Annotated in this window: 188 protein-coding genes, 5 tRNA genes and 2 riboswitches (2 of these 195 only partly in view); of the genes, 77 read left to right on the forward strand and 116 right to left on the reverse strand. The window is 72.2% G+C overall.

Features of this window, described 5'->3' with window-relative positions:
• Window positions 1-1,411 carry the 5' portion of a 3-isopropylmalate dehydratase large subunit gene (gene leuC / locus LRS74_RS09260; RefSeq protein WP_277740557.1) on the reverse strand. The gene continues 23 nt to the left of window position 1, outside the view, so the window shows 1,411 of its 1,434 coding nt (coding positions 1-1,411); the start codon lies at window positions 1,409-1,411; the stop codon falls past the left edge of the window.
• Between the two features lie 138 nt (window positions 1,412-1,549).
• Here leuC and ndgR point away from each other — a divergent pair, with 138 nt between their 5' ends.
• On the forward strand, window positions 1,550-2,266 hold the full coding sequence (ndgR, locus tag LRS74_RS09265) for an IclR family transcriptional regulator NdgR (protein ID WP_277740558.1): 717 nt from the start codon (window positions 1,550-1,552) through the stop codon (window positions 2,264-2,266).
• Between the two features lie 984 nt (window positions 2,267-3,250).
• Here the strand turns inward: ndgR and LRS74_RS09270 are convergent.
• Window positions 3,251-3,739, reverse strand: coding sequence for a DUF4188 domain-containing protein (locus LRS74_RS09270; protein WP_277740559.1), 489 nt, complete (start codon window positions 3,737-3,739; stop codon window positions 3,251-3,253).
• Between the two features lie 106 nt (window positions 3,740-3,845).
• Here LRS74_RS09270 and LRS74_RS09275 point away from each other — a divergent pair, with 106 nt between their 5' ends.
• Window positions 3,846-4,487, forward strand: a complete 642-nt coding sequence (locus LRS74_RS09275; protein ID WP_277740560.1) for a MerR family transcriptional regulator — start codon at window positions 3,846-3,848, stop codon at window positions 4,485-4,487.
• A gap of 48 nt (window positions 4,488-4,535) precedes the next feature.
• Here the strand turns inward: LRS74_RS09275 and LRS74_RS09280 are convergent.
• The 8 genes from LRS74_RS09280 to LRS74_RS09315 all read right to left on the reverse strand — a co-directional run bounded on the left by LRS74_RS09280 (window position 4,536) and on the right by LRS74_RS09315 (window position 7,674).
• Window positions 4,536-4,608, reverse strand: a tRNA-Glu gene (locus tag LRS74_RS09280).
• Window positions 4,609-4,629: 21 nt separating this feature from the next.
• Window positions 4,630-4,701, reverse strand: a tRNA-Gln gene (locus LRS74_RS09285).
• A gap of 12 nt (window positions 4,702-4,713) precedes the next feature.
• Window positions 4,714-4,786 (reverse strand) — tRNA-Glu (locus LRS74_RS09290).
• A 38-nt stretch (window positions 4,787-4,824) separates the two neighbouring features.
• Window positions 4,825-4,897: transfer RNA gene (locus LRS74_RS09295), tRNA-Glu, on the reverse strand.
• A 41-nt stretch (window positions 4,898-4,938) separates the two neighbouring features.
• Window positions 4,939-5,010: transfer RNA gene (locus tag LRS74_RS09300), tRNA-Gln, on the reverse strand.
• Window positions 5,011-5,132: 122 nt separating this feature from the next.
• On the reverse strand, window positions 5,133-6,647 hold the full coding sequence (gltX, locus tag LRS74_RS09305; RefSeq protein WP_277740561.1) for a glutamate--tRNA ligase: 1,515 nt from the start codon (window positions 6,645-6,647) through the stop codon (window positions 5,133-5,135).
• Window positions 6,640-7,401: a fumarylacetoacetate hydrolase family protein gene (locus tag LRS74_RS09310; protein WP_277740562.1), complete on the reverse strand. Its 762-nt coding sequence runs from the start codon at window positions 7,399-7,401 to the stop codon at window positions 6,640-6,642. The genes gltX and LRS74_RS09310 overlap by 8 nt, the downstream gene beginning before the upstream one ends.
• A 93-nt stretch (window positions 7,402-7,494) precedes the next feature.
• Entirely contained in the window at window positions 7,495-7,674 is a 180-nt protein-coding gene (locus LRS74_RS09315; protein ID WP_277740563.1) for a hypothetical protein, read from the reverse strand.
• Between the two features lie 570 nt (window positions 7,675-8,244).
• Here LRS74_RS09315 and LRS74_RS09320 point away from each other — a divergent pair.
• From LRS74_RS09320 to LRS74_RS09355, 8 genes are all read left to right on the forward strand, one after another.
• Entirely contained in the window at window positions 8,245-12,027 is a 3,783-nt protein-coding gene (locus LRS74_RS09320) for a nitrate- and nitrite sensing domain-containing protein (protein WP_277740564.1), read from the forward strand.
• A gap of 9 nt (window positions 12,028-12,036) precedes the next feature.
• Window positions 12,037-12,450 carry a roadblock/LC7 domain-containing protein gene (locus tag LRS74_RS09325; protein WP_179285426.1) on the forward strand — a complete coding sequence of 138 codons (414 nt, stop codon included), beginning with the start codon at window positions 12,037-12,039 and terminating at the stop codon, window positions 12,448-12,450.
• 64 nt (window positions 12,451-12,514) lie between these two features.
• Window positions 12,515-12,913, forward strand: coding sequence for a DUF742 domain-containing protein (locus tag LRS74_RS09330; RefSeq protein ID WP_144381679.1), 399 nt, complete (start codon window positions 12,515-12,517; stop codon window positions 12,911-12,913).
• The gene (locus tag LRS74_RS09335) at window positions 12,894-13,478 is read left to right on the forward strand and encodes an ATP/GTP-binding protein (RefSeq protein ID WP_277740565.1); all 585 of its coding nucleotides are present in this window, start codon (window positions 12,894-12,896) and stop codon (window positions 13,476-13,478) included. Before LRS74_RS09330 ends, LRS74_RS09335 begins: the two co-directional genes overlap by 20 nt.
• 395 nt (window positions 13,479-13,873) lie before the next feature.
• Window positions 13,874-17,056 (forward strand): nitrate- and nitrite sensing domain-containing protein, encoded by a 3,183-nt coding sequence (locus LRS74_RS09340; RefSeq protein WP_277740566.1) that lies wholly within the window; start codon window positions 13,874-13,876, stop codon window positions 17,054-17,056.
• A 10-nt stretch (window positions 17,057-17,066) separates the two neighbouring features.
• Window positions 17,067-17,480, forward strand: a complete 414-nt coding sequence (locus LRS74_RS09345) for a roadblock/LC7 domain-containing protein (protein ID WP_179285426.1) — start codon at window positions 17,067-17,069, stop codon at window positions 17,478-17,480.
• Between the two features lie 81 nt (window positions 17,481-17,561).
• Window positions 17,562-18,176, forward strand: a complete 615-nt coding sequence (locus LRS74_RS09350) for a DUF742 domain-containing protein (protein ID WP_277740567.1) — start codon at window positions 17,562-17,564, stop codon at window positions 18,174-18,176.
• Complete coding sequence (locus LRS74_RS09355; RefSeq protein ID WP_277740568.1) at window positions 18,157-18,735, forward strand: ATP/GTP-binding protein; 579 nt, start codon at window positions 18,157-18,159, stop codon at window positions 18,733-18,735. Before LRS74_RS09350 ends, LRS74_RS09355 begins: the two co-directional genes overlap by 20 nt.
• A gap of 223 nt (window positions 18,736-18,958) precedes the next feature.
• On the opposite strand, the gene LRS74_RS09360 is transcribed toward LRS74_RS09355, so the two are convergent.
• The 3 genes from LRS74_RS09360 to LRS74_RS09370 all read right to left on the reverse strand — a co-directional run bounded on the left by LRS74_RS09360 (window position 18,959) and on the right by LRS74_RS09370 (window position 23,576).
• Window positions 18,959-19,171 (reverse strand): acyl-CoA carboxylase subunit epsilon, encoded by a 213-nt coding sequence (locus tag LRS74_RS09360; protein ID WP_277744672.1) that lies wholly within the window; start codon window positions 19,169-19,171, stop codon window positions 18,959-18,961.
• 50 nt (window positions 19,172-19,221) lie between these two features.
• Window positions 19,222-20,805: an acyl-CoA carboxylase subunit beta gene (locus tag LRS74_RS09365; RefSeq protein WP_144381674.1), complete on the reverse strand. Its 1,584-nt coding sequence runs from the start codon at window positions 20,803-20,805 to the stop codon at window positions 19,222-19,224.
• 293 nt (window positions 20,806-21,098) lie between these two features.
• A complete protein-coding gene (locus tag LRS74_RS09370) occupies window positions 21,099-23,576 on the reverse strand; it encodes a polysaccharide lyase 8 family protein (protein WP_277740569.1) in 2,478 nt (825 codons plus the stop codon).
• Window positions 23,577-23,812: 236 nt separating this feature from the next.
• Between LRS74_RS09370 and LRS74_RS09375 the strand changes: the two genes are divergently transcribed.
• Entirely contained in the window at window positions 23,813-24,469 is a 657-nt protein-coding gene (locus LRS74_RS09375) for a YceI family protein (RefSeq protein ID WP_277740570.1), read from the forward strand.
• 138 nt (window positions 24,470-24,607) lie between these two features.
• On the opposite strand, the gene cimA is transcribed toward LRS74_RS09375, so the two are convergent.
• The 4 genes from cimA to LRS74_RS09395 all read right to left on the reverse strand — a co-directional run bounded on the left by cimA (window position 24,608) and on the right by LRS74_RS09395 (window position 30,228).
• Window positions 24,608-26,221, reverse strand: coding sequence for a citramalate synthase (gene cimA, locus LRS74_RS09380; protein ID WP_277740571.1), 1,614 nt, complete (start codon window positions 26,219-26,221; stop codon window positions 24,608-24,610).
• Between the two features lie 336 nt (window positions 26,222-26,557).
• Window positions 26,558-27,877: a hypothetical protein gene (locus tag LRS74_RS09385; RefSeq protein WP_277740572.1), complete on the reverse strand. Its 1,320-nt coding sequence runs from the start codon at window positions 27,875-27,877 to the stop codon at window positions 26,558-26,560.
• Window positions 27,878-27,932: 55 nt separating this feature from the next.
• Window positions 27,933-28,253 (reverse strand): hypothetical protein, encoded by a 321-nt coding sequence (locus LRS74_RS09390; RefSeq protein ID WP_277740573.1) that lies wholly within the window; start codon window positions 28,251-28,253, stop codon window positions 27,933-27,935.
• Window positions 28,254-28,740: 487 nt separating this feature from the next.
• Window positions 28,741-30,228, reverse strand: coding sequence for a helix-turn-helix domain-containing protein (locus LRS74_RS09395; RefSeq protein WP_277740574.1), 1,488 nt, complete (start codon window positions 30,226-30,228; stop codon window positions 28,741-28,743).
• A gap of 271 nt (window positions 30,229-30,499) precedes the next feature.
• Here LRS74_RS09395 and LRS74_RS09400 point away from each other — a divergent pair, with 271 nt between their 5' ends.
• Both LRS74_RS09400 and pruA read left to right on the forward strand, forming a co-directional pair.
• Window positions 30,500-31,426, forward strand: coding sequence for a proline dehydrogenase family protein (locus LRS74_RS09400; protein ID WP_277740575.1), 927 nt, complete (start codon window positions 30,500-30,502; stop codon window positions 31,424-31,426).
• A 256-nt stretch (window positions 31,427-31,682) separates the two neighbouring features.
• Window positions 31,683-33,323, forward strand: a complete 1,641-nt coding sequence (pruA, locus tag LRS74_RS09405) for an L-glutamate gamma-semialdehyde dehydrogenase (RefSeq protein ID WP_277740576.1) — start codon at window positions 31,683-31,685, stop codon at window positions 33,321-33,323.
• Window positions 33,324-33,457: 134 nt separating this feature from the next.
• On the opposite strand, the gene LRS74_RS09410 is transcribed toward pruA, so the two are convergent.
• Window positions 33,458-33,955 carry a C40 family peptidase gene (locus LRS74_RS09410; protein ID WP_277740577.1) on the reverse strand — a complete coding sequence of 166 codons (498 nt, stop codon included), beginning with the start codon at window positions 33,953-33,955 and terminating at the stop codon, window positions 33,458-33,460.
• Window positions 33,956-33,958: 3 nt separating this feature from the next.
• A riboswitch (cyclic di-AMP (ydaO/yuaA leader) is annotated at window positions 33,959-34,122 on the reverse strand.
• Between the two features lie 951 nt (window positions 34,123-35,073).
• Here LRS74_RS09410 and LRS74_RS09415 point away from each other — a divergent pair.
• Complete coding sequence (locus LRS74_RS09415; RefSeq protein WP_277740578.1) at window positions 35,074-35,214, forward strand: hypothetical protein; 141 nt, start codon at window positions 35,074-35,076, stop codon at window positions 35,212-35,214.
• Here LRS74_RS09415 and LRS74_RS09420 read toward each other — a convergent pair.
• The gene (locus tag LRS74_RS09420; RefSeq protein WP_277740579.1) at window positions 35,208-36,806 is read right to left on the reverse strand and encodes a metallophosphoesterase family protein; all 1,599 of its coding nucleotides are present in this window, start codon (window positions 36,804-36,806) and stop codon (window positions 35,208-35,210) included. The genes LRS74_RS09415 and LRS74_RS09420 overlap by 7 nt on opposite strands.
• Before the next feature lie 151 nt (window positions 36,807-36,957).
• Here LRS74_RS09420 and LRS74_RS09425 point away from each other — a divergent pair, with 151 nt between their 5' ends.
• Together LRS74_RS09425 and LRS74_RS09430 are read left to right on the forward strand one after the other, a co-directional pair.
• On the forward strand, window positions 36,958-38,001 hold the full coding sequence (locus LRS74_RS09425; protein ID WP_277740580.1) for a 3-isopropylmalate dehydrogenase: 1,044 nt from the start codon (window positions 36,958-36,960) through the stop codon (window positions 37,999-38,001).
• A 145-nt stretch (window positions 38,002-38,146) separates the two neighbouring features.
• Window positions 38,147-39,235 carry a branched-chain amino acid aminotransferase gene (locus LRS74_RS09430; protein ID WP_277740581.1) on the forward strand — a complete coding sequence of 363 codons (1,089 nt, stop codon included), beginning with the start codon at window positions 38,147-38,149 and terminating at the stop codon, window positions 39,233-39,235.
• A gap of 112 nt (window positions 39,236-39,347) precedes the next feature.
• Here the strand turns inward: LRS74_RS09430 and LRS74_RS09435 are convergent, their stop codons facing one another.
• Window positions 39,348-40,322, reverse strand: a complete 975-nt coding sequence (locus tag LRS74_RS09435; protein WP_277740582.1) for an SGNH/GDSL hydrolase family protein — start codon at window positions 40,320-40,322, stop codon at window positions 39,348-39,350.
• 262 nt (window positions 40,323-40,584) lie between these two features.
• Between LRS74_RS09435 and LRS74_RS09440 the strand changes: the two genes are divergently transcribed.
• Window positions 40,585-40,905, forward strand: a complete 321-nt coding sequence (locus LRS74_RS09440; protein ID WP_277740583.1) for a putative quinol monooxygenase — start codon at window positions 40,585-40,587, stop codon at window positions 40,903-40,905.
• Between the two features lie 22 nt (window positions 40,906-40,927).
• Here LRS74_RS09440 and LRS74_RS09445 read toward each other — a convergent pair whose 3' ends face one another.
• Together LRS74_RS09445 and LRS74_RS09450 are read right to left on the reverse strand one after the other, a co-directional pair.
• Complete coding sequence (locus LRS74_RS09445; protein ID WP_277740584.1) at window positions 40,928-41,755, reverse strand: MerR family transcriptional regulator; 828 nt, start codon at window positions 41,753-41,755, stop codon at window positions 40,928-40,930.
• 170 nt (window positions 41,756-41,925) lie between these two features.
• Window positions 41,926-42,501 carry a TetR/AcrR family transcriptional regulator gene (locus LRS74_RS09450; RefSeq protein WP_277740585.1) on the reverse strand — a complete coding sequence of 192 codons (576 nt, stop codon included), beginning with the start codon at window positions 42,499-42,501 and terminating at the stop codon, window positions 41,926-41,928.
• 83 nt (window positions 42,502-42,584) lie between these two features.
• On the opposite strand from LRS74_RS09450, the gene LRS74_RS09455 reads away from it, so the two are divergent.
• Together LRS74_RS09455 and LRS74_RS09460 are read left to right on the forward strand one after the other, a co-directional pair.
• Window positions 42,585-44,216, forward strand: a complete 1,632-nt coding sequence (locus LRS74_RS09455; protein WP_277740586.1) for an MFS transporter — start codon at window positions 42,585-42,587, stop codon at window positions 44,214-44,216.
• Window positions 44,217-44,306: 90 nt separating this feature from the next.
• Window positions 44,307-45,506 (forward strand): serine hydrolase domain-containing protein, encoded by a 1,200-nt coding sequence (locus tag LRS74_RS09460; protein ID WP_277740587.1) that lies wholly within the window; start codon window positions 44,307-44,309, stop codon window positions 45,504-45,506.
• A 214-nt stretch (window positions 45,507-45,720) separates the two neighbouring features.
• On the opposite strand, the gene LRS74_RS09465 is transcribed toward LRS74_RS09460, so the two are convergent.
• The 8 genes from LRS74_RS09465 to LRS74_RS09500 all read right to left on the reverse strand — a co-directional run bounded on the left by LRS74_RS09465 (window position 45,721) and on the right by LRS74_RS09500 (window position 58,458).
• Entirely contained in the window at window positions 45,721-47,223 is a 1,503-nt protein-coding gene (locus LRS74_RS09465) for an MFS transporter (protein WP_277740588.1), read from the reverse strand.
• Between the two features lie 29 nt (window positions 47,224-47,252).
• Complete coding sequence (locus tag LRS74_RS09470; RefSeq protein WP_277740589.1) at window positions 47,253-47,954, reverse strand: TetR/AcrR family transcriptional regulator; 702 nt, start codon at window positions 47,952-47,954, stop codon at window positions 47,253-47,255.
• Window positions 47,955-48,237: 283 nt separating this feature from the next.
• The gene (serA, locus tag LRS74_RS09475; protein ID WP_277740590.1) at window positions 48,238-49,854 is read right to left on the reverse strand and encodes a phosphoglycerate dehydrogenase; all 1,617 of its coding nucleotides are present in this window, start codon (window positions 49,852-49,854) and stop codon (window positions 48,238-48,240) included.
• 402 nt (window positions 49,855-50,256) lie between these two features.
• Window positions 50,257-51,255, reverse strand: coding sequence for a ketol-acid reductoisomerase (gene ilvC / locus LRS74_RS09480; protein ID WP_277740591.1), 999 nt, complete (start codon window positions 51,253-51,255; stop codon window positions 50,257-50,259).
• 94 nt (window positions 51,256-51,349) lie between these two features.
• Window positions 51,350-51,874 carry an acetolactate synthase small subunit gene (ilvN, locus tag LRS74_RS09485; RefSeq protein WP_144381653.1) on the reverse strand — a complete coding sequence of 175 codons (525 nt, stop codon included), beginning with the start codon at window positions 51,872-51,874 and terminating at the stop codon, window positions 51,350-51,352.
• Between the two features lie 36 nt (window positions 51,875-51,910).
• Entirely contained in the window at window positions 51,911-53,800 is a 1,890-nt protein-coding gene (locus LRS74_RS09490; protein ID WP_277740592.1) for an acetolactate synthase large subunit, read from the reverse strand.
• Window positions 53,801-54,060: 260 nt separating this feature from the next.
• Window positions 54,061-57,072 (reverse strand): EAL domain-containing protein, encoded by a 3,012-nt coding sequence (locus tag LRS74_RS09495; protein ID WP_277740593.1) that lies wholly within the window; start codon window positions 57,070-57,072, stop codon window positions 54,061-54,063.
• Between the two features lie 414 nt (window positions 57,073-57,486).
• Window positions 57,487-58,458, reverse strand: coding sequence for a 2-hydroxyacid dehydrogenase (locus LRS74_RS09500; protein WP_277740595.1), 972 nt, complete (start codon window positions 58,456-58,458; stop codon window positions 57,487-57,489).
• 84 nt (window positions 58,459-58,542) lie between these two features.
• Between LRS74_RS09500 and LRS74_RS09505 the strand changes: the two genes are divergently transcribed.
• From LRS74_RS09505 to LRS74_RS09515, 3 genes are all read left to right on the forward strand, one after another.
• On the forward strand, window positions 58,543-59,544 hold the full coding sequence (locus LRS74_RS09505; RefSeq protein ID WP_277740596.1) for an aldo/keto reductase: 1,002 nt from the start codon (window positions 58,543-58,545) through the stop codon (window positions 59,542-59,544).
• A gap of 222 nt (window positions 59,545-59,766) precedes the next feature.
• A complete protein-coding gene (locus LRS74_RS09510; protein ID WP_277740597.1) occupies window positions 59,767-60,939 on the forward strand; it encodes a PQQ-dependent sugar dehydrogenase in 1,173 nt (390 codons plus the stop codon).
• A 74-nt stretch (window positions 60,940-61,013) separates the two neighbouring features.
• Window positions 61,014-61,184 carry a DUF6191 domain-containing protein gene (locus LRS74_RS09515; RefSeq protein ID WP_277740598.1) on the forward strand — a complete coding sequence of 57 codons (171 nt, stop codon included), beginning with the start codon at window positions 61,014-61,016 and terminating at the stop codon, window positions 61,182-61,184.
• A 10-nt stretch (window positions 61,185-61,194) separates the two neighbouring features.
• Here LRS74_RS09515 and LRS74_RS09520 read toward each other — a convergent pair whose 3' ends face one another.
• The 6 genes from LRS74_RS09520 to LRS74_RS09545 all read right to left on the reverse strand — a co-directional run bounded on the left by LRS74_RS09520 (window position 61,195) and on the right by LRS74_RS09545 (window position 70,893).
• Entirely contained in the window at window positions 61,195-64,287 is a 3,093-nt protein-coding gene (locus LRS74_RS09520) for a helix-turn-helix transcriptional regulator (RefSeq protein ID WP_277740599.1), read from the reverse strand.
• Window positions 64,288-64,322: 35 nt separating this feature from the next.
• Entirely contained in the window at window positions 64,323-64,499 is a 177-nt protein-coding gene (locus tag LRS74_RS09525) for a hypothetical protein (RefSeq protein WP_277740600.1), read from the reverse strand.
• A 188-nt stretch (window positions 64,500-64,687) separates the two neighbouring features.
• The gene (locus tag LRS74_RS09530) at window positions 64,688-66,922 is read right to left on the reverse strand and encodes an MMPL family transporter (RefSeq protein WP_277740601.1); all 2,235 of its coding nucleotides are present in this window, start codon (window positions 66,920-66,922) and stop codon (window positions 64,688-64,690) included.
• A gap of 232 nt (window positions 66,923-67,154) precedes the next feature.
• On the reverse strand, window positions 67,155-68,006 hold the full coding sequence (locus LRS74_RS09535) for an ABC transporter permease (RefSeq protein ID WP_277744673.1): 852 nt from the start codon (window positions 68,004-68,006) through the stop codon (window positions 67,155-67,157).
• Window positions 68,007-68,146: 140 nt separating this feature from the next.
• Window positions 68,147-69,097 carry an ABC transporter permease gene (locus LRS74_RS09540; protein WP_277740602.1) on the reverse strand — a complete coding sequence of 317 codons (951 nt, stop codon included), beginning with the start codon at window positions 69,095-69,097 and terminating at the stop codon, window positions 68,147-68,149.
• Window positions 69,094-70,893, reverse strand: a complete 1,800-nt coding sequence (locus LRS74_RS09545) for a peptide ABC transporter substrate-binding protein (protein ID WP_277740603.1) — start codon at window positions 70,891-70,893, stop codon at window positions 69,094-69,096. Before LRS74_RS09545 ends, LRS74_RS09540 begins: the two co-directional genes overlap by 4 nt.
• A gap of 171 nt (window positions 70,894-71,064) precedes the next feature.
• Between LRS74_RS09545 and LRS74_RS09550 the strand changes: the two genes are divergently transcribed.
• Together LRS74_RS09550 and LRS74_RS09555 are read left to right on the forward strand one after the other, a co-directional pair.
• On the forward strand, window positions 71,065-72,255 hold the full coding sequence (locus LRS74_RS09550) for an ROK family transcriptional regulator (RefSeq protein ID WP_277740604.1): 1,191 nt from the start codon (window positions 71,065-71,067) through the stop codon (window positions 72,253-72,255).
• A 156-nt stretch (window positions 72,256-72,411) separates the two neighbouring features.
• Complete coding sequence (locus LRS74_RS09555) at window positions 72,412-73,890, forward strand: M81 family metallopeptidase (protein WP_277744674.1); 1,479 nt, start codon at window positions 72,412-72,414, stop codon at window positions 73,888-73,890.
• 38 nt (window positions 73,891-73,928) lie between these two features.
• On the opposite strand, the gene gatB is transcribed toward LRS74_RS09555, so the two are convergent.
• The 10 genes from gatB to LRS74_RS09605 form a co-directional block, all read right to left on the reverse strand.
• On the reverse strand, window positions 73,929-75,437 hold the full coding sequence (gene gatB / locus LRS74_RS09560) for an Asp-tRNA(Asn)/Glu-tRNA(Gln) amidotransferase subunit GatB (RefSeq protein ID WP_277740605.1): 1,509 nt from the start codon (window positions 75,435-75,437) through the stop codon (window positions 73,929-73,931).
• 23 nt (window positions 75,438-75,460) lie between these two features.
• Window positions 75,461-75,691 carry a hypothetical protein gene (locus tag LRS74_RS09565; protein ID WP_144381920.1) on the reverse strand — a complete coding sequence of 77 codons (231 nt, stop codon included), beginning with the start codon at window positions 75,689-75,691 and terminating at the stop codon, window positions 75,461-75,463.
• A gap of 97 nt (window positions 75,692-75,788) precedes the next feature.
• Complete coding sequence (gene gatA, locus LRS74_RS09570) at window positions 75,789-77,282, reverse strand: Asp-tRNA(Asn)/Glu-tRNA(Gln) amidotransferase subunit GatA (protein ID WP_277740606.1); 1,494 nt, start codon at window positions 77,280-77,282, stop codon at window positions 75,789-75,791.
• Between the two features lie 2 nt (window positions 77,283-77,284).
• Complete coding sequence (gene gatC, locus LRS74_RS09575) at window positions 77,285-77,581, reverse strand: Asp-tRNA(Asn)/Glu-tRNA(Gln) amidotransferase subunit GatC (RefSeq protein ID WP_144381643.1); 297 nt, start codon at window positions 77,579-77,581, stop codon at window positions 77,285-77,287.
• A gap of 357 nt (window positions 77,582-77,938) precedes the next feature.
• The gene (locus LRS74_RS09580; RefSeq protein WP_277740607.1) at window positions 77,939-80,035 is read right to left on the reverse strand and encodes a bifunctional diguanylate cyclase/phosphodiesterase; all 2,097 of its coding nucleotides are present in this window, start codon (window positions 80,033-80,035) and stop codon (window positions 77,939-77,941) included.
• A gap of 856 nt (window positions 80,036-80,891) precedes the next feature.
• A complete protein-coding gene (gene ligA, locus LRS74_RS09585; protein ID WP_277744675.1) occupies window positions 80,892-83,078 on the reverse strand; it encodes an NAD-dependent DNA ligase LigA in 2,187 nt (728 codons plus the stop codon).
• A gap of 34 nt (window positions 83,079-83,112) precedes the next feature.
• Window positions 83,113-84,138 (reverse strand): methionine synthase, encoded by a 1,026-nt coding sequence (locus LRS74_RS09590; RefSeq protein ID WP_277740608.1) that lies wholly within the window; start codon window positions 84,136-84,138, stop codon window positions 83,113-83,115.
• 55 nt (window positions 84,139-84,193) lie between these two features.
• Window positions 84,194-85,627, reverse strand: coding sequence for an MFS transporter (locus LRS74_RS09595; protein WP_277740609.1), 1,434 nt, complete (start codon window positions 85,625-85,627; stop codon window positions 84,194-84,196).
• A 131-nt stretch (window positions 85,628-85,758) separates the two neighbouring features.
• A complete protein-coding gene (locus LRS74_RS09600) occupies window positions 85,759-86,199 on the reverse strand; it encodes a MarR family transcriptional regulator (protein WP_186318861.1) in 441 nt (146 codons plus the stop codon).
• A gap of 34 nt (window positions 86,200-86,233) precedes the next feature.
• Window positions 86,234-86,923, reverse strand: coding sequence for an SDR family oxidoreductase (locus LRS74_RS09605; RefSeq protein WP_277740610.1), 690 nt, complete (start codon window positions 86,921-86,923; stop codon window positions 86,234-86,236).
• A 162-nt stretch (window positions 86,924-87,085) separates the two neighbouring features.
• On the opposite strand from LRS74_RS09605, the gene LRS74_RS09610 reads away from it, so the two are divergent.
• The gene (locus tag LRS74_RS09610) at window positions 87,086-87,646 is read left to right on the forward strand and encodes a Uma2 family endonuclease (protein ID WP_277740611.1); all 561 of its coding nucleotides are present in this window, start codon (window positions 87,086-87,088) and stop codon (window positions 87,644-87,646) included.
• Window positions 87,647-87,663: 17 nt separating this feature from the next.
• On the opposite strand, the gene LRS74_RS09615 is transcribed toward LRS74_RS09610, so the two are convergent.
• From LRS74_RS09615 to LRS74_RS09625, 3 genes are all read right to left on the reverse strand, one after another.
• On the reverse strand, window positions 87,664-88,743 hold the full coding sequence (locus LRS74_RS09615) for a PASTA domain-containing protein (protein WP_277740612.1): 1,080 nt from the start codon (window positions 88,741-88,743) through the stop codon (window positions 87,664-87,666).
• A 157-nt stretch (window positions 88,744-88,900) separates the two neighbouring features.
• Window positions 88,901-90,061 carry a tRNA 2-thiouridine(34) synthase MnmA gene (mnmA, locus tag LRS74_RS09620; protein ID WP_144381636.1) on the reverse strand — a complete coding sequence of 387 codons (1,161 nt, stop codon included), beginning with the start codon at window positions 90,059-90,061 and terminating at the stop codon, window positions 88,901-88,903.
• Between the two features lie 361 nt (window positions 90,062-90,422).
• The gene (locus tag LRS74_RS09625) at window positions 90,423-91,313 is read right to left on the reverse strand and encodes a hypothetical protein (protein ID WP_277745048.1); all 891 of its coding nucleotides are present in this window, start codon (window positions 91,311-91,313) and stop codon (window positions 90,423-90,425) included.
• Window positions 91,314-91,349: 36 nt separating this feature from the next.
• On the opposite strand from LRS74_RS09625, the gene LRS74_RS09630 reads away from it, so the two are divergent.
• Window positions 91,350-92,003 (forward strand): N-acetylmuramoyl-L-alanine amidase, encoded by a 654-nt coding sequence (locus tag LRS74_RS09630; RefSeq protein WP_347178118.1) that lies wholly within the window; start codon window positions 91,350-91,352, stop codon window positions 92,001-92,003.
• Between the two features lie 105 nt (window positions 92,004-92,108).
• Here the strand turns inward: LRS74_RS09630 and LRS74_RS09635 are convergent, their stop codons facing one another.
• The 9 genes from LRS74_RS09635 to LRS74_RS09675 form a co-directional block, all read right to left on the reverse strand.
• Entirely contained in the window at window positions 92,109-93,278 is a 1,170-nt protein-coding gene (locus LRS74_RS09635) for a cysteine desulfurase family protein (RefSeq protein WP_277740613.1), read from the reverse strand.
• A gap of 135 nt (window positions 93,279-93,413) precedes the next feature.
• The gene (locus tag LRS74_RS09640; RefSeq protein WP_277740614.1) at window positions 93,414-94,073 is read right to left on the reverse strand and encodes a trimeric intracellular cation channel family protein; all 660 of its coding nucleotides are present in this window, start codon (window positions 94,071-94,073) and stop codon (window positions 93,414-93,416) included.
• 33 nt (window positions 94,074-94,106) lie between these two features.
• Complete coding sequence (locus LRS74_RS09645) at window positions 94,107-95,189, reverse strand: dipeptide ABC transporter ATP-binding protein (RefSeq protein ID WP_277740615.1); 1,083 nt, start codon at window positions 95,187-95,189, stop codon at window positions 94,107-94,109.
• Between the two features lie 11 nt (window positions 95,190-95,200).
• Entirely contained in the window at window positions 95,201-96,319 is a 1,119-nt protein-coding gene (locus LRS74_RS09650; RefSeq protein WP_277744677.1) for an ABC transporter ATP-binding protein, read from the reverse strand.
• A gap of 38 nt (window positions 96,320-96,357) precedes the next feature.
• Window positions 96,358-97,356: an ABC transporter permease gene (locus tag LRS74_RS09655; protein ID WP_277740616.1), complete on the reverse strand. Its 999-nt coding sequence runs from the start codon at window positions 97,354-97,356 to the stop codon at window positions 96,358-96,360.
• Window positions 97,357-97,497: 141 nt separating this feature from the next.
• Window positions 97,498-99,312, reverse strand: coding sequence for an ABC transporter substrate-binding protein (locus LRS74_RS09660; protein WP_277740617.1), 1,815 nt, complete (start codon window positions 99,310-99,312; stop codon window positions 97,498-97,500).
• A 35-nt stretch (window positions 99,313-99,347) separates the two neighbouring features.
• Window positions 99,348-100,346: an ABC transporter permease gene (locus tag LRS74_RS09665; protein ID WP_144381630.1), complete on the reverse strand. Its 999-nt coding sequence runs from the start codon at window positions 100,344-100,346 to the stop codon at window positions 99,348-99,350.
• A gap of 399 nt (window positions 100,347-100,745) precedes the next feature.
• On the reverse strand, window positions 100,746-101,489 hold the full coding sequence (locus LRS74_RS09670) for an enhanced serine sensitivity protein SseB C-terminal domain-containing protein (RefSeq protein ID WP_277744678.1): 744 nt from the start codon (window positions 101,487-101,489) through the stop codon (window positions 100,746-100,748).
• A 223-nt stretch (window positions 101,490-101,712) separates the two neighbouring features.
• Window positions 101,713-102,492, reverse strand: a complete 780-nt coding sequence (locus LRS74_RS09675; RefSeq protein WP_277740618.1) for an enhanced serine sensitivity protein SseB — start codon at window positions 102,490-102,492, stop codon at window positions 101,713-101,715.
• Between the two features lie 217 nt (window positions 102,493-102,709).
• On the opposite strand from LRS74_RS09675, the gene LRS74_RS09680 reads away from it, so the two are divergent.
• Window positions 102,710-103,489, forward strand: coding sequence for a hypothetical protein (locus LRS74_RS09680; RefSeq protein WP_277740619.1), 780 nt, complete (start codon window positions 102,710-102,712; stop codon window positions 103,487-103,489).
• A 179-nt stretch (window positions 103,490-103,668) separates the two neighbouring features.
• On the opposite strand, the gene LRS74_RS09685 is transcribed toward LRS74_RS09680, so the two are convergent.
• Window positions 103,669-104,367 (reverse strand): ATP-binding protein, encoded by a 699-nt coding sequence (locus LRS74_RS09685; protein ID WP_277744679.1) that lies wholly within the window; start codon window positions 104,365-104,367, stop codon window positions 103,669-103,671.
• Window positions 104,368-104,540: 173 nt separating this feature from the next.
• Window positions 104,541-104,648: riboswitch (glycine riboswitch) on the forward strand.
• A gap of 165 nt (window positions 104,649-104,813) precedes the next feature.
• On the opposite strand from LRS74_RS09685, the gene gcvT reads away from it, so the two are divergent.
• The 4 genes from gcvT to LRS74_RS09705 all read left to right on the forward strand — a co-directional run bounded on the left by gcvT (window position 104,814) and on the right by LRS74_RS09705 (window position 109,247).
• Window positions 104,814-105,929 (forward strand): glycine cleavage system aminomethyltransferase GcvT, encoded by a 1,116-nt coding sequence (gcvT, locus tag LRS74_RS09690; protein ID WP_277740620.1) that lies wholly within the window; start codon window positions 104,814-104,816, stop codon window positions 105,927-105,929.
• 121 nt (window positions 105,930-106,050) lie between these two features.
• Window positions 106,051-106,431: a glycine cleavage system protein GcvH gene (gcvH, locus tag LRS74_RS09695; protein WP_144381626.1), complete on the forward strand. Its 381-nt coding sequence runs from the start codon at window positions 106,051-106,053 to the stop codon at window positions 106,429-106,431.
• A gap of 36 nt (window positions 106,432-106,467) precedes the next feature.
• Window positions 106,468-107,724 carry a serine hydroxymethyltransferase gene (glyA, locus tag LRS74_RS09700; RefSeq protein ID WP_277740621.1) on the forward strand — a complete coding sequence of 419 codons (1,257 nt, stop codon included), beginning with the start codon at window positions 106,468-106,470 and terminating at the stop codon, window positions 107,722-107,724.
• Window positions 107,725-107,864: 140 nt separating this feature from the next.
• Window positions 107,865-109,247: an L-serine ammonia-lyase gene (locus tag LRS74_RS09705; protein WP_277740622.1), complete on the forward strand. Its 1,383-nt coding sequence runs from the start codon at window positions 107,865-107,867 to the stop codon at window positions 109,245-109,247.
• Window positions 109,248-109,330: 83 nt separating this feature from the next.
• Here LRS74_RS09705 and LRS74_RS09710 read toward each other — a convergent pair whose 3' ends face one another.
• Window positions 109,331-110,062 (reverse strand): hypothetical protein, encoded by a 732-nt coding sequence (locus tag LRS74_RS09710; protein WP_277740623.1) that lies wholly within the window; start codon window positions 110,060-110,062, stop codon window positions 109,331-109,333.
• Window positions 110,063-110,476: 414 nt separating this feature from the next.
• On the opposite strand from LRS74_RS09710, the gene LRS74_RS09715 reads away from it, so the two are divergent.
• Both LRS74_RS09715 and LRS74_RS09720 read left to right on the forward strand, forming a co-directional pair.
• Entirely contained in the window at window positions 110,477-111,028 is a 552-nt protein-coding gene (locus LRS74_RS09715; protein WP_277740624.1) for a GH25 family lysozyme, read from the forward strand.
• 78 nt (window positions 111,029-111,106) lie between these two features.
• The gene (locus LRS74_RS09720) at window positions 111,107-111,415 is read left to right on the forward strand and encodes a hypothetical protein (RefSeq protein WP_277740625.1); all 309 of its coding nucleotides are present in this window, start codon (window positions 111,107-111,109) and stop codon (window positions 111,413-111,415) included.
• Window positions 111,416-111,510: 95 nt separating this feature from the next.
• On the opposite strand, the gene LRS74_RS09725 is transcribed toward LRS74_RS09720, so the two are convergent.
• The 7 genes from LRS74_RS09725 to LRS74_RS09755 all read right to left on the reverse strand — a co-directional run bounded on the left by LRS74_RS09725 (window position 111,511) and on the right by LRS74_RS09755 (window position 118,459).
• A complete protein-coding gene (locus LRS74_RS09725; RefSeq protein ID WP_277740626.1) occupies window positions 111,511-111,726 on the reverse strand; it encodes an EF-hand domain-containing protein in 216 nt (71 codons plus the stop codon).
• A gap of 41 nt (window positions 111,727-111,767) precedes the next feature.
• Window positions 111,768-112,418 (reverse strand): N-acetylmuramoyl-L-alanine amidase, encoded by a 651-nt coding sequence (locus LRS74_RS09730; protein ID WP_277740627.1) that lies wholly within the window; start codon window positions 112,416-112,418, stop codon window positions 111,768-111,770.
• A gap of 444 nt (window positions 112,419-112,862) precedes the next feature.
• A complete protein-coding gene (locus LRS74_RS09735) occupies window positions 112,863-114,077 on the reverse strand; it encodes an IS30 family transposase (RefSeq protein ID WP_277740628.1) in 1,215 nt (404 codons plus the stop codon).
• A 138-nt stretch (window positions 114,078-114,215) separates the two neighbouring features.
• On the reverse strand, window positions 114,216-114,722 hold the full coding sequence (locus LRS74_RS09740) for an ATP-binding protein (RefSeq protein ID WP_277740629.1): 507 nt from the start codon (window positions 114,720-114,722) through the stop codon (window positions 114,216-114,218).
• Between the two features lie 309 nt (window positions 114,723-115,031).
• Complete coding sequence (locus LRS74_RS09745; RefSeq protein WP_277740630.1) at window positions 115,032-115,799, reverse strand: enoyl-CoA hydratase-related protein; 768 nt, start codon at window positions 115,797-115,799, stop codon at window positions 115,032-115,034.
• A 119-nt stretch (window positions 115,800-115,918) separates the two neighbouring features.
• Window positions 115,919-117,088, reverse strand: coding sequence for an Ig-like domain-containing protein (locus LRS74_RS09750; protein WP_277740631.1), 1,170 nt, complete (start codon window positions 117,086-117,088; stop codon window positions 115,919-115,921).
• A gap of 225 nt (window positions 117,089-117,313) precedes the next feature.
• On the reverse strand, window positions 117,314-118,459 hold the full coding sequence (locus LRS74_RS09755) for an Ig-like domain-containing protein (protein ID WP_277744680.1): 1,146 nt from the start codon (window positions 118,457-118,459) through the stop codon (window positions 117,314-117,316).
• A gap of 758 nt (window positions 118,460-119,217) precedes the next feature.
• On the opposite strand from LRS74_RS09755, the gene glgX reads away from it, so the two are divergent.
• The 3 genes from glgX to LRS74_RS09770 are packed head-to-tail and all read left to right on the forward strand — an operon-like array spanning window position 119,218 to window position 125,421.
• Window positions 119,218-121,593, forward strand: coding sequence for a glycogen debranching protein GlgX (gene glgX / locus LRS74_RS09760; RefSeq protein WP_277744681.1), 2,376 nt, complete (start codon window positions 119,218-119,220; stop codon window positions 121,591-121,593).
• A gap of 34 nt (window positions 121,594-121,627) precedes the next feature.
• The gene (locus LRS74_RS09765) at window positions 121,628-123,562 is read left to right on the forward strand and encodes an ABC transporter ATP-binding protein (protein WP_277740632.1); all 1,935 of its coding nucleotides are present in this window, start codon (window positions 121,628-121,630) and stop codon (window positions 123,560-123,562) included.
• On the forward strand, window positions 123,559-125,421 hold the full coding sequence (locus LRS74_RS09770) for an ABC transporter ATP-binding protein (RefSeq protein ID WP_277740633.1): 1,863 nt from the start codon (window positions 123,559-123,561) through the stop codon (window positions 125,419-125,421). The genes LRS74_RS09765 and LRS74_RS09770 overlap by 4 nt, the downstream gene beginning before the upstream one ends.
• Before the next feature lie 24 nt (window positions 125,422-125,445).
• Here the strand turns inward: LRS74_RS09770 and LRS74_RS09775 are convergent, their stop codons facing one another.
• Together LRS74_RS09775 and LRS74_RS09780 are read right to left on the reverse strand one after the other, a co-directional pair.
• Window positions 125,446-126,633 carry a hypothetical protein gene (locus tag LRS74_RS09775; RefSeq protein ID WP_277740634.1) on the reverse strand — a complete coding sequence of 396 codons (1,188 nt, stop codon included), beginning with the start codon at window positions 126,631-126,633 and terminating at the stop codon, window positions 125,446-125,448.
• Window positions 126,634-126,705: 72 nt separating this feature from the next.
• Entirely contained in the window at window positions 126,706-127,341 is a 636-nt protein-coding gene (locus LRS74_RS09780) for a TetR family transcriptional regulator (protein WP_277740635.1), read from the reverse strand.
• Between the two features lie 99 nt (window positions 127,342-127,440).
• Between LRS74_RS09780 and LRS74_RS09785 the strand changes: the two genes are divergently transcribed.
• Both LRS74_RS09785 and LRS74_RS09790 read left to right on the forward strand, forming a co-directional pair.
• Complete coding sequence (locus tag LRS74_RS09785) at window positions 127,441-127,614, forward strand: hypothetical protein (protein WP_277740636.1); 174 nt, start codon at window positions 127,441-127,443, stop codon at window positions 127,612-127,614.
• Window positions 127,615-127,754: 140 nt separating this feature from the next.
• Window positions 127,755-128,123, forward strand: a complete 369-nt coding sequence (locus tag LRS74_RS09790) for a VOC family protein (protein ID WP_347178193.1) — start codon at window positions 127,755-127,757, stop codon at window positions 128,121-128,123.
• 342 nt (window positions 128,124-128,465) lie between these two features.
• On the opposite strand, the gene LRS74_RS09795 is transcribed toward LRS74_RS09790, so the two are convergent.
• Window positions 128,466-128,693, reverse strand: a complete 228-nt coding sequence (locus LRS74_RS09795; protein ID WP_277740637.1) for a hypothetical protein — start codon at window positions 128,691-128,693, stop codon at window positions 128,466-128,468.
• 265 nt (window positions 128,694-128,958) lie between these two features.
• On the opposite strand from LRS74_RS09795, the gene LRS74_RS09800 reads away from it, so the two are divergent.
• From LRS74_RS09800 to LRS74_RS09810, 3 genes are all read left to right on the forward strand, one after another.
• Window positions 128,959-131,241: a M4 family metallopeptidase gene (locus LRS74_RS09800; protein ID WP_277740638.1), complete on the forward strand. Its 2,283-nt coding sequence runs from the start codon at window positions 128,959-128,961 to the stop codon at window positions 131,239-131,241.
• A gap of 329 nt (window positions 131,242-131,570) precedes the next feature.
• Window positions 131,571-133,157, forward strand: a complete 1,587-nt coding sequence (locus LRS74_RS09805; RefSeq protein WP_277744683.1) for a M4 family metallopeptidase — start codon at window positions 131,571-131,573, stop codon at window positions 133,155-133,157.
• 260 nt (window positions 133,158-133,417) lie between these two features.
• Entirely contained in the window at window positions 133,418-135,091 is a 1,674-nt protein-coding gene (locus LRS74_RS09810; protein WP_277740639.1) for a M4 family metallopeptidase, read from the forward strand.
• Between the two features lie 157 nt (window positions 135,092-135,248).
• Here LRS74_RS09810 and glgP read toward each other — a convergent pair whose 3' ends face one another.
• The gene (gene glgP, locus LRS74_RS09815) at window positions 135,249-137,927 is read right to left on the reverse strand and encodes an alpha-glucan family phosphorylase (protein WP_277740640.1); all 2,679 of its coding nucleotides are present in this window, start codon (window positions 137,925-137,927) and stop codon (window positions 135,249-135,251) included.
• A 618-nt stretch (window positions 137,928-138,545) separates the two neighbouring features.
• Between glgP and LRS74_RS09820 the strand changes: the two genes are divergently transcribed.
• The 5 genes from LRS74_RS09820 to LRS74_RS09840 all read left to right on the forward strand — a co-directional run bounded on the left by LRS74_RS09820 (window position 138,546) and on the right by LRS74_RS09840 (window position 148,129).
• Window positions 138,546-140,699: an alpha-1,4-glucan--maltose-1-phosphate maltosyltransferase gene (locus LRS74_RS09820; RefSeq protein WP_277740641.1), complete on the forward strand. Its 2,154-nt coding sequence runs from the start codon at window positions 138,546-138,548 to the stop codon at window positions 140,697-140,699.
• A complete protein-coding gene (gene treS, locus LRS74_RS09825) occupies window positions 140,696-142,387 on the forward strand; it encodes a maltose alpha-D-glucosyltransferase (RefSeq protein WP_277740642.1) in 1,692 nt (563 codons plus the stop codon). The genes LRS74_RS09820 and treS overlap by 4 nt, the downstream gene beginning before the upstream one ends.
• 577 nt (window positions 142,388-142,964) lie before the next feature.
• Entirely contained in the window at window positions 142,965-144,536 is a 1,572-nt protein-coding gene (locus tag LRS74_RS09830) for a phosphotransferase (RefSeq protein WP_277740643.1), read from the forward strand.
• Window positions 144,537-144,908: 372 nt separating this feature from the next.
• Entirely contained in the window at window positions 144,909-147,137 is a 2,229-nt protein-coding gene (glgB, locus tag LRS74_RS09835; RefSeq protein WP_277744684.1) for a 1,4-alpha-glucan branching enzyme, read from the forward strand.
• A 215-nt stretch (window positions 147,138-147,352) separates the two neighbouring features.
• Window positions 147,353-148,129 (forward strand): class I SAM-dependent methyltransferase, encoded by a 777-nt coding sequence (locus LRS74_RS09840; protein WP_277740644.1) that lies wholly within the window; start codon window positions 147,353-147,355, stop codon window positions 148,127-148,129.
• 159 nt (window positions 148,130-148,288) lie between these two features.
• Here the strand turns inward: LRS74_RS09840 and LRS74_RS09845 are convergent, their stop codons facing one another.
• A complete protein-coding gene (locus tag LRS74_RS09845) occupies window positions 148,289-149,740 on the reverse strand; it encodes a cation:dicarboxylase symporter family transporter (protein ID WP_277740645.1) in 1,452 nt (483 codons plus the stop codon).
• 169 nt (window positions 149,741-149,909) lie between these two features.
• Between LRS74_RS09845 and LRS74_RS09850 the strand changes: the two genes are divergently transcribed.
• From LRS74_RS09850 to LRS74_RS09865, 4 genes are all read left to right on the forward strand, one after another.
• Window positions 149,910-151,634, forward strand: a complete 1,725-nt coding sequence (locus LRS74_RS09850; protein ID WP_277740646.1) for an ATP-binding protein — start codon at window positions 149,910-149,912, stop codon at window positions 151,632-151,634.
• Window positions 151,635-151,953: 319 nt separating this feature from the next.
• Window positions 151,954-152,655 (forward strand): response regulator, encoded by a 702-nt coding sequence (locus LRS74_RS09855; RefSeq protein ID WP_277740647.1) that lies wholly within the window; start codon window positions 151,954-151,956, stop codon window positions 152,653-152,655.
• A gap of 119 nt (window positions 152,656-152,774) precedes the next feature.
• The gene (locus tag LRS74_RS09860; RefSeq protein ID WP_277740648.1) at window positions 152,775-154,166 is read left to right on the forward strand and encodes an ABC transporter substrate-binding protein; all 1,392 of its coding nucleotides are present in this window, start codon (window positions 152,775-152,777) and stop codon (window positions 154,164-154,166) included.
• Window positions 154,163-155,077, forward strand: coding sequence for a sugar ABC transporter permease (locus tag LRS74_RS09865; RefSeq protein ID WP_277740649.1), 915 nt, complete (start codon window positions 154,163-154,165; stop codon window positions 155,075-155,077). Before LRS74_RS09860 ends, LRS74_RS09865 begins: the two co-directional genes overlap by 4 nt.
• 12 nt (window positions 155,078-155,089) lie before the next feature.
• Here LRS74_RS09865 and LRS74_RS09870 read toward each other — a convergent pair whose 3' ends face one another.
• The 3 genes from LRS74_RS09870 to LRS74_RS09880 form a co-directional block, all read right to left on the reverse strand.
• Window positions 155,090-156,448, reverse strand: a complete 1,359-nt coding sequence (locus LRS74_RS09870) for a glutamine synthetase family protein (RefSeq protein ID WP_277740650.1) — start codon at window positions 156,446-156,448, stop codon at window positions 155,090-155,092.
• Window positions 156,449-157,960 carry an amino acid permease gene (locus tag LRS74_RS09875; protein WP_277740651.1) on the reverse strand — a complete coding sequence of 504 codons (1,512 nt, stop codon included), beginning with the start codon at window positions 157,958-157,960 and terminating at the stop codon, window positions 156,449-156,451.
• Window positions 157,961-158,039: 79 nt separating this feature from the next.
• Window positions 158,040-159,074 (reverse strand): hypothetical protein, encoded by a 1,035-nt coding sequence (locus LRS74_RS09880; protein ID WP_277740652.1) that lies wholly within the window; start codon window positions 159,072-159,074, stop codon window positions 158,040-158,042.
• Window positions 159,075-159,331: 257 nt separating this feature from the next.
• Between LRS74_RS09880 and LRS74_RS09885 the strand changes: the two genes are divergently transcribed.
• On the forward strand, window positions 159,332-160,174 hold the full coding sequence (locus LRS74_RS09885; protein WP_277740653.1) for a carbohydrate ABC transporter permease: 843 nt from the start codon (window positions 159,332-159,334) through the stop codon (window positions 160,172-160,174).
• A 189-nt stretch (window positions 160,175-160,363) separates the two neighbouring features.
• The gene (locus LRS74_RS09890) at window positions 160,364-160,981 is read left to right on the forward strand and encodes a helix-turn-helix transcriptional regulator (RefSeq protein WP_277740654.1); all 618 of its coding nucleotides are present in this window, start codon (window positions 160,364-160,366) and stop codon (window positions 160,979-160,981) included.
• A gap of 51 nt (window positions 160,982-161,032) precedes the next feature.
• Here the strand turns inward: LRS74_RS09890 and LRS74_RS09895 are convergent, their stop codons facing one another.
• On the reverse strand, window positions 161,033-162,058 hold the full coding sequence (locus tag LRS74_RS09895; protein WP_144381596.1) for an ATP-dependent 6-phosphofructokinase: 1,026 nt from the start codon (window positions 162,056-162,058) through the stop codon (window positions 161,033-161,035).
• Window positions 162,059-162,300: 242 nt separating this feature from the next.
• Between LRS74_RS09895 and pta the strand changes: the two genes are divergently transcribed.
• From pta to pyk, 3 genes are all read left to right on the forward strand, one after another.
• Window positions 162,301-164,418: a phosphate acetyltransferase gene (pta, locus tag LRS74_RS09900; RefSeq protein WP_277740655.1), complete on the forward strand. Its 2,118-nt coding sequence runs from the start codon at window positions 162,301-162,303 to the stop codon at window positions 164,416-164,418.
• A complete protein-coding gene (locus tag LRS74_RS09905) occupies window positions 164,415-165,569 on the forward strand; it encodes an acetate kinase (protein ID WP_277740656.1) in 1,155 nt (384 codons plus the stop codon). The genes pta and LRS74_RS09905 overlap by 4 nt, the downstream gene beginning before the upstream one ends.
• 62 nt (window positions 165,570-165,631) lie before the next feature.
• The gene (pyk, locus tag LRS74_RS09910; protein ID WP_277740657.1) at window positions 165,632-167,056 is read left to right on the forward strand and encodes a pyruvate kinase; all 1,425 of its coding nucleotides are present in this window, start codon (window positions 165,632-165,634) and stop codon (window positions 167,054-167,056) included.
• A gap of 94 nt (window positions 167,057-167,150) precedes the next feature.
• On the opposite strand, the gene LRS74_RS09915 is transcribed toward pyk, so the two are convergent.
• From LRS74_RS09915 to LRS74_RS09930, 4 genes are all read right to left on the reverse strand, one after another.
• Complete coding sequence (locus LRS74_RS09915) at window positions 167,151-168,659, reverse strand: hydrogenase expression protein HypF (RefSeq protein ID WP_277740658.1); 1,509 nt, start codon at window positions 168,657-168,659, stop codon at window positions 167,151-167,153.
• The gene (locus LRS74_RS09920) at window positions 168,637-169,266 is read right to left on the reverse strand and encodes a DUF6114 domain-containing protein (RefSeq protein WP_277740659.1); all 630 of its coding nucleotides are present in this window, start codon (window positions 169,264-169,266) and stop codon (window positions 168,637-168,639) included. Before LRS74_RS09920 ends, LRS74_RS09915 begins: the two co-directional genes overlap by 23 nt.
• A 119-nt stretch (window positions 169,267-169,385) precedes the next feature.
• On the reverse strand, window positions 169,386-170,003 hold the full coding sequence (locus LRS74_RS09925; protein WP_277740660.1) for a DUF6230 family protein: 618 nt from the start codon (window positions 170,001-170,003) through the stop codon (window positions 169,386-169,388).
• Window positions 170,004-170,564: 561 nt separating this feature from the next.
• A complete protein-coding gene (locus LRS74_RS09930) occupies window positions 170,565-171,530 on the reverse strand; it encodes a tetratricopeptide repeat protein (protein ID WP_277740661.1) in 966 nt (321 codons plus the stop codon).
• A gap of 282 nt (window positions 171,531-171,812) precedes the next feature.
• Between LRS74_RS09930 and LRS74_RS09935 the strand changes: the two genes are divergently transcribed.
• The gene (locus LRS74_RS09935; RefSeq protein ID WP_277740662.1) at window positions 171,813-172,511 is read left to right on the forward strand and encodes a TetR/AcrR family transcriptional regulator; all 699 of its coding nucleotides are present in this window, start codon (window positions 171,813-171,815) and stop codon (window positions 172,509-172,511) included.
• Window positions 172,512-172,514: 3 nt separating this feature from the next.
• Here the strand turns inward: LRS74_RS09935 and LRS74_RS09940 are convergent, their stop codons facing one another.
• The 6 genes from LRS74_RS09940 to LRS74_RS09965 all read right to left on the reverse strand — a co-directional run bounded on the left by LRS74_RS09940 (window position 172,515) and on the right by LRS74_RS09965 (window position 176,364).
• Complete coding sequence (locus LRS74_RS09940) at window positions 172,515-174,215, reverse strand: methylmalonyl-CoA mutase family protein (RefSeq protein WP_277740663.1); 1,701 nt, start codon at window positions 174,213-174,215, stop codon at window positions 172,515-172,517.
• Window positions 174,216-174,298: 83 nt separating this feature from the next.
• Complete coding sequence (locus tag LRS74_RS09945; RefSeq protein WP_277740664.1) at window positions 174,299-174,625, reverse strand: DUF3817 domain-containing protein; 327 nt, start codon at window positions 174,623-174,625, stop codon at window positions 174,299-174,301.
• Between the two features lie 54 nt (window positions 174,626-174,679).
• Entirely contained in the window at window positions 174,680-175,189 is a 510-nt protein-coding gene (locus LRS74_RS09950) for a MarR family transcriptional regulator (protein ID WP_277740665.1), read from the reverse strand.
• A gap of 123 nt (window positions 175,190-175,312) precedes the next feature.
• The gene (locus LRS74_RS09955) at window positions 175,313-175,615 is read right to left on the reverse strand and encodes a hypothetical protein (protein WP_277740666.1); all 303 of its coding nucleotides are present in this window, start codon (window positions 175,613-175,615) and stop codon (window positions 175,313-175,315) included.
• 114 nt (window positions 175,616-175,729) lie between these two features.
• Complete coding sequence (locus tag LRS74_RS09960; RefSeq protein ID WP_014176340.1) at window positions 175,730-176,023, reverse strand: MTH1187 family thiamine-binding protein; 294 nt, start codon at window positions 176,021-176,023, stop codon at window positions 175,730-175,732.
• Window positions 176,020-176,364, reverse strand: a complete 345-nt coding sequence (locus LRS74_RS09965; protein WP_277740667.1) for a DUF3817 domain-containing protein — start codon at window positions 176,362-176,364, stop codon at window positions 176,020-176,022. Before LRS74_RS09965 ends, LRS74_RS09960 begins: the two co-directional genes overlap by 4 nt.
• A 120-nt stretch (window positions 176,365-176,484) precedes the next feature.
• On the opposite strand from LRS74_RS09965, the gene LRS74_RS09970 reads away from it, so the two are divergent.
• The 4 genes from LRS74_RS09970 to LRS74_RS09985 all read left to right on the forward strand — a co-directional run bounded on the left by LRS74_RS09970 (window position 176,485) and on the right by LRS74_RS09985 (window position 179,027).
• Window positions 176,485-177,123 carry an AIM24 family protein gene (locus tag LRS74_RS09970; RefSeq protein ID WP_277740668.1) on the forward strand — a complete coding sequence of 213 codons (639 nt, stop codon included), beginning with the start codon at window positions 176,485-176,487 and terminating at the stop codon, window positions 177,121-177,123.
• A complete protein-coding gene (locus LRS74_RS09975) occupies window positions 177,123-177,773 on the forward strand; it encodes an AIM24 family protein (RefSeq protein ID WP_277740669.1) in 651 nt (216 codons plus the stop codon). Before LRS74_RS09970 ends, LRS74_RS09975 begins: the two co-directional genes overlap by 1 nt.
• Window positions 177,770-178,465, forward strand: a complete 696-nt coding sequence (locus LRS74_RS09980; protein ID WP_277740670.1) for an AIM24 family protein — start codon at window positions 177,770-177,772, stop codon at window positions 178,463-178,465. Before LRS74_RS09975 ends, LRS74_RS09980 begins: the two co-directional genes overlap by 4 nt.
• Before the next feature lie 94 nt (window positions 178,466-178,559).
• A complete protein-coding gene (locus tag LRS74_RS09985; RefSeq protein ID WP_144381580.1) occupies window positions 178,560-179,027 on the forward strand; it encodes a MarR family transcriptional regulator in 468 nt (155 codons plus the stop codon).
• A 270-nt stretch (window positions 179,028-179,297) separates the two neighbouring features.
• Here the strand turns inward: LRS74_RS09985 and LRS74_RS09990 are convergent, their stop codons facing one another.
• Window positions 179,298-180,776: a HAMP domain-containing sensor histidine kinase gene (locus LRS74_RS09990; RefSeq protein ID WP_277740671.1), complete on the reverse strand. Its 1,479-nt coding sequence runs from the start codon at window positions 180,774-180,776 to the stop codon at window positions 179,298-179,300.
• Window positions 180,769-181,431: a response regulator transcription factor gene (locus LRS74_RS09995; RefSeq protein ID WP_277740672.1), complete on the reverse strand. Its 663-nt coding sequence runs from the start codon at window positions 181,429-181,431 to the stop codon at window positions 180,769-180,771. Before LRS74_RS09995 ends, LRS74_RS09990 begins: the two co-directional genes overlap by 8 nt.
• A 129-nt stretch (window positions 181,432-181,560) precedes the next feature.
• Here LRS74_RS09995 and LRS74_RS10000 point away from each other — a divergent pair, with 129 nt between their 5' ends.
• Window positions 181,561-182,022 (forward strand): PepSY domain-containing protein, encoded by a 462-nt coding sequence (locus LRS74_RS10000; RefSeq protein ID WP_277740673.1) that lies wholly within the window; start codon window positions 181,561-181,563, stop codon window positions 182,020-182,022.
• A 96-nt stretch (window positions 182,023-182,118) separates the two neighbouring features.
• Here the strand turns inward: LRS74_RS10000 and meaB are convergent, their stop codons facing one another.
• Both meaB and LRS74_RS10010 read right to left on the reverse strand, forming a co-directional pair.
• Window positions 182,119-183,075: a methylmalonyl Co-A mutase-associated GTPase MeaB gene (meaB, locus tag LRS74_RS10005; protein ID WP_277740674.1), complete on the reverse strand. Its 957-nt coding sequence runs from the start codon at window positions 183,073-183,075 to the stop codon at window positions 182,119-182,121.
• 212 nt (window positions 183,076-183,287) lie between these two features.
• Complete coding sequence (locus LRS74_RS10010) at window positions 183,288-184,499, reverse strand: acetyl-CoA C-acetyltransferase (protein ID WP_277740675.1); 1,212 nt, start codon at window positions 184,497-184,499, stop codon at window positions 183,288-183,290.
• Window positions 184,500-184,639: 140 nt separating this feature from the next.
• Here LRS74_RS10010 and mce point away from each other — a divergent pair, with 140 nt between their 5' ends.
• The 8 genes from mce (at window position 184,640) to LRS74_RS10050 (ending at window position 196,796) form a co-directional block, all read left to right on the forward strand.
• Window positions 184,640-185,080: a methylmalonyl-CoA epimerase gene (gene mce / locus LRS74_RS10015; protein WP_277740676.1), complete on the forward strand. Its 441-nt coding sequence runs from the start codon at window positions 184,640-184,642 to the stop codon at window positions 185,078-185,080.
• 264 nt (window positions 185,081-185,344) lie between these two features.
• Entirely contained in the window at window positions 185,345-189,628 is a 4,284-nt protein-coding gene (gene scy / locus LRS74_RS10020; RefSeq protein WP_277744685.1) for a polarized growth protein Scy, read from the forward strand.
• Window positions 189,629-190,541: 913 nt separating this feature from the next.
• The gene (locus tag LRS74_RS10025; protein ID WP_144381572.1) at window positions 190,542-191,477 is read left to right on the forward strand and encodes a cellulose-binding protein; all 936 of its coding nucleotides are present in this window, start codon (window positions 190,542-190,544) and stop codon (window positions 191,475-191,477) included.
• Window positions 191,478-191,674: 197 nt separating this feature from the next.
• Complete coding sequence (locus tag LRS74_RS10030; protein ID WP_277740677.1) at window positions 191,675-192,649, forward strand: ATP-binding cassette domain-containing protein; 975 nt, start codon at window positions 191,675-191,677, stop codon at window positions 192,647-192,649.
• A 4-nt stretch (window positions 192,650-192,653) separates the two neighbouring features.
• Window positions 192,654-193,427, forward strand: coding sequence for an ABC transporter permease (locus LRS74_RS10035; protein ID WP_277740678.1), 774 nt, complete (start codon window positions 192,654-192,656; stop codon window positions 193,425-193,427).
• A gap of 20 nt (window positions 193,428-193,447) precedes the next feature.
• The gene (locus LRS74_RS10040) at window positions 193,448-194,380 is read left to right on the forward strand and encodes a hypothetical protein (RefSeq protein ID WP_277740679.1); all 933 of its coding nucleotides are present in this window, start codon (window positions 193,448-193,450) and stop codon (window positions 194,378-194,380) included.
• Window positions 194,381-194,457: 77 nt separating this feature from the next.
• Window positions 194,458-195,726 carry an ABC transporter ATP-binding protein gene (locus LRS74_RS10045; protein WP_277740680.1) on the forward strand — a complete coding sequence of 423 codons (1,269 nt, stop codon included), beginning with the start codon at window positions 194,458-194,460 and terminating at the stop codon, window positions 195,724-195,726.
• A gap of 218 nt (window positions 195,727-195,944) precedes the next feature.
• Window positions 195,945-196,796 carry an ABC transporter permease subunit gene (locus LRS74_RS10050; protein WP_277744686.1) on the forward strand — a complete coding sequence of 284 codons (852 nt, stop codon included), beginning with the start codon at window positions 195,945-195,947 and terminating at the stop codon, window positions 196,794-196,796.
• A gap of 45 nt (window positions 196,797-196,841) precedes the next feature.
• On the opposite strand, the gene LRS74_RS10055 is transcribed toward LRS74_RS10050, so the two are convergent.
• Window positions 196,842-197,174 carry an ATP/GTP-binding protein gene (locus tag LRS74_RS10055; RefSeq protein ID WP_277740681.1) on the reverse strand — a complete coding sequence of 111 codons (333 nt, stop codon included), beginning with the start codon at window positions 197,172-197,174 and terminating at the stop codon, window positions 196,842-196,844.
• Between the two features lie 216 nt (window positions 197,175-197,390).
• Between LRS74_RS10055 and LRS74_RS10060 the strand changes: the two genes are divergently transcribed.
• Window positions 197,391-198,425, forward strand: coding sequence for an LLM class flavin-dependent oxidoreductase (locus tag LRS74_RS10060; protein WP_277740682.1), 1,035 nt, complete (start codon window positions 197,391-197,393; stop codon window positions 198,423-198,425).
• 125 nt (window positions 198,426-198,550) lie between these two features.
• Here LRS74_RS10060 and LRS74_RS10065 read toward each other — a convergent pair whose 3' ends face one another.
• Entirely contained in the window at window positions 198,551-198,943 is a 393-nt protein-coding gene (locus LRS74_RS10065; protein WP_277740683.1) for an SCO5389 family protein, read from the reverse strand.
• 212 nt (window positions 198,944-199,155) lie between these two features.
• Here LRS74_RS10065 and nucS point away from each other — a divergent pair, with 212 nt between their 5' ends.
• Window positions 199,156-199,818 carry an endonuclease NucS gene (nucS, locus tag LRS74_RS10070; RefSeq protein ID WP_277740684.1) on the forward strand — a complete coding sequence of 221 codons (663 nt, stop codon included), beginning with the start codon at window positions 199,156-199,158 and terminating at the stop codon, window positions 199,816-199,818.
• A 571-nt stretch (window positions 199,819-200,389) separates the two neighbouring features.
• Here nucS and LRS74_RS10075 read toward each other — a convergent pair.
• The 4 genes from LRS74_RS10075 to LRS74_RS10090 all read right to left on the reverse strand — a co-directional run bounded on the left by LRS74_RS10075 (window position 200,390) and on the right by LRS74_RS10090 (window position 205,544).
• The gene (locus LRS74_RS10075; protein ID WP_277740685.1) at window positions 200,390-202,996 is read right to left on the reverse strand and encodes an ATP-binding protein; all 2,607 of its coding nucleotides are present in this window, start codon (window positions 202,994-202,996) and stop codon (window positions 200,390-200,392) included.
• Between the two features lie 397 nt (window positions 202,997-203,393).
• Window positions 203,394-203,717, reverse strand: a complete 324-nt coding sequence (locus tag LRS74_RS10080; protein ID WP_277740686.1) for an STAS domain-containing protein — start codon at window positions 203,715-203,717, stop codon at window positions 203,394-203,396.
• Window positions 203,718-203,949: 232 nt separating this feature from the next.
• Window positions 203,950-204,798 (reverse strand): 3-hydroxyacyl-CoA dehydrogenase family protein, encoded by an 849-nt coding sequence (locus LRS74_RS10085; protein ID WP_277740687.1) that lies wholly within the window; start codon window positions 204,796-204,798, stop codon window positions 203,950-203,952.
• 77 nt (window positions 204,799-204,875) lie between these two features.
• Window positions 204,876-205,544: a TetR/AcrR family transcriptional regulator gene (locus LRS74_RS10090; RefSeq protein ID WP_277740688.1), complete on the reverse strand. Its 669-nt coding sequence runs from the start codon at window positions 205,542-205,544 to the stop codon at window positions 204,876-204,878.
• 80 nt (window positions 205,545-205,624) lie between these two features.
• On the opposite strand from LRS74_RS10090, the gene LRS74_RS10095 reads away from it, so the two are divergent.
• From LRS74_RS10095 to LRS74_RS10105, 3 genes are read left to right on the forward strand one after another with little or no spacing between them, the layout of a single operon-like run.
• Window positions 205,625-206,419, forward strand: coding sequence for an ATP-binding cassette domain-containing protein (locus LRS74_RS10095; RefSeq protein ID WP_277740689.1), 795 nt, complete (start codon window positions 205,625-205,627; stop codon window positions 206,417-206,419).
• 30 nt (window positions 206,420-206,449) lie between these two features.
• Window positions 206,450-207,205, forward strand: a complete 756-nt coding sequence (locus LRS74_RS10100; RefSeq protein ID WP_277740690.1) for an ABC transporter permease — start codon at window positions 206,450-206,452, stop codon at window positions 207,203-207,205.
• Between the two features lie 20 nt (window positions 207,206-207,225).
• On the forward strand, window positions 207,226-207,798 hold the full coding sequence (locus LRS74_RS10105; RefSeq protein ID WP_277740691.1) for a cob(I)yrinic acid a,c-diamide adenosyltransferase: 573 nt from the start codon (window positions 207,226-207,228) through the stop codon (window positions 207,796-207,798).
• A gap of 75 nt (window positions 207,799-207,873) precedes the next feature.
• Here the strand turns inward: LRS74_RS10105 and LRS74_RS10110 are convergent, their stop codons facing one another.
• Window positions 207,874-208,458: a hypothetical protein gene (locus tag LRS74_RS10110; RefSeq protein WP_277740692.1), complete on the reverse strand. Its 585-nt coding sequence runs from the start codon at window positions 208,456-208,458 to the stop codon at window positions 207,874-207,876.
• A 175-nt stretch (window positions 208,459-208,633) separates the two neighbouring features.
• Between LRS74_RS10110 and LRS74_RS10115 the strand changes: the two genes are divergently transcribed.
• The 3 genes from LRS74_RS10115 (at window position 208,634) to LRS74_RS10125 (ending at window position 212,635) form a co-directional block, all read left to right on the forward strand.
• Window positions 208,634-209,893: a histidine kinase gene (locus tag LRS74_RS10115; protein ID WP_277740693.1), complete on the forward strand. Its 1,260-nt coding sequence runs from the start codon at window positions 208,634-208,636 to the stop codon at window positions 209,891-209,893.
• Window positions 209,890-210,585 carry a response regulator transcription factor gene (locus LRS74_RS10120; RefSeq protein WP_277740694.1) on the forward strand — a complete coding sequence of 232 codons (696 nt, stop codon included), beginning with the start codon at window positions 209,890-209,892 and terminating at the stop codon, window positions 210,583-210,585. Before LRS74_RS10115 ends, LRS74_RS10120 begins: the two co-directional genes overlap by 4 nt.
• Window positions 210,586-210,763: 178 nt before the next feature.
• A complete protein-coding gene (locus tag LRS74_RS10125; protein WP_277740695.1) occupies window positions 210,764-212,635 on the forward strand; it encodes a glycoside hydrolase family 18 chitinase in 1,872 nt (623 codons plus the stop codon).
• A gap of 112 nt (window positions 212,636-212,747) precedes the next feature.
• Here the strand turns inward: LRS74_RS10125 and LRS74_RS10130 are convergent, their stop codons facing one another.
• From LRS74_RS10130 to rho, 19 genes are all read right to left on the reverse strand, one after another.
• Window positions 212,748-213,197 (reverse strand): DUF2550 domain-containing protein, encoded by a 450-nt coding sequence (locus LRS74_RS10130; RefSeq protein ID WP_277740696.1) that lies wholly within the window; start codon window positions 213,195-213,197, stop codon window positions 212,748-212,750.
• Between the two features lie 120 nt (window positions 213,198-213,317).
• The gene (locus tag LRS74_RS10135; protein ID WP_277740697.1) at window positions 213,318-213,695 is read right to left on the reverse strand and encodes a F0F1 ATP synthase subunit epsilon; all 378 of its coding nucleotides are present in this window, start codon (window positions 213,693-213,695) and stop codon (window positions 213,318-213,320) included.
• 143 nt (window positions 213,696-213,838) lie between these two features.
• Window positions 213,839-215,281: a F0F1 ATP synthase subunit beta gene (gene atpD, locus LRS74_RS10140; RefSeq protein WP_144381551.1), complete on the reverse strand. Its 1,443-nt coding sequence runs from the start codon at window positions 215,279-215,281 to the stop codon at window positions 213,839-213,841.
• 5 nt (window positions 215,282-215,286) lie between these two features.
• The gene (locus LRS74_RS10145; protein ID WP_277740698.1) at window positions 215,287-216,201 is read right to left on the reverse strand and encodes a F0F1 ATP synthase subunit gamma; all 915 of its coding nucleotides are present in this window, start codon (window positions 216,199-216,201) and stop codon (window positions 215,287-215,289) included.
• A gap of 2 nt (window positions 216,202-216,203) precedes the next feature.
• Window positions 216,204-217,775 (reverse strand): F0F1 ATP synthase subunit alpha, encoded by a 1,572-nt coding sequence (gene atpA, locus LRS74_RS10150; protein WP_144381549.1) that lies wholly within the window; start codon window positions 217,773-217,775, stop codon window positions 216,204-216,206.
• Window positions 217,776-217,916: 141 nt separating this feature from the next.
• Window positions 217,917-218,732 carry a F0F1 ATP synthase subunit delta gene (locus LRS74_RS10155; protein ID WP_277740699.1) on the reverse strand — a complete coding sequence of 272 codons (816 nt, stop codon included), beginning with the start codon at window positions 218,730-218,732 and terminating at the stop codon, window positions 217,917-217,919.
• Window positions 218,729-219,289: a F0F1 ATP synthase subunit B gene (locus tag LRS74_RS10160; protein WP_144381547.1), complete on the reverse strand. Its 561-nt coding sequence runs from the start codon at window positions 219,287-219,289 to the stop codon at window positions 218,729-218,731. Before LRS74_RS10160 ends, LRS74_RS10155 begins: the two co-directional genes overlap by 4 nt.
• A 41-nt stretch (window positions 219,290-219,330) precedes the next feature.
• Window positions 219,331-219,576, reverse strand: a complete 246-nt coding sequence (locus tag LRS74_RS10165) for a F0F1 ATP synthase subunit C (protein ID WP_144381546.1) — start codon at window positions 219,574-219,576, stop codon at window positions 219,331-219,333.
• An 81-nt stretch (window positions 219,577-219,657) separates the two neighbouring features.
• Complete coding sequence (gene atpB, locus LRS74_RS10170) at window positions 219,658-220,467, reverse strand: F0F1 ATP synthase subunit A (RefSeq protein WP_186318854.1); 810 nt, start codon at window positions 220,465-220,467, stop codon at window positions 219,658-219,660.
• A 263-nt stretch (window positions 220,468-220,730) separates the two neighbouring features.
• Window positions 220,731-221,186 carry a hypothetical protein gene (locus tag LRS74_RS10175; RefSeq protein ID WP_277740700.1) on the reverse strand — a complete coding sequence of 152 codons (456 nt, stop codon included), beginning with the start codon at window positions 221,184-221,186 and terminating at the stop codon, window positions 220,731-220,733.
• Between the two features lie 313 nt (window positions 221,187-221,499).
• Complete coding sequence (locus tag LRS74_RS10180) at window positions 221,500-222,843, reverse strand: MraY family glycosyltransferase (RefSeq protein WP_277744687.1); 1,344 nt, start codon at window positions 222,841-222,843, stop codon at window positions 221,500-221,502.
• Window positions 222,844-222,942: 99 nt separating this feature from the next.
• Window positions 222,943-224,247, reverse strand: coding sequence for a serine hydroxymethyltransferase (glyA, locus tag LRS74_RS10185; RefSeq protein ID WP_277740701.1), 1,305 nt, complete (start codon window positions 224,245-224,247; stop codon window positions 222,943-222,945).
• 282 nt (window positions 224,248-224,529) lie between these two features.
• Window positions 224,530-225,183, reverse strand: a complete 654-nt coding sequence (locus LRS74_RS10190; protein ID WP_277740702.1) for a protein-tyrosine-phosphatase — start codon at window positions 225,181-225,183, stop codon at window positions 224,530-224,532.
• Window positions 225,180-225,827, reverse strand: coding sequence for an L-threonylcarbamoyladenylate synthase (locus LRS74_RS10195; RefSeq protein ID WP_277740703.1), 648 nt, complete (start codon window positions 225,825-225,827; stop codon window positions 225,180-225,182). The genes LRS74_RS10190 and LRS74_RS10195 overlap by 4 nt, the downstream gene beginning before the upstream one ends.
• A 74-nt stretch (window positions 225,828-225,901) precedes the next feature.
• Entirely contained in the window at window positions 225,902-226,747 is an 846-nt protein-coding gene (gene prmC, locus LRS74_RS10200; protein WP_144381541.1) for a peptide chain release factor N(5)-glutamine methyltransferase, read from the reverse strand.
• A 112-nt stretch (window positions 226,748-226,859) separates the two neighbouring features.
• On the reverse strand, window positions 226,860-227,939 hold the full coding sequence (gene prfA, locus LRS74_RS10205) for a peptide chain release factor 1 (RefSeq protein WP_277740704.1): 1,080 nt from the start codon (window positions 227,937-227,939) through the stop codon (window positions 226,860-226,862).
• Window positions 227,940-228,052: 113 nt separating this feature from the next.
• Window positions 228,053-228,277 carry a 50S ribosomal protein L31 gene (rpmE, locus tag LRS74_RS10210; protein WP_144381539.1) on the reverse strand — a complete coding sequence of 75 codons (225 nt, stop codon included), beginning with the start codon at window positions 228,275-228,277 and terminating at the stop codon, window positions 228,053-228,055.
• Between the two features lie 159 nt (window positions 228,278-228,436).
• The gene (locus LRS74_RS10215; RefSeq protein ID WP_277740705.1) at window positions 228,437-229,561 is read right to left on the reverse strand and encodes an LCP family protein; all 1,125 of its coding nucleotides are present in this window, start codon (window positions 229,559-229,561) and stop codon (window positions 228,437-228,439) included.
• 327 nt (window positions 229,562-229,888) lie between these two features.
• On the reverse strand, window positions 229,889-230,686 hold the 3' portion of the coding sequence (rho, locus tag LRS74_RS10220; RefSeq protein ID WP_277740706.1) for a transcription termination factor Rho. The gene runs 1,320 nt beyond the window's last position; 798 of the gene's 2,118 nt are visible here — the last part of the coding sequence; the start codon falls outside the window, past its right edge — the gene reads right to left on this strand; it ends in the stop codon at window positions 229,889-229,891.

Here is a 230,686-nt window from a genome sequence, read left to right on the forward strand (position 1 = left end):
CGGCGGACGTGTCGTGCAGGTCGGCGGGCGAGGCCAGGTGGCCGAGGACCGCGGTGGCGGCGGCGACCTGCGGGGAGACCAGGTGGGTACGGCCGCCCTTGCCCTGCCTGCCCTCGAAGTTGCGGTTGGAGGTGGACGCCGAACGCTCGCCCGGGGCCAGCTGGTCGGGGTTCATGCCCAGACACATCGAACAGCCCGCGTGCCGCCATTCGGCGCCGGCCGCGGTGAACACCTTGTCCAGGCCCTCCTCGACGGCCTGCAGCGCCACCCGCACCGAGCCCGGCACCACCAGCATCCGCACCCCCTCGGCGACCGAACGACCCTCCAGCACGGCCGCGGCCGAGCGCAGGTCCTCGATCCGGCCGTTGGTGCAGGAGCCCACGAAGACGGTGTCGACGGAGATGTCCCGCAGCGCCTGACCAGCCGTCAGACCCATGTACTCCAGGGCCTTCTCGGCCGCCAGCCGCTCACTGGGGTCGGCGTACGAGGCGGGGTCCGGAACGTTCGCCGACAGCGGCGCGCCCTGGCCCGGGTTGGTGCCCCAGGTGACGAAGGGGGACAGCTCGGCGGCGTCGATGACGACCTCGTGGTCGAAGACCGCGTCGTCGTCGGTGCGCAGCGTGCGCCAGTACTCGACGGCGGCGTCCCAGTCGGCTCCGCGCGGGGCGTGCGGACGGTCCTTGAGGTAGTCGAAGGTGGTCTCGTCGGGGGCGATCATCCCGGCTCGCGCGCCCGCCTCGATGGACATGTTGCACACAGTCATCCGGGCCTCCATCGACAGCTTCTCGATGGCGGAGCCGCGGTATTCGATGACGTAGCCCTGGCCGCCACCGGTGCCGATCCGGGCGATGATCGCCAGGATCAGGTCCTTGGCGGTGACGCCGTCGGGCAGCTCGCCCTCGACCGTGATGGCCATGGTCTTGAAGGGGGCCATCGGCAGCGTCTGGGTGGCCAGCACGTGCTCGACCTGGCTGGTGCCGATGCCGAACGCCAGCGCGCCGAAGGCGCCGTGGGTGGAGGTGTGGCTGTCGCCGCAGACCACGGTGGTGCCCGGCTGGGTCAGACCCAGCTGCGGTCCCACCACGTGGACGACGCCCTGCTCGACGTCGCCCAGCGGGTGCAGCCGTACGCCGAACTCCGCGCAGTTCTTCCGCAGGGTCTCCAACTGGGCGCGGGAGACGGGGTCGGCGATCGGCTTGTCGATGTCGAGGGTGGGGGTGTTGTGGTCCTCGGTCGCGATGGTGAGGTCGGTACGGCGCACCGCGCGACCCGCCTTGCGGAGACCGTCGAACGCCTGCGGGCTGGTCACCTCGTGCAGCAGGTGCAGATCGATGAAAAGCAGGTCGGGCTCGCCCTCGGCGCGCCGGACGACATGGTCGTCCCAGACCTTCTCCGCCAGTGTCCGTCCCATTGCGTTCCCTCCGGCCGGCGGCTTTGCCGGCCCATCTCGAAGCCTGCGTGCCCTGGTCCCCGGGCCGCAATTACAGAGTGACGGGTCTGCTGGGAAATTGAACTTGCGTTTCACAGTGTGAGACGCAAGTATCGTTGCATGGACAACTCTAGCGGCGTCGGCGTTCTCGACAAGGCGGCTCTGGTTCTGAGCGCACTGGAGTCCGGTCCGGCCACCCTCGCCGGGCTGGTCGGCGCCACCGGGCTGGCGCGCCCCACGGCGCATCGGCTCGCGGTGGCGCTGGAACACCACCGGATGGTGGCGCGTGACATGCAGGGCCGGTTCATCCTGGGCCCGCGGCTGGCCGAGCTGGCCGCGGCGGCGGGCGAGGACCGGCTGCTGGCCACGGCCGGTCCGGTGCTCACCCACCTACGGGACGTGACCGGCGAGAGCGCTCAGCTCTATCGCCGCCAGGGCGACATGCGGATCTGCGTGGCCGCGGCCGAGCGGCTGTCCGGACTGCGGGACACCGTGCCGGTGGGCTCCACGCTGCCGATGAAGGCCGGCTCCGCCGCCCAGGTGCTGCTGGCCTGGGAGGAGCCGGAGCGGCTGCACCGCGGGCTCCAGGGCGCCCGCTACACCGCCACGGCCCTGTCGGGCGTGCGGCGCCGGGGCTGGGCCCAGTCCATCGGCGAGCGGGAGCCCGGGGTGGCCTCGGTCTCCGCGCCCGTCCGCGGACCCTCCAACCGCGTCGTCGCCGCCGTGTCCGTCTCGGGCCCCATCGAGCGACTCACCCGTCACCCGGGCCGGATGCACGCCCAGGCCGTCATCGACGCCGCCGCCCGCCTGAGCGACTCCCTCCGCCGCGCGGGCTGACCCCACGCCCGCGTCAGCCCTCTTCGGGCTTCCGCCCTCACCCACCCCTCCCCGGGCTTCCGCCCGCCGGAAACCACACAGGGCCCCTGCGCCCGCCCGCCACGCACGGGCCGGCACAGGGGCCCTGTCGCGCCCCGAGACGCCCGGAAGCCGAAGGTGAGTGGCGATGTGAGGGGTGATGTGAGCGACGTCTCACCGCGGGGCGGCGTTGCGCCCGGCCGACCGCGCCTCTCGTCTCGCGCCTCCGGCGCAAAGAAAGCAGCTACGGGAAGGGAAAGTCGGGGTTTGTCGCCGTCGCCGTCTGACGCTCGGCGGGCGATCTGCACGGCCGACATCGCGCCGTGGGGCGGCATTGCGCCCGGCCGACCGCGCCTCTCGTCTCGCGCCTCCGGCGCAAAGAAAGCAGCTACGGGAAGGGAAAGTCGGGGTTTGTCGCCGTCGCCGTCTGACGCTCGGCGGGCGATGGACATGATCGGTCCCCGACGAGAGCCGGTATGCCCTCGCAGAATCGCTTGATGCGTATCAAGCACCAGATCAAACGACTCTGCGAAGGGTCTCTGGATTCCCCGCGATACGCGCTCCTCGTTCATCGGCTCCGGCCCACCGGCCGGTAGACGGCGACGGCGGCAGGCCCGGCCCCTTCCTCCCCGTAGCCGCCCGCTGTGCGCCGAAGGCGCGAGACGAAAGCCGCAGCCGGCCGAGCCGAATGCCGCCCCACGGCGAGAACCCGCGCCACGACCGAACCCGTTCCGCCATCGACCACGAGAAACGGCCGGCACCGGCGGCCACACCCGCAGCCCGAGAGCCGCACCCTCCACGCCAGCCAACGACCGCAAGACGGCGACGGCGAAGGGCCCGACCGCTTCCTCCCCGCAGCCGCTGCCGTGCGCCGAAGGCGCGAGACGAAAGCCGCAGCCGGCCGAGCCGAATGCCGTCCCACGGTGCGTGCGCGCGGGCGCCCGGTGCGCCGCCCCGGCAGGGGCGTCAGGCGGCCTTGAGGCGGTCGGCGGCGCGCTCGCCGCGGCGGGCGACGGGGACCGGGCCGCCGGTGGCGGCGGCGAGGCCGAAGGGGGGCATGTTGATGTAGACGTTCTCGTACGAGCCGGGGCGAGAGATGAACGTCTCGTGCCAGAAGCCGACCTTGCCCCTGCCCTCGCGGAGCCGGCGGTTGAAGGCGGCCCAGGCGGGACGGTGCTCCTTGCCCTGGTCGGCGGCGTAGGCCAGCAGCTTCTCCGGAGACTCCCAGTACTGGACGACGTACAGCAGTCGGGGCCAGCCCAGCAGCAGCTGATAGCCGAGCATCCCGCTCTCCTTGTCCTGCGACAGCTCCTTGAGCATGCGCGGCATCGCGGTGAACACCGGCCACCAACTGCGCACAGCGCGGAAGTTGTTGAACCGCATCCCGATGTGGAAGACGGTGACGTCGCCCTGGACGTCGGCGGTGTACCGGCCGGGGATCGGCTTGCTGCTCATGATCGCTCTCCTCACGCAGTACTCCGACGACTCCGGTCGCCGGGTTAGATAGCGCCGCTATCCATGTTTAGATAGTGCCACTGTCCAATGGGAGGCGCAAGAGGACATGCGACTGGCGGAGTTGAGTACGCGGAGCGGAGTGCCCACCGCGACGATCAAGTACTACCTACGAGAGGGGCTGCTGCCTCCGGGCGAGCGGATCACCGCCACCCAGGCGGAGTACGGCGAGGAGCACCTGCGCCGACTGCGGCTGGTGCGGGCGCTGATCCAGGTGGGCCGGATGCCCGTGGCCACCGCGCGCGAGGTGCTCGCCGCCACCGAGGACGAGGCGCTGGACATCAGCAGGCGGCTGGGCGCCGCGGTCTGGGCGCTGCCGCACGGTCCTGAGCCCGACCCGGAGGCCCCGGCGACGACCGCGGCGAGCGAGCAGGTGGACGCCCTGCTGGAGCGGATGGGCTGGGAGCACTGCCGCGCGTACGGGAACGCCTCCCCCGCCTATCGGGCCCTGGTGGCGGCCATCGCCACGCTCGCCCGACTGGGCTACCCCCACGAGACGGAGCATCTGCTGCTCCAGGCGCGGGCCGCGGACGAGCTGGCCGTCGCCGACCTGGACCTGGTGGAGACCTATCCGCCCGAGAACCGGATCGAGGCCGCCGTGGCGCTGACCGTGCTCTACGAGCCGGTGCTCCAGTGCCTGCGACGGCTGGCGCAGACCGAGGAGACCCACCGCCGCTACGACGGGGACTGAAACGAAAAAGAGCCCCTCCATCGAAATGGAGGAGCTCTTTTCCTTCTGTACCCCCGACCGGATTCGAACCGGCGCTACCGCCTTGAGAGGGCGGCGTGCTAGGCCGCTACACAACGGGGGCCTGAGTACCTTCGGTACTGCGCTGGGCTACCAGGACTCGAACCTAGACTAAATGAACCAGAATCACTCGTGCTGCCAATTACACCATAGCCCATGGTAAAACCAGTACCCCCGACCGGATTCGAACCGGCGCTACCGCCTTGAGAGGGCGGCGTGCTAGGCCGCTACACAACGGGGGCCCTAGCGATCCCATCGACCCGAAGGTCTTCGAGATCAGTACCCCCGACCGGATTCGAACCGGCGCTACTGCCTTGAGAGGGCAGCGTGCTAGGCCGCTACACAACGGGGGCTTGGTCCTGCTGAGGACAAGAGATCCAATGAGGATCTCTTGCTGGGGTACCAGGACTCGAACCTAGACTAAGTGAACCAGAATCACTCGTGCTGCCAATTACACCATACCCCACCAAAACGCCACCCCCGAGGGGGTTTTGTTTGGCTGCGCTTTCCGGCCCGGCCTCTCGGCCCGTTCCGTCCGGCGCAGGAAGAACATTACCCGATGGTGGACGGGCCACCAAAACGAGTACTTCAGACCGCGCTCAGCTTGGCCAGCGCAGCGTCGACGCGGGCCAGCGTGCGGTCCCTGCCGAGCACCTCCAGGGACTCGAACAGCGGCAGGCCCACGGTGCGGCCGGTGACGGCGACACGGACCGGCGCCTGGGCCTTGCCGAGCTTCAGGCCGTGCTCCTCGCCGGCGGCGACGACGGCCTCCTTGAGGGCGTCGGCGGTCCACTCGGCGTCGGCGAGCTTGGCGCGGGCGGTGCGCAGCAGCGCCTCGGAGCCCTCCTTCATCGCCTTCTGCCAGGACGCCTCGTCCTCGACCGGCTCGTCGAGGAAGAGGAAGTCCACGTTGGCGGTGATGTCGGAGAGGACCGTCAGCCGGGTCTGGGCGTGCGGCGCGATCGCCTCCCAGGCGGCCCGGTCGAAGGACTCCGGCGCCCAGTTGGCGTGCGGGGCCTGGAGCCAGGGGGCACACGCCTCGACGAAGGCCGCCGGGTCGAGCCGCCGAATGTGGTCGGCGTTGATCGACTCGGCCTTCTTCAGGTCGAAGCGGGCCGGGTTGGCGTTGACGGCCGTCACATCGAAGGCCGCGACCATCTCGTCCATGGAGAAGACGTCGCGGTCGGCCGCGAGCGACCAGCCCAGCAGGGACAGGTAGTTGAGCAGCCCCTCGGGGAGGAAGCCGCGCTCGCGGTAGAGGTTCAGCGAGGACTGCGGGTCGCGCTTGGAGAGCTTCTTGTTGCCCTCACCCATGACGTACGGCAGGTGACCGAAGGCGGGGACGCCCTTGGCGACGCCCAGCTCCGTCAGCGCCTGGTAGAGCGCGATCTGCCGCGGAGTGGAGGAGAGCAGGTCCTCGCCGCGCAGCACGTGGGTGATCTCCATCAGCGCGTCGTCGACGGGGTTGACGAGCGTGTAGAGCGGGGCGCCGTTGGCCCGGACGATGCCGAAGTCCGGCACGTTCTCCGGGGTGAAGGTCAGCTCGCCGCGGACCAGGTCGGTGAAGGTGATCGGCTCGTCCGGCATCCGGAACCGCACGATGGAGGGGCGACCCTCGGCCTCGTAGGCGGCGGCCCGCTCCGGGCCCACGGTGCGGCACTGCCCGTCGTAGCCGGAGGCCCGGCCGGCCGCGCGGGCGGCCTCGCGGCGCTCCTCCAGCTCCTCGGCGGTGCAGTAGCAGCGGTAGGCGTACCCGCCGGCCAGCAGCTTGGCTGCCACGTCGGCGTAGATGTCCATGCGCTGCGACTGGCGGTACGGCGCGTGCGGGCCGCCGCCCGCGCCGGAGGCGCTGTCGAACGCAGCCGGGCCCTCGTCCCAGTCCAAGCCCAGCCAGCGCATCGCGTCCAACAGCTGCTCGTAGGACTCCTCGGAGTCACGGGCGGTGTCGGTGTCCTCGATGCGGAAGACCAGGGTGCCGCCGTGGTGGCGGGCGAAGGCCCAGTTGAAGAGGGCGGTGCGGACCAGACCCACATGGGGGTTGCCGGTCGGCGAGGGACAGAAACGGACCCGTACGGGAGAGACGGGAGCTGATGCGCTAGCCACGCTTGATCACCTTGTTGGTGAGAGTGCCGATGCCTTCGATGGTGACGGCGACCTCGTCGCCGACGCTGAGGGGTCCGACGCCCGCCGGGGTGCCGGTGAGGATGACGTCGCCCGGGAGCAGCGTCATCGCCTCGGTGATGTGCACGATCAGGTCCTCGACCGTGCGCACCATCTCGCCCGTGCGGCCGAGCTGGCGCTGCTCACCGTTGACGGTGCACATGACGGCAAGGTCGCGCGGGTCGAGGTCGGTCTCCACCCAGGGGCCCAGCGGGCAGGAGGTGTCGAAGCCCTTGGCGCGGGCCCACTGCGCCTCCCGGCGCTGCACGTCGCGCGCGGTGACGTCGTTGGCGCAGGTGTAGCCGAGGATGACGTCCTTCACCCGCTCGCGAGGGACCTCGCGGCACATCCGTCCGATGACCACGGCCAGCTCGGCCTCGTGGTGCACCTCGGAGGAGAAGGAGGGGTAGACGATGGGGTCGCCGGGGCCGACCACGGCGGTCGACGGCTTGAAGAAGGCGACCGGGACCTCGGGGACCTCGTTGCCCAGCTCGGCGGCGTGCTCGGCGTAGTTGCGGCCGATCGCGACGATCTTGTTGGGCAGGACCGGCGACAGCAGGCGGACCTTGTCCAGCGGGATCTTGGTGCCCGAGCGTTCGAAGTCGCCGTAGGGGATGCCCTTGATGATGTCGAGGGTCTCGCCCTCGACCACACCGTAGGCGACGTTGCCATCGATGGAGAATCTGGCGATGCGCACGGGAAGCTGGCGCCCTTCGAGATAGCTGACGGAGACTGACGCTTCAGGCTATCTCGCGGGGGCGCACGGCCGCCCGGTCGACGAGGCGGCCCGTCAGCCGGTGGGGGCCTCCATCAGCACGGTGCGCCTGGGGTTCGCGGTCTGCGTCGGCAGCTCGACCGGGTGCTCCGGACGGTCGGCGGGGGCGACCAGGAGCTCCTCGGCGTCCGCGAGGTGTGCCAGCGTGGTGCGGCGGGGATTGGCTATGTTGCGGATCATCATCGTCGTCTTCATTCGGGTTCTCCCCCCATTGCCTCTTTGTCGTTTACACGGGTTGTGTAAAGCGCCAGGCTAGACGCGCCCATGCCCACGCATACAAAGAAGAACTCATGTGGAACGTGTGAGTTTCCTCACGACGTCACGGGCAAATGCGACATAAACGGCGGTCAATCCAGCTGCATGAAACGGGACATTGCACGCCTGAACCTGACGTTCCGCTCTTGATCATGACTACCGGGACACCAGGCCATGACGAGCAACTCGCGGGCAAAAGTCCGTTATCGGAGACATGACTTTCTACGTCCGGTAATGACTCCCATACTGAGCGTCACGCCCGTCATGTCCGCACCACTCGCCCTTGTTGATGCATCCGGCCCTGTGCTGGAATTCCCAGCACCGCCGCAAGATTCAGCCGGCGCGCAGGGGGCGCACGAGAATGGCGCCGAGCGGCGGTGGCTCCTCCTCTCGAACGAAAGGTGAGCGCGCCGGTCACTCACGACCGCTACGGGGGGCTGCGGTCCCCATCGACTCGACACCGTTTCGCCGGTCTCCGGTGAAGCGCCTGGTCCAGAGGTTGCGACGCTAGTGCAGGGACGTTTCAAGAGGGAAGGCAGCGCTTCGGCGGATCCGGAGCCGCGCGGTGGGTCCGACCGCGGCTCCTCGCCCCAGCGCGCCCAGTCCACCGGATTGACGCCGGGCGACCACGGCTCCGACGCCGGATCCGGTTCCGGCGCGCTGCCGGGCGCCCCGGCCGGCGGTGGCGGTGGCGGCGGTGGCGAGGCTGCCGACAAGGCCCAGCCGAAGGCGAAGGGACCCACCGGGCCCGGCGCCCGAATAGCCCTGCGCAACTGGCGCATCTCCACCCGACTCGTCTCCCTGCTCGCGCTCCCCGTGGTCGCCGCGACCACCCTGGGAGCCCTGCGTATCGAGACCTCGCTGGAGAACATCCAGCAGCTGGACCACATGAAGCTGCTCACCGAGATGACGCAGCAGGCGACCCAGCTGGCCGACGCCCTCCAGGAGGAGCGCGACAAGTCCGCGGGTCCGCTGGCCGGCGAGGGCAGCCAGAAGGACGACCGCGTCGTCGCCACCCGGGAGAAGACCAGCCGCGCGATCACGGCCTTCCAGGAGGCCACCGCGGACGTCGACCCCAACGACCCGACCATGATCGGCGTGCAGTCGACCCTGGTCGACATCAGCAAGCAGCTCGGCAAGATCCGGTCCATCCGCGACACGGCGTACGACGACAAGACGTACATCGCGCAGACCGTCGAGAGCTACAACGAACTCATCACCTCGCTGCTCTCGCTCTCCCAGGACATGGCGCAGGCGACCAGCAACAGCGAGATGATCAACAGCACTCGCGCGCTGGCCACCTTCTCCGCCGCCAAGGAGTACGCGTCCATCCAGCGCGCGGTCATCAGCGCCGCCCTGGCCAACCCCAAGGGCGCCGCCCTCTCCGCCAACGACCGCCGGTACGGCAAGTCGGCCCTCGACAAGGAGACCGAGGCGCTGCGGCGCTTCGTGCAGATCCGCCGGGACAGCTCCGAGGACCTGCTGGAGCCGCTCAACGGCGGCCGCCCCGACATCACCGCGGCCGACAAGTACGCCCAGCGCGTGCTGCGCGACGCCAACGGCCTCAGCTCCGAGAAGCGGACCTACCCGGACTGGTACGACCAGGACACCATCAAGCTCGACGAGATGTCGAAGATCGAGCAGACGCTGCTCAGCGAGATGGAGGCCAAGGCCCGCGAGCTGCGTTCGGACGCCGAGCGCGACGCCTACCTCAACGGTGTGCTGATCCTGCTGGTCCTCGGCATCTCGCTGGTCGGCGCGTTCGTCGTGGCCCGCTCCATGGTGCGCTCGCTGCGCCGGCTCCAGGAGACCGCCCAGGAAGTCGCCCAGAAGCGCCTTCCCGAGCTGGTCAAGCAGCTCTCCGAGGCCGACCCGCAGGACGTGGACACCTCCGTCGAGTCCGTCGGTGTGCACAGCCGGGACGAGATCGGAAAGGTGGCCGCGGCCTTCGACGACGTGCACCGCGAGGCGGTGCGACTCGCCGCCGAGCAGGCGCTGCTGCGAGGCAACGTCAACGCGATGTTCACCAACCTCTCGCGTCGTAGCCAGGGTCTTATCCAGCGCCAGCTCTCGCTCATCTCCGAGCTGGAGAGCCGCGAGGCCGACCCGGACCAGCTGTCCTCGCTGTTCAAGCTCGACCACCTCGCCACCCGTATGCGCCGTAACGGTGAGAACCTCCTCGTTCTCGCGGGTGAGGAGCCGGGTCGCCGGTGGACCCGCCCGGTGCCGCTGGTCGACGTGCTCCGTGCCGCCGCCTCCGAGGTGGAGCAGTACGAGCGCATCGAACTGAGCGCCGTTCCCGGCACCGAGGTCGCCGGCCGCGTCGTCAACGACCTCGTGCACCTCCTCGCCGAGCTGCTGGAGAACGCCACCTCGTTCTCCTCGCCGCAGACCAAGGTCAAGGTCACCGGTCACGCGCTGCCGGACGGCCGGGTGCTGGTCGAGATCCACGACACCGGCATCGGCCTCTCCCCGGAGGACCTGGCCGCGATCAACGAGCGACTGGCCAGCCCGCCCACCGTGGACGTGTCGGTCTCCCGCCGCATGGGCCTGTTCGTGGTCGGCCGCCTGTCCCTGCGACACGGCATCCGCATCCAGCTGCGTCCCTCCGACTCGGGCGGCACCACCGCCCTGGTCATGCTGCCGGTCGACGTCGCCCAGGGCGGCAAGAAGCCGGGCGCGCCCACGGGCAAGCCCGGTGCGCCCGGCGCCCCGCAGGGTGGCGGCTCCGGCGGCGGTGCCGGCCTCATCGGCTCCGCGCCCTCGCGCCGTCAGGTCCCGCAGTCCGGCTCGCGCCCCGCGCTGCCCGGCAGCGGCCTGGCCGGCCTGCCCACCCGCAAGGCGGGCGCCTCCAGCGGCGGCCCCGCCCCGACGGGCGGCAGCCTGTTCGACGCGGGCCGGCCGCCCGGCGCCGAGCCCCGACGCTCCCCCGGCACGCCTCCCGGCCTTCCCGGCACGCCTCCCGGCCTCCCCGGCGGCCGCGGCGGTCTGCCGGTGCGCGGCGACAACCCCGCGGTGGCCCCGCCGACCGGCGCCCCGAGCCGCGGGGAGGGCCCCGGCCGCCCCGCCCGCCCGGCCGAGTCCGGCGCACGGCCGCAGCTCCCGGCCCGCGAAGCGGCGCCCGAGCTGCCCTCCTCCCAGGCCCCCGGCACCAGCTGGGGCGCGCGTCGCGCGGCCCAGGGTGGGGACGACGACTGGCCGTCGGGCCCGCCCTCGTCGGAGGGCCGCGGCGGGCGTGACCCGCTCGACGCTCCGCGCGGGCACGACGACGTCGACACCGGCTCCCAGACCTCGCAGTTCGCCCGCCCCGACCTCGGTCAGGGCCCGGGCGACACCGGCCAGTTCCCGCAGCCGGACCTCGGTCAGGGACACGGCACCACCGGCCAGTACGCCCGCCCCGACCTCGGTCAGGGCCCGGGCGACACCGGCCAGTTCCCGCAGCCGGACCTCGGTCAGGGACACGGCACCACCGGCCAGTACGCGCGCCCCGACCTCGGCCAGGGCCCCGGCGACACGGGCCAGTTCCCGCAGCCGGACCTCGGCCAGGGCCCGGGCGACACCGGCCAGTACGCCCGCCCCGACCTCGGCCAGGGCCCCGGCGACACCGGACAGTTCCCGCGCCCGGGTGCGGCCTCCGGCGGGTACCTCCCGCAGGGCGGGCCCGGCGTCGGGCTCGGTGGCGACACCGGCGAGTACCCGCGGCCGCAGGCCGACGCGCACGGTTCCGCCAACGGGGTGGCCCACAGCTCCCCGCTGGACGACCCGGCACCGGTGGCACCGGCCGCGTCCGGTGACTTCCGTACGCCGATCTTCGACACCATCGAGTCGAACTGGTTCCGGGGCGTCCCCGGAGCCGCCGAGCAGGACCGCCAGGCCGCGCCGGCACAGCCGTCCCGCGAGGGGCAGCCGGCGCAGGACCAGGGCGGCGAGCAGCGGCAGCCGGCCCGTGCCGCCGACACGGGTGCGTCCGGCGGCTGGAACTCGTCCAACGACGAGCACTGGCGGCGCGCCGAGCAGGTGCGCGAGCCCGCCTCGGGCGGCATCACCTCCTCCGGGCTGCCGCGCCGTGTGCCGCGCGCCAACCTCGTGGAGGGCACCGCGCAGCAGCAGACCCACCAGACCGGTCCGCAGGTCTCCCGCGCGCCCGACGACGTGCGCGGGCGACTGACCAACCTCCGTCGGGGCATCCAGCAGGGCCGTCAGGCCGGCACCGGCCCCGGTCAGGGGTCTGGAACCGCACCCGGTAGCAATCACGATCGCGGCGTTGGCCCGACTTACCAGCAGGAGCGTTAGTTGAGCCCGATGAGCCAGGCGGCGCAGAACCTGAATTGGCTGATCACGAACTTTGTGGACAACACCCCCGGGGTGTCGCACACGGTCGTGGTCTCCGCCGACGGACTCCTCCTCGCGATGTCCGAAGGGTTCCCCCGCGACCGCGCGGACCAGCTGGCGGCGGTCGCCTCCGGTCTGACCTCGCTGACCGCCGGAGCCTCCCGCATCTTCGAAGGCGGTGCGGTCAACCAGACCGTCGTCGAGATGGAGCGCGGCTTCCTCTTCATCATGTCCATCTCGGACGGATCCTCGCTGGCCGTCCTCGCCCACCCCGAGTGCGACATCGGCCTCGTCGGCTACGAGATGGCCCTGCTCGTCGACCGCGCGGGTGGGGTGCTCACTCCCGACCTGCGCGCCGAGCTCCAGGGCAGCCTGCTGAATTGACCGACCGCCCACCGGCACCCGCCGCCGGCACGACCGTCACCTCGCTGTCCCGACCGGAGGATTCATGACCCCGCCCCCTGCCTCGCCGTACGGCGGCCATCATCAGTCGTACGGAGGCGACGACCAGCCGCTGGTGCGTCCGTACGCCATGACCGGAGGCCGGACCCGGCCGCGCTACCAGCTCGCCATCGAGGCGCTGGTCAGCACCACGGCCGACCCGGCCGCGCTGCAGGGTCTGCTCCCCGAGCACCAGCGCATCTGCCACCTGTGCCGCGAGGTCAAGTCGGTCGCCGAGGTCTCGGCGCTGCTGAGCATCCCGCTCGGCGTGGCCCGGATCCTCGTGGCCGACCTCGCCGAGGCGGGGATGGTCACCATTCACCAGCCGGGCGGCAGCTCGGAAGCCGGCGGCACGCCGGATGTGACACTGCTGGAAAGGGTGCTCAGTGGACTTCGGAAGCTCTAGCGGCGGCGTGTCGACCCGCTCCACCACCTCCGCGAAGATCGTGGTGGCGGGCGGATTCGGCGTGGGCAAGACCACGTTCGTCGGCGCGGTCTCGGAGATCAACCCGCTGCGCACCGAAGCCGTGATGACCTCGGCCTCGGCGGGGATCGACGATCTGAGCCACGTTCAGGACAAGACCACCACCACGGTGGCGATGGACTTCGGCCGTATCACGCTGGACGACGATCTGATCCTGTACCTGTTCGGTACGCCGGGCCAGGACCGCTTCTGGTTCATGTGGGACGACCTGGTCCGCGGCGCCATCGGCGCCGTGGTGCTGGTCGACACCCGCCGTCTCGCCGACTGCTTCCCCGCGGTCGACTACTTCGAGAACAGCGGCCTGCCCTTCGTCGTCGCCCTCAACGGCTTCGACGGCCACCAGCCGTACGGCCCCGAAGAGGTCCGCGAGGCGCTCCAGATCGGCCCCGACGCCCCCATCATCACCACCGACGCGCGGCACCGGAACGAGACGAAGAGCACGCTCATCACCCTCGTCGAGCACGCGCTCATGGCCCGGCTGAAGTAACGATCCGCGTGGATCGGACGGCATTGCGGTAACCCGCGCAAGACGATCACGCAAGAATGATCAATTCGGCCGATAATGCCGGAAGTTATGCCCCGCGGCGGGTTGTGTCATACGACACGACCCGCCCGGGGCTTCATAACGTTTCGACAGAGAATTACTCACGTGTGCATACGCAACGCGTACGTGGTGTACCCCTCCGCACACAACCGCCTCGCCTTCTGCCCCGCCTGACGCTTTATGCCCGTTTTATCTATGTGCCGGGGGTGCGTCCTGATGCTTTGCCCACTGTTTGGAACCGGCCCGCGTGACGTGCTGGAATTCCTTGAACTGGGCAGTAAGGGCTCAGCCGAGAACGGCACGGAATCAGGTGCCGGGGCCGAGAGGTTGTTGGTCGAGTGAGGCGAAGCAAACCGAACTCCGCGCAAACGCAGGCGCGCGGGAACTTCACCCCGCCGCAGCGTGCGGCGGCGGCGAGCGAGGACGCGCCCGAGACTTCCGCACCGCCGGCCGGCAAGGGGGGTGGACGGCTGTCGCCGGGCAACTGGCGCGTACCCACCCGACTGAACGCCATCCTGCTCATCCCCGTGCTCGTCGCGCTGGTCTTCGGCGGGTTCCGCGTGGAGTCCTCGCTGGCGACCTGGAGCGAGGCGCAGGACGCCGAGCGGACCGCCCGTGTGGTGCGAGCCGCGGCCGCGTACGGCCAGGCGCTGGTCAACGAGCGCGACGTCACCGTCAAGCCGCTGCTGACCAAGTCCGACACGGATGTGGTCCAGCAGGCGCGGGCGGCGACCGACACGGCGGCGGACGAGTTCGCCAAGCGGGTCAAGGACATGCCGGATTCGGCCAGCCTCAAGCGCCGCCTCAAGGCGTTCGAGGCGGTCGAGCCGCAGCTGGAGACGCTGCGCCGGAACGCCTACACCTCCGAGCTCCCCGGTGCGAAGACCGAGGAGGGCTACGTCGCGGTCCAGCACCCGCTGATGGAGTTCGCCAACGAGCTCGGTCTGGGCACCGGCAACATCACCTCCTACGGCCGCACCGTCTACGCGGTGTCGCTGGCCAAGGCATCCGCGTCGATTCAGCGCTCGCTGGGCACCCATCTGCTGGTCAAGCCGGGCTCCAGCGACCAGCGCAGGCTGATGCTGACCTCGCTGGCCTCGTACGTCTACCTGGAGAAGATCGCCCTCGACGAGTTCAAGTCGGGTGGTCTCCCGGAGGACGTCACCCTCATGGACGACGAGCTGGCCAAGGCGGCCAGCGCCCACGAGGAAGAGATCGCGCAGGACAAGCAGGAGGCCGAGGGCGTCGGCGAGGACTTCACCGCGCCGCCGGCCACGGAGCGGATGCTCGCGGAGATCGCCTCGCCGACCGCCACGAGGGCCAAGCTCCAGTCGCTGGGGATCACGCCGGACAGCTGGTTCGAGGCCACCACGCACAAGTTCGACGCCTACCGCAACGTCGAGTCGCAGCTGGCGGACAAGGCCGTGGAGGAGGCCGCGCAGATCTCCTCCGACGCCAAGACCGACGCGATCGTCAACTCCGCGATCGTGCTGGTCGCGCTGCTCGCCGCGTTCATCGTGGCCGGCATGATGGCCCGCTCCATGAGCCGCTCCATGCGCCGGCTGCGCGCCGCCGCCTTCGAGGTGGCCGAGCAGCGTCTGCCGGCGCTCGTCGACCAGCTCTCGCGCACCGACCCGGGCCGCGTCGACACCCGGGTGGAGCCGATCAAGATCAACACCAAGGACGAGATCGGCGAGGTCGCCCGCGCCTTCGACCAGGTCCACCGCGAGGCCATCCGGCTCGCCGCCGAGCAGGCCCTGCTGCGGGGCAACGTCAACGCGATCTTCACCAACCTCTCCAGCCGTAACCAGGGCCTGATCGAGCGCCAGCTCACCCTGATCACCAGCCTGGAGAACAACGAGGCCGACCCGGACCAGCTGGAGAACCTCTTCAAGCTGGACCACCTGGCCACCCGCATGCGCCGCAACGGCGAGAACCTGCTGATTCTCGCCGGCGAGGAGCCGGGCCGCCGCTGGAACCAGCCGGTTCCGCTGGTCGACGTGTTGCGCGCCTCCGCCTCCGAGGTGGAGAGCTACGAGCGCATCGAGATCGACGGCGTCCCGGAGAGCGAGATCCACGGCCAGGCCGTGACCGACCTCGTGCACCTGCTCTCCGAGCTGCTGGAGAACGCCACCACGTTCTCCTCCCCGCACACCAAGGTCCGGGTCACCGCGACCAGGCTGCCGGACGGCCGCGTCATGATCGAGATTCATGACAAGGGCATCGGTCTGACCGCCGAGGACTTCGCGGACATCAACCACAAGCTTGCCAACCCGCCGACGGTGGACGCCGCGATCTCCCAGCGCATGGGGCTGTTCGTGGTCGGCCGACTGGCGGACCGGCACGACATCCGGGTGCAGCTGCGCCCCTCCGGAGAGCAGGCCGGCACCACCTCGCTGGTCATGCTCCCGGACGCGATCACGCACGGTGGTGGCGGCGAGGAGCTGCCGGACGACTTCACGGTCTCCCGGATCGTTCCCGAGCAGCCGCACGCCACCCAGGAGACCCCGATCCTGCGCTCCGCGGCCGAGCTGGGCTTCGACGACTCGCACTACGGCGAGCGGCAGGCCCAGCGTCCCGCGGCGGGGGAGGGCGGCTTCAACCCGATCGAGCGCTCGCTGCAGCGTGGCGAGCGGCGCGCGGCGATGGGGGCCCATGCCCACCGGCAGCAGCCCACCGATCCGGCGACCGGCTACCCGGCGGCCGAGGCGGGCTACGCCGACCCGGCGGCCGGATTCCAGCAGCCGCCGGCCGGCTATCCGGAGGCGGGCCGGGAGGCCGGCTATGCGGAAGCGGGCTACGGGCACCAGACGGAGCCCCAGCAGCAGCCGTACGCGGACTACAACTCCCCTGTCGACCAGGGCGGGTGGGCCGCACAGGGCTCGTACGATGCCGGGTACGCGCCGGAGCACGGAACGCAAGCGGAATCCACACCCAGCGTTCCCGAAGCTTCCCGTGAACGCGTAGAGTTCAACCATTCGGACTCCTCGGCGCCTTCGGCGGGCGACGGCCACTCCCTGACCGACGCGGGTCTGCCGCGGCGGAACAGGGGATGGCAGCAGCCCGACGGCAGCACCGCGGGTATGGCGGACGCCGCCCCGGAGCAGTCCTCGGAGCAGTCGCTTCCGCGGCGCACCCCGGGGGCCGGACTGTCCCAGCCGGGCCGGTCCGAGAACGCCTCCGGCGAAGGCTCCGGTAACGGCGGCGACGGCTGGCGCTCGGCCAATGACGAGCTCTGGCAGCGGGCCGGTCGGATCCGAGAGCCCAAGGCCGGCGGGGTCACCTCCTCCGGGCTTCCGCGACGGGTGCCCAAGGCCAACCTCGTCGACGGCGCGGCGGCGCAGTCCCCGCAGGGCGGCCCCCAGGTCTCCCGGGCTCCGGAAGCCGTTCGGGGCAGGTTGAGCAACCTGCGCCGGGGCGTCCAGCAGGCCCGCAACGCGGGTTCCGAGAGCAGCACCGAGCAAGACCAGCATGACCAACAGGGCTTCGGCCCCGGCAGCACCTACGATCAGGAGCGTTAGTGTGAGCCCGATGAGCCAGGCGGCGCAGAACCTGAACTGGTTGATCACGAACTTTGTGGACAACACCCCCGGGGTGTCGCACACGGTCGTGGTCTCCGCCGACGGACTCCTCCTCGCGATGTCCGAAGGGTTCCCCCGCGACCGCGCGGACCAGCTGGCGGCGGTCGCCTCCGGTCTGACCTCGCTGACCGCCGGAGCCTCCCGCATCTTCGAAGGCGGTGCGGTCAACCAGACCGTCGTCGAGATGGAGCGCGGCTTCCTCTTCATCATGTCCATCTCGGACGGATCCTCGCTGGCCGTCCTCGCCCACCCCGAGTGCGACATCGGCCTCGTCGGCTACGAGATGGCCCTGCTCGTCGACCGCGCGGGTGGGGTGCTCACCCCCGACCTGCGGGCAGAACTGCAAGGAAGCCTTCTCAACTAGCAAAGAGACAGTGCGCTTCGCGCCACCGCCCCATAGGGTGCGGTGGCGCGACCGGCAAACACGCGAGTTGGAGGAGGAGCCGTGGAAACGCCCCCTAGCGGATACCCGTACGGGTTCGGGCAGCAGCCCGAACCGCAGCAGGATGGCCCGCTGCAGCGCTTCAACTTCCCCTCCACTCCCAGCCACTACCGCCAGCCACAGGGCTACCCGCAGCAGCAGCAGCAACCCCAGCCGCAGCAGCAACAAGGGCCCCCGTCTGGCTACCCGTCGTACGAACCGCAGCGCCCGCCGCGCAACCAGCCGGCCCAGTCGCAGCGGCGACGCACCGCGCCGGAGCCGCCCGTGGGCGGCGCGCACAACCCCCTGGTGCGTCCGTACGCCATGACCGGAGGCCGAACCCGGCCTCGCTACCAGCTCGCCATCGAGGCGCTGGTGCACACCACGGCCGATCCCTCCCGGTTGCAGGGCCAGTTGCCCGAACACCAGCGGATCTGCCAGTTGTGCCGGGAGATCAAGTCGGTCGCAGAGATCTCCGCGCTCCTCACCATCCCCCTCGGCGTCGCCCGAATCCTCGTCGCCGATCTGGCCGAGGCCGGACTCGTCGCCATCCATCAGCCGGGCGGCGACGAGACCGCCGGCGGCCAGCCTGACGTGACACTGCTCGAAAGGGTGCTCAGTGGACTTCGCAAGCTCTAGCGGTGCAGCCCGCTCCACCACCTCCGCGAAGATCGTGGTGGCGGGCGGCTTCGGCGTGGGCAAGACCACGTTCGTCGGCGCGGTCTCGGAGATCAACCCGCTGCGCACCGAAGCCGTGATGACCTCGGCCTCGGCGGGGATCGACGACCTCACGCACGCGCCGGACAAGACCACGACCACTGTGGCCATGGACTTCGGCCGTATCACGCTGGACCAGGACCTGATCCTGTACCTGTTCGGTACGCCGGGTCAGGACCGCTTCTGGTTCATGTGGGACGACCTGGTCCGCGGCGCCATCGGCGCCGTCGTGCTGGTCGACACCCGCCGTCTCGCCGACTGCTTCCCCGCGGTCGACTACTTCGAGAACAGCGGCCTGCCCTTCGTGATCGCCCTCAACGGCTTCGACGGCCACCAGCCGTACGGCCCCGAAGAGGTCCGCGAGGCACTCCAGATCGGCCCCGACGCCCCGATCATCACCACCGACGCGCGAACCCGCAGCGAGGCGAAGAGCACGCTCATCACCCTCGTCGAACACGCCCTCATGGCCCGGCTCCGGTAGTCACCGGCGCCGTCGGCCGTGCAGAAAGGTCCCCGCACCCCCGGAAGGGGGGCGGGGACCTTTCTCGTGCGCCCTGTGATGACCGTGTCGTGGGCCGGGGTGGTGGGCCGGTGTCGTGGGTCCTGCCATGTGCTCCGGGTGTGCCGCTGGACCGCCCGGTCGCGGCAGACGAAACGCCGGGCGGGCTGGAGATCCAGCCCGCCCGGCGTTCGGTGCGAAGAGGTCAGCCCTGCCAGCTGTGCGGGGCGCGGAAACCCGACTGGCGCTCAAGGCGACGCCAGCGGGCGGTGTCCCGGCGCGGCCGGGTCGAGGCGGCGCCGCGGGTGCGGTGCACCGCACCCGCGCGGGCGAGCAGGACCGCGGTGACGGCGGCCAGCTCCTCCGCGTCGGCGTGCCCCTTCTCGACCCGGACGAGCGTGCCGGCGGTGGCGGACATGGCGGTATCGCTGGGAGTACTCACGGTGGACTTCGTCTCCATCAGCCGCGTCACTGCGGCGGGTTGCCGTGCTTACGAGAGGGCAGGTCGGCGTGCTTGGTGCGCAGCATCGCCAGGGAACGGATGAGGATGGCGCGGGTGTCGGCCGGGTCGATGACGTCGTCGACGAGTCCGCGCTCGGCCGCGTAGTACGGGTGCATGAGCTCGGACTTGTACTCCTTGACCATGCGGGAGCGCATCGCCTCGGGGTCGTCCGCCTCCGCGATCTGGCGCCGGAAGATGACGTTGGCGGCGCCCTCGGCGCCCATCACCGCGATCTCGTTGGTCGGCCAGGCGTAGGTGAGGTCGGCGCCGATGGACTGGGAGTCCATCACGATGTACGCGCCGCCGTACGCCTTGCGCAGGATCACCGAGATCCGCGGCACGGTGGCGTTGCAGTACGCGTAGAGCATCTTGGCGCCGTGCCGGATGATGCCGCCGTGCTCCTGGTCGACGCCGGGCAGGAAGCCGGGCACGTCCAGCAGGGTGATCAGCGGGATGTTGAACGCGTCGCACATCTGGATGAAGCGCGCGGACTTCTCCGACGCCTCGATGTCCAGCACGCCGGCCAGCGACTGCGGCTGGTTGGCGATCACGCCGACGACCTGACCGTCGAGCCGGGTCAGGGCGCAGATGATGTTGGTGGCCCAGCGCTCGTGGACCTCCAGGAACTCGCCGTCGTCGACGATCTCCTCGATCACCTTGCGCATGTCGTACGGGCGGTTGCCGTCGGCCGGGACGAGGTCCAGCAGTATGTCGCCGCGCCGGTCCACGGGGTCCTCGGACTCCACGACGGGCGGGTTCTCCCGGTTGTTCTGCGGGAGCATCGACAGCAGGTAGCGCACCTCCTCCAGGCACGACTCCTCGTCGTCGTAGGCGAAGTGGCAGACGCCGGAGGTCTCGGCGTGAACGTCCGCACCGCCGAGGCCGTTCTGGGTCACCTTCTCGCCCGTCACCGCCTGGACCACGTCCGGGCCGGTGATGAACATCTGCGAGGTCTCCCGCACCATGAACACGAAGTCCGTGAGCGCCGGGGAGTAGGCCGCGCCACCGGCGCACGGGCCGAGCATCACGCTGATCTGCGGGATGACGCCGGACGCCTTGGTGTTGCGCTGGAAGATGCCGCCGTAGCCGGCGAGGGCGGAGACGCCCTCCTGAATGCGGGCGCCGGCGCCGTCGTTCAGGGAGACCAGCGGCGCCCCGGCCGCGATCGCCATGTCCATGATCTTGTGGATCTTCGTGGCGTGGGCCTCGCCCAGCGCGCCACCGAAGATCCGGAAGTCGTGTGCGTACACGAACACCGTGCGTCCGTGAACGGTTCCCCACCCCGTGATCACACCATCGGTGTACGGCCGCTTGGCCTCCAGGCCGAAACCGCTGGCCCGGTGCCGGCGCAGCGGCTCCACCTCGTTGAAGGAACCCTCGTCCAGCAGCAGATCGATCCGCTCCCGAGCCGTCAGCTTCCCCTTGGCCTTCTGAGCCTCGGTCGCCCGCTCGCTCGGACCCCGCCGAACCTGCTCGCGGATGGCGTGCAGCTCGGCGACGCGCCCGCGGACGTCACTCGCCACTTCGGGCGCACCTTCGAGATTGGTCATGCATTGAACGGTACGTGCCAGGGGGCCGGGAGACCGATGTCGTTTTCCTACAACGTCGCACCCGTTTTCGTGGGCAGGCAGAACAGAACTGCACAGTGAGTTTGGGCGTCAACGGCTGTACCTAAGGACAACGGCCACTGTTGGCACTCCACAAAGGGAACCCGGGGTATGCGGTAGCTGCGGCGGTCTGACCACGCCGAACGGTCACCCGGTCGGCTGGCGCGGTACGGCCGCGCGGGGTATCCGGACACCGGGTGGGACGGCAGCAGCCTAGCCGCGCCGGACCGCGCTCCCTACCCCTTTCGACCCCACTCGACCCCCCTCCCCGCGCGCCGCCCCCACCCCTGACCCTCCCGGCCGTCCAGCAGCACCTCGCAGCGGTGCCCGGCGCCCGCGGCGCCGGCGCTCACCCGCAGCCGCAGTGTGGCGCCCGCGGACAGGACCCGAACGGACGGGTCCTGGGCGAGCACCCGGCGCACCGGCCGGGCCCAGTCGAGCTCCACCGGCGCGCCCGACCGCGCGGGGTCGGCGATCCACAGCGTCGCGCGCCCCCCGCGACACCGCACCAGCACGCTCGCCGGGCCGTCGGCGGTCAGCTCTCCGACCGTCCCCGCCCGCCAGAAGTTGACGGCGGTCAGCCCCCACGAGGCGACGGCGACCCCCTGCTGCCGCTCACTGTTGGCGAGGAGGCTCAGCCATCCGGAGTCGGCGGCGCGGGCGGCGAGGGTGCGCCGATCGGCCCCGGGCAGCAGCAGGTAGGCGTAGGAGGCGTCCACCGGGTCGGTGCCGTGGTCGTGCCAGAGCGTCAGATAGCGCCGGGTGAACGGGTCGGGCGCGCCGCCCGCGTTGATGTCCCGCCACGCTCCCGTCCGGGCCTCGCGCAGCGCGTTCAGCCGGGCGCCGCCGGGGAACACATAGCCGCCGTGGCCGTGCAGGTGCGCCCAGCGGGCGCGCCGGAAGGTCGCGCTCCAGCCGAGCTCCGCGGGCTGCTCCACCCCGTCCACGGTGAGGGTGTGGGTGCCGTCGGCGCCGAGGTTGCGGTGGTCCACGATCGTCTCCACCGGGGTGCCGTCGGCGGCGGTGACGCCGGCGCCCAGACAGATCACGGCGTCGGCGACGAAGAACCAGGACTTCTTGGCGCGCAGCGTGCTGGAGAGCCCGCGCAGATCCTGGCCGATCGCGGCGAACTCGCCGTCGGTGACCCCGCCCACCCAGCGCGCGGCCGGCTTGGGCTGGCCCCAGCCGCCGCCCTCGTTGTCGGCCAACCGCTTGGTGGAGACGGTGGTGCCGGGCAGCCGGTAGGGGTCGGCGGTCGGCCAGAAGGCGTCCGTGTACTGGGCGAGCGTGCCCTCCCCCGCCCACCAGCTGAGCATCCCGGCTCCGGTGTGCCAGCCGCGCGGGTGCTCGCCGTTGCCGTTCTCGTAGTAGGAGATCCGGTCCGAGGCCATGGCCAGGTTGGCGGTCCAGCCGGGGCGCCGGTGCACCGCCCGGTCCATGGCGGCGAACAGCCGGTGCTCCACCGGCGCGGCGGCCACCGGCCCCGGCCGGTCCGCGATGGCGCGCAGCCGCGCCAGTTCGGCCACGCCGAACTGCGGGTCGGTGAGGACCGGGCTGGCCGTGTCCCGCGCGATCCAGCCCCGGATCATGGCGTGCCACTCCGCCCGCTCGGCCTCCGGGGCACCGTCGCCGAGCAGCGCGACGGCGGCGATCAGTTGGTGGCCGCGCTGGTGGTCGCTCTGCACGACCTGGCGGCTGTCGCCCCGGGTCAGGCCCCGGCTGACGGCCCGTCCGGAGACGCTGTCCATCACCAGCCCGTCGTGGATCAGCGGCGCCCAGGCGCGCGTCACGCTGTCGTGGATGATCCGCAGCCCGGGGTCGACGACCTCCCAGGGGGAGCCGGCCAGCAGCGCGAAGAGCCGGCCGAGGCCGTCGAGGAGCACACAGCCGTAGGTGCCGGAGTAGGCGACCCAGGTGTGCTGGATGAAGGAGCCGTCGGCGTAGAGGCCGTCGCCCCGGGTGACATGGGGGAAGACCGGGGAGAGCGCGTCGCGGGCGAGCTCCAGTTTCCCGGCGGTCCGCCCCAGCACGCCGCGCAGCGCGACCACCCGGCACAGGTCGACCCGGTTGGCCCCGGTGCTGGTGCCGGTGTAGTCGCCGAGCATGCCGTCCGGCACGAAGTGGTCGACGGCGGCCAGGGCGCGGCCGCGCAGCGCCTCGTCGACCCGGTCGTGGGCCATGGCGAGGGTGTCGAGCAGCAGCCGCGGGCTGCCGATCTGCCACTCCCACCAGTTGCCGTAGCGGGTGGTCGCCGGGGAGTAGACCGTTCGGTCGAGGTGGTCCAGGCCGCGTACCAGGTCGGCGGCGAGCCCGGGGTCGCCGGTGAGGCCGGTGCCGGGCTGCGCGTACGCCTGCGCCATGGTGTGCAGCCGGGCGTAGCCGAGGGTGATCCCGGCGGGCGGGTCGTAGGGCGCGTCCGGCCAGAGCGAGGCGGCGGTGGGCGCCATGCTCGCGCGGTACGCGGCGGCCCGTTCGCCGGTGCGGCGCAGCCGGGAGGCGTAGGGCTCGGCCGTGGGGTCGAAGCCGGTGCCCAGGGCCAGCTCCAGCCAGCGGCGGCGCAGCGTGTCGAAGTCGTCGTCGGCCCTCCGGGCGCCGGGGGCGGGGCCCTCCCCCGGTGCGGCGTCGGCGGCCCGGGTCGGGCCCGCGAGGGCCGCGCCGAGGCCGAGCGCTCCGGTGCCGGCCATGAGGGTGCGTCGTCTGACATCCCGTCCCATGCGGGGGCCTCCTGCTCGTGGACCGTGCTGCGGACGCGTCGGTTGAGCCGCGGGTGGCGCCGGCCCGAGCATGCCGGACCGCCCGGCACCTCGCCAGACCGCTGGAGGGACGGTTCCCGGTGGCCCGGGAGCCATTTCATTGAATCTTGAACTAGATGGTTGAAAGTTGAACTGGATGGGGCTACGGTGTCCCTCGTCGGAACCGTTGAATCTTCAACAACACCCCAGGAGCAGTCATGGCCCTCTTCGGTCGCAAGCGCCCCACCGCCACCCCCGCGCCCACCGCCACCGCCGCCCTCGCGCCCACCGGCACCGCCACCGCCGTTCTCGACGTCGACCCCGCGCTCGCCGCGCTGACCGGCGACTACACCATCGACCCCGGCCACAGCAGCATCGGCTTCACGGTGCGGCACGCGATGGTCACCAACGTCCGCGGCGCCTTCTCCGACCACGAGGGCACCCTGCGGCTGGACGGCGCCGACCCCTCGCGCTCCACCGCCGCCATCGACGTCAGGATCGCCAGCGTGGACACCGGCATCGCCGACCGCGACAACCACCTGCGCGGCGACGACTTCTTCGACGCCGAGCGCTTCCCGCTGATGCGCTTCCGCTCCACCGGGATCCGGCCGGTCGGCGGCGACACCTACCGCGTCACCGGCGATCTGACGATCAAGGACGTGACCCGTCCGCTCTCCCTCGACCTGGAGTTCAACGGCTCGGCCACCGACGTCTACGGCAACGAGCGCGTCGGCTTCGAGGGCGGCGCCGAGATCCTGCGCTCGGAGTGGGGCCTGACCTGGAACGCGGCGCTGGAGGCCGGCGGCGTGATGGTCAGCGACAAGGTCAAGCTGGTCTTCGACATCTCCGCCGTCAAGGCCGCTCCGCAGGGCTGACCGGCCGCCCGGCGGAACCGCGCCGCCGCCCCCCAGGGCCGACGATCACGGCCCCGCCATCACCCACCCACGCGACAAGGGCCCCGTCCGAGGACGGGGCCCGCGCCGTGTCCGCGGCCGGTCAGACGGCCGCGCGCCTCACTCCTGCGGCTCGACGCCGAGGCGGCGCAGCCCGTAGGCGTAGGCGTCGTCCAGCGCCTGCCAGGACGCGGCGATCACGTTCTCCGCGACGCCGACCGTGGACCACTCGCCACGCCCGTCGGTGGTCGAGATGAGCACCCGGGTCGTGGACTGGGTGCCGTGCTTGCCCTCCAGGATGCGGACCTTGTAGTCCACCAGCTCCAGCTTGGCCAGCTGCGGGTAGATGCGCTCCAGCCCGACGCGCAGCGCGCGGTCCAGGGCGTGGACCGGACCGTTCCCCTCGGCGGTCGCGACGATCCGCTCGCCCTTGGCCCACACCTTCACCGTGGCCTCGTTGGCGTGGCTGCCGTCCGGGCGGTCCTCGACGATCGCCCGCCAGGACTCGCACCGGTAGTAGCGGCGGGCCCGCCCCTCCACCTCGGCGCGCAGCAGCAGTTCGAAGGAGGCGTCGGCGGCCTCGTAGGTGTAGCCCGCCAGCTCACGCTCCTTGACCCGCTCCACCACCCGGCCCAGCAGCTCGCGGTCGCCGCCCAGGTCGATGCCGAGCTCCTTGCCCTTGAGCTCCACCGAGGCGCGTCCGGCCATGTCGGAGACCAGCATCCGCATGGTGTTGCCGACCCGCTCCGGGTCGATGTGCTGGTACAGGTCGGGGTCGACCTTGATCGCCGAGGCGTGCAGCCCGGCCTTGTGGGCGAAGGCGGAGAGGCCGACGTAGGGCTGGTGGGTGGCGGGGGTGAGGTTGACGACCTCGGCGATGGCGTGCGAGATCCGGGTCATCTCGGCCAACGAGCCCTCGGGCAGCACCCTGCGGCCGTACTTCAGCTCCAGGGCCGCGACGACGGGGAAGAGGTTGGCGTTGCCGACCCGCTCGCCGTAGCCGTTGGCGGTGCACTGCACATGGGTGGCGCCCGCGTCCACGGCGGCGAGGGTGTTGGCGACCGCGCAGCCGGTGTCGTCCTGGGCGTGGATGCCCAGCCGGGCCCCGGTGTCGGCGAGCACGGTGGCCACGACCGCCTGCACCTGGGCCGGCAGCATCCCGCCGTTGGTGTCGCAGAGCACCACCACGTCGGCGCCGGCCTGGTGGGCGGTGGTGACGACCCGCTTCGCGTAGTCCGGGTTGGCGCGGTAGCCGTCGAAGAAGTGCTCGCAGTCGACGAAGACACGGCGGCCCTGCTCCCGCAGGTAGGCCACGGTGTCCGCCACCATCGCCAGGTTCTCCTCCAGCGTGGTGCGCAGCGCCAGCTCCACATGGCGGTCGTGCGACTTGGCCACCAGCGTGATCACCGGGGCGCCGGACTCCAGCAGCGCCGCCACCTGTGGATCGTCCGCCGCCCGCACCCCGGCCCGGCGGGTGGCACCGAACGCGACCAGCCGCGCGTGCCTGAAGTCGATCTCCTGGCGCGCCCGGGCGAAGAACTCGGTGTCGCGAGGGTTGGCGCCCGGCCAGCCGCCCTCGATGAAGCCGACGCCGAAGTCGTCCAGGTGCCGGGCGATGGTCAGCTTGTCCGCGACGGTGAGGTTGATGCCCTCGCGCTGCGCGCCGTCGCGCAGGGTGGTGTCGAAGACGTGGAAGCTGTCGTCGCCCCACGGGGTATTCGCTGCGTCGCTCATGCTGTCTGGACTCCTGAGGTCTCGGTCTACCGGAATAACCGGCTCCGCGCCCTCCTATGATCCCTCGCGCTCCGCGTCCCCGACGGGGTTCGGCCGGGAAACGAAAAAACCCCTCGCGGGTGCGAGAGGTCTGCGCGCGGGTCTGGGGGCACGATGGCCGCGCCGTACCGGAAGGTGGTGGTACGGGGCGGTCACTGCGGACCGGCGCGCCTGCTGCCAATAATCATGGCGAACGAGAGCACGGGGGCAGTCTGGCACAGCACCACCCCCGTGCCGCACGCCGTCTCAGATTCTGGGCGCGCGCGTCGTTCGGGCCCGGTTCGCCTCCGGGCGCCGTCAGCGGCTGACGTAGACGTCCCAGGTGTCGTTGGTGTCGTCGTCCGCGATCGCCGTCGGCGAGGTGAACACCACCGTCGTTCCGCGGTCGGACACCGCCCCCGGGCGCGCCTCGGTGAAGACGTCCCGGCCCACCGGGGTCACCGGCTCGGCGGGGGCGGCGGAGGTCAGGTCGACCAGGAAGCGGGGCAGTTCGGCGCCGTAGCCCGCGTACAGCAGGCGACTGCCGTCGGCGCTGAGCACCGGATCGCGGGTGAAGGCCCCGACCTCGCCGCCGTGCCGGCCCGTGACCCGCCGCACCGCTCCGGTCCGCACCTCGCGGACGAACACGTTCCAGGCCCTGTCGTCGTCGCCCGGCACCATCTTGGTGTCGGCGGACTCGAACGCGACGTACCGGCCGTCGGCGCTGATCGAGGGCGCCGTCGACTCGCGGTCGGCGGGGGTGCCGTCGTACCTCCGGTCCATCTGCGCCGGGCGGCTCGCGGACACCTCGCGCAGATAGACGTCGCAGCAGTCGGCCCGCGGCCCGGTGGTGAAGGTGTACCGGTACGCCAGCCGTTTCCCGTCGTCGCTCATGGTGAGCTCGTCGATCCGGCGCGGCTGCCAGTCCGGCTGGGTGTGCTCCAGGGCCGTCGTCCGGCCGCGGGTGCGGTCCCGTACGTAGATCCAGGCGCCGTCCTCGTCGCCCGGCGGGCGCTCGCCGAGGAAGCCGACGTACCGACCGTCGGCGCTGATCGCCGGGGAGTGCCCGGCGACCTCGTACGGCAGGTCGGGGGTGGTGACGCGCTGGGTGCGGCCGGTGCGCAGGTCGTGCAGGTGGATCTGGCGGCGGCCGGAGACGGTGGCGCCGAACGCCACGTACCGGCCGTCGGCGCTGAGCGCCGGGCTGTCGGCGGCGCCTCCGGAGACGGCGATCCGCCGCACCCCGCCGCCGCGCAGGTCCTTGACGAAGATGTCGGACGCGCCGTTGGTGTCGCCGGCGACGAGGTTGGACGCCTCAGAGCTGAAGACGGCGTGGCGGCCGTCGCGGCTGACCGAGGCGTCGTGGGACGGGCCGTTCGCCTCGGCGCCGTCGGCGGCGACGCTCACCCGCTCCAGGCTCCGGGCCGTCGCGGCCTGCGGGACCGGTCGGGTCGAGGACGTCGAGGACGTCGAGGACGTCGAGGACGTCGAGGACGTCGACGATGTCGATGGCTTGGATGGTGCCGACGGCCGGGACGCCGCGGGCCCGGCCGCCGCCGTGGCCGCGGGCAGCAGGGCCGTCGCGGTCACCGCGGCCGCCGACACCGCGCCGCGGAGGGCGCGCTGGACGATGGACATGGTTCGTCTCCCCCTTGGTGAACGGCCGGCCCCGGTGAGCGGGGCCGGACCTCATTCAGGCGCGGGTCCGGGTCGGGGACCCGCGCCCGGCTCGACGCACGCGGCGCACGAAGGCGTCGTACGCGCCGTGGGTATCGCGGGGCACGAGCCCCGGCGCTTCGGAGCTGAACAGCGCGGTGCGTCCGCGGGCGTCGAGCGCCGGTCCGGTGGCCCGGCCCTCCGCCCGCGCCCCGTCGTCCGCGACGCCGACCCGCCGGGTCCGTCCGGCCCGCGGGTCGCGGACGAACACGTCGAGCCGTCCGTCGGTGTCGTCCGGCACCGGATGCGCGGCACCCGACTCGAAGGCGACCAGGCGGCCGTCGGCGCCGATCGCCACCTGCTGCTCCTGCTCGTCGCCGGGGGTGCCGTCGTCGGCGACGCCGACCTGACGGTGCGCCCGGTCCCGCGGTCGTGCGGGAACGTCTCGGCCCGCGGGTCCTCGTCACCGGGGACCAGGCCGCGCGCGGAGCCGGTGAAGAGGGCGGAGCGCCCGTTCGCGCTGATCGTCCCGCGCGGCGTCGTGTCGTCCGCCGCGACGCCGAGCCGCTCGACGCCGGCGGGTCCGGGGCGGTGCTCCGCCGCCGTCGCGGGCGTGAGCACCGTGGTCGTGAGCGCGCGCACCGGTCCCGCACCCGACACCACCCGTGCGGCGACAGCCATGTCTCCCCCCGGAACATGTCGATCCCCCCGACCCCGCGCCGAGGGTCTGAGCGGCTACCCAAGCGCACCCCCACCCCCGGGTCAATCCGCCCTTATGCGTACAACTCGACCGGGTGATCGTTGGTCCGCACGTGCCTGCCGTGGGCGTCCTCGGCGTGAGGCCCTCAGCGCAGCCGCGCCGCCTTGAGGGCCATGTGGAGCAGCAACCGGTCCTCTCCGTCGTCCAGGTCCAGGCCGGTGAGCTGCTCGACGCGGGAGAGCCGGTAGTAGAGGGTCTGCCGGTGGATGCCAAGGGCCTGGGCGGTACGGCCGGCCTGACCGGCGCAGTCCAGGAACGCCTCGGCGGTGCGGGCCAGTTCGGCGTGGGCGCGCTCCAAGAGCGGGCGTACGGCGGGGTCCGGGGCGGTCGCGGGCAGGTGGGACAGCAGCCGGTACGGGCCGACGTCCGCCCATGAGGCCACCGGGCCCAGCCGTGGTTCGGCCCGCGCGGCGTGCGCGGCGGCCAGCGCCTCCCGCCAGGCGGCGGGGAGCTCGTCCAGCCCGCGGCGCGGATCGCTCACCCCGGCCACGGCCCGCCCCTCCGCCGCGGTGACCTTGGCGCCGCCCGCCGCGGTGACCTTGGCGCCGCCCGCCCCGGTGCCGCGGCCGGTCGCCGCCGCGTCGCCACCGGGGGCGGTTCGGCCGCGGACCGCCGCGACGGAGCCGGCGTTCCCCGAGAAGCCGCGCCCGCGGCCGTCGGCAGGGGCCGGGGACCCCGAGGCCGGGGCTCCGGGGCTCGGGGTGCCGGGGGCGGGGGCGCCCGGGACCCGGGGGTCGGGGGCCGGGCCGCCGCCCGCGGCCCCGTCCGCGCGGGGAGAGCTCAGCAGCCGCTCGGCCGCGGTGCGGGCGGGGTCCACGGCGGTTCCGGTGCGCAGCCGGACCAGCGCGGCCAGGCAGCCGTCGCCGCCCGACGGGCCCCCGGCGCCGGAGGGGCTCGCCACGCCGGACGGGGGAACGGGGGCCACGGCGGCGACGCCGGGGATGTTCGGGGGCGGGGAGGCGTCGCCGTCCTCGCCGGTGGCCCAGGGCAGCACCGCGACCACGGCCAGCGGGCCGTCCGCCGTGGCGCGCAGCGCGCCGCGCAGCCCCGCCCGCGCCATGTCCCGGCCGCTGGGCGGACCGGTCAGCAGCTCCCGGAGCAGCTCGCCGAGCTCCGCGCCGGCCCGCGCCTCGGCGGCCAGCAGCGCCCCGATGCGCGCGGCGGTCTCCATGGCCTGGGCCAGCCGCGGGTCCGGCGGGGTGCCGCGGCCGCCCAGCTCCAGATCGGCCAGATGGCCGTCGTCCAGCAGCCAGACATAGCCGCGCACCACGCCCTGGTGGCGGGCGGGGAGGCAGATGCGGCCCATGAAGACCCCGGCCGCCGGGTCCGGCGGGATCCGCAGCGGCGCCTGGGCCCGGGCGATGCCGAACCCCTCGAACCAGGTCCGCACCGCCGCCGTGGAGCGCCGCTGGAGGATCGAGCGGGTGCGCACCGGGTCCAGCGCCAGCTCCCCGATGTCGCCGCTGTCGTGCGCCCCGAAGGCGATCAGGGCGAAGTCGCGGTCCTCCAGGGTGGCGGGCGCGCCGAGCACGGCCGAGATCTCGTCCACGAGCTGCTGGTAGTCGCCGCGCATAGGCCGTGCCGCTCCCTTCGCTCTCCTCCGGGCTCTCCTCCGGCGCTCCGCGCCCCGACGGCGCCGCCCGGCGGGGGACGCACCCGAGTGAAGCGCCCGGTCACCATTGTCATACATCTGTCTGAGATCTCGGCCACGAATGCCCGACAGCTGTCGATGGTCGTCGTCTGGCGAGATCCTTATGTTTCACGGTGGCTCACCTTGCCGCCGCGACCCACGTGTATGCCGTGGCCGCGGCAACCCCCCGAAGAACCGTCCATGGAGGTGCCCCGTGCTGGGTCCCGTGTTGCTCGCCGCCTCGCGCAGCGACGCCATCCGCCGCATCGTCTCGGCCACGCCGGTCACCCGCCCCGTGGTGGACCGCTTCGTCGCCGGTGAGCGGCTGGACGAGTCCATGAACGCCGTGCGGTCGCTGGCCGACCGCGGCATGGAGGTCACCCTCGACCATCTGGGCGAGGACATCACCGACCCCGCCGAGGCGCTGCGCAACCGCGACGCCTACCTCGCGCTCACCGAGGCCCTCGCCCCGCTGGAGCTGGGCGCCAAGGCCGAGATGTCCGTCAAGCTCTCCGCCTTCGGCCAGGCGCTGCCGGGCGGCCACGAGCTGGCCCTGAAGAACGTGACGCCGGTCGTCGAGGCCGCCGCCGAGATCGGCACCACGGTCACCCTGGACATGGAGGACCACACCACGGTCGACTCCACCCTGGCCATCCTGGCCGAGCTGCGGAAGCGCTTCCCGCAGACCGGCGCCGTCGTGCAGTCCTACCTGTTCCGCACCGAGGAGGACTGCCACGCGCTCGCCGGGGAAGGCTCCCGCGTGCGCCTGGTCAAGGGCGCGTACAAGGAGCCCGCGAGCGTCGCCTTCCAGGACAAGCACGAGGTCGACAAGGCGTACGTCCGCTGCCTGAAGATCCTGATGGCCGGCGACGGCTACCCCATGATCGGCTCGCACGACCCGCGCATGGTCGCCATCGCGCAGGAGCTCGGCAGCCAGTACGGGCGCAAGCTCGACGAGTACGAGTTCCAGATGCTGTACGGCATCCGCGAGGCCGAGCAGCAGCGGCTCGTAGCGGAAGGTCACCGTATGCGGATTTACATCCCGTATGGCACAGACTGGTATGGATACTTCATGCGCCGTCTCGCGGAGCGCCCCGCGAACCTCGTGTTCTTCCTGCGCTCGCTGATCAGCCGCGGCTGACGACGGTGAGCAGCGGGCAGGCCGGCTGGGGGTCCGGGGGTCGTCCCCCGGGAACAGCAGCCTTCCCGCGCTCGCTGGTCAGCCGCCGACGACGACCGTGAGCAGCGGGCAGGCCGGCTGGGGGTCCGGGGGTCGTCCCCCGGGAACAGCAGCCTTCCCGCGCTCGCCGGTCAGCCGCGGCTGACCGCCCTCACTCGCCAGCCGCCGACGACCCGCCCCCTCGCACACCCCTCGATCGAAGGAGACAACGGCCACCATGGACGCTGTGACCCAGGTCCCCGTGCCGGTCAACGAGCCGGTGCACACCTACGCCCCCGGTACCCCGGAGCGCGCCCGTCTGGAAACCAAGCTCAAGGAGCTGAGCCAGAACCCGATCGAGCTGCCGATGACCATCGGCGGCGTGAAGCGGATGGGCGGCGGTGAGCGCTTCGACGTGGTGCAGCCGCACAACCACTCCGCGGTGCTCGGCACCTACGCCAACGCCACCGAGGCCGACGCCCGGGACGCCGTCGACGCCGCCCTGGCCGCCGCCCCGGCCTGGCGCGCGACCTCCTTCGACGACCGCGCGGCGATCATCCTGCGCGCCGCCGAGCTGCTGGCCGGCCCCTGGCGCGAGACGATGGCCGCCTCGACCATGCTGGGCCAGTCCAAGACCGCCCAGCAGGCCGAGATCGACACCCCCTGCGAGCTCGTCGACTTCTGGCGCTTCAACGTCGCGTACGCCCGCCAGATCCTGGCCGAGCAGCCCCCGGCCAACGCGCCGGGCGTGTGGAACCGCATGGACCACCGCCCGCTGGAGGGCTTCGTCTACGCGATCACCCCCTTCAACTTCACCGCGATCGCGGGCAACCTGCCGACCGCCCCGGCCCTGATGGGCAACGTGGTCGTGTGGAAGCCGTCCCCGACGCAGACGCACTCCGCCGTGCTGCTCATGCAGCTCCTGGAGGAGGCCGGCCTGCCGAAGGGCGTCATCAACCTGGTGACGGGCGACGGCCTGGCCGTCTCCGAGGTGGCCCTGAACCACCGCGACCTGGCGGGCATCCACTTCACCGGCTCGACCAAGACCTTCCAGCACCTGTGGAAGACGGTCGGCAACAACATCGAGAAGTACCGCTCCTACCCGCGCATCGTCGGCGAGACGGGCGGCAAGGACTTCGTGGTGGCGCACCCGAGCGCCGACCGCGCCGCGCTGAAGACCGCGCTGACCCGCGGCTCCTTCGAGTTCCAGGGCCAGAAGTGCTCCGCGTCCTCGCGCGCGTACATCCCGGCCTCCATCTGGAACGACGGCTTCAAGGAGGAGTTCGCGGCCGAGGTCGACGGCATCACCATGGGTGACGTCACCGAACTGTCGCACTTCATCGGTGCCGTCATCGACGACCGCGCCTTCGCCAAGAACAAGGCCGCGATCGACCGCGCCGCCGCCGACCCGAGCTGCACGATCATCGCCGGCGGCAGCTACGACGACTCGGTGGGCTACTTCGTGCGCCCGACCGTCATCGAGTGCACGGACCCGGAGAACGAGGTCTTCAAGGCGGAGTACTTCGGCCCGATCCTCGCGGTGTACGTGTACGACGACAGCTCGGACGAGAAGTACGACGAGATGCTGACCCAGATGGAGTCGGTCTCGGACTACGCCCTGACCGGCGCGGTCATCGCCAACGACCGCGCCGCCGCCGCGTACACGATGGAGAAGCTCCGCTTCGCCGCGGGCAACTTCTACATCAACGACAAGTCGACCGGCGCCGTCGTCGGCCAGCAGCCCTTCGGCGGCGGCCGTGCCTCCGGCACCAACGACAAGGCGGGCGCCCCGCAGAACCTGATGCGCTGGACCCTGACCCGCGCCATCAAGGAGACGCTGGTCCCGCCGACGGACTACCGCTACCCGCACATGGGCTGAGCCCTTGACGGCTGACGGCACGTCCGTCCCAAGACACCGCCCCCCTGCCGGTCCTCACGCCGGCAGGGGGGCGGTTTCCATTGCGGCGCCGCCGCACCGCAAGGGAGATGTGCGTCTGGCCTGACCTCCTTGGTCTACCTGACCCGGCCGTACCAGACCTGGCTGGTCCAGATCTTCTCCAGCCGCACCGACTTGCCGGGCTTCGGAGAGTGCCAGATCTTGCCCTTACCGGCGTAGATGCCCACGTGGTAGACGTTCGAGCCGGAGTGGAAGAACACCAGGTCACCCGCCTTGCGGGAGCCCCTGGAGATGTGCCGGGTCTTGTTGTACTGCGAGGCCGCCGTGCGCGGCAGCTTCTTGCCGGCCTTCTTGTACGAGTACTGGGTGAGCCCCGAGCAGTCGAAGGCGTTCGGCCCCGTGGCGCCCCAGCGGTAGGGAGCCCCCTTCTTCGAGGCGGCGACCTTCAACGCCGTCTTGGCCGGTGCCGGCTTGGCCTGGGTGGCCGCCTGGGCCTCGGCCGACATGACGGGCACGAGGGCGGTCGCGGCGACAGCCGCGGTGGTGAGGGCACAGGTCGCCCCGGCCTTGGAGATGAGCGCGGGTATGCGAGTACGCGGAGAACGCGTGGACATGCAAAAGCCCTTCGTCATCCGCCTACGAAAGATGACCTGTCGGGTTCGGGCTGACAAAGTTGCCCGGCCACATGCGTGGCTTCACCCCAAGGGCCACCGGTTTCGTGGCCCGTCGTGCTTGGGTCTCCCGCTCCTGCCGAACTCGTGGTTCCGAGCGTGGATCCGAGCGGTGGCAGGACTCGGCGTCCGCCCGGATCGCCCCGTCGGGATGACGGGGACTGAACAACGGTTATGGATACTGCGTCATGAACGGCCGGAATACCGAGCTGAAACGATCACTTGTGAACTTATTCACGGCTTAGCACGCCGGGCGCGCCACGCCCGTCATGACGGAAGTAGGGGGATTTTTACGGTGACTGAGCGGGCGTCGACGGACCGCCCGTAACCCGCCCGTGACCTGGGAACCGGGCCCGGCGCACAACGGGTCGTCATCGGTCAAGCCGAGATGGCGGTTGGCGGGGCGTCAGCCGCGACGCCCGGCACGCTCGCGCCGGGGATGAAAGGGGCCCGCCAGCACCGAGGCGGTGGCCATCGCGGCGGCGCTCCGACGCGTCCTCGGGCGCTCGTCGGGGGCGCTCGACAGGGGGCGCCCGGCGGCAGCCGGCTGCGTGGCGCACCGCGGGGCCGCCCGGTGGAACCCGCCGGTCGGGCATGGGCGACGACTCCGCGCGCCGCGCCCCGACGCGGAGGCGCGCGGAACCCACGGCAACGACACGCTTCGAGCCGTCCGGCCGCCCGGCGCCCCGGCCACCCGGCCGCGGTGCCACCCGGACAGGCGGGCCACCCGGACAGGCGGGCCACCCGGACAGTCGAGCCGTCCGACAGAGATCAGGCCCCTGGGCGCACCCGCCCCGGTGGGTCGCCGCCCGACCGGGGCACCGCATCCGGCCCCGCCCCCGGCGGAACTCCACGTCTCAGATAGTAGGACGTCCGACTAATTGTGCAGACAGCCCGGCTCCGCTGGCTTACGTTGGTGTCAGCCGAACATGTCGCTCCATCCAGCGACGGCGGATGCGGCCCGGTGCTGGCGCAGGTGACCCCTGCCGCACCCGGCCCCCGCCCCTCACGGCTTCATATCCACCTTCTCGGGGCTCTCAACAGCAAGAGGAGACGTGACCATGGCCGAGACCGCCGTCCGCCGCGCCCGCCACACCGTCCGCCGCAAGACCGACCACCTCGACGCCGACCGGAAGAACGCCGCCGCCGCGCTGCAGCGGGCGCTCGACCGCCGCGACAACGGCGGCGCCACCGGTCACTGAGGTCGGACGCGGCGCGGGCGGGTGATCGTGAAGTGGTCGACCCGCTCGCCCGACTCCGCGAGCGTGGTGACCCTCATCCGCGGGGCGCGCCCGCCCGGATCGACCTCCACCGCGAGGAACGAGAAGCCGGTGTAGCGGACCCGCGACCACTCCACCTGTTCCGGGCTCTTCTGCCGACCCCTGGTCCAGTGGTAGGTGTCCACGTGGTCCAGGTCCTTCTCGTGTCCCTCGTAGCTGTCGGGGACCGGGAAGGAGTACAGCCGGGCGCCGGCGCCGCCCGCGGTGGCGTAGACGATCCCGTCGCGCGTGGGGTCGGTCTCCCCACCGATCGGCACCGGACGGGACTCCCCGCCACGCCGAATGGCGTCGGTCCGCTCGTAGACGTGGTTGTGTCCGTTGACCACCAGGTCCACCCCGTGCTTCTCGAAGAGCGGCACCCAGGCGTCGCGGACGCCGCCGTCCGAGGCGTGCGCGCTGGTGGTGGAGTACGCGCAGTGGTGGAAGAAGACCACGATGAAGTCGACGCCGGGGGTCTTCCGCAGCTCCCCCAGCCGGCGGTCCAGCCAGCGGGTCTGCCTCCCCTCGGTGTACCCCCGGTTGGCGGGGATCTCGTGCGAGACGTCGTTGGCGTCCAGCGCCACCACGGCCACGTTCCCGTAGACGAAGGAGTAGACGCCGGGCGCCGTGCGCGGGTCGGGGCCGTTCTCGGGCAGTGACCAGCGGGCCAGCTGACCGCCGTAGCCGTCCGGGGAGTACCACGCCTCCATGTCGTGGTTGCCGGTCGTGACCATCCACGGGACCCGTGCGGCCACCGACTCGGTCTGTGCCAGGAACTGGTCCCAGAGCCGCGCGTCATAGGTGTCGTCGGTCCCGCCCTGCCCGGAGGAGTCCGCGTAGCAGATGTCGCCGGCGTGCAGATGGAAGGACGGGTTCTGACCCAGGATCAGCTGGTCGTTGGCGAGCGCGTCATAGCTGATGCCCTGGTCGCCGAAGGCGGTGAAAACGAACCTCTCGGCCTGGGCGGGGGCGGTGCGGAAGGTACCGAGGGAGGAGAAGCGGCGCGGGTCGGCCGGGTCGGAGCCGTCGTGGCCGACGCCGTAGTAGTAGGTGACACCCGGGCGCAGCCCGTCCAGCGCGGCGTGCAGGTAGTACTGCTCCACCGCCGGGAGCCGGTCGCTGAGCGGCGGGGTGTGCAGCCGCCGTACCTCCGCCTCGATCCTGCGACTCAGCTCCCAGGGCTTGAGACCGACGCGGACGTACGGCTTCCGCACCGCCAGGGGCACCTGCCAGGAGATCCGCATCTGGGTGCGGGGATCGGCGCCGAACGCCAGGTGGCGCCCGAACGGGGCCACCAGCGAGCCGTCGACCCCGCCCACCGCGACGGAGCGGACCCGTGTCGGCGCGGGGGCCGGCCGCTCCGCGCCGCACGCGGCCCCGCCCAGCGCCACCGCGCCGGCCATGGCCCCCGCTCCGGCCGCACCGGTGCGCAGCACCCGCCGCCGGGAGAACCTGGCGCGCAGGTAGGCGTGCTGCTCGGCCATCGACATACGGTCCGCGAGCTGCCGGGGGATGCCGGTGCGTGGTGTGTCCATGCGTCGAAAGGTCCCAGGGGCCGCCGACCTCCAGCCGTACGGCGGGTGAACGGAGCTCGTACGGGCCGGCATCGGCCTTCCACGCCTCGACCGACTGTCCGAATGGCGGACGATGCGTGTCAATCATTGGGACGCGGAGTAGGGTCCCGGTATGTCTCGCAGCATTCGCCTCGCAGTGATCCCCGGTGACGGTATCGGCCAGGAAGTGGTGGCCCAGGGCCTCAAGGTCCTCACCGCCGTGCTCCCCCAGGACGTGAAGCTGGAGACCCGGGAGTACGACCTCGGGGCCCGGCGCTGGCACGCCACCGGAGAGACCCTGCCGGACGCCGAACTGGACTCCCTCAAGCAGCACGACGCCATCCTGCTGGGCGCCATCGGCGACCCGTCGGTGCCCTCGGGGGTGCTGGAGCGCGGGCTGCTGCTGAAGCTGCGCTTCGCCTTCGACCACTACGTCAACCTGCGGCCGTCCAAGCTCTTCCCCAACACCGCCACCCCGCTCGCCGGCCGCCCCGACATCGACTTCGTCGTGGTCCGCGAGGGCACCGAGGGCCCGTACGTCGGCAACGGCGGCTCGCTGCGCACCGGCACCCCCGCCGAGGTGGCCACCGAGACCAGCCTGAACACCGCCTACGGGGTGGAGCGGGTGGTCCGCGACGCCTACGAGCGGGCGAACGCCCGGCCGCGTAAGAAGCTCACCCTGGTCCACAAGAACAACGTGCTGGTGCACGCCGGCCATCTGTGGAAGCGGATCTTCGACGCGGTGGGGCGGGAGTACCCGGACGTCACCACCGACTATCTGCACGTCGACGCCGCGACGATCTTCTTCGTGACCCAGCCGGAGCGGTTCGACGTGATCGTCACCGACAACCTCTTCGGCGACATCCTCACCGACCTGGCCGCGGCCGTGACCGGTGGCATCGGGCTCGCCGCCTCCGGCAACATCAACCCGACCGGCGCCTTCCCGTCGATGTTCGAGCCGGTGCACGGCTCCGCCCCGGACATCGCGGGCACCGGCAAGGCCGACCCGACCGCGACCGTGCTCTCCGTCGCCCTGCTCCTCCAGCACCTCGGTTACACCGCCGAGGCCGCCCGCATCGAGGAGGCCGTGGCGGCCGACCTCGCGGAGCGGGACGCGGCCGCCCCGCGGACCACCGACCAGATCGGTGACGCGCTGGCGGCCCGGGTATCCGGCTGATCCCGGGGGGATCCCAAGAGCCCCACGGGAGTGATAATCGAAAGTGGGGCCGCTTCGCCGAGGGGATGCTCGGACGTCCTAGCACCGGTGATGCCGCCGGTGCCGGGTGCGGTCCGCCACGACTAAGGTGAAGGACACGGAACCCATGACGACGACCTCGATCGCGCTCAAGCCCTCCCCACAGCCGCTCTCCGACGCGGAGCGGGAGCAGATCCTGGCCAACCCCGGCTTCGGCCGCCACTTCACCGACCACATGGTGACGATCAAGTGGACGGACGGGCTGGGGTGGCACGACGCCCAGCTCGTGCCGTACGCCCCGCTGCCGCTCGACCCCGCCAACATGACGCTGCACTACGCCCAGACCATCTTCGAGGGGCTCAAGGCGTACCGTCAGCCGGACGGCGGGGTGGCCACCTTCCGCCCGGACGCCAACGCCCGTCGCTTCCAGGACTCCGCGCGCCGGCTCGCGATGCCCGAGCTGCCGGTGGAGACCTTCATCGCGGCCTGTGACGCGCTCGTCAACCAGGACAAGGCATGGGTCCCCGGCAACGGTGAGCAGTCCCTCTACCTGCGCCCGTTCATGTTCGCGACCGAGGTGGGGCTGGGCGTGCGTCCCTCGAACGAGTACCTGTTCGTGGTGATCGCCTCCCCGGCCGGCGCCTACTTCCCCGGCGGCGTGAAGCCGGTCTCGGTCTGGCTCTCCGAGGAGTACGTGCGCGCCTGCCCCGGCGGCACCGGCGCGGCGAAGGCGGGCGGCAACTACGCCGCCTCCCTGGTGGCCCAGGCCCAGGCCGCTGACCACGGCTGCGACCAGGTGGTCTGGCTGGACGCGATCGAGCGCCGCTGGATCGAGGAGATGGGCGGCATGAACCTGTACTTCGTGTACGGGAACCGCATCGTGACGCCCGAGCTGACCGGCTCGCTGCTGCCCGGCATCACCCGCGCCTCGCTGCTGGAGATCGCCGCCGACCTCGGCTACGAGGTCTCCGAGGGGCGCCTCTCGGTGGAGGACTGGAAGCGCGGCACCGAGGACGGCTCGCTCACCGAGGTGTTCGCCTGCGGCACCGCCGCGGTCATCACCCCGGTCGGCTCGGTCAAGTCCACCAGCGCGAGCTGGACGGTGGGCGACGGCCGGCCGGGTGAGGTCACCATGCGGCTGCGCAAGGCGCTGCTGGACATCCAGACCGGCGCCGTCGAGGACACCCACGGCTGGATGCACCGTCTGGGCGAGTGACGCCCGAGGCCCCGCGGACGGCCGACGGCCCCCACCGGGCCGTGGACGAGGAAGGCCCGCCCTGGCGCGTTCGAACGCCGGGGCGGGCCTGTGTCGTTCTCCGGGCCGCGGCTCAGAGCTCCCGGTGCATCGCCCGCAGCACGGCGCGGGCGGTGTTCGCCTGCCCGAAGGCGTTGGGCAGCACATGGGCGACGTTGTCCGGGTAGGGGTAGCCGGGCGCGGTGAGCCCCTCCACCCAGCGCCACCGGCCGGCGCACACGTCCGCGCCCCGGCTGGAGCGGTGGGTGTCCACATAGGCGGCGTACCGGTGGTGCCGGGCGGTCTGCCGCTCGATGACGCGGTTGATCGGATCGAGCACCCCGTCCCGCATCCACTCCAGGTCCGCGCGGCTCATGTGGCCGAACTGCGTCTGGTCGCCGACCGTGCAGCGGGAGACGTCCTCCGGGACGATCGAGGGGTAGCCGACGGTGAGGATCTTCGCGTGCGGCGCCTTGCGGTGGATCCGGCGCAGCATGTCGTCGTACTCCCGGACCGCCGAGGCCAGTCGGGCCTCGACCAGCTCCCGCGTGCGCTCCTCGCAGGGGACCGGTGAACCGTCGGCCGCGCGCGGCGGCTCCTGCATCGCACAGGCGTAGACGACCTCGCCGAAGCCGGAGTCCTTGCCGCCCATGCCGACGGTCACCAGGTCGGTGTCCTCGTCGACGGCCGCCAGTTGCGGGGCGACGGCCTTGAAGGTCCTGCCCTCCAGATAGTCCCGCGGCGAGCCGAGCGGCACCTGGCCCTGGTGGGCGATCTCCGCCAGCATGGCGTTGTTGCAGGCCACGTCGGTCAGCCGGACCCGCCCGCCCAACGCCTCGGCGACGAGTCGGGGGTAGGAGCCCTCGGTGCGGGCGCATCCGGTGTGCGCGCCCTCCGGGTCGAGCTCCGCGCCGGTGGGCGGGATCACGCCCGCGGTGTACGAGTCTCCCAACGCGACCCAGCTCAGCGGGGCTTCGGGCGACTCGGCCGCGCCGGCCGGAGGCACGGTGCCCACGGCCAGCGCCGCCAGGGCGACGGTGGTCAGCAGGCGGAGCGACGTGCGCGTCATGCTCTCTCCCTCGTACTCGACGTACTCCTGGTACGGGACGTACTCGCGGTGGAGGAACTCACGATCTTCGGTGGCGCTCGACCAAGGGTAGGGATCTCCTCGATCCGCGCCAGAGGGCCGGGGCGCGGTCGGCCACGCCGCGCGCGCGGGGGGCGACCGGCCGTGCGGCGCCCGACGGCGGTAGGTACGACTTGCGCCGTACCTACCGCCGCCACTACGGTCCTAGGTACGAGATCATTCGTACCTATCTCCGGGAGCCCCCATGTCCCCCACCACCCCGTACACCCTCGTCGGCATCGCCCGCCCCAAGCCGGAGCGCGCGGCCGAACTCAGGGAACTGCTCCTGTCGTTCGTGGAGCCGACCCGGGCGGAGGAGGGCTGTCTGGAGTACCACTTCCACGAGGACCGGGACGAGCCCGGCGTGTTCGTGTTCTACGAGGCGTGGCGCTCCAAGGAGGACCTCGACGCGCACCTGGCCCTCCCGCACCTCCAGGACTTCTGGCAGCGCCGGATGGAGTACCTGGAGCGCGACCTGGAGATCCGCTGGCTCACCATGCACAGCCCGTACGAGCCGCGCCGGTGAGCCGGTGGCGCGACCGCCGGCCTCAGCCGATCGGGTAGGCGATGTCGCACACCTCGTCGGAGGGTCCCGCCGAGGGCCAGTCCGCGAAGTAGACCTCGCGGCAGGGGCCGCCTTCGCTCAACCCCTGGTCGGCGATCCAGCCCTCGACCGCCTCGTAGGCGGAGAGGATCTGCGGATAGACGACCTGGCCCTTGGTCAGCCGGGTGTACGCCACGCGGTGGCCCGGCTCGGTGCGCACCTCGACGGTGCGGTGCGCGGCGGCGTAGGCGCGGGCCGCCTCCGGGTCGGCCACCGGGACACACGCCTCCGCCGGGCCGTCGCTCTCGTCGCTGACGTCCGCGTGGTACACGACGAACGGGTGCCCGGCGACGCCGCCGCACTCCTCCACGGCGGCCTTCTCCAGCAGGTCGAGCGAGGAGCCGATCCAGGCCGGCAGATCGTCGCTCAGCAGGTGCTTGCGCAGTGCGAGGACGGTCTGCTCCGGGACCTCGCGGGTGGTGACGTCGTACATGTCTGGCCTCCTACCTGACAGGCGTGCACGGAGGTGCGCCGCCAGGGCGCGCCGGCCGACCATGTGCTCCTCGATCTCGGCCCAGAAGGCCGCCACCTCGTCCGCGGCCCGCGGCCCGGGGAGCTCCAGCACGGTCGCGATCCGCGCGAGCGGCATGTCCAGCCGGCGCAGCAGCGCCACCAGCCGGGCCCGACCGACCTGTTCGGCGCGGTACCAGCGGTAGCCGGTGGCCGCGTCGACGTGGTCGGGCACCAGCAGGCCCAGCCGGTCGTACAGGCGCAGCGCCTTCGGTGAAAGCCGTGACTCGCGCGCGAACGCGCCGATGCTCAGATACTCCACGGGTAGCTCTCCTCCGTCCCGGGCACCTCGCCCGGTGCACCGCACGATGGGGGTTGCCCCCGGGGCAGGGTCAAACCCCCGGCACACCCGAGCCTGCGGCGCCCGTCGCGGTGCCGGCCGCTCCGGCGGCACGCGTGCTGTCGACGGCCGGCCCCCGTCCCGTCGCGGGGTCACTCCCCCGTCACCAGGCGGCGCATCGCCTCGGCCAACTGCTCCCCGCCGGGCGTGAGCTCGTCGTCCAACGCCATCTGCACGACCATCCCGCTCACCAGCGTCATATAGAACGAGCCGAGGATCTTCGCGGAGTCCGAGTCGACCTCGCTGTCGTCGATGCCGTGGAACAGCGCCACCAGCCCCTCGCGCCCCTCCGGTTGGGCGCGGCCGAACGCCGCCCGCAGCTCCGGGTCCCGTTCCGCCTGGAGGATGGCCTCCAACTGGGCCATCCACAGCCCCCGATGCCGGTCGAAGAGCGCGCGCACCCGCGTCCAGCTCGACGCGAAGCGCTCCAACGACGTCGCGTCCCCGGGGACTTCGTCCTTCAACATCGCGGCCAGCTCGTCACCCCAGTCGCCCATGGCGGAGAAGAGCGCCTCCCGCATCAGCGCGTCCTTGGAGCCGTAGTGGTAACCGATGGAGGCCAGGTTGGCGCCCGAGGCGGCCACGATGTCGCGCGCGGTCGTGCGCGACCACCCCTTCTCCAGCAGGCAGCGCTTCGCGCCCTGCAACAGATCCTCGCGATGTCCCATGGCCCCACCCTACCCCGGGGCCATACAGCCGTCTTATACATGCGTTCTAGACAGCTGTTTAAAACAGCCGTATAGTCCTCGGCATGACGACGCCCTCCCTCGACTCCCCGCGGCGCGCCGGCCGCCGGGAGTGGACCGCCTTCGTGGTCCTGATGCTTCCGCTGCTGCTGGTCTCCATGGACGTGTCGGTCCTGTACTTCGCCATCCCGGCGATCAGCCGCGAGCTGGACCTCAGCGGCACCCAACAGCTGTGGATCTTCGACATCTACGCCTTCGCGCTGGCCGGCCTGCTGATCACCATGGGCTCGCTCGGCGACCGGATCGGCCGCCGCAAGCTGCTGCTGATCGGTGCCGCCGCCTTCGGCGCCGCGTCGGTCGCCGCGGCCTACGCGCAGAGCGCGGAGATGCTCATCGCCGCCCGCGCGCTGCTGGGCATCGGCGGAGCCACTCTGATGCCCTCGACGATGGCGCTGGTGCGCAACCTCTTCCAGGATCCCGGTCAGCGGGCCACCGCCGTCGGCATCTGGTCGGGCGTCATGACGGCGGGCGTCGCGCTCGGCTCGGTGCTGAGCGGCGTCATGCTCAGCCACTTCTGGTGGGGCTCGATCTTCCTGATCAACGTCCCGGCGATGGTGCTGCTGCTGGTGCTGGCGCCGATCCTGGTCCCCGAGTTCAAGGACCCGGCGCCCGGACGCTTCGACCTGCCCAGCGTGCCCCTCTCGATGGGCGCCGTGCTCCCCGTGATCTACGGCCTGAAGAAGATCGCGGCCGACGGCTTCGCGACCGCCCCCGCCGTCGCCATCGCCGCCGGACTCGTCCTCGGACTGCTCTTCGTCCGCCGCCAGCTCACCCGGCGCGACCCGATGATCAACCCCGCCCTCTTCCGCAACCGCGGCTTCGGCTCCGCGGCCGCCCTCAACGCCGTCGCGATGTTCGCCATGATGGGCTCCACCTACTTCACCACGCAGTACCTGCAGTCGGTGCTCGGCCAGAGCCCGCTGGAGGCTGCGCTGTGGAGCCTGGCCCCCTCCCTCCTCATCGGCTGCGCCGCGCCGGTGGCCACCCTGCTCGTCCAGCGCGGTGTGCGGCGCGCCCACGTCGTCGCCGGAGGCTTCGTGCTGGCGGCCGCCGGCCTCGGGGTGCTGGCCCTGGCCGACACGGACTCGCTGTGGACCGTGCTGCTCGGCTGCGGCGTCAGCGCCACCGGCATCGTCACCGTGATGTCGACCGTCACCGACCTGGCGCTGGGCATCACCCCGCCGCGGACGGCGGGGTCGGCGGCCTCCCTGCTGGAGACCGGCCAGGAGTTCGGCGGCGCGCTCGGCATGGCCGCCCTCGGCAGCGTCGGCAACGCGGTCTACCGGCACGACGTCACCGAGGCCGCCCCCGCGGGCCTTCCCGCCGACACCCTGGACGCCGTGCGCGAGACCCTCGGCAACGCCTCGGTGCTGGCCGGCGGACTGCCGGGCCGCGCGGGCGAGGCACTCCTGACCACCGCGCGCGAGGCGTTCACCCACGGGATGCAGCTCGCCACCGCGACCGGCGCCCTGGTACTGCTCGCGGCGGCCGTCCTGGCGACGGTCACCCTGCGGAACGTCGACGACCGGCCGACGGACGCCGCGTCCGCCGACCCCGAGCGGCCGGAGACCAGCCCCACCGAGGCCGCCGGAGCCGTACTCCCCGAGCGGGAGGCGTCCCTGACGCTCACTCGGTGATCGGAGCGCCCTCCCCTACGGCACGCCTCAGGGACGGTCCGGGGATCTCCCCGGATGGCCCTGGGGCGCCGCGCTGTGAGGGTGGAGGTCATGACGACGACACGCCTGTCCCGCCGCTCCCTGCTCGCCACCGCCGCCGGAACCGTGGTGGCCGCCGTGGGGCTGCCCGCCGGCCGCGCGACCGCGGCCACCGCGGGGGCCCCGCCCCGGGAACCGGCCCCCGTCCCCCCGTTGAAGCCCGGTGCCCTCCAGTCCGCCATCGACGACCTGGAGCACCCGGTGGTGACCGCCGCCCAGCTGCGGATCGGCGGCTCGGCCGGGTCCTGGTACGGCTCCTCCGGAGCCATCGAGCTGCCCGGCGGGCGCCCCGTCCGCACGGGTGACAAGGTGCGGATCGGCAGCGTCACCAAGGTGTTCGTGGCCACCGTCGCGCTCCAACTCGTCGCCGAGCGCCGACTCACCCTCGACACCACCGTCCAGCGGGTCCTGCCCGGCCTGCTCCCCTCCCGCTGGCCCGGTATCACCCTGCGTCAGCTGCTGAACCACACCAGCGGGCTGCCCGCCGAGCACGGCCCGGACCTGCCGGACCTCAGCACCCCGGAGCGGGTCCACGACCACCGCTTCGACCGCTGGACCCCGCGGCGGCTCGTGGCCACGGTGACCCACGGGGCGCCGGATCTGAAGTTCACCCCCGGCACGGCCCAGGAGTACCGCGGCGTCAACTACGTGCTGGCCGCCCTGATGGTCGAGGAGCTGACCGGCCGGCCGTACGGGGCGGAGATCTCCGCCCGGCTGCTGCGCCCGCTGGGTCTGCGCGGCACCTCGGTCCCCGGCCATGAGCGCCGTGTGCGCGGCCCGCATGTGCACGGCTACCTCCGGATGACCGACGGCAGCCTCCGCGACATGGCCGTCGTCGACCCCTCGGACGCCTGGGGCGAGGGCGAGATGGTCTCCACCACCGCCGACCTGGACCGCTTCGGTCGAGTGCTGTTCTCCGGCGCGCTGCTGCCGCCGCGGCTCCAGCGGGAGCTGTTCACCCTGCCGCCCGAGGAGGTGCGGATGTGGGGTGATCCCTCCGCCCCCGCCCGCTACAGCGTGGGCCTGCAGACGGCCACGGTGAACGGCGTCACCCTGTGGGGAAAGACCGGAGAGATGTACGGCTACGCCTCCGGTCTGTTCTCCACCGTGGATCAGGCGCGGCAGCTGGTGTACTCCTTCACCCCGGTGCGCCGGGACGCGAGCCTCCAGGAGATGACCCGGCGCATCGCCCACGCCGCCACGGCGCCGTAGCCGCCCCCGCACGCACCGGCGAGTGAGCCGAAGGGCGCGCGGCTGCCGAAAGGGAGAGCGCGCGGAGCCTGTGAGGAACGAGCAGGCGAGCACGGTCGACTGTCGGCAGTCGCTCACAGCGCCCGGAGGCGAACCGAGCCCTGAAAAGGGGCGCGCAGGCGAGCACGGTCGACTGTCGGCAGTCGCTCACAGCGCCCGGAGGCGAACCGAGCCTTTAGAGAGAATGCGCCGCGGCGGCCTGTGACGCGTCTTCGACGCCCTGCTCACGGGGCGGACGCGGGGTGTTCATCAGGACCGCCACCACCGCGGCCGCGGCCACCAGGATCACCGTGGCCCAGACGAACGCCTCCGTGTAGCCCTCGACCAGCGCGGCCTTGATGGTCTCCTTCGGCACCGGCCCGCGCCGCTCCCCGATCCGCGAGCTCACGTAGTCGGTGGTGGCGCTGGTGGCGATGGTGTTGAGCAGCGCGGTGCCGATCGAGCCGCCGATCTGCTGCGCGGTGTTGACGGTGGCCGAGGCGACGCCGGCCTCCTCGGCGCGGACGCCGTGGGTGGCGTAGTTCATCGCCGGGGCCATCACCAGGCCCATGCCGAAGCCGACGAGGATCTCCGAGGGCAGCAGGCCGCCCGCGTAGGAGCTGCCGGCGTCGAGCGGGATCAGCAGACCGACGCCGAGGGCGGTGATGAGCAGTCCGGGCACCATCAGGGCACGCGGCGGCACTTTCGGGATCAGCCGGGTGGCCACGCCGGCCGCGCCCACCACCACGGCGAACGACATCGGCAGGAAGGCCACCCCGGTGACCAGCGCCGAGTAGCCCTTGACGACCTGCATGTAGTAGGTGAGGAAGAGGAAGAGCGCGAACATGCCGACCACCGACATCGCGACGGCCAGGTACGCGCTGCCGCGGGTGCGGTCCGCGACCACCCGCAGCGGCAGCAGCGGCTGCGCCACCCGCCGCTCGACCAGGACGAACGCGAACAGCAGCACGGCGCCGAGGGTGAGCAGTCCGCTGGCTCCGAGCGAGCCCCAGCCCTCGGACTCCGCCTCGCTGCACCCGTAGACGACGGCCACCAGGCCGGAGACGGCGAGCAGCACCCCGGGGATGTCGAAGCGGGCGGCGGCGCCGGGGGCGCGGGCGTCGGCCGGCAGGACGTACCAGCCGAAGACGGCGACGACGGCGATCGGCACGTTCACATACAGGCACCAGCGCCAGTCCAGGTACTCGGTCAACGCCCCGCCCAGCACCAGGCCGAGCGCGCCGCCGCCGCCGGCGATGGCGCCGAAGACGCCGAACGCCTTGGCGCGCTCGCGCGGCTCGGTGAAGCTCACCGCGAGCAGCGAGAGGGCCGTGGGTGCGAGCAGCGCGGCGAAGGCGCCCTGGAGGGCACGGGCGGCGAGCAGCATGCCGAAGCCGGAGGCGGCGCCGCCGAGCGCGGAGGCGCCGGCGAAGCCGAGCAGCCCGATGACGAAGGTCCGCCGGCGTCCGGTGTAGTCGGCGATGCGCCCGCCGAGCAGCAGCAGGCTGCCGAAGGCCAGGGTGTAGGCGGTGATGACCCACTGCCGGTCGCCGTCGGAGATGCCGAGGTCCGCCTGGGCCGAGGGCAACGCGATGTTCACGATGGTGATGTCGAGGACGATCATCAGCTGCGCCAGGCCGATGAAGGCCAGCGCCAGCCAACGGCGGGGGTTGGTCACATGGGGCGATTCCATGGTCATAGCCGTGCCTTTCACACAGGGAAGGGGGCTTACGCGTGGGTGGGGCCGGCCGCCGGTCCGGCGGTGGGGTCGGGATCGGGGTCGGCGGCGGGCCCGGGGCCCTTGGCGAGGCGCTCCCGCAGCCGCTTGAACTCCTCGTCGGTGACGGCGGGCCCGGGCAACGGGTCCCTCGACCACTCGGCACCCGGCGCGCGCAGGCCGTCGATGTAGACGTCCAGATGACGATGGGCGAGGTCGCCGTCGAACGGGATCCGAGCGCCCGGCAGCGGCCGGCTGAGCCGGGTCAGCACCAGGGCGATGTCGCCGAAGACGACGTCCTCGCGGATCAGTCCGTCCCGCTGGGCGCGGGTCAACATCTCCTGGACCGGCTCGACGGCGTCGCCGCGGGCAGCGTCGACCATGGAGTCGACGTCGACCCGGCCCATCAGCGAGGGCATCACCGAGCCGACCTTCAGGTCGAGGGCGGCGTGCATGAACCGTCGCAGCCCCACGGCCGGGTCGGGTTCCTCGGCGAGCGCGCCGCGGGCGGCCGCGATGAGGGCGGTGAACACGTCGAGCGCCACCGCCTGGATCAGGTCGTCGCGCTCGGGGAAGCGCCGGTAGAGGGTGGCGATCCCCACCCCCGCCCGCCGGGCTATCTCGTCCAGCGGGGCGTCGGGCCCCTGGTCGACGAAGATCTCGCGGGCCGCGCGAAGGATCTGCTCGCGGTTGCGCTGGGCGTCGGCGCGCATGGCACACCTTTCGAATCACTGGAGCAGGGGGTGAGTGAGCGGGCCTAGATGGATGAATTTTCTCCACTTAGTGCCGATGCCCAGCGTAGCGAGACGCCGATATTAATTCAACACATGATGAAAAACTCGGCGCGGCGGCCTGCCCGCCGCCCGGCGCACCCCCGCCCCACCGCACACCGTCCACCGCCCACGGCCGACCGCCGACCGCCGACCGCCCGCACAACGCCACGGGCCCGGCCCCCGCCGAAGCGGGGACCGGGCCCGGAGAAAGGGGCACCGACGGTCAGTCGACCAGGTTCACCGACCGCGCGGAGGTGGCGCCGATCTCGTCGGCGATCTCGGCGAGCACCCCGGCGGGGATGGTGTCGTCGACGGTGAGCGCGACCACCGCCTCACCGCCCACCGTCGCCCGCGAGACCTGCATGCCGGCGATGTTGATGCGCGCCTCGCCGAGGATCCGGCCCAGCGTGCCGACCACACCCGGCCGGTCGGTGTAGCGGAAGAAGGCCATGTGGTCGGCGAGCGCCAGGTCCACGTCGTACTCGCCGACCGCGACGATCTTCTGCAGGTGCTTGGGGCCGGCCAGCGTGCCGGAGATCGAGACCTCCGAGCCGTCGGAGAGGGTGCCGCGCACGGTCACCACATTGCGGTGCTCGGTCGACTCCGAGCTGGTGGTCAGCCGCACCTCGACACCGCGCTCCTGCGCGAACAGCGGGGCGTTCACATAGGAGACCGTCTCGTCGACGACGTCCTCGAACACGCCCTTGAGCGCGGAGAGTTCCAGCACCTTGACGTCGTGCTGGGTGATCTCGCCGTACACCTCGACGTCGAGCCGGACCGCGACCTCGCCCGCCAGGGCCGTGAAGATCCGGCCCAGCTTCTCGGCCAGCGGCAGACCCGGCTTGACGTCCTGGGCGATGACCCCGCCCTGCACGTTGACCGCGTCCGGCACCAGCTCGCCGGCGAGCGCCAGGCGCACCGAGCGGGCCACCGCGATGCCCGCCTTCTCCTGCGCCTCACCGGTGGAGGCGCCCAGGTGCGGGGTGGCCACCACGTTGTCGAACTCGAAGAGCGGAGAGTCGGTGCACGGCTCCTTGGCGAAGACGTCCAGGCCCGCGGCGGCGACCCGGCCCTCCTTGAGCGCGGAGGCCAGCGCCGCCTCGTCCACGATCCCGCCCCGCGCGGCGTTGACGATCCGCACCTCCGGCTTGACCTTGTGCAGCGCCTCGTCACCGATCAGACCGATGGTCTCCGGCGTCTTGGGGAGGTGGACGGTGATGAAGTCCGAGACCTCCAGCAGCTCGTCCAGCGAGAGCAGCTTGACGCCCATCTGCGCGGCCCGCGCGGGCTGCACATACGGGTCGTACGCGACGATCTTCATCCCGAAGGCCGACATCCGCTGGGCCACCAGCACCCCGATGCGGCCGAGGCCGACCACGCCCAGCGTCTTCTCGCTCAGCTCGACGCCGGTGTACTTGCTGCGCTGCCACTCGCCCCGCTTCAGCGCGGAGTTCGCCTGCGGGATGTTGCGCGCGGTGGCCAGCAGCAGACCGCAGGCCAGCTCGGCGGCGGTGACGATGTTGGAGGTCGGCGCGTTGACGACCATGACGCCGGCCTTGGTGGCGGCCGCGACGTCCACGTTGTCCAGACCGACGCCGGCTCGGGCGACGACCCTCAGTTTCCGGCCCGCGGCGATCGCCTCGGCGTCCACCTTGGTCGCGCTGCGCACGAGGATCGCGTCGACGTCGGCGATGGCGGGGAGCAGCTCGGCGCGGTCGGCGCCGTTGCAGGTCCGGATCTCGAAGTCCGGCCCCAGGGCGTCGACGGTGGCGGGCGACAGCTCTTCAGCGATGAGAACGACGGGCTTGCCGGCCGGTGTGCCGTTCGAAGCAGTGCTCACGGAGTCTCAGTCCTCACTTGTCCTTCGCGGACGGCCGTCCCGACGGCCGAAGGCGGTGAAGGGGGCAGCCGCGTGGAAGACGCACGACGCTGTGAGCCTGACGCGCTTGTTAGAAAGGCAGTGTAGTGGCGAAAGGCCCCGCGTCTTGTGCCTATCCGGCACTGTCACCCCGACGCGCCTGGTCAGGCCGTCGAGGTGCGCCTACCCCGGGTAACGCGTTTCGCCCAGTCTGCCCCACGATCCCCGCCCACCCACCCCCGGAAGGGGGCGGGTGGGCGGGGGAATCCGGCGCGAGGCGCCGGGGGCACCACGGGTGGCGGGCGCCGCGTCACGACGCCCGCCACGGGCGGCAGGGCCGCGGGACCGGGTCACCCCGTCCCACGATCCCCCGCCCGGAGGGGGTCACGCCTCCTCGTCGACCCAGCTCATCAGCTTGCGCAGCTCCTTGCCGGTCGTCTCCAGCAGGTGCTCGCTGTCCTGGGTCTTGTACTCGTTGTACTTCTTCAGACCGCCGTGGTACTCGTCCATCCAGTTCTTGGCGAAGGTGCCGTCCTGGATCTCGGCGAGGACCTTCTTCATCTCGGCCTTGGTGGCGTCGGTGATGATGCGCGGCCCGGTGACGTAGTCGCCCCACTCGGCGGTCTCCGAGACCGACCAGCGCATCTTCTCCAGGCCGCCCTCGTACATCAGGTCCACGATCAGCTTCAGCTCGTGGAGGCACTCGAAGTACGCGATCTCCGGCTGGTAGCCGGCCTCGACCAGGGTCTCGAAGCCCGCCTTGACCAGCGCCGCGGTGCCACCGCAGAGCACCGCCTGCTCACCGAAGAGGTCGGTCTCGGTCTCCTCGGTGAAGGTGGTCTTGATGACGCCGGCGCGGGTGCCGCCGATGGCCTTGGCGTACGACAGCGTCAGCGGGAAGGCGTCGCCGGTGGCGTCCTGCTCGACGGCCGCGATGCACGGCACGCCGCGGCCCTCCTCGTACTGGCGGCGGACCAGGTGACCCGGGCCCTTGGGGGCGACCATGCAGACGTCGACGCCGGCCGGCGGCTTGATGAAGCCGAAGCGGACGTTCAGGCCGTGGCCGAAGAACAGCGCGTCGCCGTCCTTGAGGTTGTCCTTGACGGACTCCTCGTAGACCTGCGCCTGGATCGGGTCCGGGACCAGGATCATGATGACGTCGGCCTCGGCCGCGGCCTCGGCCGGGGTGACCACGCGCAGGCCCTGCTCCTCGGCCTTCGCCTTGGACTTGGAGCCCTCGTGCAGGCCGACCCGGACGTCGACCCCCGAGTCGCGCAGCGACAGCGCGTGGGCGTGGCCCTGGCTGCCGTAGCCGAGGACCGCGACCTTGCGGCCCTGGATGATGGACAGGTCGGCGTCGTCGTCGTAGAACAGCTCGGCCACTGGTGGTCTCTCCTAGGTATCGGGGTTGTCCGTCCCACCGTATGACGGGTGGACGGGTGATGGTTGGCGTGGGTGAGTGGCGCGGATGACGCGGTTACGCCGAGCGGTCGAGCGCGCGCAGGCTCCGGTCGGTGATGGAGCGGGCGCCGCGCCCTATGGCGATGGTGCCGGACTGCACCAACTCCTTGATGCCGTACGGTTCCAGCATCCGGAGCATGGCTTCCAGTTTGTCACTGCTGCCGGTGGCCTCGATGGTCACGGCCTCCGGCGAGACGTCCACGGTCTTGGCGCGGAACAACTGGACGATCTCCACGACCTGGGAGCGGGTCTCGTTGTCCGCACGGACCTTCACCAGGACGAGTTCACGCTGGATCGCGGAGCTGTCCTCCAGCTCGACGATCTTCAGCACGTTGACGAGCTTGTTGAGCTGCTTGGTGACCTGCTCCAGCGGCAGCTCCTCGACGTTCACCACGATGGTGATGCGGGAGATGTCGGGGTGCTCGGTGACCCCGACCGCGAGCGAGTCGATGTTGAAGCCGCGGCGGGAGAACAGGGCGGCGATCCGGGCCAGGATGCCGGGGGTGTTCTCCACCAGGACGGAGAGCGTGTGCTTGGACATGAGGTTGCGTCTCTTCCTATCTCTCGTCCGGGGGGCTCAGTCTTCTTCGCTGTCGCCGAAGTCCGGGCGCACCCCGCGGGCCGCCTGGATCTCGTCGTTGGAGGTGCCGGCGGCGACCATCGGCCACACCATGGCGTCCTCGTGGACGATGAAGTCGACGACCACCGGGCGGTCGTTGATGGCGTTCGCCTCGGCGATGACCTTGTCCAGCTCCGCCGGGTCCTCGCAGCGCATCGCGACGCAGCCCATGGCCTCGGCCAGCTTCACGAAGTCGGGGACGCGGGTGCCGGCGCTCTGCCTGCCGTCGCCCGCCGCCGAGCCGCCGTTGCCCGTGGGGCCGGAGTGCAGGACGGTGTTGGAGTAGCGCTGGTTGTAGAACAGGGTCTGCCACTGGCGGACCATGCCGAGCGCACCGTTGTTGATGATCGCGACCTTGATCGGGATGTCGTTCAGCGCGCAGGTGACCAGCTCCTGATTGGTCATCTGGAAGCAGCCGTCGCCGTCGACCGCCCACACCGTGCGGTCCGGCCGACCGGCCTTGGCGCCCATCGCGGCCGGGACCGCGTACCCCATGGTCCCGGCGCCGCCGGAGTTCAGCCAGGTCGCGGGCGTCTCGTAGTCGATGAAGTGGGCGGCCCACATCTGGTGCTGCCCGACGCCGGCGGCGAAGACGGTGCCCTCCGGGGCCAGCTGGCCGATCCGCTGGATGACCTGCTGCGGGGAGAGGCTGCCGTCGTCCGGCAGGTCGTACCCGAGCGGGTAGGTGTCGCGCCAGCGGTTCAGGTCCTCCCACCAGTCCGCGTAGCGGGCCCGGGCCCAGTCGCCGGCGTGCTCGGAGTCCAGCTCGGCCTGGACGGCGACGATCAGGTCGGCGATGACCTCGCGGGCGTCGCCGACGATCGGCACGTCCGCGGCCCGGTTCTTGCCGATCTCGGCCGGGTCGATGTCGGCGTGGACGATCTTGGCGTACGGGGCGAAGGAGTCCAGCCGGCCGGTGACCCGGTCGTCGAACCGGGCGCCCAGAGCCACGATCAGGTCGGCCTTCTGCAGCGCGGTGACGGCGGCGACGGTGCCGTGCATACCGGGCATGCCCAGGTGCTGCGGATGGGTGTCGGGGAAGGAGCCGAGCGCCATCAGGGTGGTGGTGACGGGGGCCCCGGTCAGCTCGGCCAGCACCTTGAGCTCGCCGGTGGCGCCCGCCTTGAGCACGCCGCCGCCGACGTACAGCACCGGGCGGCGGGCCTGCGTGATCAGCCGCGCGGCCTCACGGATCTGCTTGGCGTGCGGCTTGGTGACCGGCCGGTAGCCGGGCAGATCGGTCTGCGGCGGCCAGGAGAAGGTGGTCCTGGCCTGGAGCGCGTCCTTGGAGATGTCGACCAGGACCGGCCCCGGGCGGCCGGTGGCGGCGATGTGGAACGCCTCCGCGATGGTCCGCGGGATGTCCTCGGCCTTGGTGACCAGGAAGTTGTGCTTGGTGATCGGCATGGTGATGCCGCAGATGTCCGCCTCCTGGAAGGCGTCCGTGCCGATGGAGGTGGAGGGCACCTGACCGGTGATGGCGACCAGCGGCACCGAGTCCATGTGCGCGTCGGCGATCGGGGTGACCAGGTTGGTGGCACCGGGGCCGGAGGTGGCCATGCAGACGCCGACCTTGCCGGTGGCCTGGGCGTAGCCGGTGGCGGCGTGCCCCGCCCCCTGCTCGTGGCGGACCAGTACGTGCCGGACCTTCGAGGAGTCCATCATCGGGTCGTACGCGGGGAGGATCGCACCGCCGGGAATGCCGAACACGGTGTCGGCGCCGACTTCCTCCAGCGAGCGGATGAGGGACTGCGCTCCCGTGACGTGCTCGACGGTGGCGGGCTGCTGCTGCCCGCCGCTACGGGCCCGCGGCTGCGGATGGTGGGACCCGGAAGCCTGCTCGGTCATCGGTCTTCTCTTCTCGAAGATGAGGGTGTACGGGGCTCGGGGTCGCCCCGCTGGGTGCGTTTGTGGTGTTTTGCTGGTTTCTACTACGAGTCTGATGCAACAAAAAACCCCTCGTGCCGTAAGGCAAGCGAGGGGAGCGCGCCGGTGAGGTCCGCAGGGTGTGGAGGCCCGGAGGGCCGCCCTGCTCAGCCGACGCGCTGTCCAAGTACGAGAATTCGGGTGCGCATGGCTCCGACCCTCTCCCCGACACCCACGGGGTGTCAAGTGGGTGGGACGGGCGTCTCATTATTTGAGCGCAATGGCGGATGGGGATGCGGCTCTGGCCTGCGGCTTCCATGCGGCGCCCCGCCGTGCACCGCACCACCGCCGTGTGCCACGGCCGCGTGCGCACCGGCGTGCGCCCCCGCGTGCGCGCCACCGTGCCCCACCCCGTGGCGCATCGGGAGCGCCCCGCCGACCAGCACCGGGGCGTGGTCCGCGCGCGGCACCGGGTAGGTGCCGCGGGTCAGGGCGCGGCGCAGCCGGTGCTCGTCCAGCGGCCCGGAGAACGCCATGCCCTGGGCGTGCGTACAGCCCATGGCCCGCAGCGCCACGATCTGTTCCGGCAGGTCGACGCCCTCCGCCACCGACTGCATCCCGAGATCCCCCGAGATCTGCAACAGCCCCGAGGTGATCTTGTGTAGCCGGGAGGACTCCACGACGCCCTCGACCAGACCCCGGTCCAGCTTGAGGATGTCGATGGGCAGTCGGCGCAGCGACCTGATCGCGGCATAGCCGCTGCCGAAGCCGTCCAGCGCGATCCGCACGCCCAGCCGGCGCAGCGCGCCCAGCCGCAGCTCCAGCTCGTCCAGCGGCACCCGGGGATCGCTGTCGGTCAGCTCCAGGACGAGCGCGCCGGAGGGCAGCCCGTGCCGCGTCAGCAGGGCCTCCACGCTCTTGGGCGGCATCGCCTTGTCGACCAGCCGGGTGGCCGGCAGTCGCACCGCGACGGGCGCGAGGTGTCCGGCCTGCCGGCGCCGGGCGGCCTGCTCGACGGCCTCCTCCAGCATCCAGCGGCTCAGCTCGGCCAGCCGGGCCGCCTCCTCGCCACTGCCGCCGCGGCCGTTGTCGGCCACCCGCAGGAACTCGGCCGGGGTGAAGAGGATGCCCTGCGCGGAGCGCCAGCGGGCCTGGGCGGCGACCGCGCTGATCCGCCCGGTGGCCAGCTCGACCACCGGCTGGTGCAGCAGCACGAACTCGCCCTCGTGCAGCGCGGCGCGCAGCCGGGAGGCGACCTCGGCCCGCCGCACCACCTCGGCCTGCATCTGCGGGGCGTACAGCTCGACCCGGTTCTTGCCCGCGGACTTGGCGCGGTACATGGCCAGGTCGGCGTTGCGCATCAGGGCGCCGGGGCTGATGCCGGGCTCGGCGAAGGCCACGCCGATGCTGGCGGCGACCCGGACCTCGGTGCCGCCCTCCACCCGGTAGGGCTGGGAGAGCGCGACCCGGAGCCGGTCGGCGATCTCCAGCACATGGCACTCGCGGGCGGCGTGGTCGGGCCCGCCGTCGCCCACGATCAGGGCGGCGAACTCGTCCCCGCCCAGCCGGGCGGCGCAGTCCCCGGAGCCGGAGCGCACCGACTCCTGGAGCCGCCGGGCGGCCTGCACCAGCAGCTCGTCGCCGGCCTGGTGGCCGACCGTGTCGTTGACCGCCTTGAAGCCGTCGAGGTCGATGAAGAGCACGGCGGTGCCGGCGTCGGTGCGCCGGCGGCCGGCCAGCGCCTGCCGCACCCGCTTGGTGAACAGCGCCCGGTTGGGCAGGTCGGTGAGCGGGTCGTGCTCGGCGTTGTGCTGGAGCTGGGCCTGGAGCCGGACCCGCTCGGTGACGTCCCGGCTGTTGAAGATCAGTCCGCCGTGGTGCCGGTTGACGGTCGACTCCACGTTGAGCCAGTCGCCGCCGCCGGAGCGGAAGCGGCACTCGATCCGGGTGGTGGGCTCGTCGGCGGACGGCGCGGCCAGGAACCGACGGACCTCGTGCACCACCGCGCCGAGGTCCTCGGGGTGGATGAGCGAGGCCAGCTCGGAGCCGACGAGCTCGTCCGCGTCCCGCCCGTAGACCCCGGAGGCCGCGGGGCTGACGTAGCGCAGGATGCCGGTCGGCGCGGCGATCATGATGACGTCGCTGGAGCTCTGCACCAGGGACCGGAAGTGGTTCTCCTTCTGCGCCAGCTCCTGGGTGAGGCTGAGGTTGTCCAGCAGCATGATGGCCTGCCGCACCACCAGCGCCAGCACCACCGCGCAGGCGGTGAAGAGCACCACCCGGTCGATCTCGCGGCCGTGCATGACGTTGTAGAGCACGCCCAGGGTGCACACGGCGGCGGCCAGGTACGGGGCCAGGGCGGCGAGCGAGCCGCCGAGCGGCCGGCTGGGCTGGGCGGCGCGGCGCGGCGGCGCGGGCGGGCGCTCGGCGGCGCCGGCGGCCGCGGCGAGCCCGGCGGAGCGGGCGGCCCAGGGCGCGTACGCCAGCAGCACCGAGCCGGCGAACCAGCCGGCGTCCAGGAACTGCCCGGAGCGGTAGTGCTCACGCAGCCCGGGCAGGGTGAACAGCGCGTCGCACAGCACGGTCAGGGCGAACGCCCCGATGGCCGTGTTGACCGCGGACCGGTTGGCGGCCGAGCGCTTGAAGTGCAGCGCCAGCACCATGGAGACGAGCACGATGTCCAGCAGCGGATAGGCCAGCGACAGCGCGGTGCGCGCCACGCTCTCCCCGGCGCCCCGGAACTGCGCGGTGTGCGCCAGCGCCAGGCTCCAGGAGAGGGTCAGCAGCGAGCCGGCGATCAGCCAGGCGTCCAGTCCCAGGCAGACCCAGCCGGCGCGGGTGACCGGACGTTTGGCGAGCACCAGCAGCCCGACGATGGCGGGCGGCGCGAAGAGCAGGAAGCAGAAGTCGGCGAGGGACAGGCCGGGCACGGTGCGCCCCAGCACCACCTCGTACCAGCCCCAGACGGCGTTGCCGACGCCGGCCATGGCCGAGGAGACGGCGAACAGGAACCAGGCCGGCCGGATCCGGCCGGAGCAGGTCCAGCCGTACCAGAAGCAGGACGCCGCGGCCACGAAGGCGGCCACGCTGAGCCCGAAGTCGCCCATGATCAGGGCGACTTCGGGGGATCCCCAGCCGAGCATGGCGCCCGTGGCGTAACCCCCGCAGACGGCGGCGAGGAGCAGCTGCTGCACCGTCCCCGCACCGCCGGACGGGGCCTGCGGGCGGCCGATCACCGCCCCGGTGGCGCTCATTGGACGCCCGCCCAACGCCCCGCGGGCCCCGTGTCGCACAAGTGGATCACCAGCGGCGCCGAAGGCCGGCGCAGCGGCGGTCGGGCGAGGTTGCGGGCTGCCCGCAACCGACGCCCCAGTCGCGTCGGGTCGTTGATCCCATGGCCGAACATCACCCGTCGCCCCCCTTACGGGATCACCCCCGCCGCGCGGGGACCACCCATCGTTCTGGTCCTTCGCCGCGCCGCTCGATCCCTGGCGCGACCCCCGCTCGGGACGATACACCAGATCGGTCACTCAGGGACATAGGCCATCTACCCAGCGTAATGGACTAGGGCGGATTGGATACGCACCGCACATAGACGGTGCCTCTGCGTGGTGCCAGCGGCATGTCAACCGGGGTTTTGGCCGTGATGGGGACGGTGACGGCCGAGATCAGCCGGTTGACGCCACCACATGGCGCAGGGGCTCGCCGGCCGCGAACCGCCGCAGCTGATCACGCAACAGCCGCTCGGCGCGCGGCCGGAAGGCCGAGGAGGGGCCGCCCACGTGCGGGGTGATCAGGACACCCGGAGCCTGCCACAGCGGGTGCCCGGTCGGCAGCGGCTCCGGGTCGGTCACGTCCAGCGCGGCGCGCAGCCGCCCCGACTCCAGCTCGGCCAGCAGCGCCTTGGTGTCCACCACGGGGCCGCGCGCGATGTTGACCAGCAGCGCCCCGTCCTTCATCCGACCCAGGAACGCGGCGCCCGCCAGCCCGCGGGTGGCCTCCGTCAGCGGCGTGGCCAGCACCACGACGTCGGCGTCCGGCAGTAGCCGCGGCAGGTCGTCGATCGGGTGCACCGGGCCGCGTTCGGAGGCACGCGCGGTGCGCGCGACGCGCACCACCCGCTCGCACTCGAAGGGCGCGAGCCGGTCCTCGATGGCGGCGCCGATCGCGCCGTAGCCCACGATCAGCACCGTCTTGTCGGCGAGCGCCGGACGGAAGCCGGGGCGCCACTCCCCCGCGTCCTGGGCCCGGGTGAAGCCGGGGATGTCGCGCAGCGCCGCCAGGATCAGGGTCAGGGCGAGCTCGGCGGTGCTCGCGTCGTGCACCCCGCGCGCGTTGCACAGCACCACGCCCGGCGGCAGCCAGCTCAGCGCGTGCTCCACGTGGTCCGTGCCGGCGGTGAGCGTCTGGATCACGCGCAGCCCGGTCATGGCGCGCAGCGGACGGACGTAGACCTCGTCGGACTTCATGTACGGCACGCAGTAGAACGCGCAGCGGGCCGGGTCGGTGGGGTAGTCGGGCCCACCGTCCCAGTGCGCGTACTCCAGCTCCGACGGCAGCCCGTCGATCTCCTCGGGCGGGATCGGCAGCCACACCAGGGGCCGCTGGGACGGGGCGGTATCGCTGTGTTCTGCACTCATGCCAGGAGGCTATGCGAAGCCGTGCGAGACACAGACGTTAGTTTGGGTGCGCGGGACAGGAGCATACGGGGAGGGTGCGGCCAGGTGGAGCGCAGGACTATCGGTGCGGCGACGCTGCGAGTGGGTGCGATCGGCCTCGGCTGTATGCCCATGAGCTGGGCCTACACCGCCTCGCGGCGCAGCGGCGAGGAGTCGCTGCGGGCCCTGCACGCCGCGCTGGACAGCGGGGTCAGCCTGCTCGACACCGCGGACATGTACGGGCCGTTCACCAATGAGCTGCTGGTCGGCCGGGTGCTGCGGCAACGGCGGGCCGGCGCCTTCGTGTCCACCAAGGTCGGCCTGTTGGTCGGTGACAGCCATGTCGTCGCCAACGGCCGCCCCGGCTACGTCAAGCGGGCCTGCGACGCCTCGCTGCGGCGGTTGCAGACCGACGTCATCGACCTCTACCAACTGCACCGCCCCGACCCCGAGGTGCCGATAGAGGAGACCTGGGGCGCCATGGCCGAGTTGGTCGCCGCCGGGAAGGTCCGGGCGCTGGGGCTGTGCGCGGTCGGCGCCCGCGCGGCGCAGCGGCGGCCGGGCGCCGGGATGCACGACACCACGATCCGTCAACTGGACCGGGTGCAGCAGGTCTTCCCGGTCAGCTGTGTCCAGGCCGAGTTGTCGGTCTGGTCCCCCGAGGCGTTGGACTCCCTGGTCCCCTGGTGCGCGGCGCGCGGGGTCGGCGTGCTGGCCGCCATGCCGCTGGGCAACGGCTTCCTCAGCGGCACCCTCACCCCCGGCCAGGGCTTCGAACCCGACGACGTGCGCGCCCGTCATCCGCGCTTCACCGCCGAGATGATGGCCGCCAACCAGCCCATCGTCGCCGGGCTGCGGCGGGTGGCTCGCCGCCACGGCCCCGAGGTGACGGCGGCTCAGGTCGCTCTGGCGTGGCTGCTGGCGCAGAGCCCGCATGTGATCCCGGTGCCGGGGGCGAAGCGGGCCGCGTGGGTGGTGGAGAACTCCGGTGCCGCCGAACTCCGTTTGACTGAGGATGACTTGGCCGAGATAGCGGGACTTCCCGCGGCGCTGGGGTCCTGGGACTGAGCGGCGCTCTCGACGTCGGCCGCTCTTCGGCCTCTTGACGGGGCGCGGGGAACCGCGCGCCCGACCGCGACGGACCCGCGGACGATCGACGGCGCATCACGGCACGCCCCGGGGAGCGCGCGGCTCGTCCTGTCTGCCGGGGTCCGCCGCCTGAGGCCGCCATCGCGGCTAGTCTGGCCGGAGTCGATCGCGGAGAGGAAGCCGAAGGTGCGACGTGCTGGTGTGACCGCAGTGCTCGCCGCTGGTGCGTTGGTGCTGGCGGTGGGGTGCTCCTCCGACGATGAGGGCGGGGGGCCCGGGCGGCCGAGCGCGCGTACGTCGGGGCCCACGGCCTCCGCGAGCGGGTCGCCCTCGCCCGGCGGGGCCTCGCCCACTCCCGCGGGCGCGCCCGCGCGGGGCTCGGCGAAGGTGGTGGAGACGGTCGCCACCGGCGTCGAGAGCCCCTGGGGGCTGGCGCCGCTGCCCGACGGCGACCTGCTGGTCTCCTCCCGCGACACCGGGAAGATCTACCGGATCGGCCGCGAGGACGGGAAGAAGACCGAGCTGGGCACGGTGCGCGGGGTCGCACCCGGGGGCGAGGGCGGGCTGCTGGGGCTGGCGCTCTCCCCCGACTTCGGCGCCGACCATCTGATCTACGCCTACTTCACCACCGCCTCCGACAACCGCATCGCCCGGCTGCTCTACGACCCACAGCGCCCCGAGGGCGACCAGTTGGGCGCCCCCGACACGGTCTTCAAGGGCATTCCCAAGGGGGCGATCCACAACGGCGGCCGGATCGCCTTCGGTCCGGACAAGATGCTCTACGCGGGCACGGGCGAGGGCGGCGACCGCAGTCTGGCGCAGGACAAGGAGTCGCTGGGCGGCAAGATCCTGCGGATGACGCCGGACGGCCAGCCGGTGCACGGCAACCCGGACGGCGACTCGGTGGTGTACTCGTACGGCCACCGCAACGTGCAGGGCCTGGCCTGGGACGCGGACAAGCGGCTGTGGGCCAGCGAGTTCGGGCAGCAGACCTGGGACGAACTGAACCTGATCGAGCCGGGCAGGAACTACGGCTGGCCGCGCGCCGAGGGCACGGTGCCCGACGCCGCCGCGCAGGGGCTGGTGAACCCGGTGGAGCAGTGGCGGGTCGCGGACGCCTCCCCCAGCGGCCTCGCCTTCGCCGAGGGCTCCCTCTGGATGGCCGGGCTGCGCGGCGAGCGGCTGTGGCGGATCCCCCTGCGCGGCGCCGAGCCGGTGACGAAACCGCAGGCGTTCTTCGAGGGGACCTACGGCCGGCTGCGTACGGTGGTCGCCACCGACGACGGCGGGCTGTGGCTGGTGACCAGCAACACCGACGGACGGGGCGACCCGGGTGGGCAGGATGACCGGATCCTGCGGGTGAAGGTCGGCTGACCCGCGCGGACCGACCGCCCCGTCGCGCGTCTGCCTACACTGGCGGGCAGGCGCACGCGGAGACGGGGGGCCACATGTTCAACCTCATCGAGCAGCTGTTCTCACCCGGACGCCGGCACACCGAGGAAGAGCGCAGACGCAACGAGATCACCCTGGACGAGACCGGCTCCGCCGACCCCGGCCGGGGCCCCGTCGACCTGGACTCCGGGCACGTGGTGATCCGCCCCCGCCGGGCGGCCGACTGAACGCTTCGGCTCAGCCCGCGGCCAGGCCGTCGACCAGGCGCAGCCGGTGGGCCAGCGCCCCCGCCTCACCACGGCCGGAGACCTCCAACTTGGCCAGGATGTTGGAGACATGCACGCTCGCGGTCTTCGGCGAGATGAACAGCTCCTCGGCGATCTGCCGGTTGGTACGGCCCACCGCCACCAGGCGCAGCACGTCCCGCTCGCGCGGGGTCAGCCCGAGCGCCTCGGCGGGGTCGGCGGCCGGGGCCTCGGCGGGGCGGCCCGGCGCGGGGGCGGGGCACGGGGCGTCGAGGGAGAGCCGGGCGCGGCGGGCGAGCAGCTCGGTCTCCTCGCGCAGCGGGCGGGCGCCCAGCCGCTCGGCGGTCTCCCGAGCCCGGGCGAGCAGCCCGGCGGCCCGGTCCCGTACCTCGCCGGGCGCCGCGCCGGCCTCGGCCAGCAGCGCCTCGGCCCAGCGGTGCCGAGCCTGGGCGAGCTGGTACGGGCGGTCCAGCGGGTGGAAGGCCGCCGCCGCCCGCTCCCAGGCCGCGGCCTCGTCGCGGCCCTCGGCGCGCAGCAGTTCGGCCTCCAGCAGCAGGGCGTACGCCTCCCACACGGGCACCGCCCGCGGCAGGTCCCGCGCGGCCGCCCGTATCCGGCGCAGCACCTCGGCCCGGCCCTCCTCGGCGGCCGGCAGCCCCCGGGCGTCGGCCTCGGCGGTGGCGGCGGCGAGCAGCAGCGGCCAGGCGTAGCGCTGGGTGCCGGGAGGAAATCCCTCGGCGAGCGCGGTGTCGAGGACGGCGCGGGCGTCGAGGAGGCGGCCGCGGGCGGCGGCGAGGCCGAGCGCCAGGCGGTGCAGGGGGATGACGAACTGCGGCTGGGGGTCGTGGGTGCCGTAGTGCTCGTGGGCGGCGGCCAGTTCGCGCTCGGCGGTCTCCCAGGCGCCGCGGGCCAGCGCGAGGTCGGCCAGCCGGGTGGCGGCGGTGCCCCGGGTCTTGGTGCTGCCCGCGAGCCGCCGGGTCTTGACGGCGGTCTCCTCCGCCGCGGTCCAGCGGCCCAGGTGCAGCAGCGACTCGGACTGGTTGCCGCGCACCCACGCCTTGGCCTCCGTCAGGCCGCAGCGGCGGAGGATGGCGGCCCCCTCCTCGGCCGCCTCGACGGACTCGGCGGACCGGCCGACCGCCTCCAGCACGGAGGTGAGGTTGGTGAAGCAGCGCCCCAGCAGGGTGATGTCGCCCAGCTCCACGGCGCGCCGGCACACCTCCCTCAGGTCGGCGAGCCCGCCCTCCACGTCCGCGTCGATCCTCAGCCAGCCCAGCGTCAGCCGGGCGTTCAGCTCGATGGTCTCGGCGCCCACGAGGCGGGCGAGCTCGACCGCCCGCTCGGCGGCGGCCGTGCCGTCGGCCCCCGGCCGGTGGATGGCGCCCCAGATCGCCGCGTAGCAGAGGACGTCGGCGTGCACGGCGGACGGCGGCAGTCCGCGCACCAGCTCCTGGGCGCGGCTCAGCTCCGCCCAGCCGTCGCCGCGCGCCAGCCCCTCCGCCAGCTTGGAGCGCTGGGTCCAGAACCAGGCGGCGCGCAGCGGGTCCTCGCCGTGGTCCAGCATCTTCAGCGCCTGCTTGCTGACGGCGAGCGCCCGCTCCCGCCGGCCGGACAGGTACGCGGCCGCGACCACCTCGGCGAGCAGGTCGAGGTGGCGCAGCGCCTCGTCGTCGCAGCCGCAGGCCGGGTACACGCCGGCCCGGTCGAAGGGGCGCTGGACCTCCCGCACCTCCTTGGGCGCGTCCTCCCACAGCTCCAGGGCCCGCTCCAGCAGCCGCAGCTGTTCGGCGTGGGCGTACCGCCGCCGCGCCTCGACGGCGGCGTTGAGCACCGCGGGCAGGGCCTTCGCGGCGTCGTGGGCGTGGTACCAGTAGCCGGCGAGCCGGGCGGCGCGCTCCTCGGCCCGCACCAGCGAGGGGTCGGCCTCCACCGCCTCCGCGTAGCGCCGGGCGAGGCGGATCATCTCGCCGGGGAGCATGTCGTCCAGGACGGCCTCGCGGACCAGCGCGTGCCGGAAGCGGTAGCGGTTGTCCTCGGCCGTGGGGCGCAGGATGCTGGCGCCGACGGCGGTGCGCAGGGCCTCGATGAGCTCGTCCTCGCCGAGTCCGGCGACGGCCGCGAGCAGCTCGTGCTCGACGGCGGAGCCGCCCTTGGCGAGGATCCGCACCACCCGCTGGGTCTCCTCGGCGAGCGCCTCCACCCGCACCAGCAGCAGGTCGCGCAGGGAGTCGCTGATGCCGCTTCCGCACGACTCGCCGAGGCAGGTGAGCTCCTCGACGAAGAAGGCGTTGCCCTCGCTGCGTTGGAAGACCTTGTCCACCAAGGTCTGTTCCGGCTCGGCGCCGGTGATCCCGGCGATCTGGGCGCGCACCTCGCCGCGGGTGAAACGGGGCAGGTCGAGCCGGCGCACCGTGCGGGTCCGGTCGAGCTCGGCGAGGAAGGGGCGCAGCGGGTGGCGGCGGTGGAGGTCGTCGGAGCGGAAGGTGGCGACGACCAGCAGCCGGGCGGCGGGCAGCGCGCGGACCAGGTAGCCGAGCAGTTCACGGGTGGAGCGGTCGGCCCAGTGCAGGTCCTCGATGACGACGACCAGGGTGCGGTCGGCGGCGAGCCGCTCCAGCAGCCGGGTGGTGAGCTCGAACAGCCGGGCCCGGCCCCGCTCGTCGGGGGACTCGCGGGTGGTCTCGCCCAGCTCGGGGAGGAGTCGGGCCAGTTCGCCCTCCTGGCCGGCGACGGCCCGCGCCAGCTCGTCGCCCAGCTGCCGCCGGAGCGCGCGCAGCACGGCGGCGAAGGGGGCGAACGGCAGCCCGTCGGCGCCGATCTCGACGCAGCCGCCCACCGCGGTGACCGCGCCGGCGGCGGCCGCGTGGGCCAGGAACTCCTCGGTCAGCCGGGACTTGCCCACCCCGGCCTCGCCCCCGACGAGCAGGGCCTGGGTCTCCCCCGCTGCGGCGCGGGCCAGGGCGGCGTTGAGCGCGGTCAGTTCGTCGCCGCGGCCGACGAACACCGGGCTGACGGTGACGTTCTGCACGCCGTCGAGGATCGCACAGGCGTCCGACATCCCGGCAGGTGGTTTCTCGGAGAGCATGATCGACGGAGCGTCACGGGAGGGCCCGCGCCCGCTCAGGCGGCGGTGTCGTAGGCGTGCGCGGCGGCGCGGTCCCGCTGTCGGCTCACCCGGCCCTCGGGATCCCGGCGGGCACCGCGGCGGCCGCGGGCGGCCTCGCGGACGAGCCGCTGCCGGGCGGCCTCGCGGAGCAGCTCGGTCTGGCGGGCCTGGTGCAGTTCGTAGTGCAGCATCGTTCTCTCCTGGAAGACGAAGGCTTTTCGTTGCCTCTACCTTCGTCTCCAAGGGGGGTCGTCCACATGGGGAGACTGCCCGATCTCGTCCCCTCCGGGGGCCTTAGACGCCGAGACGCACGCCCCCGAGGGTCCTTAGGACCCTCGGGGGCGTGCTTAGGGGCTGCTCAGGAGCCCGGGGGCGGGCCTCAGGAGCTGCGGGCGCCCGCCGTGTCCGACAGCTCCGCGCGGGGCGCGGGCACGGTCAGCGGCTCCGGCTGCCGCACCGCCTCCTCCGGCGGCTCGATGCTGATGCGCGGCAGGCAGCGGTCCAGCCAGCGGGGCAGCCACCAGTTGGCGGCGCCGAGCATGTGCATCAGGGCCGGGACCAGGAGCGTACGGAGGACGAACGCGTCCAGGGCGACGGCCGCGGCCAGGCCGATGCCGAACATCGCGATGATCCGGTCGCCGCTGAGCACGAAGGCGGAGAAGACCGCGATCATGATGACGGCCGCGGAGTTGATGACCCGGCTGGTCTCGGCCAGGCCCACCCGGACGGCGACCCGGTTGTCGCGGGTCTGGAGCCACTCCTCGTACATCCGGCTGACCAGGAAGACCTGGTAGTCCATGGAGAGGCCGAAGAGCACCGACACCATGATCACCGGCAGGAAGGGCTCGATGGGGCCCGCGGCGCCCAGGCCCAGCAGTCCGCTGCCCCAGCCCCACTGGAAGATCGCGACGACCACGCCGAAGGACGAGGCGACGGCGAAGATGTTCATCGCCGCGGCCTTGAGCGGGATGCCGATGGAGCGGAAGGCGAGCAGCAGCAGCAGGCAGCCGAGCGCCACCACCACGCCGACGAACAGCGGCAGCTTGCCGATGATCACGGACGCGAAGTCGTCGTAGCTGGCGGTGAGCCCGCCGACCTGGACGTCCAGCGAGGTGCCCCGCTCGGCGGCCGGCAGCACCTCCGTGCGCAGGCGGTCGACCAGGTCGGAGGTGGCCTGGGACTGCGGGGAGCTCTCGGGGATGACGGTCAGCACGCCGCCCGGGTGGGAGCCGCTGAGCTCCGGGCCGCCGACCGCGGCGACGCCCTCGGTGCCGCGCAGCGTGTCGGCGAGCTGGGTGAAGGCCAGCTTGTCGGCGGCGCTGTCGACGTGGCTGGCGAGGGTCAGCGGGCCGTTGACGCCGGGGCCGAAGCCGTCCGCGAGCATGTCGTAGGCCTGCCGCGTGGTGGCGGTGGTGGGGTTGTTGCCCTGGTCGGAGGTGCCCAGGTGGAGCGAGAGGGTGGGCAGCGCCAGCACCAGCATCAGCACGGCGGCGACGGCGCCCAGCAGCTTGGGGTGGCGCTCGACGAAGGCCGACCAGCGGGCCGCGAAGCCGGTCGCCGGCTTCGGGGCGGGACCGTTCTCGGTCAGCTCGCGGCGCTCGCGGCGGTTCAGCGCCTTCATGCCGATCACGCCGAGCAGCGCGGGCAGCAGGGTCACCGAGGAGGCGACGGTGAGCACCACGGTGAGCGAGGCGGCGTAGGCGACGCCGTTGAGGAAGTCCAGGCGCAGGACGAGCATGCCCAGCAGCGCGATGCAGACGGTGACGCCCGCGAAGACCACCGCGCGCCCGGAGGTGGCCACGGCGCGCTGCGCGGCCTCGGCGACCGGCAGGCCCTGGCGCAGCCCGCGCCGGTGCCGGGTGACGATGAACAGCGCGTAGTCGATGCCGACGCCGAGACCGATCAGCAGGCCCAGCATGGGCGCGAAGTCGGCGACGGTCATGGCGTGGCCCAGCAGCCCGATGCCCGCGTAGGCGGTGCCGACGCCGACGACGGCGGTGGCGATGGGCAGGAAGGTGGCGGCCAGCGAGCCGAAGGCCAGGAAGAGCACCACGGCGGCGGCGGCGATGCCGATGATCTCGCTGAGGTGGCCGGCTTCGGGCGCCTCGGTCAGCGCGACGCCCGCGCCGCCCAGCGCGACCGACAGGCCCGCGTCCTCGTCCGCGGCCGCCCGCGCGGTCTTCACGACCTGCTCGACCTCGCCCTTGTCCAGGTCCTGGGTGGGCGCGTCGAAGGCGACGGTGGCGTAGGCGGTCTTCCCGTCGGGGCTGATCCGGCCGGCCCCCTCGGCGCCGTACGGGCTGGTCACCGAGGCGACGCCGGGCAGCTCCCCGACCTCGTCCAGGGTCGCGGCCATCCGCTCCTCGACCGAGGCCGCGCGGACGGTGCCGTGCTCGGTGTGCCAGACGATCGAGTCGCTGTCCCCCGCCTCGCCGGGGTGGATCTCGTTCAGCAGCGCGGCGGCCTTCGAGGACTCCGTGCCGGGCACGTCGTAGTCGTTGGAGTACGCGGTGCCGGTGACGGCGACAGCGGCGGCGGCGCCCACGAAGGCGACGAGCCACAGCACGATGACGGCGATGCGGTGCGTGATGCACCACCGGGCGAGAGCGGTCATGGACTGCTTTCAGGAGGGGACGTTCGTGCGGGGTGGGCGCGGAGCCCGCCCTGTCCTCAGCACTGTGACAGCCGGAGAAGATCATTTGTCCCTTTTGTGGGTTTTACCACAAGAGTGCGGAGGCCCCCGGACGGCCCGCTTCCGACCCCCGGGCACCCCGCTCACGGCGGTCGCACGGGCCGGACCGGCGCCTCCCCCGCAGCCGCAGCGCAGGCCGCCCGGCCGCCCCGCCTCAGCCGGCGCGCAGCCCCGCGCCGCGCACGTCGAAGGCGTCCCGCAGCCCGTCCCCGAGCAGGTTCAGGGCGGCCACCACCAGCATGATCGCGATGCCCGGCGGGAAGATCAGCCACCAGTGGCCGATCTGGGTGTAGGTGATGCCGGCGCTGAGCATCGAGCCCCAGTCGGCGGCCGGCGGCGGCACCGACAGACCCAGGAAGGCCAGGTACGCGACGTAGAGGATGGCGTCGGCGATCTGGAAGGTGGCGTTGACGACGACGGTGCCGATCGCGTTGGGCAGGATGTGCCGGAAGACCGCCCGGCGCCCGCCGCCACCCATCATCCGCATGGCGTGCACATAGTCGCGCTCACGCAGCGCGAGCGCCTCGCCGCGGATCAGCCGGGCCGGGGAGAGCCAGGCGACCGAGGCGATGACCAGGATCAGCACCCCCTTGCCGGGGGTGACGATCGCGGCGACGACCACCAGCAGGAACAGCGCGGGGATGGCCAGCGCGGCGTCGGTGATCCGCATCATCACCGCGTCCAGCCAGCCGCCCGCATAGCCCGCGACCGCGCCGTAGACCGCGCCGAAGCAGGTGGCCAGCAGCCCGGCGGCCAGCCCGACCTCCAGCGAGGTGCGGCCGCCGGCCATCAGCCGACCGAGCATGTCGTACCCCAGGTCGGTGGTGCCCAGCGGGTGCCCGTCGTCGCCGGGCGGCAGGCCGGCCCGACTCAGGTCGGTGTGCACCTGGTCGGTGTCGTGGACGAGCGGACCGAGGTAGCAGAAGGCGGCCACCGCGACCAGCAGCACGGCGCCGACCAGCGCGCTCCGGTCGCGCAGCAGGGCGGCGAGCGCCCGGCGCACCAGGCCCGCGGCGTCGCGCGACCCGGCCGCGGGGAGGCGGCGGGCGCCCACGGGGCGAGGGTCGACGCGCGACGGGCCGCGGTCGGGACCCGACGGGGCGCGGTCGGGGTCCGGGGCGGCCGGCTCCGGCACCGCGGGCGCGGTCACGAGACGCTCCTGATCCGTGGGTCGAGGACGGCGTACGCGATGTCGGTGAGCAGCGAGCCGAGGACGGTGGCGACCCCGACGACCAGCGTCACGCCCAGCAGCACCGGGAAGTCGGAGCCCTGCGCGGCGTTCCAGAACAGCAGCCCCATGCCGGGATAGTTGAACATCGACTCCACCACCAGGGTGCCGCTGAAGAGGGTGGGCAGGTAGAGCCCGACCAGGGTGGCCACCGGGATCAGCGCGTTCCGCAGCACATGCCGGGCGAGCACCCGGCGCCCGCGCAGCCCCTTGGCGCGCGCCGCGCGCACGTACTCCTCGCCCAGGTGGTCCAGCACCGCCGAGCGTGTGTAGCGGCTGAACGCGGCGACGACGCCGAGCGCCAGGGTCACCACCGGCAGCACCAGCCCGGCCGGCTCGGCCAGCACGCCGGCGACGGTGTCCGCCTGCGGCGCCTCCGCCGGGAAGAGGCGCAGCCGCTGGCTGAAGACCCAGATCAGCACCAGTCCGAGGAAGAAGACCGGGGTGGCGTAGGCAAGGAAGGCCGCGCCGGTGAGGAGGTGGTCGGCCGCGGTGCCGCGCCGCACCGCCTGGAGCACGCCCAACGGGATCGCGCACAGCACGGCCAGCGCCAGGGCCGCGCCGGCCAGCAGTGCGGTCCTGGGCAGCCGCTCACCGAGGAGCGCGATCACCGTCTGGTTGAGCTTGTACGACTCGCCGAGGTCGCCGGTGAGCAGCCGTCGCAGATACATCCCGTACTGGACCGGCAGCGGTCGGTCGAAGCCCTGCCGGTGGTCGAAGTGGGCCACCGCCTCGGGGGTGGCCCGGGGGCCGAGGATGGCGCGCGCCGGGCCGCCGGGGAGCTGGTGCAGCAGCAGGAAGACGATCACGGAGACCAGCAGCAGCACGACGGCGGCCTGGGCGCCGCGCCGGGCCAGGAAGCGGATCACGCGCCACCGCCCTTCGTGACGTAGTACCAGTCCTGCGGGGCGAGGCTCAGGGTCGGGTTCTGCTCGACGCCGCGCAGGTCGTTGCGGATCACCGAGACCTGGTAGGCGGGGTTGGGGGTCCACAGCACGGGCAGCCGATCGGCGACGTGCCGGGCGTAGGCACGCATCGCGGCCGGGTCGGTGGAGTACGCGGTGGCCCGGATCAGCTCGTCGGTCCGCGGCTCGGACCAGTTGCCCATGTTGGAGGGGGCGCCGGTGGCGAAGAGCTGCTCGCCGCTGGGGTCGGGCGGGAAGTACCAGCTCCCCGCGGTGCCGAAGAAGCCGAGCTGCCAGGCCCGGCACGCCGGCTCGGCCGGGCGGCAGGGCACGGTGGTGCCCAGCACGGTGTTGAGCGGCTGCTGCCGGATGTCCAGCCGGACGCCGGCCCGGTCGAAGGAGGACTTGATCTCCTGCATGGTGTTGGAGGTCTCCGTCGAGCCGGACTGGGACAGCAGCTCCAGCCGCAGCTCCCGCCCCTCCTCGACGCCCGCGCCGCACCGGCCGGGACCGCCGCCCGGCCGCGCGCAGCGCAGCGTGCCGCCGTCCCCCGCCCGCCAGCCGTGCGCGGCCAGCAGCCGCTTCGCCCGGCCCGGGTCGTACGGGTACGGGGGGCGGTCCAGGAGCGAGCCGGGCACCGGGCCGCGGGTGGGGGCGGCGGTGCCGTGCCAGACGACCTCGGCGATGGCCCGCTGGTCGATCAGGTGCTGGAGGGCTTGGCGCAGATAGGTCTGGCGCAGCAGCGGCCCGGCCGTGGGGTGGTGGAAGTTGAGGACGATGTAGGTGATCGCCCAGCCCTCCCAGGGGTCGATGCGGTAGCCCAGCTCGGTGAAGGTCTTGGAGGCCGCCATCACGGCGGGCGGGATGTAGCCGTAGTCGATGTCGCCGGACCGCAGCACGTTGAACTCGGAGTCGGCGGTGGTGAAGGGACGGAAGACCACCCGGTCCAGGTGGGGCTTGTCCGGCCCGGTGTACCGCGGGTTGGGCACCAGGGAGACCCGCCCGGAGGTGCTCCAGCGCTCGATCCGCCAGGGGCCGTCCACGGTCCGCCACAGCGGGTCGGTGGCGAAGCGGGAGAGCTGCTTGGCGTGCCGGAGCAGCCGGGCGAAGGCGGTCCTGGGGTCCTCGCCGTCCGGGTTCCAGGCGTGCCGGGGCAGCGGGGTGATGCTCTGCAGCTGGTTGGCGGTGAACCAGACCGGGTTGTACGCGCGGTCGAGCCGCAGCCGGACGGTGCGGTCGTCGAGCGTCTCGAAGCGCCGGACGTTGTCGGGCAGCAGCCCGCGCGCGTAACCGCCCCACTCCTCCTTGTTGGCCTTGATCAGTTCGAACCAGAAGGCCACGTCGCCGGCGGTGACCGGCCGCCCGTCGGACCAGGTGTAGCCCCGCTTGAGGGTGAGGGTGACGGTGGTGCCGCGGTCGCTGTAGCGGGGCGGCAGGGCGAGGTTGCGGGGGCTGTCCATGGTGAGCTCCCCGCCCTTCTCCTCGGGCGTGTACAGCGGCGGGTAGAGCAGGTTCTGCAGGGCGCTGTTGTAGCCGGCCAGATAGCCGGGGGCGCCGATCGGGAAGATCCAGTTGGGGGTGGCGGCGGGCGGCAGCGCCATGGTGACGGTGCCGCCCTCGACCCGGGTCCCCCCGGTGGGGCCGAGGTCGGTGACCCTCTCGGGCCGCGGGCCGCAGCCCGAGACCAGCGCCAGCAGACAGACCACCGCCGCCGCCAGCGGGGCGCGGACACGTGTGCTTCGTACGCCGATCAGTCCCACGCTCGTCTCCAGGAGGCAGCGGGCAGGCCGAAGTCAGCGAGCAACGTACGGACGCCAGAGAAAGGAAGTCAAGAGTCTGGCGCCCTCCTGGGTAACTGCGGTGTACTGGACGGGACTTGACCCCTTTCTTGCTTCGCTCGACGAAGAAAGAACGGTCCGGAGGGGGCACGCATGACCGCCGCCGAGGAGCAGCCCGGCTCCGCCGCGCACATCCTCGACCTGGTCGCCGGCGGGGCCGCCAGCTCCCGCGCCGACCTGGTACGGGAGTTGGGGCTGGCCGCGTCCACCGTCTCCGCGCGCGTCCAGGAACTGGTCGACGCCGGGCTGCTCAGCGAGTCCGGCGCGGGCGCCTCGCGCGGCGGCCGCCGCCCCCGGCTGCTGCGCCTCCCCGACGGCGGAGCCGTCGCCCTCGCCGCCGACCTGGGCAGCCACCATGCGCGGCTCGGCGCGGTCGGCCTGGACGGCACCGCCCGGGAGGTGACCGAGGACGTCCTCGACCTGACCCAGGGGCCGGACCGGACCCTGGAACCGCTGGCCGACCGGCTCGCCGTGCTGGCGGACCGGCAGCGGGCCGCCGGCCGGGCGGTGCGCGCGGTGGGCGTGGGCTTCCCCGGGCCCGTCGACACCGACGGCGGCCGGATCATCGCCCCCTCCCGGATGCCCGGCTGGCATCTGTACCCGCTGCGCGACCGGTTGGCGGAGCGGCTGGGACTGCCCGTGCTGGTCGACAACGACGCCAACATGATGGCCGTCGGCGAACACCACGCGGCCCGCTCCGGCCCGCGTCACCTCGTCGTCGTCAAGGCCGGCCGCGGCATCGGCTCCGGGGTCGTCTGCGACGGCCGGCTGTACCGCGGCGCCGGGGGCTCCGCCGGCGACATCAGCCATGTGCGGGTGGACGCCGCCGCAGAACGCCCCTGCTCCTGCGGGAACATCGGCTGCCTGGAGACGGTCGCCAGCGGCGCCGCCATCGCGACCGCGCTGCGCGGGCTGGGCATCGAGGCCGACGGCTCGGCCGATGTGCTGCGGCTGGTCGCCGACGGCGAGCCGAACGCCACCACCCTGGTCCGCCGGGCGGGGCGGGACATCGGCGCCGTGCTCTCCGTCGTCGTCAACTTCTTCAACCCCGAGGCGGTGATCCTCGGTGGCGCGCTGGCCGGAGCCGAGCCGCTGGTCGCCGCCGTCCGTGGCGCGCTCTATGAACGCTGTCTGCCGATGGCCACCCGCGAACTGTCCATCACGGCCGCCCGCGGCGGCGCCGACGCCGGACTGCTCGGCGCCGGCCGGCTCGCCCTGCGCGAGCTCGCCCTCGCCCCGCTGGGCCGTCCGGCCCCCGACCTGGCGCCGCCGCCCGGCGGCTGAGCCCCGGACGACCGAGCCCGCCGTCTCCCGCTCTCCGGGAACGGGGCCTCGCCGTCCGGGGCCGAACCCGCCGCCCGCGCCGCCCCCGCCCCTCCAGGAAGGTGAGCCTCCGTGTCCTCCCCCACCGGCCGCCGCCCGCGCGTCGCCATCGGCGGCATGGCCATCGAGTCCAGCACCTTCTGCCCGCACCGCACCCGTTATCCGGACTTCCGCGTCACCCGCGGCGCCGAGCTGCTGGCCCGCTACGCCTGGACCCGACCGGGCCACGAGCTCGCCGACGCCGTGGAGTGGGTCCCGCTGGTGCACGCGGTGGCCCTGCCCGGCGGCCCGGTGGAGGCGGCCACCTACGAGCGCGTCAAGGCCGAACTGGTCCACCGCCTCCGCGCGGCGGGCCCGCTGGACGGCCTGGTCTACGACATCCACGGCGCGATGAGCGTCGTCGGCCGGGAGGACGCCGAGGCCGACCTCACCGAGGCGGTCCGGGAGGCCATCGGCGCGCGGGCCCTGATCTCCGCCGCCATGGACCTTCACGGCAACGTCTCCCGGCGCTTCGCCGAACAGCTCGACCTGATCACCGCGCACCGGCTGGCCCCGCACGAGGACGCCTGGGAGACCCGGGAACGCGCCGCGCGCACCCTGGTGGCGCGGCTGCGGAGCGGGCGTGGCCGCCCCCATCTGGCCTGGGCCCAGATCCCCGTACTGCTGCCCGGCGAGAAGACCAGCACCCGGCTGGAGCCGGCGAAGTCGCTGTTCGGGCGGCTGGCCGCCGTGGAGGCGCTGGACGGCGTGGTCGACGCGGCCCTGTGGGTCGGCTACGCCTGGGCGGACGAGCCACGCTGTCGGGCCGCGGTGGTCGTCACCTCCGACGACCCCGACCTGGCGCTGGCCCAGGCCGGCGCCCTGGCCCGGGACTACTGGCGGGCCCGCCGCGACTTCGTCTTCGTCGGCCCCACCGGCACCGCCGACGCGTGTGTGGCCCGCGCGGTGGAGTCCTCCGCCCGGCCCTTCCTCATCAGCGACTCCGGTGACAACCCCACCGCGGGCGGCGCCGGCGACCTCCCCTACCTGCTCGGCCGGCTGCTCGCCCACCCGGCGCTGGCCGCGGGCGAGGTCACCGCCCTGCACCCCGGCCTGACCGACCCGGCGGCGGTGGCGCGCTGCTTCACGGCGGGGCGCGGGGCGACGGTGACGGTGCGGGTGGGCGGCTCGTTCAGCGCCGGCACCGGACCGCACGCCGAACCGCTCGAGGTGACCGGCGAGGTGGTGTCGCTGCGCCCCGGGGACGAGGTCGGCGGCGACCTCGCGGCGCTCCGCGCGGGCGGGGTCACCGTGGTGCTCACCAGCCGCCGCAAGCCGTTCCACACCCTGGCCGACTTCGGGGAGCTCGACCCCCGCGGCTACGACCTGGTCGTGGTCAAGATCGGCTATCTGGAGCCGGAGCTGTACGCGATGGCGGCCGACTGGCTGCTCGCCCTCACCCCGGGCGGGGTGGACCAGGACCTGCCGCGGCTGGGCCACCACCGTGTCGTCCGGCCGCTGTACCCCTTCGACGACGCGGGGTTCGAGGACCCGGAGCCGACCCCGGCGCTGCTCCGGCGCGAGGACCCACTACGCCGCGACGGCCGCCCCCGCTGAGGGGGACGGCCGTCGCGGCGGTCGGCGGGGTGTCGGGGTCAGCCCTCGACGCCCAGCTTCTCCAGGATGAGCTCGCGCACCCGGGCCGCGTCGGCCTGGCCGCGGGTGGCCTTCATGACGGCGCCGACCAGGGCGCCGGCGGCGGCCACCTTGCCACCGCGGATCTTGTCGGCGATGGCGGCGTTGGCGGCGATGGCCTCGTCCACGGCCGTGCCCAGGGCGCTGTCGTCGGAGACGACCTTCAGACCGCGGCCCTCGACGACGGCGTCCGGCTCGCCCTCGCCGGCGAGGACGCCCTCGATGACCTGACGGGCCAGCTTGTCGTTGAGTGAGCCGTCGGCGACCAGCGCGCACACCCGGGCCACCTGGGCCGGGGTGATGGCCAGCGAGGACAGCTCCGCACCGGCCTCGTTGGCGCGGCGGGCCAGCTCGCCCATCCACCACTTCCGCGCGGCGGCGGCGTCCGCGCCCGCGTCGATGGTGGCGGTGATCAGCTCGATGGCGCCCGCGTTGAGGACGGACTGCATCTCGTGCTGGGAGATGCCCCACTCCTCGCGGAGTCGGTTGCGGCGCACCCGCGGCAGCTCCGGCAGGCCCGCCCGCAGCTCCTCGACCCACTCCCGGGAGGGGGCCACCGGCACCAGGTCCGGCTCCGGGAAGTAGCGGTAGTCCTCCGCCTCCTCCTTGACCCGGCCGGAGGTGGTGGAGCCGTCCTCCTCGTGGAAGTGGCGGGTCTCCTGGATGATCGTGCCGCCGTCGCCGAGCACCGCGGCGTGCCGCTGGATCTCGAAGCGCACCGCGCGCTCCACCGAGCGCAGCGAGTTGACGTTCTTGGTCTCGGAGCGGGTGCCGAACTTCTCGGCGCCGTGCGGCCGCAGCGACAGGTTGACGTCGCAGCGCATCTGGCCCATCTCCATCCGGGCCTCGGACACGCCGAGCGCCTTGATGAGCTCGCGCAGCTCGGCGACGTACGCCTTGGCGACCTCGGGCGCACGCTCGCCCGCGCCGACGATCGGCTTGGTGACGATCTCGATCAGCGGGATGCCGGCGCGGTTGTAGTCCAGCAGGGAGTGGACCGCGCCGTGGATACGGCCGGTGGCACCGCCGACGTGGGTCGACTTGCCGGTGTCCTCCTCCATGTGGGCGCGCTCGATCTCGACGCGGAAGACCTCGCCGTCCTCCAGCTGGACGTCCAGGTAGCCGTTGAAGGCGATCGGCTCGTCGTACTGGGAGGTCTGGAAGTTCTTCGGCATGTCCGGATAGAAGTAGTTCTTCCGGGCGAAGCGGCACCACTCGGCGATCTCGCAGTTCAGCGCGAGGCCGATCTTGATGGCGGACTCCACTCCGGTCGCGTTGACGACCGGGAGCGAGCCGGGCAGGCCGAGGCAGGTGGGGCAGGTCTGCGCGTTGGGCTCGGCGCCGAGCGTCGTCGAGCAGCCGCAGAACATCTTGGTCTTGGTGCCGAGTTCGACATGCACCTCGAGGCCCATGACGGGCTCGTAGGTGGCCAGTGCGTCCTCGTACGACACCAGTTCAGTGACGGTCACGGAAAACTAACCTTTCAGTGCGCTCAGCCCGCGAGGACGTCGTCGTCGCCCAGGCGCTTGAGCTCGCGGACGAGGAGCGCGATGCCGGTGATGATGGCGGCGGCCGAGACCACGGCGTCCACCAGCTGCAGCTTGTCCTGCTCGGCGCGGGCCTTCTTCGCCTGCTTGACGACGCTGATCGCGCCGAAGGCGGTGGTGCCGATGGACAGGTAGGTGCCGGGCTTGGACTTCTTGAAGCCCTTGGCCTTCTTCATGGCGCTCACAGCATCTCTCCGTTCGCTTCTCCGCCCGCGCGGCGCAGGGGCGCGGGTGTCCACGTCGTCTGCGGCCGGGCGGCCGCGCGTGCGTCGCTCACAGGGAAGGTGCCTCCTCAAGCAGTGGGTGGCCCCACGTGGCGACGAACGCGGCCTCGACCGCGGCACCGACCTTGTACAGCCGGTCGTCGGCCATGGCGGGGGCGATGATCTGCAGGCCGACCGGGAGCCCGTCCTCGGGCGCCAGGCCGCAGGGCAGCGACATGGCCGCGTTGCCCGCCAGGTTGGTCGGGATGGTGCACAGGTCCGCGAGGTACATCGCCATCGGGTCGTCGGCGCGCTCGCCGATCGGGAAGGCGGTGGTCGGGGTGGTCGGCGAGACGATCACATCGACCTGCTCGAAGGACTTCTCGAAGTCCTTCGAGATGAGCGTGCGCACCTTCTGCGCGGAGCCGTAGTAGGCGTCGTAGTAACCGGAGGAGAGGGCGTAGGTGCCCAGCATGATCCGGCGCTTGACCTCGGCGCCGAAGCCCTCCTCACGGGTGAGGGAGGTGACCTCCTCGGCCGACTTGGTGCCGTCGTCGCCGACCCGCAGGCCGTAGCGCATGGCGTCGAAGCGGGCCAGGTTGGAGGAGCACTCGGACGGCGCGATCAGGTAGTACGCGGCCAGCGCCAGGTCGAAGGAGGGGCAGTCCAGCTCGACGATCTCGGCACCGAGCTCCTTGAGCAGCTCCACCGACTCCTCGAACCGCTGCATCACGCCGGCCTGGTAGCCCTCGCCGCGGAACTGCTTGACGACGCCGACGCGCATGCCCTCGACGCTGCCGTTCCGGGCCGCCTCGACCACCGGCGGCACCGGGGCGTCGATGGAGGTCGAGTCGAGCGGGTCGTGGCCGGCGATCACCTCGTGCAGCAGCGCCGCGTCCAGGACCGTACGGGCGCACGGGCCGCCCTGGTCGAGGGAGGAGGAGAAGGCGACCATGCCGTAGCGGGACACCCCGCCGTAGGTCGGCTTGACGCCGACCGTGCCGGTGACGGCGGCCGGCTGACGGATCGAGCCGCCGGTGTCGGTGCCGATGGCCAGCGGCGCCTGGTACGAGGCGAGCGCCGCGGAGGAGCCGCCGCCGGAGCCGCCGGGGATCCGGGTGAGGTCCCACGGGTTGCCGGTCGGGCCGTAGGCACTGTTCTCGGTGGACGACCCCATGGCGAACTCGTCCATGTTGGTCTTGCCGAGGATGACGACGTCGGCTTCCTTGAGCTTGCGCGTCAGGGTCGCGTCGTACGGCGGGATCCAGCCCTCGAGGATCTTGGAACCGACGGTGGTCGGCACGCCCTTGGTGGTGAAGATGTCCTTCAGCGCGAGCGGGACGCCGGCCAGCGGGCCGAGCTTCTCGCCCCGGGCGCGCTTCTCGTCCACCGCCCGCGCCTGGGCCAGGGCGCCCTCGCGGTCCACGTGGAGGAAGGCGTGCACCTTCTCGTCCACGGCCTCGATGCGGGCCAGGTGGGCCTCGGTGACCTCGACCGCGGTGACCTCGCCGGAGGCGATCTTCGCGGCGGTCTCCGCCGCGGTGAGCTTGGTCAGATCTGCCATGATCACTCCTCCCCCAGGATCTGCGGCACCTTGAAACGCTGCTGCTCCTGGGCGGGGGCGCCGGAGAGCGCCTCCTGCGGGGTCAGCGACGGACGGATCTCGTCCGGGCGCATGACATTGGTCAGCGGCAGCGGGTGGGAGGTCGGCGGAACGTCTTGGTCGGCGACATCGGAGACGCGGGCGACCGCGCCGATGATGTCGTCCAGCTGACCGGCGAAGTGATCGAGCTCTTCGCCCTTCAGCTCCAGACGCGCCAGCCGGGCGAGGTGGGCGACCTCCTCGCGCGTGATGCCAGGCATGCAGCGATCCTCAGGGTGAGTGTGGAGTGTTTTCGCGGCCAATCCTATGGCTCGGGGCCCGATCCGGGCGAAACGCTTTCGGCTGCCGCCGTGGCTTGCCCGTCGAACCACCCCACCCGGGCCCCGCCCGTGACCCCTTTCCGCTCGCCCCTGGGCTCCGCCCGTGACCCGTTTCCGCTCGTGTCCGGGGGCTGTGCCCGGGTCGTTTCCCCGTCGCCGGGGGTTGCGCTGGGGGCCGTTTTCCCCGTTCCGTGGGGGCCACGCCCCGGGGGCCGACTGCTCTCGTACCGGGCTGTGCACCACCCCGCCGACATGACGAGGGCCCGCGCACTCTTACGTCACCGGTCAGGTCACCGGTCACGTCACCGGCTGATCGGCGTCCTCCGTAGGGGCGACCACATGTGCCCCCTCACCCCGGGCCCGCAACCAAGCCGTGGTCTCCTCCGGCGGCATCGCGGCCGCGACCAGCCACCCCTGGACCGCGTCGCAGCCGAGGTCCCGCAGCCGCTCCCAGGTCTCGTCGTCCTCGACCCCCTCGGCGACCACGAGCAGGCCGAGGGAGTGCGCGAGGTCGACCGTACAGCGCACGATCTCGGCGTCCTCGGTGTCGACGGCGAGCCGGGCCACGAAGGAGCGGTCGATCTTGAGCTCGCTGACCGGCAGCCGGCGCAGATGGACCAGGGAGGAGTAGCCGGTCCCGAAGTCGTCGAGGGACATCTTCACCCCGTGCCCGGTGAGGCCGGCGAGCGTGTCGGCCGCGCGCTGTGGGTCCTCCAGCAGCACATGCTCGGTTATCTCCAGCTGCAGCGCCCCCGGAGGGACCCCGTGCCGGGCCAGTCGGCCGGCGACGGCGCCGGCGAAGCCGGGGGTGTGGACGTCGCGGGGCGAGACGTTGACCGCGACCGGCACCTCCAGGCCGTCGGCCCGCCAGCGGGCGACCTGGCCGAGGGCGGTCTCCAGCACGTACTCGGTGAGCCGGGGCATCAGCCCCGAGCTCTCGGCTATCGCGATGAACTCGTCCGGGGGCACCCGGCCCCGGTCCGGGTGGACCCAGCGCACCAGCGCCTCCAGCCCCGCCACATGGCCGTCGAAGCCCACCTTGGGCTGGTAGTGCAGTTCGACGTCGCCGGCGTCCAGCGCCCGCCGCAGATCGCCCAGCAGGCCGAGCCGGTCCGGGGTGTTCCCGTCGCGCCGCGCCTCGTACACCTCGGCGCCACTACGGTCCCGCTTGGCCTGGTACATCGCCACATCCGCGCGGCGCAGCAGCCCCTCCGCGTCCAGCGCGTGGTCGGGGTAGACGGCGACACCGGCGCTGGCCTCCAGGACCAGGGTCAGTCCGTCCAGGTCCAGCGGCGAGCTGAGCGCGGAGATGAGCTGGCGGGCCACCCGCTGGGCGCTGGTGAGCGAGTCCGCGACGGGCAGCAACACGGCGAACTCGTCCCCGCCCAGCCGCGCCGCCTCGGCACCGCGCGGCAGCGCCAGCCGCAGCCGCTCGGCTATCTGCAACAGCAGCCGGTCCCCGGCGAGGTGACCGAGTGTGTCATTGACGGATCGAAACCGGTCGAGGTCGATCAGCACCAGTGCGGTGCGGGCCTCGTTCTGTTCGGCCTCGTCCAGCGCGGTCCAGGTGCGATCCAGCAACCACTGACGGTTCGGCAGCCCGGTCAGCGGATCACGCAGCTGCTCCTCGGCCCGGACCCGGGCGATCCACAGCGTGGAGTCCAGAGCGATTAAAGGCACCGCGAACAGCGGCAGCATCAGCGGCCGGTGCACCGCCACCACCACGATCAGCGGCGCGATGCCCAGTAACGCGACACCCACCAGGGCCTGCCGGGCCAGCGCCGCGCGGGCCACGCTGCGCAGCCCCGCACCCGGCGGTGCCATCGCGTACCACAGCAGGGCGCGGGTCACGAGCAGATAGCCGAAGGCGGCCAGGGCTATCTGGGGGGCCGCGTACAGTCGCCAGTCGTCCGGATGCCAGGGGTTCTCCACCGAAGGGACGGTGCCGAAGACCGCCAAGGCCACCGCGGCCGCCCCGATGCCGAGGATGTCGACCGCCCCGTGCAACAGCGCCTGCCGCCAGCGGTGCCGGCGCGCCGCGCCGACCAGCACCACGACCGCCAGGCTGATCAGGGCGGCGGGCAGCCAGCCGTACAACAACAGGGCGGCCAGGGTTAACGCGGCCCCCGAGCCGGTGCCACCCCACCAGCGGTCACGGCCGAGCGCCACCAGATGACCGACGATGATGCCGGTGAGGACGGCCAGGGACCAGCCGACGGTCCCATCGGGGAACAGGGCGTTCCCCGATTCCAACACCCGGAAGATCCCGGTCCCGAACGCGAGCGTGGCCGCCACCACCGCCGCCGGAGGCAGCACGGACGACAAGGTCAGCTCGGTGGGTGGCGCAAGACGGCGCAGCCGCGACGCCGGGGCGGCGCTGTCGGTCGGTTTCATACCCGTCCCTCTCACAGCCGGCGGTGCCCGCGCCACGGCAGGCGCACACCTCAACAGTAGGCCGCAGAAGGCTACGGCGGGCGGCGATCGGCTGCGGTTGCCCGAATGCCACCCGGCCTTCCATAACCATCTGGTATGAGCTGTCAGGGTGATGCCCGCCGGTCGTGGCCGGAACTACTCGGTCCACCGACGGGCCCCCCTTCGGTGCCGTAAATGGCCTCAGAGCCGTAGGGCCGCTACTGCTCGGCCTACCGCCCCGCCCTACTCCTAATGGCTGACGCCAGACTCCTTTTTGAGGGCTCGGTTCACCTCAGGGCGCCTTAAGCGACTGCCGACGGTCGACCGTGCGCCCCCCTCTTTTTGAGGCTCGGTTCGCCTCCGGGCGCCTTAAGCGACTGCCGACGGTCGACCGTGCTCGCCTGCTCGTTCCTCACAGGCTCCGCGCGCTCTCCCTTTCGGCAGCCGCGCGCCCTTCGGCTCACTCGCCGGACCGCACGGGGCCGACGTGCGTCCGCAGCCGTGAGGCGGGGGTCGTCGCGCTCGACCGCTCGTTCCACGCGGCCCCCGCGCGCCCTTCGGCTCACTCGCCGGACCGCACGGGGCCGACGTGCGTCCGCAGCCGTGAGGCGGGGGTCGTCGCACTCGACCGCTCGTTCCACGCGGCCCCCGCGCGCCGATCGACTCACTCGCCGGCCCACACGGGGCCCAAGTGCGTCCGCGGCAGTGCGGCAGGGGCCGGCGCGCTCGACCGCTCGCGCCACACGGCCACCGCGCGCCCTTCGGCTCACTCGCCGGACCGCACGGGGCCGACGTGCGTCCGCAGTCGGCGGGCCCAGCCCCGAGGGCCCGGGCCTGCCTAGTGCCCCTCTTCGTCGCCCGGGACCGGCACCCGGGCCTCGCGGGCGGCGTCCGGGCCGTCGGACAGCAGCACGCCGAAGCCCTCCTCGTCGAGGACCGGCACCTTCAGCTGCATGGCCTTGTCGTACTTGGAGCCCGGATTGTCGCCAACCACCACGAAGTCCGTCTTCTTCGATACGGATCCGGTCACTTTCGCGCCACGCCGCTGGAGCTCCTCCTTCGCTCCGTCGCGCGTATACGACTGCAGGGTGCCGGTGACGACGACGGTGACGCCCTCCAGCGGGCGGGGGCCCTCGTCCTCGCCGCCCTCCTCCTCCATCCGGACCCCGGCGGCCCGCCACTTCTCGATGATCTCGCGGTGCCAGTCCTCGGCGAACCACTGCTTCAGCGAGGCGGCGATGGTGGGGCCGACGCCCTCGACGGCCGCCAACTCCGCCTCGTCGGCCTCCGCGATCCGGTCGATGGAGCGGAACTCCCGGGCCAGCGCCACCGCCGCCACGGGCCCGACGTGCCGGATGGACAGACCGGTGATGATCCGGGCGAGCGGACGCTGCTTGGCCGCCTCGATGTTGGCGAGCATGGCCAGGGTGTTCTTCTTCGGCTCGCCCTTCTGGGTGGCGAAGAAGGTGACGATCTTCTCGTCGCCGGTCTTCGGGTCGCGCTTGGGCAGACCGCTGTCCGGGTCCAGGACATAGGACCGGATCGGCAGCAGCTGCTCGACGGTGAGGCTGAACAGATCGCCCTCGTCGCGCAGCGGCGGGGTGGCCGGCTCCAGCGGCTGGGTGAGCGCGGCGGCGGCCACATAGCCGAGGTTCTCGATGTCCAGGCACTTGCGGCCGGCCAGGTAGAACAGCCGCTCCCGCAACTGGGCGGGGCAGGAGCGGGCGTTGGGGCAGCGCAGGTCGATGTCGCCTTCCTTCATGGGCTGCAGCCCACTGCCGCACTCCGGGCACTCGGCCGGCATCACGAACTCCTGCTCGGTGCCGTCCCGCAGTTCCACCACCGGGCCGAGGATCTCGGGGATCACGTCGCCCGCCTTGCGCAGCACCACCGTGTCGCCGATCAGCACGCCCTTGGCCTTGACCACGTCCTGGTTGTGCAGGGTGGCGAACTCGACCTCGGAGCCGGCCACGGTGATCGGCTCCACCACCGCGTACGGCGTCACCCGGCCGGTGCGGCCGACGCCGACCCGGATGTCGACCAACGTGGTGTTGACCTCTTCCGGCGGGAACTTCCAGGCGATGGCCCAGCGCGGGGCCCGCGAAGTGGAGCCGAGCCGGCCCTGGAGCGGGATCTCGTCCAGCTTGATCACGGCGCCGTCGATCTCGTGCTCCACCGAGTGGCGTCCCTCGCTGTCGCCGTAGCGCGCGATGAAGGCCCGCACGCCGTCCAGCGAGTCCACGACCTCGTGGTGCGTGGAGGTCGGCAGGCCCCACTCGCGCAGCAGCTCATAGGCGTGCGACAGGCAGTCGATGTCGAAGCCGTCGCGGGCGCCGATGCCGTGGACCACCATGTGCAGCGGGCGGCTGGCGGTGACCTTGGGGTCCTTCTGGCGCAGCGAGCCGGCGGCCGCGTTCCGCGGGTTGGCGAACGGCGGCTTTCCGGCCTCCACCAGGCGCGCGTTGAGCTCGTCGAAGCGCTCGCGCGGGAAGTACACCTCGCCGCGGATCTCCACCAGCTCCGGGATCCGGTCGCCCTCGAGTCGGTCGGGGATCTCGGCGATGGTGCGGACGTTGGGCGTGATGTCCTCGCCGGTGCGGCCGTCGCCACGGGTGGCGGCCCGGACCAGCCGGCCGCGCTCATAGGTGAGGTTGACCGCGAGGCCGTCCACCTTCAGCTCGCACAGGAAGTGGTACGAGGCGGCGCCGAGCTCCCTGGCGATGCGGTCCGCCCAGCCGGCCAGCTCCTCGTCCTCGAAGGCGTTGTCCAGGCTGAGCATCCGCTCACGGTGCGCGACCTCGGTGAACTCCGTCTCGTAGGAGCCCGCGACCTTCTGGGTCGGCGAGTCGGGCGTACGCAGCTCCGGATACTCCTCCTCCAGAGCCTCGAGTGAGCGCAGCAGGGTGTCGAACTCCGCGTCGCTGATGACCGGGGCGTCCTTGACGTAGTACCGGAAGCGGTGCTCCTCGACCTGCTCAGCGAGCTGGGCGTGCTTCTCCCGCGCCTCGGCGGGCACCCCCGTCATCTGCTGTCCGCCAGCCACCGTTGTCGTCCTCCCGTTACTCTGGGTTGTCAGCGAGCGATCTCGCGGCCCGGGCGCAGTGGGCGAGCACGGTGCGCGCGTAGGCGGGCGAAGCGCCCGCCAGCCCGCACGCGGGAGTGATCACCACGGAGTCCGCGAGGGTCTCCGGCGACAGCCCCAACCTGCGCCACAGCGTCCTGACACCCATGACGCTACCGGCAGGGTCTGACAATGCGGCGTCCGTGCCGGGCACCGCGCCGACGAAGAGGGTGGTGCCGCCTTCCACGGCCTCCCCGATGACTTCCTCCTCACGCTCGGTGAGGAGCGAGAAGTCGAAGGAGACGGCGGCGGCCCCGGCCCGGCGCAACAGCGCGAAGGGCACCCGAGGGGCGCAGGAGTGCACCACCACGGGCGCCTCGGCCGCCGTGCCGACCGCGATCAGATCGCGCAGCGCTCCCTCCACCACGCCCCGGTCCACGGCCCGGTGGGTGCGGTAGCCGCTGGCGGTGCGCACCTGGCCGCTCAGGACGGCGGTCAGCGAGGGCTCGTCCAGTTGGAGCGCCAGTCGGGCGCCGGGCACCCGGCGGCGGACGTCGGCCAGGTGGTTGCGCAGCCCCTCGGCGAGCGAGCCGGCCAGGTCCCGGCAGGCGCCCGGGTCGCTCAGCGCGGCCTCGCCGTTGCGCAGTTCCAGGGCGGTGGCCAGGGTCCAGGGGCCCACGGCGGACACCTTGAGCGCGCCGGTGTACCCCTGGGTGAACTCCTCCAGCGCGTCGAGGTCCTCGACCATCCAGGACCGGGCCCGGCGGGTGTCCCGGCCCGGCCGGTCGCCGACCCGCCAGCCGCTGGGCTCCACATGCGCGTACACATCGACCAGCAGCCCGGCGGTGCGCCCGATCATGTCCGCGCCGGGGCCCCGCGCGGGCAGCTCCGGCAGGTACGGCAGGGACTCCAGCGACCCGGTGACGGTCTTGACCGCCTCCCGCGCGTCGCCGCCGGGCATCGATCCGACGCCGCTCGCGGCGCCGGCGCCCCAGATCTGCGTGTTGGTGCTCTTCTCGCTCACCCCGGAAGCCTACGAGCCCGGGAGCCGATGCGGGGAACTCGTGCCCGCGCGGAACCTATCCCGCGTCCGCGACGGGCCGCGCCCCCTCCGCCCCGGAGCCCGTCGTACGGGCGCGCAGGCCCCACCAGGCCAGCAGCGCCGCCGCCAGGTAGGCCGTGGCGGTGAGCGCGAAGGAGGCGGTGGCGCCGGCGTACCAGCCGCCCGCGCCGGCGATCACGGCGCCCATGACGGCGATGCCGACCAGGGAGCCGACCTGGCGGTTGGCGTTGAGGGTCGCGCTCGCGATGTCGGCGTGGGCGCGGCCGGCGGCGGTCATCAGGGCGCCGGTCATCGCCGGGGAGGCGATGCCGAGGCCGGTGTTGAACAGCGACAGCAGAACGGCGAGGACCCAGTACGGCGTCTCGGGGGAGACGGTCAGGGCGAGGGCGAGCGGGCCGACGGCGGCGTAGAGGAGGGAGCCGACGAGGGCGGCGCGGTGCGACACCCGATGGCCCCACCGGGCGTAGAGGATGTTGCCGACCAGGAAGACCAGTTGGGTGGGGAGCAGTTGGAGGCCCGCCTCGATCGGATCGGCGCCGCGCGCGTTCTGGAGGAACAGCCCCAGCATGAACATCCCGCCGTAGGCGCCCAGGTTGAAGAGGAAGCCGATGGCGTTGGCGGCGGAGAAGCGGGGGTCGGCGAAGAGCGCGCCGGGCAGCACCCGGACCGCGGCCGTGCGCTCCCGCAGCACGAAGGCGGCGCCGGCCGCCAGCGCGACGGCGAAGGCGGTGAGCACCTCGACGGCCTCCCAGCCCTTCTCGGGGCCCTCGATCAGCCCGTAGCTGAGCGCGCCGAGGGCCAGCAGTCCCAGGGCGTGCCCGGCCGCGCCGAGGGGGCCGGGGCGCCCGGCGACCGGGGCGATCACCCGCCGGGCGAGGAGCAGTCCGACGACGCCGACCGGGATGTTGATCAGGAAGATGGAGCGCCAGCCGAGGCCGCCGACCAGCAGTCCACCGAGGGCCGGGCCGAGCCCGGCGGCGGTGGAGACGATCGCCGACCACAGCCCGAGAACGCGGGTCCGTCGCCGCTCGTCGGGGAAGGAGGCGAGCAGCAGGGTGAGCGAGCTGGGCATGAAGAGCGCGGCCCCCGCTCCCTGGAGCAGCCGCCCCACCACCAGCGCCCAGGCCCCCGGGGCGGCCGCGCACAGCAGCGAGGCGGCGGTGAAGAGCCCGAGGCCGACGAGGTAGACACGGCGGGCGCCCAAGCGCGCGGCGAGCGATCCGGCGAGCAGCAGCAGCGAGGCGAAGGCCAGGACGTAGCCGTCGACGACCCAGGTGAGCCCGGACAGGCTCAGCCCCAGCCCGTCCCGCAGCTCGGCCCCGGCGACGTTCATGATCGTGACGTCCAGGGTCGCCATCACGAAGCCGAGGGCGAGCGCGAGCAGTTGCGGGCCCTGGCGGGCGGGGGCTCCCTCGGCGGGGGCGGCCGGGTCGGCCGGGGGTGCGTCCATGCGAGCGATCATGACGATGAAGTTATAGCTGTATCGATTACAGCCGCAATGATTACAGCTATAACTTTACCGAGCGTAGAAGAAAGGGCCTCCCGGCCAATCGATCGGCCGGGAGACCCGGAGCCTCTTCGCTAGGCGCGCCCCAGCGCCCGCAGCAACTGCTCCCGCAGTTGCTCCCGCCCCTCCGCGGGGAGGTGGTCGAGCGGGGAGTCCTTCCCTATCCGGCGCAGCAGGTCCAGCCGGAGCTCGCGCCCCGCCTCGGTGAGGACGAGTTGCTTGGCCCGCCGGTCCGTGGGGTGCGGTCGACGCACCACCAGCCCCTGCTTCTCCATCTTGTCGATCACGTAGGTGACGTTGGGCGGCTCGCAGCACATCACCGCGGCCAGTTCCCGCGCCGTCCGCGGCTCCCCCAGCTCCTCCAGGGCCTTCGCCTGGGTGGGGGTGAGGTCCAGCTCCGCGATGCGGCTGCGCTGGTGCGCGTCCATGCGCCGGGACAACTCGGTGACCAGCCCTCGGATCTCTCTGACCCCGCACCCCATCCGCGCCGCGGTGGCCTTCGCTTCGCTGCTCATCCAGCCAGCGTACGTCGGCCGGTCGGCGACGGGCTCAGCCGCGCGGCCGTACCGACAGGTCGGTGATCTCCGCGTCACGCGGCAGATCCAGGGCGGTCACCACGGTGGTGGCGACCGACTCGGCGTTCATCCAGCGCTCCGGGTCGTACTCCCTGCCCTCCTGCTGGTGCACCTTCCGCTGCATCGGCGTCGCGGTGCGGCCCGGGTAGACGGTGGTCACCCGCACCCCGTTGCCGCTCTCCTCCCCGCGCAGCGCGTCGGCCAGCGCCTTGAGCCCGTGCTTGCTGGCGGCGTACGCGCTCCACTGGGGGCTGGTGCGCAGACCGGCGCCGGAGTTGACGAAGACGACCTGCCCCTGGGCGAGCCGCAGCTGCGGCAGCAGCAGCCGGGTCAGTTCGGCCGGGGCGACCAGGTTGACGGCGAGCTGCTGGTTCCAGATCTTCGGGGTGAGGTCGCCGACGTTCCCCAACTCGAAGACGCCGGCGACATGCAGCAACGAGTCCAGCCAGTCCGGCAGCTCCTGGTGGCTCAGCGCCCAGGAGAGCCGCTCCGGCTCGGCCAGGTCGCCGACGAGGGTGCGGGCGCCGGGGAACCGCGCGGCCAGCTCCTTGGCCCGTCCGGCGTTCCGCGCGAACAGCCACAGCTGGTCGCCCCGCGCCGCCAGCCGCTCGGCCACGGCCGCGCCGATGCCCGACCCGGCCCCAGTGATCAGATGCGTTCTCATGCCCCCAGCTTGCCGCACCACTCCCCCACCAGCGGCGACCATACGCAGGTCCGATAAACGTGACCTTCCCTCCCCGCGAGCGTTCTCGTAGATGGCTACGCTTGCTCACACGCGTGCAGGCCGTGCCCAGGCAGAGGCTGAATGCGAGGGGAGGGGCACACCATGACGGCGCAGATGGAGGTCCCTGTGATGACCGAGGCGATGCGGCACTTCGAAGAGATCGACGCCGCGTTCCCGGACCTCAGGGCCGAAATGATCGACGGAGAGATCTACATCAGCACCGTGGTTACCAGCGCTCACGGCAATATGGTTCTCACCATTGCCGCCCAGCTCTTGTCCAAGTGGTTCGTCATGACCGAGGTCGACACCGTCTACGAGGGATGGCACGGGGAGACCTTCCTCCGCCCCGACATCTCCGTAGCGGACCCCTCGTTCCGCGGCACCCGACTCAAGCAGTTCCCTGCCGAGGAGATCCTCCTCGCGATCGAGGTCGTCTCGGAGTCCAACCCCGAGAACGACACCGAGAAGAAGGTCAGGAAGTACGCCCAGGCCGGCATTCCTTACTACCTGATCGTCAACCCCATCACCGGCACCTGCCTGCTGTACTCCCTCCCGGAGGGAGAGGGCTACCGCGCGACGCTGGAGACCGACTTCGGCAAGCCGGTGCCGATCGGTGAGCCGATCGACACCACGCTCGACACGTCGGCGCTCTACACGTACTAGCGAGCAGGCACTGGGGTTCAGGGGCTGCTCTCCGGCGTCGCCCCCTCCGTGGACACCGGCCCCGTCGTCGCCGGCGGATCGGTGACCTCGGTCGGACCGCCGGTGTCGGTGGGCGAGTCCGTCGGTGACGGCCCGTCGGTGGTCGGGGCGGTCGATTCGGGGGTGCCCTCCGGGGCGGCGACGACCAGCGTGACCGTGGTGTCGGCGCCCGGCTCGAGGGGAGTGCCGGCATCCGGGGTCTGGGAGAGGACGGTGCCGGGGGTGTCGGTGGAGGAGGTCTGCTCGATCACCTCGACGGTCAGGCCGGCGTCCGCCAGCGCCTGGGTGGCCTCCTCCTGGGACTGCCCGACGACCGACGGGACGACGCCCGCGGTGGGAGGCGGGCTGGTGGTGGGCGGGGGCGGCGAGGTGGTCGTGGTGTCGCGGCCGCCGCCGACGGGGCGTTCGATGACCCGGTCCGGCCGCTCGACGTCGCGGAGGGCGAAGCGCTTGACCGGCCGGTCGCCGGGGCGGACGACGACGTCCTTGTCCTTGTCGTGCTTCCAGCGCCCGCGGTCGGGGATCTCGACCTCGATCTCGTCGAGGTCGTGCTCGGGCTCTCCCAGCGGGTTGCCGCAGTTGCACTTGACCACCGGGACGCCGCGGCGGTCGATGAGGACCGCGATGCCGGCCTGGAGGAGGGCGTCGTACGGATCGGCCTTGCCGTTCTTGAAGCGGTGGTTGCGCACCAGCGTGTCGTTGCCGAGCAGCACGGGCGTCAACTTGTCGACATAGTCCTCGATCTCGTCGACGTCGATGCCCAGCGCGTCCGCCCACGCCGCGGCCTTCCGTCGGTTGTCCGGGTCCAGCAGAAAGCCCACCAGCTCGGCGATCTTGCATGCCTTGTCGCTGAGGCTGCCGCCGAAGAGCCCGCGCTTGGTGCCCCGCTGCTCGCCTCCGTGGTTGCCGGGGCGGACGCCGTCCCGGTCACCGCCGCCCAGGGAGAAGAAGGGCAACTCCGCGACGATCCCGACGGCCTCCGCGGCGACCAACGCCCCCCTCGCCTGGGGGCCGCACCCGGTGGCCAGGAGCGCGAGGCCCAGCACCACACCCACCACGGCGGATATCCGCCGCCTCAGAACATTTCGAACATGACGCGAATGCATATTGCACTCCCCCGATCGCGAGGAGTACAGGGTCCACCTCTGACAAAACCACTAGAGCGGGTTTTGCCAGCCGTTTAGGTCATGTGCGATACGTACGGAGAAGAGGGGCTCAGACCGCGGCTTCCGCCGTCGCCCGCCGGGTGGTGGCGATGGTGGCCGAGCCGACCACACGGGTGCCGTCGTAGAGCACGATCGCCTGGCCCGGGGCCACGCCCCGCACCGGCTCGGCGAAGGAGACCCGCAGCTCGGTGCCGTCGATCAGCTCCGCCGTCACCTCGGTCTCGCCGCCGTGGGCGCGCAGCTGGGCGGTGTAGCGGCCGGGGCCGGCCGGCGGCGCGCCGCACCAGCGGGGCTTGATGGCGGTGAGCCCCAGCACGTCCAGGGCGGCCGCGGGGCCGACGGTGACGGTGTTGTTCACCGGGGAGATGTCCAGCACGTAGCGCGGCTTGCCGTCGGCGGCCGGGACGCCCAGCCGCAGGCCCTTGCGCTGTCCGATGGTGTAGCCGAAGGCGCCCTCGTGGGTGCCGAGCCTGTTGCCCGCCTCGTCCACGATGTCGCCCTCGGCCCGGCCCAGCCGCGCGGCGAGGAAGCCCTGGGTGTCGCCGTCGGCGATAAAGCAGATGTCGTGGCTGTCCGGCTTCTTCGCCACCGCCAGCCCCCGCCGCTCGGCCTCGGCGCGGATCTCGTCCTTGGTGGTGAGCGTGTCGCCGAGCGGGAACATGGCGTGCGCGAGCTGCCGCTCGTCCAGCACGCCCAGGACGTACGACTGGTCCTTGGCCTCGTCGGAGGCGCGGTGCAGCTCACGGCCGCCGTCCTCGCGGGTGACGATCGTGGCGTAGTGCCCGGTGCACACCGCGTCGAAGCCCAGCGCCAGCGCCTTGTCCAGCAGCGCGGCAAACTTGATCTTCTCGTTGCAGCGCAGGCAGGGATTGGGGGTGCGCCCCGCCTGGTACTCGGCGATGAAGTCCTCGACGACGTCCTCGCGGAACCGCTCGGCCAGGTCCCACACGTAGAAGGGGATGCCGATCACGTCGGCGGCCCGGCGCGCGTCCCGGGAGTCCTCGATGGTGCAGCAACCGCGCGCGCCGGTGCGGAAGGACTGCGGGTTGGCGGAGAGCGCCAGGTGGACTCCGGTCACCTCGTGGCCCGCCTCGGCGGCGCGGGCGGCGGCCACGGCCGAGTCGACGCCGCCGGACATCGCGGCGAGCACACGGAGGCGACGGCCGTCGCGGGGAGCGTTCGGATCGGGGGCGCCCGGGAAGTCAGTCATAGCCTCTCCAGGGTACGGGGCCGGATGAGGTCGACGCGCCCGAGATTCTCCGGCCGGGCCGCGAGGCCGGATCCGCCGCCGGGCCACGAGGTCGGGTCCACCGCCGGGCCGCGAGGCCGGATCCGCCGCCGGGCCACGTGGCCGGATCCTTCGCCGGGGCGCGACGCCGGCCCACCCGGCTGGGACGCGCCGGGCCCCGCCGGGTCCGGAGCACCCCGCCCCGCTCCGGGCCCCGCGGCCGAAACGCGCCGGCCGCCGCCGGGACCACGGCACGCCGCCCGTGGAGAAGCAGCCCGCGGCCGGGGCCCACGGCCGCTGATCACGAACCCGCCGCGGTGCGCGCGGCCCGCGCCCCCCACGGTCACGGGCCCGCGGACGGCTCCCGCGCGGCCCCGGCGAGCCGCCCCGGCAGCCGCCCCGCCGCCGCGAGCAGCGCGCGGGCCGCCTGGTAGTAGGCGTAGGCGGACCAGGCGAACGGCACATAGCCCAGATAGCCCGGCAGCGGCATGGCGAAGAGGTGCGCGGCGTCGTTCAGACCGGGCACGTCGTAGACCCAGCCGGTGCCGGCACGGGCGTTCCACAGCTCCCACACCAGCCCGCACCCCAGCCCGGTCAGGGCCAGCACCAGGAGGGTGTCCCAGCGGCCGCGGTGGGCCTCGGACAGCAGGCTGGGCCGGCCGGCGAGCCGGTTCCCGGAGTCCAGGATCAGGAAGAGGGCGGGCCACACCAGCGGGTAGGTCACGCGCGGCCAGAGCGCGAGGGCCGCCAGTGAGGCGGCGCCGACCAGCATCAGGACGACCGGGGCGGCCGCCGAGAGCGGCAGTCGCGCGCCGCGCCTCGGCCGCCCCAGCGCGGGCAGCGAGCGCAGCAGCTCGGCGGTGACGCACAGCGCGGGCAGCACGGTGGAGAAGGAGAGCGTGGCGACCAGGTGCCACAGCACCGGCCCGTGCCGCTCCCCGCCGCCGTAGGTGACGTACTCCCAGTTGCGCACCCACTGGTTGATCCCCTCGTAGATCCACCAGAAGGGCGCGGAGAGCAGGAAGAGGGTCAGGAAGGCACGCCGGTCGCGGGTGAGCGGCGAGCTTCCGGTGCGCACCTCGACCAGTCCGTCCACGGTGAGGATGTAGCCCAGCCAGAGCGGGAAGAACAGCTCCTGCGAGAGGCCGCCGCGCACCAGCCAGTAGGCGGGCCAGCATCCGGCGATCAGCGCCGCGCCCGCCACCAGCCGCGCCGGAGGCCGGCTTCGGGTCATGGGCACTCCCTCCTCCCCTCCATCGTTAGGCGACGCGTGAGCGATACGGACACTACGGTCAGCCGGCGCCGTCTGCTGCTCGGCGGGGCCGCCGTCGCCGGGGTCGGCCTGGCCGGGTACGCGGCCCGGGACCAGCTGGAGCGGCTGTGGTGGCGTATGCCCGGGAACGACCGGCCGCGCCGACCGGGCGAGGTCGACCACCGGGACGCGGAGTGGGTGGCGGCCTCCGCCGCGAACTGGCGCCGGGCCGACCGGCCCTACGACTACGCCATCGACCGGGTGGTGATCCATGTCGTCCAGGGCGGCTACGCCGACGCGCTGAAGGTCTTCCGGGACCCCGAGCACGGCGCCGCCACGCACTACGTGGTGCGTCAGGACGGACGGATCGCGCAGACGGTGCGGGAGCTGGACGTGGCCTTCCACGCCGGCAACCGCGACTACAACGAGCGCAGCGTGGGCATCGAGCACGCCGGCTTCGTCGACCGGCCGCGCGACTTCACGGAGCCGATGTACCGGGCCTCGGCCCGGCTGACCGCCGGAATCTGCGCGCGCTACGACATCCCCGTGGACCGCGAGCATCTGATCGGCCATGTGGAGGTGCCCGGCACCGACCACACCGACCCGGGGCGCCACTGGGACTGGGACCGCTATCTGCGGCTGGTCCGCGCGGCGCGCGCCGACACCGACTAGCGCCTCACCACGGCGCCGGCCACCACCTCAGCCGGTCCGACGCACGCCGTCCGGCCCACCCAGACCGGCTCAGGCCGGCTCAGGCCGGCATCAGGTCGACCCCGCTCAGCTCAGCCCCGCGCTGCGGGCCCGCGCCACGGCCGGGCCGATCGCCTCCGCCACCGCGTCGACGTCGGCCTTGGTGGAGGTGTGGCCGAGGGAGAAGCGCAGGGTGCCGCGGGCCAGGTCGGGGTCGGTGCCGGTGGCCAGCACCACATGGCTGGGCTGGGCGATGCCGGCGGTGCAGGCCGAGCCGGTGGAGCACTCGATGCCCTGGGCGTCCAGGAGCAGCAGCAGCGAGTCGCCCTCGCAGCCGGGGAAGGAGAAGTGCGCGTTGGCCGGCAGCCGGCCGGCCGGGTCCGGGTCCCCGCCCAGCACCGCGTCGGGCACGGCCGCGCGGACCGTGGCGATCAGCTCGTCCCGCAGCGCGCCGACCTCGCGGGCGAACTCCTCGTGGCGCGCGGCAGCCAGCTCACCGGCGACCGCGAAGGCGGCCACCGCCGGCACGTCCAGGGTGCCGGAGCGCACCTGCCGCTCCTGGCCGCCGCCGTGCAGCAGCGGTACGGGGGCGTGCTCCCGGCCCAGCAGCAGCGCCCCGATGCCGTACGGGCCGCCGATCTTGTGGCCGCTGACGGTCATCGCGGCCAGCCCGGAGGCGGCGAAGTCCACCTTGAGCTGGCCGAACGCCTGGACCGCGTCGGCGTGCAGCGGCACGTCGTACTCCGCGGCGACGGCGGCCAGTTCGGCCACCGGCTGCACGGTGCCGATCTCGTTGTTGGCCCACATCACCGTGGCCAGGGCGACGCCGGCGGGGTCGCGGGCGATGGCCTCGCGCAGCGCGTCGGGGTGCACCCGCCCGTACCCGTCCACCGGGAGCCACTCCACGGCGGCACCCTCGTGGTCGGCGAGCCAGTGCACGGCGTCCAGCACGGCGTGGTGCTCGACGGGGCTGGCCAGCACCCGGGTGCGGGCCGGGTCGGCGGCCCGGCGGGACCAGTACAGCCCCTTGACCGCGAGGTTGTCCGCCTCGGTGCCCCCCGCGGTGAACACGACCTCGCTGGGGCGCGCCCCGAGGGCCGCGGCGAGCGACTCGCGGGACTCCTCGACGGTGCGACGGGCCCGCCGCCCCGCGGCGTGCAGCGAGGAGGCGTTGCCGACGACGGCGAGCTGGGCGGTCATCGCCTGCACCGCCTCCGGAAGCATCGGGGTGGTGGCGGCGTGGTCGAGGTATGCCATGGTGTGACGATTCTACGAGCCGGGGCGGGGTCGCGTGAGAGCCCGGTCGGCCCACTCGGCCCCGCCCCGGCCGGGCCGGGGCGAGGCCGAAGCCCCGTCAGCGGGCGCGCCCGGGGTGGGCCGGCGGGCCGGGGTTCAGAGCTCCTCGGGCGTGGCCGAGCGGCGGTGCCAGGCGCGCGGGGCGCGCCAGCCGAAGCGCATGGCGAGCAGCCGCAGCACGAAGGCGGTGGCGGCGGCGATGCTGCTGTTGACCGCGTTCAGCTGCTCGAAGTGGATCAGCAGCGCGGCCATGGCGGAGCCGACGATGGCGGGCACGGCGTACAGATCGCGGTCCCAGCGCAGCAGCGAGGGCACCTCGTTGGCGAGCACGTCCCTCAGCACACCGCCGCCGGCCGCGGTGACCAGGCCGAGGACGGCGGAGAAGGTGAGGCTGAGTCCGTATTCGTACGCCTTGGTGGTGCCGGCCACGCAGAACAGGCCGAGCCCGGCGGCGTCGAAGACCAGCACCGCGCCGTTGATCCGCTCCACCTGCGGGTGGAGGAAGAAGACGAGCACGGTGGCCACCAGGGGCATCAGGAAGTAACCCAGGTCGGTGAAGGCCGCCGGGGGCACGGCGCCGATGACCAGGTCACGAAGGAGCCCGCCGCCCAGCGCGGTGGCCTCGGCGAGCACCGCCATGCCGAACACGTCGAAGTTCTTGCGTACGGCGAGCAGCGCACCGGAGATCGCGAAGACGAAGATCCCGGCGAGGTCGAGTCCGTGCTGGACGGAGGGGGTGAACACATCGTTGAGCACCCGGCAATTCTGCCGGTCCCCGCTCTGGCGTTCCTACGAGGCGCCTCCGGTCCCCTTGCCGCCCGGTTGTTCCGGCGCGCCCTCGGGCGCGTTCTCCGGGTGGTGGCAGGCGACCCGGTGGCCGGCGACCAGCGCCGCCAGGGGCGGCTCCTGGGTCTTGCAGAGGTCGGTCGCCTTCCAGCACCGGGTGTGGAACCGGCAGCCGGGCGGCGGCGCGATCGGCGAGGGCACGTCGCCCTTGAGCAGGATCCTCCCCCGGTCGCCGCTCGTCCCGTCCTGCTTGGGCCGCCGCCTGGGGTCGGGCACCGGCACCGCGGACAGCAGCGCCTTGGTGTAGGGGTGCATGGGCTTCTCGTAGAGCGAGGTGCGGTCCGCCAGCTCGACGATCTTGCCCAGGTACATGACCGCGATCCGGTTCGAGACGTGTCGGATGACCGACAGGTCGTGCGCGATGATCACGTAGGTCAGCCCCAGCTCGCCCTGGAGGTCGGCCAGCAGGTTGACCACCTGGGCCTGGATGGAGACGTCCAGCGCCGAGACCGGCTCGTCGGCGACGACCAGTTTGGGCTTGAGGGCCAGCGCTCGGGCGATGCCGATGCGCTGCCGCTGGCCGCCGGAGAACTCGTGCGGATAGCGGTTGTAGTGCTCGGGGTTGAGCCCCACCAGCGACAGCAGCCGCTGCACCTCGGCCTTGACGCCGCCCTCCGGGGTGACCTTCTGGAGTCGGAAGGGGGCGCCGACGATGGCCCCGACCGAGTGGCGCGGGTTCAGCGAGGAGTACGGGTCCTGGAAGATCATCTGGATGTCGCGGCGCAGCGGCCGCATCCCGGCGGTGTCCAGATGGGTGATGTCCCTGCCCTGGAACTCCACCGTGCCGCGGCTGGGTTCCAGCAGCCGGGTGATCAGCCGGCCCATGGTGGACTTGCCGCACCCCGACTCGCCGACCACGCCCAGCGTCTCCCCCGGCCGCACGTCGAAGTCGAGGCCGTCGACCGCCTGGACCGCTCCGACCTGCCGCTGGAGCAGCCCCTTCTTGATGGGGAAGTGCTTGACCAGGCCGGTGACCTTCAGCAGGGGCTCCGGCTCGGCCGCCGGGGTCTGCGACGGGATCGTCATCTCCTGGCCTTTCACAGCTTCGGCGCAATCTCTTCGGTCCAGATCCGGGCGCGTTCCTCCGTCGTCATATGGCACGCGGAGAAGTGGCCGCCGCCCCGCTGCCCGTCCGGGGCCGGCGCGGGGACCGCGCGCAGCTCGGGCCGCTCCCGGCGGGTGACGCCGTCCTTGGGGACGTCGGCGTAGGGGCAGCGCGGGTGGAAGGCGCAGCCGGAGGGCAGGTTGATCAGGCTGGGCGGGGAGCCCTTGACCGGGATCAACCGCTCGGTGTGCTCCCGGTCGATGCGCGGCATGGAGCCGAGCAGCCCCCAGGTGTAGGGGTGCTGGGGGGTGTAGAAGACCTGCTCTGCGGTACCGCGCTCGACGCAGCGGCCGGCGTACATCACCAGGATGTCGTCGGCGAGCTCGGCGACCACGCCCAGGTCGTGGGTGATGACGATGACCGCGGAGCCGAACTCCTTCTGCAGGTCCCGGATGAGGTCGAGGATCTGCGCCTGGACGGTGACGTCCAGGGCGGTGGTCGGCTCGTCGGCGATGAGCAGCTCGGGGTTGTTGACCAGTGCCATCGCGATCATCGCGCGCTGGCGCATACCGCCGGAGAACTCGTGCGGGTAGTTGTCCACCCGCTTGTCCGGCTGGGGGATCCCGACCCGGTCCAGCATCTCCACCGCACGCTTCCGGGCGGTCTTCTTGTCGGTCTGGTGGTGGACCCGGTAGGCCTCGCTGATCTGGGCGCCGACCGTGAAGTAGGGGTGCATGGCGGAGAGCGGGTCCTGGAAGATCATGGCGAGTTCGCGGCCGCGCAGCCGACGCACCTCGTCCGGGGAGGCGCTCAGCAGCTCCTGGCCGTCCAGCCAGATCTCGCCGGAGATGTGGGCCCGGCGCTGTCGGCCGTGCTGGCCGGCCCGGTGCAGCCCCATGATGCCCAGCGAGGTCACCGACTTGCCGGAGCCGGACTCGCCCACGATGCCCAGCGTCTTCCCCTTCTCCAGGGAGAAGGAGACCCCGTCGACGGACTTGACCAGGCCGTCGTCGGTGGGGAAGTGCACCTTCAGGTCGCGCACCTCCAGGAAGGACGTGGGGGGCGGGGAGTCGGCGGGCACCGGCTCGCCGACCGCGCCGGTCTTCGTCAGCGAGGGTCCGGGGGTCTCCCCCGGGGCGGGCACAGTGGTCACGAGAGCCTCACTCGGGGATCGATCACGGCGTAGAGCAGGTCCACGATGAGGTTGGCGAGGACCACGAAGAAGGCGGCGACCATGGTCACCCCGAGGATCATCGGCAGGTCCTTGCCGCGGATCGCGGTGACCGCCAGGTCGCCGAGGCCGTGCAGGCTGTAGGTGGACTCGGTGAGCACCGCGCCGCCGACCAGCGCGCCGAGGTCCAGGCCGAAGATGGTGAGGATGGGGGTCATGGTCGAGCGCAGCGCGTGCTTGCCGACCACCGTCCGCTCCTTCAGCCCCTTGGCGCGGGCGGTGCGGATGTAGTCCTCGCTCATCACCTCCAGCATCGTCGCCCGGGTGAGCCGGGCGTACATGGCCGCGTAGAGGAAGGCGAGGGTGATCCAGGGCAGCATCAGATTGGTGAACCATCCGCCGGGGTCGTCCATGAAGGGGACGTACTGCGCGGAGGTCCAGCCGAGTTGGTAGGAGAAGACGGCGAGACCCAGCATGCCGGTGAAGTAGATCGGCAGCGAGACCCCGGCCAGCGCCCCGATCATCGCCGCCCGGTCCAGGACCGTGCCCTTGCGCAGGGCGGAGACGATGCCGACGGCCACCCCGCCGAGCAGCCAGAGCACGGCGGCTCCGCCGGCCAGGGAGGCGGTGACGGGCAGCCGGTCCTGGAGCACCGGCCAGACCTCCTGCTCGGTGCGGAACGAGTAGCCGAAGCAGGGGGCGGGGCAGTGGGTGACCTCGACGCCGTCGTCGTAGTCCCGCCCGGCGACGATGCCCTTGACGAACTCCCCGTACTGCACCAGGACGGGCTCGTCCAGGCCGAGCTTCTCCCGGATGCCCTCGATCGACGCCGGGTCGGTGTTGCGTCCGGCGTACATGAGCGCCGGGTCGGTGCCGGTGAGCTTGGGCACCATGAAGAAGACCGCGAATGTGGCCAGGGTGACCACGAGCAGCATGACGACGACCGTGACCAGCCGCCGGACGATGTACACAAGCACTGTGGTCGGCCTTCGGGCGGCCGCCGCGGGAAGCTCCCCCAGACCGGGTCTGGGAGGCGCTCCCGAGGGCGGCCGCCCGGCAGGCCCTCACCTGCCCTTCGCTCTATCGGGACGGACTACCGGTCGGGTACCGGGACCGGATTACTTGTCGCCGCCCTTGACGCCGAGCGAGACGAAGTCGACCTTTCCGTTGAAGCCTTCCGACGTGTACACGTTGGTCAGCTCCGGGCTGCGGTAGTTCAGCGTCTTGTCGTAGACGAACGGCACGTAGAGGGCCAGGTCGCTCACCCGCTGGTTGAGCTCCTTGTACGTCTCGGCGGCCTTGGCCGGGTCGGACTCGGCGATCGCCTTGTCGAACAGGGCGTCGATCTTCTTGTCCTTGACCTCGGTGTAGTTGTTGTTGCCGCTGTCGAGCAGGAAGCGGCTGTCCACCAGCGGCTGCAGGAAGCCGGCACCGGAGTTGAAGTCGGCACCCCAGCCGTAGATGATCAGGCCGTAGCCCTGCTTCTGCACGTTGTTCGGGGAGCCGATCACCGCGTTGCCCTGGGCGCCGTCGAACTTGTCGATGTCGACGGTGATGCCGACCTTGCCCAGCGCGTCCTGGAGCGCCTCGGCGGAGGCGACCTCGGCGGGCTCGTTCTGGCGCACCGCCACCTTGGTCTTGAAGCCGCCCGGCTTGCCGCACTGCTTCAGCTCGTCCCGGGCCTTGTCCTGCTGCGGCTTGCCGCCGCCCGCCCGCATCCCGTACGGGTCGGAGGAGGCGTCGTGGCCGGAGATGGTCGGCGGCAGCATGTTGATGCCGATCTCGCCGCCGTACTTGCCGCCGCGCGAGGCCAGCAGCGTGGTCTTGTCGGAGGCGTAGATGACCGCACGCCGGCAGTGCACGTTGTTGAACGGCTCGACCGACTGCGGCATCGCCACGTAGCGGATGAAGCCGGTCAGCGGGTCGTCGGTGTTGGCCTTGAGGTCCGCGTCCCGCAGGATCTTGACCCGGGCGGCCTGCTGGACGCCGCGCTGGGTCAGGTTCAGGTGGTAGGTCCCGTCGAGCAGCTTGGCGTCCGCGTCGTCGGCGTTGGTGGTGAAGTCGACGGTGACCTCGTCCGGCAGCGCCGCGCGGACCGGGTCGGAGGACTTCTTCCACGCGGTGTTGCGCTCCAGCACCAGCTTCTTACCCGGGTCGTACGTCTTGAACTTGTACGGTCCGGAGGAGAACGGCCGCAGGGTGTACTTCGCGCCCTTGTCCTGCTTGGGCGGCACCGGGGTGGAGGTGGGCAGCGCGAGGATGCCCTCGAAGTCGGAGTTGGGCTCGGGCAGGTTGAAGATGATCGTCTTCTCGTCCGGGGTCTGGATGGACTTCAGCCCCAGCTTGTCCTTGGCCTTGTCCTTGTACGGACCCTTGTACTTCTGCCCGTTGTCGAGGATCTGCATCAGGTAGGGCGGGCCGCCGTTGATCACGTCGGTGGCGAAGATGCGCTCGATGCCGTACTTGATGTCCTGCGAGGTGATCTTCGAGCCGTCCTCGTAGAAGAGGTCGTCGCGCAGGGTGTAGGTGTACGTCTTACCGTCGTTGGTGACCTTGGCGCGTTCGGTGGCCAGGTCGGGAACGATGTCCTGGCCCCCCTTGCCCGGCTTGGGCGCGTAGGTCACCAGCTGACGCGTGTAGAAGCGGGAGAAGTCCCACATGAAGCCGTAGTAGCCGCGCTGCGGGTCCCAGAAGTCGGCGTCCTGGGTGCTGATGAACTTCAGCGTGCCGCCCGCCTCGGTGGACGGGTTGAGGATCTTGCTGTTGGCGGCGTTGAAGCCGCCGTCCTTGCCCCCGCCTCCACCTCCGCCGGAGCCGTCGCCGTTCTTGTTGCGGCCGTTGTCGCCGCTGCACGCCGCCGCGCCGGCGAGGAGCGCCGCCACGGCGATGCCGGCCGCCAGCCGACGGGTTGCTCTGCTGCTGGGGATCGTCACTGTGTCGCTTCCTCCGTGAGTGCGGAACTGCCCGGTCAGCGGGAACCCTTGGGGTCGAGCGCATCGCGCACACCGTCGCCGAAGAGGTTGAAGGCGAGAACGGTGATGAAGATGGCCAGACCGGGAATGATCATGAAAGTGGGGTCGGCCTCGAAGATCGGCACGGCGGCCGAGAGCATCTGACCCCAGGACGCGGTGGGCGACTTGACGCCCGCACCGAGGAAACTGAGCGCCGCCTCGTTGAGGATGTTGGTCGGGATCATCATGGTCGTGTAGACCAGGATCGGCGCCACCAGATTGGGCAGCAGCTCCTTGACGAGGATGTAGGCGCGCCCGGCGCCCATGCCCCGCGCGGCCTCCACGTACTCGCGCTCCCGCAGGCTGAGCGTCTGTCCGCGCACGATGCGGCCGACGTAGCTCCACCCGAAGAAGCCGATCACCAGGACCAGCACCCCGAGTCTGACGCCGGAGCCGGAGAAGCCCCACAGATCACCGGGGATGACCGAGACCAGCGCGATGATGAACAGCAGCTGCGGGAAGGAGAGCAGCAGGTCCATGACCCGGCTGATCGCCGCGTCCACCCAGCCGCCGAAGTAGCCGGCCAGGACGCCGAAGACGGTGCCGAGGACGACCGAGACCAGGGTGGCGAGGAAGGCCACCAGCAGCGAGACCCGGGCCCCGTAGACCACCCGGCTGAAGACGTCGCGGCCGTTGACCGGCTCCAGACCGAAGAGGTAGTCGGAGCTCATCCCGCCGAAGTCGCCCCTGGGCAGGCCCGTTTCGGCTTCCAGCTCGTCCACGTGCCAGTCGTTCGGCGGATGGCCGAACCAGCTCACGATGAGGGGGGCGAAGACGGCCACCAAGATCAGGAAGAGTACGATGATGCCACCGGCCAGGGCGACCTTGTCGCGCTTGAGCCGCATCCAGGCGATACGGCCCGGGGACCGACCCTGGATCTCCTTGGTGGGCACGCCGGCGGCAACGTCGACGGCTGCGGTCTCCGCCGCGCCCGTGTCATGCAGTGGTGCCGTCATCGCTGTGGGGACCCCTCTCGGCCGGCGAGTGTCCGGCCCACGACCCGCCGCCACGGCGGCCTGGTTCACATCACTGGTGCGTCAACAGGTGCGTCAACTGGTGCATCGACTGGTGCGCTTGGTGCGAGAAATGCCAAAAGTCGTGCTGCGGACTGCGCGTTGCGTTGCGAGTGGTGCCGGTGGTGCCGGTAGTGCGAGAGCTCGCGAGAAGGGGGTCGTAGGCGGGAACGCCGACCCTTGGAGCGGGAGTCTTCAACGCGTTTGTGATCACCCGCCAGCCCTGCTCGGCAAAGGATGCGCAACCGTGATCTGGGAAGGGGGGTTCCGTTATACGGACAGTGGTGCCCCGTCAGCGGGGTGATGAGCGCGCCGGCCCGGCCCCCTCCGGGGCCGGCCGGGTCAGAAGCCCTGGTGCGGGGGCGGGTAGCCGTAGCCGTACGACGGCGCCGGGGCGCCGCCGTAGGCGTCGCGGTCGAAGAACGGGCGGGCGTTGGCCCGCATCCACATGGCCACCGGGTCGTACTCGTCGGCCATCGCCACCGTGGAGACCGGCAGCCCGTCCGGCACCGCCCCGATGGACTGCTGCATCATCAGCCGCACCGCCTCCACCGAGGGCTGGCTGGTGTCGTACAGGTCCAGCCCGATGGCCAGGTACGGGGCGCCGAGCGCCGGCTGCACCCAGGCACGGCGCAGCGCCCGCACCACCGGGGTGCGGTGCGCGTTCTGCCCCAACAGCGCGTAGAACTGGGGGATCTGGATGGCCGGCTCGCTGATCCGCAGCGGCCCCGCGGGCAGCCGCTCCAGGCCGCCGGCGATGCGCCGCAGGTCGAGCCAGGGGATGCCGACGCCACCGCCGGGGGCGTGCGGGTTCAGCCACAGGCCCCAGCGGTCGCGGAAGAGCGCGGCGGCGACCTGGCGGCCGCCGATCACCTCGTGGGCGCGGTTCCAACCGCTGGCGGCGAGCTCCTGGGCGGAGGTGACACACGGCGCGTAGCCGAGGCCGTCGACGTCCATGTTGCCGTACTGGGCGTCGGGCGAGCCGGGGCGTCCGTGCCACAGAAGCATCCAGACCGCCCCGTCGGCGAGGGCCTGCAACAGCGCCTCGTAGGCGTCGTACCGGCCGGGAGCGACCTGCGGCAGCATCTGCTCGACCTGACCGGCGGTCGTCGCGCCGTCCTCCCGTCGCCCTCCTCCGCCGTGGTACGAGTCGCCGCGCTCCGCCCCCCAATCTGCGCCCGCGCTCACCTGCGTCCGCCCCTTCTCTCGGTTCTCGCGGCCCGCACCGCACCGCACCGGGGCGCGCCCATGCGTCCCCTCAGGTCATCCAACCAGCTTACGAGTACGTACCGACCGCGCGCGGCGCGGTCTACAGGTCACGGTCGTAGAACGGCCGCACCCGCTCGCGGATCCAGTCGCCGACCGGATCCCGCGTGACGTCCAGCAGCACCAGCTGGACCGGCCAGGGGACGGCGATGGCGCCGAGCGCGCGGCCGAGCGCGTCCACCACCTGCGCCTGGACCTCCGGGGAGGGCTGGTCCACCTCGACGCCGACGAAGAGCGCGGGGTCCTGACCCTCCACGCTGGCCAGTGCGCGGCGCGCGGTGCGGACCCCGCCCAGCGCGGCGAACTCCAGCCCGGCGGCGGCCAGGAAGTCCACCGGCTCGTCCTGCCAGTCGGGCTCGAAGAGCCGCACCCGGCCGCCGGTGGCCGGGCCGTCCAGCTCGCCGCGGCCCGCGCGGCACAGTTCGGCCACGGCGGGCGGCGGCAGCGGCGCGCCGACCGCGCCGCCCGGGTTGAGCGCGATGCCGACCTGCGGCGGCAGGCCGCGCGCGAACTCCACGGCCGGGGCCACGGCGAACGACAGATGGGTGCCGGCGACGCGCAGGAACTCCTGTTCGGAGGTGAACACCGGGACGTAGACCTGGCCTTCCAGATCCACGGTGGGCAGGTCGAGGTCGGCGCTGGCGGGGCCGCCGCCGTTCGGCAGCGGGACCCACAGATGACTGCGGCTCAGGACCTCGAGGATGCGGGCGCCCGCGTCGGGCACGCCGAGCGAGGCGGCGAGCACCTCTTCGAGCTCATTGCCGGGGAAGGCGCCGTCCAGCGATGCGGGCGCGTGCTGCCCGTAGTGCTCCGGGATGCTCATGTCGTCCAACCGCCGTCTCGTCCAACCTGCAGAGGCACCCTAACGGCTGCGCGCTCGGCGGCGGCCGGCGACCACCCGTTTTCTCGGCGAAACCGCAGGTCGCGGGGCGCACCGCGGCAAGGTGAGGCAATACCCGGGGTAGCCGTCGAGTTGCGGACGGTGAGTGGCGGGCCCAGCGTGGAGACGCCCGATCGACACAGCGAAGGGATCTGCCCTCATGCACGTCAACAAGGTGACCTCCATCGCCATAGCGGCCGCCGTCTGCGGATCGCTCGCCATGGTCAGCATCGGCCCGGCCGTCGCCGCCACGCACGCCGCGGAACGGGTCTCCGCGGTCGCGCCGGCGCCCGACCCACAGGACTCGGCGCGCATGACGATGCAGAAGCTGGCCGAGCTGCGGATGCTGGGCGTCGAGATCACCACCAAGGCCCGGGCCAAGAACCCGAACATGGCCGAGCTCAAGCAGCTCCAGGCGCGCATGAAGACCACCGCGGACGAGATGCTCGCGGCGATCAAGCAGACCGCGGGTTCCAAGGCGACGACCACCGCGGCCGACCCCATCCAGGACGTCAAGGACCTGCTGGCCCAACTGACCGACCACGTCACCCAGGCGATCACCGCGCTGACCAACCTGGACCTGGCCGGTCTCACCACGGCGGTCACGGCGATCCTGGACGACCTGGCCGAGCTGGTGGTGGCGGTGCCGAAGATGCTGACCGCGCTGCCGGTCCCGGTGCCACCGCTTCCTCCGTTCCCCCTCCCGCTGCCCCTGCCGCTGGAGGACGATTCGGACACCGGGGCGGAGGACAGCCCGGACCACTCCGTGGAGGACGCGGAGGACCAGGCGGAGGAGGACGCGGTCATCAGACCCGAACGACCGCAGACGCCCGGTCAGCCGCAGATGCCCGGCCAGCCGCAGACGCCCGGCCAGCCGGGGCAGCAGCAGCCTCAACTTCCGGAGAGGCCGACGCTGCCGGAGAAGCCGAAGATGTCCTGAGCGGTGCACACCACCGCGCCGGACCGGCGCCCCAGCGCGTCCGGAGGGAGCGGCACCCCGCCGCCCTCTCCGGACGCGCCTCGCCGTCCGGCCACCGGCCATGGCCGCGGCTCGTGCGTCGGGCCGTCCGGCGCCGAGACCGGCACCCGCCCCGGGGCGCGCCCGGTCGAGGTCCGCGCTCAGTCGAAGCCGATGGTCTCCAGCGCGTCCACGGCCGCGCGGTCCAGCAGCACCGCGGAGGAGCAGCCGTGCGGGGGCCGGCCGACCTCCGCCGCTTCGAGCAGCCGTGCCATCGCGCGCCGGTGCCGCCCGAAGGCGTAACCGGAGACCGCGCGGCCGCGCGCGCTCTGCCCGGCCAACGCCACCGCGGGTGACACGTCCAGCAGCACCGCGTGCAGCCGGCGGCCCTGCCGCCGCGCGCGCCGGGCCAGCCAGCGGCGCACCCACACCAGCTGGCCGCAGTCGTGCACCACCACGCTGGCGCCGGAGCGCACCGCGCGGCGCAGCCGGGCGTAGTGCGCGCAGCGCACCAGGGGGCGGTAGACCACGTACGGCAGCCAGTCGGGCAGCCGGCGCTGCCAGCGTTCGCGGGTGTCCTGCGAGTCCACCCGGCAGACGGCCTCGCCGCGCAGGTCCAGGCCGGCCACGGTCCGCTTCATCAGGGTGCTCTTGCCGCTGCCCGGCAGCCCGGAGGCGACGACGAGGTCACCGGCCGGGTAGCGCAGCTCCCGGGCGGGGTGCCCGGCGCGCAGGTCGTGGACGGCCGCTCCCCGGCCCGGTCTGACGGTGCGCCCCCCGTGGCGCGCGGGTGTTCGGCCCGGGGACAGAGGGGTGTCCGCGGTCGTGGTCTGGTCCGAACGGTGCCCCTGCACGGTGATCGACCTCCAAGGTCCGTTCACGTCCGCCTACCCGAAGAGTGTCAAGCAAAGGTAATGACGGACAAGGCGGTCTCCGGGGACCGTGGCAGATCGCACCCGGGTGGGGGGTTCCCTTCACGCTCATACGTGCGATGATGTGCGCGCAGCTCAACCGCAACTCCATACCGGCCGCATGAATCCGCGCGGGAGAGTCCCCGGCCCGGCCGTCCGTGCCGCGCACCGGGGCGCCGAAGGAGCAAGCCTCCCTTGAATCTCTCAGGCACCGATACCGCGTGGGCGAGGCAGATCTGAAAAGCGAGCCGCCGCCGTGGCTCCGCCGAAGGTGCAAGCCGGACCCCTCCGTACGCGTCGCTTCGCGTTCGACCGGGTCACGGTGAAGCTCTCAGGTTCCGATGACAGATGGGGAGAAGTCACCGACGCCACTCCTCGCCTGGGAGCAACGAACCATGACCGACGCCCCACGTCTCACCGCACTCGACGCACTGCACCGCGCGCTCGGCGCGACCATGACCGACTTCGCCGGCTGGGACATGCCGCTGCGCTACGGCAGCGAGCGTGACGAGCACAACGCGGTGCGCACCCACGCGGGGCTCTTCGACCTCTCGCACATGGGCGAGATCACCCTCACCGGCCCGCAGGCCGGGCAGGCGCTGGACTACGCCCTGGTGGGCCACCTGTCGGCGCTGGCCGTCGGCCGCGCCCGCTACACCATGATCTGCGACGCCGAGGGCGGCATCCTCGACGACCTGATCGTCTACCGCCTCGGCGACGAGGAGTACATGGTCGTCGCCAACGCCTCCAACGCCCAGGTGGTGCTGGACGCGCTGACCGAGCGGGCGGCCGGCTTCGACACCGTGGTGCGGGACGACCGGGACGCCTACGCGCTGATCGCGGTGCAGGGTCCGGAGTCCCCCGGCATCCTGAAGCAGCTGACCGACGCCGACCTGGACGGACTGAAGTACTACGCGGGCCTGCCGGGCACCGTCGCCGGCGTCTCCGTGCTGATCGCGCGGACCGGCTACACCGGCGAGGACGGCTTCGAGCTGTTCGTGGCGCCGGCCGACGCGGAGCGGCTGTGGCAGGCGCTGACCGAGGCGGGCGCGGACGCCGGCCTGGTGCCCTGCGGGCTGTCCTGCCGGGACACGCTGCGCCTGGAGGCGGGCATGCCGCTGTACGGGCACGAGCTCACCACCGCCACGACCCCCTTCGACGCCGGGCTGGGCCGCGTGGTCAAGTTCGACAAGGAGGGCGACTTCGTGGGCCGCGCGGCCCTGGAGTCGGCGGCCGAGCGGGCCGCGGCCAACCCGCCGCGCAAGCTCGTCGGGCTGATCGCCGCGGGCCGCCGGGTGCCGCGCGCCGGCTACCCGGTGGTGGTCGGCGGCGAGGTGGTCGGCGAGGTCACCTCCGGTGCCCCGTCCCCGACCCTCGGCAAGCCGATCGCGATCGCGTACGTCGACGCCGCGCACGCCGCCCCGGGTACGGAGGGTGTCGGCGTGGACATCCGCGGCGCCCATGAGCCGTACGAGGTCGTGGCGCTGCCGTTCTACAAGCGCCAGCGCTGACGCTTCCGTACGTTCGCTTCTGTGACGTTCGCAGCCTTTGCACCGGTCTGCGCTCGCACCCCTCTGTCCCACCTGTCAAGACGTGGCACGACCACCCCGCCCTATCCAGGAGAATCAGGTCATGAGCAACCCCCAGCAGCTTCGCTACAGCAAGGAGCACGAGTGGCTGTCGGCCGCCGAGGACGGCGTCTCGACGGTCGGCATCACGGAGCACGCGGCCAACGCGCTCGGTGACGTGGTCTACGTCCAGCTCCCCGAGGTCGGCGCCACGGTGACCGCCGGTGAGACCTGCGGCGAGCTCGAGTCCACCAAGTCGGTGAGCGATCTGTACTCCCCGGTGACCGGCGAGGTCACCGAGGTCAACGAGGACGTCGTCAACGACCCCTCGCTGGTGAACTCCGCCCCCTTCGAGGGCGGCTGGCTGTTCAAGGTGAAGCTGACGGAGGAGGCCCCGGCCGACCTGCTCTCCGCCGACGAGTACGCCGAGTTCTCCGGCAGCTGACCGTACGCACCCTCATCTGACCAGATCGGGAACCTGATGTCGCTTCTCAACAGCTCCCTGCACGAGCTCGATCCGGACGTCGCCGCCGCCGTCGACGCCGAGCTCCACCGTCAGCAGTCCACCCTGGAGATGATCGCCTCGGAGAACTTCGCTCCGGTCGCCGTCATGGAGGCCCAGGGCTCGGTTCTCACCAACAAGTACGCCGAGGGCTACCCGGGCCGCCGCTACTACGGCGGCTGCGAGCACGTCGACGTCGTCGAGCGCATCGCCATCGACCGGATCAAGACGCTCTTCGGCGCCGAGGCCGCCAACGTGCAGCCGCACTCGGGCGCCCAGGCCAACGCGGCGGCGATGTTCGCGCTGCTCAAGCCGGGCGACACCATCCTGGGTCTGGACCTGGCCCACGGCGGCCACCTGACCCACGGCATGAAGATCAACTTCTCCGGCAAGCTCTACAACGTGGTGGCCTACCACGTGGACGAGACCGGCCGGGTCGACATGGACGAGGTCGAGCGGCTGGCCAAGGAGTCCAAGCCGAAGCTGATCGTGGCCGGCTGGTCCGCCTACCCGCGCCAGCTGGACTTCGCCGCCTTCCGCCGGATCGCGGACGAGGTCGGCGCGTACCTGATGGTCGACATGGCGCACTTCGCCGGTCTGGTCGCGGCCGGGCTGCACCCGAACCCGGTGCCGCACGCCCACGTCGTGACCACCACCACCCACAAGACGCTGGGCGGCCCGCGCGGCGGTGTGATCCTGTCCACCCAGGAGCTCGCCAAGAAGATCAACTCGGCGGTCTTCCCGGGTCAGCAGGGCGGCCCGCTGGAGCACGTGATCGCGGCGAAGGCGGTCTCCTTCAAGGTCGCGGCGTCCGAGGAGTTCAAGGAGCGCCAGCTGCGCACCCTGGAGGGCGCGCGGATCCTCGCCGAGCGTCTGGTCCAGGACGACGTCAAGGAGCACGGCGTCTCGGTCCTCTCCGGCGGCACCGATGTGCACCTGGTCCTGGTCGACCTGCGCAACAGCGAGCTGGACGGCCAGCAGGCCGAGGACCGGCTGCACGAGATCGGCATCACGGTCAACCGGAACGCCATCCCGAACGACCCGCGCCCGCCGATGGTCACCTCCGGCCTGCGGATCGGCACCCCGGCGCTGGCCACCCGGGGCTTCACCGCCGACGACTTCCGCGAGGTCGCCGACATCATCGCCGAGGCCCTGAAGCCCACCCACGACACCGAGCCGCTCAAGGCCCGGGTCGCGGCGCTGGCCGAGAAGCACCCGCTGTACCCCGGTCTGTAACCGACCCGGGGTAACAAGCACCACGGGGCACCCCGCACACTGGAGTGTGCAGGGTGCCCCGTATCCCCCCACACTGCCGCAACACCGGCACCCTCCGCACCACCAGCACCACCCACTAGCAGACAAGGGAGTCCGCCACCGTGGCCATCTCCGTCTTCGATCTCTTCTCGATCGGCATAGGCCCGTCCAGCTCCCACACGGTGGGCCCGATGCGGGCCGCCCGCATGTTCGTGGGCCGGCTGAAGAAGGACGGCCTGCTCGCCCAGACGGCCGCGGTCCGAGCGGAGCTCTTCGGCTCCCTCGGCGCCACCGGCCACGGGCACGGCACCCCCAAGGCCGTCCTGCTCGGCCTGGAGGGCCACTCCCCCCGCACCGTCGACGTCGAGATCGCCGACGACGAGGTCGAGCGCATCCGCACCAGCAAGCGGCTGCGACTGCTCGGCGCCGAGATCGGCACCGACCACGAGATCGACTTCGACGAGTCGACCCAGCTGATCCTGCACCGCCGCCGTTCGCTGCCGTACCACGCCAACGGCATGACCCTCTTCGCCTACGACGAGGCCGGCGCCCCGCTGCTGGAGAAGACCTACTACTCGGTCGGCGGCGGCTTCGTGGTCGACGAGGACGCCGTCGGCGCGGACCGGATCGTCCTCGACGACACCGTCCTGAAGTACCCCTTCCGCACCGGCGACGAGCTGCTGCGCCTCTCCCGCGACACCGGACTGTCGATCTCCGCGCTGATGATGGAGAACGAGAAGGCCTGGCGCACCGAGGAGGAGATCCGCGAGGGCCTCCTGGAGATCTGGCGCGTCATGCAGGGCTGCGTCTCCCGCGGCATGTCCCGCGAGGGCATCCTCCCCGGCGGCCTCAAGGTCCGCCGCCGCGCCGCCAGCACCGCCCGCCAACTGCGCGCCGAGGGTGACCCGCAGGCCCGCAACATGGAGTGGATCACGGTCTACGCCATGGCCGTGAACGAGGAGAACGCGGCCGGCGGCCGGGTCGTCACCGCCCCGACCAACGGCGCCGCCGGCATCATCCCGGCCGTGCTGCACTACTACATGAACTTCGTGCCCGGCGCGGACGAGGACGGCATCGTCCGCTTCCTGCTCGCCGCGGGCGCCATCGGCATGCTCTTCAAGGAGAACGCCTCGATCTCCGGCGCCGAGGTCGGCTGCCAGGGCGAGGTCGGCTCCGCCTGCTCCATGGCCTCCGGCGGCCTCGCCGAGGTCCTCGGCGGCTCCCCCGAGCAGGTGGAGAACGCCGCCGAGATCGGCATGGAGCACAACCTCGGTCTGACCTGCGACCCGGTCGGCGGCCTGGTCCAGATCCCCTGCATCGAGCGCAACGGCATGGCCGCCGCCAAGGCCGTCACCGCCGCCCGCATGGCCCTGCGCGGCGACGGCCGGCACCATGTCTCCCTCGACAAGGTCATCAAGACCATGAAGGAGACCGGCGCCGACATGAAGGTCAAGTACAAGGAGACGGCGCGCGGCGGTCTGGCGGTGAACGTCATCGAGTGCTGAGCCCGCTCAGCCCCTCCACCGCGGTTTCCACGGCCGCGCCCGGCGTCCTCGCGATGCCGGGCGCGGCCGTCGCCGTTGTCAGGTCATGCCGTACGCGGCCGGTCCCGGTGCAGGGCGCGGCGCAGGGTGATGCCGTGGTGGGTGCGCAGCCGGCGGACCTCCCAGACCGAGAGCGCGGTGACGGAGACCGGCGGGGCGATCAGGAAGAGCAGCTGGACGGCGGGCGGGGCGGCGACCGGCGAGTCGTCGAGGAGCTGGAAGCCGAACATGGTCCACACCAGGACGGGTGCCAGCAGCGGCGGCAGGATCTCGTGCACATCGGCGGCGCGGAAGGTGAAGTGCACCGAGAAGACGATCGCGCCCAGGCCGAAGAGCAGCACGAACAGCGCGGCGACGAGGGTGAGCGGGTAGACGACGAAGAGCAGGATGCCGAAGCCCTTCGCGAACTCCAGGCCGCCCTCGGCGATCAGCCACCACAGCACCACCGGCCAGGCGCAGAACGCCGCGACGGCCAGCAGCGGCCGGCCCACGCGGTTCAGATAGAGGGAGCGCAGCGGGGGGCGGGCGGCGACGAGGAAGGCGATCAGGGCGATCGGACCGGCGACGACCAGCACGCCGGCGCTGAGGAAGACCTCGGTGAACCTGTCCTTGGCGAAGTCCGTCGCGGACTGCCGCATCGGATAGACGTAGACCATCCACAGGGTGGCGGCGACGCCGACGGCGGTACGGGCGACATGCGCCCGGGTGATCAGCGGATCGTCGGTCCGGTCCACCCGGCTCGGCGCGAAGATCGTCAGCGCGAGGACGAACGGCAACGCCAGAAAACCCCCGCAGCCCGCCCCCATGACTTCCCCGGCCCCCGCTCACGTCACGCCATTCCGCGCCCGCCGGCCTGACGGGTCCCGGTCAGACAGTAACGGATCTTCGCGGGCTCCCGCCGACAGCGCCCCCACCCGAGGGCGTTCGCCCGCCCGGGTCGCGCGCGGCTGCTTACCACCCGCGGCCTCAGCGGCGTCGAATGTTGACGGAACCCGCGCAAGGCGTGCCCGGAACGCCCCTCACGGGCTTCGGTGGTGGCGTTGCACACCGCCCCTCACCGGGCACAACCGGAAGAAGCCCTGCCCTCCCCACCCACCCCCACCCCCACCGGTACCCCCTGCGCTCTTCCCCGCCCCGGGGAGGTCCGGCATATCGCCCTACCCCCATATCCCCCCACGGGAGGCAGCCCCATGCTGCATGGCATCGACGTCAGTTCGCATCAGTCCTCGTTCGACACGGACGGGGTGGATTTCGTGATCATCAAGGCCACCGAGGGCCGCACGTATGTCAATCCGCGGCAGGCCGCGCAGGCGCGTCGGGCGCGGAAGGCCGGTTGCGTGGTGGGCTTCTACCACTTCCTGTGGCCCGGCCACATCGTCGAGCAGGCGCGCCACTTCACCCGCGAGTCCCCGGCCCGCCCCGGCGACCTCCTGGCCGTGGACTGGGAGACCACCGGCGCCGGCACCCGCGCCGGCAACGCCGAGAAGGACCGCTTCATCCGGGAGGTGAAGAAGCTCCGGCCGGACCACCGGGTGCTGCTCTACTGCAACCGCCACTTCTGGCTCCAGTACGACGCCACCTCGTACGCCGGGGACGGCCTGTGGATCGCCGACTACGTCACGGCGGGCCGGCCGCGGATCGAGGCCGACTGGCTGATCCACCAGTACACCGACGTGCCGCTGGACAAGGACGTCGCGGACTTCCCCGACCGGGAGCGGATGCGGGCCTGGGCGGCGGGCTAGCGCGCCGGCGCTCCCGGGGCGGGCCGGGCGCCACCCCGAGGAAGGGGCGTTGTCAGTGGGTGGCCCTAGGCTCGTCGTATGGGTTACGCAGACCTGCGCGAACTCCAGAGCGCGCTGAACACGGCATCGGACATCGCCTTCTCTCTGGAGGCCGCCCCGAGCCCCCATGAGGCGGAGCAACTGGCCGAGGCGCTGCGGCGCGCCCTGGCGGCCGCCGGGGCGCTGGGCGCCGGGCACGGCGCCACGGGCTGTGCGGAGCACCCGCGCGGGGCCGTCGACCCGTTGTACGGGGACAAGGAGGACCCGCTGCCGCCGGGCTACGGGCGCTGTCTGCTCTGCAACGACCGGCGCAGACGGGCCAGCGCCCAGCGGCGCGGCTGGCGCTGAGGCGCCGCCGCGCCGCCGTGGGGCCGGAGGTCGGCGGCACGACGATGGTGCTCGCGCCGTCGCGCGACGCGTCGCGGCCGTGCCTCCGTATGGCGTCAGCCCTTGCTCTGGGCCGCCCAGAACTCCTCGAAGGACAGCAGGCCGTCGCCGTTGGAGTCGTGGGAGTTGATGACGGCCTGAGCGACGGTCTCCGTGACGTACGGGTCACCCAGCTGCGCCATGACGCTCTTGTACTCCACCGCGGTGATCAGCCCGTCCCCGTTGACGTCGAACCTGTCGAACGCCCGGCGCGCCTCTTCGATGTCCGCCACTGTTCCGCCCCTTCGTTGTGCGTTGTCTGAACTCGCACAGGTTAGCCGTTGACCAGATCCAGGTAGCGATCCCAGTCCCAGTAGGGGCCGGGATCGGTGTGGGTGGTCCCGGGGACCTCGTTGTGGCCGATGATGCGGGAGCGGGTGGCGGGGATCGAGTAGCGGGCGCAGATGGCGGCGGTGAGCGCGGCGGACTGTCGGTACATCACGTCGGTGAAGTACTCGGGCTTGTCGATCCAGCCCTCGTGCTCGATGCCGATGCTGCGCGTGTTGTACCCCCAGTTCCCCGCGTGCCAGGCGATGTCCTTCTCGCGGACGAACTGGCCGATGTAACCGTCCGCCGAGGCCAGCATGTAATGCGCGGACACCTTCTTCGCCGGGTTCTGGAAGATCCGCCGGGCGTTCTGGAAGGTCTCCTGGGTGACGTGGACGACGATGCGGTCGATCGGATAGGCCGTGGGGCGGCTGGACACCGTGTAGTTGGCGGTGCTGGCCGGGATCCAGTGGGTGGGGGGATAGCCCGCGTTCCCGCCCGGGCCGGGGTCGCCGGGGGTGGAACCGTCCGCCCGCGCGGCGCTCGCCGCGTTCGCGGTGGCCGCGCCGAGGCCGAGCGCGGCGGCGCCGAGGCCCGCGCCCGAGCGCAGCAGCCGGCGGCGTGAGGGATGGGGTTGAGGCATGTCTGTGTGACGCATGTCCATGGGGGGCTCCCGATGCGTTGCCGATGCCTCTCATCGTGAGCATTCGACGGGGGCATGCCAAGGATTGCTGCGACACAAGAGTGAGGGAAATACCCCTCTTCAGGTCTAGACCATTCGCGGATCAACATGAGAAACAATCAAGCTTCATTAGCGAATCGCGCGATACACCGCGTAGCTACCTGCCATTAATAAGGCGCGTGGCTCACCTCACCTTGGATTGCTCAGCGGAATGTCCGATCTATTCGAGAACGGACGCAGATGCCCTTTTGAAATGGCGCAGTGCGTCTGCAATAGTCGGAACCAGCGACCCCCATTGACCCGGGCTCGGTCGCTTTCGCCGCCGCGGATCACACCCCTAACGATCCGCGGCGCGCACGCAGAGGCCCCGACCGCCGCACGGCGGTTTCTAGGGGTCGTTGCAACACGTGGTCGTGTTGATCAGGCCGCGAGCAGTTTATGCAGGCGCTCGGCTGGGGTTTCCCAGCCGAGCGTTTTGCGTGGGCGGCCGTTGAGTTCGGCGGCGACGGCGTCGAGGTGCTCGCGGCTGTGGGTGGACAGGTCGGTGCCCTTGGGGAAGTACTGCCGCAGCAGGCCGTTCGTGTTCTCGTTCGAGCCGCGCTGCCAGGGACTGGCCGGGTCGCAGAAGTAGACCGGGATGTCGGTGGCGAGGGTGAACGCGCCGTGGGCGGCCATCTCCGAGCCCTGGTCCCAGGTCAGCGAGCGCACCAGGTGTGCAGGGAGGGTCTTCACGGTTGTCACGAGGGCGTCGCGGACGAGTTCCGCGCTGCGGCCCTCGGGCAGGTGCAGGAGCATCACGTAGCGGGTCGCGCGTTCGACCAGGGTGCCGATCGCGGAGCCGTTGTCCTTGCCGATGATCAGGTCGCCCTCCCAGTGGCCGGGCACCGCCCGGTCCTCTGCCTCGGCCGGACGCTCGCTGATCATGACCATCGGGGTGGAGAAACGAGGCTGCCGCTGCTGGGCCTGGCGGCGTGGCATGCGCCGGGCGCGTCCCGAACGCAGGGCTCGGGCCAGCTCGCGGCGTAGTTCGCCGCGGCCCTGGACGTAGAGGGCCTGGTAGATCGTTTCGTGGACCACGTGCATCTCCGGCCGGTCAGGGAACGTCCGGCGCAGACTCTCGCAGATCTGCTCCGGACTCCACTTCAGGTCCAGAGCGTCCTGGATGAAGTCCCGCAGTGCGGTGTTCCGGCCGATCTTCCCCGGCTTGGGGCGGGGCCGGCGGGCATCGGCCCGGGCCTGGGCCGCGTGCGGCCGGTACTGGCCGCCCACCGGGTGCCGGTTGCGGCGGATCTCCCGGCTGACCGTGGACGGGCTGCGGCCCAGCTCGGCCGCGATCGTGCGGACGGTGGCCTTCTCCCGCAACCGGTCGGCGATGTGGATCCGGTCGGCCTCCGAGAGGTACCGGGATGGCGCGGAGGCCGCCCGCACCAGATGCGCGGGCGGCCTCGGCCGCTTCTTGCGGCCCTCGGGCCGACCGTTACGCCATTCACGGCCGGTCCGAGGGTTGACGCCGACGCGTCGGCTCGCTTCTACGTTGCCAAATCCCAGCTGCACGAGCCGGAAGTATTCCTCCCGTTCCCGGTGCAGCTTCCGGGGCCCCTGTTCCTTGCGGCTCTCACGGATCTTGAAGTCCATCGCATCCCCTGAGCTGGGGTGTTGCGACGACCACTAGAACCCAAGCACTCCGGCGCAGGGGCCTCTTCGCTTTCTCCGCTTTCCCGAAGGCGCCCCCGGCGCAACCCCCTGAGGCGTCCCCTCGGGCACGCCGCTCGCTCAGCGCTCCGCCGCGACCCGCATCTCGAACCAGGTGGTCTTGCCGCGGGGTAAGAGATCCACACCCCAGCGCTCGGAGAGCTCGTCCACCAGGAACAGCCCGCGCCCGCTGATGTCCAGCGGCGCCACCGGCATCAGGCAGGGCAGCCCGCGCGAGGGGTCGCGGACCTCTATCCGCAGCCAGCCCCGACGGCGCAGCAGCCGCAGGCCGAAGGCGCGGGCCCCGGTGTGCCGCACGGCGTTGCCGACCAGCTCCGAGACGAGCAGCACGGCATGCTCGGCGACCTCGCCGGAGAGCCCCCAGTGACGGGCCACCACCATCTCGGTCAGCCGGCGCGCGGTGGACGCGGACTCGGGTCGGGAGGGCAGCCGCACCTCGTCGACCATCGGATTCCCGAACACGTCCAGCGCCCGCAGCGCCAACTCGTCCGGAGCGGCCGACACCCCGCGCGCCGCGGCCGTGCCCATGCGCCGCTGCGGCTGCTCCATTCCCTCCAAGCCCGCCATGCCCCCATCATGGCCGCCCCGGAGGCCGCTTGGGGGCGGATCCGTGCGATTCCGAACAGCCCTGCCGCAACCCCCACGCAGCGGTTGCAACATATGCCAGGGGCAGCCATCTAGCCGAGATACCTCGCCTGACCTGCGATGACGCCCCGCTTACAGAAGATCGCCCAGCGTGCGGAGCGGCGGCCGCGGGCCGTTGCCCGGGCGGCGAAATAATTCCCTCGCACGGGGCACACGAGGCGGCGAGCGGCCCGCCCAGGGTCGCTCGCCGCCTCGTCACCACGCCGCGTCAGCGGCGCAACGCGCCGTCCGTCAGCGGAACTTGGCCTTGCCCGGCCCCTCCTCGACGAAGCTGCGCATGCCGATCTCCTTGTCCTCGCTCGCGAACAGCCCGGCGAACCAGTTCCGTTCGATGGCGAGGCCGGTCTCGATGTCGGTCTCCAGCCCGGCGTCCACGGACTCCTTCGCCGCGCGCAGCGCGATCGACGGCCCCTGGGCCAGCTTGGCGGCCCAGGCGTGAGCCGCCTCGTAGACCTCGGCGGCCGGCACCACCCGGTCCACCAGGCCCAGCGTGAGCGCCTCGTCCGCCTTCACCTGACGGCCGGTGAAGATGAGGTCCTTCGCCTTGGAGGGGCCGACCAGCCGGGCCAGCCGCTGGGTGCCGCCGGCGCCCGGGATCAGACCGAGCAGGATCTCCGGCTGCCCCAGCTTGGCGTTGTCGGCGGCGATCCGGTAGTCGGCGCACAGCGCCAGTTCGCAGCCGCCGCCGAGCGCGTAGCCGGTGATGGCGGCGACGACGGGCTTGGGGATGCGGGCGACGGCGGTGAACGAGTCCTGCAGACCGCGGGACCGGGCCACCATCGCGGCGTGGTCCATGCGCTGCATCTCCTTGATGTCCGCGCCGGCCGCGAAGACCTTCTCGCCGCCCCAGACGACCACCGCGCGCACATCGTCGCGGCGGCCGGCCTCCTCGGCGAGCTCGCGCAGTCGGTCCTGGGTGGCGATGTCCAGCGCGTTCATCGGCGGACGGTCCAGTCGGATGGTTCCTACGCCCTCGGCGACCTCAAGCTTCACAGTCATGGGCGCAGGTTAGCGCGCGTTCACCTGCCGTGGTTCCGGTCGGTACGACAGCGGGCCCGGTGCGATTGGTCACACGCACCGGGCCCGTCGTCGCGGGGCCGTCGCCCCGAGGTCGTCCGTCAGCCGGCCTTCCACTCCTGCCAGGACATGTTCCAGCCGTTGAGGCCGTTCTCCGGCTGGATGGTGCTGTCGTTGGAGTTCTTGACCACCACCACGTCGCCGAGGATGGAGTTCTTGAAGAACCAGGCTCCGGGGGAGCCGTTGTCGCCGCCGCCGCGGGCGTCCTGCAGACCGACGCAGCCGTGGCTGGCGTTGACCGACCCGAAGGTCGACGCGCCCGCCCAGTAGTTGCCGTGGATGAAGGTGCCCGAGGTGGAGAGCCGCATGGCGTGCGGCACGTCCTTGATGTCGTACTCGCCGCCGAAGCCGACGGTCGCGCCGTTCATCCGGGTCACCTCGTGCTTCTCACTGATGACCATCTGTCCGTTGTAGGTCTCGGTGCCCGGCGCCCCGGAGGTGATCGGGATGGTCTTGACGACCTTGCCGTTCCGCTTGACGGTCATCGTCTTGGCCTCGGCGTCCACGACGCTGACCTGACCGCGGCCGATGGTGAAGCGCACGGTCTTGCGCTGGGTGCCGTAGACGCCCGGCCTCCCCTCGACTCCGTCGAGCGCCATCTTCACGGTCACCTTGGTGCCCGGCGCCCAGTACTTCTCGGGCCGGATGTCCAGGCGGTCGTTGCCGAACCAGTGCCCCTCCAGCGGCACCGCCGGCTCGGCGGTGACCGAGACGGCCTTCTCGACCGCCGCCGGGTCGGTGATGCCGCGGCTGAACCGCAGCGAGACCGGCATCCCGACGCCGACCGTGGAGCCGTCCTCCGGGGTGAAGAAGCCGGTGAAGGTGTTCTCGGGGGACAGCGTGGTGAAGGTGGCGTGCCTGGCCGCCTGGCGTCCGTCCGCGTCCTTGGCGACCGCGTCCACGGTGTACTCGGTGGCGGTGCCCAGATGGGTCGAGGGCGTCCAGCTGCGACCGTCCGTGGAGATCTTGCCCGCGACCTTCCGCCCCTTGGAGTCGGCGACCTTCACCGAGGTCAGCGTGCCCTTGGCGACGGCCACCTTGAGCGCCCCGCGGGTGGCGACGTCGGCCGCGCCGTCCTTGGGAGCCAGGGTCAGCACCGCCTGGGAGGGGGCGTTCTTGTCGCCGCCCGAGCCGCCGCCCTTCTTGTCGTCGTCGGAGCCGCCGTCCCCGCCGCACGCGGTCGTCAGCGCCAGCAACGTCCCCAGTGCCAACGCGGACAGTCCTCTGCGGCCCCGCGTGGCCGGTATTCGTCGCACCTTCACTACGGCCTTCTCCCCTCCATGGCCCCGCGCCCCCCGCGGCAACCCGATGACAACGCGGTCAGGCCGCGCCTGGCGATAGATAACCACACGGGCGGGATGGTGAACCGTCCCCCGATGTCACCGTTCAGTCCCAAGTGAGCAGCGCGAAGATCAAGGCCGCCGGCGCTGCGCCGGTCAACTCAGGGCGGAGCCTTTCAGCCACTCCGGCCAGGACAGGTTCCAGCCACCCAGTCCGTTGTCCGGAGCCACCCGGTGGCCCCGGGAGTTGACCACCTCGACCACGTCCCCGACCAGTGACTGCCCGTAGAACCAGCCCGCCGCGGTCCGCTCGCCCCCGCCGCGCACATCGCGCAGCCCGATACAGCCGTGGCTGGTATTGAACGCCCCGAAGGTGCCGGGAGTGGCCCAGTAGTTGCCGTGCAGGAACGTTCCGGAGGAGGTCAGCCGGAGCGCGTGCGGAACGTCCGAGATGTCGTACTCGCCACCGAATCCGACCGTTGAGCCGTTCATCCGGGTCATCTCCAGTCGCTCCATCACCACCATCCGCCCGTTGTAGGTCTCGTGGCCCGCCGCCCCCGTCGAGACCGGCAGCACGGCCGGGGGCCGGCCCTCCCGCCGCACGGTCAGGGTGTGGTCGACCGCGTCCACGGTGCTCACCTGCGAACGACCGATGGAGAAACGCACCTTTTTGCGCTGGATGCCGTACGCGTCGGCAGCGCCCCGCACATCCCGCAGCCGCAGGTCGACGGTGACCTCGGTGCCCGGGCGCCAGTAGCGCCGCGGTCGGAAGTCGAGCCGGTCGGCGCCGAACCAGTGGGCGGCGATCTCCGTGTGCGGACGGGCCGTCACCCTGATGGCGCGTTCGACGGCGGCGCGATCCGTGATCGGCCGGGTGAAGGAGAAGGAGACGATCATCCCGGTGCCGACGGTGGAGCGGTGCTCCGGGGTGAAGTAGCCGATGAACCGGTGCCGGGGGACCACGGTGGTGAAGGTGGTGTGCCGCGCGACGCGCCGGCCGCGCCCGTCGACGGCGACCGCTTCCACCGCGTATCTCGCACCGAGCATGAGCCGCGGCTCCCGCGGGCGCCAGTCCCGGCCGTGCGCCGTCAGCCGCCCGGCCACCGGCACCGCCTCGCCGCCGTCCTCGGTGCGCGTGACCCGCACCCGCTCCAGTCGTCCGTCCGGCACCGTCACCGCCAGCCGGGCCGCGGCCCGCACCGCACGGGCCCCGTCCCCCGGCGTGATCCGGATCGCCTCCTCGGGCGGAACCACCGCGCCCCCGCCGAAGTGCGCCAACCCGCACCCGGCGAGCGCCAGCAGCGCTCCCGCGATCCAGCCCGCGCGCCGCCGCAGGCCCGTCACCCGCCCCCGCCCCCACGCCCCTTCACCCACTCGACTCCACACGCCCCACCCAACGACCACCCCCCACCGCGGGCAACGAGCCACCACTCCACCAGCCGCCGACCCGGGGTGAAGCCCTGGCCGTTGTGGGCAGAACAGTGGATGAGGACGGGAACGGACCCGCCGGCACGGGACGCCAGGCGGGCCGCGCCCGGCGGCGTGACGGCGATGGGGCTCTCGGCGGTGTCCGCCCCGCCCTCCCCGGCCTGGCGACGACGGGCCGCGGAGCCGAGCCGCGAGCCGCCGGAGGCGACCAGGTGACGAGCGCAGCCGAGCACGGGACGACAGCGCGGGGTGTGCCGCCCGCGGACGGCGCGGGTCGCGCGGACGCACCGCACGGCCACGACCCCCGTACCGACGGGACGCCGCCGGCGGGCGCCGGGACGGTCGGGGCGGACGCGAGGGGAGCCCGCGCGGGCGAGAGCACCGTGGACGGAGCCGCCGAAGCACCCGGTGCCCGCCCAGCCGGCGCGGGCGGGGTCGTCGCGGACCGGGCCGCCCTGGACGGAGCCGGTGCGACCGGAGTCGGCGCGGACAGGTCGCTCGCGGGCCCGGCCGGGGAGGGCTCCGGGGGTGGCACGGCCGGTCGGGGCGTCGTGGCGGCGGAGCCGTCGCGGACCGGACCCGCCCCGGCGACGGTCGCGGCCAACGGGCGGCCCCGACCGGTGGTCCCGGCCGTGCCCGCGCCGCGCGGCGCCGAGGGGCCCGACGCCGTCGCGCGGCGGCCGACCGTCTGGCCGGGCAGCCCGCAGCCGCTGGGGGCTCGGGTGCGGAGGGGGCCCGACGGGGCGCTGGGGACGAACTTCGCGCTGTGGGCCGGCGGCGCCGAAGGGGTGGAGCTGTGCCTGTTCGACGACGACGGCCGCGAGACGCGCCGCCCACTCACCGAGCTGACCCATGAGATCTGGCACGGCTTCGTGCCCGGGGTACTGCCCGGTCAGCGGTACGGCTACCGGGTGCGGGGCCGCTGGGACCCGTGGACCGGGGCCCGCTGGAACCCGGCGAAGCTGCTGCTCGACCCGTACGCCCGCGCCGTGGACGGCGAGTTCGGCAGCGGGGGCGGCCCGCTGCCCCCGGAGGTCTACGCCCATGTGCGCGACTGGCCGCAGCAGCACGTCGCCGACACCGTCCGGGACGAGCGGGACTCGGCCCCGTACGTCCCCAAAGGCGTGGTGGTGCACGACGACCCGTCCGACGGTCCGGACGAGTGGATGGACGACCGGCGGCCGAAGACGCCGTGGGCCGACTCCGTCATCTACGAGCTGCATGTGCGCGGCTTCACCCGGCGCCACCCCGACATCCCGCCGGAGCTGCGCGGCAGCTACGCGGGGCTCGCGCATCCGGCCGCGCTGGAGCACCTCACCCGGCTCGGGGTGACCGCCGTGGAGCTGCTGCCGGTGCACCAGTTCGCCCACGAGGACCATCTGCTCCGCCGCGGCCTGCGCAACTACTGGGGCTACAACTCGATCGCCTACTTCGCCCCGCACGCCGGGTACGCCGCCTCCGGCACCCGCGGGCAGCAGGTCGGGGAGTTCCGGCGGATGGTGCGGGCGCTGCACGCGGTCGGCATCGAGGTGATCCTCGACGTGGTCTACAACCACACCGCCGAGGCGGGCGAGCTGGGCCCGACGTTCTCGCTGCGCGGCATCGACAACCGCGGCTACTACCGGCTCCAGCACGACCCGCGCCGCTACGCCGACTACACCGGCTGCGGCAACACCCTCCACGTGGTGCAGCCGCAGGTGCTGCGCCTCATCACCGACTCGCTGCGGTACTGGGTCACGGAGATGGGCGTGGACGGCTTCCGCTTCGACCTGGCCGCGGCGCTGGCCCGCTCCATGCACGACGTCGACATGCTCTCCCCCTTCCTGGCCGTCATCGCCCAGGACCCGGTGCTGCGCCGGGTGAAGCTGATCGCCGAGCCCTGGGACGTGGGCTCCGGCGGCTACCAGGTGGGCGCCTTCCCCCCGCTGTGGACCGAGTGGAACGACCGCTACCGGGACGCGGTGCGGGACTTCTGGCGCGGCGCCCTGCCGGACGTGCGGGACCTGGGATACCGGCTGTCGGGCTCCAGCGACCTGTACGCCTGGGGCGGCCGCCGGCCGTACGCCTCGGTCAACTTCGTCACCGCGCACGACGGCTTCACCCTGCGCGACCTGGTCTCCTACGAGCGCAAGCACAACGAGGCCAACGGGGAGGGCAACCGCGACGGCACCCACGACAACCGCGCGTGGAACTGCGGGGCCGAGGGCGAGACGGACGACCCGGGGGTGCGGGCGCTGCGCCGCCGCCAGTTGCGCAACCTGCTCACCACGCTGCTGCTGTCCACCGGGGTGCCGATGCTGGTGGCGGGCGACGAGATGGGGCGCACCCAGGGCGGCAACAACAACGCCTACTGCCAGGACAACGAGGTCGGCTGGGTGGACTGGACGCTGCTGGAGGACCCCGGTTGGCGGGCGCTGACCGACCTCGCCGCGCGGCTGGTCGCGCTGCGCCGGGCCCATCCGGTGCTGCGCCGGCGGGCGTTCTTCTCGGGTCGGCCGCAGGCCCCGGACGGGCTGCGCGACCTGGCGTGGTTCACCGCGCACGGTGCCGAGATGACCGAGCGGGACTGGTACGGGCCGCCCGCCGCCTTCGGGATGTACCTGTCGGGGCGGGACATCCCGCAGCGGGACGCCCGCGGCGGCCCGGTCACCGACGACAGCTTCCTGGTGCTGCTGCACTCCGGCCCGTCCCCGGTCCGCTTCACCCTTCCGGGCCCGCCGTGGGCGGCGGAGTACGAACTCCTCGTCGACACCGGGCGGGAGGAGCAGGAGGCCGCGCCGGGCACCCGGCACCCCGCGGGGCGGCCCCTCACGCTGCCGGGGCGCACCGCCCTGCTGTTTCGGGCGCTGCCGACCGAGGAGCGGCCCGCCGCCCCGGTGCCGGGGACGGTCCCCGGCCCGGACTCGGACGCGGCACCGGACTCGGCACCGGACGCGGCACCGAGCGCGGAATCGGATACGGCCCCGAGCGCCGAATCGGGCACGGCCCCGGGCGGGAAAACCGAGTGAGCGGTGTCAGGCTCAAACCGTACGCTCACTGCTGATGGCTGCGACGAGTGACTCACCCGAGACCGCGACAGACCCCGCCCACCGGCCCGCACCACCCCGACAACGGTCGGTGGTGCGCTCGCTGCTACGGCTGTGGCCGTACGTACGCCCCGTGCGCGCGCGGTTGTTCACGGCGGCGGGGGTGGCGATCGTCGCCTCCTGTCTGAGCCTGGTCATGCCGCTGGTGCTGAAGTGGCTGGTGGACGGCCCGGTGGCGGAAGGGGATCCGGGCGGGGTGTGGCTGGGCGGGGCGCTGCTGCTGGTGCTGGGGCTGGCCGAGGCGGGGCTGTTCGGGCTGCGCCGCTGGCTGGTGGCGCGCCCGCTGGCCGGGGTCGAGGCGGCGATGCGGGCCGACCTCTACCGCCATCTGCAACGGCTGCCGGTCTCCTTCCACGACCGCTGGCCGTCCGGGCAGTTGCTGTCGCGCGGGACCACCGACCTGATGCTGGTGCGGCTCTTCCTCGCCTTTCCGCTGACCTTCCTGGTCGTCAACGGCGTGACCGTCCTGGCCGGTTTCGCGATCCTGCTCGCGCAGGAGTGGACGCTCGGGGTGGTGCTGCTCTCTCCGGTGGTCCCGCTGATCGTGGTCTGCTCCTACTTCGAGGCCCGGTACTCCGCGGTCGCCCGCGCCGCCCAGGACCAGGTGGGTGATCTGACCACGGTGGTCGAGGAGGGCGTGCTCGGCATCCGCATCACCAAGGGCTTCGGCAGGCACCGCAGCCAGGCCCGGGCCTTCCGCTCCCTCGCCGAGCGGCTGCGCGCCACCGAGCTGCGCAAGGGACATCTGCTCGCCACGATCTGGGCGCTCATCATGACCCTGCCCGAGCTGGCCATCGGCGCCACCCTGCTGCTGGGCACCGTGCGGGTCGCCGACGGCGACCTCTCGGCCGGCTCCCTCGTCGCCTTCCTCTCCATCGCGCTGGCGCTGCGCTGGCCGGTGGAGTCGCTCGGCTTCCTGCTGGCGATGAGCCAGGACACGGCCACGGCGACCGACCGCTTCTTCGAGGTGATGGACGAGGCGGAGGCCGAGCCGTCGTCCGCCGACGCGGCGGCCGCGCGACGGGACGATACGAGCCACGGCGGCGGGACACGCTCCGATGACGGGACGCGCTCCGGTGACAAGGCGCCTTCCAGCGGTGCGGCGCGTTCCAGCGGCGAGACGGCCGTCGAGACGGCGCTCGGGCTGCGCTTCGAGGGGGTCGGCTTCCGCTACCCGGACGCCCCGCGGGGGGAGCCGCCGGTGTTGCGGGGGGTCGATCTCCGGGTGCGGCCCGGGGAGACGATGGCGCTGGTGGGGGCGACCGGGTCCGGGAAGACGACGCTCACCGCCCTCGTGCCGCGGCTGCACGAGCCGACGAGTGGCCGGATCACCGTGGACGGGGTGGACATCACCGCGCTCAGCCGCCACGAGCTGCGCGGCCTGGTCGCGGTCGCCTTCGAGGAGCCGACGCTGTTCTCCGCCACGGCGGGCGAGAACGTGGCGATGGGCGCGGAGGACGCCGGCCCGGAGGACCTCACGCGGGCCCTGCGGATCGCCCAGGCGGACTTCGTCCACGCCCTGCCGCAGGGCACCGAGACCCAGGTCGGCGAGCAGGGTCTGAGCCTCTCCGGCGGCCAGCGGCAGCGGCTGGCGCTGGCCCGCGCGGTGGTCGGGCGCCCGCGCTTCCTGGTGCTCGACGACCCGCTCTCGGCGCTGGACGTGCACACGGAGGCCCTGGTCGAGGCCGCGCTGCGCGAGGTGCTCGCCACCACCACGGCGCTCATCGTCGCCCACCGCCCCTCCACCGTCCTGCTCGCCGACCGGGTGGCGCTGCTGTCCGAAGGCCGCGTCGCCGCCGTGGGAACGCACCACGAACTCCTGCGCGACTGCGCGGAGTACCGCTCGCTGATGTCCGGCACCCCCGGTCAGAAGGGGGACACCGACCGATGACCACGACCTCCGCCGACACCTCGGCCCCCGCCCGGGACGGCCGGGACGCCGAGGGCGCCGACGCGCCCACCGACCCGTTCGACCACGACGCCCTCCCCACACCCGAGGGCGCCTCGCGCGCGCTGCTGACATCGCTGCTGGCGCCGCACCGCCGGCGGGTGTGGGTGGCGGCGCTGTTGTTGCTGCTCCAGCAGGCCGCCATGCAGGCGGGGCCGTTGCTGGTGGCGTACGCGATCGACCGCGCGGTGCCGGCCCTGCGCCATGACGCCAACGGCCCGCTGATCGCGGTGACCGCGGCGTACCTGGGGTGCGCCGCGGCCTCGGGCGGTCTCCAGTACCTCTTCATCCGGGTCGCCGCGCGGGTCAGCCAGGACGTGCTGCTGGACCTGCGGGGTCGGATCTTCCGTCACTCGCAGGCGCTGAGCGTGGACTTCCACGAGCGGTACACCTCGGGGCGGCTGATCTCGCGGGCCACGACCGATGTGGAGTCGCTGCGCGAGCTGCTGAGCGAGGGGCTCGAGGAGCTGCTGGGCGTCGCGCTCTCGGTGGTCTACATCAGCCTCACCCTGATCTACCTGGACTGGGGTCTGGGCGCCGCCGCCGTGCTGTCGTTCTGGCCGCTGTATCTGCTCGTACGGTCCTTCCAGCGGCGTTCGAAGCGGGTCTACGAGAAGCGGTCCACGGCCATCGCGGCGGTGATCGTGAAGTTCACCGAGACGATGAACGGGATCCGACCGGTGCAGGCGTTCCGCCGCGAGCGGTCGAACGACGCGGAGTTCCGGGAGCTGAACCAGCGGCACGAGCGGATCAACGGGGACTCGATCCTGGAGATGGCCCGCTATGTGGTGACCTCGCGCCTGGTCGCGAACGCCGCGCTGGCGGCGATCGTGCTCTGGGGCGCCTACCGGGTGGCCGACGGGGAGCTGGCGCTGGGCGTGCTGGCCGCGGCGGCGATGTATCTGCGGCGGCTGTACGACCCGATCGACCGGCTGGGGATGTTCCTCAACTCCTACCAGTCGGCCGCCGCCTCGCTGGAGAAGATCGCCGGCCTGCTGGCGCAGCGTCCTTCGGTGCCCGAGCCGGCGACCCCCCGGGAGCTGCCCGAGCGGCCGGCCGGCCACCCGGGCCGCCAGGTCGTCTTCGAGGACGTGCGGTTCGCCTACCGCACGGGCGGCGAGGTGTTGCCGCGCTTCGCGCTGACCCTTCCCGCGGGGCAGACGGTGGCGGTCGTCGGCTCGACCGGCGCCGGCAAGTCCACCCTGGCCAAGCTGCTGGCCCGGTTCTACGACCCCACCGAGGGCCGGGTGCTGCTGGACGGCGTCGACCTCCGCGAGCTCGCCACGCCCGAGCTGCGGCGCGGGGTGGTGATGGTGACCCAGGAGGCGTTCCTGTTCTCCGGCAGCGTCGCCGACAACATCTCCATCGGCCGCCCCGACGCCACCCGTGCGGAGCTCGAGCGGGCGGCGAAGGCGATCGGCGCGCACGACTTCATCACCGCGCTGCCGGACGGCTACGACACCGATGTGCGCAAGCGGGGCGGCCGCATCTCGGCGGGCCAGCGGCAGCTGGTCGCCTTCGCCCGGGCGCTGCTGGCCGACCCCGCCGTCCTCATCCTCGACGAGGCCACCTCCTCGCTCGACATCCCCGGCGAGCGGGCGGTGCAGCAGGCCATGCACACCGTCCTGCGCGGCCGCACCGCCGTGGTCATCGCGCACCGGCTCTCCACGGTGGAGATCGCCGACCGGGTGCTGGTGATGGAGGGCGGCCGCGTCGTGGAGGACGGCACCCCGGAGGAGCTCATCGCAGGACGGGGCCGCTTCGCGGAGCTCCACCGGGCGTGGCGGGACAGCCTGGTGTAGGGCCGGGGTACGGCCGAGGAGCGGTCAGGCGGTGGGGTCGACCGCGTAGGCGTAGCGGAAGTGGTCGTACTCGCCGACGGTCCACACCACCCGGTCGCGGCCGTCGTAGCTCAGGTCCTCGGGGCCGGCGGACAGGCGGCTGCGGGTTTGGGGCGCGCCGCTTTCCGGCCGCCATGCCATCAGCCGTCCGCGCCGGCTCTGGCCGGCGCTGACGGAGAGGTAGTAGGTGCCGTCGACGCTCGCCGCGCCCTGCACCTGCCGTTGGCCGATCGCGTGGACCTCGGTGGCAGCCAGGCGTCCGGTCTGGTCGTTCCAGCCCGGCGCCAGCGGCCAGCGGACGGCGTTCGGCCTGGGCCTGCCGTCCTCGTCGTACTCACTGACCAGCAGCGAGTGCGGCGAGGTCGTCCGGTCGACGGACACGGCCGAGAAGCGCAGCCGGCGGCCGGCGTTGTCGTAGGCGCCGACCTGGGGCAGGAGGTACTTGTAGCCGTAGGAGTAGTAGTCGCCGGCGTCTCCGTTACCGTGCAGTCCGATCCACTCCGCGCGGTCGTCCCTGGCCACGAGGATGGTGCTGAGGTCGAAGACGCGTAAGCCCTTGTACGTGTCGGCGACGTACAGGTAGCCGCCGTACGCGGCGATGCCGCCGGCGTGGGTGTCGACGGGAGCGTACGTGTACCGGCCCGCGGAGTCCCGGTACGGCTCCACCAGCAGGACGTGCCGGTACCTGAGCGGCGCCCCGGCGCGCCAGCCGACGATGCTGATCCGCGCCCCGTGCTCCTTCACGGCGCCGCGGGCGTACCAGGAGACGTAGAGCGTGGAGCCCCCGCCGAAGTCGTCGTACGACGTGGTGACCCCCTGCGGACGCCACTCAGCTCTCTGCTGGTCATGAGCCACGTCCCAGTGGAAGCCGTAGGCGTACTCCTCGGCGATGTTGGCGCGACCCTCGGCGGTCTCCACCAACCCGCCGGTGCGGTTGGCGTTCGCGAGCACCTGATCCTGGGAGACCTTGGCCAGGATGCCGGCCAGGCCCGCGATCGACGCCCGGTAGGACGTCCGGCCCAGGCGCCGCTCACGGGGCCGGACGCGTCCGGCGATGCGGTAGTCGCCACCAGGGGCGGCCATCGCGGTGCCGGGCAGCGAGACGCCCGCCACGGCGGCGGCCAGCGGCCCGGCGGTGAATCCTGTCATCAACGATCTGCGTGAGATGGTCATGCCAGCGGAGGTTATGGCCGGAACTCACACCTCAGTAGACGCCGGACACCGCCTTTTCCGTGTCCCGTCGCCTCAGCCGGTGGCGTACCGGCCGAGGGTCGGTTCGAGCAGGCCGAAGACGTGGGCGGCCTCGGCAGCGACGGTGTCCGCGATCCGCGCGTCGCCCTGCCCCGCGAGGGTCAGCTCCTGGATGCGGGTGAACAGCAGCCGATGCGCGGCGCCGAGCTGGGCCGCCGCCGCCCGTGGGGCGATGTCGTCGGGGCCCGCGCCGGTGGTCTCGGCGAGCTCCCGGGCGAGGGCCTCTTCCCGCTGGTCGTGCAGGTCGCGGAGGCGGGCGGTGAGGGTGGGGCTGTCCGCGATCATGCGGGAGAACGCCGGGCCGGCGAAGCCGGCGACGGGATCCTGCCGCTCCACGGCCTCGAGGAAGGCCCGACGCAGGGCGGTCAGGGCGGACTCGCCCGCCTCGCGTCCGGCGACGGTGCGCGCCAGGCCGGCGGTGAACTCCTCGTGGTGGTCCAGGGCGAGGTCTTCCTTGCGCGGGAAGTAGTTGGTGACGGTCTTCTTGGCGACGCGGGCCGCGGTGGCGATCTCGGCGATGGTCGTGTCCTCGAAGCCCTGGGCGAGGAAGAGTCGGGTGGCGTGGTCGGAGATCAGCTGCCTGGTCTCCTGCTTCTTGGACTCGCGCAGTCCCATGTGTTCGGTGGCCATGAAAAAACTTTATACCCGACGTAACTTTTCGCTTGACGCACTGGGTATGTCCGGGCTAACTTTACGTCCGTCGCAAGTTTTAACGAAGGGAACCACCGTATGCAGCACTCCAGCAGCGACCTCTCCGCCACCGTCACGGCGTTCCTCGCCGGTCAGGACGGCGGAACGGGCCCGCTCCGGCCCGCACCCCGTCGCCGCCGGGAGTTCACGCAGCCGACCCGCATGAGGAACGCGGCGCCGCGGACCACCCACCTCCCCCGCCGGACGCCCTGACGACGGTCGCCGCGCCCGTCACCCGTCACGGCGGACCGCGCCACCCGAGCAAGCCCCGCACGAGCACCGCCCGCACCGCACGCACCGCACCGCACCGCATCGAGGAGCCAGCCATCAACATCACCACCTCCACCGTCTGCCTGACCGTCGACGACGTGGCCGCCTCGCGCGACTTCTTCATCACGCACTTCGGCTACGCCGAGGCCATGGCGGCGGACGGATTCGTCTCGCTCACCCACCCGGACGGCGGCGTCAGCCTCGCCATCCACCGGCGCGGCCTCCCCGTCCTCCCCGACGACCTGCGTGAGCAGACCAGCCGGGGGATCATCGTCGCCTTCACCGTGACCGGCCTCGAGGCCCACCAGGACCGGCTGCGCGCCGCCGGGGTCCCGATCACCCTGCCGCTGCGCGAAGAGCCCTGGGGCGAGCGCCTGTTCATGGTCGCCGACCCCAACGGCGTCCCGGTCGAGCTCGTCGAGTGGGCCACGCCCCCGGCCGGCGACGCGTAGCCGTCCCGCGAGGGCGTCACCACCCTCCATGCCCGACGGGCCCCCGACTCCGGCGCACGGCCGGAGCCGGGGGCCCGTCGGCCTGTCCGCCCGTCGACCGTCGGCGGCGCACGGAGGACGCGCGGTCGCGAACCAGCCACCCCTACCGGCGCGTTGCGCGGTCGGCGCGCCGGCGACCAGCTCCCGGGAGGGGGCGCGCCGGGCGCGAAGACGGCGTGCACGCCCCTTCGCCGACCCATGGCCCGGGGGTGTGCCGGCGGCCGTCGGGGCCGCGCTCGCCCCGCGTGTCACCGAACGGCTCGGCCGTGAACTCCGCTGGAAAACAACGACGTTCGACCCAGGTCAGATGCTTGAGCGGCGCCAGCGGTGCCCGCCCGAAGGGAGTCGCGAGGTCCGCGGCGCGCGCCCCGACAGCCCGTCCGGCTTCCGCGGCACGGCGGACCGGCAGGAGTCGAGGCAGGCGTCGGGCAGTTCGCGCGCGTCGTCGAGGGAGCGCCGGCGCTCGGTCGAGTGGGCGGTGGCCGAAATCGTCATGGCCCGCATCGCGGGGAGCGCTCCCCATCGCTCCATCCATCCGTTATACGGACACCATTCTTTCGTCAACGGACAGTTTCCGGCCAACTTTTTGTCGCGCTCCTGACATATGCATGTCCACGGTGGGACTCTTCCCTCTGCCGACCCCGCAGCCGTTTCCCCCTCGCTCCACCCGCTGCGCCCCGTCGGCCAGGTCTCCCCCCACGCGCACCACGTTCTTCCTCGCTCTCCCCGGTTGGCGTCCCAGCCGACCGGTTGATCCGGACCGCGTCCCACCGCGGCCACCGCAGAAGGAGTCAGCGTGAGACCCACCCCCCATCGGCGCGCCGCCGCGACCGGCGCTCTCGTCGCCGTGACGGCGATGCTCGCAGTCGGCCTCCAGTCCACCTCCGCCACCGCGCGCCCGGACGACGCGAACCCGGTCGCCGGCATCGCGGCGACCAAACCCGACCCCGGCGCGCTGCCGGTGAAGTTGTCCCCCTCCCAGCGTGCGGAGCTGATACGGGAGGCCAACGCCACCAAGGCCACGACGGCCAAGGAGCTCGGCCTGGGCGCCAAGGAGCGGCTGGTCGTCCGCGACGTCTCCCAGGACGTGGACGGCTCCACGCACACCCGCTACGAGCGCACCTACGCGGGACTGCCGGTGCTCGGCGGCGACCTGGTCGTCGACGAGACCAGGAGCGGCAAGGTCGAGTCGGTCGCCAAGGCGACCAAGGCGCGGGTGCAGGTCGCGTCGCTCACCCCGACCGTCAAGCCGGCCGCCGCCTCGCAGGCCGCGGTGAAGTCCGCCAGGGCGCAGGGGTCGAAGGCGTCCGCCGCCGAGCGGGCGCCGCGCAAGGTGATCTGGGCCGCCTCCGGCAAGCCGGTGCTGGCCTGGGAGACCGTCGTCGGCGGCCTCCAGCACGACGGCACGCCCAACGAGCTGCACGTCATCACCGACGCCAAGACCGGCAAGAAGCTGTTCGAGTTCCAGGGCGTCAAGGAGGGCACCGGAAACACCCAGTACAGCGGGCAGGTGACGCTGGGCACGCAGCAGTCCGGCTCCACGTACACGCTGACCGACACCGCCCGCGGCAACCACAAGACGTACAACCTGAACCGCGGCACCTCGGGCGGCACCCTCTTCTCCGGTCCCGATGACATCTGGGGCAACGGCCAGCCCTCCGACACGGAGACCGCGGGCGCCGACGCGCACTACGGCGCCGCGCTGACCTGGGACTACTACAAGAGCGTGCACGGCCGCTCGGGCATCCGGGGTGACGGCGTCGGGGCCTCCTCCCGGGTCCACTACGGCAACAACTACGTCAACGCGTTCTGGCAGGACAGCTGCTTCTGCATGACCTATGGCGACGGGTCCGGCAACGCCAAGCCGCTGACCTCCATCGACGTGGCCGCGCACGAGATGTCCCACGGGGTCACGGCGGCCACCGCCAACCTCACCTACAGCGGCGAGTCCGGCGGTCTGAACGAGGCCACGTCCGACATCTTCGCCGCCGCCGTGGAGTTCTACGGCAACAACGCCCAGGACGTCGGCGACTACCTGGTCGGCGAGAAGATCGACATCAACGGCAACGGCACGCCGCTCCGTTACATGGACAAGCCCTCCAAGGACAGCCGGTCCAAGGACAGTTGGTACTCGGGCATCGGCTCCATCGACGTGCACTACTCCTCCGGTGTCGCCAACCACTGGTTCTACCTGGCCTCCGAGGGCAGCGGCCAGAAGGTGATCAACGGCGTCAGCTACGACAGCCCCACCTACGACAACCTCCCGGTCACCGCGATCGGCCGGGTCAACGCCGAGAAGATCTGGTTCAAGGCGCTGAGCCAGCGCATGACCTCCAACACCAACTACGCCGGCGCGCGCGACGCGACGCTGTGGGCGGCCGGCGAGCTGTTCGGCGTCGGCAGCTCGACGTACAACAACGTGGCCAACGCCTGGGCGGCGGTCAACGTCGGCCAGCGGGTCGCGGACGCGGTGTCCATCACCCCGCCCGGCGACCAGACCACCATCGTCAACACCGCGGCGAACCTGCAGATCCGGGCCACCAGCACCAACCCGGGCGCGCTGCGCTACGCCGCCACCGGGCTGCCCGCGGGCCTGTCGATCAACGCCTCGACCGGTCTGATCTCCGGCACCCCGACCACCACCGGGACCAGCACCGTGTCGGTCACCGTGACCGACTCGGCCAACAAGTCGGCCACCGTCTCCTTCAAGTGGACCGTCAACACCGACGGCGGCGGCAGCGTCTTCGAGAACACCGCCGACGTGGCGATCCCGGACGCCGGCTCGGCCGTGACCTCGCCGATCAACGTCAGTCGGACCGGCAACGCCCCCTCCACCCTCAAGGTGGACGTGGACATCGTCCACACCTACCGCGGTGACCTGGTCATCGACCTGGTGGCGCCGGACGGCACCTCCTACCGACTGAAGGGTTCCAGCGGATCCGACTCGGCGGACAACGTCAAGGCCACCTACACGGTCGACGCCTCCTCCGAGACCGCCAGCGGCACCTGGCTGTTGAAGGTCCAGGACGTCTACTCCCTGGACACCGGCTACATCAACAGCTGGAGGCTGACCTTCTAGACCGACCGGGCCGAGCTCGCCGAGCTCTCACCCCGACTCCCTGAACCAGGCGCCGCCCAAGGTGATCCCGACTCCCTTGGGCGGCGCCTGCGTTCGTGCCACGGCCCGCCCACGACCCGTCCGTAATGCGGAGGTTGGATGTCATCCAACGGACGGATTCCAGCCGACCTGACGCCACACCCGTGACATGTACGCATCGCTTGTGACAGTCTGCCCACGCGCTTCACAGCCGCACCTCTTGTTTCCGGACCGGACGGCACTTCCCCGTCGCCCGGCCCACCCCCCCACAGCAACGAGGAGTTCGTGTGAGCAAGAAGTCCAACACGCACATATCACGTCACACCAAGCGCCGGGTGGCGGCCGCCGCCGGCGCCGCGATCGCCACGGCGGCCCTGGTCGCCACCGGGATGACCTCCGGCGCCGCCCAGGCCACCCCCACCGACGTCGCGGCGCCGCCGAAGGCCACCGGCGCCCAGCCCCTCAAGCTCACCGCTTCGCTCCGCGCGGAGCTGCTGCGGGACGCCGACGCCACCAAGGCCGCCACCGCCCGGACGCTGGGGCTCGGCGCCAAGGAGCGACTGGTCGTCAAGGACGTCGTCAAGGACGCCGACGGCACCCTGCACACCCGCTACAACCGCACCTACGAGGGCCTGCCGGTGCTCGGCGGCGACCTGGTCGTCCACGAGGCGAAGAGCGGCAAGGTCACCGGCGTCACCAAGGCCGCCCGCGCCACCATCAAGCTCGCCTCCACCAAGGCCGCGCTCGCCGCCCCGGCCAAGGACGCCCGCAAGGTGGTCTGGGCGGGCGGCGGCAGCCCGGTGCTGGCCTACGAGACCGTCAAGCGAGGCGTGCAGAAGGACGGCACGCCCAGCGAGCTGCACCTGATCACCGACGCCAGAAGCGGCAAGAAGCTCTTCTCGTACCAGGCCATCGAGACCGGCAGCGGCACCAGCCAGTACAGCGGCAAGGTCGAGGTCGGCAGCAGCAAGGAGGGCGAGGGCTTCACGCTCAAGGACGGCGAGCGCGGCGGCCACCAGACCTTCGACCTCGACCACGGACAGAGCGGTGAGGGCAAGCCGCTCAGCGACTCGGACGACACCTGGGGCAACGGCAAGCCAGACGACCCGCAGACGGCCGCCGTCGACGCCGCCTACGGCGCCCAACTGACCTGGGACTACTACAAGAGCGTGCACGGCCGCTCCGGCATCAAGGGAGACGGCAAGGGCGCCTCGTCGCGGGTCCACTACGGCAGCGGATACGTCAACGCCTTCTGGGACGACGGCTGTTTCTGCATGACCTACGGCGACGGCGAGGGCGACAAGAAGCCGCTCACCTCGATCGACGTCGCGGCGCACGAGATGACGCACGGCGTCACCTCGGCCACCGCCGGCCTGGAGTACAGCGGCGAGTCCGGCGGCCTGAACGAGGCCACCTCCGACATCTTCGCCGCCGCCGTGGAGTTCGGGGCCGGCAACTCCGAGGACGCGGGCGACTACCTGGTCGGCGAGAAGGTCGACATCCGCGGCGACGGGAGCCCGCTGCGCCACATGGACAAGCCCTCCAAGGACGGCAAGTCCAAGGACGACTGGTACGACGGCGTCGGCAACGAGGACGTGCACTACTCCTCGGGCGTGGCCAACCACTTCTTCTATCTGCTGTCAGAAGGCAGCGGCAAGAAGGAGATCAACGGGGTGAGTTACGACTCGCCGACCGCCGATGGCAAGGCAGTAAGCGGCATCGGCCGCGACAAGGCGGAAAAGATCTGGTACAAGGCGCTGACCACCTATATGACCTCGACCACGGACTATCACGCCGCCCGCGAGGCGACGCTGAAGGCCGCGAGCGACCTGTACGGCGCCGACAGCGCCGAGTACAAGGGTGTGGACAGCGCCTGGGCGGGAGTGAACGTCCGCTGATTCCCCGGCGGACGCAGCATTTCTGACCAGCCGTGAGAAACCGACCGGTGCCCGGAATGTAACACTCCGGGCACCGGTCGTATTGTTATATGGATTTGAGATCCTCTTTACCGGACATCTTCCTGCCAATCGCCTATTTCGCCCGTGACATGAACGCGCGATTGATGGCAATCTCTCCATTCATGCGGCGCTCGCCGCGTCTTTGTTCGGTTGGGGGGCGCCGACGCCTGCCCATCCCCCACAGCTAACGGGAGACACGCGTGCCTTCACGTTCCTCCATATCCCGCAGAAACCGCCGCACCGCCGTCGTCGCCGGCGCGGCAACCGTGACCGCGGCCCTGCTGGCCGCGGGCATGACCACCGGGTCCGCGGGCGCGGCCACTCCCAAGACCGCTGAGGCGGGCGCCCAGTCCGTCAAGCTCTCCCCCTCCGTCCGCGCCGAGCTGCTGCGCGACGCCAACGCCACCAAGGCCGCCACCGCCAAGACGATCGGCCTGAGCGGCAAGGAGCAGCTGGTCGTCCGCGACGTCGTCCAGGACGCCGACGGCACCACGCACACCCGTTACGAGCGCACCTACGAGGGTCTGCCGGTCATCGGCGGCGACCTCGTCATCGAGGAGTCGCCGGCGGGCGACACCAAGGACGTCGTCAAGGCCACCGAGGCCGACATCAAGGTCGCCGACACCAAGGCGTCCATCGCCCCGGCCGGCGCCGAGAAGAAGGCCCTGGGCATCGCCAAGGCCGCGGGCGGCACCAAGGCCGAGACCGACAACGCCCCGCGCAAGGTGGTCTTCGCCGCCACCGGCAAGCCGGTCCTGGCGTACGAGACCGTGATCGGCGGCTTCCAGGAGGACGGCACGCCCTCCCGGCTGCACGTCTTCACCAACGCCGACACCGGCGCGAAGCTGGCCGAGTACCAGGACATCAAGACCGGTTCCGGTCACAGCCAGTACAGCGGCGACGTCAAGCTCGGCACCTCCAAGAGCGGCAGCCGTTACACGCTGACCGACAAGGCCCGTGGCGGTCACGTCACGTACAACCTGAAGAACGGCGGCAGCGAGGAGAACCCGAACCCGCCGAAGTGGCGTTACTACGACGCCGACGACAAGTGGGGCAACGGCAAGCCGTCCAACGCCCAGACCGCCGCCGTCGACGCCGCCTACGGTGCCGGCGTGACCTGGGACTACTACAAGAACGTCCTGGGCCGTAAGGGCATCCGCAACAACGGCAAGGCCGCCTACAGCCGGGTCCACTTCGGCCAGAACTACGTCAACGCGTTCTGGGACGACAGCTGCTTCTGCATGACCTACGGCGACGGCGAGGGCAACAAGAAGCCGCTGACCCAGCTGGACGTCGCCGGTCACGAGATGAGCCACGGTCTCACCTCCGCCACCGCCAACCTCAACTACTGGGGCGAGGCCGGCGGTCTGAACGAGGCCACCTCGGACATCTTCGGCACGGCCGTCGAGTGGTACGCCAAGAACGGCAAGGACAAGGGCGACTACCTCATCGGCGAGAAGATCGACATCTTCGGCAACGGCGCCCCGCTGCGGCACATGGACAAGCCCTCCAAGGACGGCTACTCCTACGACTACTGGAACCGCAACATCGGCCAGGACGACCCGCACTTCACCTCGGGTCCGGCCAACCACTTCTTCTACCTGCTCTCCGAGGGCAGCGGGAAGAAGGTCATCAACGGCGTCGAGTACAACAGCCCGACGAAGGATGGCAAGAAGGTCACCGGCATCGGCCGGGCCAAGGCGGAGAAGATCTGGTACAAGGCGCTGACCTCGTACATGACCTCCACCACCAACTACAAGCAGGCGCGTGACGCCACGCTGAAGGCCGCGCGTGCGCTGTACGGCCACAACAGCACGGAGTACAAGGGCGTCAACGCCGCGTGGGCCGGTGTCAACGTCAAGCACCAGGGCTGAGTAGCCCCCTCCGCGCGAGCGGTCCCCCATGACCGGGTGGTGCCCGGGGCTGCCCAGCCGCCCCCGGCACCGCCCACCCAACGACCGGGGCTCCTGGCATCCGCCAGGAGCCCCGTTTCGTATCCCCGGCCGCGCGGCCCCGCGGCCGGCCGCCGGCTCAACGCATCAGCATCCCGGCCGCCTCGCCGCTGTCCGCGAAGGGCTCGGCGACCAGGCCCAGCTCCGCCGGTTCGGCCAGCAGCCGGTGCGCCGGCAGCACCCGCACCGTGTAGCCGAAGGGCCCGGTGCGGTCCAGGGCCAGCGGACCCTCGTACAGCCAGCGGCCGTCCGTGTCGGGGCCGGCGGTCGGCTTCAGCGGCACCCGCTGGGCGTCGCTGATCCGGTCGTCGTCGCCCACCCGCCCGGCGACCACCTGCACCTCCACATCGCCCGGGTCCAGCCCGCCGAGGCCGACCCGGACCCGCAACGGGAGCGTGGCACCCAGCTCCGCCGCGCCCTCGGCGGCCGGGTCCGCGCTGACCGCCGCGGACCAGCCGGCCTCCACATGGTCCACCGCCACCCGCGGCCACGCCTCGCGCACCCGCGCCTTCCAGGCCGCGAACGCCCGCGCCGCGGACGGGTCCAGCGCCCGGTGGGCGTGGGCCGCCGGGGTGTAGAGCCGCTCCACGTACTCCCGCACCATGCGGCCGGCCAGCACCTTGGGGCCGAGGGTGGCGAGGGTGCGGCGCACCATGTCGATCCAGCGCTCCGGCAGGCCGTGGGCGCCGCGGTCGTAGAAGCGCGGCGCCACCCGCTCGGCCAGCAGCTCGTACAGCGCCGCCGCCTCCAGGTCGTCGCGACGGTGCTCGTCGGTGCCGCGACCGTCGGCGGTGGGGATGGCCCAGCCGAAGTCGGGTTCGTACCACTCGTCCCACCAGCCGTCCAGCACCGACAGGTTCAGACAGCCGTTGAGCGCGGCCTTCATGCCGGAGGTGCCGCACGCCTCCAGCGGCCGCAGCGGGTTGTTCAGCCACACGTCGCAGCCGGGGTAGAGCTTCTGGGCCAGCCCCATGCCGTAGTCCGGAAGGAAGACGATCCGGTGCCGCACCCGCGGGTCGTCGGCGAACCGCACCAGCTCCTGGATGAGCCGCTTTCCGCCGTCGTCGGCCGGGTGCGCCTTCCCCGCCACGACCAGCTGCACCGGGCGCTCCGGGTGCAGCAGCAGCTCCAGCAGCCGGTCCCGGTCCCGCAGGATGAGGGTGAGCCGCTTGTACGAGGGGACCCGGCGGGCGAAGCCGATGGTGAGCACGTCCGGATCCAGCACCTGGTCGACCCAGCCGAGTTCGGCGGTGCCGGCGCCGCGCTGCCGCCAGGACGCGTACAGCCGCCGGCGCACCTCCACCACCAGCTGCTCCCGGAGCGAGCGGCGCAGCTCCCAGATCTCGGCGTCCGGGATGCCGGCGACCGAGTCCCAGCGGTCCCGGTCGCCGGCCGCCGGGTCGCCCACGGCCAGCGCGTCCTCGGTGCGGGCCGCCCCGACCTGCCGGGCGCCCAGCCGCAGCACCTCCGGCGCCACCCAGCTGGGCGCGTGCACCCCGTTGGTGACCGAGGTGATCGGCACCTCCTCGGGGTCGAAGCCCGGCCAGAGCCCGGCGAACATCTCCCGGCTGACCCGGCCGTGCAGGGTGGAGACCCCGTTGGCGCGCTGGGCCAGCCGCAGCCCCATCACGGCCATGTTGAAGAGGTTGGGCTCACCCCCCGGGTAGGTCTCCATGCCCAGCGCCAGCACCCGCTCGACCTCGATGCCGGGCAGCTCGCCGTCGTCGCCGAAGTGCCGGGCGACCAGTTCCCGGTCGAAGCGGTCGATGCCGGCGGGGACGGGGGTGTGGGTGGTGAAGACGGTCCCGGCGCGCACCGCCGCCAGGGCGGCGTCGAAGTGGGCTCCGTCGGTGATCAGTTCGCGGATGCGCTCCAGGCCGAGGAAGCCGGCGTGGCCCTCGTTGGTGTGGAACGCCTCGGGCGCGGCGTGGCCGGTCAACCGGCAGTACGCGCGCACCGCGCGCACCCCGCCGATGCCCAGCAGCATCTCCTGCTGGAGCCGGTGCTCGCTGCCGCCCCCGTAGAGCCGGTCGGTGACACCGCGCTCGGCGGGCTCGTTCTCCTCCACGTCGGAGTCCAACAGCAGCAGCGGCACCCGGCCGACCTGGGCCTGCCAGATGTGCGCCCGCAGCAGTCGGCCACCGGGCAGCGCCAGCCGCACCTCGGCCGGGCGCCCGTCGGGCTCGCGCAGCGGCGACAGCGGCAGCTCGTGCGGGTCCAGCACCGGGTAGTGCTCCTGCTGCCAGCCCTCGCGGTCCAGGGACTGCCGGAAGTAGCCGTGACGGTAGAGCAGTCCGACGCCGATGAGCGGGACGCCCAGGTCGCTGGCGGCCTTGAGGTGGTCGCCGGCCAGGATGCCCAGGCCGCCGGAGTACTGCGGCAGCGCGGCGGTGATGCCGAACTCGGGCGAGAAGTAGGCGATGGCGCTGGGCAGTTCACGGGCCGGGGCCGCGCCGCACGCCCGGCTCTGGTACCAGCGGGGTCCGGTGAGGTAGTCGTGCAGATCGTCGGCGGCGGCGGTGAGTCTGCGGAGGAAGCGGCGGTCGCCGGCGAGGGCGGCCAGCCGCGGGACGGACACCGTGCCCAGCAGTCGCACCGGGTCACCGCCGGTGGCCTGCCAGCCCTCGGGGTCGACGGCCTCGAACAGCTCACGGGTCTCGGGGTGCCAGGACCAGCGCAGGTTGCGCGCGAGGTCGCTGAGCGGTCGTAGGGGTTCCGGAAGGACGGGACGCACGCTGAATCGACGAATGGCCTTCACGCTTCGACGGTAGCGGTGCACCACATACCGATTGAGGTGTTTCGCCCGTCCCGACCCCCTCTTTTTGGGCTCGGGTCGTGTGGGGCCCTGCGGCCTGCGCTGGGGCGGAGTGATGAGTGCCGGGGGGGTGGGTGGGTCGGTGCGGGCCGTGGGTAGGGCGGGCGGTGCGGTGGGTGGGGCGGGGGCGGTCCGGGGGACCTTCGGGGCAGCATGATTTACGGGCCTTACCCGTGCCGCCGAGAAGCCCCCTCTTCGCCCGCAGATCACGCGTAAGCGCCCCGAAGACCCCCTGCCCACCCCCTCCCGCCGTAGGCCCCCTGCGCCTGCCACGGAGCTCCTCCTCACGGACGCGTGCGCACTCCAGCGAAGGGCGCTCACAGCGGCCGGAAGTGGACCGGGGCTCAGAAAGGGACGGCAAAAGACGTACGCGCCCCGGATTGTCCCCCCGCGCCTCGTGGAAGGCTTCCCCAACACCCCCCATGGCCCCACGCCATCCGCCCACCAGAGTGAACGCGGACAGGAGCAATCATGCCCGCAGCACGTCGCCCGACAGTGGAGCAGTTACAAAGGACGGACGCCTCCACCGCCCACCAGCCCGCGACCGCGCCAGGTGATCCTATGATCGGACGCATCCCCGTACTGGACATCCGCCCGCTCGTCGACTGCGGCCGACGCCCCGCCAAGGCGGTGGTCGACGAGACCTTCCAGGTCAGCGCCACGGTCTTCCGGGAGGGGCATGACGCGGTGGGCGCCAACGTGGTGCTTCGCGACCCGGCCGGGCGGTCCGGTCCCTGGACCCCGATGCGCGAACTGGCCCCGGGCAGCGACCGCTGGGGAGCCGACGTCACCCCGGACGTCGAGGGCCACTGGACCTACACCGTCGAGGCGTGGAGCCATCCGATCGCCACCTGGCGGCACCAGGCGGGCATCAAGATCCCGGCTGGGCTGGACACCGATCTGGTGCTCGCGGACGGCGCCCGGTTGCACGAGCGCGCCGCCGCCGGAGTGCCCAAGAGCGAGGGGCGGGAGGCGGTGCTGCGCGCCGTCGACGGGCTGCGCGACACGCACCGGCCGGTGGCCGACCGGCTGGCGGCCGCCCTCGCTCCCGAGGTGGTCGGCGCCCTGGAGCTGCATCCGCTGCGCGAGCTGGTCACCGCCTCACGCGCGCTCCCGCTGCGGGTCGAGCGGGAGCGCGCACTGTACGGGGCGTGGTACGAGTTCTTCCCGCGCTCGGAGGGGGCGCGCCTCGTCTCCGGGGACGCGGTCGGAGCGGGCGCGTCCGCCGGTGGCGGGGAGTCGAGAGCGCCGGTGGGCGCGGCGGTCGGGGCGGATGCCGAGGTCCCGTACGCCGTGGGGCCGGACGGCGCACCAAACCACGGGGTGCCCCGGGCCGTCGGCGACGGGCGGCCGCACCTGGTCAGCGGCACGCTGCGGACCGCCGCCGAGCGGCTGCCGGCGATCGCCGCGATGGGCTTCGACGTGGTCTACCTCCCGCCCATCCACCCCATCGGCACCGCCTACCGCAAGGGCCCCAACAACACGCTGTCCGCGGGGCCTTACGACGTCGGTTCGCCCTGGGCCATCGGCTCCGCCGACGGCGGGCACGACGCGATCCATCCGGACCTGGGCACCCTGGAGGACTTCGACCACTTCGTGGCGCGGGCGCGGGAGCTGCGCATGGAGGTGGCGCTGGACTTCGCCCTGCAGTGTTCGCCCGACCATCCGTGGGTCGGCAAGCATCCGGAGTGGTTCCACCACCGGGCCGACGGCAGCATCGCCTACGCGGAGAACCCGCCGAAGAAGTACCAGGACATCTATCCGATCGCCTTCGACGAGGACTTCCGCGGCATCGTGCAGGAGACGGAGCGGGTGCTACGGCACTGGATGGACCACGGGGTGCGCATCTTCCGGGTCGACAACCCGCACACCAAGCCCGTCGCCTTCTGGGAGAAGGTGATCGCGGACATCAACCGGACCGACCCCGACGTGATCTTCCTCGCGGAGGCGTTCACCCGGCCCGCGATGATGCACACCCTGGGCGCGATCGGCTTCCAGCAGTCGTACACGTACTTCACCTGGCGCAACGAGAAGCGGGAGCTGACCGAGTACCTGACGGAGCTGACCGGGGACGCAGCCGCCTCCATGCGGCCCAACCTCTTCGTGAACACCCCCGACATCCTGCACGCCTACCTCCAGCACGGCGGCCGCCCGGCCTTCGAGGTGCGCGCGGTGCTGGCCGCCACCCTCTCCCCCACCTGGGGCGTCTACTCGGGGTACGAGCTGTGCGAGAACACCCCGGTGCGACACGGCAGCGAGGAGTATCTGGACTCGGAGAAGTACCAGCTGCGACCGCGCGACTGGGCCGCGGCCGAGCGCGCGGGGCGAACGATCGCGCCGCTGATCACGGCGCTCAACCGACTGCGGCGTCGCCACCCCGCGCTGCGTCAGCTACGTAATCTGCGCTTCCACCAGGCGGACAACGACGCCGTCCTCGTCTACTCCAAGCGCACCCCGGCGCCCCGCGAGGACTGCGTGCTGACCGTGGTCAACCTCGACCCCCACCACACCCAGGAAGCCACGGTCTCGTTGGACATGGCGGAACTCGGCCTCGACTGGCATGAGTCCGTCCCGGTGCGCGACGAGCTCACCGGCGAGACCTACCACTGGGGCAGGGACAACTATGTGCGCCTTGAGCCGGGCCGATCGATGGCGCCCGCGCATGTGCTGTCCCTGCGACCGTCCTCACCGATCGGAGGGTCACCCACACCATGATCGTCAATGAGCCCGTCCCGGACACCTTCGAGGACACTCCCGCCAAGGACCGGGATCCCGAATGGTTCAAACGCGCCGTCTTCTACGAGGTGCTGGTGCGTTCGTTCCAGGACAGCAACGGCGACGGCATCGGCGACCTCAAAGGTCTGACGGCCAAGCTCGACTACCTGCAATGGCTGGGCGTCGACTGCCTGTGGCTGCCCCCGTTCTTCGCCTCCCCGCTGCGCGACGGCGGCTACGACGTGTCCGACTACACCGCCGTGCTGCCGGAGTTCGGTGACCTAGCCGACTTCGTGGAGTTCGTCGACGCCGCACACCACCGCGGCATGCGCGTCATCATCGACTTCGTCATGAACCACACCAGCGACCAGCACCCGTGGTTCCAGGAGTCCCGCTCCGACCCCGAGGGGCCGTACGGCGACTACTACGTCTGGGCCGACGACGACAAGCAGTACCAGGACGCTCGGATCATCTTCGTCGACACCGAGCAGTCCAACTGGACCTTCGACCCGGTACGCAAGCAGTACTACTGGCACCGCTTCTTCTCGCACCAGCCGGACCTCAACTTCGAGAACCCGGCCGTCCAGGAGGAGGTGATGGCCGCCCTGCGCTTCTGGCTGGACCTCGGGATCGACGGCTTCCGGCTGGACGCCGTCCCGTATCTGTACGCGCAGGAGGGCACCAACTGCGAGAACCTGCCGCGGACGCACGAGCTGCTGAAGCGGGTCCGCGCGGAGATCGACGCCCACTACCCGGACACCGTGCTGCTGGCCGAGGCCAACCAGTGGCCCGAGGACGTCGTCGACTACTTCGGCGACTACACCAAGGGCGGCGACGAGTGCCACATGGCCTTCCACTTCCCGGTCATGCCGCGCATCTTCATGGCGGTCCGGCGGGAATCCCGCTACCCGGTCTCGGAGATCCTCGCCAAGACCCCGGCCATCCCCGCCGGCTGCCAGTGGGGCATCTTCCTGCGCAACCACGACGAGCTGACGCTGGAGATGGTCACCGACGAAGAGCGCGACTACATGTACGCGGAGTACGCGAAGGATCCGCGGATGCGCGCCAACATCGGTATCCGCCGCCGACTGGCCCCGCTGCTGGACAACGACCGCAACCAGATCGAACTGTTCACCGCGCTGCTGCTCTCCCTGCCCGGCTCGCCGATCCTCTACTACGGCGACGAGATCGGCATGGGCGACAACATCTGGCTGGGCGACCGGGACGCGGTCCGCACCCCCATGCAGTGGACACCTGACCGCAACGCGGGCTTCTCCTCCTGCGACCCGGGGCGGCTGTACCTGCCGACCATCATGGACCCGGTCTACGGCTACCAGGTCACCAATGTCGAGGCGGCCATGAGCAGCCCGTCCTCGCTGCTCCACTGGACCCGGCGGATGATCGAGATCCGTAAGCAGAACCCGGCCTTCGGTCTGGGATCCTTCACCGAGCTGCCGTCCAGCAACCCGGCCGTCCTCGCGTTCTTGCGCGAGTACAAGGACGACCTGGTGCTGTGCGTGAACAACTTCTCGCGCTTCGCCCAGCCCACCGAGCTGGACCTGCGCGCCTTCGGCGGCCGCAACCCGGTCGAGCTGATCGGCGGCGTCCGTTTCCCGGCCATCGGTGAACTCCCGTACCTGCTGACCCTCGGCGGTCACGGCTTCTACTGGTTCCGCCTTCGCCGCTAGCGCGGCACGCTTTCGCACTACGGCGCCCCCGTTCCGCCGCCCCCTCCCCTGCGGGTCCCCTGCGGGGCGCACGCCGTCGGGAGACCCCCGCCCGCGCGGGAACGGCGCGCCACCCCCACCGGGCGGGTCCGGCGGAAGCACCACCACCCCAGCGGGACACCCCCACCCCAGGCCGGTCCGGCACCGCCGAACACCGCCGTCAAACGACCCACCGTCGCGGCGGAAACAGGTCCCTCACCCATGGGAGACGGCGCGCCACACCACGGCGGGACCGGCGGAACCACCACCACCCCCAGGCCGGTCCGGCACCGCGGCTACGGCGCGTCGGTGAGCGCCCCACCCGGCTCCTCGTCCGCCTTCACCCTCATGGCGGACACACAGACCCCGGCGTGGGCCGGGACGTTAGGGCGGCGCCGCACGGGGCAGCCTCCCTACGTCGCGCGCGGCGCCGAGCACTCGGCACGCGTCGCCGTACGGACGATCCTCGCCCGACACGTCCCGCACGTCGCACAGCCATTGCCGCAATCCGGGACACTTTGCCCTATCTGTCGTGTGCCCGGGGAAAGGACGCGACGCCATGCCGGAAGCCCCCTTCGCCCGGAGGACACCGCACGCATCGGCGGGTGTGCCGCACGCCGCCGGTGCGCCGGGCGCCCGCGCCCCGGCTGGGCTGCTCCCCTCGCTCGCGCCGCTGCTGGCGCGGTGGCTGCCCCGGCAGCGGTGGTTCGCCGGAAAGGGGCGCCCGATCACCGGCTTCGCACTCGTCTCGGCGGCCGAGCTGCTGCCGTGCGCGGCCGGCGGGGCCACCCCCGGCCTGCTGCACCTCCTGGTCCGGGCCGAGCAGCCCGGCACCCCGGCGGGCGGCCCGGGCGCCGACTGCTACCAGATCCTGCTGGGCGTGCGCTCCACCCTCCCGCCGCTGCTCGCGCCCGCGCTGGTGGGGCGGCCGACCGGCGGGCCGCTGGACGGGCAGACGGTCTACGAGGCGCTGTACGACCCGCGGCTCGCCACCCTGCTGCTGGAGCGGCTGCGGGTGCCGGGCCGGCTCGGCCCGCTCCGCTTCGCCCGCGAGCCGGCCACCAGCATGCCCTCGGTGCTCACCCCGCGGCTGATCACAGCCGAGCAGTCCAACTCCTCGGTGGTCTACGGGGAGGCGTACATCCTCAAGATCTTTCGCCGGGTGAGCCCGGGGGTCAACCCGGACCTGGAGCTGCCGCTGGCCCTGGCCCGCACCGGCTGTGCCCGCGTGCCCTCGCCCACCGCCTGGTTCGAGACCGTCCCGGCCGGCGCCGACAGCGCGCCCTTCACCCTCGGGGTCCTCCAGCCGTACCTCGCCGGCTCCACCGACGGCTGGCAGCTGGCGCTGCGCGCGCTGGCCCGGCACGCCGACTTCGCGCCCGCGGCGCACGCGCTGGGCCGGGCCACCGCCGAGGTGCACCTGGCGATGGCGCAGGCGCTGCCCACGGTCATACTGCGCCGCCCGCAGATCGACACGCTGGTGGCCGCCATGACCGAGCGGCTCAACGCGGCCGCGTCCGCCGTGCCCGCCCTGCACCCCTACCGTGCCGCGCTGCGCGCCGCGTTCGACGACCTGGCGGGCCTGGGCCGCGCGGGGCACTGCTGGGCGGCCCAGCGCATCCACGGGGACCTGCACCTGGGCCAGGTGCTGCGGGCGGCGGACGACGGGCCGTGGTCGCTGATCGACTTCGAGGGCGAGCCCAGCCGCCCGCTCGCCGAACGCCGCCGCCCGCAGCCCGCGGTGCGGGACGTCGCCGGCATGCTGCGGTCCTTCGACTACGCCGCCGCGGTCGCCAGCCGGACCCGCGCGGCCGAGCAGGGCGGGGGTGCGGCCACCGCCCCGCGGACCGGGTCGCGGACGGGCGGCGGCGGGACCGGGGAGCCGGGCGGACGCGGCGACGCGCCGGCCGCGGAGTGGGCGCTGCGCACCCGCGCGGCGTTCTGCGCGGGCTACGCCCAGGCGTCCGGCGCCGACCCGCGCGACGCGCCCGAGCTGCTGCGCGCGTACGAGACCGACAAGGCGATCTACGAGGTGCTCTACGAGGCCCGGCACCGCCCCGACTGGCTCTCCGTCCCGATGTCCGCCATCCGCCGCCTGGCCGGCGTCCCCCGGACCGCGCGCGGCACCTGACCACCCCGCACCCACCTCGTCACCCGGCTGGCGGTGCCGCCGCTCGCCGCCCAAGGAGGACCTTCCGTGACCGCTCGACCGCCGTCCCCCAGCGACCCGTCCGACCAGGTCCCGCCCCCGCCCCCGGTGCTGCCCCCGCTGGCGGGGCCGTCCGGGCGGCCCGCGTCCCCCGCCGGCGTCCCGGCGACGTTCCTCCCCGACCGCCCGGAGGCGTCCGGGCCGAGCGGGGCGGGTCGCGGGCGGTCCTCGTACGACGCCCCGCCGACCCCCCGCGCGCAGCGGGCCGCGGAGCCCGGGGCGCGGCGGGAGGACGCGGCGGCGACCGACGTGCGCCGGGCGGTGACCGGGCGGCCGCCGCGGCCCGGCGAGGCCGTGGCCGAACCGGCGCCCACCGACGGCAGCCAGGGGGTGCGGCCGGCGCCACCGCTGGACGCCGGGGAGCGGGAGCGGCTGCTGGCCGGCGCGCACCACGACCCGCACGCCGTGCTGGGCGCGCACCTGGTGGGCGGCGGGGTCTGCTTCCGGGTGCTGCGCCCGTTCGCCCGGTCGGTCGTGATCAGCGCCAAGGGGCTGCGGGCGCGGCTGCGCTCGGAGGGCGACGGGCTGTTCTCCGGGGTGCTGCCGCTGCGCGAGATCCCCGACTACCGGCTGCTGGTGGCGTACGACGGCGACGAACTGGAGCTCCAGGACCCGTACCGCTTCCTGCCCGCCCTGGGCGAGGTGGACCTGCATCTGATCGGCGAGGGCCGGCACGAGCGGCTGTGGCAGGCGCTGGGGGCGCACCCCATGACGCACCAGCAGGTCACCGGGGTGCGCTTCACCGTCTGGGCACCGAACGCGCGTGGCGTGCGGGTGGTGGGCGACTTCAGCTACTGGAACGGCACCGCGTTCCCGATGCGGTCGCTGGGGCGCTGCGGGGTGTGGGAGCTCTTCCTCCCGGGGGTGGCCGAGGGGGCGCTGTACAAGTTCGAGATCGTCGGCCCCGACGGCAGCCGCACGCTGCGCGCCGACCCGATGGCGCGGCGCACCGAGTGCCCGCCGGCGACCGCCTCGGTGGTGCACACCTCGTACCACCGCTGGCGCGACGAGGAGTGGATGGCGCGCCGGGCCGGGTTCCGCCCGCACGAGTCGCCCTTCTCGGTCTACGAGGTGCACCTGCCCTCCTGGCGGCCGGGGCTGACCTACCGCCAGCTGGCCGAGCAGCTGCCCGGCTATGTGAAGGACCTCGGCTTCACCCATGTGGAGTTCCTGCCGGTGGCCGAGCACCCGTTCGGCGGCTCCTGGGGCTACCAGGTCACGGGCTTCTACGCGCCGACCGCCCGGCTGGGCACTCCCGACGACTTCAAGTACCTCGTGGACGCGCTGCACCGGGCGGACATCGGGGTGCTGATCGACTGGGTGCCCGCGCACTTCCCCCGGGACGACTGGGCGCTGGCCGCGTTCGACGGCACACCGCTGTACGAGCACGCCGACCCACGGCGCGCCGCGCACCCCGACTGGGGGACCCTGGTCTTCGACTACGGCCGCACCGAGGTGCGGAACTTCCTGGTCGCCAACGCGGTCTACTGGTGCGAGGAGTTCCACATCGACGGGCTGCGGGTGGACGCGGTCGCCTCGATGCTCTATCTGGACTACTCGCGCGAGGCGGGCGAGTGGACGCCGAACGAGCACGGTGGCCGCGAGGACCTGGACGCCGTCTCCTTCCTCCAGGAGATGAACGCCACGGTCTACCGGCGCTGCCCGGGCGTGGTGACCATCGCCGAGGAGTCCACGGCCTGGGACGGGGTGACCCGGGCCACCCACCACGTCGGCGCCAGCGGCTTCGGCGGCCTCGGCTTCGGGCTGAAGTGGAACATGGGCTGGATGCACGACTCGCTCGACTACATGACCCACGAGCCGGTGCACCGCAAGTACCACCACCACGAGATGACCTTCTCGATGGTCTACGCGTACAGCGAGAACTACGTGCTGCCGATCTCGCACGACGAGGTGGTGCACGGCAAGCGGGCGCTGGTCTCCAAGATGCCCGGGGACTGGTGGCAGCGGCGCGCGAACCACCGCGCCTACCTGGGCTTCATGTGGGCCCACCCGGGCAAGCAACTGCTCTTCATGGGGCAGGAGTTCGCGCAGGGCGCCGAGTGGTCCGAGAGCCACGGCCCCGACTGGTGGCTGCTGGACCCCTCGTACTCCGCGGAGCCGGACCACCGGGGCGTGCGCGACCTGGTCCGCGAGCTCAACCACCACTACCTGGGCGAACCCGCGCTCTGGCAGCGGGACATCGTCCCCGAGGGCTTCCGCTGGATCGACGGCGACGCCGCCGACGACAACGTCTTCGCGTTCGTCCGCTTCGCCGCCGACGGCTCCCCGCTGATCGCCGTCAGCAACTTCTCCCCCGTGGTGCGCCACGAGTATCGCATCGGCGTCCCCGACGGGTTCCCGCTCTGGCGGGAGGTCCTCAACACCGACAGCCCCCGCTTCGGCGGCAGCGGCGTCGGCAACCCCGACCCCCTGAAGACGGACCCCACCCCCTGGCACGGCTGCCACAGCAGCATCCTGCCGGTGCTGCCGCCGCTGGCCACGGTGTGGCTGAAGCCGGTCTGACCACGCCCGTGCCCGAGCGCGCGCGGTCGGACGGGCCGGGGCGCACGCGCGGCCCTGCGGCCGGCGCCCTGGGAGGTCCCGGACGCCGGTGACCTGGATGGCACCGCCTGGGTGGCCCGGTCCACGGGAGCGGCGCAGAGTGGATGGCTGTACGCCCCGCTCGGCCCCGGACCGGCCCTGAGACCGAGGACCGCCACACGACCAAGGACCTCACGATGACCACGACCCGCGCCGCCGACCGCGCCCGCCTCGGCCACAGGATCCGCCACGCCTCCCGGCACCCCGACCGTGTCGTGCCGTATCTGCGCAGGCTCGGCCGTGACTGGAGGCTGCGGCTCACCACCCGTGACCATGTGGCCTACTACCGTGCGGTGATGAAGGCGGACACCGCCAGAAGCCCTTCCGCCGCGGTCGGCAGCGCGACCGAGGAGCGGTGGCTCGCGCTCGGCGAGCTGCAGTTCGACTATCTGCTGCGGCACGGGCTCAGTCCGAAGGACCGGATGCTGGAGATCGGCTGCGGCAACCTGCGCGCGGGCTGGCGGTTCATCGACTATCTGCGCCCCGGGCACTACCACGGCATCGACATATCCCCCGAGATCCTCTTCGCGGCGGCCGACACCCTCGCCGAACGCGGCCTCCAGTCCAAGGTCCCCCACCTCACCCTCGTCCGCGATCTGCGGCTCTCCGCCCTGCCCGCCGGGTACTTCACCGTGGTGCACGCGCACAGCGTGTTCTCACACTCCCCGATCGAGGTCGTCGACGAGTGCCTGCGCAACATCGCGCGGGTCATGGCCCCGCGCGCCTTCTTCGACTTCACCTTCAACCGCACCGAGGGCGAGCACCACCACGTGTTGCGGGAGGACTTCTACTACCGGGCCGACACGCTGACCGAACTCGCCGCCTCCCACGGCCTCTGGGCCCGTGTCATGGAGGACTGGGAGCGGATGCCCCACAAGCAGTCCAAGATCCGCGTGCGCAGCGTCCGGAGGTGAGTCGTCTGCGGTGCCCGCGCGGGAAGAGACGCACGGCGGCCCTGCCTCGCCGATATGAGGCAGGGCCGCCGCGTTGCCCCGGGGGGAGGGGCGTCTGAGGAGGCAACCCGGGGCGTCTGGGGGGACCGGAGTCGAGTCGCGGCTGTCGCCGCGGGAGCGTCAGACGGTCGCCGGTTCCTTGGCCGCCGCGCCGTTGGGGCCCTCGGTCCCGGCGGCGTCCGTGTCGGCCGCGTCCCGTGCCGACTCGGGGTCGGCCGGGACGCCGTGGCCGTCGTCCACCAGCGTCTTCTCGTCGAACGGCAGTCGGCCGGCCAGCACCTCGGCCATCCGCTCCTTGTCGATCTCCTTGGTCCAGGTGCCGACGAGGACGGTCGCCACGGCGTTCCCGGCGAAGTTGGTGAGGGCGCGCGCCTCGCTCATGAAGCGGTCGATACCGACGATCAGTCCCACGCCGTCGACCAGCTCGGGGCGGTGCGACTGGAGGCCGCCGGCCAGCGTGGCCAGGCCCGCGCCGGTGACGCCGGCCGCGCCCTTGGACGCGATGATCATGAAGAGCAGCAGCGAGATCTGCTGGCCGACGGAGAGCGGGTCGCCCATCGCCTCGGCGACGAAGAGCGAGGCCATCGTCAGGTAGATCGCGGTGCCGTCGAGGTTGAAGGAGTAGCCGGTGGGCACCGTGATGCCGACGACCGGCTTGCTGACGCCGGCGTGCTCCATCTTCGCGATCAGGCGCGGCAGCGCCGACTCGGACGAGGAGGTGGACAGGATCAGCAGGAACTCCCGCGCCAGGTACTTCAGCAGCAGGAACAGGTTCACCCCGGCGACCAGGCGCAGGATCGTGCCGAGGACGACCACCACGAAGAGCAGACAGGTGATGTAGAAGCCGACCATGATGACGGCCAGGGACTTCAGCGCGTCCACGCCCGTCTCGCCGACCACCGCGGCGATCGCGCCGAAGGCGCCCACCGGGGCCGCCCACATGACCATGCCGAGCACCCGGAAGACCAGCCGCTGGATGTGGCCGATGCCGCGCAGCACCGGCTCCCCGGTACGGCCCATCGCCTGCAGCGCGAAGCCGACGAGCAGCGCGACCAGCAGCGTCTGGAGCACCTCGCCCTCGGTGAAGGCGGAGACCAGCGTCTTGGGGATGATGCCGAGCAGGAAGTCGGCGGTGGACTCGTGGGCGCCGCTCGCCTGGGCCTCGCCGGCCTTGGCCGCCTCCTTGGTGAGGTGCAGCCCGCTGCCCGGCTCCAGGATGTTGCCGACGAGCAGACCGATCGCCAGGGCGACGGTGGACATCAGCAGGAAGTAGCCGAGCGCCAGGCCGCCGACGGCGCCCACCTTCGCGGCCTTGCGGACCGACCCCACGCCGAGCACGATCGTGCAGAAGATGATCGGCGAGATCATCATCTTGATCAGATTGACGAAGCCGGCGCCGATCGGCTTGAGCTCCGCGGCCACGCCGGGCGCGGCGAAGCCCACCGCGATGCCGGCGACCACCGCGCCGATGACGGCGAGGTAGAGGTAGTGGGTGCGGTCCCGGCGGGCGGCCTCCGGCTGTCTTGCTCCCGGTTCCTGTCCGGCGTCCCGGGTCGAGGTCTGCGCGGCCACGGCTGCCTCCTTCTGTACTGGCTCGTCCTGGCGGTGTACGTGGTCGTCCGGGTGGGGTCACGTGCGGCTCACGTCCTGGACGGTCCCGGTGACTATGCACCAGGCTGTGACGGCGGTCACCCTTCCGTACATTTCGTTCACGCCGGGCGGCGCGGGCACACTGAGCGCTATGCGCGTCCCCCGTCCCCGGAGCCTGGCCGGCCAGCTCTTCGCCATGCAGGTGGTGCTGGTCGCGGTCGTGGTCGCCGGCTGCGCGGTCTTCGCGTACCTCACCGACCGGAACCAGGCCGAGGCCGCCGCGCGCCGCCAGGCCACGGCCGCGGCGACCGCCGTGGCCGCCTCCCCCGCGGTCGTCGCCGCCGTGCAGTCGGCCTACCCGACCGCCACGCTCCAGCCGTACGCGGAGCGGGTGCGCCGGAACACCGACGTCACCTTCGTCACGATCATGAACACCCGGGGCGTCCGCTGGACCCACCCCGACCCGGCCCGTATCGGCGAGAACTTCCTCGGCCACATCGGGCCCGCGCTGCGCGGCCGCACCTTCTCCGAGACGTACACCGGCACCCTGGGTCCCTCGGTGCGGGTGGTCACCCCGGTCCGCGACCACGGGCGGATCGTCGCCCTGGTCAGCGCGGGCATAACGGTCGAGGAGATCAGCCACCAGGCGCGCGGCCAGCTGCTCGCCCTGCTGGCCGTCGCGCTCGCCGCGCTGGCCCTCGGCGGCCTGGGCACCTACGTCGTCAACGCCCGGCTGCGCCGCCACACCCACGGCATGAACGCCACCGAGCTCAGCCGGTTGCACGACTACCACGAGGCCGCGCTGCACGCCGTGCGCGAGGGGCTGCTGATGCTCGACGGGCAGCGGCGGATCGCCCTGGTCAACGACGGGGCGCAGGAGCTGCTGGGGCTGCCGCCGGACGCGGTCGGCCGGTACGTCAGCGAGCTGGGTCTGCCGGCGCGGCTCACCGGCGCCCTGCTGGCCGCCGAACCGCGCGTCGACGAGCTGCACCTCACCGCGGAGCGGGTGCTGGTGGTCAACACCTCCCCCGTCAGCGGCGGTGAGCGGCGCGGCACCGTGGTGACCCTGCGCGACCACACCGAGCTCCAGGCGCTCTCCGGCGAGCTGGACTCGGTGCGCGGCTTCGCCGAGGCGCTGCGCTCCCAGGCCCACGAGGCCGCCAACCGGCTGCACACCGTGGTCTCGCTGATCGAGCTGGGCCGGGCGGCCGAGGCGGTGGACTTCGCCACGGCCGAGCTGGAGCTGGCCCAGGCGCTCACCGACCAGGTGGTGGCGGCCGTCGCCGAACCGGTGCTGGCCGCGCTGCTGCTGGGCAAGGCCGCGCAGGCCAACGAGCACGGCGTGGAGCTGGTGCTGGCCCCGGACAGCCGCATCGACGACGGCGTCCTGCCGGCCGGCCTGCCGGCCCGGGACCTGGTGACCATCCTCGGCAACCTCATCGACAACGCCATGGACGCGGCGATGGACACCGCGGCGGACCAGGCCCACCGGCCGGCCGGCCGCGAGGGCGCGGCCGCGGACCCGAGCGCCCAGGCGAACGCGTGCGCTCCCGCGGACGCCGACGCTAACGCGGGTGCGGGGCACCGGGCCCGGGTCACGGTCACCGCCCGCGCGGCCGACGGCGAGCTGCTCCTGGCGGTCAGCGACACCGGCGCCGGGGTCGCCCCCGCCGACGCCGAGGAGATCTTCGAACGCGGCTGGAGCACCAAGGCCCCGCCCTCCGCCGGCCCCGCCGCCCCCGGCCGCGGGCTCGGCCTCGCCCTCGTCCGCCAGGCGGCCCGCCGCAACGGCGGCACGGTGGAGGTCACCCCCGCCGGCCCCGCCGACGGCGCCCCCTGCGGGGCGACCTTCGCGGTCCGGCTGCCGCTGGTCTGACCCGGGCCGCCGGCTCCGGCGGGCGGGCGAGCCGCGGTCGCCGAGCCCCAGCAGCGGGTCCTCCGCCTCGACGGCCGCGACGAGCGTCTCCCGCGCCCGCCGCGCGGCGGACCGCCGTCGCCGGCCGCCCGCGGGTGCCGTGGGTCCGGGGCCCCGTCGCCGGCCGCCCGCGCGTGCCCCGCGTCGGGCCCGCGGTCGGGGGACGTGCGCGGTCGCCGGTAGGCCCCGGCGCGTCGCTGGCGTATTCTCGGCCGCGCCGCGCCGTGGGGCGCCTCCAGGGGGCACCTCTCGGCGGGAGCCGGGGAGAAAGGATCACACCATGAGCGCGCCGTACGCCATTCGCGTGCTCGTCGTCGAGGACGACCCGGTCGCCGCGGACGCGCACGCGCTGTACGTCTCCCGCGTGCCCGGGTTCACCGTCGCCGGCACCGTGCACTCCGGGAGCGGGGCGCGCCGCCATCTGGAGCGGCACCCGGTCGACCTGCTCCTGCTCGACCTGTACCTCCCCGACGCCCACGGCCTCCAGCTGATCCGCTCGTTGCGCGCCGCGGGCCACACCGCCGACGTGATCGCGGTGACCTCGGCGCGGGACCTGGCCATGGTGCGGGAGGGCGTCTCGCTCGGGGTGGTGCAGTACGTCCTGAAGCCCTTCACCTTCGCCACGCTCCGGGACCGGCTGCTGCGCTACGCCGCGTTCCGCGCCACCGCGGGCGAGGCCAGCGGCCAGGACGAGGTGGACCGCGCCCTGGCGGCGCTGCGCGCGCCGCAACCCGCCGAGCTGCCCAAGGGGCTGACCCCGGCCACCCTGCGGGCGGTGACCGAGGCGCTGCGGGCCGCCGAGAACGGCATCTCGGCGACGGCCACGGCGGAGGCGGTCGGCATCTCCCGGATCACCGCCCGCCGCTATCTGGAACACCTGGTCGACACCCTGCGCGCCGAGCGCGCCCCGCAGTACGGCCAGGTCGGCCGCCCCGAGCTGGTCTACCGCTGGCTCAGCAAGGGCTCGCCCCCGGGGCGTTGACCACCCGGCCGCACGGCCGCCCTGGCCGCCCCGGCCGCCACGCCCGGCCCATTGACCTCCACGGAAGGTAACCGTACGGTCACCGAGCAGCAGCCACCGAGGCGAGCAGCCAGGAGGTCGTGCCCGTGCGCCCCACCGCCACCCCCGCCCGAACCGCCGCGGTCGTCCTCGCCGCCCTCCTCGCCGCCGCCGGGCTCACCGCCTGCGGCGACGGCGCGGGCGGCGACCCGAACACCGTCAAGGTCGCCTACAACCGCTCGACCGACAACGCGGTGCGCCACAAGGACCGCTATCTCGCCGCGGTCAAGGAGGAGTTCGAGAAGGCCCACCCCGGCAAGAAGGTCAAGCTGATCCCGATCCAGGCGCCGGACAACGACTACGCCGCCAAGATGCAGCAGATGATGCGGTCCTCGAAGACGGCCCCCGACGTGATCTACGAGGACGGCTTCCGGATCGGCTCCGACATCGAGGCGGGCTATCTGCGCCCGCTGGACGAGTACCTGACGACCTGGCGGGACTGGGACCGGTACGCCCCCGCCGCGCGAGAGGCGGCGCGCGGGGAGGACGGGAAGACGTACGGGGTGCCCGTCGGCACCGACACCCGCGGGCTGTGGTTCAACAAGGAGATCTTCGCCAGGGCCGGCCTGCCCGCCGACTGGCGGCCCCGGGACTGGGCCGAGGTGCTGGACGCGGCCCGCACCGTGAAGCGCCGGGTCCCCGGGGTCATCCCGCTCAACGTCTACACCGGCAAGGGACCGGGCGAGGCGGCCGTGATGCAGGGCTTCGAGATGCTGCTGTACGGCACGGTCGACGGCCGGGGCGAGGACCCGCTGTACGACCGCGAGGCGAAGAAGTGGATCACCGGCAGCCGCGGTTTCCGCGACGCCCTCGGCTTCGTGCGGACCGTCTACGCGGAGAAGCTGGGCCCCGACGTCTCCGACGCCCTCGACCCGAACGTGAACACCAGCGTCTTCGGCGACTGGCTGCCGGACGGCGAGCTCGCCATCGCCCTGGACGGCTCCTGGCTGGGCCAGAACTGGATCAGGACCGGCGGCAGGCCCTGGCCGCGGTGGTCGCGCGTCCTCGGCCAGGCGCCGATGCCCACCCAGGCCGGGCAGGCCCCGGGAAGGGTCAGCATGTCCGGCGGCTGGACCTGGGCGATCCCCGCCGAGTCCACCAAGCCCGCGCTGGCCTGGAAGTTCATCGAGACGCTCCAGACCAGGGAGAACGCCGCCGAGTGGAATGTGACCGACGCGCAGATCGCGGTCCGCCGGGACGTGGCGGAGGACCCGGGGTACCTGCGCTCCATGCCCGGCGTCGACTTCTTCACCGACCTGGTCGACGTCACCCGCTACCGCCCCGCGCTCCCGGTCTATCCGCAGGTCTCCGCGGCGATCGGGGAGGCGATGGAGGCGGTGACGACGGGCGACGCCTCCCCCCGGGAGGCCGCGAGGGCGTACGACGAGGAGCTCGCGTCCCTCACCGACGCCGTGGTGCGGCGGGACCGATGACGGCCACCGCCACCCGACCGGACGCGGCCGCCGAGCGGACCGCCGGCCGTGCGCCCCGCCGCCGGCCGCTGCGCTGGCTGCCGCTCGCCCCGGCCACCGTTCTCCTGCTGCTCTTCCTCGGCGGGCCGATCTGCTACTGCGCGTACATCGCCTTCACCGACGCGCAGTTGACCGGCTCGTCCACCACCGACTTCGTCGGCCTCGACAACTTCCGGCGGGCCTTCGGGGACCCGGACTTCCGCAACGCCGTCGTCCTCACCCTCGTCTTCACCGTGGTCTCCTCCCTGCTCGGCCAGAACACCCTGGGCCTGGCGCTGGCCCTGCTGATGCGCCGCGCCTCCCGCCCGGTGCGCACGCTCACCGGAGCGATCGTCATCGCCGCCTGGGTGGTGCCGGAGATCGTCGCCGGCTTTCTGCTGTACGCCTTCTTCCGCCGCGAGGGCACCCTCAACGCCCTCCTCGACCAGCTCCATCTGCCCGGCCAGAACTGGCTGTTCACCCTCCCCATCCTCGCCGTCTCCTTCGCCAACGTCTGGCGGGGCACGGCCTTCTCGATGCTGGTCTACTCCGCGGCGCTGGCCGACATCCCCGACGAGATCACCGAGGCGGCCGAGGTCGACGGCGCGCGCGGTCCGCGCCGGCTCTGGTACGTCACGCTGCCGATGATCCGCCGCTCCATCGGCACCAACCTCATGCTCAACACCCTCCAGACCCTGTCGGTCTTCGGCCTCATCTGGGCGATGACCCGCGGTGGGCCCGGCAACCGCAGCCAGACCCTCCCGGTGTTCATGTACGACCAGGCGTTCCTGAAGAGCCTGATCGGCTACGGCACGGCGGTGGCCCTGCTGTTGCTGCTGGTGGGCGCCGTCTTCTCCACGGTCTATCTGCGGCTGCTGCGCGAGGAGGTGTGACGGCCGGCGGCGTCAGGCCCGGCCGAACCACCGCTCCCGCTCGGCGTCGCTCACCTCCACCCCCGACCCCGCCGACCCGGCCAGCGCGTCCGCCTCGACGCGCGCCGCGTGCGCGTAGTGTCCGGCCACGGCGGGGCCCAGCAGCTCCCGGGCGAGCGGGCCGGTGCCCAGCGCCTCCGCGGCCGCGGCGAGGGTGCGGGGCACCGGCGGCCCCGCCTCCTCCCGGTAGCCGTCGCCGACGCAGGGCGGCGGGGGCTTGAGCCGGTGGTCGATCCCGTGCTCGATGGCGGCGAGGGCGGCGGTCAGCGCCAGATAGGGGTTGGCGTCGGCACCGGGCAGCCGGATCTCCAGATGGCGGCCGGGGCCGCGGCCGGCGATCCGCACGGCACAGGTGCGGTTGTCGACGCCCCAGCTGAACCGGGTCGGCGCGAAGCTGCGCTCCACGTACCGCTTGTACGAGTTGACGGTCGGGGCGTAGAGCGGGGCCAGCTCCGGCAGTGCCGTCAGCAGCCCGGCGACGGCGTGTTCGGCCAGCGCCGTCGGGGAGCCGTCGGCGTCGGCGAGCACCGGCCGCCCCTCCCGCCATAGCGACAGGTGCAGATGGAGCCCGCTGGCCACGCCGGTGGCGGGGGCGGCCATGAAGCTGGGCACGGTGCCCAGCCGTTCGCCCAGCACCCGCGCGCCGTGTTTGAAGACCGTGTGGCCGTCGCAGGCCGCCAGGGCTTCCCCGTACGGGAAGGTGATCTCGATCTGGCCGGCCGCCCCCTCGGTCTTGGCGGCCTCCAGCGGCAGCCCCGCCTCACGCAGCCCGCGGTGCAGCGCGCGCAGGAAGCGGTCGGTGAGCGGGTCGTGGTCCAGGGCGCAGTCCCGGTTCTGGGGGGCGACCGGCTCCGGCAGCCGGCCGTCGGCGACGTCGGCGTAGCGCCCCCGGTACAGCACGAACTCGGTCTCCAGGCCGACCCCGGCGGTCAGGCCGCGCTCGGCGAGCCGGGCGAGCCGCTCGCGCAGCAGTTGCCGGGGCGAGACCGGCACCGGGCGCCCGTCCAGGTCCGCGTCGGCGTGCACCAGCGCGGTCCCGGGCCACCACGGCAGCCGGTGGACCGCCCGCGGGTCCGGGGTCAGCCGCATGTCGCCGTAGCCGGTGTCCCAGGAGGCGAGCGAGAACCCGTCCACCGGCCGCATGTCGACGTCGGTGGCCAGCACGTACGCGCACATCCCGGCGCCCTCGGGCACGACGCGGTCGATGAAGTGCCGGGCGTCGAAGCGCTTGCCCTTCAGGCGGCCGGGCATGTCGACGAGGGCGAGCAGCACGGTGTCGACCGTCCCCCGGTCGATGTCGGCGCGGAGCTCGTCGAGGCTCAGCGGAGCCATTCAGATCACCTCCTGGAGCAGCTCGGCGTTCTTGCCGGAGGTGTCGTACGTGGGTGTGGTGAGCGAGCGGCGGGCGAACGGCCACCAGACGGTGGCCAGCAGCAACGCCACCGCCAGCGCGACCGAGGCGTAGTTCATGGAGGCGGCGGTGACCGGGCTGACCTGGGGCAGGCAGAACAGCACCGTCGCGAAGCCCACCCAGCAGACCGCGATCCAGCCCACCACGCGGCTCCACCGGCCCAGCGTCCACGGCCCCGGGGCGAAGCGGTGCGGATGGCGCAGCCGCAGATAGACCGGGATGACGTAGGAGGGAGTGATGCCGATGACGTTGATCGCGGTGACGGCGGTGTAGGCGGTCTCGGAGTACAGCGACGGTAGCGCCAGCACGAAGGGGCCGGCGACGGCCAGCCACACCGCCGCGTACGGGGTCTGGGTGCGGGCGCTCACCCGCTGCCACAGCGCCGACCCGGGCAGCGCCCCGTCCCGGCTGAAGGCGAAGGCCATGCGGCTGGCGGCGGCGATCCCGGCGTTGGCGCAGAACAGCTGCGCCACGATGACGATGAGCAGCAGCGCGGTGGCGCCGTCGGTGCCCAGCACATCGATGAAGATCTGCGCGGGCGGGACGTCGGCGCCCTGGGTGGCGGCGTAGTCCTGGATGGCGAAGGTGAGCCCGGCCAGCAGCACGAAACCGGCGATCCACGAGACCCAGATGGAGCGCACGATGCCGCGGGCGGCGGAGACCGAGGCGTTGGTGGTCTCCTCCGACAGGTGCGCGGAGGCGTCGTACCCGGTGAAGGTGTACTGCGTCAGCAGCAGCCCGACGGCGGTGACGTAGAGCGGGTTGGACCAGCCGGTGTCGTTGACGAACTCCCCGAAGACGAAGGACGGCGACTGGTGGCTGTCGGGGGCGATCGCCAGGACGGCGACGATGACGGCCACTCCGAGCAGATGCCACCAGACGCTGATGGAGTTCAGCAGGTTGACCATGCGGACGCCGGCCAGGTTGAAGCCGGCGAACAGCAGCAGGATGGCGGTGAAGACGACCATGGTGGACTCGGGCGTCGGCGCGATGTCGAACTGGAGGTCGAGCAGGGCGCCGATGAACAGCGCCGCGCCGTAGCCGCTGCCGGCGATGCCGCCGAGCAGTCCGAGCAGATTGATCCACCCGGTGTAGTAGCCCCAGCGGGGGCCGCCGAGCTGGTGGGCCATGTAGAACATGGCGCCGGAGGTGGGGTAGGCGCTGGTCACCTCGGCCAGGGCCATCCCGATGAACAGCACCATCAGCCCGACACCGGCCCAGCCCCACAGCATCACCGCGGGGCCGCCGGTGACCAGCCCGAATCCGTACAGGGTCATGCAGCCGGAGAGCACCGAGATGATGCTGAAACTGATCGCGAAGCTACCGAAGCCGCCCATGCGGCGGGCGAGGACGGGCTGGTAGCCGAGGTCGCGTAAGTGCTCCTCGTCCCGCCGGTCGCGTCCGGTCCTCAGCCTCTTGGCGGCGTGCGACACGAAGTCTCCCTGTTTCCTCGGGGTTGGGGGTGCGTCGGGGTGGAGCGTGGGGGGGGTGACGCGCTCTCGGCGGCGCGGCTCAGAACGAGGGCCGATGCAGCCGCCGCCCTGCGTCGCCCTGGGCGACGCCGAGACAGTGCCGCCGGATGCGGGCGAACTCGGCGGCGACGAGGTCGGTTCGGCCGGGGTCGGCGATCCGGTACTGCCAGGGCCGGGCGGTGGCGTACCGGCCCATCCAGTGGAAGACACGGGCGGCGTCGTCGAACCGGTGGGCGGCCCAGAGGGCGTGGGCGAGGTAGTTGGCGTCCATCAGCGACCGCTCGGCGGGGTCCGAGAGGTCGAACCACCGCCGTACGCCGCGCTCCGCGTCCCGGATCGCGCCGTCCTGCACCCAGTGCAGATCCAGCGCGTGGTCGCCGCCCTCGGGGTGCGACTCACGCCAGCGCTCGGCGTGCACGTACAGCGGCAGCACCAGCAGCGGCGAGCCCGGCGGCGCGTGGTCGGCGGCCCAGCGCGCGAAGAGCGCCATCTGCGCGTGTCCGCCCAGGCCGCCGAGGAACTGCATGGCCCGGTGGTACGCCTCCCGGTTGCCCGGGTCGCGCCGGTCCGCCTCCGCCAACAGGCCCCAGGGGCCGGGGCACAGCATCGGATCGGGGGGCGCCTGCCGGTACTCCGCGACCTGGTGCCACTCGTCCAGCGGGGCCAGCGCCAGCCGGCACACCCAGGGCACCGGGTCCCGCGGCCGCGCCCGCGCGGCGGCCGCGCACGCCTCCTCCGCCTCGCGCCACAGCCTCGTCGTCTCCGCGTGCCGGATCCGCCGCGCCCGCATCGCCCGCTCGACGGCCACCCGCGCCCGCATCACCCGACCCGCGCCGCTCTCCGGATCCTCCGCCAGCCAGGCGTCCACCACGTCCGAGCCGGCGGCCGCCGCTCCCAGCACCTGCGTCCGGTAGGTCCACCGTCCCCAACCGCCCTCGTCCACCAGCAGGTTCCGCATCGCCATCCACCGCCCGGCCAGCAGATCCTGCAGGGCCTTGCGCAGCTCGTTGTCGGCCCCGGCCGGGTGGATCACCACCTGCTCGGCATCCTGGGCGGCCGTCTCGTCGAGGCTCATCGGAGGTCCGTCGAAGAGCGCGCGGGCATGGTGTCGGTGGGGCGTAAGGGTACGGCTGTGGTCACCCCGTCACTATGTGTATGGGAACCGGCGCCGCGCAAGCGATTCCGGCCCGGAGGGTCGAAAGTTGGCGGGTCCTCGCCACCACGGTCCCGAAACGCGGACTCGCCGATCTCGTCGCCCGGTGCCGCCGGGCTTCTCGCCCGTGCCGTCCGGCGGTTTCATGGTCTTCCGGCCTCACTCCGTCCGGAGGTGTCATGCGCTCGAGACTCGCCCTCAGCCGCCGCGCCCGCCGCCGCCTGGCCGCCGATGTCGCGCTGCTGGTGACCGCCGCCGCGTTCGCGCTCCCGCTGGCCTGGCTGCTGTTGGCGTCCGTGGACGCGGAGGCGACGCTGCGGGTGGCCGCGCCCGGGTCGCCCACGCTCGACAACTTCTCGGCGGTGTGGACCGACGAGATCACGTTCACGCCGATGGTCAACAGCCTGCTGCTGTGCGGGGGCGCCGCGGTGGTGACCGTCGGCTGCGCGGCGCTGGCCGCCTACCCGCTGTCGCGGTTCCGCTCGCGCCTGGTGCGGCCGTATCTGCTGACGATCGTGTTCAGCACCTGTCTGCCGATCACGGCGATCATGGTTCCGGTCTATGGGCTGTTCGTCCAGACGGACCTGATCGACACGTTGCACGGAACGGCGCTGTTCCTGGCCGCGACCCAACTGCCCTTCGCGATCTGGCTGATGAAGAACTTCATGGACGGGGTGCCGGTCGCGCTGGAGGAGGCGGCGTGGACGGACGGGGCGTCCTGGGCGCAGGCGCTGGCGCGGGTGATCCTGCCGCTGATGGGGCCCGGGGTCGCGGTGGTGACGATCTACAGCTTCATCATGATGTGGGGCAACTTCTTCGTGCCGTTCATGCTGCTCCTGACGCCGGATCAACTTCCGGCCTCGGTCAGCGTCTTCACCTTCTTCGGCAACCACGGCTCGGTCGCCTACGGCCAGCTCGCCGCCTTCTCGCTCCTCTACTCCACGCCGGTGGTGCTGCTGTACGTGCTGATCTCCCGGCGACTGGGCAGCGGTTTCGCGCTCGGGGGCGCCGTCAAGGGCTGAACCCAGACCCCCTCCGTCGCGGTCGACTTCGGTCAGTCGCCGAAACGACTGGATACCAACTCAGTCATTTGTCATGCATGTGTAACCCTCTGCCGCTACGGTGCGCTTGTGCATCCGTCCATACCGGAAGAGCCCAGAAGTACGTCGTTTGATCCAACAGCCGCCCGTCGGCTGCGCGAGGCGTTGGGGATGACGCACGCGCACGTCTCGTACGGCATCCAGGCCGCCTACGGGCTCCGGGTGTCACCGGCGACCGTCGCCGCCTGGGAGTTGGGGGAGGCGTTCCCCGACGAGAACGAGCTGATGGCGCTGGCGGGGGCGCTGTGGTGCGCGCCCGGAGACCTCCTGGGAGCACCCGGCACGTTGCGCGAGCACCGGGTGGCCCAGGGCATCGCGCCGGCCGACCTGGCCATGCGCATCGGCATGGACCCGTATGAGTACGAGCGGATGGAGAGCTCCGGGGTCTGGACCGGGAACGACGGCCAGGCCGCCAACCTCGCCGAGGTGCTCAAGCTTCCGCTGCGCGCCTTCTTCCAGGTCACCGGGCGCGACGAGGCGCTCGCCGGACTGCTCCGCTCGGCGGTGGACACCCGCTGGCAGGCCTATGTGCGCAAGGTCGCCAAGTTGGTACCACTGCCCAAACCACGCATCGAGCAGGCCCTGAAGTCCCTGCACGGCGACTACCAGGCCCGGATGGCGGCCACCCTGGTGCGCGGCGCCACCGCCGACAACGCCGCCGCCGACGCGAGGGCCTTCCTCGACCACATCGTGGAACACTTCTGGGACCGGATCGACGCCGCCGTCTGACGGTGCGGAATCCGATCCGTGGGCCCGGTGACGTACGTTCCTACGAAGCCCCTAGAAGACAGACTCCGCCTCGTGCATGCGGTCCGCCGGCACCCGCTTGAGCTCGGTCACCGCGTCCCCGATCGGCACCATCACGATGTCCGTGCCGCGCAGCGCCGTCATCATGCCGAACTCGCCGCGGTGCGCGGCCTCCACCGCGTGCCAGCCGAAGCGGGTCGCGAGCACCCGGTCGTACGCGGTCGGGGTGCCGCCGCGCTGGACGTGGCCGAGGATGACCGGGCGGGCCTCCTTGCCCAGGCGCCGCTCCAGCTCGACCGCGAGCCGGTTGCCGATGCCGGCGAAGCGCTCGTGGCCGTACTGGTCGATCTCGCCCTTCTGGTAGTCCATCGTCCCCTCGGCGGGGTGCGCGCCCTCGGCGACGCAGATGACGGCGAACTTCTTGCCGCGGGCGAACCGCTCCTCGACCATCTTGCACAGGTCGGCCGGGTCGAACGGGCGCTCCGGCAGGCAGATCGCGTGCGCGCCGGCGGCCATGCCGGACTCCAGGGCGATCCACCCCGCGTGCCGGCCCATGACCTCGACGACCATGACCCGCTGGTGCGACTCGGCGGTGGTCTTGAGCCGGTCGATGGCGTCGGTGGCCACGCCGACCGCGGTGTCGAAGCCGAAGGTGCGGTCGGTGGCCGAGATGTCGTTGTCGATGGTCTTCGGCACGCCGACGATCGGCAGGCCGGAGGCCGCGAGCATGCTGGCGGCGGTCAGCGTGCCCTCGCCGCCGATGGGGATGAGCACGTCGATGCCGTAGTCGCGGGCGAGCTCCTTGGAGGTCTCGCACGCCTCGCGCAGCCGGGCGCGCTCCAGGCGGGAGGAGCCGAGGATGGTGCCGCCGCGGGCCAGGATGCCGCTGACCGCGTCGAGGTCGAGCTTGCGGTGCCGCCCCTCCAGGAGCCCCTTGAAGCCGTCCTCGAAGCCGATGACCTCGTCCCCGTGACCGGCCACCGCGCGGTGTACGACCGACCGGATCACAGCGTTGAGGCCAGGGCAGTCGCCGCCTGCGGTGAGGACTCCGATGCGCATCGTGCTCTGTCTCCTGCTGCCGACTGGTACGGACTGAACCAGTCCGATTGTTTCACGGGCCGGGCCGTGCCGCGTCCCCCTGACCTGGCGAGCGCCCTATCTACGGGCGCAGGTATTGTCAAGAGGGCAGGGCCCATCCATCGTGGTTTTTTCAGGCATTTTCCTGAGTTGCGGCCACCACCGTGGCCGCGCCACCCGCACCTGCCCGCAGTGGAAGCAGACAGACGGATCGGAGAGCACGCGTGACGCGCAGCGTGTACGTGACCGGGATCGACCGTGGCGACGGGCGCCAGGTCGTGGAGCTGGGAATCATGGAGCTCCTCACCCGCCATGTGGACAGGGTCGGTGTCTTCCGCCCCCTGGTCCACGACAACCCCGACCGCCTGTTCGACCTGCTGCGGGCGCGCTACCGGCTGAGCCAGGCCCCGGGGAGCGCGTACGGCATGAGCTACGAGGAGGCCGCCGCGCTCCAGGCCGAGCGCGGCACCGACGAGCTGGTCGCCCAGCTCGTCGGCCGCTTCCACGAGGTGGCCCGCGACTACGAGTACGTGCTGGTGCTGGGCAGCGACTACGCCGCCACCAGCCTCCCCGACGAGCTGGGCCTCAACGCCCGACTGGCCAACGAGTTCGGCGCCTCGGTGATCGCCGTCGTCGGCGGCCAGGACCAGAGCGCGGAGTCGGTGCGGGCCGAGGCGCGCAACGCCTACCGCGCCTACGAGGCGCAGGGCTGCGACGTGGTGGCGCTGGTGGTCAACCGGGTCGCCCCCGCCGACCGCACCGCCATCACCGAGCGGCTGGCCGCGCGACTGCCCGTCCCCTGCTACGTGCTCCCCGAGGACGCCTCGCTCTCCGCGCCCACCGTCTCCCAGGTGGTGCGCACCCTCGGCGCCGAGGTGCTGCTGGGCGACGACTCCGGGCTCTCCCGCGACGTGCGCGACTTCGTCTTCGGCGGCGCCATGCTGCCCACCTTCCTGCCCGCGCTGACCGACGGCTGCCTGGTGGTGACCCCCGGCGACCGCGCGGACCTGATCGTCGGCGCGCTCGCCGCGCACAGTGCCGGCGCCCCGCCGATCGCCGGCGTGCTGCTGACCCTGGACGAGCGGCCGGGCGCCGACATCCTGGCGCTCGCCTCGCGGCTCGCCCCCGGCACCCCGGTGGTGTCGGTGCCCGGGAAGAGCTTCCCCACCGCCGAGCAGCTGTTCGCCCTGGAGGGCAAGCTGCACGCCGGTACGCCGCGCAAGGCGGAGACCGCCTTGGGTCTGTTCGAGCGGCACGTGGACACCGCCGAGCTGACCAACCGCATCTCCGTGGCCCGGTCCAGCCGGGTCACGCCGATGATGTTCGAACACGAGCTGATCGAGCGCTCCCGCTCCGGCCGGCGCCGGGTGGTGCTGCCCGAGGGCTCCGAGGAGCGGGTGCTGCGCGCCGCCGATGTGCTGCTGCGCCGCGACGTGTGCGAGCTGACGCTGCTGGGCGACCAGGACGCGATCCGCAAGCGCGCCGGCGAACTGGGCATCGAGCTGGCCGAGGCGCAGATCATCGACCCGCAGACCTCCCCGCTGCGCGAGCGGTTCGCCGAGCTCTACGCCAAGCTGCGCGCCCACAAGGGCGTCTCCTACGAGCTGGCGTACGACATCGTCGCCGACGTCTCCTACTTCGGCACCCTGATGGTGCAGGAGGGGCTGGCCGACGGCATGGTCTCCGGCGCGGTGCACTCCACCGCCGCCACCATCCGGCCCGCCTTCGAGATCATCAAGACGGCGCCGGGCGCGCAGATCGTCTCCTCGGTCTTCTTCATGTGCCTGGCCGACCGGGTGCTGGTCTACGGCGACTGCGCGGTCAACCCGGACCCGAACGCCGAGCAGCTCGCCGACATCGCCATCCAGTCGGCGACCACCGCGGCCCAGTTCGGCGTCGAGCCGCGGATCGCGATGCTGTCGTACTCCACCGGCACCTCCGGCTCCGGCGCGGACGTGGACAAGGTGCGCGCCGCCACCGAGCTGGTGCGGCAGCGCCGCCCGGACCTGCTGGTCGAGGGCCCGATCCAGTACGACGCGGCGGTGGACGCGGCGGTCGCGGCGACCAAGCTGCCCGACTCCGAGGTCGCCGGCAAGGCCACGGTCCTGATCTTCCCGGACCTCAACACCGGCAACAACACCTACAAGGCCGTGCAGCGCTCGGCGGGCGCGGTCGCGGTCGGCCCGGTCCTCCAGGGCCTGCGCAAGCCGGTCAACGACCTGTCCCGCGGCGCCCTCGTCCAGGACATCGTCAACACCGTGGCGATCACCGCCATCCAGGCCCAGACCCCGACGTCCCCCGCCGCCCCGGCGGACCCCGCACAGAAGGCGCAGACCGCGTGAACGGCTCCCGAGTCCTCGTCCTCAACTCCGGCTCCTCCTCGCTGAAGTACCAGCTCCTGGACATGGCCGACGGCTCCCGGCTGGCGTCGGGGCTCGTCGAGCGCATCGGTGAGGGACCGGTCGCCGACCACGAGGCCGCCCTCAAGCAGGTCGCCACGGAGCTCGCGGGCCAGGGCCTCGGCCTGGACTCGCCGGCGCTGGCCGCGGTCGGCCACCGGGTGGTGCACGGCGGCACCCGGTTCACCGAGCCGACGCTGATCACCGACGAGGTGGTCGAGGAGATCGAGAAGCTGGTGCCGCTGGCCCCGCTGCACAACCCGGCCAACATCTCCGGGATCACGGTGGCCCGTGGGCTCCGCCCCGACCTGCCGCAGGTCGCGGTCTTCGACACCGCCTTCCACTCGACCATGCCGGAGTCGGCCGCGCGGTACGCGATCGACACCGAGACCGCCGACCGGTACGGGGTGCGGCGCTACGGCTTCCACGGCACCTCGCACGCGTATGTCTCGCGGGCCACCGCCCGACTGCTGGACAAGGACCCGTCCGAGGTCAACACGATCGTGCTGCACCTGGGCAACGGCGCCAGCGCCTCCGCGGTGCGCGGCGGGGAGTGCGTGGACACCTCCATGGGTCTGACCCCGCTGGAGGGCCTGGTCATGGGCACCCGCTCGGGTGACCTGGACCCGGCCGCCATCTTCCATCTGGCGCGGGTCGGCGGGCTGTCCACCGACGAGATCGACGCCCTGCTGAACAAGCGCAGCGGGCTGCTCGGCCTGTGCGGCGACAACGACATGCGGGAGATCGGCCGCCGCATCGGCGAGGGCGACGCCGCCGCCCAGCTGGCCTTCGACATCTACATCCACCGGCTGCGCAAGTACGTCGGCGCGTACGCGGCGGTGCTGGGTCGGGTGGACGCCGTCGCCTTCACCGCGGGCGTCGGCGAGAACTCGGCGGCCGTCCGGGAGGCGGCGCTGCGCGGCCTGGACGCCTTCGGCATCGAGGTGGACCCGGTGCGCAACGCCATCCGGGGCTCCTCGGCGCGCCTGATCTCCGCCGAGGAGAGCCGGGTGGCGGTCGCGGTGGTGCCCACCGACGAGGAGCTGGAGATCGCCACTCAGACGTTCCAGCTGGTCACCGAGGCCAGCGCCTGATCATTGGGTTTTCCTACAGCTCGAATATTCCGCCCCGAAACAAACCCGATAGGATCCGCCTCATGCGCCGTTCCAAAATCGTCTGCACCCTGGGCCCCGCCGTCGACTCCTTCGAGCAGCTGAAGACGCTGATCGAGGCCGGCATGAACGTGGCCCGCTTCAACATGAGCCACGGGACCCACTCGGAGCACGAGGAGCGCTACCACCGGCTCCGTAAGGCGTCCGCGGAGACCGGTCACGCGGTCGGCGTGCTCGCCGACCTCCAGGGCCCGAAGATCCGGCTGGAGACCTTCGCCGAGGGCCCGGTCGAGCTGGTGCGCGGTGACGAGTTCACCATCACCACCGAGGACGTCCCGGGTGACAAGACGATCTGCGGCACCACCTACAAGGGCCTGCCGGGCGACGTCGCCAAGGGCGACCAGATCCTGATCAACGACGGCAACGTCGAGCTGCGGGTCACCGCGGTCGAGGGCCCGCAGGTGCGGACGATCGTCATCGAGGGCGGGGTGATCTCCGACCACAAGGGCATCAACCTGCCCGGCGCGGCGGTGAACGTCCCGGCGCTGTCCGAGAAGGACGTCGATGACCTGACCTTCGCCCTGCGGATGGGCTGCGACATGGTCGCGCTCTCCTTCGTGCGGGACGCCGCCGACGTGCGCGACGTGCACCGGGTCATGGACCAGGTGGGCCGCCGGGTGCCGGTGATCGCCAAGGTCGAGAAGCCGCAGGCGGTCGCCAACATGGAGGAGGTCGTCATGGCCTTCGACGGTGTGATGGTGGCCCGCGGCGACCTGGCGGTGGAGTACCCGCTGGAGAAGGTCCCGATGGTGCAGAAGCGGCTCATCGAGCTGTGCCGCCGCAACGCCAAGCCGGTGATCGTGGCGACCCAGATGATGGAGTCGATGATCACCAACTCCCGGCCGACCCGCGCCGAGGCGTCCGACGTGGCCAACGCCATCCTGGACGGCGCGGACGCGGTGATGCTGTCCGCCGAGTCCTCGGTCGGCCAGTACCCGATCGAGACGGTCAAGACCATGTCGAAGATCGTCCAGGCGGCCGAGGAGGAGCTGCTCTCCAAGGGCCTCCAGCCGCTGGTCCCGGGCAAGAAGCCGCGCACCCAGGGCGGTTCGGTGGCCCGCGCGGCCTGCGAGATCGCCGACTTCCTGGGCGCCACGTCGCTCGTGGCGTTCACCAAGTCCGGTGACACCGCCCGCCGACTGTCCCGCTACCGCGCCCAGCAGCCGATCCTGGCGTTCACCACCGACGAGTCCACCCGCAACCAGCTGACGCTCAGCTGGGGCGTGGAGTCCTTCGTGGTTCCGTATGTGGAGAACACCGACGGCATGGTCGACCTGGTCGACGCCGAGCTGCTCAAGCTCAACCGCTACGCCGCGGGCGACACCATGATCATCACCGCCGGCTCGCCCCCCGGCATCCCCGGCACCACCAACATGGTCCGGGTGCACCACCTGGGCGGCGCCCAGTAACCGCCGCGGCACGCCACGGCGTCGGGCCCGTCCCCCCTCACGGGGGACGGGCCCGACGCCTTTCCGTGCGGCTCCCGCGGGGACGAGCGGTGGCTCACCCCTCGGTCTGGTAGAGGCGCATCCCCGGAATGGTCAGGTCCCCGCCGAACTGTCCCGCCTGCACCACCGTCGCCTCGGTGAAGAACAGCTCGGGGAGGGTCAGCGGCGGCGGGGCCTTGGGCGAGAAGGTGACCGGGATGATCCCCAGCAGCTTGCCGCTCAGCTCCTCGGTGTACATCGTCACCGTGCCGTTGCGGATGGTGGAGGTGCTGCCCTCGCGGCCCGCCACATGCGTGGTGGTCCCGCCCGGGCCCTTCACCAGCTGGTGCAGGTCCTTGATGTCGACGCCCTTGGCGGTGAACTTCAGGACCTTCTTGACCTTCCCGCTGTACGTCTTCACCTCGACGATGCCGTCGTAGGCGAGCCCGTGCAGGCCGAGCCTGGTCGTCTTGAGCGTCCACGGCTCGTCCGGCAGCAGGCTGGCGGTCGGCTCCGTGGGCGCGTTCTCGTACGCCTCGGCGTCGTAGGTCGGACAGGGGTAGCCCTCGCCGTCGCCCTCGGCACCGTCGCCCGGCTTCGGGGACGGGTCGGGGGTCGGGGTGGAGTCCGGGCTCGGGGTGGTGGTCGGGGACGGAGCGGGCGAGGTCCCGTCGGTCGGTTCGTCGCCCGGGTCCTCGTCCTTCCCGGCCCGGTCCGCCGCCTTGTCGGCCGCCTTGTCCTCGGCCTCGTCCTTCGCCTCGTCGGCGGTGTCCGCGGCCGGGTCCCCGGCCTTGTGGGTCGGGTCCGAGGTGGGTTCGGTGGCGTCCGAGCCCGGCTCGGCGCCGTCCTCCCCCGGCTGTCCCGCGTGGTCGTCGTCCTCGCCGTTGAGGACGTCCTCCAGCGGGTCGCCGATGCCCAGCGGGTCGAGCGGATCGAGCGGGTCCAACGGGCTCTCGGGGTCGGTCTCGACGGGGTCGGGAGACTCCGTCGCCCCGTCCGCGGGGTCGGTCGATCCGGTCGGGGCCGGCTTCGGCGTGGTGCCGTCGCCGGTCGGTCCGGGCGCGGGCGTGGTGCCGTCCTGGCCCGGGTCGCCGGTGTCCTCGTCGCCCGGGTTCTCCTCGTCCTGGCCGGTGCCGTCCCGACCCTGGTCGTCCCGGTCGCCGCCGGCGGGGTCCCGGGGCTTCTCGCCGTCGGGGCTCTCCGGGGTCCCGGGCTCCTCGCCCTTGGGGTCCTCGGTGTCCTTGCCCCGGTCCCGGTCCCGGTCCTGGCTCTTGTCCTGGTCCTGGTCCTTGTCCTGGTTCTTGTCCTTGTCCTGCTCGTCCCCCGCCTCGTCCGGCTGGGTCACGCACGGACCCGGCTTGAAGTCCTGCGCCCGGGGGTCGGCGCTGGCGAGCTGCGGGGTCAGCCCCATGCCCATGAGCACGGCCGTCGGCATCGCCGCCAGGGCGATCGCCTTGCCCGCGGGCATCTGCAGCCGGGTGAGGACCGACTTCCTCGGAGCCGCGTGGCGCGGTCCTGTTCTCGTGCGGCGCGGTTTGCCGGCGTCGGCCTCCCGCTCCTCATCACCCCGCACGGTGCCTCCCATTCATGGTCTCCTGCTCCGGCGCGGTCCCGGCCCCGGCCGGTTCCGGCGTGTTCTCACCGTCCTCGGCGCCCCTGTCGTCCACGCCGTCGGTGCCGTTCGGGCCCTCGGATCTCGCCACGCCGTCAGCGTCCTTCGCGTCGTTCGCGTCGCCCACGCCGTCCGCGGTCCCCTTCGGCGCACGCCGCCGGCCCTTGGCCGGCTGCCCACCGGGCACCTCGCCCGGCTCCCAGGCCACGCTCATACCGCCCCCGAACAGGGCGAAGAGGAAGCCCACGACGAGCCCGCCGAAGTTGGAGACGACCAACGAGACCAGGCCGAGCAGGATCGAGGCGACCCCGGCGAAGACCCGTACGGCGGGCTGGAACCACATGCTGAGGCCCAGCACCACCAGCAGCACACCGATGATCAGTGACGCGGATCCGGTCGTGGTGCCGATCCGGAACTGCAACTGCCCGAAGGTGAGGTTGTGATACGGGAGGTACGCGATCGGCAGCCCGCCCAGGACGGTCAGCACCCCTGCCCAGAACGGGCGCTGCCAGCGCCACTCCCGGAACGACTGACGCCACTGGATCGAGTGGTTACGCGCCCCCGGCGACTCGGCACTCATCGAAAACAGCTCCCTGGGGCTGGCGATCTGGACGGTCGGAAGATGTTCGTGACGGACGATGGCGCGAGCGGGGCAGGGTGAGGGGCGGTGAAGACGACCCCCCACCCGCGCTCAGCGCATCAGAAGCACTCGTGCTTGCCCTTGCTGACCTTCAGCGAGAGGCCGGAGAGCTTGAAGGTGCCCGCGCTGGTCGCCCAGGCGGTCTGCTTGACGTCGCTCAGCGAGACCTCGTCGGCTTCCTGAGCGAATCCGTTGGGAAGGGCGGCGTCACCCTTGTTGATGCCGGGACCCTTGCTGGAGTCGGCAGCCGCCACACCGATGTTGATGTTCCGGAACGTGGCGTCCGCGTCGAGCTGGTCGAGGTCGATGTAGAGGTTCTTCGCCTCGACCTTCTTGCCGTTGGTGCCGGCCGACAGCTTCAGCGACACATCGCCGAAGAGCGGAACCGGGATGACCACCGACTGGCAGAGGTCCCTGATCTCAGCGCTCTTGAACGCGGAGACCGCGACCGGGATCTTCTTGCCGCCGTGCTGCGTCTCCAGCGCTCCGTACTGGACGAAGCCCCGGCCTTCCAACTGGCCGGCGGAGACCTTGAAGTTCTGGCCGGACACGCTGAACGACGCCGCGAGCGCGCCCTGGGCAACGGCGACACCGATCGCGGCCGTAGCCGCAACGCTCGGAACCATGACGACGGCGAACCGCTTCCATCTGGTCCCGCCACGAGCCACGGACTGCATAACTGTCCTCCTTCTCGGACGTACATCTCCGGCCGGGGACGCCATGGCCGCCGGCTGGGATGGGAGAAGTGCTACGTCCTCGGGAAGGAGAGCGCCCGGACCCCGGATGCCCGAACGCACCCGACATCGCCGGCGATCACCCCCGAGCGACAACCACTGGCCACGCTCTCGCGCAACCTGCTGGACAGGCCCTGCCGTCCTGGCAGAGACCCCCCTGTCCAAGGCCGGCGCCACTGCCGCCGGCCTCGCCCGGTGGGGACCCACCGCACCGCCGCGCCGACCGGCTGCCGGGCGTCGGGGATGGACCGAGCTTGGCCGATCGTGGTCCATTCCCGGCTGAGGCACAAGGGGTTCATTACTAGCGAGTAACGAACGGATAACCGGACTCCTGCGACGCCATGGAGAGTGGACACACACGGTCGCCGGAGCAACGCGGGAAAGATGGGGAGATATACCTCAAGAACCCATAAAGAGGAGGCAGTTATTTACTGCCAGTAACAGCGGCCGCGATTACCAAGTTTTGGTAAAGCGCGGCCGCCGTACGGTGTGGAGAAGCTGCGGTCAGAACAGGACGCGGGCCAGCGCGCTACGGGCGGTGACCACGCGCGGGTCGTCCGCTCCGATCACCTCGAACAGCTCCAGCAGATGCACCCGCGCCCGCTCGCGGTCCTCACCCACGGTGCGCCGCACGGTGTCGACCAACCGCCCGAAGGCGTCCTCCACATGGCCGCCCACCAGGTCGAGGTCGGCGGCGGCGAGCTGCGCCGCCGTGTCGGTCGGACGGTCGGCGGCCGCGGTGCGGACCGCCTGCGCGTCCATCCCCTGCACCCGCTCCAGCAGTTGGGCCTGGGCCAGGCCCAACGCGGCCTCGGCGTTGCCGGGGTCGTCGACGAGCACGTTCTGGTACGCCCGGACGGCGCCGCTCAGATCACCGGCATCCAGCGCGTCGTGCGCGGCGGAGAGCGCGCCGTCGTGCGGGCCGGCCGGCCGCGCCGGGGCGGTCGGCTCCTCGCCCTGCGCGTCCGGGTCGACCGGCGCGCCGACGATGCCGAACTGCTGCTCGGCGGCGGCGATCAGCTGGTCCAGCACCTGGCGGATCTGCCCCTCGGGCGCGGCGCCCTGGAAGAGGGGCAGCGGCTGGCCGGCCACCACCGCGAAGACCGCGGGGATGCCCTGCACGCCGAACTGCTGGAAGAGCATCTGGTTGGCGTCGACGTCGATCTTGGTGAGCACGAACCGCCCGGCGTACTCCTGGGCGAGCCGCTCCAGCACCGGACCGAGCTGCTTGCACGGCTCGCACCACTCCGCCCAGAAGTCGATGACGACCGGGACCTCGGTGGAGCGCTGCAGGACCTCCTGCTGAAAGCTCGCCTCGTCGACGTCGACGACCAGACGGGAGGGGGCGGCGGAGACGCCGTTGCGCGCGGCGGCGGCGCGTGCCTGCTCCGCCTTCTGCTTCGCTTCCCCGGCCGCCTTCACCGCGGCGAGGTCGACCACTCCACTCATGGACATGTTCCGTGGCTGCATGAGTACATCCTCCCCCTTCCGCGCGGTCTTCGGAAAAGTACGGCAAAAGCGCGGTCGATACGTCGGTACACGCGATAGGTCCCCACGCGGGCGTGCGAGGTCGCTATCCGGGCAAGACGAAGTTGCTGCGCCGGGTCCCCACCTGGCGCCAGTGGCTGTCGCTCTTACGCTACGAGCCGTAGCGTAACTGCAACGCGGCCCCGCGCGCGCCCCCGCCTCGGTGATCTGCCTCACGGATTCCGGCCGGCGGCAGCTGAGCTACTGACGGGTATCGTCACGGCCATGACCCCGTCCACCCCGCGCACCGGCGCCGCACGCCCCGGCCGCCCTCGCAGCGCCGAGGCCGACCGGGCCATCCTGGAGGCGACTCGCGCCGCGCTGGTGGAGCTCGGCTGGTCCAAGTTGACCATGGGCGATGTCGCGGCGCGCGCCGGGGTCGCCAAGACCACGCTGTACCGCCGCTGGGCGAGCAAGCACGAGCTGGTGGTGGACGCGGTCGCCGCGGTCTTCGAGGAGAACCTGGACCTGCCCGACCTCGGCAGCCTGCAGGCCGACATCGAGGCCGTGGTGCTGCAGTTCGCCGCGCTGCTGGAGCGCCCGGAGACCGGCATGGCGCTGATGGCGGTGGTGGCCGAGGCCACCCGGGACGAGGACCTGCGGCAGCGGATCCGCACCGCCCTGGTCGAGCGTCAGAAGTGTCTGGTTCTGCTCGGTCGGGAGCGCGCCCAGGCGCGCGGCGAACTGCCGCGCGAGGAGTCCCCCGAGGTCTCCGCCCGCACCGTCGACCTCATCTTCGACGTGATCGCGGGGGCCGTGGTGCACCGCGCGATGGTCAGCGCGGAGCGGGTGGACGAGGAGTGGGTGCGGGCCTTCGCCACCCTCCTCATCCACGGACTCGCCGCCGCGGCGGGGGCCATCCCCGCCACGACGGCGAACGACCCCGCCGCGGAGCGCGGGGGCGACGACCCCGCGGCGGGCTGAGCCTCAGAAGCCGGCCGGCTCCGTGTAACCGCCCCACTCCTCGCGCAGGGCGCCGCAGATCTCGCCGAGCGTGGCCTCGGCGCGGACCGCGTCCATCATCGGCGCGATCATGTTGGAGCCGTCCCGGGCCGCGGCCACCATGTCCTTCAGCGCGGCCTCCACCCGGGCGTCGTCGCGGGCCGACTTGCGGGCCGCCAGCTCCCGCACCTGCTCCCGCTCGACCTCGTGGCTGACCCGGAGGATCTCCAGGTCGCCGGTGACCGAGCCGTGGTGGCAGTTGACGCCGACGACCTTCTTCTCGCCCTTCTCCAACGCCTGCTGGTAGCGGAAGGCGGACTCGGCGATCTCGCCGGTGAACCAGCCGTCCTCGATGCCCTGGAGGATGCCGGAGGTCATCGGCCCGATGGGGTGCCGGCCGTCCGGCACCGCGCGCCGGCCGCGCTCCTTGATCTGGTCGAAGATCTTCTCGGCGTCGGCCTCGATCCGGTCGGTCAGCGCCTCCACGTACCAGGAGCCGCCCAGCGGGTCGGCGACGTTGATGACGCCGGTCTCCTCCATCAGCACCTGCTGGGTGCGCAGCGCGATCTCGGCGGCCTGCTCGCTGGGGAGGGCGAGGGTCTCGTCCAGGGCGTTGGTGTGCAGCGAGTTGGTGCCGCCCAGGACGGCGGCCAGCGCCTCGACGGCGGTGCGGACCACGTTGTTGTACGGCTGCTGCGCGGTGAGCGACACGCCGGCCGTCTGGGTGTGGAAGCGCAGCCACTGCGCCTTCTCGCTCTTCGCGCCGTACACGTCCCGCATCCAGCGGGCCCAGATCCGACGGGCCGCGCGGAACTTGGCGATCTCCTCGAAGAAGTCGAGGTGCGCGTCGAAGAAGAAGGACAGGCCGGGGGCGAAGACGTCCACGTCCAGGCCGCGGGAGAGGCCCAGCTCCACATAGCCGAAGCCGTCGGCGAGGGTGTAGGCCAGCTCCTGCGCGGCCGTGGCGCCCGCCTCGCGGATGTGGTAGCCGGAGACCGAGAGCGGCTTGTACGCCGGGATGCCCGCGGCGCAGTGCTCCATCAGGTCGCCGATCAGGCGCAGGTGCGGCTCGGGCGGGAAGAGCCACTCCTTCTGCGCGATGTACTCCTTGAAGATGTCGGTCTGGAGGGTGCCGTTGAGTACGGAGGTGTCCACACCCTGCCGCTCGGCGGCGACCAGGTACATGCAGAACACCGGCACCGCCGGCCCGGAGATCGTCATCGAGGTGGTGACGTCGCCCAGCGGGATGTCCTTGAACAGGACCTCCATGTCGGCGGCCGAGTCGATGGCGACGCCGCAGTGGCCGACCTCGCCCAGCGAGCGGGGGTCGTCGGAGTCCCGGCCCATGAGGGTGGGCATGTCGAAGGCCACCGAGAGGCCGCCGCCGCCCGCGGCCAGGATCATCTTGTAGCGCTCGTTGGTCTGCTCGGCGTTGCCGAAGCCGGCGAACTGGCGGATGGTCCAGGTCCGGCCCCGGTAGCCGGTCGGATACAGGCCACGGGTGTACGGGAACTCACCGGGCCAGCCGATCCGCTCGAAGCCCTCGACGGAGTCACCCGGGGCGGGGCCGTAGACGGGCTCGACGGGATCTCCGGAGAGCGTGGTGAAGTCGGCGTCGCGCTTGCGCGCGGAGTCATACCGAGCCTGCCAGCGCCGGCGGCCCTCTTCGATCGCGTGAGCGTCCATGCCTTCGAATTTACTAGGACGTCCTAGTAAATGTCGATGGCTGACCGCCGTACGTGTGTACGGCGGTGTGGCGCGTGCCGCGGTCAGACCTGGGCGACCGCGGGGGAATCGGTCTCGATCAGCGGCTTGACCTCGCGGGTCACCCGCGGCTCGACGAAGAAGGCGGCGACCGGGATACAGCCGACGAGCAGCACCCAGAGCAGCTTGCCCATCGGCCACTTCGCCTTGGAGCCCAGATCGAAGGCGAAGATCACGTAGATGATGAAGAGCACGCCGTGGATCTGCGAGATCACCATGGTGTCGCCGGTCTCGAAGCCGTACTTCAAGATGATCGCGCCGGTGAAAACCAGCAGCCACACGGCGGTGACGTACGCCATCACGCGGTAGCGAGTCAGCACATTCTGCTTCATGCCGATGAGCGTAACGACCCGAATTGCGCGATCTTCGAGCGGGTCGCCCCCCGCTCACCGCTGGGTGAAGTCCTCGGCCGCGATCCGCAGCGGCCGCAGCATCGAGAAGATCTCCACGCACTCCTCGTCGGAGTACGCCCCGAGCCCGAAGTCCATCTCCATCAGGTCGCGGGTGGCCGCCTCGACGACCTCACGCCCCTTCTCGGTGATCGAGGCGAGCGTGCCGCGGCCGTCGTTGGGGTTGGGCCGCTTGTCCACCAGACCCGACTTCACCAGCCGGTCGACGGTGTTGGTGACCGAGGTCGGGTGCACCATCAACCGCTCGCCGATCTTGGACATGGGGAGCTCCCCGGCCTTGGAGAAGGTGAGCAGCACCAGCGCCTCATACCGGGGGAAGGTCAGGCCGTACGGCTTGACCACCGCGTCCACCTGCGCCAGCAGGATCTGCTGCGCCCGCATGATCGAGGTGATGGCGGCCATGGACGGCACGGCTCCCCAGCGCTGCTTCCAGAGCTCGTCGGCGCGGGCGATGGGATCGAAGGGCAGACTCAGCGGTTTGGCCACGGATACGACCCTACCGGCCGGTCATATGCCGGGCGGCTGAGTCTCGCTAAATGGACGGGCGGGGATCGGCCCGCGCGGGAAGGACCGTGGCGAGATGCCGCCCCTCCCGCGCGGGCGGTGGCCTCAGTCCCCGTCGCGGAAGAGATCCTCAACCGTGGAGACGGTGAGCGCGCGGTCCAGCCAGCGCCCCAGACGCTCCAGGTCGGGGCAGTCGGCGATGGTCCTGCGCTGTTCGGGAGTGGTGAGGATCCCCCGATGGTCCAGCACCCGCTGGATCGCCTGCGCGCGCTCCTCCTTCCGCCCCTTGGCCCATCCCTCGGCCTTGCCCTCCAGGAAGGTCTGCTCGATGAGTGTGCCCCTGCCGGGGAAGTACGTACGCGGCATCAGCTTCCTCCAGGTGTCTCCCGCCGGGGTGTGCCGCTTCATGGTGTGAAGTGACCATGAAACGACCGTAGGACCGGAAAAGCACCGAACGGGTGGTCGCCCAGAGGCGACCACCCGTTCGAGTGAGGATGGTTGGACGCGCCGCGCGTCCGTCGGCTACGCGGACAGGTGCCGTTCGACCGTTTCGACCTTGGAGGTCAGACCGTCGGTGACGCCCGGGCGGATGTCGGCCTTCAGGACGACCGAGACGCGCGGGGCGCGGGCCTCCACGGCGGCGACGGCGCGCTTGACGACGTCCATGACCTCGTCCCACTCGCCCTCGATGGAGGTGAACATCGCATCGGTGCGGTTCGGGAGCCCGGACTCGCGGACGACGCGCACGGCGTCGGCGACGTACTCCCCCACGTCCTCGCCGACGCCCAGCGGGGTGACCGAGAACGCGACGATCATGCGTTGACGATGCCTTCCTTGCGGGCCCGGGCGGCGATCACGCTGGCCTCGGCCTCGCGCTTCAGCATGCGCTCGGCGAAGAAGCCACCGGCGGGCAGGACGGCGAGCGCGAAGTAGATCGCGGCGGTCTTCAGCGACCACTTGGTGCGGTTCCAGGCGTCCAGCCAGAAGAGCACATAGAGGATGAACAGCACGGCGTGCACCCAGCCCATCGGCTTCACCGCGTTGAACTCGGTGGTGCGCTTGAGTACCGAGCAGACGAGCAGCAGCAGGAAGGACACGGCCTCGGGCGCGGAGACCAGTCGGAGCCGACGCAGCGCGGTGGCGGTCTTGAAGTCCATGGAGCGGGCACCTTCGGTGGCGGGGGGCGATGGGACAGCAGCTTGTGCTTGGGTTCACAAGCTCGATCCATTGTCGCAGCCACCCCGACGATCACCGCCCGGGGGTCTACCGTCGGATCCGTGGCTCAGTTTCGGCTCCAGGGGAGCAAGGTGCTCGCCGTCGACATGACCGGGGACTCCGTGCGGGCGAAGAACGGATCCATGGTCGCGTACGAGGGCGAGATGACCTTCAAGAAGAAGACCGGCGGGGGTGAGGGGCTGCGCGGCATGGTGACGCGGCGGCTCACCGGCGAGCAGATGGACGTCATGGAGGTGAGAGGGCATGGCACCTGCTACTTCGCTGACCGCGCGAGCGAGATCAACCTGGTGACGCTGCACGGGGAGAAGCTCCATGTGGAGGCGAGCAACCTGCTGTGCGCGGACGCGGCGCTGCGCAGCGGCACCACCTTCACCGGGCTGCGCGGCTCCTCCCAGGGCAACGGCCTGTTCACCACCACCGTCGAGGGGACGGGCCAGGCGGCGATCATCTCCGACGGCACGGCGGTGGTGCTGCGGGTGACCCCGCAGACCCCGCTCCAGGTCGACCCGGGCGCGTACATCGCGCACACCGGGAACCTCAAGCAGCACTTCCAGTCCGGGGTCACCTTCCGCACCGTCATCGGCGAGGGCTCCGGCGAGTCGTTCCAGATCCGCTTCGAGGGGGACGGCCTGGTCTACGTGCAGCCGAGCGAGCGGAACACGATCGGGGGCGAGACCTGATGGCCTTCACGGCGCTCAACTCGCGGATGGTCCAGGCGCAGCTGGCGCCGGGGCAGAAGCTGTTCAGCCAGCGCGGCGCGATGCTGGCCTACCAGGGGGACGTGCGGTTCACCCCCAGCGTCACCGGCGGCCAGGGCGGGGTGCTGGGCATGATCGGGCGGCGGGTCGCCGGCGAGGCGACCCCGCTGATGGTCGTCGAGGGCAGCGGCACGGTGATGTTCGGCCACGGCGGCCACCACGTGCACGTCGTCGACCTGTGGGGCGAGACCCTCCACGTGGAAGCCGACCGACTGCTGGCCTTCGACGGCACGCTGCGCCAGGGCACGATGTTCCTGGGCGCGCAGGGTGGGGTGATGGGCATGGTGCGCGGTCAGGTCACCGGCCAGGGCCTGTTCACCACCACCCTGGAGGGCAACGGTTCGGTGGCGGTCATGGCGCACGGCGGGGTGATCGAGCTCGGGATCACCCCGGGCCGCCCGGTCCACGTCGACCCGCAGGCGTACGTCGCGCACCGCGGCGAGGTGCGCAACCGGCTCTCGACCGCGATCGGCTGGCGGGAGATGGTGGGCCGCGGCTCGGGCGAGGGCTTCCAGCTGGAGCTGTCCGGCACCGGCACGGTGTACGTCCAGGCATCGGAGGAGAAGCTGTGAGCGGTCCGGCCGTCAGCGGTCCCGTCATCCACGACGCGCACTCGCTCCCGACCAACGACAACGTCAACCCGTACGCCTTCAGCGTGGCGCTGGACGGCCAGTGGTTCCTCCAGAAGGGGAAGATGATCGCCTACTACGGGCAGATCGACTTCCACGGCGTGGGGCTCGGCCGGCTGGACCGGCTGATCGCCGGCAGCTTCCACTCACCGCTGCACGCCGCGGACTGGGTGGTGGCCGAGGGACGGGGCAAGATGGTGCTCGCGGACCGGGCGTTCGACGTCAACTCCTACGACCTGGACGACGGCAACCTGACCATCCGCTCCGGCAATCTGCTGGCCTTCCAGACCTCGCTGGCGCTCAAGCAGTCCATCGTGCCGGGCTTTCTCACGCTCATCGGCACCGGCACCTTCGTGGCGGCCTCCAACGGCCCGGTGGTCTTCGTCGAGCCGCCGATCCGGGTGGATCCCCAGGCGCTGGTCGGCTGGGCGGACTGCCCCTCCCCCTGCCACCACTACGACCACCAGTACCTGCGGGGCTTCCTCGGCGGCATCCGCGCGCACACCGGGTGGGGTGGAGCCTCGGGCGAGGAGCACCAGTTCGAGTTCACCGGCGCGGGTACGGTGCTGCTCCAGTCCAGCGAAACGGTGATGCCGGAGCAGCCGACGGGAGCGAGCGGGGGTACCGGTTCGTAAGCGACAGCGTGCGGAGTGTAACGTCGAACGAGTGACCTCTAGTCCGACACATCCATTGGTTCGAAATTCAACTTCTCTAGGTAGAATACATCCTATGGAGACCGAGAACGGCACACGCTGGCTCAGCGACGACGAACAGCGCGCCTGGCGTGCCCATCTGGACGTCAGCAGGCTGTTGATGCACCAGCTCGAACGTGACCTCCAGCCATTCGGTCTGACCAACAACGACTACGAGATCCTGGTCAACCTCTCCGAGTCCGAGGACCACCGGATGCGGATGAGCGACCTCGCCGCGGCCACGCTCCAGTCCAAGAGCCGGCTCTCCCACCAGATCACCCGCATGGAGAACGCCGGTCTGGTGCGCCGCGAGAACTGCGAGTCCGACCGGCGGGGACTCTACGCCGTGCTGACCGACCACGGCTGGGAGACCATGCGCACCGTCGCGCCGCACCATGTCGCCTCCGTACGCAGGCACTTCATCGACCTGCTGGACCCCGCCGACCTCCAGGCCCTGCGGGCGTCGCTGACGCCGGTGGCGGACCACCTGCGCAACCAGCGGTAGCCGCCTCGCCCCGTGGGCGGCCACGACCGGTGAGGGGTGCCCCTCGCGCTCCCGGGCGAGGGGTCGCCCCTCGGGCTCGTCGTCGCTACGACGGTGGGTTCGGCACCGCCGGGCTCCACCGTCGTGGCCGGTCGCCGTTGCGGCGGGATGCGGGGGGGTACCCACCACGCCGGCCTGCGCCGCGCTGGCACGCGGCATGGGGACACCCTCGGCTCCCGCCGCCCGGCTCCGCCGTCGCCGTGCACCCTCCCCGGGGGTGACCGGGGCGGGTCAGGAGCGCTCCTCGGGGAGGCGGAGTTCGAACAGGGCCCCACCGGTGGGGGACTCGCGCAGCGTGAGGTCTCCGCCGTGGCGGCGGGCGACGTCGCGGGCGATGGCCAGGCCGAGGCCGGCGCCGCCGTCGTCGCGGGCGCGGGCGTCGTCCAGCCGGACGAAACGCTCGAAGACGCGCTCGCGGTCGCCGGGCGGCACGCCGTCGCCGTCGTCGGCGACCGACAGCACCACCGCGGGCCGCTCGCCGGCCACCCGCCGCAGCTCCACCCGCACCTCGCCCCGCGCATGCCGCTGGGCGTTGTCCAGAAGGTTGCCCAGCACGCGCGCGAGCTGGCTGTGCGAGCCGGCGACCTCCACCCCGGGCAGCTCGCCGGTGCGTACCGGAACGCGGTCGCCGACGCGCTGGGCGAGCTCCTCGCGCACCAGCTGGGCCAGTGCCACCCGGGCGGCCGGCGGCGGGCGCTCGCCGGCGTCCAGCCGGGCCAGCAACAGCAGGTCGGCCGCCAGCCGCTGGAGCCGCACCACGTCCTCCACGGCCCCGTCCACGTCCAGCAGCTCGGGGTGCGCGGCCCCCACCTCCAGCTGGGTGCGCAGGCTGGCGATGGGCGAGCGCAGCTCGTGGGAGGCGTCGGCGACGAACCGCCGCTGCCGCTCCACGGCCGTCTCCAGCGCGGCCAGCGTCTCGTTGGTGGTGCGCGCCAGCGCCGCGACCTCGTCCCGCGCCTCCGGCTCCGGAACCCGACGCGTCAGGTCCGTGCTCGCCGTGATCGCGGCCATCTCGCGCCGGATCCCCTCGACCGGCCGCAGCGCCCGCCGCGTCACCAGCCAGGTCACGGCCGCCACCACCGCCAGCAGCAGCGGCAGCCCGATGAGCATCGCGTCGCGCACCGAGCCGACCGCGTTCCGCTCGGTGGCCAGCGGCGCCCCGGCGTAGACGGTGACCGCCACCCCGTCCGGCGTGGCCGCGCGCACCGCGGCGAAGCGGTAGTCACCCGACTCGCCGTCCACGGCGGCGGAGCCGGTGGTGAAGCGCACGTCCTTGGAGATCTCCCCCGGGCCGGCGGGCGCCTCGTCGTCGGTATCGTCGGCATCGTTTTCGGCCCCGTCGTCATCGCGGTCATCGCGGCCGGAGCTTTCGTCGGCCGGCGCCGGCGGGGCGCTCGTGGGCCGTACGGAGGCGCTGCCGGTCCCGTCGATCGCCTCCAGGTCATCGCTGACCGCCCGTACCCGCCCCGCCTCGTCCACCACCTGCACCGGCGGCTCCTCGTCCAGCGAGAGTCGGTCGAAGGCGGTGCCGGTGGCGATCCGCGCGGCGACCTGACGCGCGTCGACGTGAGCCTGAAGCTGCGTCTGGTCGCGCAGGTTGGCCCGGAGCACCCCGAGCACCGCCAGGCCGGCGGCGACCAGGGCGACGGCGACCACCAGCGTGGCCCCGAGCGCGGCCCGCGCCCGGACGGAGCCGAACCACCTAGCCACCGCTCACCAGCCGATAGCCGGCGCCGCGCACGGTCTCGATCAGCCCGGGCCCCAGCTTCCGGCGCAGGGCGCTGATGTAGACCTCGACGATGTTGGGATCCCCCTCGTAGGCGAAGTCCCAGACGTGCTCCAGGATCTCGGCCTTGGAGACGACCTCTCCGGGGCGCACCGCCAGCTGCTCCAGGACCGCGAACTCCTTGGCGGTCAACTGCACGGCCGTCCCGTCCCGCTCCACCCGCCGGGCGCCGCGGTCGACCGCCAGCCGCCCCAGCCGCAGCACGGGCGAGGCGCCGGGCCCGCGGCGGCGCAGCAGCGCGCGCACCCGGGCCAGCAGCACGACGTACGAGAACGGCTTGGTGAGATAGTCGTCGGCTCCGGTGTCCAGCCCCTCGGCCTCGTCGTACTCCCCGTCCTTGGCGGTCAGCATCAGGATCGGCACCTCGTGGCCGGCGGCGCGCAGCGCCGAGCAGACCCGGTAGCCGTTCATGCCGGGCAGCATGATGTCGAGGACGACCAGGTCGTACGTTCCCGTGCCCGCGCGGTGCAGCCCTTCCAGCCCGTCGTGCACCACGTCCACGGCGAAGCCCTCGGCCGTCAGCCCCCTGGCCAGGGACAACGCGAGCCGCTTCTCATCCTCCACGATCAGCAAACGCATGCGCCCACGATGCCAAACCCGACCTGAAGAGCCCTTCAGGCTCCTTCAGCCTGGCTTCAGCATCCGCCCGGCACGGTGGTGACACCTCGTTCGGACCACCGGGGTTCGAACGGCTCGGGAGGAGCAACCATGAAGCGCAACATCGTCATCGCCGGCATCGTCGTGGCCGTCCTCGTCGGCGGCGGCACGGCCACGGCCTTCGCCGTCGCGGGGGACGACCCGCACGTCTCCGCGCCGTCCGTCACCGCCGACCGCGACGACGACCGGCACGACGACCGCGACGACGACCGGCGGGAGGACCGCGACGACCAGCGGGAGGACCGCGCGGAGTCCGCCGAGGACCGCGCGGAGGCCAGCGCCGAGCTCGCCGCCCTCAAGGGCGCGCGGATCGACGCTGCCGAGGCCGCCCGCGCCGCCGCCTCCTACGGCACGGTCACCTCGGTCGACCTCGACGACGAGGGCGCGCGGCACGCCTGGGAGGTCGAGGTCCAGGGCAAGGACCGCAAGGAGCACGAGCTGCGCGTGGACCTGAAGACGGGCAAGGTCACCCAGATCACGGACGCCGAGCGGGGCGACGACTCGGACGACTGACCCGTCCGACGCCACCGCCGGTACACCCCCCTCGGCGGCGGAAGAGGGCGCCCCCGGGCCCCGCGGGCCCGGGGTGACCGGCTCCACCGGGCCGGATCAGCCCTGCGTGAGCCCGTCCACCAGCTCGTCCGCCGCCGCGTACGGATCCAGCTCGCCGCCGACGATCCGCTCCGCCAGCGCGTCCAGCCGCCGGTCGCCGTGCAGGTCGCCGATGCGCTGACGCAGGGCCGTCACGGCGATGGTCTCGACCTCGCCGGAGGCGCGCCGCAGCCGCCGCTCGGCGAGCACACCGCGCTCCTCCATCCAGGCGCGGTGCTTCTCCAGGGCCTCGACGACCTCGTCGATCCCCTCGGCGCGCGCGGCGACGGTCTTGACGATCGGCGGCCGCCAGTCGCCGGGGCCGCGGGACTCGCCGAGGCCGAGCATGTGGTTGAGTTCCCGCGCGGTCGCGTCGGCGCCGTCCCGGTCGGCCTTGTTGACCACGTAGAGATCGCCGATCTCCAGGATGCCGGCCTTGGCGGCCTGGATCCCGTCCCCCATGCCGGGGGCCAACAGCACCACGCTGGTGTCGGCCTGGGCGGCGATCTCCACCTCGGACTGGCCGACGCCCACGGTCTCCACCAGCACCACGTCGCAGCCGGCCGCGTCCAGCACCCGGATGGCCTGGGGGGCGGCCCAGGCGAGGCCGCCGAGGTGGCCGCGGGTGGCCATGGACCGGATGTAGACGCCGGGGTCGGAGGCGTGATCGCTCATCCGCACCCGGTCGCCGAGCAGCGCCCCGCCGGAGAACGGCGAGGAGGGGTCGACGGCCAGCACCCCGACCCGCTTGCCGGCCCGCCGATAGGCGGTGACCAGGGCGGACGTGGTGGTGGACTTGCCGACGCCGGGCGAGCCGGTCAGCCCGACCACGTAGGCGCCGCCGGTGAGCGGCGCCAACGCGGCCATGACCTCGCGCAGCTGCGGAGACGCCCCCTCCACCAGGGAGATCAGCCGGGCCACGGCTCGCGGCCGACCCTGGCGTGCCTGCTCCACCAGCTCGGGGACGTCAACCATCAGCGCTCCGTTCCACACACTCGTACGACTGACTACGACCGTTTCAGGACCGACCCTGCTACGTCAGTGCCGCTTCTGGCTACATCCGTGCCACTTCCGGTCCGCTCTGCTCCGTCAGCGCTCGCCGCGCCGCGCCACCGGAGGCCGCTCGGCGCCACGCCGAACCACTCGGCGCCGCGCCGCGTTACCCGGCACGGCGCCGAGCGCCCCTGTCACTTCTGCGGCACTCGGATGATCAGCGCGTCGCCCTGACCGCCGCCGCCGCAGAGCCCGGCCGCGCCGACCCCGCCGCCGCGCCGCTTCAGCTCCAGCGCCAGGTGGAGCACGAGCCGGGCGCCGGACATGCCGATCGGGTGACCCAGGGCGATCGCACCGCCGTTGACGTTCACCTTTTCGGAGGAGACTCCGAGGTCCTTCATTGACTGGACGGTGACCGCCCCGAACGCCTCGTTGATCTCGATGAGGTCGAGGTCCTCGACGGACAGGCCCTCCTTGCCGAGCGCGTGCAGGATCGCGTTGGACGGCTGCGACTGGAGCGAGTTGTCCGGGCCGGCCACGTTGCCGTGGGCGCCGATCTCGGCGATCCAGTCCAGGCCCAGCTCCTCGGCCTTGGCCTTGCTCATGACCACGACCGCGGCGGCGCCGTCGGAGATCTGCGAGGAGGAGCCGGCGGTGATCGTCCCGTTCTTGTCGAAGGCGGGGCGCAGCTTGGCCAGGCTCTCGACGGTGGTGTCGCCGCGGATGCCCTCGTCCTTCGAGAAGATCACCGGTTCGCCCTTGCGCTGCGGGATCTCCACCGGGGTGATCTCGGCCTCGAAGATCCCGTTCTTCTGCGCCGCGGCGGCCCGCTGCTGGGAGAGCGCGGAGACCTCGTCCTGCTCCTCCCGCTTGATGCCCAGCCGGCTGTTGTGGCGCTCGGTGGACGCGCCCATCGCGATGCCGTCGAAGGGGTCGGTGAGCCCGTCGTACGCCATGGCGTCGAGCATCTCGATCGCGCCGTACTTGTAGCCCTCACGCGACTTGGGCAGCAGGTGCGGCGCGTTGGTCATCGACTCCTGGCCGCCGGCCACGATCACGTCGAACTCGCCGGCGCGGATGAGCTGGTCGGCCAGCGCGATGGCGTCCAGGCCGGAGAGGCAGACCTTGTTGATGGTCAGCGCGGGCACGTTCATCGGGATGCCCGCCTTGACCGCCGCCTGCCGGGCCGGGATCTGGCCGGCGCCGGCCTGCAGCACCTGCCCCATGATCACATACTGCACCTGGTCGCCGCCGATGCCGGCCCGGTCGAGGGCCGCCTTGATGGCGATGGAGCCGAGGTCCGTCCCGGAGAAGGAGCGCAGGCTGCCGAGCAGGCGGCCCATGGGCGTCCGGGCGCCCGCGACGATCACGGAGGTAGAACCATGGGAACCAGAACCAGAGGTCATGGTGCTGCCCCTTCCACGAGAAGAAGGAAGTTAACGAGGGTTACCGTCAATGTACTGAGCGGTACCCGTCGGGTCACCGGGCCGTAGGTGTGATCGCGCGCACGTTGCGTAATCGGAGCCGCGAGCGGTGGACTGGGACCATGCTGACGCGAATCGACCACATCGGGATCGCCTGCTTCGACCTCGACAAGACCGTCGAGTTCTACCGTGCCACGTACGGCTTCGAGGTGTTCCACAGCGAGGTCAACGAGGAGCAGGGCGTGCGCGAGGCCATGCTGAAGATCAACGAGACCTCCGACGGCGGCGCCTCCTACCTGCAGCTGCTCGAACCGACCCGCGAGGACTCCGCGGTCGGCAAGTGGCTGGCCAAGAACGGCGAGGGCGTGCACCACATCGCCTTCGGCACCGCGGACGTCGACGGGGACTCGGAGGCCATCCGCGAGAAGGGCATCCGGGTCCTCTACGACCAGCCGCGGCGCGGCTCCATGGACTCCCGCATCACCTTCCTCCACCCCAAGGACTGCCATGGCGTGCTGACGGAACTGGTGACGGCCGCGCCACCCACCGGGGCGGAGCACTGACCTACCCCTTCCCCTGCCGGTAGAGTGCAGGCTCGGCCGGGGTGCGGGAACGGGAGACGGGATCAGCTACGGGGCCCGGCCCAAGCTTTGCCGATGATCTGACACCATTTCTTCGGAAGGGCCAGCTCCGTTACGACCTCACGTACGAGAAGTACGCAGGAACGGAGCCGGCTGCCAACGCGACCAGGGGACGGATGGGACCGCGCTGTGCGGGGCTACGACCGCTACGAGCCTGACGACCACCTCGCGAAGTTCGAGGCCGAGATGGAGCGGCTGAAGACGGAGCGGGAGAAGGCCGTCCAGCACGCCGACGACCTCGGCTACCAGGTCGAGGTGTTGCGCGCCAAGCTGCATGAGGCGCGCCGCACCCTGATGACCCGTCCCGCCTACGACAGCGCCGATCTCGGCTACCAGGCCGAGCAGCTGCTGCGTAACGCCCAGGCGCAGGCCGACCAGATCCGCGCGGACGCCGAGCGTGAGGTGCGGGACGCCCGCGCCCAGACGCAGCGGCTGCTCCAGGAGCACGCCGAGCGACAGGCGCGGCTGGAGTCCGAGCTGCACGCCGAGGCGGTGGCCCGGCGGCAGCGGCTGGACGAGGAGCTCGCCGAGCGGCGCTCCACCGTCGAGTCGCACGTCAACGAGAACGTGGCCTGGGCCGAGCAGTTGCGGGCCCGCACCGAGGCGCAGGCCCGCCGACTGATGGACGAGTCGCGGGCCGAGGCCGAGCACGCGCTGGCGACCGCCCGCGCGGAGGCGCAGCGGCTGGCGGAGCAGACCCGGCAGCGGATGGGCTCCGAGGCGGAGGCCGCGCGCGCCGAGGCGGAGGCGATCCTGCGCCGCGCCCGCAGCGACGCCGAGCGCATGCTCAACGCGGCCGGGGCGCAGGCCCAGGAGGCCACCGACCACGCCGAGCAGCTGCGTTCCGCCACCACCGCCGAGTCCGACCAGGCACGGCAGCAGGCGGCCGAGCTGACCCGGACCGCCGAGGCCCGGATGCAGGAGGCCGACGAGGCGCTGCGCCGGGCGCGGGCGGAGGCCGAGAAGCTGCTCGCCGAGGCCAAGGACGCGGCGACCCAGCGGCTTTCGGCCGCCGAGACCGACAACGAGCAGCGCAGCCGCACCGCCAAGGTGGAGATCGCCCGGCTGGTGGGCGAGGCCACCAAGAGCGCCGAGGCGCTCAAGGCCGAGGCCGAGCAGGTGCGCGACGACGCCCGCGCGGAGGCGGAGCGGGTGCTCGCCGAGGCGCAGGAGGCCGCCCGCGCGAAGGCCGCCGAGGACTCGGCGGCGCAGCTGGCCAAGGCCGCCCGTACCGCCGAGGAGGTGCTGACCAAGGCGTCCGAGGACGCCCGCGCCACCACCAGGGCGGCCGCCGAGGAGGCCGAGCGGCTGCGGCGGGAGGCCGAGGCGGAGGCGGACCGGCTGCGTGCCGAGGCGCACGACACCGCCGAGCAGCTCAAGGGCACCGCTCAGGACGACACCAAGGAGTACCGCGCCAAGACCGTCGAGCTCCAGGAGGAGGCCCGACGGCTGCGCGGCGAGGCCGAGGCGCTGCGCGCGGAGGCGGCCGAGGAGGGCGAGCGGATCCGCGCCGAGGCGCGCCGCGAGGCCGTCCAGCAGATCGAGGAGGCCGCCGGCACCGCTGAGGAGCTGCTGACCAAGGCCAAGGCGGACGCGGAGGAGACCCGCACCGGCGCCACCGCCGAGAGCGAGCGGGTGCGGTCCGAGGCCGCCGAGCGCGCCTCGGGGCTGCGCAAGCAGGCCGAGGAGACCCTGGAGCGGGCCCGTGAGGAGGCCGAGGAGCTGGTCTCCACGGCCGAGGAGCAGGCCGGCCGGGTGCGGTCGGAGGCGGCGGACGCCGCGGCGCGGCTGCGCGAGGAGACCGAGGCGGCGCTGACCGCGCGGCGCACCGAGGCCGAGGCCGAGCTGTCCCGGCGGCACCAGGAGGCGGAGGCGCGGGTCGCCGCCGCCGAGGAGGCGCTGCGCGAGGCGCGGACCGAGGCGGAGCGGCTGCGCCGGGAGGCCGGCGAGGAGACCGAGCGGCTGCGCGGCGAGGCCGCGGAGCGCATGCGCGCCCTTCAGGAGCAGGCCGAGGCGGAGGCCGACCGGCTGCGCGCCGAGGCCACCGAGGACGCCTCCACCGCCCGCGCCGAGGGCGAGGCGGCCGCGGGCCGGCTGCGCACCGAGGCGGCCGCGGAGGCCGAGCGGCTGCGCACCGAGGCGCAGGAGAGCGCCGACCGGGTCCGCGCGGAGGCCAAGGCCGCCGCCGAGCGGCTGGGCGCCGAGGCCGCCGAGGCGCTGGGCGCCGCCCAGGAGGAGGCCGCCCGGCGCCGCCGCGAGGCCGAGAAGCTGCTGGGCGACGCGCGCGACGAGGCCCAGCAGGAGCGTGAGCGGGCCCGCGAGCAGAGCGAGGAGCTGCTGGCGACCGCCCGCAAGCGGGTCGCCGAGGCACAGGAGGAGGCGCAGCGGCTGGTCGACGAGGCCGAGGAGCGCGCCACCGAGCTGGTCGCCGCGGCCGAGCAGACCGCCCAGCAGGTGCGGGACTCCGTCACCGGGCTGCACGAGCAGGCCGAGGAGGAGATCGCCGGGCTGCGCTCGGCGGCCGAGCACGCGGCGCAGCGCACCCGCACCGAGGCGCAGGAGGAGGCGGACCGGGTCCGCGCCGACGCGCACGCGGAGCGGGAGCGGGCCGCCGAGGACGCCGTCCGGCTGCGCGCCGAGGCCCAGCAGGAGCTCGAGGCCGCCGAGTCGCTGGCGGAGCGTACGGTCACGGAGGCCATCACCGAGGCGGACCGGCTGCGCACCGAGTCCCGCGAGGAGGCCAACAAGCGGCGCACCGACGCCGCCGAGCAGGCGGACCTGCTGGTCACCGAGGCCACCAACGAGGCCGAGCGGCTGCTCGCCGACGCCACCGCGGAGGCGGAGCGGCTGCGCGCCGAGGCCGAGCGGCTCACGACCGAGGCGCGGGAGGCGGCCAACAAGCGGCGCACCGACGCCGCGGAGCAGGCGGACCGGCTCATCGCCGAGGCCACGAACGAGGGCGAGCGGCTGGTCACCGCGGCCACGGCGGAGGCGGAGCGGCTGGTCTCCGAGGCCACCGGCGAGGCCGAGCGGGTGCGGGCCGAGGCCGAGCGGATGGACACCGAGGCGCGCGAGGCCGCCAACAAGCGCCGCAGCGAGGCCGCGGAGCAGGCCGACCGGCTCATCGCGGAGGCCGCCAAGGAGGCGGAGAAGCTCACCTCCGAGGCCACGAGCGACGCCAAGCGGATGCGCGCCGAGGCCGAGCGGGTGGTCTCCGACGCCAACGCACGGGCGCAGCAGCTGCGCACCGAGGCCACCGACGCGCGCGCCACCGCCGAGCAGGACGCCGCGCGCACCCGCGCGGACGCGCGCAGCGACGCCAACAACATCCGTTCGGAGGCGGCGCAGCAGGCCGACCGGCTGATCACGGAGGCCATCAACGAGGCGGACAAGCTCACCTCCGAGGCGCGCGAGGACGGGAACAAGCGCCGCGCGGAGGCCGCCGAGCAGGCCGACCGGCTCATCGCCGAGGCGACGGACGAGGCCGAACGGCTGCGCAGCGAGGCCGCCGAGGCGGTCAACTCCGCCCAGCAGCACGCCACGCGCACCCGCGCGGAGACCGAGAAGGCCGCCACCGCGGCGGCCAAGGAGGCCGAGCGACTGGTCGGCGAGGCGCGCGCGGAGGCGGAGCGCACCGGCGACGCCGCCCGCGAGGACGCCAACAAGCGCCGCGCGGAGGCCGCCAAGCAGGCCGACCGGCTGGTCAGCGAGGCCAGCAGTGAGGCCGAGCGGCTCGCCAAGGAGGCCCAGGAGGCGGCGCTGCGCACCGCCACCGCCGCCGAGGAGCAGGCGGACACGATGGTCGGCGCCGCCCGCAAGGAGGCCGAGCGCATCGTCACCGAGGCGACCGGCCAGGGCACCGGCATCGTGGAGAAGGCCCGCGCGGACGCCGACACCATGCTGGCCGAGGCCCGCGGGGACGCCACCGCGATAAGGGAGCGCGCCGACGAGCTGCGCGCTCGCGTGGAGTCCGAGGTGGAGGAGCTGCACGAGCGGGCACGCCGCGAGTCGGCCGAGCAGATGAAGGCCACCGGCGAGCGCGTCGACAAGCTGGCCGCGATGGCGACGGCCCAGCTGGTGGAGGCCGAGGAGAAGGCGAAGCAGATCGTCTCGGACGCCGGCAGCGAGGCCAACAAGGTCCGCATCGCCGCCGTCAAGAAGGCGGAGTCGCTGCTCAAGGAGGCCGAGCAGAAGAAGGCCGACGCCACGCGCGACGCCGAGCGGATGCGCGCCGAGGCGCGCGACGAAGCCCGGCGCATCGTCGAGGAGGGCAAGCGCGAGCTGGAACAGCTGGTGCGCCGCCGCGAGGACATCAACGCCGAGATCTCCCGCGTCCAGGACGTGCTGGAGGCCCTGGAGTCCTTCGAGGCCCCCTCCGGCGGGGGCAAGGGCGGCAAGGACAACGGCAATGTGAAGGCGGGCGCGGGCGCGGGCTCCGGCCGCTCGGGCGGCAAGTCGTCAGGCTCCTGACCGGTGGCCCCGGGACCGACGGTCCCGGGGCCCCGCACCACCGCCGAACGCCCCACCCCGCCCCACCGGGGGTGACCGGCGCCCCACCACACCGGAAAGCCGGACGACCGCCCGGACGGGCCCAACCACCACGGTCCCGACCGCACCGGGACGCGCAGCGCCCGGACCACCGCCCGGACGGCCGAGCCACCACGGCCCCCGACCACACGCGCGCCGGATCACCCACGGCCCCCACCACACGCGCGCCGGACGGGCTGGATCACCACGACCGGCGGCCACACGCGCGCCGGATCACCGCGACCGGCGACCACACGGCGCCGGAGCACCGCACCACCGGTCCCGTAGCCACACACCAGCACCGAACGAACCACCCCGCATGGGGGTTGCCCGACGGCGATATTTCGCCACTCACGGGGCGGTCTCGCCGTCCACCGCTCCGGCGGCGTCACCCGCGCGTGCACCGACCGTCGACAACGCGGGCGGCCCTCCTCTGCTAGGGAGGCGGCTGACCGGCCGTTCGGGTGGCGCGAGCCCGGGCCGCGTGGGGCGGTATGCCCGTTCCCGGCCGGGATTTCCCCGCGTATCCGATGGGAAAATGTCGCCCGGACGGACGCAACAGGTCACCCGCATGGCGAGAATTCGTCACTCGGGCGGACGCGGTCGTTCATCTCCTCATACATGAACCCGCAAGCCGGCATGCGGAATACGGCCCGGCGGCGCAGCGAAGGCCGTCCCCGGGCCGCGCCGGGCGCGTATCGTCCCCGTCATCCCGGAGGGTGACAACTCGCGCGTAAAGCCGCCACTCAAAAGGCTGGACATTCTCCATATCAAACCGGCATTGACTCGATGACACGCCGCTTGGACCCCTAGGATTCCTTCTATCACCTCACCGGTCTCTTTCGACAGGAACCCCATGAGCGACACTTCCTCCCCCTTCGGCTTCGAGCTCGTGCGGCGTGGATACGACCGCGGTCAGGTGGACGACCGCATTACGAAGCTCGTCGCCGACCGAGACAGCGCACTGGCCCGTATCACCGCGCTCGAAAAGCGCATCGAGGAGCTGCACCTCGAAACGCAGAACGCGCAGGCCCAGGTCGCCGACGCCGAGCCGTCCTACGCCGGCCTCGGAGCGCGCGTCGAGAAGATCCTTCGGCTTGCCGAGGAGGAGGCCAAGGACCTGCGCGAGGAGGCCCGCCGCGCCGCCGAGCAGCACCGCGAGCTCGCCGAGTCGGCGGCCCAGCAGGTGCGCAACGACGCGGAGTCGTTCGCCGCCGAGCGCAAGGCGAAGGCCGAGGACGAGGGTGCCCGCATCGTCGAGAAGGCGAAGGCGGACGCGGCCACGCTGCGCGCGGAGGCGCAGAAGGACGCGCAGTCCAAGCGTGAGGAGGCGGACTCCCTCTTCGAGGAGACCCGCGCCAAGGCCGCCCAGGCCGCCGCGGACTTCGAGACCAACCTCGCCAAGCGGCGCGAGCAGTCCGAGCGCGACCTGGCCTCGCGTCAGGCCAAGGCCGAGAAGCGGCTCGCCGAGATCGAGCACCGCGCGGAGCAGCTGCGTCTGGAGGCCGAGAAGCTCCGCACCGACGCCGAGCGCCGGGCCCGGCAGACCGTGGAGACCGCGCAGCGCCAGGCCGAGGACATCGTCGCCGACGCCAACGCCAAGGCGGACCGGGTGCGCAGCGAGTCCGAGCGCGAGCTGGCGGCGCTCACCAACCGCCGCGACAGCATCAACGCCCAGCTGACCAACGTCCGCGAGATGCTGGCCACCCTCACCGGTGCCGCCGTCGCCGCCGCCGGCTCCCCCAGCGACGACGAGACCACCCGCGGGGTCCCGGCCCAGCAGGGTCGCTGACGCGCCGTACACCTGTCTGGCCGAGGGGCCCGCGCCATCACCGACGGTGGCGCGGGCCCCTCGTCGCCGTGGGCGCCCCGGCGCGCAGCGCCGCCTCAGCCGCTACGGCCGGCCATGACGGCGCCTCGCGGACCCCCGGTACCCCGTCCGCGTGACACCGGGTGCGATCCCGCACATCCCACGCATAGCGTGGACGCGTGATCGAGCTCGACGGGCTGACCAAGCACTACGGCGAGAGGCTCGCCGTGGACCACCTCACGGTCACCGTCCGACCGGGCATCGTGACGGGTTTTCTGGGTCCGAACGGGGCCGGGAAGTCGACGACGATGCGGATGATGCTCGACCTCGACAATCCCTCGGCCGGCACGGTCCGCATCGACGGCAAGCACTACCGGCAGCTCTCCGACCCGCTGCGGTCGATCGGCGCGCTGCTGGACGCCAAGGCGATGCACGGCGGCCGCAGCGCCTACAACCATCTGCTCTGCCTGGCGCAGAGCAACGGCATCCCCCGCGCCCGCGTCTCCGAGGTGCTGGACGTCGTGGGCCTCACCCCGGTCGCCGAGAAGCGCACCAAGGGGTTCTCGCTGGGCATGGGCCAACGACTGGGGATCGCCGCCGCGCTGCTGGGCGATCCGCAGGTGCTCCTCTTCGACGAGCCGGTCAACGGCCTCGACCCCGAGGGCATCCACTGGATCCGCAATCTGATGAAGCAGCTGGCGGCCGAGGGGCGTACCGTCTTCGTCTCCAGCCATCTGATGAGCGAGATGGCCCTCACCGCCGAACACCTGGTGGTCATCGGCCAGGGGCGGCTGCTCGCGGACACCTCCATGGCCGACTTCATCGCGCGCAACGCGCGGGCGTATGTGCGGATCCGGTCGCCGGAGCCGGAGCGGCTGCACGAGGCGCTGGCCTCGGCCGGGTACGCCGCGGTGACGGTGGCGGACGGCAGCCTGGAGGTGGCGGGCGACGAGGCGGCCCGGCTGGGGGAGCTGGCCGCCGCGCAGGGGATCACGCTGCACGAGCTGAGCCCGCAGCGCGCGTCCCTGGAGGAGGCGTTCATGCGGCTGACCGCCGAGTCGGTGGAGTACCACGCGCACGCCGCGGGCGAGGGTCCGGCGCGCGGCTGGGGCGGCGACTGGCCGCCGCGGTCCGCCCCGAGGCGGGAGCGGTGAGGCGATGGCCGGGGTCGTGGGACAGGTGCTGCGGTCGGAGTGGACCAAGATCAGATCGGTGCGCTCCACGGTGTGGACGCTGGGTGTGGCGGCGGTGGTCACCATCGCGCTCGGCGCGCTGATCAGCGGGCTGGTCAGGAACGACTACGCCACCATGCCCGCGCGCGACCGGCTCGTCTTCGACCCCACCTACGTCAGCTTCGCCGGGATGGGGCTCGGCCAGCTGGCGATGATCGTCTTCGGGGTGCTGGTGGTCTCCAACGAGTACAGCACCGGCATGATCCGCACCTCGCTGGCCGCCGTGCCGCAGCGCGGCACCTTCCTGTTCTCCAAGGTGACGGTCGCCGGACTGCTGGCGTTGGCCGTGTCCATGGTGACCAGCTTCATCACCTTCTTCGTCGGTCAGGCGATGTTGGGCCCGTACGCGGCGCAGCCGCGCGACCCCGGGGTGCTGCGCGCGGTCGTCGGCGGCGGCCTGTACATGACGCTGATCACGGTCTTCTCGATGGGCGTGGCCACCATGCTGCGCAGTCCGATGCTCTCCCTCGGCGTGCTGATGCCCTTCTTCTTCCTGGTCTCCAACATCCTCGGCAACGTCTCGGCGACCAAGGAGGTCGGCGCCTACCTCCCGGACCAGGCGGGCCAGAAGATCATGCAGGTGGTCACGGTCGAGGACGACGCGCCGTACGGGCCGTGGGGCGGGTTCGCGATCATGGCGCTGTGGGTGGTGGCGGCGCTCGCGGCCGGATACGCGCTGCTGCGGAAGCGGGACGCCTAGCGGCGCTAGGGTCGTATGTCGTGACCGACCGCACCCTGGAGGCGCTCGGCTTCGCCGAGCTGCCGTACGAGCGGCCGCTGACCTACCCCGGCCGCACCATCGTGGACCCCGTGCTGCTGTACGGGGACGAGCTGTGGCCGCTGCGGCCGACCCCGGGCCGGCTGGGGAGCTGGCGGGTGCTGTGCCCCGCGGGTGCGCCGGAAGCCCCACCGGGCGAGGCACCGGGCGGGGCTTCGGACGGGGCTTCAGACGGGGTGGAGGAGCCGCTGGACGCCGTGCTGACCCGGCTCGGCCAGCCGCCCGCCGGCGCCCGTCATCCGCTGCTGACCGTCGGCTCCAACGGCTCCCCCGCGCAGCTGCGCGCCAAGTTCGCCCGGCTCGGCGGGGCCACCGCGCTGCCCATGCTGCGGGCCCGGGTGCGCGGCATCGGCGTCGGGGTGACCGGGCACATCAGCGTCTCGGGGTATGTGGCGGCCGCGCCGTACGCGGATCCGCGGATGGTGAGCGACCTCGTGCTGTGCTGGCCCGACACCGCGCAGCTCCGGGCCGTGGACGCCAGCGAGAGCGCCGCCAACTACCGACGGCTGCTGCTGCCGGGCTCTGACTTCCCCATGGCGCTGCCCGGCGGCGAGCGGCTCGGCGGGGCGTATCTCTACGCCAGCGTGCGCGGAGTGCTCGCGGGGCCCGACGGAACGCCGCGGCACGGCGGCGGCGAACAGCACGCCCTGCTGACCACGCTGCTGGCCGACTCCGCGCGACTTCGGGAGTTGCTCGGCCCTGACCCGGAGCGCTGGGTGGCGCGGGCGCGTGGGGACGCGGCGGTGCGGGCCGCGGGGACCCGGATCCTTCGCGAGGAGGGCTGGCTGCTGCCCCAGCCGACCCTGGACGACTACGCCGACACCAGAGGTGAGCTCTGGCCTCGTCGTTACGATCTGCTCACGACAGGGCCATGACGGGAACCGTCGACACGCGGCTATCCTCCTAACCCTCACCGGGGCGTCTGCCCTGAGCCATTCGCGAAGGGCGGAGAATGATCGAGGCAGTCGGCCTGACGAAGCGCTACGGCGCCAAGACGGCCGTGTACAACCTGTCGTTCCAGGTGCGGCCCGGGGCCGTCACCGGCTTCCTGGGGCCGAACGGCTCCGGCAAGTCGACCACGATGCGCATGATCCTGGGCCTGGACGAGCCGACCTCCGGTCAGGTCACCGTGGGTGGCTATCCGTTCCGTCGGCTGCCGAACGCCCCGCGCCAGGTCGGCGCGCTCCTCGACGCCAAGGCGGTGCACGGCGGCCGCAGCGCGCGCCAGCACCTGCTGAGCCTGGCGCAGCTGGCCGGCATCCCGGCCCGCCGGGTGGACGAGGTGCTGGGCGTCGTCGGTCTGCAGAACGTGGCCCGCAAGCGCTCCAAGGGTTTCTCGCTGGGCATGGGACAGCGGCTGGGCATCGCCGCGGCGCTGCTGGGCGACCCGCAGGTGCTGCTGTTCGACGAGCCGGTCAACGGCCTGGACCCCGAGGGCATCCTGTGGGTCCGCAACCTGATGCGGCAGCTGGCGGCCGAGGGGCGCACCGTCTTCGTCTCCAGCCACCTGATGAGCGAGATGGCGCTCACCGCCGACCACCTGATCGTGATCGGCCGCGGGCAGCTGCTCGCCGACATGAGCGTCAAGGACTTCATCTCCCACAACTCGGCGGACTTCGCCCGGGTGCGGGTGCCCGACCAGCAGCCGGAGCAGCGCGAGAAGCTGACCGCGGCGCTGAGCGAGGCGGGCGGCCAGGTGCTTCCGGAGCAGGACGGCGCGCTGCGCGTCACCGGGCTGCCGCTGCCGCGCATCAGCGACCTGGCCCACCAGGCGGATGTGCGGCTGTGGGAGCTCTCGCCGCACCAGGCCTCGCTGGAGGAGGCGTACATGCGGATGACGCAGGGCGCCGTCGACTACCGCTCCACCGTCGACCAGCGGGCCGGGCTCCAGCCGCAGCCGGATCCCTACGCCCCGGTCCAGCAGCCCGGTCCGGTGCCGCCGCAGGTGCTGCCCGCGTTCACCCCGCCGCCCCCGCCGGGGCAGGGCGGCTACCCGCCGGCGCCGGGCGGGCAGGCGCCGAACCCGTACGCGGCCGCGCGGGGCCAGGCGCCGAGCCCGTACGCGCAGCCCGCTCCGGCCCAGGCCCCGGCCGGGGCGCCCGCCGCTCCCCCGGCGCCGGCCCAGGTCCCCGCCGCGCCGCCGGCGCCCGCCCAGGCCGCGCCCGCCGCCCCCGCAGCCCCCGCCGATCTGAACAAGCGCGACAACGAGGACGCCCGATGACGACCCCGTACCAGCAGCAGCCGGGCCAGGCTCCGGTGCCGGCACCGCCCGGAGCGGCGCCGGTGCCCCCGCACGGCACCCCGCCGCAGGGCATGCCGCCGCAGCAGGGCATGCAGGCCATGCCGCCGCAGGGCGCACCGCAGGGCATGCCGCACGGTGCGCCGCACGCCATGGCGCAGGGCATGCCGCAGGGCGCGCCGCAGCCCATGGGACAGGGCATGCCGCAGGGTGGGCCGCAGGCCATGGGGCAGGGCGCGGCGCCGATGGGTGGCTACGTCTCGGCGATCCCGATCCGCCGTGCCCACCTCGGCGACGCCCTCGCCTCCGAGTGGACCAAGATCAAGTCGGTTCGCTCGACCATGTGGACGCTGGGCGTGATGATCCTGCTGGTGGTCGGCGTCGACTTCGCCACCGCGGCGGTCGTCGCCGACAGTGAGGCCAATCTGGAGGGAGAGTCCCCGCTGGGCATCGGCTTCGTCGGGGTGCTGCTCGGCCTGCTCTGCGTGATCACGCTCGGGGTGCTGGTGATCGCCTCGGAGTACGGCACCGGGATGATCCGCACCACGCTCACCGCCTGCCCCAGCCGGTCCCGGGTGCTGACCGCCAAGGCGATCGTCTTCTTCCTGGTCGCCTTCTCGATCACCACCGCCACGGCCTTCCTGGCCGCACTGATCAACGACTCCATGCTCGGCAGCATGGAGGGCGCGGGCGAGTCGACCGGTGAGGACTGGTTCAAGGCGACGGTCGGCATCGGGCTCTACGTGGCCATGCTGGGCCTGCTGGCGCTCGCCGTGGGCGCGCTGATCCGGCACTCCGCCGGCGCGATCACCATCATGATCGGCGTGGTGCTGCTGCCGCTGGTGCTCGCGATCTTCATGCAGGGCGAGGGGCTCACGGACCTGCGGGACGCCATGCTGGAGTACTCGATCCCCAACCAGTTGGGCGTGATGTACGCCAACACCGTCTCCGACACCGGCCCCTCCGGCTGGGATCCGCTGTGGATCATCACCGGGGTGACCGCGGCCGTCATGGCCTGCGCCTACGCGCTGTTGAACAAGCGCGACGTCTGATCCCCGCCGACGCGGCCCGGCACCATCGGCCGCCGCCCCGGGAACTCAGTACCTCGGGGCACTTCGAGACCGCTGGAGCCGCGCGCTCCGGCGGTCTCGCGCGTTCCAGCACGCCTTGTGCCAGTGCCGGCGGTCGTCGGCGCCGCCGTCGCCACGCCAGGCCACCACATGCGGCACCCCCGGCGGGATCTCCTGGTCGCAGCCGGGGCAGCGGTAGTACTTGGCCGCGGCGAAGCCGCCGACCTGCCGGACCATCCACTCCTCGCCCTGCCAGGTCTCGGTCCGCTCCAGCCCGTAGCGCTCCGTCGGCTCGGACGACTCGGCGGCGCGGGCGGCGGGCAGACCACCGCCGTGCGGGCGATTTCGACGTGGGGACATGGGATACCTCGGGCGTCGTCGGACGGTGGAGCTACGGACTGTCACCAGGTTACGCGTCACCGTCACGCTGCGGGGTACGCGTTATCCACAGCCACTCTCCGATCATCATCCAAAAATTCTTGCCAGGCCGTGCCTTTGGCACGTGTCAGGCGTTATTGCCGGTGAGGGGTCGAGCATCCGGGGCCAAGCCGAGAACCGCGAGAGAGGCGGAGAGCAATGCGCGTGGGGGCTTTCATTCTGGCCGCCCAATTCCCCGGCCAGGGACAGGGCGAGGCGCTGCACCGTGCGGTGCGGTCCGCCGAGACCGCCGAGGCGTCCGGCCTGGACGCCGTCTGGCTCGCCGAACACCACTTCGTTCCCTACGGCGTCTGCCCGTCCGCCGTCACGCTGGCGGCGCTGCTCCTCGGCCGCACCCGGCGGATATCCGTGGGCACCGCGATCAGCGTGCTGCCCACCGCGCACCCCGTCGCCCTGGGCGAACAGGCCGCGCTGCTCCACCTGTTGTCCGGCGGCCGTTTCACCCTCGGTGTCGGCCGCGGCGGCCCGTGGGTGGACCTGGAGGTCTTCGGCGCCGGACTCGCCGCGTATGAGAAGGACTTCCCCGAGTCGCTCGACCTGCTGCTGCGCTGGCTGCGCGAGCCGTGCGTCGGGGCGGACGGCGAGCGGTTCCGCTTCCGCGAGGTGCCGGTGGTGCCACGCCCCCGCGAGGGGCTGGACGGGACCGGCTCCACGGGCCCCGGCGTCGTGGTGGCCTGCACCTCGCCCGGCAGTGTGCGGCTCGCCGCCGAGCGCGGGCTGCCGATGCTGCTGGGCATGCACAGCGGGGACGAGGAGAAGGCCGAGATGGTGGCGCTGTGGCGGGAGTGCGCGCTGGCCGCCGGTCACCCTCCGGAGTCGGTCGGGGCGACGGAGCACATCTCGGCCGGGGTGGCCCAGATCGCGGACGGCCGCCCGGAGGCGGCGGAGGTGCTCCTCAAGGCGATGCCCGGCTGGTTACGCCAGGGGCTGGCCGCGCACCGCACGGTCGACGGCCGGCAGCGGCGGATGCGGGATCCACATGGATACGCCGAACTGCTCTGCCGGCTGCATCCGGTGGGCCCGCCCCGGCTGTGCGCCGACCGGCTCGCGGCGACCGCGGAGCGCACCGGAATCCGGCGCTTCGCGCTGTTGGTGGAGGGTTCGGGGGATCTGGCGACCACGGAGGAGAACGTACGACGGCTGGGCCACGAGGTGCTGCCGCTCCTCGGCTGACCGCGCGCGCCACGGCGCGTCATGCCGGGCCCCGCACCGCTGGGACCCGCCCGGTGGGTCTCGGCGCGTGCTGCCGCTCCTGACCTCAAGCACCTCCCCGCTCGCGGAGCGGCAGCCAACGGCTGTCAGCAGTCGCGCAGTTCGGGGGACTGATTGAGCAGCTGACCTCTGATGGACGTGAAGCGGCTGAGTCTCTCGTCCGCGGACGCGTCCAGGGGGAAGACCGCCACCCGATGGCAGTTCTGGAAGGCCAGGCGTACCCCGAAATGACGCTGCAGCGCGCCCCGGATCGCATCACTCGCCAAGGCCCGCAGCAGCTGACCACGCGCCTGCTCGTCCGGCGGCGGCGTCTGGTTGTCGGCGAAGTCACCGCCGTCGACCTTGAGCTGGGCCACCAAAGAGCTGATCATCTCCCACGCGTACGGCAGGGAGGTCCGGACGCAGTCGACGAAGGCGGCTTCGTCGACCTCGCCTCGCTCGGCCTGTTCGAGGAGGGCCGGTGAGACGTCCAGCGACATGGGGTTTCTCCTCTCGCGACCCCAGAGCACAGGGTCTCAGGGACGGGCGGACGGCCGCGACGCTGTGTGCACACCCGACGACCATCCGCTTCAACCCTAATTCGGCCACCGCACCGGCACCAGGAGAATGCACACACAACCAGCCAGGGCCGAACAGGTCGATCGCTGGACGAATCGCGTCGACCCCCCGCCGTCGAGTAGCGTTGCCCACCATGCGTCTCGTCATCGCCCGTTGCTCCGTGGACTACGCGGGCCGGCTCACCGCCCACCTTCCGTCGGCACCCCGCCTCATCCTGATCAAGGCCGACGGCAGTGTGTCCATTCACGCGGATGACCGGGCCTACAAGCCCCTCAACTGGATGTCGCCGCCGTGCACCCTGAAGGAGGGGGACGGCAGTGTCTGGACGGTGGTGAACAAGGCGGGCGAGAAGCTCATCATCACCATGGAGGAGATCCTTCACGACTCCTCGCATGAGCTCGGGGTGGACCCCGGACTGATCAAAGACGGCGTGGAAGCGCACCTTCAGGAGCTGCTCGCCGATCGGATCGAGACACTTGGCGATGGCTGGACGCTTATTCGGCGTGAATACCCCACTGCCATTGGCCCCGTGGACATTCTCTGCCGGGACGCCGACGGGGCGACCGTCGCCATCGAGATCAAGCGCCGCGGAGAGATCGACGGCGTCGAGCAGCTCACCCGCTACCTCGAGCTCCTCAACCGCGACCCGCACCTCGCCCCCGTCAAGGGCGTCTTCGCCGCCCAGGAGATCAAGCCCCAGGCCCGCGTTCTCGCGACGGACCGGGGCATCGGGTGCGTCGTCCTCGACTACGACGCGTTGCGCGGCGTGGACGACGACAAGCTGCGCCTGTTCTGACCCACGGCTTCCCGGCCCGGGGCCCCTCTTCGGGCCCCGGGCTTCGCGTTTTCCCCTGCGGGGCGCGAGTCGCGTATGGGGGCCGAGCCCCCTCCATGCCTTGTTTCGGCACCGCCGAACTCCACCGTCACGCGTCCCGCCGTCGCGGCGGAATCAAGGCCCCGGCCTACGCGGAAGGCCCCCGCCAAGGGCGTACGGGATGAGGGCAGCGGCCCCTGGCCCCGCCGTCGCGCGCCGGCGTCGGCGCGGCACGGGGGGCAGCCAGCAGCGACCACCACGACGCGGGCCGGCGGCCGCCGGCCACCGCCAGCAGCGGGAAGCCGGCGGACCCGAACCCACCGCGCCTTGTTTCGGCACCGCCGAACACCGCCGTCACGCGTCCCGCCGTCGCGGCGGAATGAAGGCCCTGGCCTACGCGGAAGGCCCCCGCCAAGGGCCTACGGGATGAGGGGCAGTCCCTCGCCCCGCCGCCGGCAGCAACCACCGCGCCTTGATCGGCACCGCCGAACTCCGCCGTCTCACGTCCCGCCGTCGCGGCGGGATGAAGAAGGCCCTCGTCCGCAGCGACCGGTCAGGCCGTCGGGGTTTCCGGGGCCGGCTCGGGGGCGGTGGCGGTGGTGGGGAGGGGGCCGGTGGCCGTGTTGGTGGCGGTGCTGGGCGGGTTGGTGGGCGGCGTCGTCGGCGGGGTGGTCGGCGGCGTCGTGGGCGGCGTCGTCGGCGGGGTGGTCGGCGGCGTCGTCGTGGGGGTGGGTCCGGTGGTCCGGGTCGGCGTCGGGCTCGTGGTCGGCGGGTCGGTCGGCGTGGTCGGCCGGCCGGTCGGGCTCGGCGATCCGCTGGGCTCGCCGGAGCCGGACGGCGAGGGTTCGCCGCTCGTCGAGGGGTCGCCGGGTTCGGCGCTGCCGGAGGGCGAGCCGCCGGAGGCCGACGGGATCGGGGCGGCACCGCTGACGCCGGGCCGCGGCTGCTGGTCGCCGCCGTCCGGCACCGGCTCGTCGGCGGTGAGCCCGTCGTCCTCGTCCTGCTGGGACGCCGACTGGCCCGGCTTGCCGGGGTTCGCCGGCTTGCCCTCGTCCTCGTTCCCGGAGGTGGCGCCCAGGGTGACGACGGTGCCGAGCACCGCCACCAGCAGGGCGCCGGCACCCGCCGCGACCAGGTTGCGCCGGGCCCCGGTCAGGGCCATCCACGACAGCGTACGCCGCGGCTTGCCGCCGCTTCCGGGAGCGCCCGCGCCGCCGACGGCGCTCGCGCCGGCCGTGCCGCTCGCGCCGCCCGGGAGGCCGGTGGGGGCCGCGCTGGGCGCCGCGGCGGCGGAGGTGACCGCCGTGGTCGCGCTGTCCCCGGGGACCGGCGCCGGGACGCCGCCCGGCGGAGAGGCCGACTGTTCGGTGCGGGCGTCCGGGACCTCCTCGCCCGGCGCGGTGCCTCCGGGCGCCGCCGGGGCCGGTCGCGTCGGGCCGCCGGAACGGTCGGCGACCAGGGCCAGGGCGCGCCGCCCGGCCACCGCGCCGCGGCGGTCGGAGAGCACGCCGCGGAGGCCGATGGACGCCTCCAGCTCGGCCCGCGCCCGGTCCAGGTTGCCGCTGCACAGTGCGAGAACGCCCAGCTCGTGGTGGAAGTACGCCTCCTCGGCGACCTCCCCCGCCAGTCGGGCGGCCTCCTGGCCGTGCCGCAGGGTGCGCTCCCAGGCGCCCCAGGCCAGCGCGCCGGCGAAGGCGGGCGCGGCGGTGCGGGCCAGCAGCACGGCGGCGCTGGTCTGGGCGGCCACACGGGCGGCGATCAGGGCGGACAGGGTGGCGAGGACGGCGTCCGCCTCCAGGGCGACGCGCTCGGCGGCGACCGAGGGGTGGCCGGCCCACCAGGCGTAGTGCTGGGCGACGCCGAGCGCGTGCTCGGGCGCCTCCTCGGCGTACCCGGCGGCGGTCAGCTGGGCGACCACGCCGCCGGCGAGCCGGTAGTGCGGCCCGGTGGCGGTGATCAGACCGCAGCCCAGCAGTTCCCCGATGGCGGCGTCGGCGTGGGTGTCCCCGGTCAGGGCGGGCAGATGGGACTGGTGGGGCAGCTCGCCGCCGAGGGCGACCGCGAACCGCAGCGCGTGGCGGGCGGCCTCGCTGAGCCGGGAGGCCAGCAGGGCGGCCGGGGCGACGCCCTCGGCCAGGGTGGGCAGCGGTACCGTCTCGCCGCCGTTCGCGTCGTCGGTCTCCGCCGGCTGGGCGGGGACGGGCGCCTTGGTGAGGTCGCCGTAGCTGTCGAAGGAGCCGGGCGCGGCCCGCAGTTCGTCCAGTTGGCGCAGCAGCGCCCCGGCCTGGACGAAGCGCAGCGGCAGGCCCTCGGACTCGAACCACAGGTCGGCGGCCCAGTCGGCCTCCTCCTCGGTGAGCGGGCGTCGGGCGGCCTGCTCCAGCAGTTCCAGGCAGCCGTTCTGGCTCAGCCCGCTGAGGAACATCTCCTCCAGGTGCGAGCCGGAGGAGGGTGCCGGGACGTCCGGGGTGGCGGAGATCAGAAAGGCGCACTCGGGCGTGGCGTCGAGGAACTCGTCCAGGGCCACGCCGCCGAACTCGAGGTCGTCCAGGACGACGACCGCGCCGATGTCGGCGACCGCGGCCAGCAGCTCCTCGCGGTCGGGGCGGTGGACGGAGCCGCCCGCGCCGTAGACGGCGGCGTACAGCTCGTGCAGCAGGTCGGCGGAGGTGCGGTGGTAGCCGGTCAGTCGCACCACGCCGTCCGGGGCCAGCTCCACGCAGTCCTCGGCGACGGCGTCCAACAGCACGGTGCGGCCGGCACCGGAGGGGCCGGTCAGCCGCACCGAGCGGCCGCGGGAGAGCAGTCGTACCAGCCGCTCCCGCTCCTCCTCGCGCTCCAGCGTCGGCAGCTCGGGCAGGCCAGGGCCGGTGGGCGGCTGCGGGCCGGCGGCGCGGCGCAGCTCGGTCCGCTCCTCCTCGGTGTGTCGGCGCGCGCCCGCGGGTCGGCGGCTGGGCGGGCAGGGCTCTATCTCGCTGCCGTCGACCGGGTTGACGGTGACCAGCAGATCGCCGGAGACCAGTTGGGTGGTGCGGGCGGGTCCGGACGGCGGGGTCAGATCCCGCGGCGGCGGTACGGCGCCGCCGTCGCCGGCGCGGGGCGCCGGGTCCTCGTGACCGTGCTCGTCCGGTCCCGCGGGTCCCATCGTCGTCGGGTCCATGGCCTAAGCCCCCCAGGTGCGTGGTGGCGTGCTGTGTTCCTCCCCGGCTGGTCAGCACTCACTCCCGGTGCCCGCCGAAGGCAGTGGGTGTGCGGCGGAGAACCGAACCCCAGAACTTCCCACAGTATCCACCGAGCGCGACGGGCCGTGTGGCACCCCGGTCGGTCCGTCCGCGGCGTGAGACCGCGCATACCGCCGGTCGGCGGACCCCGCTGGACGGCCCCGCCCGGACACGGCGGGCCCGAGCGCTCCGGGCTCCGCACCCGGCCGGCCCGAGCGCCCTGGGCTCCGAAGGCCGTGGCCCGTCGGGTGTCGGGGCACCGGTGAGGGAGGCTCCGTGCTCCCGCTCGTCGGCGGTCTCCCGGGCCGGCGGCCGGGGCGCCGTGGCGGCCCGCGGTCAGACGCGCGGCAGGGACTCGACCTCCAGCCCGCCCTCGATGGCCAGGATGCGGTGCAGCCGGGTGGCCACCAGCAGCCGCTGCATCTGGGGCGGCACGCCGCGCAGCACGAGCCTGCGGCCCGCCCGGCCGGCCCTGCGGTGCGCACCCATGATCACGCCGAGGCCGGTGGCGTCCCAGGAGTCCAGCTCGGTGAGGTCGAGCACGAGGTCGCCGTGGCCGGTGTCGATGGCCGAGTGCAGGACCGTACGGGCGTCCGCCGCGCTGCGGACGTCGAGGCGGCCCCCGACGACCAGCTCGGCGTGGTCGCCCCTGATATGCATATGCGCTCCCCTGATGTGGTGCGTGTTGTCAAAAAGTTCTATAGAACTGACTGCCTCTCACACGGCAAAGTTGCCGCCTGTAAGCGAACCGATACCGAATTCACCCACGAGGGTGAAGTTCGGACGCGCCGCTGACCTGATGCGGTGTCAGCGTCGGCCGATACGGCGCGCACCGCGCACGGCGGGCGCCCATCGGACGCCCCGCCGCGCGCGGGCCGCGCCCGTCGGTCGGTCAGTGCTGGTAGAAGCCCTGCCCGCTCTTGCGGCCGATATCACCCGCATCGACCATTCGGCGCATGATCTCCGGTGCCGCGAACTTCTCGTCCTGGGACTCGGCGTAGATGTTGTCGGCGGCGTGCAGCAGGATGTCCACGCCGGTCAGGTCGGTGGTGGCCAGCGGGCCCATGGCGTGCCCGAAGCCCAGCTTGCAGGCGATGTCGATGTCCTCGGCGGTGGCCACCCCGGACTCGTACAGCTTGGCCGCCTCGTTGACCAGGGCGATGATCAGTCGGGTGGTCACGAAGCCGGCCACGTCGCGGTTGACGACGATGCAGGTCTTGCCGACCTCCTCGGCGAAGGCGCGGGCCCGGGCGAGCGTCTCGTCGCTGGTCTTGTAGCCGCGCACCAGCTCGCAGAGCTGCATCATCGGCACCGGCGAGAAGAAGTGGGTGCCTACCACCCGCTCCGGGCGGCTGGTGGCGGCCGCGATCTTGGTGATCGGGATCGCGGAGGTGTTGGACGCCAGTACGGTGTCGTCCTTGACCAGCCCGTCCAAGGTGCGGAAGATCTCCCGCTTGATCTCGATCTTCTCGAAGACGGCCTCGACCACGATGTCCGCGTCGGCGACGGCGTCGAAGTCGGTCGTGGTGGTGATGCGGGCCAGGGCCTGGGTGGCGTCCTCGGCGGTCAGCTTGCCCTTGGAGACGAACTTCTCGTACGACGCCTCGATACCGCTCTTCCCCCGCGCGAGGGCCTCGTCCGTGACATCACGCAGCACGACCTCGTACCCGGCCTGGGCCGAGACCTGAGCGATACCGGACCCCATGAGTCCGGCCCCGATGACGGCGAGCTTCTTCGCCACGACACACACCCTCTCCTCGACGTATGTGCCGGACCCTAGTGCCCGTCCGGGCCCCGTGCAGCCCTAAGTAAGGCGCGTCACGGTGTGTTCTTCACCGCATAGTTGAGGGTGCGCTCGCCCAGCAGCGACTCGACGGTGTCCAGCGTGCCGAGGACGGTGCGCGCCACCTCCTCGGGCTCCCCGCCGGCCGCCACCAGCCGCAGCACCCCGTTGACCACGACGCTGGAGACCCAGGACAGCTGACTGGCGATGAGCATCGGCAGCGGGTCGTCCTCGTCGGCGCCGGTCTCCTCGCGCAGCGTGCGCCCCACGGCCTGGCAGATCAGCTCCTGCATCGTCAGGATCCGGGCGCTCAGCGCGGTGGACTCCTTGATGACCTCCATGAAGCGCCGGAAGCCCGGGTCGAGGCCGTCGGCGGTGCCCTCCTCCAGGCTGGTGCGCAGCGCCCGCAGCACCGCGTGGGCGGCGGACTCGCCGACCTCGCGCCCCTCGATGGCCCGCGAGAGCCGGTTGACCTGCTCGTCCTGGCGGTCGAAGAAGAGGTCCTCCTTGGCCGGGAAGTAGTTGTAGACGGTGTTGACGGACACGTCGGCGACGTCGGCGATCTCGGCGATGGTCACCGCGTCGAAGCCGCGCTCCAGGAACAGCCCCGTGGCCACGTCCGAGATGTGCTGCCGGGTCTGTCGCTTCTTCCGCTCCCGCAGCCCCTCGGTGCGCGGTGCCGCCGTGTGTGCCCTGCCGTCCATGCCCCCCATCCTAGCTTCGATGGATCCGCTTAATTTTTGGAGTCGTTGCAATTTTTAAGTGGCTATGTTTTTCTGGCGCCATGCCGAACCGACCCAGCGTCGTCACCACCGGGCTCGCCCGGACCTTCCAGACCAGGCGCGGCCCCGTCGAGGCCGTGCGCTCCATCGATCTCACCGTCGAGCGCGGCGAGATCCTCGGCTTCCTCGGCCCCAACGGGGCCGGCAAGACCACGACCCTGCGGATGCTCACCACGCTGCTGCCGCCGACCGGCGGCAGCGCCACCGTCGCCGGCTGCGACCTGGCCCGCGATCCGGCCGGCGTCCGCCGGAGGATCGGATACGTCGCCCAGTCCGGGGGCGTGGACCCGGCCGTGTCGGTGCGCGAGGAACTCACCACCCAGGGGCGGCTGTACCGGCTCTCCAAGGCCACGGCCGCCGCCCGCGCCGAGGAGCTCGCCGCCGAGCTGGACCTGACCGGGCTGCTGGACCGGAGGTGCTCCGCCCTCTCCGGCGGCCAGCGCCGCCGGCTGGACATCGCCATGGCCCTCATCCACCGCCCCGAGGTGCTCTTCCTCGACGAGCCCACCACCGGCCTGGACCCCGGCAGTCGGGCGGACCTGTGGGACCTGGTCCGCCGTATCCGCGCTGAGCGGGGCATGACCGTCTTCCTGACCACCCACTACCTCGACGAGGCGGACGCCCTCGCCGACCGGCTGGTCGTGGTCGACGGCGGCCGGATCGCCGCCGAGGGCACCGCCACCGCGCTCAAGGAGGCGTACGGCGGCTCGCCCGACGCCAGCCTGCAGGACACCTTCATCGCCATCACCGGACGCGGCGCCACGCCGGACGCCCCGGCCGCCCCGGTCGCGGTCTGACCGGCCCGGCCCCCACGGAGGAACCCACCCATGTCCCATGTCGTCTCCGACACCGGCCTGATCTTCGGCCGCTATCTGCGGCAGGCCCTACGGTCCAAGCTGGGCCTGGTCTTCGGGCTGCTGCAACCGCTGCTCTTCCTGGTGCTGTTCGGCCCGCTGCTCAAGCGGGTCGACCTCGGCGGCCGAGGTGACGCCTGGCAGACCCTGGTGCCCGGCCTGCTGGTCCAGCTCGGGCTGTTCAGCGCCGCCTTCGCCGGCTTCGGCATCCTCATCGAGAAGCAGCTCGGGATCATCGAGCGGATGCGGGTCACCCCGGTCAGCCGGCTGGCGCTGCTGCTCGGCCGGGTGCTCAAGGACGTCGTCCAACTCTTCGCGCAGTCCGTGCTGCTGGTGCTGGTCGCGGTCGCGATGGGGCTGCGCGCCCCGCTGCCGGGCGTGCTGATCGGCTTCCTGATCGTCGGCGCGCTGACCGTCTCGCTCGCCGCCCTGTCGTACGCGCTGGCCATGCGGGTCGGCGGCCCCCAGGAGTTCGCCCCCGTCGTCAACGCCGTCAACCTGCCCGCGATGCTGCTCTCCGGGCTGCTGCTGCCGATGTCGCTGGCCCCGCACTGGCTCGACGTGGTCTCGCACTTCGTGCCGTTCCGCTATCTCGTGGAGGGCGTGCGTGCCGCCTACGTCGGCGCGTACGGGGACGGAAAGGTCGCCCTCGGCCTGTCGGTGGCCGCGGCGCTCGCGCTGGCCTCCGTGACGCTCGGCACACGGGTGTTCCGCAGAACGGGCGCCTAGTTCGCGCGTACGCTCGGGGCATGGTCAATCTCACCCGCATCTACACGCGAACCGGGGACAAGGGCACCACGGCCCTCGGCGACATGAGCCGCACCGCCAAGACCGACCTGCGGATCTCCGCGTACGCCGACGCGAACGAGGCCAACGCCGCGATCGGGGTGGCCATCGCGCTGGGCGCGCTGCCCACCGAGGTCACCGAGGTCCTGACCCGCGTGCAGAACGACCTGTTCGACGTCGGCGCGGACCTGTGCACCCCGGTCGTCGAGAACCCCGAGTACCCGCCGCTGCGGGTCGAGCAGTCCTACATCGACAAGCTGGAGGCGGACTGCGACCGCTTCCTGGCCGACCTGGAGAAGCTGCGCTCCTTCATCCTCCCCGGCGGCACCCCCGGCGCGGCCCTGCTCCACCAGGCGTGCACGGTGGTCCGCCGGGCCGAGCGCTCCACCTGGGCCGCGCTGGAGCGGTACGAGGACTCCATGAACCCGCTCACCGCCACCTACCTCAACCGCCTCTCCGACCTGCTGTTCATCCTGGCCCGGACGGCGAACAAGGAGGTCGGGGACGTGCTCTGGGTGCCCGGCGAGAACCGCTGAGCCGGACCCGCACCGCCGGACACCGGACGGCCGGGAGACCCCGTCCGGCCGTCCCACCCGCCCCGGGGCGCGTCGTCAGAGAAGCGTCCGGGACCGGTCCTCGGAGCCGGTCGCGGTGGTCGCGGAGGGCGGGGCGGACTTGGGCCACAGGGTGTAGCTCAGCGCGATCGCCGCGTTGATGCCCATGACGAACAGCATCCGGATCTGCCACTGGCGCAGCGAGCCGGTCTCCCCGTCCCCCCCGACGTACCAGACGGCGGTCTGGAGCAGCGCGATGGCGATGGCGCAGGCGAGCATCCAGCGGCCGGCCTCCCGCCACTCGTACGCCATCCGCTCCCGGCCGTACTTCGGCTTCGCGGCCGGCGGCGGGCCGCCGGCGAAGCGGTGGGCGAAGCGGACGTCGGCCCACTTGATCACGCGATGGCCCATGGCGACGGTGAAGCCGATGTAGACCGCGGCGAGTCCGTGCTTGAAGTCCGGCTCGGCGCCGTTCTTCAGGTCGACGGCGGTCACCATCAGCAGCGTCAGCTCCAGCAGCGGCTCGCAGAGCAGCACCGCCACGCTCGCCCGGGGCATCCTCGCCAGGTAGCGCAACGCCAGGCCACCGGCCAGCAGCACCCAGAAGCCGACCTCGCAGATGACGATCAGCGTGACGATCACGACGCCGTCCTCCCACTCTCTCGTCCGTCGTGCACCCCCCAACCGTCTCGCGCCCGCCGGCCCGCCGCCTCGTCTCCGTAGAGGAATCCGGACTGCATCCTTCGATGTACCGCCCGCGCCCCACGCCCACCCGCGCGGGGAGGTCCGCACCCGTCCGACGTGCTGAGATGGACCCATGCAGCTGCGCCGCCCCGCCCGCCCCCACCGCGACGACGTGCTGATCGCCATAGCCGGGCTGCTCGGCGGGCTGATCCTGCTGGGGCTGGGGCTGACCAACGGTCCGATGCTGCTGGAGCTGCCCGGCTGGACCGTCCTGATCGCGCTCCTCGCCATGTGCGGCGCCGAACTGCTGCGCCGCACCGCCCCGCACACCGCGCTGACCATCGGCACGCTCGCGCTGGCCCTGGATCTCTGTACCCGCGGGCTGATCGCGAACATGGTGATGTTCACCGACCTCATGTACGCGGCCGTGCTGTACGGCAGCCCGTCCCTGGCCCGGCGGCTCCCCCGCACCTCCGAGCTGCTCACCGTGCTGGCGGCCGTCGTACCCCTGGCGATCTTCCGCCAGCCCGAGGCGCTGCTCCTCGGCGTCGGCACCGGGGTCCTCACGGTGGCCCCGGCCTGGACCGGCGCGATCATCCGCAACCACCGGGACGCGGCCGAGGCGGCCAAGCTGCGCGCCGAACAGACGGCGCTGCTGGCCGAGATGGACCGCACCCAGGCGGTCCAGGCCGAACGCGCCCGGATGGCGCGGGAGCTGCATGACATGGTGGCCAACCACCTCTCCGCGATCGCCATCCACTCCACCGCCGCGCTCTCCATCGACGAGCCCACGGCGACCCGGGAGGCGCTCGGGGTCATCCGGGAGAACAGCGTCCAGGGGCTGGCCGAGATGCGCCGGCTGATCGGGCTGCTGCGCGACGCGGGCGCCGAGGCCGAGCCGGCCGCCGCGCCCACGCTGGAGGGGCTGGACGCGCTGCTGGAACGGGCCCGGACCACCGCCGAGGCGGCACGCAGCGCCTCGGGCGAGACGGGCGGTGCGCGGCGGGCGGGCGAGGCCGCGGGCGGGCTGGAGTTCACCCTGTGTGACGAACGCTCCCCCACGGCGCCCCCGCTGCCGACGCCGGTGGAGCTGGCCGCCTACCGCATCGTGCAGGAGTCGTTGACCAACGCCGTCAAGCACGCGGGGCCGGGCGAGGTGCTGGTGACCCTCGGCCACGCGGACGGAGGGCTGCGGGTCCAGGTCACCAGCGCCTACGGCGACCGGCCCGGCCCCTCGGCTCCCGGTTCGGGCTCCGGGCTGCTCGGCATGGAGGAGCGGGTGGCGCTGCTGGGCGGCGAGTTCACCGCGGGGCCCGTCGCCACCGCTGCGGGGCACACCAGGAGTTGGCAGGTCACGGCGGTTCTGCCGGTGGATGAGGAGACGACACCATGATGATGACGGAGCCCGCTGAGCTCACTGAGCCCGCGGCCGGACCGGTGCGCGTGCTGGTCGCCGAGGACCAGTCCGCCGTGCGCGCCGGGCTGGTGCTCATCCTGCGCTCCTCCCCCGGCATCGAGGTGGTGGGCGAGGCCGCCGACGGCGAGGAGGCGGTGCGGCTGGCGCGCGAGCTGCGGCCGGACGTGGTGCTGATGGACATCCAGATGCCTCGGCTGGACGGCGTCTCGGCCACCCGCCAGGTGGTCGCCGAGGGGCTCGCCGATGTGCTGGTGCTGACCACCTTCGACCTGGACGAGTATGTCTTCGGCGCGTTGCGCGCCGGCGCGGCGGGCTTTCTGCTCAAGGACAGCGAGGCGGCCGACCTGGTCCAGGCGGTACGCACGGTGGCGCGCGGCGAGGGCCTGATCTCCCCCGCCGTGACCCGCCGTCTGATCGCCGAGTTCGCCCGCCCGCAGCCGGCGGCGCGGTCCGCGGGAGGGGCCGACCCCGCCGTGTTGGAGGCGCTGACCCGGCGTGAGCGCGAGGTGCTGGTGTGCCTGGGGCAGGGCCTGTCCAACGCCGAGATCGGGCGCCGGTTGGTGATGGCGGAGGCCACCGTCAAGACCCATGTCAGCCGACTGCTGGGCAAGCTGGAGCTGCGCAGTCGGGTGCAGGCGGCGGTGCTGGCACAGGAGTTGGGCCTGTGATCCCCCGCGGCTGACGCCCCGGCAGGCCCATCCGTTTCTCTGGTCCAGACCTCTTGACCGATGGTCCAGACCTTTCTACGCTCCCTGAACACTGCGGTGAGCACCCCCACGACACGCTCGCTCACCGGGCGGCGCAGGTTCCCCCGTACTACCCGACCCCCCCGTACGAGGAGCACCCGTGAGTTCAGGAACCTCCATACGCACCACACCCCCACGACCCCCACGGCACAGAGCGACCGCGGCCCTCGCCGCGTTTCTCCTCCCCCTGGCGACCCTCGTCGGCCTGGCCTCGGCAGCCCCCGCGCACGCCGCGGAGTCCGCCACCGCCACCTACTCGAAGGCCGCCGACTGGGGCGGCGGCTTCGAGGGGCGCTGGACGGTGAAGAACACCGGCACCACCACCCTCAACGGCTGGACCGTGGAGTGGGACTTCCCCGCCGGCACCACCGTCACCTCCTCCTGGGACGCCGACGTGACCGGCGGAAGCGGCCACTGGACCGCCAGGAACAAGGGGTGGAACGGCACCCTGGCCCCCGGCGCCTCCGTCACCTTCGGCTTCAACGGCACCGGATCCGGCTCCCCCAGCGGCTGCACGCTCAACGGCGGCTCCTGCGACGGCGGCTCACCACCCGGCGACGCGCCGCCGACGGCCCCCGGAGCGCCCACCGCCAGCAGTGTCGCCGACACCTCGGTGAAGCTGAGCTGGTCGGCCGCCACCGACGACAAGGGCGTCAAGAACTACGACGTGCTGCGCGACGGCACCAAGGTCGCCACGGTCACCACCACCTCGCACACGGACACCGGGCTGACCGCCGGCACCGACTACAGCTACACCGTCCGGGCCCGCGACACCGCCGACCAGACCGGCCCCGCCAGCGGCGCCACCGCCGTCCGCACCACCGGCGGAGACCCCGGCCCGGGTCCCGGCCCCGGCCCCGGTGACAAGGTGAAGCTCGGCTACTTCACCGAATGGGGCGTCTACGGCCGCGGCTACCACGTGAAGAACCTGGTCAGCAGCGGCACCGCGTCGAAGATCACGCACATCAACTACGCCTTCGGCAACGTCCAGGGCGGCAGGTGCACCATCGGCGACGGCTACGCCGCGTACGACCGGGCGTACAAGGCCGAGGAGAGCGTGGACGGCAAGGCCGACAGCTGGGACCAGCCGCTGCGCGGCAACTTCAACCAGCTGAAGAAGCTCAAGGCGAAGTACCCGCACATCAAGGTGCTGTGGTCCTTCGGCGGCTGGACCTGGTCCGGCGGCTTCGGCCAGGCCGCGCAGAACCCGGCGGCGTTCGCCCAGTCCTGCTACGACCTGGTCAACGACCCGCGCTGGGCCGGGCTCTTCGACGGCATCGACCTGGACTGGGAGTACCCCAACGCCTGCGGTCTGAGCTGCGACACCAGCGGCCCGGCGGCGTTCCGGAACATGGCGCAGGCGATGCGCGCCAAGTTCGGGAACAAGCTGGTCACCGCCGCGATCACCGCCGACGCCTCCTCCGGCGGCAAGATCGACGCGGCCGACTACGCCGGCGCCGCGCAGTACGTCGACTTCTACAACGTCATGACGTACGACTTCTTCGGCGCCTGGGCGGCCAAGGGCCCCACGGCCCCACACTCGCCGCTCACCTCGTACAACGGCATCCCGCAGCAGGGCTTCAACTCCGACGCGGCGATCCAGAAGCTGAAGGCCAAGGGCGTCCCGGGCAGCAAGCTCAACCTCGGGGTCGGCTTCTACGGCCGCGGCTGGACCGGCGTCACCCAGAAGGAGCCCGGCGGCACGGCCACCGGACCGGCGCCCGGCAGGTACGAGACGGGCATCGAGGACTACAAGGACCTCAAGGACCGCTGCGCCCCGAGCGGCACCGTCGCCGGCACCGCCTACGCGCACTGCGGCAGCGAGTGGTGGAGCTATGACACCCCGGCCACCATCGCCGGAAAGATGAACTATGTGAAGTCCCAGGGCCTGCGCGGCGCCTTCTACTGGGAGTTCAGCGGCGACACCGCGGGCGGTGAGTTGGCGACCGCCGTCAGCAACGGCCTCCGGTAACCCGGAAGCCCGGCCATGAAACCGGCCGGGGAGGCGGTGTCGCCCCCGCCTCCCCGGCCTCCCCTGACCGCGACAAGAACGCCCCCGGACTCCGTCCAGGGGCGCTTCTCACCTAAGCCACATTGACGCGTTGCCCGGGAGGCGCCGCCTCCAGCCAGGCCAGGAAGCCGGTCAGCGCGTCCTCGCTCATCGCCAGCTCCAGCCGCGTACCGCTGTGCATACAGGCGAGCACCACGGCGTCGGACAGCAGTGCGAGCTCTTCCTCGCCCTTGGGCGTACGGCGCTCCAGCACCTCGATGGACGAGCGCTCCAGCACCCGGCGCGGCCGGGGAGCGTAGGAGAACACGCGGAACCACTCGATCCGGTCACCGCTGTAGCGCGCGACCCCGTACACCCAGCCCTTGCCGCTGGGGTCGGAGTCGACCTCCGGGGCGTTCCAGCGCAGACTGCAGTCGAACGTCCCGCCGGACCGCTGGATCAGCCGTCGCCGCAGGCCGAAGACGAAGAGTCCCACCAGTACGAGCGCGACGACCACGCCGCTCACGAGCAGAGCGAGGACCATCTTCACCGACCTCCTCGCGTCATCCGGAAAAACCGCACCTGTATATCGCCTCAGCCGCGGACCGCCCTGGAGAATTCCAGCGCGATCCGCGGCTGAGGATCTGGACTGTCAGCGGCGGGCTCAGCGCTCGCCCGTCGCGGCGACCAGGCGAACCTCGGCGCGCCGCTCGGCGGCGGCGTCCGCCTCCGACTTGGCTCGCTCCAGCGCCCGCTCCGCGCGCTCGACATCGATCTCGTCGGACAGCTCCGCGATCTCCGCGAGCAGCGAGAGCTTGTCGTCCGCGAACGAGATGAAGCCACCGTGCACCGCGGCGACGACGGTCCCGCCGTCGCTGGTACGGATGGTCACCGGGCCGGACTCCAGCACACCGAGCAGCGGCTGGTGGCCGGGCATGACGCCGATGTCACCCGATGTGGTGCGCGCGATGACCAAGGTGGCCTCGCCGGACCAGACACTCCGGTCCGCCGCGACCAGCTCGACGTGCAGCTCAGCAGCCAACGTGGCTCCTCGGGTCTCCACCCGCCGGACATGACGGGTGTTGGGTCAAAGAATAACGGGCGTACGGAGAGGGGCGGGACGCGGCCCGCCCCTCTCACGCAGGCTCAGGGCTCCTCGAACACGGGGCCGAGGAGCACCGGACCTTAGGAGACGCCCAGCTCCTTGGCGTTCTTCTTGAGGTCCTCAAGGCCACCGCACATGAAGAAGGCCTGCTCCGGGAAGTGGTCGAACTCACCGTCGCAGATGGCGTTGAACGCCGCGATGGACTCGTCCAGCGGAACGTCCGAACCGTCGACACCGGTGAACTGCTTCGCCGCGTGGGTGTTCTGCGACAGGAAGCGCTCCACACGACGGGCGCGGTGGACGACCAGCTTGTCCTCCTCGCCGAGCTCGTCGATGCCGAGGATGGCGATGATGTCCTGGAGGTCCTTGTACTTCTGCAGGATGCCCTTGACGCGGGAGGCCGCGTCGTAGTGGTCCTGCGAGATGTAGCGCGGGTCCAGGATCCGGGAGGTGGAGTCCAGCGGGTCCACCGCCGGGTAGATGCCCTTCTCCGAGATCGGACGCGACAGAACGGTGGTCGCGTCCAGGTGGGCGAAGGTGGTCGCCGGCGCCGGGTCGGTCAGGTCGTCCGCGGGGACGTAGATCGCCTGCATCGAGGTGATCGAGTGACCACGGGTCGAGGTGATGCGCTCCTGGAGGAGGCCCATCTCGTCGGCCAGGTTCGGCTGGTAACCCACCGCGGACGGCATGCGGCCGAGCAGGGTGGAGACCTCGGAACCGGCCTGGGTGAAGCGGAAGATGTTGTCGATGAAGAACAGCACGTCCTGCTTCTGCACATCGCGGAAGTACTCCGCCATGGTCAGACCGGCCAGGGCGACGCGCAGACGGGTGCCCGGGGGCTCGTCCATCTGGCCGAAGACCAGCGCGGTCTTGTCGAGAACGCCGGACTCCTCCATCTCCTGGATGAGGTCGTTGCCCTCACGGGTGCGCTCACCGACACCGGCGAACACGGAAACACCCTCGTGCAGCTTGGCCACACGCATGATCATTTCCTGGATGAGGACGGTCTTGCCCACACCCGCGCCACCGAACAGACCGATCTTTCCACCCTTGACGTACGGGGTGAGAAGGTCGACGACCTTCAGGCCGGTCTCGAACATCTCGGTCTTGGACTCGAGGTCCTCGAACTTCGGGGCCTTGCGGTGGATCGCCCAGCGCTCGGACTCCTGGCCGTTCGTCTCCGGGACGTTCAGCACCTCACCGAGGGTGTTGAACACCTTGCCCTTGGTGAAGTCGCCGACCGGGACGGTGATGCCGTCGCCGGTGTCGGTCACCACGGCCTGGCGCACCAGACCGTCGGTGGGCTGCATGGAGATGGCGCGGACGACGCCCTCACCGAGGTGCTGCGCGACCTCGAGGGTCAGCGTCTTCTTCTTGCCCTCCTCGGCCGGGTCGGCGACCTCGACGGTCAGGGCGTTGTAGATCTCCGGCATCGCGTCGACGGGGAACTCCACGTCGACGACCGGGCCGATGACCCGGGCGACGCGGCCCGTGGCGACGGCCGTCTCAACAGTGGTGGTCATAACTCTCAGTCACTCCCCGCGGTCGCGTCGGCCAGGGCGCTGGCGCCACCGACGATCTCGCTGATTTCCTGGGTGATGTCGGCCTGGCGGGCCGCGTTGGCAAGCCGCGTGAGCGACTTGATGAGCTCCTCGGCGTTGTCGGTCGCCGACTTCATCGCCCGGCGGCGGGCGGCGTGCTCGGAGGCGGCCGACTGCAGCAGGGCGTTGTAGATGCGGCTCTCGACGTACCGGGGCAGCAGAGCGTCGAGGACATCCTCGGCCGACGGCTCGAAGTCGAAGAGCGGCAGCAGCTCGCCCTTCTTCTCCGTCTCCGCCGTGGACTCGTCGAGGCTGAGCGGCAGCAGCCGACGGTCGGTCGGCGCCTGCGTCAGCATCGAGACGAACTCGGTGAAGACGATGTGCAGCTCGTCGACGCCGCCCTCGGCGGTCTCCTTGGTCACGGCCTCGATGAGCGGGGCGCCGATCGCCTTGGCGTCCGCGTACGACGGGTTGTCGGTGAAGCCGGTCCACGACTCCGTGATCGCACGGCCACGGAAGCTGAAGTACGCCACACCCTTGCGCCCGACGACGTAGTTGACGACCTCCTTGCCCTCGGCGACGAGCCGCTCGGTGAGCTGCTCGGCCGCCTTGATGGCGTTGGAGGAGTAGCCGCCGGCCAGACCGCGGTCGCTCGTGATGAGCAGTACCGCGGCCCGCGTCGGGGCCTCCGCCTCAGTGGTCAGCGGGTGCTTGGTGGTGGAACCGGTCGCCACCGCGGTCACCGCGCGGGTCAGCTCGGTCGCGTACGGGGTCGAGGCGGCGACCTTGCGCTGCGCCTTGACGATCCGCGACGCGGCGATCATCTCCATCGCCTTGGTGATCTTCTTGGTGGCGGTGATGGTCTTGATGCGGCGCTTGTAGACCCGAAGCTGGGCGCCCATGCTCAGCCCTCACCCAGCAGCTTGCCGTCCGAGGTCTCGAACTGCCGCTTGAAGGAGGCGATGGCGTCGGCGACGGCCTGCAGGGTGTCGTCCGACATCTTGGCGCCCTCGCGGATGGAGGTCATCAGGCCCTTGTGCTCGCGGTGCAGGTAGTCCAGCAGCTCGCGCTCGAAGCGGCGGATGTCCTCGACCGGAACGTCGTCCATCTTGCCGGTGGTGCCGGCCCAGATGGAGACGACCTGGTCCTCGGTGGAGTACGGGGCGTACTGGCCCTGCTTCAGCAGCTCGACCATGCGCTTACCGCGCTCCAGCGCCGACTTCGAGGCCGCGTCCAGGTCGGAACCGAAGGCGGCGAACGCCTCCAGCTCGCGGTACTGGGCCAGGTCGACACGGAGGCGACCGGAGACCTGACGCATGGCCTTGTGCTGGGCGGAGCCACCGACACGGGAGACCGAGATACCGACGTTCAGCGCCGGGCGCTGGCCCGCGTTGAACAGGTCGGACTCCAGGAAGCACTGGCCGTCGGTGATGGAGATGACGTTGGTCGGGATGAACGCCGAGACGTCGTTCGCCTTGGTCTCGACGATCGGCAGGCCGGTCATCGAGCCCTTGCCCATCTCGTCGGAGAGCTTGGCGCAGCGCTCCAGGAGCCGGGAGTGCAGGTAGAAGACGTCACCCGGGTAGGCCTCACGGCCCGGCGGGCGGCGCAGCAGCAGGGACACGGCGCGGTAGGCGTCGGCCTGCTTCGAGAGGTCGTCGAAGACGATCAGAACGTGCTTGCCCTGGTACATCCAGTGCTGGCCGATGGCCGAGCCGGTGTAGGGGGCGAGGTACTTGAAGCCGGCCGGGTCGGACGCCGGAGCCGCGACGATCGTCGTGTACTCCAGGGCGCCGGCCTCCTCCAGCGCGCCGCGCACGGACGCGATGGTGGAGCCCTTCTGACCGACGGCGACGTAGATGCAGCGGACCTGCTTGTCCGGGTCGCCGGAACGCCAGTTGTCGCGCTGGTTGATGATCGTGTCGATCGCCAGGGCGGTCTTGCCGGTCTGGCGGTCACCGATGATCAGCTGGCGCTGGCCGCGGCCGATCGGGGTCATCGCGTCGACGGCCTTGAGGCCGGTCTCCATCGGCTCGTGGACCGACTTACGGGCCATGACGCCGGGAGCCTGGAGCTCCAGCGCACGGCGGCCCTCGGTCTCGATCTCGCCGAGGCCGTCGATCGGGTTGCCGAGCGGGTCGACGACGCGACCCAGGTAGCCCTCGCCTACGGCGACGGAGAGGACCTCACCGGTGCGCTGCACCGGCTGACCCTCCTCGATGCCGCTGAACTCGCCGAGGATGATCGCACCGATCTCGCGCTCCTCGAGGTTGAGGGCGAGACCGAGCGTCCCGTCTTCGAACTTCAGCAGCTCGTTCGCCATGGCCGAGGGCAGACCCTCGACCTTCGCGATGCCGTCGCCGGCAACGCTGACCGTACCGACCTCCTCGCGCGAGGCCGCGTCCGGCTTGTACGCCTGGACAAAGTTCTCCAGCGCGTCCCGGATCTCCTCCGGCCGGATCGTGAGCTCCGCCATCTGGGTTCCCTGCTCTCCTTGTTGGGCCCGAAGTGTTTCTGGGGGGTCTGGGGCCTGCCCCCGCGGCGATGCGCCGCGGGCCCCCAGGACTGCGTCGGCCCAACTCGGGCCGCTTACATGCTTGTTGAGTTGGTGGCTGCGTCAGCCGGCCATCCGCCGCGACGCCTCTGCGAGACGGTCCGCGATGGTGCCGTTGATGACCTCGTCGCCGATGCGCACCAGCACTCCGCCGTGGACCTCGGGGTCCACGTCCAGGTTCAGGTGCACCTGACGGCCGTAGATCTTGGCCAGGGCCGCGCCCAGCCGCTCCCGCTGCCGGTCGCTGAGCGGAACCGCCGAGGTGACCACGGCGACCACCCGGTCGCGACGCTCCGCGGCCAGCTTGGAGAGGGCGGTGAGGCCCGCTTCCAGGCTACGGCCACGCGGCTGAGCCACAAGGCGGACCACGAGCCGCTCGGTCACCGGGTTGGCCCGGCCGCCCAGCAGCCTGCTCAGCAGCTCGGCCTTGGCCTCACCGCTCACCGCGCGATCGGTCAGCGCGGCCCGCAGCTCGGTCGAGGAGGCGACGATCCGGGAGAACCGGAACAGCTCGTCCTCGACGTCGTCGAGGGTGCCGCGGCGCTGCGCGGACACCAGGTCGGCGCTGGCCGCCAGCTCCTCGAGCGCGTCCACCAGGTCGCGCGACTGCGACCAGCGGGACCGGACCATGCCGGAGACCAGATCGACGGCCTCGCCGCCCACCTGGGTGCCCAGCAGCCGCGCGACCAGCTCGGCCTTGGCCTCGCCGGTCTGCGCCGGGTCGGTGAGGACCCGGCGCAGCGAGACCTCGCGGTCGAGCAGCGCGGTGACGGAGGCCAGCTCCTCGGCGAGCTTCGCCGCGTCGACGGAGGTGTTGTCCGTCAGCGCGTTGAAGCGCTCGCGTGCGGCGGCCAGTGCCTCGCGGCTGGCTCCCATCATCGGGCGGCCTCGACCTTCTCCTCGGCCTTCGCCTCGAGCTCGTCGAGGAATCGGTCGATGACCCGGCCCTGCCGGGCGGAGTCCTCAAGCGCCTCGCCGACGAGCTTGCCGGCCAGGTCGGTGGCGAGCTTGCCCACGTCCTGGCGGAGCGTGGCGGCGGCCTGCTTGCGGTCGGCCTCGATCTGGGCGTGGCCGGCGGCGACGATCTCCTCGCGCTGCCGCTGCCCCTCGGCGCGCATCTCGGCGATGAGCGCGGCGCCCTGCTCCTGCGCCTCCTGGCGCATCCGGGCGGCCTCGTGACGGGCGTCGGCGAGCTGGGCCCGGTAGTCCTCGAGAACCTGCTGCGCCTCGGCCTGGGCGGCCTCGGCCTTCTCCATGCCGCCCTCGATCGCCTCACGGCGCTCGTCCAGAACCTTGTTGATGTTCGGGAGGAGCTTCTTGGCGAGGAAGAAGAGGACGATAGCGAAGGCGATCAGGCCGATGACAAGCTCTGGGATCGGCGGGAGGAGGGGGTTCTCGGCCTCCCCCTCGGACGCCAGCTGTACCAGGGCGTTCACATCAGTGCCTTTCGTCGGAATCGGCTGTTCGTACGCCTAGGTCAGTCGACCGGGTAGACGAACGGCATGACCAGACCGATCAGGGCGAGCGCCTCACAGAAGACGAAGCCGAGGATCTGGTTGGCGCGGATCAGACCGGCGGCCTCGGGCTGGCGGGCCATGGCCTGGGTGCCGTTACCGAAGATGATGCCGATGCCGACGCCGGGGCCGATCGCCGCAAGGCCGTAGCCGATGGCACCGAGGTTGCCCTGGATGTTGACTGCGGCGAGGGTCTGGAGAGCGGACATGCCGTTTCTTCCTTCTCTTTCACGGACCGGTGGGGGTTGGCCACCGGACGGCTAGTGGGGTCTGGGGGTGGCTGCTCGGGCTCAGTGGTGCTCGGCGAGCGCGCCCTGGAGGTAGCTGCAGGCCAGGAGGACGAAGACGTACGCCTGCAGGGCCTGGATGAACAGCTCCAGCGCGGTCAGCAGGATCACCAGGACGAACGAGACGCCGGCGTACGCGATGCCGATCCCGTTGAGCAGGTACCAGCTGGCGATGGTGAAGATCAGCAGCAGGACGTGGCCTGCGAACATGTTGGCGAAGAGCCGGACCGCGTGGGTGAACGGCCGCACGAACACGTTGGAGAGGAACTCGAGCGCCATGACCAGCGGCAGCACGCCGCCCAGCGACTTGTCGTACCCGGTGATGTTCTTCAGGCCGCCGACGAAGCCGTGGCGCTTGAAGGTCACGCTCATCCACAGGATGTAGACGATCGCGGCGAGCGCCACCGGGTAGGCGATGATCGAGGACACCGGGAACTGCGCGACCGGGATGATGGACCAGAGGTTCAGGATCCATACGAAGAAGAACAGCGAGACCATGAGGGGGACGTACTTGTCGCCCTCCTTCTTGCCCAGGGCCTCGTAGACGATGCCGCGGCGCACGAAGTCGTAGCCCGCCTCACCGACCATCTGCAGCTTGCCCGGCACCACCTTGGCGCGGCCGAAGGCCGCCCAGAAGAACCCGACGACGACGATCGTGCCCAGCAGCGCGAGCAGCATCGGCTTGTTGAACTCGAAGCCGCCGACGGTGAAGATCGGGTCGAACGTGAACGAGTGAAGCCCTGGGGCCGGGAAGCCGCACCCATCGAAGATGTGGCAATCGGTCTCGAAGGCGAGCGTCTGGTCAGAACTCACCGCGAGCTCCTTCAGCGTGGCGCATGGGTACGGCAACCTCGTTGTGTCGGCGCGGCGGACGGCCACGGAACGGCACTGGACTGGTCTTACGGGTGGGGGTGCGGCTGGTCGGCACGAGGCCGAGGTGCTTGTCGGACATCAGCTGCATGGGCGCCGATTCCGTCCCGGAAAACTGGGGGGTTCGGCTACCTGCGCCCGCTGTGTCTCAGATGGCACCGGACGATAGCAGGTGAGCGCGGACGCCCTTATACCGGCCCTACTGATCACGACGGGGACCCGGCGGGCGAGGCGTTCTTCGCCCCGCCGGAGGTCCGTTCATCCTCGGCTTCCGGCTGCACGTAGAAGATCTTGGCCTTCATGTGGGAACGCGCCTGGGCGGCGACCCACACCAGGGTCGCGGCCAGCAGGGAGAAGGCGAAGGCGCGGGTGTTGAACAGCGAGGTGTTCTGGAACACCGACAGCACGACGGCCATCAGCAGGAACTGCACGACGAAGAGGGCCAGCCCCATGGACTGGAACAGGTGCGGAAACCGCTTGGCGGTCTGCTCCAGCACCACCACGCCCATCGCCATGAAAGCGGCCGCGATGGCGGTGCCGAAAGCGGCCCCCACCGCCCCTTCGCCGCCGGCGAGCACCGAGCTGACAGCGACGGCGACACCACCGGTGATGGCGGTGGGCACGGCGCAATTCAGGAGCGTTCGGGCGTCGTTGGACTGCATGAAGGGTTCTCCGGCTGAGAGTCGGATGCAACGAATCGTCGTGGACGAGCGTATCCCCGGGATCGAGAGGGATCTCGCCGCGAAAGACCGCCGCACTACGGTCTTTCGGCTCTAGCACCGGGTTTAGTGAACGGTATCACAAACTATTTGATGAGGTCTTTACCTAGTTGGTGTGCTGCCAGTCACACGGGAGAGTTAAAGCCTGATCAGGACTCTGACGTGCGAAGAGTTCTCTGCTATGCGCCGAGTCGAACCCGGCGGAGGAGCTCGGGGCCGGCGAACGGCCTGGCGAAGGGTGTCCTACGGGTGACGCTCAGGCACCGATCTTGGGCCCGTGCGAGAACCGCGAGCGGTCCCCGACGGCGGTGGCCCCGTGCGCGCCGGCCGGCACCGGCGTCCGCTCCGACGCCTCGGACGACGCTTCCGGTTCGGTAACGATGGGCGCCGACTCGACCTCGACGGCCGCGCTCCGGGCGGACCGGCGGTACCGCGGCGGCACGAACCGCTCGGCCCAGCGTGGCGCCCGCGGGGTGAACCGCGGCAGCAGCAGCAGGACCAGCCCCACCGCGCTGAGCATCACGATCGTCAGCACGATCCACATGCTGGTGGAGTTCACCGAGAAGGCCACCGCGCCGAAGGCGATCAGCGCCGACCAGAAGTACATGATCAGCACGGCCCGGCTGTGCGAGTGGCCGATCTCCAGCAGTCGGTGGTGCAGATGGCCGCGGTCCGCCGCGAACGGCGACTGCCCGCGCCAGGTGCGCCGCACGATCGCCAGGATCAGGTCGGCGACCGGCACCGCGATCACGGTGAGCGGCAGCAGCAGCGGGATGTAGACCGGGACGGTGGCGTGCACGGCGGCGCGCTCCGAGCCGTCGTAGTACAGCTTCATCGCGTCCGGGTCCACCTGGCCGGTGATGGAGATGGCGCCCGCGGCCAGCACCAGGCCGATCAGCATCGACCCGGAGTCGCCCATGAAGATCCGCGCGGGGTGCATGTTGTGCGGCAGGAAGCCCAGGCACATGCCCATGAGGATGGCGGCGAACAGCGTCGCCGGGGCGGCCGACTCCAGGCCGTAGCCGAACCAGATCCGGTAGGCGTACATGAAGAACGCGGCGGCGGCGATGCACACCATTCCGGAGGCCAAGCCGTCCAGGCCGTCCACGAAGTTGACCGCGTTGATGGTGATGACCACCAGCGCCACCGTCAGCAGGGTGCCCTGCATGGGGGTGAGCGAGACGGTGCCGATGCCGGGCACCGGAAGCCAGAGGATGGTCAGACCCTGGAGCACCATCACGCCCGCGGCGATCATCTGACCGCCGAGCTTGATCAGCGCGTCCACGCCCCACTTGTCGTCCAGCACGCCCAGCAGCCAGATCAGCCCGGCGCCGGAGAGCAGCGCGCGCGGCTCGTTGGACAGCTCGAAGACCTCGTTGAGGTTGGTCAGATGCGCGGCGACCAGCAGGCCCGCGCACAACCCGCCGAACATGGCGATCCCGCCCAGCCGCGGCGTCGGCTCGCGGTGCACGTCACGGGCGCGGATCTCCGGCATCGCGCCGGCGGCGATGGCGAACTTCCGAACCGGCCCGGTCAGCAGGTAGGTGACCGCGGCCGTGACGCACAGAGTCAGCAGGTATTCACGCACAGGCTGCCCCAGAGGTATCGCTGGCCATCACAGCCCCACACCATATCCTCGCCCGGGCCGCGGCCTCGCGCGCACGTCGTCAGCGTGCACTCATCGAGACACGCCTGCCGGTCAAACGGTTGCCTCCGCGACGGTCGGACCGTCCGGGTACGGCGGGAACCCGGACGTCAGCTCGGCCACCTCCTCCCGCACCCGCCCCTCGCGCAGGGCGGCCACCAGGAGCTTGGCGATCCGCTCCATCTCGGTCTCGCCCATCCCCTGGGTGGTCACCGCGGCGGTGCCCAACCGGATGCCGATGGCACAGCCTCCCGGCTCCTCGGGCCCCGGCACCGCGCAGAGGTCCAGCACGATGCCGGCCGCGGCGCAGCGGCCGCGGGCCACGTGCCCGTCCACACCCAGCGGTGCGGTGTCCGCGGTGATCAGATGGGTGTCGGTGCCGCCGGTGGTGATCGCCAGCCCCTCGTCGGCGAGCGCCTCGGCCAGCGCCCGGGCGTTGGCCACCACCTGATGGACGTACGCGGCGTAACCGGCGGTCGCCGCCTCCCCGAAGGCGACCGCCTTGGCCGCCACGGTGTGCATCTGCGCCCCGCCCTGGGTGAAGGGGAAGACGGCGCGGTCCATGCGGTCGGCGAGCTCCGCGCCGCAGAGCAGGAACCCGCCCCGCGGGCCGCGCAGCACCTTGTGGGTGGTGGCGCACACCACGTCCGCGTACGGCACCGGGTTGGGCGCCGCGCCGCCGGCCACCAGGCCGATGGGGTGCGCGGCGTCGGCGATCAGATAGGCCCCCACCTCGTCGGCGATGTCGCGGAAGGCGGCGTAGTCCGGGTGGCGGGGGTAGGAGATCGAGCCGCAGACGATCGCCTTGGGGCGGTGCTTGCGGGCCAGCCGGCGCAGCCGGTCGTAGTCGATCAGGCCGGTGACCGGGTCGACGCCGTAGCCGACGAAGTCGAACCAGCGGCCGGAGAAGTTGGCCGGCGAGCCGTGGGTGAGGTGGCCGCCGTGCGGCAGTCCCATCGCCAGCACCGTGTCCCCGGGCCGCAGCAGCGCCGCGTAGGCGGCGAGCACCGCCGAAGAGCCGGAGTGCGGCTGGACGTTGGCGTGCGGGGCGCCGAACAGCCCCTGGGCGCGCTCCACCGCGATCCGCTCCGCGAGGTCCACCACCTCGCACCCGCCGTGGTACCGCGCGCCGGGGTACCCCTCCGCGTACTTGTTGACCAGCGGGGAGCCCAGCGCGGTGAGCACCGCGGGTGAGGTGAAGTTCTCCGCCGCGATCAGCTGGAGTCCGCTGCGCTGTCGCTGCGCCTCGCCCAGGAGCACGTCCGCGACCTCGGGGTCCACCCGGCGCAGCACGTCCAGATCGGGCACCCAGGAGAGGCGGCCGGTGCCTCCCCTCGCGGGCGCGGGGGTGACGGCCATACGTACTCACAGCCTCTGGGAGGAAGGGGACGGCGTCACCCCCAATGTAGGCCGGTCGCGGCGCGACGGCGCGGCAGAGGGCCGCTCAGGCGCCTTCGACGCGCCACGCCGCGGACCCCGGCCTCCGGCCCCGGACGGCGCGGCCCGTGACGTCGGCCGCGGTTCGGCGGCGCCCTGAAGGGGCGCGGGGCCGTGACGTGTGCGGCTCCGCCGCGCGGGCGCGACCGTCCACGACGGCCCGCAGACGAGCGACGGCCCGTCACGGCACGTCCCGCGGAGCGCTCAGGCGCCGGCCGGGACCCCCGTCAGGGCCGTGACCACGGGGTCCAGCGCCTGGTTGATCTCGTCACCGATGGACCGGAAGTACGTGATCGGCGCGCCGTAGGGGTCGTGGACCTCGTCCGCCTCCTCGCTCGGGGCGAGCAGCCAGCCGCGCAGCGCGGCGGCGGCCTGCACCAGGGCGCGGGCGCGCGCCACGACACCGCCGCTGTCCTCCGGGTCCGGGAGGGTGGCGGGGTCTATGGCCCGCACCAGCCGGTTGAACTCCTTGAGCGTGAAGGTGCGCAGACCCGCGGAGTGTCCCATCGAGATGACCTGGGCGCGGTGGTCGCGGGTGGCGGTCAGCACGAGGTCGGCGCGGATGACGTGCTCGTCCAGCAGTTCGCGGCCGATGAAGCCGGCCGGGTCGGCGCCGAAGTCGGAGAGCACGGTCGCGGCGTGGGCCTCCATGGGCGCGCCCTCGTGTCCCCAGGTGCCGGCGCTCTCCACGATCAGCCCGCCGGCGGCGGAGGCGCCGAGCCGGTGGGTGAGGGCATGCCGGGTCAGCCGCTCGGTGATGGGCGAGCGGCACACGTTTCCGGTGCTGACGTGGAGGATGCGGAAGGCGTCGTCGATGCGGGGTCCCGCTATGCCACGCCCCTCGTCAGGGGCTGTCAATTGGCCACCTCGAGGTCGGGTACGACCTCGCGGAGCTGCTCCGCGGTGAGCGCGCCGGCGCGCAGCAGGACCGGCACCTTGCCGGTGACGTCGACGATCGAGGAGGGCACGGCGGCCGGCGTCGGCCCGGCGTCCAGGTAGACGGAGACGGAGTCGCCGAGCATCTCCTGGGCGGCGTCGCAGTCCTGCGGGGACGGGTGCCCGGTGAGGTTGGCGCTGGAGACGGCCATCGGGCCGAACTCGGTCAGCAGCTCGATGGCGACCGGGTGCAGCGGCATCCGCACCGCGACCGTGCCGTGGGTCTCACCGAGGTCCCAGGTCAGCGACGGCTGGTGCTTGGCGACCAGGGTCAGCGCGCCGGGCCAGAAGGCGTCCACGAGCTCCCACGCCTGCTCGGAGAAGTCGGTGACCAGACCGTGCAGGGTGTTCGGGGAGCCGACCAGGACCGGCGAGGGCATGCCCCGGCCGCGTCCCTTGGCCTCCAGCAGGTCGCCGACGGCTTCGGCGTTGAAGGCGTCCGCGCCGACCCCGTAGACGGTGTCGGTGGGCAGCACGACCAGCTCGCCCCGGCGGACGGCGGACGCGGCCTCGCGCAGACCGGTCTTCCGGTCCGTCGCGTCGCTGCAGTCGTAACGCCGTGCCATTTAGCGGTCCTCCTCGTACGTGGCCATTGTTTCCTCCGCGCGGCGTGACCCGGCCGGCGGTGCTGGGGTCTCCGTCACGGCATGGCCCTCCGCGCCGTGGCGAACCGGGGCCGGTTGTTGAGGTCGGGGTGGTCGGCCGCGTCGGCCCAGCCCCGCTCCTCGGTGAAGATCCAGGGCACCTGGCCGCCCTGGGTGTCGGCGTGCTCGATGACGACCACACCGCCGGGGCGCAGCAGCCGGTGGGCGGTGCGCTCCAGGCCGCGGATGGTGTCGAGGCCGTCCTCGCCCGAGAACAGCGCCAGCTCCGGGTCGTGGTCGCGGGCCTCGGGGGCGACGTACTCCCACTCGGTCAGCGGGATGTACGGCGGGTTGCTGATGACCAGGTCGACCTGGCCGTCCAGCTCGGGCAGCGCGCCGAGCGCGTCGCCGTGGTGCAGCTGCACCCGGCTGCCCTCGATGTTCTTCCGGGCCCACTGGAGGGCGCCCTCGTCCAGCTCCACGGCGTGCACCCGGGACCGGGGCACCTCCTGGGCCAGGGCCAGCGCGATCGCGCCGGAGCCGGTGCACAGGTCCACGATGAGCGGCTCCACGACGTCCATCGCGCGCACCGCGTCTATGGCCCAGCCGACCACCGACTCGGTCTCCGGTCGGGGCACGAAGACGCCGGGTCCGACCTGGAGCTCCAGGTAGCGGAAGAAGGCGCGGCCGGTGATGTGCTGGAGCGGTTCGCGGGCCTCGCGGCGGGCGACGGCCTCCCAGTACCGGGCGTCGAAGTCGGCGTCGGCGACCAGGTGCAGCTCACCCCGCTTGACGCCGTGCACGAAGGCGGCGAGCTCCTCCGCGTCGAAGCGCGGGGAGGGCACGCCGGCGTCGGCCAGCCGCTGGGTGGCCTGGGCCACCTCTGCGAGCAGCAGATTCACGTTGGTCCTCTCCCGTCGTCGTCACGGCCGAGCTCGCCGGTGCCGCCCGGTCCGGGCGGCTTCGTCGAGGCCAAGCCTGTCAGAGCCTGTCTGCGCCTGTCGGCGTGATGCCTCAGCTCGCGTCGCCCGCGGCGGCGAGCTTGGCGGCGGAGTCGGCGTCCACGCACGCCTGGATCACGGCGTCCAGCTCGCCGTCGAGCACCTGGTCCAGGTTGTACGCCTTGAAACCGACCCGGTGGTCCGAGATCCGGTTTTCCGGGAAGTTGTAGGTGCGGATCTTCTCGGAGCGGTCAACGGTGCGGACCTGGCTGCGGCGGGCGTCCGCGGCCTCCCGCTCCGCCTCCTCCTGGGCGGCGGCCAGCAGCCGGGATCGCAGGATGCGCAGCGCCTGCTCCTTGTTCTGGAGCTGGCTCTTCTCATTCTGGCAGGAGGCGACGACGCCGGTGGGCAGGTGCGTGATACGCACCGCCGAGTCGGTGGTGTTGACCGACTGGCCGCCGGGGCCCGACGAGCGGTAGACGTCGATCCGCAGGTCGTTGGGGTTGATCTCCACGTCGACCTCCTCGGCCTCCGGGGTGACCAGCACGCCGGCGGCGGAGGTGTGGATGCGGCCCTGGGACTCGGTGGCGGGCACGCGCTGCACGCGGTGCACCCCGCCCTCGTACTTCAGCCGGGCCCACACGCCCTGGCCGGGCTCCGGGTTGCCCTTGACCTTCACCGCGACCTGCACGTCCTTGTAGCCGCCCAGCTCGGACTCGGTGGCGTCGATGATCTCGGTCTTCCAACCGGCGCGCTCGGCGTACCGCAGGTACATCCGCAGCAGGTCGCCGGCGAACAGCGCCGACTCGTCGCCGCCGGCGCCCGCCTTGACCTCCAGGATGACGTCCTTGTCGTCACTGGGGTCGCGCGGCACCAGCAGCAGCCGCAGCTTGTCGGTGAGCTCCTCGCGCCGCGCCTCCAGCTCCTTCACCTCGGCGGCGAAGTCGGGGTCGTCGGCCGCGAGCTCGCGCGCGGTCTCGATGTCGTCCCCGGTCTGCTTCCAGGAGCGGTAGGTGCCGACGATCGGGGTCAGCTCTGCATAGCGCTTGTTGAGCTTGCGGGCTGCCGCCTGGTCCGCGTGCACGGCGGGGTCGGCGAGCCGCTTCTCCAGGTCGGCGTGCTCGCCGATCAGTTCTTCGACTGCCTCGAACATCGGGTTTCCTCAGCGTGGAAGGGTCAAGCGGGGACGGGTCTGCCGGACGACAAAGCGCCGGTCCGGTCGCCCAGGCACACCTGGACGACCGAAGACCGGCGCGATGTGGGTCGCTACTTCTTGGCGGACCCGGCGTTCTTGCCGAAGCGGGCCTCGAACCGCGCCACGCGGCCACCGGTGTCGAGGATCTTCTGCTTGCCCGTGTAGAACGGGTGGCACTCGGAGCAGACCTCGGCACGGATGGTGCCCTCGGCGAGGGTGCTACGGGTGGTGAACGAGGCGCCACAGGTGCAGCTGACCTGCGTCTCGACGTACTCCGGGTGGATGTCGCGCTTCAAGGTTTCTCCTAGGTTCGGGAGGGCACCGGGTCGCAGCGGCGGGTTGCCGTACGTGAACCGGGGCCGACGTACCAGTCTGCCAGTACTGGCCGTATCCCCCAAAACCGGGGGTGGGCGCCGGGTATTCCCGACCGCCGCCGCAGGGCGGCGACGGCGGGGTCAGGCGTCCTTGACGACCTTGGCGGCGTCGGTCTCGTCGCCGGCCGAGCCCTTGGTGGCGGACTTCGGGATCGGCTTGTCGGCCCGCAGCGCCTTCCAGACCTGCTGGGCCTTGGCCTCCATGGGCAGCACCCGGTTGGGGTCGTTCGGGTCGTACATCACCGGCAGCGTCACCATCTTGAGGTCCTCCGAGCCGATGCCCTTCAGCCCGCCCGCGAAGCTGAGCAGCTTGTCGACGGAGGCGAGGTCGGAGTCGGTGGTGAGCGCCTTGGTGGAGGTGTCGGCCAGGTCGTAGAGCTTCTTCGGGCTGCTGAACAGCCCCACGCCCTTGATCTGGTCGAGCAGCGCCTTGATGAACGCCTGCTGGAGCTGGATCCGGCCCAGGTCGCTGCCGTCGCCGACGCCCTTGCGGGTGCGCACCAGACCCAGCGCCTGCTCACCGTCGAGGGTGTGCTCGCCCGGCTCCAGGTCGAGGTGGCTGTCCTTGTCGTGGATGGGCTCGGTGGTGGTGATGTCCACGCCACCGAGCTCGTCTATGAGGTCCTTGAAGCCGGAGAAGTCGACCTCGAGGTAGTGGTCCATGCGGATGCCGGTCATGGACTCCACGGTCTTGACCGCGCAGGCGGGGCCGCCGACCTCGTACGCGGTGTTGAACATGGCCCGCCGCTGGGCCGGGGTGGTGGTCCCGTCCTTGGTGCAGGCGGGGCGCTCGATGAGGGTGTCGCGCGGGATCGAGACGACGCTGGCCGTCTTGTGGCCCTGGTAGACGTGCACCATCATCGCGGTGTCCGAGCGCGAGGAGCCCTCGTCCTGCCCGTACTTGCCGTTCTTGCCCGCGCGGGAGTCGGAGCCCAGGACGAGGATGTCCATCGAGCCGTCGTCGATGTCGGCGGGGCGGTCGGTGCCCAGCTGCGCGTTGATGTCGACGCCGGTGAGGTTGCCGTTGAGCTTGTAGTAGACGTAGCCGGCGCCGGCGCCGCCGACCACCAACACGCCGGCCAGCGACCAACCGGTGATCATGAAGGCCTTGCGGCGGGTGCTGCGGGTCTTGCGGCGGCGGCCGGTGGCGCCCCCGGCACGACGGCGGCCTGCCCCCTGCCCCGTGCTGTTGCTGTCCTCGGCCATGGGTTCCTCTGTTCCTGTTCCGGCTTGCCCCGTGTTGCCCCCTGCCGTTCAGACGACGGGCCGTGCGCAAGGGTTGCACACGGCAGATTTAGGACTTTCTTAGATCGCGCGGGCGGGCGTGATCGGGGCCGGCCCGCCCCGACCGGCGTCACCTGCGGTTTCGGCCGGGAGCGGCGTCCCGGCCGGCGCCAAGGCCACGGCCGCACGCTGTGTCACAGATCTCAGCGATGTCACCGACGGCGGTGGGACCGCGACGGCATGCGAACGGCCGAGGGCCCCCTACGTCGGTGAACGTAGAGGGCCCTCGGCCGTCGAGCGGGGTGCCGATCAGTCGTTGCCGTTGCCCGGGGTGGGCGTGGTCTTGGCGATCTGCATCAGGAACTCGGCGTTGGACTTGGTCTGCTTCATCTTGTCCAGCAGCAGCTCGATGGCCTGCTGCGAGTCCAGCGCGTGCAGCACCCGGCGGAGCTTCCAGACGATGTTCAGCTCCTCCGGAGCCAGCAGGATCTCCTCCTTACGGGTGCTGGAGGCGTCCACGTCCACGGCCGGGAAGATGCGCTTGTCCGAGAGCTTGCGGTCCAGCCGCAGCTCCATGTTGCCGGTGCCCTTGAACTCCTCGAAGATCACCTCGTCCATCCGCGAGCCGGTCTCCACCAGCGCGGTGGCGAGGATGGTCAGCGAGCCGCCGTCCTCGATGTTGCGCGCCGCACCGAAGAACTTCTTCGGCGGGTAGAGGGCGGTGGAGTCGACACCACCGGACAGGATGCGACCCGAGGCGGGCGCGGCGAGGTTGTACGCACGGCCCAGACGGGTGATCGAGTCCAGCAGGACGACCACGTCGTGGCCCAGCTCCACCAGGCGCTTGGCGCGCTCGATGGCCAGCTCGGCGACGGTGGTGTGGTCCTCGGCCGGGCGGTCGAAGGTCGAGGAGATGACCTCGCCCTTGACCGACCGCTGCATGTCGGTGACCTCTTCCGGACGCTCGTCGACGAGGACGACCATCAGGTGGCACTCGGGGCTGTTGCGGGTGATCGCGTTGGCGATCGCCTGCATGATCATGGTCTTACCGGTCTTCGGCGGGGCCACGATCAGACCGCGCTGGCCCTTACCGATCGGCGAGACCAG

The sequence above is a fragment of the Streptomyces sp. LX-29 genome (genome assembly GCF_029541745.1).
GTDB lineage: Bacteria > Actinomycetota > Actinomycetes > Streptomycetales > Streptomycetaceae > Streptomyces.

Bases quoted from the DNA above. Each gene is read 5' to 3' on its own strand.
- ndgR (WP_277740558.1), top strand. From the start codon at position 1,550: ATGGACAACTCTAGCGGCGTCGGCGTTCTCGACAAGGCGGCTCTGGTT.
- LRS74_RS09270 (WP_277740559.1), bottom strand. From the start codon at position 3,739: ATGAGCAGCAAGCCGATCCCCGGCCGGTACACCGCCGACGTCCAGGGC.
- LRS74_RS09275 (WP_277740560.1), top strand. From the start codon at position 3,846: ATGCGACTGGCGGAGTTGAGTACGCGGAGCGGAGTGCCCACCGCGACG.
- LRS74_RS09315 (WP_277740563.1), bottom strand. From the start codon at position 7,674: ATGAAGACGACGATGATGATCCGCAACATAGCCAATCCCCGCCGCACC.
- LRS74_RS09325 (WP_179285426.1), top strand. From the start codon at position 12,037: ATGAGCCAGGCGGCGCAGAACCTGAATTGGCTGATCACGAACTTTGTG.
- LRS74_RS09330 (WP_144381679.1), top strand. From the start codon at position 12,515: ATGACCCCGCCCCCTGCCTCGCCGTACGGCGGCCATCATCAGTCGTAC.
- LRS74_RS09345 (WP_179285426.1), top strand. From the start codon at position 17,067: ATGAGCCAGGCGGCGCAGAACCTGAACTGGTTGATCACGAACTTTGTG.
- LRS74_RS09360 (WP_277744672.1), bottom strand. From the start codon at position 19,171: ATGTCCGCCACCGCCGGCACGCTCGTCCGGGTCGAGAAGGGGCACGCC.
- LRS74_RS09365 (WP_144381674.1), bottom strand. From the start codon at position 20,805: ATGACCAATCTCGAAGGTGCGCCCGAAGTGGCGAGTGACGTCCGCGGG.
- LRS74_RS09370 (WP_277740569.1), bottom strand. From the start codon at position 23,576: ATGGGACGGGATGTCAGACGACGCACCCTCATGGCCGGCACCGGAGCG.
- LRS74_RS09375 (WP_277740570.1), top strand. From the start codon at position 23,813: ATGGCCCTCTTCGGTCGCAAGCGCCCCACCGCCACCCCCGCGCCCACC.
- cimA (WP_277740571.1), bottom strand. From the start codon at position 26,221: ATGAGCGACGCAGCGAATACCCCGTGGGGCGACGACAGCTTCCACGTC.
- LRS74_RS09385 (WP_277740572.1), bottom strand. From the start codon at position 27,877: ATGTCCATCGTCCAGCGCGCCCTCCGCGGCGCGGTGTCGGCGGCCGCG.
- LRS74_RS09395 (WP_277740574.1), bottom strand. From the start codon at position 30,228: ATGCGCGGCGACTACCAGCAGCTCGTGGACGAGATCTCGGCCGTGCTC.
- pruA (WP_277740576.1), top strand. From the start codon at position 31,683: ATGGACGCTGTGACCCAGGTCCCCGTGCCGGTCAACGAGCCGGTGCAC.
- LRS74_RS09410 (WP_277740577.1), bottom strand. From the start codon at position 33,955: ATGTCCACGCGTTCTCCGCGTACTCGCATACCCGCGCTCATCTCCAAG.
- LRS74_RS09415 (WP_277740578.1), top strand. From the start codon at position 35,074: ATGGCCGAGACCGCCGTCCGCCGCGCCCGCCACACCGTCCGCCGCAAG.
- LRS74_RS09420 (WP_277740579.1), bottom strand. From the start codon at position 36,806: ATGGACACACCACGCACCGGCATCCCCCGGCAGCTCGCGGACCGTATG.
- LRS74_RS09425 (WP_277740580.1), top strand. From the start codon at position 36,958: ATGTCTCGCAGCATTCGCCTCGCAGTGATCCCCGGTGACGGTATCGGC.
- LRS74_RS09430 (WP_277740581.1), top strand. From the start codon at position 38,147: ATGACGACGACCTCGATCGCGCTCAAGCCCTCCCCACAGCCGCTCTCC.
- LRS74_RS09435 (WP_277740582.1), bottom strand. From the start codon at position 40,322: ATGACGCGCACGTCGCTCCGCCTGCTGACCACCGTCGCCCTGGCGGCG.
- LRS74_RS09440 (WP_277740583.1), top strand. From the start codon at position 40,585: ATGTCCCCCACCACCCCGTACACCCTCGTCGGCATCGCCCGCCCCAAG.
- LRS74_RS09450 (WP_277740585.1), bottom strand. From the start codon at position 42,501: ATGGGACATCGCGAGGATCTGTTGCAGGGCGCGAAGCGCTGCCTGCTG.
- LRS74_RS09455 (WP_277740586.1), top strand. From the start codon at position 42,585: ATGACGACGCCCTCCCTCGACTCCCCGCGGCGCGCCGGCCGCCGGGAG.
- LRS74_RS09460 (WP_277740587.1), top strand. From the start codon at position 44,307: ATGACGACGACACGCCTGTCCCGCCGCTCCCTGCTCGCCACCGCCGCC.
- LRS74_RS09465 (WP_277740588.1), bottom strand. From the start codon at position 47,223: ATGACCATGGAATCGCCCCATGTGACCAACCCCCGCCGTTGGCTGGCG.
- LRS74_RS09470 (WP_277740589.1), bottom strand. From the start codon at position 47,954: ATGCGCGCCGACGCCCAGCGCAACCGCGAGCAGATCCTTCGCGCGGCC.
- ilvN (WP_144381653.1), bottom strand. From the start codon at position 51,874: ATGTCCAAGCACACGCTCTCCGTCCTGGTGGAGAACACCCCCGGCATC.
- LRS74_RS09490 (WP_277740592.1), bottom strand. From the start codon at position 53,800: ATGACCGAGCAGGCTTCCGGGTCCCACCATCCGCAGCCGCGGGCCCGT.
- LRS74_RS09495 (WP_277740593.1), bottom strand. From the start codon at position 57,072: ATGAGCGCCACCGGGGCGGTGATCGGCCGCCCGCAGGCCCCGTCCGGC.
- LRS74_RS09500 (WP_277740595.1), bottom strand. From the start codon at position 58,458: ATGAGTGCAGAACACAGCGATACCGCCCCGTCCCAGCGGCCCCTGGTG.
- LRS74_RS09515 (WP_277740598.1), top strand. From the start codon at position 61,014: ATGTTCAACCTCATCGAGCAGCTGTTCTCACCCGGACGCCGGCACACC.
- LRS74_RS09520 (WP_277740599.1), bottom strand. From the start codon at position 64,287: ATGCTCTCCGAGAAACCACCTGCCGGGATGTCGGACGCCTGTGCGATC.
- LRS74_RS09525 (WP_277740600.1), bottom strand. From the start codon at position 64,499: ATGCTGCACTACGAACTGCACCAGGCCCGCCAGACCGAGCTGCTCCGC.
- LRS74_RS09530 (WP_277740601.1), bottom strand. From the start codon at position 66,922: ATGACCGCTCTCGCCCGGTGGTGCATCACGCACCGCATCGCCGTCATC.
- LRS74_RS09550 (WP_277740604.1), top strand. From the start codon at position 71,065: ATGACCGCCGCCGAGGAGCAGCCCGGCTCCGCCGCGCACATCCTCGAC.
- LRS74_RS09555 (WP_277744674.1), top strand. From the start codon at position 72,412: ATGGCCATCGAGTCCAGCACCTTCTGCCCGCACCGCACCCGTTATCCG.
- LRS74_RS09565 (WP_144381920.1), bottom strand. From the start codon at position 75,691: ATGAAGAAGGCCAAGGGCTTCAAGAAGTCCAAGCCCGGCACCTACCTG.
- gatA (WP_277740606.1), bottom strand. From the start codon at position 77,282: ATGGCAGATCTGACCAAGCTCACCGCGGCGGAGACCGCCGCGAAGATC.
- gatC (WP_144381643.1), bottom strand. From the start codon at position 77,581: ATGCCTGGCATCACGCGCGAGGAGGTCGCCCACCTCGCCCGGCTGGCG.
- LRS74_RS09580 (WP_277740607.1), bottom strand. From the start codon at position 80,035: ATGAAACCGACCGACAGCGCCGCCCCGGCGTCGCGGCTGCGCCGTCTT.
- ligA (WP_277744675.1), bottom strand. From the start codon at position 83,078: ATGACGGGGGTGCCCGCCGAGGCGCGGGAGAAGCACGCCCAGCTCGCT.
- LRS74_RS09595 (WP_277740609.1), bottom strand. From the start codon at position 85,627: ATGGACGCACCCCCGGCCGACCCGGCCGCCCCCGCCGAGGGAGCCCCC.
- LRS74_RS09600 (WP_186318861.1), bottom strand. From the start codon at position 86,199: ATGAGCAGCGAAGCGAAGGCCACCGCGGCGCGGATGGGGTGCGGGGTC.
- LRS74_RS09605 (WP_277740610.1), bottom strand. From the start codon at position 86,923: ATGAGAACGCATCTGATCACTGGGGCCGGGTCGGGCATCGGCGCGGCC.
- LRS74_RS09610 (WP_277740611.1), top strand. From the start codon at position 87,086: ATGACGGCGCAGATGGAGGTCCCTGTGATGACCGAGGCGATGCGGCAC.
- mnmA (WP_144381636.1), bottom strand. From the start codon at position 90,061: ATGACTGACTTCCCGGGCGCCCCCGATCCGAACGCTCCCCGCGACGGC.
- LRS74_RS09625 (WP_277745048.1), bottom strand. From the start codon at position 91,313: ATGACCCGAAGCCGGCCTCCGGCGCGGCTGGTGGCGGGCGCGGCGCTG.
- LRS74_RS09635 (WP_277740613.1), bottom strand. From the start codon at position 93,278: ATGGCATACCTCGACCACGCCGCCACCACCCCGATGCTTCCGGAGGCG.
- LRS74_RS09645 (WP_277740615.1), bottom strand. From the start codon at position 95,189: ATGACGATCCCGTCGCAGACCCCGGCGGCCGAGCCGGAGCCCCTGCTG.
- LRS74_RS09665 (WP_144381630.1), bottom strand. From the start codon at position 100,346: ATGACGGCACCACTGCATGACACGGGCGCGGCGGAGACCGCAGCCGTC.
- LRS74_RS09670 (WP_277744678.1), bottom strand. From the start codon at position 101,489: ATGCTGCCGCAGGTCGCTCCCGGCCGGTACGACGCCTACGAGGCGCTG.
- LRS74_RS09675 (WP_277740618.1), bottom strand. From the start codon at position 102,492: ATGAGCATCCCGGAGCACTACGGGCAGCACGCGCCCGCATCGCTGGAC.
- LRS74_RS09680 (WP_277740619.1), top strand. From the start codon at position 102,710: ATGCACGTCAACAAGGTGACCTCCATCGCCATAGCGGCCGCCGTCTGC.
- gcvT (WP_277740620.1), top strand. From the start codon at position 104,814: ATGACCGACGCCCCACGTCTCACCGCACTCGACGCACTGCACCGCGCG.
- gcvH (WP_144381626.1), top strand. From the start codon at position 106,051: ATGAGCAACCCCCAGCAGCTTCGCTACAGCAAGGAGCACGAGTGGCTG.
- glyA (WP_277740621.1), top strand. From the start codon at position 106,468: ATGTCGCTTCTCAACAGCTCCCTGCACGAGCTCGATCCGGACGTCGCC.
- LRS74_RS09715 (WP_277740624.1), top strand. From the start codon at position 110,477: ATGCTGCATGGCATCGACGTCAGTTCGCATCAGTCCTCGTTCGACACG.
- LRS74_RS09720 (WP_277740625.1), top strand. From the start codon at position 111,107: ATGGGTTACGCAGACCTGCGCGAACTCCAGAGCGCGCTGAACACGGCA.
- LRS74_RS09730 (WP_277740627.1), bottom strand. From the start codon at position 112,418: ATGCGTCACACAGACATGCCTCAACCCCATCCCTCACGCCGCCGGCTG.
- LRS74_RS09735 (WP_277740628.1), bottom strand. From the start codon at position 114,077: ATGGACTTCAAGATCCGTGAGAGCCGCAAGGAACAGGGGCCCCGGAAG.
- LRS74_RS09740 (WP_277740629.1), bottom strand. From the start codon at position 114,722: ATGGCGGGCTTGGAGGGAATGGAGCAGCCGCAGCGGCGCATGGGCACG.
- LRS74_RS09745 (WP_277740630.1), bottom strand. From the start codon at position 115,799: ATGACTGTGAAGCTTGAGGTCGCCGAGGGCGTAGGAACCATCCGACTG.
- LRS74_RS09765 (WP_277740632.1), top strand. From the start codon at position 121,628: ATGGCTGCGACGAGTGACTCACCCGAGACCGCGACAGACCCCGCCCAC.
- LRS74_RS09770 (WP_277740633.1), top strand. From the start codon at position 123,559: ATGACCACGACCTCCGCCGACACCTCGGCCCCCGCCCGGGACGGCCGG.
- LRS74_RS09775 (WP_277740634.1), bottom strand. From the start codon at position 126,633: ATGACCATCTCACGCAGATCGTTGATGACAGGATTCACCGCCGGGCCG.
- LRS74_RS09780 (WP_277740635.1), bottom strand. From the start codon at position 127,341: ATGGCCACCGAACACATGGGACTGCGCGAGTCCAAGAAGCAGGAGACC.
- LRS74_RS09785 (WP_277740636.1), top strand. From the start codon at position 127,441: ATGCAGCACTCCAGCAGCGACCTCTCCGCCACCGTCACGGCGTTCCTC.
- LRS74_RS09795 (WP_277740637.1), bottom strand. From the start codon at position 128,693: ATGGAGCGATGGGGAGCGCTCCCCGCGATGCGGGCCATGACGATTTCG.
- LRS74_RS09820 (WP_277740641.1), top strand. From the start codon at position 138,546: ATGATCGGACGCATCCCCGTACTGGACATCCGCCCGCTCGTCGACTGC.
- treS (WP_277740642.1), top strand. From the start codon at position 140,696: ATGATCGTCAATGAGCCCGTCCCGGACACCTTCGAGGACACTCCCGCC.
- LRS74_RS09830 (WP_277740643.1), top strand. From the start codon at position 142,965: ATGCCGGAAGCCCCCTTCGCCCGGAGGACACCGCACGCATCGGCGGGT.
- LRS74_RS09840 (WP_277740644.1), top strand. From the start codon at position 147,353: ATGACCACGACCCGCGCCGCCGACCGCGCCCGCCTCGGCCACAGGATC.
- LRS74_RS09850 (WP_277740646.1), top strand. From the start codon at position 149,910: ATGCGCGTCCCCCGTCCCCGGAGCCTGGCCGGCCAGCTCTTCGCCATG.
- LRS74_RS09855 (WP_277740647.1), top strand. From the start codon at position 151,954: ATGAGCGCGCCGTACGCCATTCGCGTGCTCGTCGTCGAGGACGACCCG.
- LRS74_RS09865 (WP_277740649.1), top strand. From the start codon at position 154,163: ATGACGGCCACCGCCACCCGACCGGACGCGGCCGCCGAGCGGACCGCC.
- LRS74_RS09870 (WP_277740650.1), bottom strand. From the start codon at position 156,448: ATGGCTCCGCTGAGCCTCGACGAGCTCCGCGCCGACATCGACCGGGGG.
- LRS74_RS09880 (WP_277740652.1), bottom strand. From the start codon at position 159,074: ATGAGCCTCGACGAGACGGCCGCCCAGGATGCCGAGCAGGTGGTGATC.
- LRS74_RS09885 (WP_277740653.1), top strand. From the start codon at position 159,332: ATGCGCTCGAGACTCGCCCTCAGCCGCCGCGCCCGCCGCCGCCTGGCC.
- LRS74_RS09890 (WP_277740654.1), top strand. From the start codon at position 160,364: ATGACGCACGCGCACGTCTCGTACGGCATCCAGGCCGCCTACGGGCTC.
- LRS74_RS09895 (WP_144381596.1), bottom strand. From the start codon at position 162,058: ATGCGCATCGGAGTCCTCACCGCAGGCGGCGACTGCCCTGGCCTCAAC.
- pyk (WP_277740657.1), top strand. From the start codon at position 165,632: ATGCGCCGTTCCAAAATCGTCTGCACCCTGGGCCCCGCCGTCGACTCC.
- LRS74_RS09915 (WP_277740658.1), bottom strand. From the start codon at position 168,659: ATGGGAGGCACCGTGCGGGGTGATGAGGAGCGGGAGGCCGACGCCGGC.
- LRS74_RS09920 (WP_277740659.1), bottom strand. From the start codon at position 169,266: ATGAGTGCCGAGTCGCCGGGGGCGCGTAACCACTCGATCCAGTGGCGT.
- LRS74_RS09925 (WP_277740660.1), bottom strand. From the start codon at position 170,003: ATGCAGTCCGTGGCTCGTGGCGGGACCAGATGGAAGCGGTTCGCCGTC.
- LRS74_RS09930 (WP_277740661.1), bottom strand. From the start codon at position 171,530: ATGCAGCCACGGAACATGTCCATGAGTGGAGTGGTCGACCTCGCCGCG.
- LRS74_RS09935 (WP_277740662.1), top strand. From the start codon at position 171,813: ATGACCCCGTCCACCCCGCGCACCGGCGCCGCACGCCCCGGCCGCCCT.
- LRS74_RS09940 (WP_277740663.1), bottom strand. From the start codon at position 174,215: ATGGACGCTCACGCGATCGAAGAGGGCCGCCGGCGCTGGCAGGCTCGG.
- LRS74_RS09945 (WP_277740664.1), bottom strand. From the start codon at position 174,625: ATGAAGCAGAATGTGCTGACTCGCTACCGCGTGATGGCGTACGTCACC.
- LRS74_RS09955 (WP_277740666.1), bottom strand. From the start codon at position 175,615: ATGAAGCGGCACACCCCGGCGGGAGACACCTGGAGGAAGCTGATGCCG.
- LRS74_RS09960 (WP_014176340.1), bottom strand. From the start codon at position 176,023: ATGATCGTCGCGTTCTCGGTCACCCCGCTGGGCGTCGGCGAGGACGTG.
- LRS74_RS09965 (WP_277740667.1), bottom strand. From the start codon at position 176,364: ATGGACTTCAAGACCGCCACCGCGCTGCGTCGGCTCCGACTGGTCTCC.
- LRS74_RS09975 (WP_277740669.1), top strand. From the start codon at position 177,123: ATGGCCTTCACGGCGCTCAACTCGCGGATGGTCCAGGCGCAGCTGGCG.
- LRS74_RS09985 (WP_144381580.1), top strand. From the start codon at position 178,560: ATGGAGACCGAGAACGGCACACGCTGGCTCAGCGACGACGAACAGCGC.
- LRS74_RS09995 (WP_277740672.1), bottom strand. From the start codon at position 181,431: ATGCGTTTGCTGATCGTGGAGGATGAGAAGCGGCTCGCGTTGTCCCTG.
- LRS74_RS10000 (WP_277740673.1), top strand. From the start codon at position 181,561: ATGAAGCGCAACATCGTCATCGCCGGCATCGTCGTGGCCGTCCTCGTC.
- meaB (WP_277740674.1), bottom strand. From the start codon at position 183,075: ATGGTTGACGTCCCCGAGCTGGTGGAGCAGGCACGCCAGGGTCGGCCG.
- LRS74_RS10010 (WP_277740675.1), bottom strand. From the start codon at position 184,499: ATGACCTCTGGTTCTGGTTCCCATGGTTCTACCTCCGTGATCGTCGCG.
- mce (WP_277740676.1), top strand. From the start codon at position 184,640: ATGCTGACGCGAATCGACCACATCGGGATCGCCTGCTTCGACCTCGAC.
- scy (WP_277744685.1), top strand. From the start codon at position 185,345: ATGGAGCGGCTGAAGACGGAGCGGGAGAAGGCCGTCCAGCACGCCGAC.
- LRS74_RS10025 (WP_144381572.1), top strand. From the start codon at position 190,542: ATGAGCGACACTTCCTCCCCCTTCGGCTTCGAGCTCGTGCGGCGTGGA.
- LRS74_RS10035 (WP_277740678.1), top strand. From the start codon at position 192,654: ATGGCCGGGGTCGTGGGACAGGTGCTGCGGTCGGAGTGGACCAAGATC.
- LRS74_RS10045 (WP_277740680.1), top strand. From the start codon at position 194,458: ATGATCGAGGCAGTCGGCCTGACGAAGCGCTACGGCGCCAAGACGGCC.
- LRS74_RS10050 (WP_277744686.1), top strand. From the start codon at position 195,945: ATGCCGCAGGGTGGGCCGCAGGCCATGGGGCAGGGCGCGGCGCCGATG.
- LRS74_RS10055 (WP_277740681.1), bottom strand. From the start codon at position 197,174: ATGTCCCCACGTCGAAATCGCCCGCACGGCGGTGGTCTGCCCGCCGCC.
- LRS74_RS10060 (WP_277740682.1), top strand. From the start codon at position 197,391: ATGCGCGTGGGGGCTTTCATTCTGGCCGCCCAATTCCCCGGCCAGGGA.
- LRS74_RS10065 (WP_277740683.1), bottom strand. From the start codon at position 198,943: ATGTCGCTGGACGTCTCACCGGCCCTCCTCGAACAGGCCGAGCGAGGC.
- nucS (WP_277740684.1), top strand. From the start codon at position 199,156: ATGCGTCTCGTCATCGCCCGTTGCTCCGTGGACTACGCGGGCCGGCTC.
- LRS74_RS10075 (WP_277740685.1), bottom strand. From the start codon at position 202,996: ATGGACCCGACGACGATGGGACCCGCGGGACCGGACGAGCACGGTCAC.
- LRS74_RS10080 (WP_277740686.1), bottom strand. From the start codon at position 203,717: ATGCATATCAGGGGCGACCACGCCGAGCTGGTCGTCGGGGGCCGCCTC.
- LRS74_RS10090 (WP_277740688.1), bottom strand. From the start codon at position 205,544: ATGGACGGCAGGGCACACACGGCGGCACCGCGCACCGAGGGGCTGCGG.
- LRS74_RS10095 (WP_277740689.1), top strand. From the start codon at position 205,625: ATGCCGAACCGACCCAGCGTCGTCACCACCGGGCTCGCCCGGACCTTC.
- LRS74_RS10100 (WP_277740690.1), top strand. From the start codon at position 206,450: ATGTCCCATGTCGTCTCCGACACCGGCCTGATCTTCGGCCGCTATCTG.
- LRS74_RS10105 (WP_277740691.1), top strand. From the start codon at position 207,226: ATGGTCAATCTCACCCGCATCTACACGCGAACCGGGGACAAGGGCACC.
- LRS74_RS10115 (WP_277740693.1), top strand. From the start codon at position 208,634: ATGCAGCTGCGCCGCCCCGCCCGCCCCCACCGCGACGACGTGCTGATC.
- LRS74_RS10120 (WP_277740694.1), top strand. From the start codon at position 209,890: ATGATGATGACGGAGCCCGCTGAGCTCACTGAGCCCGCGGCCGGACCG.
- LRS74_RS10130 (WP_277740696.1), bottom strand. From the start codon at position 213,197: ATGGTCCTCGCTCTGCTCGTGAGCGGCGTGGTCGTCGCGCTCGTACTG.
- atpD (WP_144381551.1), bottom strand. From the start codon at position 215,281: ATGACCACCACTGTTGAGACGGCCGTCGCCACGGGCCGCGTCGCCCGG.
- LRS74_RS10145 (WP_277740698.1), bottom strand. From the start codon at position 216,201: ATGGGCGCCCAGCTTCGGGTCTACAAGCGCCGCATCAAGACCATCACC.
- atpA (WP_144381549.1), bottom strand. From the start codon at position 217,775: ATGGCGGAGCTCACGATCCGGCCGGAGGAGATCCGGGACGCGCTGGAG.
- LRS74_RS10155 (WP_277740699.1), bottom strand. From the start codon at position 218,732: ATGATGGGAGCCAGCCGCGAGGCACTGGCCGCCGCACGCGAGCGCTTC.
- LRS74_RS10165 (WP_144381546.1), bottom strand. From the start codon at position 219,576: ATGTCCGCTCTCCAGACCCTCGCCGCAGTCAACATCCAGGGCAACCTC.
- LRS74_RS10175 (WP_277740700.1), bottom strand. From the start codon at position 221,186: ATGCAGTCCAACGACGCCCGAACGCTCCTGAATTGCGCCGTGCCCACC.
- glyA (WP_277740701.1), bottom strand. From the start codon at position 224,247: ATGGCCGTCACCCCCGCGCCCGCGAGGGGAGGCACCGGCCGCCTCTCC.
- LRS74_RS10195 (WP_277740703.1), bottom strand. From the start codon at position 225,827: ATGGCACGGCGTTACGACTGCAGCGACGCGACGGACCGGAAGACCGGT.
- prfA (WP_277740704.1), bottom strand. From the start codon at position 227,939: ATGTTCGAGGCAGTCGAAGAACTGATCGGCGAGCACGCCGACCTGGAG.
- LRS74_RS10215 (WP_277740705.1), bottom strand. From the start codon at position 229,561: ATGGCCGAGGACAGCAACAGCACGGGGCAGGGGGCAGGCCGCCGTCGT.